Origin of the sequence: Aminobacter sp. SR38 (assembly GCF_014843375.1) — a bacterium.
GTDB classification, from domain to species: Bacteria; Pseudomonadota; Alphaproteobacteria; order Rhizobiales; family Rhizobiaceae; genus Aminobacter; species Aminobacter ciceronei.
On sequence record NZ_CP062112.1, the window covers coordinates 5216620 to 5438754 of the forward strand.

Consider the following 222135-nt stretch of genomic DNA (forward strand, 5'->3'; position numbering starts at 1 on the left):
GTCGGTCAGGGTTCGTTGATGTCGCTGTCGGGCATTCCCGAGGTGGCGCAGATCCGCGACGGCGACATGCTGAGGCTGTGGCCGGGAGCTGCCGAGATCATCGACCAGGTGCCGTTCGGCCGCGTCTACAAGGATGGCAAGCTGATCGGTTCCGACGAGGCAATGGGCATTCGCGACCGGCGCAAGCTGTCGTTTGCCGGCCATGTTGCAGTCAACGTTGTGCTCGACGACAAGTACGAGCTCGCCGGCGACCCGGATCTGGTGGCGATCGGCGTCGCCGAAACCGATTCTGCCGGCGAAGATCTCGAGGAGCTGATGCTCGATGCGGCAATCGGCGCCGTGGACTCGATACCCCGCGCGCGGCGAAAAGACCTCGACCTGGTGCAGGAAGCCGTGCGTCGCGCTGTGCGTGGTGCCGCCAACGAAGCCTGGGGCAAGAAACCGCTGGTGACGGTGTTCGTCACGAGGTGAGCGGACAGGGAGTGGAGAATAGGCAACAGACGGCTGTTGTGGCCGTTTCGTCCTGTTCCGCGCTCACTGGTCGCCATTCGCTGGGATTTGGAACCATGCTTGGACGTCTCAACCACGTTGCGATCGCCGTGCCCGACCTCGCAGCGGCAAGTGCTGTCTATCGCGATACGCTCGGCGCCAATGTCGGCGCGCCGCAGGCGCTGCCGGAGCATGGCGTGACCGTGGTCTTCATCGACGTCGGCAACACCAAGATCGAGCTGCTCGAGCCGCTGGGCGAGGGGTCGCCGATTGCGGCGTTCCTGGCCAAAAGCCCGTCGGGCGGCATGCACCATGTCTGCTACGAGGTTGACGACATCCTGGCCGCGCGCGACCATCTCAAGGCGACGGGCGCTCGGGTGCTCGGCGACGGCAATCCGAAGATTGGGGCGCACGGCAAGCCGGTGCTGTTTCTCCACCCCAAGGATTTCCAGGGCACGCTGGTAGAACTGGAGCAGGTATGACCTGGGTATCACTCGCAGCGATGTATTTTGTCTTCTGGTGGCTGACCTTGTTCGCCATCCTGCCTTTTGGCCTGAAGACCCAGGACGACGACCGTGACGTGACGCTCGGCACGGAGGCAAGTGCGCCGCGCGGACCGCATATGCTGCGCGCTATGCTGTGGACGACGGTGGTGACCGCTGTGGTGATCGGGGCGTTCTATTTCGTCACCAAGGGGCTGGGCTACGGCTTCGACGATTTCCCGCAGTTCATTCCCGAGATCAATTGACGCATTCCTAGGGGAGGGGAACGCAGTTAGTGTTGCTTCTCAGCGAAGCAGCATAAGCTGATGATTGCCCAAAAAAAATGCAAGGCACGAAGCCTTGCAATTTAAACGCGTCCGATCTGCTTTCCGTTGCCGGCGGCAGCGAGTTATCGCGCCTAGATCGCATCCTCCCAAGACTTTGACCGCGTAGGAGAGCGGATTTTTTCTCCGCCCTCTCGGTTATCGGGGCACATTAGACCAAGCCGAAATGAATTGTCACGCGGAATTTTGCTTCCTGGCGGGCAATCCTGTGCTGCGTTGCACAATTGATTGGCAAGTGCCCTCGATCAACCACAAAGCGCATTGTGACGCTGCGTCGAAACGGCATGCGCGGGTTTTCATTCCGCCTTGAAATGGCTATGAAGCCCGTTCAAGCAAGCCTCCTTGTCATGCCGATTCCGGCATCACCGATTTCATGGAACATTCGATGCGTCTGTCGCGCTATTTCCTGCCCATCCTGAAAGAGAATCCCCGCGAGGCGGAGATCGTTTCGCACCGGTTGATGTTGCGCGCGGGCATGATCAGGCAGCAGGGCCAGGGCAGCTTCTCCTGGTTGCCGCTGGGCAAGCGTGTGCTCGACAAGATCTGCCGCATCGTGCGCGAGGAGCAGGACCGGGCAGGGGCGCTGGAAATCCTGATGCCAACCATCCAGTCGGCCGAGCTGTGGCGCGAAAGCGGCCGCTATGACGACTACGGCAAGGAGATGCTGCGCATCAAGGATCGCAACGAACGCGACATGCTGTTCGGCCCGACCAATGAAGAGATGGTCACGGAAATCTTCCGGTCCTACGTCAAGTCCTACAAGGATCTGCCGCTCAACCTGTACCACATCCAGTGGAAGTTCCGCGACGAGATGCGTCCGCGCTTCGGCGTCATGCGTTCGCGCGAATTCCTGATGAAGGACGCCTACTCGTTCGACCTCGACTACGAAGGCGCGAAAGCTGCCTACAACCGCATGTTCGTTTCCTACCTGCGCACCTTCACCCGGATGGGTCTGCAGGCGATCCCGATGCGCGCCGACACCGGCCCGATCGGCGGCGATCTCAGCCACGAATTCATCATCCTGGCCGAGACGGGCGAAAGCCAGGTGTTCTGCCACCGCGACTACCTTGCTTTGCCTGTGCCGGGCGCTGCGACCGATTTCGCCAATGACGGCGAGATCGACGGCATCGTCAAGCAGTGGACGACGCCTTATGCGGCAACCGAAGAGATGCATGACGAGGCCGCGTGGGCGGCAGTGCCCGAGGCCGACAAGGTATCGGCGCGCGGCATCGAGGTCGGCCACATCTTTCACTTCGGCGAGAAGTATTCCAAGCCCATGGGCGCCAAGGTCATGGGCCCCGACGGCAAGGAGCATTTCGTGTCGATGGGCTCCTACGGCATCGGCCCGAGCCGCCTGATCGCAGCGATCATCGAGGCAAGCCACGACGAGAACGGCATCATCTGGCCGGAGGCTGTGGCGCCGTTCGACATCGGCCTGATCAACATGAAGGTCGGCGACGCCGACTGCGACCGCATCTGCGACGAGCTTTACAAGGCGTTCGAAGCGGCCGGCAAGGACGTGCTCTATGACGATACCGACCAGCGCGCGGGCGGCAAGTTCGCGACCGCCGATCTGATCGGCCTGCCCTGGCAGGTCATCGTCGGCCCGCGTGGTGCGGCTGCCGGCGAGGTCGAGATCAAGAACCGCAAGTCCGGCGAGCGCCTGACGCTGCCGGTGGCCGAGGCGCTGGCCAAGCTGGGCGCCAACGCATGAACCAGGCGGTGGCGGCGAAACCGGCAGGGGCTGGGCCTTTCTCGGTGTTCGAACGCATGGTGGCATGGCGCTACCTGCGTTCGAAGCGCAAGGAGACGGTGATTTCCGTCATCGCTTCGATCTCCTTCCTCGGCATCATGCTGGGTGTCGCCACGCTGATCGTGGTGATGGCGGTGATGAACGGCTTTCGCGCCGAGCTGCTGACCCGCATCCTTGGCGTCAACGGCCATCTTGTCGTAACCGCGACCGACACGCCGCTCGAGGATTATGCAGCGGTCGCTGACCGCATCAATGGCGTGGCGGGCGTGAAATACGCGATCCCGCTGGTCGAGGGCCAGGTGCTTGCCCAGGGCAATGTCGGCGCCGGTTCCGGCGCACTGGTGCGTGGCATCAGGGGCGACGACTTGGGCAAGGTGACCTTGGTCGCCAACAACATCAGGCAGGGTTCGATCGTTGGCTTCGACCAGGGCGAGGGCGTGGTGATCGGCAAGCGCATGGCCGAGAACATGGGGCTGGTTCTGGGCGATTCCATCCGGCTGATTTCGCCCGACGGCGACGTGACACCGATGGGAACGACGCCGAGAGCCAAGGCTTATCCGATCACCGGCATCTTCGAAGTCGGAATGTCGGAATATGACAGCTCGATCGTGTTCATGCCGCTCAACGAGGCGCAGCTCTACTTCAACTCCGAAGGCAAGGTCGGCTCGATCGAGATTTATGTCGACAATCCCGACAATGTCGACGCGCTGAAACCCAAGGTCGAGGAAGCGGCGCAACGGCCGATCTTCCTCACCGACTGGCGCGAGCGCAACCAGACTTTCTTTTCGGCGCTGCAGGTCGAGCGCAACGTCATGTTCATGATCCTGACGCTGATCGTGCTGGTGGCGGCGCTCAACATCATTTCCGGCCTGATCATGCTGGTGAAGGACAAGGGCCGCGACATTGCCATCCTGCGCACGATGGGGGCGACACGCGGCGCGGTGATGCGAATCTTCCTGATGACGGGAGCTGCCATCGGCATGACCGGCACGCTCGCCGGCGTGCTGCTCGGCGTCGTCATCTGCCTCAATGTGGAGCGCATCAGACAGTTCTTCTCCTGGCTGTCGGGCACCGTGCTGTTCAACCCCGAGCTCTATTTCCTCAGCCAGCTGCCGGCCAAGATGGACATGAGCGAGACCATCTCTGTTGTGCTGATGGCACTGGTGCTGTCGTTCCTGGCGACGCTGTTTCCGGCATGGCGGGCGGCAACGCTCGATCCGGTCGAAGCCCTGAGGTATGAATGATGGGCATCGAGCATGTCATCGAGCTCAAGGGCGTCGAGCGCCACTATGAGCAGGGTTCGCGCAAGCTGACGATCCTCAACAATGCCAGCTTCGCGCTGAAGCCCGGCGAGATGGTGGCGCTGGTGGCGCCTTCGGGTGCCGGCAAGTCGACGCTGCTGCACACGGCGGGGCTGCTCGAGCGGCCCGACGCCGGCGACGTCATCCTGAATGGGCGTGCCTGCGGGCGGCTGTCGGACGATGAGCGTACTGCCATCCGTCGCAACGACGTCGGCTTCGTCTATCAGTTCCATCACCTGCTGCCCGAATTCTCCGCGCAGGAGAATGTGATGATGCCGCAACTGGTGAAGGGCCTGTCGCGCAAAGAAGCGGCCGAGCGTGCCGGTATGCTGCTCGACTACATGAAGATCGGCAAGCGGGCGCAGCATAGGCCGTCGGAGCTGTCAGGCGGCGAACAGCAGCGCGTGGCGATTGCACGCGCGGTGGCCAATGCGCCGCTGGTGCTTTTGGCCGACGAGCCGACCGGCAATCTCGACCCGGTGACGGCGGGTTATGTCTTCGACGCGCTTTCAGCACTTGTGCGGCAGTCGGGCTTGGCGGCTCTGATCGCCACCCACAACCACGAGCTTGCAGGACGCATGGATCGTCGCGTTACGCTTTCCGAAGGCAAGATCGTGCCATTGTAGGGCTGCCTTTCTTCCGTCCACGGTGTCTCCAGAAGCGAGCTGCTGCCCGCTTCACATCTCGTGCGGTCCGTTACCGCTGGTGGTCCGCGGCCCTTCTCACAAGGCAGGCTAACGCGGCCGCATGCTCTGCGGTTGCCTCGCGCCCGCGAGTTTCCATTCCGCCACGAAATGGCTATGAAGCCTGTGCACTGAAGCTGTGCGCCGATTCCGGCGCAACGTTCCTCATTTTGCGGACCAGCCCATGCGTTTGTCGTGCAGTTTCCTGCCCCGGCAGGTCATCGTCGGACCGCGTCGTGTTGCCGCCGGCGAGGTCGAAATCAACCGCAAGAGCGACACGCGCGAAACGGTTCTACTGGCCAGCACCCTCCAGCGCCTGGGCGTTGCCGCATGAGCCAGACAAGCGCAGCCAAGCCGGCAGGCGCCGGACCTTTTTCGACTTTCGAGCGCATGGTGGCGTGGCGCTATCTGCGCTCGCGGCGCAACGAAATGATGGTATCGGTGATCGCCTCGATCTCTTTCCTTGGCATCATGCTGGGTGTCGCCACGCTGATTGTCGTGATGGCGGTGTTGAACGGTTTCCGAGCGGAGTTGCTTTCGCGGATTCTTGGCATCAACGGCCATCTCATCGTCACGCCGGTCGATTTGGCGCTGGAGGACTATGCCGAGCTTGCCAAGCGGATCATTGGTGTCCCAGGCGTCAAATACGCCATTCCAATGGTCGAAGGTCAGGTGCTGGCACGGGGCAATGTCGGCGCCGGTTCCGGCGCGCTGGTGCGCGGCATCCGCGGAGAGGATCTCGGCAAGATCACGCTGGTTGCCAATAACATCAAACAGGGGGCCATCGCCGGTTTCGATACGGCCGGCGGCGTCGCAATCGGCAGCCGCATGGCTAGGAATCACGGCCTGGCGCTGGGCGACATCATTACGGTGATCGCGCCTGACGGCGATGTCAGTCAGCTTGGCACGACGCCACGCCTGCAAGGCTATGCGGTCACGGCGATCTTCGAAGTCGGCATGTCGGAATACGACGCCTCGATCGTGTTCATGCCGTTGTCTGAAGCGCAGACGTACTTCAACTCCGAAGGCAAGGCGCAGAGCCTCGAGGTCTATCTCGACAATCCCGACAATGTTGACGCGATCAGGTCCAAGGTGGAGGAGGCGGTACAGCGGCCGATCTTCCTGACCGACTGGCGCGAGCGCAACCAGACCTTCTTTTCGGCGCTGCAGGTCCAGCGCAACGTCATGTTCATGATCCTGACGCTGATCGTGCTGGTGGCGGCGCTCAACATCATTTCCGGCCTGATCATGCTGGTGAAGGACAAGGGCCACGACATCGCCATCCTGCGCACGATGGGGGCGACACGCGGTGCGGTGATGCGCATCTTCCTGATGACGGGAGCTGCCATCGGCATGACCGGCACGCTCGCCGGCGTGCTGCTCGGCGTGGTCATCTGCCTCAATGTCGAGCGCATCAGGCAGTTCTTTTCCTGGCTGTCGGGTACCGTGCTGTTCAACCCCGAGCTCTATTTCCTCAGCCAGCTGCCGGCCAAGATGGATGTCGGCGAGACCATCTCGGTGGTGCTGATGGCACTGGTGCTGTCGTTCCTGGCGACGTTGGTTCCGGCATGGCGGGCGGCCGCGCTCGATCCGGTCGAAGCCCTGAGGTATGAATGATGGGCATCGAGCATGTCATCGAGCTCAAGGGCGTCGAGCGCCACTGACGCTTGCCGAAGATGCCCGGCGCTTGAGCCGGACGAATCTGTTCTCAACCGCTGTCCCTATCGCCTGATGACGCCGTTGCCTGTTCGTTAACGAGCGAAGGTCTCGGTTCGCCTGGATAAACCCTTCATTTACTGTCGAATCGGTTGCGGCGAGTGGCTGCTGCCGGATGCAATGGCTCGCGTTGACATTTGAACAAAAATAGAACAAATTGCGAACATATTAAAAACAGGAGCAACAGATGACCGAGCTGGTACAGGATGTCATTTCGATGGTCTGCATGAGCACCTTCCTTGTCACCATGGCTGTGTGGATCGGCGCACTCTGATTGGAGTGCCTGATGAGCAGCGCGAGCTGAATCCCAACCTGAAACAGAGCGCCGGGTAAATGCCGTCACCGTGCGGGCTGAATTCGCCACGACGGAAAAGACTGAGCCAGCGCCGCCTGGCGCAAAATGAGTTGAATCAAGCGCGGATCTCAGCTGCCGCGCGGGAAGGCGGCCTCAGGCCGTCTTCCGGACAGCGGTCGCGGTGGTTTCGGCCGGCCCGAATATCTCTTCGAAGGCAGTTTTAAGCGCGACATCCAGGTCATCAATGGTCACCGGTAGGCCAAGGTCGACGAGGCTGGTAACGCCGTGGTCGGTGACGCCGCACGGCACGATGCCGGAGAAATGGCCGAGCTCCGGTTCGACGTTGATGGCGATGCCGTGGAAACTGACCCAGCGGCGAAGACGGATGCCGATGGCTGCGATCTTGTCTTCCGCCGGCGAGCCGTCAGGCAGGGCCGGGCGGTCGGGCCGCACCACCCAGACGCCGACGCGGTCCTCGCGCCGTTCGCCCTTCACGTTGAAGGCGGCAAGCGCCGAAATGATCCAGGATTCGAGTGCCGCAACGAAGGCGCGGACGTCCTCGCGCCTTCGCTTGAGGTCGAGCATGACATAGGCCACGCGTTGGCCGGGCCCATGATAGGTGTATTCGCCACCGCGCCCGGTCTTGAAGACTGGAAACCGGTCGGGCTCGACAAGGTCCTGTTCCTGGGCGCTGGTGCCGGCGGTGTAAACAGGCGGGTGCTCGACGAGCCAGACCATCTCGCCTGATGTGCCCTGGCGAATCGCATCTGCGCGCTGTTCCATGAAGGCGAGCGCCTGATCGTAGGGCGTCAGGCCTGGTTCGATTCGCCATTCGACCGGTGCTGAACCGGGAAGGGCAAGAAACGACGTGGCGATCAGGCTGCGTTCGGTCATTCTGGGGGTCCGTTCGTCGACCTGATATGGCGGCTTGAGGATAAAACGTCCAGTGGTCAGGCTTAGAAAGCCGGCTATCGCAGCCTCCGTCATGCGGCTTCCCTTGGGGTATGCAAGAATGATGGACGAATATCGCACAGGGCGCTTGTTTCCCCGGAAACGATTTGCTACATGCCGCGAGCCGGTTCGGACCGGCCCTTCGTGACAGTGCGGTCGTGGCGGAATTGGTAGACGCGCAGCGTTGAGGTCGCTGTGGGGCAACCCGTGGAAGTTCGAGTCTTCTCGACCGCACCAGTCACTCCTAAGCGGAAATATCCGCTTCACCGGCCAGACGTGCCGGCAGGCTGAAAAGCCGGAAACTCCTCAATCATCAAACACGTGCAGGATGTTGACGGCCGTTTTTAAGGTTCCGTCTGAACTGCTGCAGCCAGGTCGGCCATCCACAAGCCTCCGTCATCATGATGTGGCGGCGCGTAGGCGCGGCCCTGCGGAATCGTTTCGAAGCGGGCGCCTGTTTCGTCGGCAAGATAGTCGTAGCCGATCGGCTGGTCGCGAAGCTGCGGATCGAGGTGATTGTAAAGATCGCGGCGCGCCGTACGCCTGACCGGCGCAATCATCTTGAGATGATAGAGGTTCAGGTCGCAGTGCCGCTCGAGATAGCGGCCGTCGCGCGGATACCAGCATGCATGCATGCCACGGTCGGGCAGTTCGGCTGCATCAAAGGCGGGGAAGAGCCGGTAGCGGACCTTCTGGCCCCAGATGCCGTCGATGCGATAGGCGTCTGGCTCGTAGAGTTCGCGCAGGTTGAAGCCCCAGGCCGTCGGCTTGCGCGGATACAGCAGCCTGCGAATGGCGGTCGCAGCGCCGATCTCGAATCGCTCGTCCGGATCCATGGCAAGAATCCAGTCGGCGCCGGCGGCCCGCGCAGCGCCGATGAGGGTGCGCTGGCGCTCGAACTCGCTGCTGACAATCCCGGTGGAGGCGCGGTCGTCCAGCGCGACCCAGCCGTCGACGATCGGATCGATGTTGGTCAGCAGGTCGGGCACCAGATGGGCGTCGTAGCGGTAGCTGAAAACGGCAAGAACCGTCTGCCGGCGGCGGAAAAAATCGCGCCAACGGCGTCGGCGCTGTGGCTTGGGGGTGACGGTGATCATGGCCGCAGCCCGTGCCGGCTCAGGGGAGCGATGACAGATTTGTCCCTGCTGTCGGCCGCCATCAAAACGCCGGCGGCCTTGGCGAGCAGGCTGAGCCGCAGGATGGGCATGGCCCGCAGCGTCTGGATCAGTTCGTCGCCGGAGAGCCCCGCCATGGCCAGTTGGCGGGCGGGGCGGTGCTGGCGCAGCACATCGCGGGCGATCTTGCGCAAGGATTTACCGGACAGCCGGTGCATTTCACGGCCGTAGTTGGTACCGCGCTGATACTGGTCGATCAGCAAGCGCAAGATCCTCGTTTCGTTGAGATGGACCGTTCTTATGTCGCCATCCCAGGCCGGCTTGAGTTCGGCGGGCAGGCGCAACAGGAATTCGCTGTCCTCGCCGGTCGCCATCGTCTCGTCATAGAGGCCATGACGCGCAAACAGGCCGCGCTCGAAGGAGGCGCCATAGCGAATCGCCTGTTCCTCCGGCAATCCGGGCAGGCGGCGCATGAACAGGCTGAGATGGGCGGCGCAGGCGACCAGATTTTGCGGCTTGCTGTTGATCACAGCACTGGCGACGACAGGCGCGCCGGCCTTATGGCGTGCAAGGCGGCGCTCGACCCAGCCGGGTGCGGCGCGGCAATCATCGGCGAGGAAGGCGACGTAGGGCGCCCTGGTTCGTTCGATGCCGCGGTTTCTGGCGGCACCGACATAAAGGCGCTCCTCGAATTCGACGAAGGCGACGTCGAGGCCGTGGCGGCGGAGCAGGGCGCCGATGTCACCGCCGCCGGAATTGACGACGAGAATGTCGGTCGCCACCGACTGTTCGCGTAACGAGCGGACGGCGCCGACGATTTCCGCCGGGGCCCGGTAGCCAATGACGATGGTGGCAAGTTCAGGGGCAGGTGCTGGTTGTGACGACATTCAGTGCGCGCATGTTATCCACGGTACACTGCGATCGTCCCTTCGCAATGCAGGGACGATAACACACATTCCGTCGCGCTCAAGTCGTGGTGTCTGTCTTAAGGGTCGACGCCATGCGAACAGGGCGTGGCGTCGGCGGTGACGTGCGCCGCATCGCCGCCGGCCAGACGGCGATGCCCAGGGATGGTGGAGCCGGGCAAGCTCGCGAGCTGAAGCAGTGTGCCGGGGCGGCTCTGCGCGCTTGAGACCTGGCAGAGCCGGCTTTCGTCAGCGCCCGCGCCAGGCGAGCAGGCGCATTGCGTTTGCGGTGACCAGCACGGTCGCGCCTGTGTCGGCCAGGATCGCCGGCCACAGGCCGGTGATGCCCATGATCGTCGTCACCAGGAAGACCGCCTTGAGGCCGAGCGCGATGGTGATGTTCTGGGCGATGTTGCCCATCACCGTCCTGGACAGTGCGATCATGTCGGGGATGTCGCTGACGCGGCCATGCAGGATCGCGGCGTCGGCCGTTTCGAGCGCGACATCTGTGCCGCCGCCCATGGCGACGCCAAAGTCGGCCGCGGCCAAAGCAGGGGCGTCGTTGATGCCGTCACCGACCTTGGCGACAACCTGGCCCTGCTTCTGCAGTTCGCGCACGATGCGCTGCTTGTCGTCTGGCATCAACCCGGCGCGGACGTTGATGCCGAGTCCCTTGCCGATGGCTTTGGCAGTGGCCTCGTTGTCGCCGGTCAGCATGACTGTGGCGATGCCATCGTCCTTGAGCCGGGCGAGAGCGGCGATGGCATCGGCGCGCGGCTCGTCACGCATGGCGAGAATGCCCGCGACCCTGCCGTCGACGAGCAGCACCGAGACTGTCTTGCCGTCGGCATTGAAGGCGGCGATCCGCGCCTTTTGTTCGGCTGACAGCCCGGCCATTTCTTCGGCAGCACCAGGTGAGGCGAGGAAAACCTCCTCGCCGCCGACCCTGGCTGTCACGCCCTTGCCGGCGATGGCCTTGGCGGCATTGGCCGGTGGTATTGGCACGCCATCGGCCTTGGCGCGCCCGAGGATGGCCAGCGCCAGCGGATGGCTGGAGCCTGTTTCCAATGCGGCGGCGCGCGACAGGACATTGGCCTCGGAGAGGCCGATGCCGATGATGTCGGTGACTTTCGGCTTGCCTTCGGTCAGCGTGCCGGTCTTGTCGAGCGCGACCGTGGTGACGCGGCGCATGCCCTCGAGCACGGCGCCGCCCTTGAGCAGCAGGCCGCGGCGGGCGCCGGCGGACAGGCCGGCGGCGATCGCGGCAGGCGTCGAGATGACCAGCGCGCAGGGACAGCCGATCAGCAGGATGGCGAGGCCCTTGTAGATCCACTCCGACCAGTCGCCGCCGGCAACCAAAGGCGGCAGGATGGCAACCAGCGCGCCGACGACGAGGACGGCAGGGGTGTAATAGCGCGAGAAGCTGTCGATGAAGCGCTCGGTAGGCGCCTTGCTCTCCTGCGCTTCCTCGACCAGCTTGATGACGCGGGCAATGGTGTTGTCGGCGGCAGCTGCGGTAACGCGGACCCGGAGCACCGCATCGGTGTTGATCGTGCCGGCAAAGACGTCGTCGCCTGCACTCTTCGACTTGGGCACGCTCTCGCCGGTGACAGGGGCTTCGTCGAGCGTGCTCGATCCTTCGACGATCATGCCGTCGGCGGCAACGCGGTCGCCCGGCCGGACCAGCATGATCGCGCCGACCTGAAGCGTGTCGGCGGCAACTTCGCGCGTCGTGCCACCTTCCTCGACCAGGGCGGTCTTGGGGACGAGGTCGGCAAGGCCGCGAATGCTGGCGCGTGCGCGGCGGGCGGCGACGCCTTCGAGCAATTCGCCGATGAGGAACAGCAGGACGACCATCGTTGCTTCTTCGGTCGCGCCGATGAACACCGCGCCGACGGCGGCGATGGTCATCAAGGTCTCGATGGAGAACGGCGTGCCCGATATGGCACCGGCATAAGCGCGGCGGGCGACCGGCACCAGGCCGACCGCAAGTGCTGCCAGAAAAGCCCAATGCCCGATCTGAGGCAAGAGCTGGCCGATGGCGTAGGCGGCGACAAGTGCCGCACCGCAGGTGATGGTGAGCTTGGCCTTGCGCGATTTCCACCACGGGCCGTCGTCGAGGTCGAAATGATCGTGGCCGGCCCCGGCAACACTTGCCGCCGCCGCGCCATGGTCGTGTCCGGAATGGTGGCCATGATCGTGGCCGGAATGGTCGCGACCTGCATGGTCATGGCCGGCGTGGTCGTCATGGCTGTGGTTGTGGCCGACGTGGTCGTGGCTGCAGTTCGGGCCGTGCTCATGGACACGAGCCGTCGGTGCCGCGGTCCTGGCTGCGCCCACTTCGGCAACCGAGTAGCCAAGTGCCTTCACCTGTTTCGAGATGGCGGCGGAGGGGGCGGGGCCCTGATGGGTGACGATCATGGTGCCGGCCGACACCGAAATGCCGACCTCGGTGATGCCGGGCAGGCGGCTGACCGCGTTTTCGATCTTGGTCGCGCAAGAGGCGCAATCCATGCCGCCGACGCGGAAGCGTGTCTTGCCGTGGCTGGCGTCGTTCATTTCAGGTCCTTTCAATCCTATATGAAGCGATGCTAGAATCTCTAGCCACTAGAGGATCAAGAGGATTTTTCGATGAATCTGCCGATTGGCGAATTGGCGCGGCGAACCGGTGTCAAAGTGCCGACGATCCGCTTCTACGAACAGATTGGGCTGATCGCCGCGCCGCCGCGCACCGAGGGCAACCAGCGCCGCTATGGCAAGACCGAGATCGACCGGCTGAATTTCATCCGCCACGCCCGCGAACTCGGCTTCGAAGTCGATCACATCCGCGAACTGCTTGCCATGTCACAGGAGCCGCAGGCCTCCTGCCATCAGGCCGACAGCATCGCCCAGTCGCATCTGCTTGAGGTCGACCGTCGCATCGAGAAGCTCAAGCGGCTGCGCGGCGAGCTCGCCCGCATGATCGACGAGTGCGGCCATGGCCGTATCTGCGACTGCCGCATCATCGAGGTTCTGGCCGATCACGGCCACTGCGCCGCCGATCATGTGGCCTGATTGAGACAGGCGCGCGCCGCCTGTTCGAAGTGCTGCGTCCGGGCCGTATTTCATTTGATATTCCGGCCCTTTGCGGGCTAGGGATAACCCACCTCGAATCCCGAAATCCGCAAGCGGGAAGCGCCGATGGAAGCCCGACACGACCATAGCCACGGCGCCGACGCCGCTGACGCTGTCCGCGCCGAAATCTATGGCGATGACGGGGTGATTCTCGCGCCGTTCCTGGCCCATATCGGGGCGGCAATCGCCGACCGCGATACGCTGACGCTGAAGCGCGACGTCTCCGTCCTGCACCAGTCCGAACTTGGCGACCTGCTGGAGGCGCTGCTGCCGGAACAGCGGCTGGCGCTTGTCGAGCTGATGGGCTCGGACTTCGACTTCTCGGCGCTGACCGAGGTCGACGAGGCGATCCGCCTCGACATCGTCGACAACCTGCCCAACGAGCAGATCGCCCAAGCCGTCCAGGAACTCGATTCCGACGACGCGGTCTACATTCTCGAGGATCTCGACACCGAGGACCAGGACGAGATCCTGGCGCAGCTGCCGTTCACCGAACGTATCCGGCTGCGCCGTTCGCTCGACTATCCTGAGGAATCGGCCGGCCGGCGCATGCAGACCGAGTTCGTCGCCGTGCCGCCTTTCTGGAGCATAGGCCAGACGATCGACTATCTGCGCGACGACAAGGACCTGCCCGACCGCTTCAGCCAGGTCTTCGTCATCGACCCGACCTTCAAGCTGCTCGGCGCTGTCGACCTCGACCAGATCCTGCGCACCAAGCGCGCAGTCAAGATCGAAGAGGTGATGCACGAGACGCGCCATGCCATTCCTGCAACGATGGACCAGGAAGAGGCGGCGCGCGAATTCGAGCAATACGATCTGCTTTCCGCGGCCGTCGTCGACGAGAACGAGCGTCTTGTCGGCGTGCTGACCATCGACGATGTCGTCGACGTCATCCAGCAGGAGGCCGAGGAAGATCTGCTGCGCATGGGCGGTGTCGGCGACGAAGAGTTGTCCGACACGGTGGCGGCGACGTCGCGTTCGCGCGTGCCCTGGCTGCTGGTCAATCTCGGCACCGCTTTCATCTCGGCATCCGTCATCAGCCAGTTCGGCGCGACGATCGAGGAAATGGTGGCACTGGCGGCACTGATGCCAATCGTCGCCTCGCTCGGCGGCAATGCCGGCACGCAGACGATGACGGTGACGGTGCGCGCACTCGCGACCCGCGACCTCGACATCTACAATGCCGGCCGCGTCATTCGCCGCGAGGTGATGGTCGGTCTGCTCAACGGCGCGGTCATCGCGACCATCCTGGGCCTCGTTGCCGGCCTGTGGTTCCACAACCCGGACCTCGGCTTCGTCATTGCAGCGGCGATGATCCTCAACATGCTGGCGGCGGCACTCGGCGGAATCCTCATTCCGTTGCTGCTCGACAAATTCGGCGCCGATCCGGCGATCTCGTCATCGATCTTCACGACGATGATCACTGACGTCATCGGCTTCCTGGCCTTCCTCAGTCTCGCCACCTGGTGGCTGCATCTCGGAACCGCTCCGGGATAGTTGTGCTCGATTGACTTTTACGTAAATCGCGTGCCAGACTCCGCGAGGGATCGGTGACGGTTCCTCGGCTTGCGCGGATCAGTCGCGCGGCATGATCGCCTCGGCTAGTGCCCGGCATGAATTTGAGGCGGGGCGATAGCGTCCGCCGGGTGGAGAGACGATGCGGGAATATTACTCGATTACCGAACTGACCCGGGAATTCGACATTTCGACGCGCACGCTGCGCTTCTACGAGGATGAGGGGCTGGTCCAGCCCGTCCGCCGTGGTCGCACCCGCCTGTTCAGACCATCCGATCGGCATCTCATTCGCCAGATCATGCGCGGCAAAAGGCTCGGCTTCTCGATCAACGAGATCCGCGAGATCATCCAGATGTATCGCGAGCCGCCCGGCGAAGTCGGTCAACTCAAGCTGATGATCAAGCGCATCGAGGAGAAGCGCGAGGACCTGCGCCAGAAGCGCCGCGACCTCGAGGAGACGCTGGCCGAGCTCGACCAGGCCGAGGAATCCTGCGTCGAGCGGCTGGTCGAACTCGGCGTCAACACCTGACGCCCGATCCGGTCACGCTCTGCGGGCGGCAGCCCGGACTCGCCTACGGCATTGTGGTATGGTCAACTACCCCTCGGGAGTAGCTCCAATGTCCATGCTCGTCAGGACGGTTCGCGACTGGCCGGTCGTGAGCTTCGTGCTGCTGGCATTCACGATCACCTGGATAGGCTTCATTCCGTTCTATCGGGCAGGCGGCGAAGACATCGCCTGGTTCACCTTCGGCCCGTTTGTCGCTGCCATCGTCATTTCGGCTGTCCTGGGCGGCTGGCCAAGGGTACGTGCCCTGCTTGCCTCGGTTGTTAAGTGGCGTGTGCCTCCGGTGTGGTACCTGGTGGCGATCGGCATGCCGCTGGCGGTGCAACTGCTTGCGATCTGGCTCAATCCGATGTTCGGCTCGGCCCCGCCAGACTGGGCGAATGTGCCGGCCGTCACGGAAATCGCCGTCATGGTCGCGTTGCTCATGGTTTTCAGCGGTCCGCTTGGCGAGGAGCCGGGATGGCGGGGCTTTGCACTGCCCTTGCTTCTCGGCGAGCGCGGAGCGCTGAATGCCAGTCTGGTGCTCGGGCTGATCTGGGCGGCCTGGCACCTGCCGCTGGTGCTGCTGAACGACTACAGCATTTCCAGCGCGCTCAATGTCATGGCGGCAGCGGTGGTGTTCACGTGGCTGTACCAGAACTCGGCCGGAAGCGTGCTGCCGGCGATCCTGATGCATGCATCTCACCAGAACAGCGTCCGCTATCTCGGCCGCGTGTTTGAAGGCGGCGATGCGGCCCAGCATCAATGGATCGGCTTGATCTTATGGCTGGTGTTCGCGCTGGCGATCGTCGCCGTCTATGGGACGAGCAGTTTTCTCCGAAAGCAAGCGACCGCCGTCGCCGGTTAGATCCAGCGCCGGACCTTCTTCGCGTAATCGATGTATTTCTTGCCGAAACGTGCCTGCAGGTGCTTTTCCTCCGGTACGATGGCGAGCTTTTGCGTGGCAAAGGCGGCAATGAGGGCCAGCGCCAGGAACCAGACATTTGCGGTGATCAGCCCGATGGCGATCATCAGCAGCGTGTTGGCGAAATAGATCGGGTTGCGGGTGAAGGAGAAGGCGCCCGACGTGACCAGATGCTCGGACGGCCTGTCGGGGCGGATGGTGGTCTTGGCCCGCTTCAGCGTCTGCATGGCCGAATAATAGATCGCAACAACGCCGGCAACCGCCAGCCAGCCGGCGGCAAAAAGCAAGTCCGACAGCGGTTCGGTGATCCACGGCAAGGGATAGAGCAGTCCGAGCACCGCCGCCACCACGATTGCTGCGAGGTAGAGGATCGGCGGCCATGGCACCTTGCTGGGGGCGGCGTTGGGATTGGTCACTGCGCTCCTCCTGGTATCGTCTGATTTTCGGTGCTTGTCGTGCACATGGCGGCGGTCTGCCCGACATGGGCCTTCAACTTCGGGCTCTGGTCGGAGGCATAGAGCCGATCGAACGAATCATCCTTCTGCAACTCGTCGAGCATGCAGACACAGTAGCGCGAGCAGAAATCGGTGTCGCGGCTCTGCTCGCAGGAAAGCTGGCAGGATTTCAGGAAAGTGACCTCGCGGGTTTCGACCGGGGCCGGGAAGAGCTGGGCGAAGAGCCAGACCAGCGAGATCATCACCGGCTGGTGAATGAGGTAAAAGGCAAGGCTGTGGCGACCAAAGAAGGAGAGGGGGCGCGACCAGGCGCCGGGCTGAAGCCGCGCCATCTTTTCGATCAGGCCTGCCCTGAGCGCCAGTCCGGCGACGCCGATGCCAGCCAGCACCGCGCCGAAGAAGGGGAACAGCGGGACGAAATCGTTGGAGCGCGGGTTGGCGGTGGAAAGGCCGATCCAGACCAGGGCCGGGTGATTGAACGCCTCCGAGCGCAGATAGTGGGGTGCTACGATCACCAGAGCAGCGGCGATCAGCGTCAGCACCGGCGGGACGCGTAGGAAGGCAAGGCCAAGCACGCTGGCGAGCGCGATATGATGCAGGATGCCGAAGAAGATGAAGGTGTCTGGCGTGGCGAACCAGGTGGCGACGGTGATCGCTAGTGCCGCCGCTGTCACCATGGCGAGCCGCCTGAAATAGCCGGGCCAGCGGATGCCCTTGGCATGTGCCAGCACCAGGCTGACACCGACGAGGAACAGGAAGCTCGAGGCGATGCAGCGCGCGAACAGCTTCCAGTTGCCATAGGCGGTCATGCCCGGATCGGCATAACCGAAGAATTCGAGGTCCCAGGCGAAGTGGTAGATCGCCATGGCGATCAGGGCTACGCCGCGGGCGATGTCGATGACCGATACGCGCCGAGAAGGTGCTTTGATCTGGTCGGGGTCCGGTTGCATCGTCATGTTGTTCGCTTCTGCGTTTTCGGGTGTTGCAGCGCCCATGCAGCACTATCATGGTTGAAGCGGGGCGGAAGAGAGCAGAACTGTCTGTCGTGCACAGGGTTAAGCAATTGATGGGGCGGGCATGAGCGGACGAAAGATGGCGCTGACCGAGGAGCTGGTGGCGCGTTGCCATCGCGAGGTCGCTGACACGGGCCCCGACCCCGATGCGATGCATCTCGACGACGCCGACTATGAGGTGATGATCGACGAGACGCTTGCCGCGCGTCCCGGCAATGGACCGTTGTGGCTGTTTGCCTATGGATCGCTGATCTGGAAACCCGAGGTGGAGCACACCGACGAAAGGGTGGCGCTGGCGCGCGGCTGGCACCGTTCGTTCTGCATCAACATGACCCGCTGGCGCGCCACAAAGGCTGAGCCTGGACTGATGATGGGCATGGATCGCGGCGGCCAGTGCAAGGGCGTGGCGCTCAGGCTGACGGACGGCGACCGCCGCGAGCAGCTGGACAAGCTGTTTCGCCGCGAGATGACGCTGAAACCCTCCACCTACAAGCCGCGCTGGCTGAAGCTCGCCACCGATGAAGGTCCGTTGACCGCGCTCGCCTTCGTCATCAACCGCAAAGGCCACGCCTATGCCGGCGCGCTGGGCGAGGACGCGGTGGCGGAGCGACTGGCGACGACCTGCGGCCATTGGGGTTCGGCTGCGGACTATCTCTATAATGTGGTCAGCAACCTCGAGCAGCGGGCGATCCACGACCGGCATCTGTGGCGGCTCCAGCATCTGGTGGCCGAGCGAATCGTGGCCCGCGGATGATCGCCGGAACGCCGCTTTCGAGCGCGGCGGCGTCGGAATTTGGTTTGCCGCCCAAGCCATTTGTTTCTATAGTTGCGGCGTCGTCGGTTCCGTTACGGAATCAAGAGGGAATGCGGTAAGGGCCATTTGAAGGTCCAAAGCCGTGGCTGCCCCCGCAACTGTATGCGGTTAGCTCTCCTCAAATGCCACTGAAGCTTGCTTCGGGAAGGCGGGGAAGGGTGCCGATCCGCAAGCCAGGAGACCTGCCGGCGACAGGCACTTATCTCTGTGCCCTCGGGTGGAGGGCGAAAGGACTTGTGATGAACACTGTTTCTGCTCTCGGCACCGACGTCTCTTCGCAGTCGCGTAGCATGCAGCTGGCGCTTGCCGCGCTGCTCGGCCTTTTCGTTGTTGGCTTCCTCGGGTTCTCGCATATGGACGTGGTGCACAACGCTGCCCACGACTATCGCCACTCGATGGCTTTCCCCTGCCACTAACCAAGGCGATCCAACAATGTCCATCTTCAGAAACGTCGTGTTCATCGCGGCGATCAGCGGGCTATTGGCAGGCGTGGTCCTTGCCGCACTCCAGACCTATGCAACCGTCCCGCTGATCCTCAAGGCGGAGACCTATGAGAACGCCGGCGGTGGCCATGAGCACGCCGCGGCACCAGTTGCCGGTACTGAGGCGACCGCCCCTGCGGCCGGCGCCGAAACCACGGCGGCACAGACTGCGGCGCCAGCCGAAGAAGAAGCCTGGGCTCCGGCCGACGGCGCTGAACGTTTTGCCTATTCGGCGCTCGCCAATATCGTCAGCGGCATCGCTTTCGGCCTGATCCTGATCGCCGTTTCCGAGTTTGCCGGTGGCATCGCCAACTGGCGCCAGGGCGTGTTCTGGGGCTTTGCCGGCTTTGCCGTGTTTACCCTGGCTCCCGGTCTTGGCCTGCCGCCGGAGCTGCCGGCGATGCCGGCCGCCGATCTTGGCGCACGCCAGATCTGGTGGACGCTGACCGTCGTCGCCACCGCGGCGGGTCTCGCGCTGATCGCCTTCAAGCAGTCGCTGCCGCTGGCGATACTCGGTGTGGTGCTGATCGTTGCGCCGCACATCGTCGGTGCACCGCAACCGGAAAGCCACGAGTCGCCGATTCCAGCAGACCTGCACCACAGCTTCGTCGTCGCCGTCACCATCACCAATCTGGTGTTCTGGGTCGTGCTGGGTGCGGTGGCGGGCTATGTGCGCAACCGCTTCATGAGCGAGCCGGCGCCGTCTCTGAACAGCCGCCTTGCCTGAGATGCTGACCCTCCTGCTCGGCGGCGCGCGCTCCGGCAAGAGCGCGCATGCCGAGCAGCTCATCACCCAATTTCCTGCGCCGTGGACCTATGTTGCCACGGCGCAGGCTTATGACGACGAGATGCGTGAGCGCATTTCGATCCATCTGGGACGCCGTGGCGAGGGCTGGCGGACGCTCGACGCGCCGCTGGATCTGGTCGGCGCGCTCGCCAGCCTGCCCGATGGCGCGCCTGTTCTGGTCGACTGCCTGACGCTTTGGCTTACCAATCATCTGCTGGCCGATCATGACGTCGAGGCCGAATGTGCGGCGCTCGTCGAGGCACTGTCGCGTCCGCGCGGGCCGTGGTTCGTGGTCTCCAACGAGGTTGGGCTCGGCATCGTGCCCGACAATGCACTGGCCCGCCGTTTTCGTGACGATGCCGGCAGGCTCAATCAGAAGGTGGCGGCCGTGGCCGAAGAGGTGCTGTTTCTTGTCGCCGGCCTGCCGATGAAGGTGAAATGATGAAGACGATCGACGAGCAGGAAGCCGAACGTCACCGCGCCAAGATGGCCAAGCGCAAGGCGGTTCAGGATGCCGAGGTCGCCGGCAAGACCATCGTCGAGAAGGGGCTGCTGATCGTCAACACGGGTCCCGGCAAGGGCAAGTCGACCGCGGCATTCGGTCTGGCGCTGCGCATGCTGGGTTATGGCCAGCGGGTTGGCGTCGTGCAGTTCATCAAGGGCGCCTGGCATTCGGGCGAGCAGGACGCATTCGCCGCCTTCGGTGACCGCGCCGTCTGGCACACGATGGGCGAGGGCTTTACCTGGGAGACGCAGGACATCAAGCGCGACATCGCCGCCGCCGAAGCAGCCTGGGCAAAGGCGCAGGAACTGCTGGCCGACCCGACAATTTCGCTTGTCGTGCTCGACGAGCTCAATATCGCACTGCGCTATGACTATCTCGATCTGGAGGCGGTGGTCGCGACGCTGAAGAACCGTCGCGAGGGCCTGCATGTCGTGGTCACCGGCCGCAACGCCAAGCCGGCGCTGGTCGAGGCTGCCGACCTTGTCACCGAGATGGGCGCGACCAAGCATCACTTCTCGGCCGGCGTGAAGGCTCAGAAGGGAATCGAGTTCTAGCGCTGCTGTGTCAGAGCCAGATGGCGAAGCCGATCAGGCCGATGGCGCCGACCAGGATGGCGTCGGCGGTCCAGTAGAGGCGGAGTGCTGCGCGGATATCCCGGGCATTGGCGTCCCGGCGGCCGCCCGCGCCCATGAAGGCGTCCTCGACCAAAACGCCGCCATAGGCGCGAGGGCCGGCAAGGGCGAGGCCGAGCGCGCCGGCCATGGCGGCCTCGGGCCAGCCGGCATTGGGTGAACGATGTTTTTGGGCGTCGCGCCAGACGGCCTCCCAGGCGGCCTTCGGGTCGGCGCCGGGCACGAGAAAGGCGGCGAGCACGATGGCAAGCGCGGTCAGGCGTGAGGCCGGCAGGTTGATGAGGTCGTCGAAACGGGCGGCGGCCCAGCCGAAGGCTCCGTGGCGGCTGGTGCGGTGGCCGATCATCGAATCGGCGGTGTTGGCCGCCTTGTAGGCGGCACCTCCAGCGAAACCTGAGATGGCGAGCCAGAAGGCAGGTGCGGTGATGCCGTCGGAGAAGTTTTCGGCCAGGCTCTCGATTGCGGCACGGCTGACGCCTGCTTCGTCGAGACGCTCGGGGTCGCGGCCGACGATCTGCGACACGGCCTTGCGGCCGGCAATGATACCGCCGCTGTCGAGCGCGTCGGCGACCGCCTTCACATGGCTGCCGAGGCTGCGCTGGGCGACGAGGCTGGAAGCGGCGATGGCGGTCAAGAGCATGCCGAGGGGCAGCAAACCGAACAGCCGCTCCAGGGCGAAGGCGATTGTGGCGGGCACTGTGACGATGACGACGAGGGCGGCGACACCCCAGATGCGGCGCTGAGCGTCGGTATCGGTGGCTCGGTTGAGGCTGATGTCGAGAAAGGATATCAGCTTACCGATCCAGATGACCGGATGACCGATCTTGCGCACAAGCCGGTCCGGATAGCCGAGACCGAGTTCAACCAGAAGCGACAGGAAGGCGAGCGGAAAAGACATGACGCTTCTTGCAGGACGTAGGACAGGGACCGTGGACCACGGCGGCAGCCTGGAACGGGCGAGGGCGCTGTTTCCGGGAGCGCCCGAGCCATTCGTCGACCTGTCGACCGGGATCAATCCAAACTCCTATCCGCTTTTCGAGCTGCCTGCCACAGCCTTGTCGCGCCTGCCCGAGCCGGGTCGGGCGCGCGACCTCGCAGCGGTTGCCGCAACTGCTTACGGTGCGCCCTCGGCCGCCCATGTGGTGCCGGCGCCGGGCACGCAGATTCTATTGCCGCGCATCGCCTCGCTGGTGCGGTCCGGCCGCGCCCTCGTGCTCGGGCCGACCTATCAGGAACACGCCCGCGCCGCTGCGATCGCCGGTCATCAGGTGGCCGAGACGCGCGATTTCGGGCAGCTTTTCGACGCCGACCTCGCCGTCGTGGTCAATCCGAACAACCCTGACGGCCGTGTCGTGCAGCGCAAGGACCTGCTTGAACTGGCCGCCAGCCTGCGCGCCCGCGGTGGGCTTCTGGTCGTCGACGAGGCGTTCATGGACGTCGGCCCGCAGGCGCAGAGCCTTGCCGGCGACGTCGAACATAGTGGCCTCGTGGTGCTGCGCTCCTTCGGCAAGTTCTACGGGCTGGCCGGCATCCGTCTCGGCTTTGCACTGGCCCACCCCGATATCGCCGGTCGACTGGAGGAAGAGCTCGGGCCCTGGTCGGTGGCCGTACCGTCGCTCGAGTATGGCATCAAGGCACTGTCGGATGCTGACTGGCAGCGTGAGATGCGGACGACGCTGGCGCATGCCGCGCATCGTCTCGACCAGGCCTTTGCCCGCGCTGGCGTGATCGTCACCGGTGGCACGTCGCTGTTCCGCCATGTCGACATTTCCGACGCCGCCGGGCTGTTCAAGGCACTGGGGCGCGAGGGTATCCTGGTGCGCGGTTTCACCGATCGACCGACCCAGTTGCGCTGCGGCCTGCCGGGCCACGAAGTCGAGTGGCGGCGGCTTGACGTGGCCCTGGGTGACTGGGCGCAGGACCGGGAAGCGGCGAAGAAGGAGGCTGCGCCGTGATCTTTGTCTGCCCGCTTTCGAAGGTCGACGAGACAGTTGCGCGCATCGGGGCCGAGCGGCTTGTCTCACTGCTTTCGGCCGGAATGGAAATGACGCGGCCAGTGTCGATCCGCGCCGAGAATCACCTTTTGATGAACATGCACGACATCGCGGTCGAGCAGGACGGCATGACGCTGCCCGGCGAGGCCCATGTGCGGCAATTGCTCGATTTCGCTCGCGCCTGGGACCGCTCGCGGCCGCTGGCGATCAATTGCTGGGCTGGTGTAAGCCGGTCGACGGCGTCGGCCTACATTATCGCTGCGGCATTCGATCCGTCGCGCGACGAGACGGAGCTTGCCCTGCTGTTGCGGAGACTTTCACCAACGGCAACGCCCAATCCGCGGCTGATTGCGGTGGCAGACCACGTTCTGGGACGCAACGGGCGCATGGTGACGGCGATCGCCGCCATCGGTCGTGGCGCCGATTGTTTCGAGGGCGTGACATTCGGGCTGGAGGTCTAGGCGGTCAGGGTTCAGCTTGGCTGGTCGTACGTCCTTCAGGGCCCGCCCGCCGATGGGCTGTGCACAACAGCGCAGACCGTTCGGGCTCACACCTCAGGATGAGGCCGGTCGTGCGACCCTTCACCCCGTTGAGCCGCTGTCTTTCGATCGGCGAGCCTCGAAGGACGCACCATCTCTACGCCAGCCATTCCGCCAACTTCGCCTTGCGGATGTCCTGCAGCAGGCGAACGAAGCCCTTGGCTTGATGTGTGGCCGTCAGCCGCCCTTTCTCGGCGGTGGCGGCGAGCGCATTGCCGACCACGCCATGCGGGTTGAGATCGCTTGATATCCACGAGAAGCCGTGTGGGCCATGTGAGCGCAGCAGGTCGAACTCGGCCTCAGTGCGCTCGAAGCTGGAGGCAAAGTCCTGGGCCTTTGCCATCTCGACCAGCTCGGGGCGGAAATGCAGCATCAGCGAAGTCTCGACATCGCCGCCATGAATGCCGAGCTGGATCTCGCGAGGAAGGTAGAGGCCGTCGGGCGTGCCGAAGCGGCCCCAGCTCGAGCGCACCGACAGGGCGTAGAAGCGCACCCGCAGTTCGCGCGAGACGATGCCCATCACCTCCTCATTGCCGCCATGCGAGGTGACGAACACGAACTTGCGGATGCCCGCGCGGGCGATCGAGGCGCCGAGTTCGGTCCAGGCGTCGACCAGCATATTGGCGGGCAGGCTGAGCGTGCCGGGTGCCTGCATATGCTCGTCGGACTTGCCGACTGCCTGGATCGGCAGGAAGCGGGCGTCGAGGTCGTCGGGCAGATGGGCGAAGGTCTCGGCCAGCATGCCTTCCATGATCGAAAGGTCGGTCGAGACGGGCAGATGCGGGCCGTGTTGCTCGATGGCCGCGACAGGGATGACGGCGATCGTCATTTCCGGATCGAGACCGGCGAAATCGGCCGCCTTGAAGTCGCCCCACCAGACGCGTCGCTGCTTTTTCGTCACTGCCCGGCCTCGCCGCATGAATTTGCCTCCGTTTGAATATGTCAGCGCGGGCGATTTTGTAAGGGGCGGCTACATGCGCACGCGTTCGGCCTTGGGATCGTACATCGGCTGCAGCGAGGCTTCGGCGGTAAAACGTTCGCCGGCGATCTCGATCTCGTAGCGCGAACCGAGCACGTCTGCCTCGGTCTCGTTAGCGCAGGGGACATAACCGAGCCCGATGGCGCCGCCGAGATAATGGCCATAATTGCCCGAGGTGATCGTGCCGACGATCTTGCCGTTGCGGACGATGGCCTCGTTGTGGAACAGCAGCGGCTCGGGGTCGGTCAGCCGGAACTGGACCAACCGGCGGGCAAGACCCGCCTCGCGCTTGCGCAGCACCGCGTCGCGGCCGATGAAGTCGCCCTTGCCGGTCTTGACCGCAAAGCCGAGTCCGGCCTCCAGAACATGATCCTCGTCGGTGATGTCATGGCCGAAATGCCGAAAAGCCTTCTCGATGCGGCAGGAATCGAGCGCGTGGAGGCCGCACAGCTTCAGCCCAAGATCGGCGCCGGCTTCCTCGATGACCTCGAATACATGCGCCGCCTGGTCGGTCGGAATATAGAGCTCCCAACCGAGTTCGCCGACATAGGTGACGCGATGGGCGCGGCCAAGGCCCATGCCGATCTCGATCTCCTGCCAGGTTCCGAACGGATTTTTGTCGTTGGAGAAATCGTTGGGGCTGACTTTTTCGATCAGCTCCCGCGAATTCGGTCCCATCAGGCAGAGCACCGATCCTGCCGGAGTTACGTCGGTGATGACGACGAATTCGTCGCGAAGATGCCTCCGCAGCCAGGCGAGGTCGCGGCGAAGCGTGGCGCCGGGCACGACGGCCAGGAAGACCGTCGGTGAAAGCCGTGTGACCGTCAGGTCGCTTTCGATGCCGCCGCGCTGGTTGAGCATCTGGGTGTAGACGATCCGGCCGGGCTCGACATCCATGTCGTTGGCGCAGAGGCGCTGCAGATAGGCCAGCGCATCACGGCCCTCGATCTTGATTTTGCCGAAGGAAGTCATGTCGAACAGGCCGACGCCGTTGCGGACTGCCAGGTGTTCGTCGCGCTGGTTGTCGAACCAGTTCTGCCGCTTCCAGGAATATCTGTATTCGCGCACCTGGCCTTCGCGCGCAAACCAGTTGGCGCGCTCCCAGCCGGCGACTTCGCCGAACACCGCTCCGCGCGCCTTCAGGTGCTCATGCAGGGGCGAGCGCCTGATGTTCCGCGATGTCGCCATCTGGCGATAGGGGAAATGGTCGGCATAAAGCAGGCCCAGCGTCTCCGAGACGCGCTCCTTGAGATAACGCCGGTTCTTCTGGAATGGCTGGGCGCGGCGGATGTCGACCTCCCAGAGGTCGAACGGCGCTTCGCCGTCATGGATCCACTGCGCCAGCGCCATGCCGGCACCGCCAGATGAGACGATGCCGATGGAATTGTAGCCGGCGGCGACCCAGTAGCCGCCCAGCTCCGGCGCCTCGCCGAGATAATAGCGGTCGTCGGGGGTGAAGCTCTCGGGCCCATTGAAGAAGGTGTGGATGCCGGCGGTTTCCAGCATCGGCATGCGGTTGACGCCCATTTCGAGGATCGGGGCGAAATGATCCATGTCCTCGGGCAACTGGTCGAAGCAGAAATCCTCGCGGATGCCGTCCATGCCCCAGGGCTTGGCCACCGGCTCGAACGCGCCGAGCATCATCTTGCCGGCGTCTTCCTTGTAGTAGGCGCATTCGTCGGGCACGCGCAGCACCGGCAGGCGGCCGAGGCCGGGAATGGCTTCGGTGACGAGGTAGAAATGCTCGCAGGCATGCAGCGGGATGCTGACACCGTTCTTGGCGCCCAGCTCGCGCGCCCACATGCCGGCGCAGTTGACGACGATGTCGGTCTCGATGGTTCCCTGTTCGCCGCCTTGCGCCCATGACACGCCGGAAACACGGCCATTCTTCGTAAGGACCTTCGTGACCTTGACGTTCTCGATGATCCTTGCATCACGCTGCCGTGCGCCCTTGGCCAAGGCCATCGCGATGTTGGCCGGGTCGCACTGGCCGTCGAGCGGCAGATGCACGGCACCGACAACGTCGGAGACATTGAGATGCGGATACATCTCCTTGACTTCTCCAGGCGAAATCTCGCGCACGTCGACATTGAAGGCGCGGGCGAGCGAAGCCTGGCGGTAGATCTCGTGCTTGCGCTCCTCGGTCAGCGCGACGGTGATCGAGCCGACCTGGCGCATGCCGGTGGCGACGCCGGTCTCTTCCTCGAGCCTGACGTAGAGGTCGGCCGAATACTTCGCCAGCCGGGTCATGTTCTGCGACGCGCGCAACTGTCCGATCAACCCCGCCGCGTGCCATGTCGTCCCTGAGGTGAGCTGCTTGCGCTCCAGAAGCACGATATCGGTCCAGCCGAGCTTCGCCAGATGATAGGCGACGGAGCAGCCGGACACACCGCCGCCAATGATGACGGCGCGGGCACGGGTGGGGATTTCGGTCATGCGGCAGACCTCTCGTAGCTGTTGGCGAAGCGCCTCAGGCGGCCGGCGGCCTCCCTCAGCACGTCGTCGGGCTGGCACAGACTGATGCGGATGTGACCTGCGGCGGCGTCGCCGAAGCTCTTGCCAGGCATGACGGCGACCTTCTCGGCTTCGAGCAGATCCCAGGCGAATTTTTCGCAGTCGGGTTCGATGGCGCTGACGTCGAGCATGACATACATGCCGCCTTCGGAGCCGCGCACGGTGACGTTGTTCAGTCCACGCATCTGGTCGACGAACAGGCTGCGGCGGCCGGCATAGGTGGCCGCGATCCATTCAACGCCGAAATCGTTTTCCAGCGCTTCGATCGCTGCGCGGCTGACGAAGTCGGTCAGGCCGTAGGTGGTGACGAGGTTGAGGTTGATGACCAGCGAGACGAGGTCGGCTGGGGCGGTGAGCCAGCCGATGCGCCAGCCGGTCATGCCGTGGCTTTTGGACATCGAGTTGATGATGAGCGTGCGTTCGGCCATGCCGGGAAGGGCCCGGGGCGACACATGTTCGCCGCCGCCGAGCGTCCAATAGACCTCGTCGGAGAGCAGCCAGAGGTCGCGTCGGATGCAAAGCTCGGCGATGTCCTCCAGGCATTTCCTGCTATAGACGGCACCGGTCGGGTTGTTCGGCGTGTTGATGAGGATCGAGCGCGTGTTGGGCTTCAGCGCCGTCTCGATCTCTTGGGCACGCGGCTGGAAGCCATCCGATGCGTGCGCCTCGACGACGGTGTAGCCGGCGCCGGCGGCGCGGAAGGTGCCGGGGTAGGTGGCGTAATAGGGCGCCACGACCACGGCGTGGTCGCCCGGATCATGCGTTGCCTGGACCGCGGCGTAGAGAGCGGCCTGGCCGCCCGGCGTGGCGATGATTTCGGAGAGTGCGGTGTCGACGCCGCTGCAGCGCGTGGAGATCCTGGCCATGGCAGCACGCAGGCGCGGCAGGCCGGGCAGTTGTGTGTAGTGGTGGTAGCCGGCGCGCACTGCGTCGACACAGGCCTCGACCGTCTCCGACGGCGTATCGAAATCGTGGTCGCCGACCGACAGCATGATGATGTCTTCGCCGGCCTGCTTGCGTGTCATGGCGGCGAAATGCACTTCCCAGCCGTCCTTGCCTGATGGGACGATGCCGGAGATGCGGGCGGATGGTTTCGGCATCTCAGGCTCCTGCATCCTGCAAGGCCGCCAGACGGGCGAGTGTCAGCCTGCTCGTGCCGTCGAGCCGGGGCGTCAGCGCGCCATAGCCAGTAACCGAAGGATGCGGGGTGCCGCCGGCATGGTTGTGGGTGGCGGTGATGACCAGCACCTGCGCGCCAGCGGCTTCCGCCGCGCGAATGCCTGCCGGCGCATCCTCGAACACCAGGCAATCTTCCGGCCTGTGGCCGAGCCGCTCAGCACCGAGCAGGAAGCAGTCGGGCGCAGGCTTGCCGTTGGCGACATCCTCGCCGGTGACCATGATCGGCGGGACAGGTAGGCCCGCGGCCTCCAGCCGGCGCAGTGCCAGCCGGCGCGGTGCCGACGTCACGATCGCCCAGCGCTCGACAGGCAGTGCATTGAGGAAGTTCGCTGCACCATGGATCGATGCGATGCCGTCGACGTCGTCGAACTCGGCCTGGGTCAGAGCCTCGACTTCCGCCATGACGTCGACGCCGGGCAGGTTCAGCCTGCGGATGGTCTCATAGGCCCGAACGCCATGGATGGTCGGCAGGAAGCTCTCGACGTCGAGGCCGTGCTTGATTGCCCATGCGCTCCAGACGCGTTCAGTCGAGGCGATCGAGCTCAGGATGGTGCCGTCCATGTCGAACATGAAGGCGCCGAAGGCGCGACCGGAATGGGGAAGGGACATTATGAGCGTAGCCTTTCGTTTTCGGGATCCCACAAGGGCTTGTCCTCTTGGACCGTGGCGCTGAAGCGCTCCCCGAAAATCTCGACTTCGATGGTAACGCCCGGCACGGCCAGATCGGTTCGCAGCATGCCCAGCGCGATCGATTTGTCTACCCTGTGGCCCCATCCTCCTGACGTGGTCTCACCGACAATTGTTCCATTGTGCCAGAGCGTCGACATGTAGGGCGCGTCGCATTCGCCCGGCGTGTCGATGACAAGCGTGACGAAACGTTTCTTTGTGCCCTGCTGCTTCTCGTTGAGCAGCGCCGTCTTGCCGCGAAAGTCGGCCTTGTCCCATTTGACGAAACGCTCGAGCCCGCCCTGCAGGATGGTGTAGTCGGTCGAAAGATCGCCTTTCCAGGCGCGGTAACCCTTTTCCAACCGCAGCGCGTCGAGCGCGAACATGCCGAAGGGTTTTAGCCCGTGCTTCTGGCCGGCGGCCCAGAGAGCGTCGAACACGGTCGCCGTGTCGGCGACCTTTGTGTGGATCTCCCAGCCGAGCTCACCGGCAAATGAAACGCGCACCAGCTTGGCCCAGCGCCCGGCGATGGTCGTCTCCTGATGCGTCAGCCAAGGGGCCGCGAGGTCCGCCTCGCAGACCTCGACCAGGATTTTCCTGGAGTTGGGGCCAGCGAGGATCTGGGCCGAATACTCCTCGGTGCGGTCTATCAGCTTGAAGGTGGCGCCGGCAGGCATGTGCGCTTTCAGCCACTCGAAATCGTGCCACTGGGCAACCGCTGCGGTTATCAGCGTCATCAGGTCGTCGGAATGGCGGACAACCGACATCTCGGTGACGATGCGGCCGTGATCGTCGGCGAAATAGCACAACCCGATGCGGCCGACCTTGGGCACGGTACCGGTGACCTGCGTCTCGAGCCACGCGGCGGCACCCGGCCCGTCGAGATTGAAGCGGCTGAATCCGGGCAGGTCGAGGATGCCGGCGGCATCGCGGACGGCGAGGCATTCCTCGCGGATGCGTTTCTCCCAGGGGCCGGAACGGGCGAAGGTCTGGGTCGATGCTTCCGAGGTGTCGTCGCCGGGCTGGGCATACCAGGTGGCGCGCTCCCAGCCATTATAGGCGTTGAACTGCGCGCCGAGGGCGGCGATCCGGTCGTGGATCGGCGAGAGCTTGCGGTTACGCGCCGCGGGCCAGGCGTGGCGGGGGAAATGGATGGCGTACTCGTGGCCGTAGACCTCCATCCCCTTGGCAACCGCATAGTCGGTCGCTGAGGCAAACGACGTGAAACGGCGTGGGTCGCAGGACCACATGTCCCATTCGGTCTCGCCCCTGGTAACCCACTCGGCCAACACCTTGCCGGCGCCACCGGCCTGGGCGATGCCGAAGGTGAAGACGCAGGCTTCGAAGGCATTTGGCACGCCGGGCATCGGGCCGATCAGCGGGTTGCCGTCGGGGGCGTAGGGGATCGGGCCGTTGATGATCTTGGACAGGCCGGCGGTGCCGAGGATCGGCACGCGGCGGACGGCGTCATCGAGATACCATTCCAGCCGCTCTAGATCGTCGGGGTAGAGCTGGAACGAAAAATCCGCAGGCATCTGGTCGTCGGGCGTTGCCCAATGGGCGCGGCAATTGCGCTCATAGGGGCCGAGATTCATGCCGTTCTTCTCCTGGCGGAGATAATAGGAGGTGTCGACGTCGCGCAGCAGCGGCAGCTTTTGGCCTGCTTCCCGTGACCATGCAGCCAGTTCGGGGATTTCGTCGAACAGGATGTACTGGTGGCTCATCACCATCATCGGCACGTCGCGGCCGAACATTTTTCCCACTTCGGCGGCGCGATAACCGGCCGCATTCACCACCTTTTCGCAGCGGATGTCGCCCTTTTCGGACGAAACGACCCATTCGTCCTTGTCGCGGCGGACCGAAATGACAGGGCAGAAGCGGATGATCTTTGCGCCCATGTCGCGCGCCCCCTTGGCCAGCGCCTGGGTCAACTGTGCCGGGTCGATGTCGCCGTCACTGGGATCGTAGAGCGCGCCCTTGAGATCATGCGTCTCGATGAAAGGGTAGCGGCGCCTGATTTCATCTGTGCCAATGACGTCGATATCCATGCCCTGGTAGCGGCCCATGCCCTTGGCGCGCTGGAACTCCTGCATGCGCTCCTTGCTGTGGGCGAGGCGGAGCGAGCCGGTGACGTGGTAGTTCATCGGGTAGTCGACCTCGGTCGCCAGCCTGCGATAAAGCTCGGTCGAATAGCGCTGCATGTTCATCAGCGACCAGGACGACGAGAAGGTGGGCACGTTGCCGGCGGCATGCCAGGTCGAGCCGGAGGTCAGCTCGTTCTTTTCGAGCAAGACGCAGTCGGTCCAGCCTGATTTGGCGAGGTGATAGAGCGACGAGACTCCGACAACGCCTCCGCCGATGATCACCACGCGGGCCGTGCTCGGCAACTCAGCCATCTTTTCCTCCCAAAAAAGCAATCAGTAGACCGGTGGCGATACGACCCAAATGACCACTGCCGGAACCGAACCGGGGTTGCGCCACCGGAATGGCTTGTTGTCGAAGCGGAAGCTGTCGCCTTCGCCCAGGCTGTGCCAGGTGCCGTCGATCTCGATGTCGAAGTCGCCCGAGGCGACATAGCCGGCCTCTTCGGTGGGGCGCGTCACAGGCTTTGCCATGCCGGCGCCGGGCGCGAAAATCGAGCGCAGCATTTCGAAGCTACCGCCGAGGTCGGGTGACAGGAGCTCCTCGACCAGCCCGGATTCGTTGCTGCCCAGCGAGCGCCGCCGTCCGGAGCGGACAACGACGCCGCGCTCGATGTCATTGGTGGCCTCATGGCCGAAGAACAGGCTGATCGGCACGCCGAACAGTTCGGCAAAGGCGCGAAGGTCGCCGATCGATGGCGTCGACAATCCGCGCTCGACCTGGCTCACCCAACCGACCGAGCGGCCCAGCTTGATCGCGATCTCGGCGAGCGTCAGCCCGCGCGACTTGCGCAGCGCGCGCAGGTCGTTGGCCAGCACATCGCCGGCGACGTTGCCTTCCTTGCGCAGCGACACGGTGGAACTCAAAATGCGGCCCTCGTGAAATTTCAAGGAAGAATTTCATGAAATGGCATTGCGGTGAAAAATTCAAGCCCATTTTCATAGTCCAGCAAGTTTCTCTTGCGAGACTCCGGGAGAGAGTGCAAAGGCTCGGTTTCGGACGGGCGGTGAGGGGCGATCCGACAATAGCCATGCCATAGGGACAGCTGATGCTGGCACCGGACCAAAAACCGCAGCACTACGACGAAACCGATATCGTTGATGAGGCCATCGTGTCGCGCCGGTCGGTGCGTGCATTCCTACCGACGCCGGTCGACGACAGTGTCATCAGGGACATCCTGGACGTTGCCGCACGTGCGCCTTCCGGCACCAACATGCAGCCGTGGAAGGTCTATGTGACCTCGGGCGAGACGTTGCGCGGCATCAGCGAGGCCATCCTGAATTCCGGCGTGCGTGCCGAAAAGGCCGTCTGGGACGAATACAAATATTACCCGGACCAGTTCTTCGAGCCCTATCTCGGCCGCCGCCGCGCCAACGGCTTCGGGCTCTACAGCACGCTCGGCATCGGCCGCCGCGACGTCGACCGCATGCGCGCCCAGCACGACCGCAATTTCGTCTTCTTCGACGCGCCGGTCGGCATGATCTTCACCATCGACCGCAGGCTCAACCAGGGCTCGTGGATCGACTACGGCATGTTCCTGCAGAACATCATGATCGCGGCGCGGGCGCGGGGGCTGCACACCTGCCCGCAGGCAGCATTTGCGCCCTATCACCGCCAGATCCGGCCGGTGCTCAGCATTCCCGAGGAAGAGGTCGTGGTCTGCGGCATGGCGCTGGGCCACGAAGACACGTCGAAGCCGGAAAGCACCTTCCGCACCGACCGCGCGCCCCTCGACGAGTGGGTGCAGTTCCTGAAATAGCCGGGAAATGCCGGCGCCGCCCAGCGCCGGCTAATACCCGTCACGCGGACAGTACACTCGACCTCAGGTCGAGATTGGTCGGCCGTGGGAGATGTTTCGGGCTCCGTGGCGTCGGGCTCACCTTTGCGTCGACGGCCTCGACCTGGAACGACTGCGCCGAAATGCGACCATATCCCTGCAGCAGCAAGCCGTAGTTGATGCTCGAGGCTTCGGCCGGAACGTCGAGCACGACGTTGCGCTCAAGCCAGCCGGTGGAGCCCCTCAGTGCGCCGTCGACCTCCCGCGTCATCATGTTGTCGAACTGGAGGACCTTGCCCTCCGATTTGTCGACGCGCATCCAGATGGATCCGGCGTCGGCGTCATCAGCCTTCAACGTTGCCGACAGCCTGATGCGACCACCGCGATAGTCGTCGGCTTGGATGCTCTGCATCAGCGCGCCATAATGGTCCTCGCGCAGCACGATGCCGCCCTGGCGGTGAAAGCGGCATTCGATGATGGCCGTTCCGGGCTGAGTTGGGTCGAGGCCGATGCGGTAGTTGATGCGCTCGGTGTTGCCGGTGATGAACCAGCCCTTGGGAAGCGGGAGCGCGTCGTCACCCGTGGCAGCGGCGATGCGGGCGGCAAGCGTGTTCCAGTCGGCAAGGCCGAACTGCCGTGATACGACTTCGAGACAATCGGTGTGGGACAATTCGACATGACGTTCGGCCATGGCCTTGCGCGGCGCCTTGGCCATCAGTTTGGCGTCGAGAAAGGAATGCATGGTTCGATCCTTGGCCCGGGCAAACTTTTGGAAAGTGCCAGTGCTCGCATTCTGGCGGATCGCCCGTGCAAAAGGTCAAACCGCGTCAATCGTCGTGCATTCACCTTCCCGGAAGGGGCGAGCGGCAGGCTGCACGGGCCACCGACAACACGACGCGATTCCGGTCCGAACTGTCAATCTTGCGGATAAGGCGATCAGGCCTGGCCGGCCTTTCGCTTGGCAAGATAGCGGCGCAGGCCGGCTTCGCCACGTGGCGTGGTCCAGCGATGGTTCCAGGCGAAGGCGGGGCGCAGCAGCGGCGACAACAGGCGCAGGATCGGGCGCTCGACGATGACCTGCCAGGTGAGCGTGACATGGGTGCCATGGCCGGAGGGCGCGAGCACTGCACGCCAGTGGCCGTCGAAATCGCCTGATGTCTTCACCGCCACGACCTTGCCGGGCTCGAGTTCCACCGCTTCGAGAATGAAGTTGAGCTCATAGGGCAGAAATCCCCGGGCACGCGCGCGGACCCTGGCACCGACCGACGGCTTGTCATGGGAAGTCAGTTTTTCCACGTCCTTGTAGACGTCGCCCCACCACAGTGGCAGCAGCGTCGCGTCAGCGAGTACGTCCCACACCTGTCGCGGGGATGCCCCGGGGATTTCCCAGATCTCATCGAAGCGGAACGCGTTGCTGGCCATGAGTGCCGATACCAATGTGCAACTGCCATTCAAGCGGCGACGATCTTAAAGCATCGGCTCTTTTTCGGCTATGGCAGGCGTTGCAGGCTTTCGAACAGGCCCGCAATCGTCTCGCGCAGCCATTGATGCGCGGCGTCGCCGTCGCGGCGCCTGTGCCAGATCTGCTGGAAGGCGAAGGACGGTATCGCAAAGGGCGGCTCGAAGGCGGCGAGGCCGCTTGCTGCCGGCACTGCCGGGTGCAGCCGGCGCGCGATGGTGAGCACCAGATCGGTTCCGGCGATAAGCCCGGGGGCGACGCCCCAATGCGGCAGCACCAATGCGATGCGCCGTTTGTGCCCGGCGGCGGCCAATGCCACGTCGATCTCGCTTTCGACGTCGGCGCGCAGCGCGACGAGCGCATGGGGCCGTTGGAGATAGGCGGCAATGTCCATTCCAGCCGCTTTGCCCAGCAACGCGGCGTCGGAAAGGCAGGCATAGTCCTCCTCGAACAGCCGCTGTCGCCGGACGGCTTTGTCGAGCGCATGGAAAACGCCGATCGCGATGTCGACCTCGCCGTCCATGACCTGTGCCGCCATGGCTTCGCGGCCGGCCTGGCTGACATGGAGATCGATGCCTGGCGCGCGCCGGCGCAAAAGCGGCAGCAGGCGCGGCAAAACGACGATGGCGCCATAGTCGGACATTGCGAGGCGGAAGCTGCGGCGTGCCGTGGCCGGATCGAAGCCGCTCGGGGCGAGCAGATCGTGCATACGTTCCAGCGCTTCAGTGAGCCGCGGCGCAATCTCCAGCGCGCGCATGGTCGGCTGAAGCGCACCGCCATGCCGGACCAGCAGCGGATCGTCGAGCAGATGGCGGAGACGGCCAAGCGCGTGGCTGACTGCCGGCTGGCTCTTGTTCAGGCGGATAGCGGCGCGCGAGACATGGCGCTCGGCCAGAAGCGCGTCGAGCACGACGAGGAGGTTGAGATCGATGCCGGCAAGATTATTCATCCCGTGCATATTGCGGCTACGAATTACGAATTTCCATCAGAATTTCGGATGCCCTAGGTCTTGGAAAACAAGGAGACATGTCATGCCGAACCTAGGTTCATCCCTGCTCGCCGCAGCGCTGGTCGCCGGCGCCGCCATCCCGTTTCAAGCCGGCGCCAACGCCATGCTCGGTCGGCTGCTCGGCCATCCGCTCTGGGCGACTATGGTCTCGCTGGCCGTCAGCGTGGCCCTGGCCGTGCCTGTCATGCTGGCGTTCAGGGTCCCGGTGCCCAGCTTTGCAACCGCCGCAGCCACCGGGCCCTGGTGGATCTGGACCGGCGGCGCCGCGGGCGTGGTCTATGTCACGGCGGCGCTGCTGCTGGCGCCGAAGATGGGGGCGGCGAGCTTCGTCGTCGCCGTCATAGGCGGGCAGATGGTGGCGTCGCTCGTCATCGACCATTTCGGGCTGATGGGGTTCGTGCAGCGCCCTGCCAGTCTCGCCAGGGTTGCCGGCCTGGGGCTGATCGTCATTGGGCTCGTCGTCACCCAGTGGGCAAATGGGGCGAAGGCAGGCTAGGCTCGACCCAGGGAGAGAGATCATGAAAAAGAACGTCGTCCTGCGCGTGGCGCGGCCCACGAACGATCTCGAGGCCACCGTCCGCTTTTATCGCGACGGGCTCGGGCTCGACGAACTCGCCCGCTTCGAGAACCATGACGGTTTCGATGGCGTGATGCTCGGCAAGGCTGGCGAAGCGCATCATTTCGAGTTCACCCATGCCCATTACCATGACGCCGGCAGGGCGCCGACGCAGGACAATCTCGTCGTGTTTTATTTGCCCGACAGCGACGACTGGCAGGCATCGATCGCGCGCATGAAGGCGCATGACTATCAGCCGGTGCCGTCCTTCAATCCCTACTGGGACAAGGCGAGGCGTGACCTTTGAGGATTGTGATGGTTACCGCGTCGTGTTGCAGAATGCGGGCTGGGCACCATGACCGCGGCCTGACTTACCTGACCTCGTAGCCGACTTCGTCCGATGCATGGCACAGCATTTTCCAGAACGAGCGGGCGAAAGAGCGGAAGACGTAGAGGTCGAAGCTGTCGGGGCCGCAGCGCTGGATCTGGGTGAACACGTCGTGGTGGGTGGTCGACATGCCCGAACCGACTGGAAATGCAGTCAGGGAGAAGTCGACGGCAAAGAGCTTGGCCAGCACCCATTCCGATTTCGGGCCGCCAATTCTGATCGCCGTGCGTCCATGTGACAGGTCGGTGATGGTGCCGATCGCTGCGGTGACCTTGCCGGCAAAGGCTGTGGCGAGTCCTTCCGAAGCGTCTGATACCAGGAACTTTCCGGGAGCGAAGCCGAAGGCGGAACAGCGCTCGGACGAAGCGCCGGCGCCCGCGCCATCGGCCAGCTTGAGGCCGGTGACCGAACCGATCGTTGCCATCAGCTTCTTTTCCTCGCCCGCCCAGGCGGCAAGCTGGACAATCGATCCGGGTGCGATCTCGGACAAGGTTACGCCGACGCCATCGACGAAATTTCCGTACGAGCCGGGCCGGAATACCGGTTCGAGCGGTGAAAGCTGCTCAACCATGCATGCGCTTCCCTTCGGGATCGAAGAAGTGGTGGCTGACGATTTCCACCGGGCCGAAGCGGTTGCGCAACGGGTCGGAGATGTGAGCGCGCTTGCCATGGCGCGCCTTGCCGCCCGAGACCAGCGCAAGTGCTATGTACTTGCCGAGCGCGGGCGAGAAGCAGGCGGCGGTGATGTGGCCGAGCGATCCGTGCGGGTTGGCGGCGTCGACCTCCTCGACGATGTGCGCGCCACCGCTGAGCGGCCGGTTGTCGAGTGCGATCAGGCCGACCAGTTCGAGCCTGCCCGAGGCGGCAAGTCCTTCGCGGTCCATCATGGCCGAGCCGATGAAGGGTTTTTTCTTGGACAGCATCCAGCCGAGATGGAGGTCGCGTGCCGAGGTGCGGCCGTCGATCTCGGCACCGGTGACGTGGCCTTTTTCGATGCGCATCGTGCCGAGGGCCTCGAGCCCGTAGGGAACCATACCGAAAGGCTTGCCCGCCTCGATCAGCGCTTCCCAGACATGGGTGCCGTGACCGGCGCCGGAATAGACCTCGAAGGCCATCTCGCCGGAAAAGGAGAGCCGGCAGATCATCACCGGCACGCCCGAAATCTCGCCATGGACGATGCCCATGAAGGGCAGGGCCCGGTTGTCGACCCTGGTGCCGGCGACGCAGGAAGCGAGGATGTCCCGCGCCTTCGGGCCGCCGATCGCCGCGCCGGCCCACTGGTCGGTGACGGAGGTCAGGTGAACCTTGAGATCCGGCCAGACGACATCGAGGAAATATTCGAGATGCTGCATGACCTTGCCGGCATTGGCCGTGGTCGTGGTCATCAGGAAGTCGTGTTCGCCAAGCCGCCAGGTGGTGCCGTCGTCGAAGACGAGGCCGTCCTCGCGCAGCATCAGGCCGTAACGCGCCTTGCCGACGGGCAAGGTCGAAAAGACGTTGGAATAGACGCGATCGAGGAACTCGGCGGCATCCGGTCCCTGGACGGCGATCTTGCCGAGCGTCGAGACGTCGACGATGCCCGCCGTTTCGCGGGTCGCTGCCGCTTCCCTGACATAGGCCTGCTCGATCGTCTCGCCGGGTCCGCCATAGATCATCGGGCGGAACCACAGGCCGGCCGAATACATCGTCGCGCCGTTTTCCAGATGCCAGTCATGCATCGGGGTCAGTCGGTCAGGCTTGAGGTCGCCGAAACGCTCGGCGGCAAGTGCGCCGACGGAGACAGGTGCGTATGGCGGGCGGAAGCGCGTCGTGCCGACCTCGAGGATCGGCTTGCCCAGGGCTTCGGCCATGATGGCGAGGCCGGGCACATTGGAGCCCTTGCCCTGGTCGGTGGCCATGCCGAGGGTGGTGTAGCGCTTGAGATGCTCGACCGAGACGAAACCTTCGAGGTGGGCGAGGCGGACATCGTCAGCCGTCACGTCGTGCTGGAGGTCGACGAAGGCCTTGCCCTTGGCCCTGATCTCGAAGACCGGTGCTGGGTTGGGGTCGAGCGGCGCGGGTTCGACGTCGGGCAGGGTGGCGGTTTCGAGCGCCGGCTGGCCTGCCGCCTTGCGGCCCGCGGAAAAGCCTTCGGAGATGACTTCGGCCGTCGAGAAGGTGCCGTTGAAGGCGCCGGCGCCGATCCAGCCCTTGCCGGTTTCCGGCGGCAGGAAGGCCTGCAGGTCGTCGCTCCAGACCGGCCGCGCCCCGGCCTGGCTGGCGAGGTGGATGGTTGGCGACCAGCCGCCCGAAACGATCAGGCAGTCGGCGCCGATGTCGCGTGCGTTGCCCTTGGAGACACCCGATGTGGCGGAGAATGGGGCCAGCTTGACCCCGGAGAGCTTTTTGCCGCCTTCGGTGCCGATCACCGCATGGCCGGTCAACAGTTCGGCGCCGGCCTCTGATGCAAGAGTGCGGCAGGCCGCGGAGACGTCCGAGCGCAGGTCGGCGATGGCGACGATCCTGGCTCCCGCCTTGGCGAGGGCCGCGGCTGCACGATAGGCGCTGTCGTTGTTGGCTAGAACGGCGATCTTCTCGCCCGCCAGCACGCCGTACTGATTGGCGTAGCGCATCGCGGCGCTGGCCATCATCACGCCCGGCCGGTCGTTGCCGGGGAACACCAGCGGCCGTTCGAAGGCACCGGTGGCGAGCACGACGTTCTTTGACCGGATGGTCCAGTGGCGATGGCGCGGCGCGCCCTTGGCGGGCGTGTCCTTGTGGTCGCTGACACGTTCGACGGCGGCCAGCGTGTTGCCGTCATAATAGCCCCAGACGGTGGTGCGCTTGAGCAGGCGGACATTGTCTTGGGTCTTGAGTTCGCCGACGACATCGGATGCCCAGGTTGCGGCGGGCTCGCCGTCGATCGTCTCGCCCGACCAGTTGGCCGAGCCGCCGAAGCATGGATCGAGCTCAGTCAGGATGACCTGAGCGCCCGACTGGGCAGCCTCGTGCGCGGCGGCAAGGCCGGCGGGCCCGGAGCCGACGACAAGCACGTCGCAGAAGGCGTTCATGCGCTCATAACGTGACGGATCGGCCGCGTGGCCGGCGCGGCCGAGGCCGGCGGCGCGGCGGATGATCTTTTCGCATAGCATCCAGAAGCGGGTGCCCTTGAGCGGGCCAATCACCGGACCCATGAAGGTCTTGTAGTAGAAGCCGGCGGAGATGAACTTGCCGCCGAGCTGGTTGATGGCACTGACGTCGTAGGCGAGCGAGGGAAAGCGGTTCTGGCTGACTGCGGTGAGGCCGTCATGGATCTCGACCATCGTGGCGGGAATGTTCGGTTCGCGGACCTCGCCGCGCAGCACCGTCACGAGAGCGTTCGGCTCATCGACGCCTGATGTCAGCACGCCGCGCGGACGGTGGTACTTGAACGAACGGCCGAACAGCGAAACCCCATTGGCAAGCAGCGCCGAGGCCAGCGTATCACCCTGGTGGCCGGTATAGCCGGTGCCGTCGAAGGTGAAGCGGATGGTCCGCAACCGGTCGATGCGGCCACCCGACGGTGTGCGGCGCGGGCTCATGCCTTGGCTCCGGATGTGCGGCGGCCGTGGGGCGGCGCGCCATGTTCGCGGGCAAAACGCACGCTCTTGATTTCATGGGTGAGCGTGTCGCGGACGACGGCGAGATGCGCGCGGCAGCCGCCGGCGTGCTGCCAGATCTCGTTGTGGATGCCGGCCGGGTTCAGGCGGTCATAGACATAGGCGCTCCACGCCTCGGCATCGGTCGAAGCGGGATCGGGACGGGTGCGGTTGCCGTCGCCCTGATAGGCGAATTCGGAGACGTCGCGCGGGCCGCAATAGGGACAGGTGATCAACATGTTCGAAACCCTAGTGCATTCGCGGCGTCGGACCCTGGCCCTTGTCGTCGATGACGGTGCCACGGCTGAAACGGTCGAGCGTGAAGGGCGCGTTGAGCGCGTGCGGCGCGTCCTTGGCGATGGTGTGGGCAAAGCAGAAGCCGGAAGCCGGCGTTGCCTTGAAGCCGCCGTAACACCAGCCGCAATTGAGATACATGCCGGGCAACGGGCCGGTGGTGATGATCGGCGAGCCATCCATCGACATGTCGCAGACCCCACCCCATGAGCGCAGCACGCGCACGGGTGCCAGCGAAGGGAACAGCGCCAGCATCTCACTCATTACTTCCTCGACGATGGGCAGGCTGCCGCGCTGGGCATAGGAATTGTAGCCGTCGAGGTCACCGCCATAGACGAGGCCGCCCTTGTCGGACTGGCCGACATAGAAGTGGCCCATGCCGAAGGTCAGCACGGTGTCGAGGAACGGCTTGAGCGATTCCGAGACGAAGGCCTGGAGGACGTGGCTCTCGATCGGCATGCGGTCGATGCCGGCAAGCTGCATCACGCGCCCGGTGCTGCCGGCCACGGCAACGGCGACCTTTTTGGCGCGGATTTCGCCGCGGCTTGTCGAGACGCCGATGACCCGGTCGCCGTCGCGCAGGAAGCCTGTGACTTCGCAATTCTCGATGATGTCGACGCCGCGGCGGTCGGCACCCCGGGCATAACCCCAGGCTACGGCATCGTGGCGGGCAGTACCCGCGCGTTCCTGCATCAGCCCGCCATAGATCGGGAAACGTGCCCGCTGCGACATGTCGAGCCCGGGGACGCGGCGGCCGATCTCGGCCGGCGTCATCAGCTCGGCGTCGACGCCGAGATGGCGCATGGCGTTGCCCTTGCGGGCGAGGTCGTCGAGCTGGCCCGGCGTGTGCGCCAGGTTGAGCACGCCGCGCTGCGAGAACATCACGTTGTAGTTGAGGTCGTGGGAAAGGTTCTCCCACATCTTCATCGAGTGTTCGTAGAAGCGCGTGTTCTGCGGCAACAGGTAGTTGGAGCGGACGGCGGTGGTGTTGCGGCCGACATTGCCGGAGCCGAGATAGCCCTTTTCCAGCACGGCAACGTTGGTGATGCCGAACTCCTTGGCGAGGTAATAGGCGGTCGACAATCCATGGCCGCCGCCGCCGATGATGACGACGTCATACGATGCCTTGGGGCTCGGCTTGCGCCATGCCGGCTTCCAGCCGCGGTTACCGCTGAGCGCGTTCTTGAGAAGCGAAAAGGCCGAATATTCCGCCATACTTCATGTCATCCTTCAGGCTGCGCGGGGACACTACAGGCAGCACTGCTGCGATCAAGCCAATATTCCGCCATTGTTTTTCGTCAGGCCGACTTTCCCATGGGCCAGCGCGCATCGGCTTGCCCGCCGAGATGCGCGTCTTTATCAATGGCCACGCCTTTTCATCGGCAAACTGACTACGAGTCGCTGACAAATCATGTTTTTTTCCGCAGTCCGGCGCATCGCTGCCACCCTGTTCATCTTCACAGCCGTGCTTGTGGCAAACGCCGCAGCGCAGGATGCCGATCTCGGCAAGGCGCCGGCCGGCGTGGTGTCCGACCAGCAGGAGGTCATCGCCAGCATCACCGCCAGGACGGATGCGCTGCAGAAGAAGATGGAGCAGAGCGCCGAGGACGATGCCGGTCTCGTCGACATCCGCCTGCAGCTCGAGCAGCTGTCGCGCGACCTGTTGCAAAGCGGCGTCGCTTTTCGTCCGCGCCTGACCGAAATCAACGCCCGGCTGGAACAGCTCGGCAAGCCGCCGGCAGATGGCCAACCGGCCGAGCCCGCTGTCGTGACCAGCGAGCGCGAGAAGCTGAACGCGGAGAAGACCGAGATCAATGCCGTGCTCGGCGTTGCCGAGAACCTGTCGATCCGCATTGACAAGCTGATCAGCCAGATCACCGAGATCCGTCGCAGCCTGTTCCAGAACCTTTTGACCAAACGCTACCAGATCAATTTCGCTCTGGGGTCGGAGGTGGCCGACGCCTTCAAGACAGAGATGAACGACCTCTACCGAACGGTATCGTCCTGGGTTCGTTTCGTTGTCAGCTTCAAGCTCAAGTCGATGCTGGCGGCAACGTTCTTCGCCCTGGGTGCGGCGGCGGTCATCATCATCGGTGGCCGGCGCATGTTCGGACGGATGTTCGAGCCCGACGGCCGGGTAGAAGAGCCGTCTTATCTCAGCAGGCTTTCGGTCGCCTTCTGGTCGACCTTCATGCAGTCGGCGGCGCTCGTCGTCTTTCTTGGCGTCACCTACTATTTGTTCGCCTATTTCGAGGTGCTGCGTGGCGACATCGGCGCCATGCTGTGGTCGCTGTTCTACGTCATCGCCATCGTGTTCTTCGTTTCGCGCCTCGGCATGGCCGTGCTGTCGCCCAGGCTGCCCAAGTGGCGGCTTATCCCGGTCGAAAGCGGTGCTGCGCGCTGGCTGATGCTCCTGATCACCGCGACCGCCCTGTTTACCGGCCTCGATTACTTCCTGAGCTCGGTCTACCAGGTGCTCGGCTCGCCGGTTGCGTTGACCGTCGGCGAGGCGCTGACCTCGACGGTGGTGATCGGCGTGCTGGTCATGCTGATCGGCCTGGTCAAGCCGTTCGTCGATGAGGACGGACGGCCGAAGCCGTGGCCGCGTCTCTTCCGCTACATCGTGCTTACCCTTGGCGGCGTCACCATCGCCGCAGCGCTGCTGGGCTATATCGGGCTTGCGCGTTTCGTGTCGCAGCAGATCGTCATCACCGGCACGATCCTGGCGACCATGTATATCGGCTTTCTGTCGTCGCAGGCGATCAACGAGGAAGACGCCTTCATCAAGACGACGGTCGGCCGGCGCATCAAGCGGATGTTCACCCTCGACGACGCGACGCTCGATCAGCTCGGCCTCGTCACCAGCATGGTGATCAATCTGCTCGTGCTGATCGTCGGTGTGCCACTGATCCTGTTTACCTGGGGCTTTCAGCCCGGCGACATGATTACCTGGCTCTACCGCATCGGCTCAGGCTTCCAGATCGGCAGTTTCACCTTCTCGCCCGCCGGCCTGCTTTCCGGCGTCATGGTATTTGCCATCGGCTATTTCGTGACACGCTGGTTCCAGGGCTGGCTCGACGGCTCGGTCATGGCGCGTGGCAAGGTCGACGCCGGCGTGCGCAATTCCATACGCCTCGCCGTCGGCTATGCCGGCGTGGCGATAGCCGGTCTGATTGCCGTGTCAGCGGCTGGCATCGATCTTTCCAACCTCGCGCTCGTTGCCGGTGCGCTTTCCCTCGGTATCGGTTTCGGCTTGCAGAATGTGGTATCGAACTTCGTTTCGGGCCTGATCCTGCTCGCCGAGCGACCGTTCAAGGTCGGCGACTGGATCGTTGCCGGTGCGGTGTCGGGCACGGTCAAGAAGATCAGCGTGCGTGCCACCGAAATCGAAACCTTCCAGCGCCAGTCGGTGATCCTGCCCAATTCCGATCTGATCAACAGCGCCGTAGGCAACTGGACCCACCGCAACAAGCTGGGCCGCGTCGACATCAAGATCGGCGTTGCCTATGATTCCGACGCCAAGCGCGCCCATGAGATCATGCTCGACATTGTGCGCGCGCATCCGATGGTGCTGAAGAACCCGGAGCCCTTCGTGCTTTTCGCCAATTTCGGCCCGGCGGCGCTGGAATTCGAAATGCGGTTCTTCCTGGCTGATCTGCTCGGCAGCAACACTGTCCAGAACGATATCCGCTTCGGCGTGCTTGAAGCATTCGAGCGCGAAAACATCGCCATCCCGTCGACGGCCCGGGCGCATGACGTCAAGCCGGCGGAAAAGTGGCCTGCCGACGACGAACAGGTCGAGGCACAGGTGGCTGAACTCGAGGAGGCGCGCAGCAAGCGCGCCGCGCAAGCCGCGGCCGGCCGCAAGCCCGGCAGGGCGAGGAAGCCGGATCCGGAGTGACGGCCGGGCGCGTCGGGCAATTATGGCATGAACAAGGCATTCAGTTGCCGTTCAGCTTCAAACTCATATAAGCTCTCATGCAAACGGCGAAAATGCCTTGCTGAGATGAACAGGGGCGGTGGAAACACCGAGTGCAAATGAAAAGGTTTCTTGTCGCTGCAGGCGCGCTGGTCCTGGCAATGTCGGGCGCTGCGCATGCTGCAAGCGCGGTAAACCTCGATGCCGAACCGCGGACCCTGATCGTCACGGAAGGTGGTTCCAAGACGGAACTTTCCCTTGCCGCCGGCGAAACGGTCGAGTTCTGCTCGAGCGGCTGCTTCGTGACCTTGCCGAATGGCGACCGCGAAGCGCTGACCGGTGATGAAACAGTAGAGATTTCGGGCGGCGCTGCCCGCATCAAGTAAAGCCTGTCAACACACAGGCTAATGATCGAAAAGGCCGGGCATCAGCCCGGCCTTTTCTGCATTCTGCTAACGTCTGCTTAAGCATGACTGGCGAAATGACTGGTGCTCGTTTAGCATTCGGCCTCGACCTTAACCATCCGGAACCTGGTCGCCCGCTATAGCGGCAAGGGGTCCGGAAGGTTCACGCCGTCCGGCAAGGGGCAGGGCAGGCAGTTTGATGGATGCGCGATCAGACAACAAGATAGTACCACTGGCGGTCGATCTCGACGGCACGCTGATCGCCAGCGATCTGTTGTGGGAAGGACTGTTTGCCCTTCTCAAGAAGAACCCGCTCGCCATCTTCATGGTGCCGTTCTGGTTGCTCAAGGGCGGCCCAGCGCGTCTCAAGCAGGCGATTGCCGAGGTGGTCGACATCGACCCGGCGACCTTGCCTTACCGGCCCGAAGTGCTGAAACGCCTGCGCGAAGAGCAGGCCAACGGGCGCCAGATCGTTCTCGCCACCGGCACGCCGCGCAAGTTCGCCGAAGCCATCGCACGCCATCTCGGCCTGTTCGACGCGGTGCTTGCCAGCGACGGCGGTGAAAACCTGACCGCTGAACGCAAGCGCAGGGCGCTGGTGGCAGCCTATGGCGATGGCGGCTTCGATTATGCCGGCAACAGCCGCCACGACGTCAAAGTGTTCGATGCCGCGCGCGAGGCGATCGTGGTTGCGCCCGACCGGGCAGCCGCACGCTGGCAGGCCAGCCACCAGTCCGAGCTGATCGAGACGCCGAAGCCCGACCTGCGCACCATCCGCAAGATGCTGCGTGTCCATCAATGGCTCAAGAACGTGCTGATCGCCGTGCCGCTGGTGCTGGCGCACAAATATTTCAATCCCGAGATGCTGGTGCCGGCGATCCTGGCATTCATCTCGTTCAGCGCTGCCGCCTCGGCTATCTACATCGTCAACGACTTCTTCGACCTAGCGCTTGATCGGGCGCACCCGACCAAGCGTGAGCGGCCTTTCGCCAGCGGCAAGTTGTCGATCCCGTTCGGACTGGCGTCCGTGGGCGTCCTTCTGGTCATCAGCCTGGCGACGGCTACCTTCACGACAATCGAGTTTGCCGGCGTTCTGCTGGTCTATCTCGTGGCCACAACCGCCTATTCGCTTTCGGTCAAGCGGATGCTGCTGCTCGACGTGCTGACCCTTGCCGGGCTCTACACCTTGCGCATCCTGGCGGGTGCCGCCGCGACCGGGGTGGACGTGTCGTTCTGGCTGCTCGCCTTCTCGATCTTCTTCTTCCTCTCGCTGGCGCTGGTGAAGCGTTATGTCGAGCTGCGTTCGTCCAGCCTCAGCGTCGGCGAGCGTATCGCCGGGCGCGGCTACCGCATCGAGGACCAGGAGATCGTCGCCCAGGCCGGCATGGCGTCGGCGTTTTCCTCGGCGCTGGTTCTGGCGCTCTACATCGACAGCAGCGCGGTGCGCGAGCTCTATGAGCATCCCTGGCTGGTCTGGCCGCTGGCGCCAATCGTGCTCTATCTCACCATGCGCATCTGGATCCTGGCGCGGCGCGATGAACTGCATGACGATCCGGTCGTCTTCATCATCCGCGACTGGCGCAGCCAGATCGTCGTTTTCGCCGGCGCGGTGCTGCTTGTGGTGGCGGGCCTGTGAGCGTGGGACTGGCCCGTTACCAGAGCTTTGGCCGCGCCAATCCGGGCGCAAGTCAGGCGATCGACATCGCCGAGGCAACGCGGCTTCTGGCTGGCGGGACGGCATGCGCCGGATCGCTGCTCGCCTATGGCAATGGCCGCAGCTATGGCGACAGCTGCCAGAACAGCGCCGGCGCCGTCGTCGACATGCGGCCCCGCAAGCGCGTCATCGCATTCAATGCCGAGACCGGCCTGATCGAAGCCGAGGCCGGCACGCTGCTGGCCGACATCATCGCCTATGCCGCCCCGCACGGGTTTTTCCCGGCTGTCGTGCCGGGGACGCAGTTCGTCACGCTCGGCGGCGCCATCGCCAACGACGTGCATGGCAAGAACCACCACCGTCGCGGCAGTTTTGGCTGCCATGTCGAACGCCTGACATTGCTCCGCTCGGACGGGCGCAGCTATGCCTGCTCGGCCGGTGAGAACGCCCGGCTGTTCTGGGCGACGATCGGCGGCTTGGGGCTGACCGGCATCATCATGTCCGCCGCGATCCGCCTGATGCGGGTACCCTCGCTCGATATCGCCGAGACGGTGAAGCCATTTGGCAGCCTGGGCGAATATTTCGATCTCGCCGAAGCCGCCGACCGCGACAACGAATATGCCGTTGCCTGGATTGACCAGCTGGCCGGCGGCAAGCATGCCGGCCGCGGATTGCTGCTTGCCGGCAACCACGCCGCCTATGGCGCGCGGACGGCCGAATGCGGCACGGCAAGACTGTCGGTGCCGTTCCAGCCGCCCTTGACCTTGCTCAACCGGCCCTTCCTGAAGCTGTTCAATGCCGCCTATGGCTGGCGGCGCGGCCGCCTCAGGGAAAGCCAGGCGAGCTACCAGAAGTTCTTCTTTCCGCTCGACGGCGTTGCCGACTGGAACCGGCTCTACGGTCCGAGCGGGCTTTACCAGCACCAGAGCGTCGTGCCTGAAGCTATGGCGCGCGAAACAATTCCGGCATTGCTGGCGGCGGCGCGACGCGCCGGGCAGGGCTCGTTCCTGACCGTGCTCAAACGTTTTGGCAGCCAGCGTTCGCCGGCTTTGCTGTCCTTCGCGCGTCCGGGCTACACGCTGACGCTCGATTTTCCGAACCATGGCCGGCGCACGCTGGAGCTGCTCGCCGAACTCGACCGGATCACCGTCGGCGCGGGTGGCGCGGTCAATCCCTACAAGGATGCGCGCATGTCGGCTGAGACATTCGCGGCTTCGTTCCCGGACTGGCAGCGGCTCGAGGCAATGCGCGATCCGGCATTCATGTCCGACTTCTGGGCCCGGACCGCCGGCCGGCTGGGCGGGCGCAATAGCGAGACCGCGCAGGCGGCCGAGTAGGCGCTTGTTAGAGAAGTGCGGAAAAAGTTCAAATTGCCGGGAAAGCTTCACAGAATATCAGGGGCTTTCCGATAGGTTGTGCGAAGGACGGACAAAGCAATGAAATATATCCTCTTCATCCTTTTCACAGTGATGACCAATGCCGCGGCCCAGCTGATGCTGAAACAGGGCATGATGTCTCTTGGTCCGCTTTCTTTTGAAGGCAGCAATCCGCTGATCAAGATACTGCAGATCGTCTTCAGCCCATGGGTTTTCGCCGGACTGCTGACTTTCGTCATCTCGATGGCATCGCACCTCTATGTGCTGTCCAAGGTCGAGCTCAGCTTCGCCTATCCCTTCCTCAGCCTGGCCTATGTGGCGGTGGCGGTGTTTGCCTACTTCGTCTTCCATGAAGACCTGAATGCCTGGCGCATCGCCGGCATCGCCTTCATCTGCGTCGGCACCGTGCTGATCGCCCAAAGCGGCCGCGACCATGGCGAAGTTGTCGCCGCGGCCTCTACCGAACCCACCAAGACAAGCGAGCTTTTGCGATGAGACACATCATTTTCGGAGGCGACGGCTTCGTCGGTCGTCATCTTGCGCCCAAACTGATCGCCGACGGCGAAGAGGTTGTCGTTGCCGACATCGTCAAGAGCGACCTTGCGCATTACCGCAACGCGCGTTTTGTCCATTGCGACGTGACCGATCCCGCCGCGATCGCAGCCGTCGGCATCAAGGCCGACGACATGGTCTACAACCTGTCGGCCAAGATGCTGTCGCCGCTGCAGGTGCGGGCCAAGCGCCACGACTTCTTCTTCCCGGTCAATTATTTCGGTACCGAGAACATCATCAAGGCGATGGACCATGCGGCAGCGCCGAGGCTGGTTCACTACACCACCGACATGATCTACGGTCATACCGTGACCCATCCGATGACCGAAGAGCATCCGGTGGCGCCGCTCGGCGAATATGGCTGGTCGAAGCAGAAGACCGAGGAACTGGCGGCCGAGTGGCGGACGCGCGGCATGAACATCTCGCTGTTCCGCCCGCGCCTGATCATCGGGCCCGGCCGTCTCGGCATTCTGGAGAAGCTGTTCAAGCTGATCGACTGGAACCTGCCGGTGCCGATGATCGGTTCGGGCAGGAACCCATACCAGTTCATCTCGGTGTTCGACTGCGCCGAGGCAGCGCGGCTTGCCTGGAAGGCCGGCGTGCCGAACGAGGCCTACAATCTCGGATCGCTCAATCCGCCGCCGGTGCGCAAGCTGCTCGGCGACCTGGTCAAGCATGCCGGTTCGAAGTCGATCCTGCTGCCGACGCCGGGCTGGGCGGTCAAGCGGACGCTCGACCTGCTCGACCTGATGAACATGCCGATCATGGATCCCGAGCAGTATCTGATCGCCGACGAGGAGTGCGTTCTCGACGTCTCCAAGGGCGAGCGCCAGCTCGGCTGGGTGCCGCAGTACCGCGACGAGGACATGCTCATCGCAGCCTACAAGGAATATCGCGCCAAAAAGGACGGCCTCGCTGCGTCCACGCAGCACGCCCCGGCTGAATAGAGGATATGAACATGACGCTTGTCACCAAGCCGGATACGGCCCATTCGCATGCCGTCGCGGTTGCTCCGGCAATGACTTCGGCAAAGCTCGCCAAGCCGAACCTGATGTCGGTCGAGCAGGCCAAGGCGCTCGACGTCGCCAGGATGACCGACCTGTTCAAGGCGCATCTCAACCCCGGCCAGCTGCATTTCATGAAGCTACTCGGCTTCCACAAGATCAAGATCGAGCGTGCCGAGGGCATGCACTACATCGATCAGAATGGCCGCAAGATTCTCGATTTCTTCGGCGGCTTCGGTTCGCTGGCGCTCGGCCACAACCATCCGCGCGTGCTCGAGGCGCGCAAGAAGTTCCAGGACGAGAAGCGCCACGAAATCGGCATCGCCTTCATGTCGCAATACGCCTCGGCACTGGCCTACAATCTGGCGCAGATCTCGCCTGGCGATCTCGACATGGTGTTTTTCGGCTCGTCCGGTTCGGAAGCCATGGAAGCCGCGGTCAAGCTCGCGGAGCGTGCTGCGGGTCCGGCACGTCCCAAGATCGTCTATGCCGAGAACTCGTTCCACGGAAAGACCAAGGGCGTGCTCTCGGTCACCGACGGCGCGCTCTATCGCGGCGAGTTCAAGCTCACCGAAAACACAGTGCGGGTGCCTTTCGGCGACATCGATGCCATCGAGAAGGCGTTCCGGTCCGATCCGGCCATTGGCGCCATCGTGCTCGAGACGATCCAGGGTGGTGGCGGCATCAACAAGGCACCGGCCGCGTTCTGGCACAAGCTGCGCGCGCTGTGCGACCAGTATGGGGTGATCTGGGTCGCCGACGAGGTGCAGTGCGGCGTCGGCCGTTCCGGCCGTTTCTATGCCTTCGAGCACTATGACGTGGTGCCCGACATCACCGCGGTTGCCAAGTCGCTGGGTGGCGGCAAGGCAGCGATGGCTGCGATGATCGCCCGCCGCGACGTCTACATGAAGGCCTATGGCACGCCGAAGACGGCGATGATCCATGCCATGGCGACCTTCGGCGGTATCGGCGAGGGCTGCATCACGGCCATCGAGACGCTCAACGTGCTCTATGACGAAGGCCTGATCGAGAATTCGGCCGACACCGGCGCCTATCTCCTGGCGCGGCTGGAGGAGCTCCAGGCGAAGTACCCCAAGATCATCAAGGAGGTTCGCGGCCAGGGTCTGATGGTCGGGCTCGAGTTCCACGACTTCTCGCAGACGCTGCCGATGGTGCTGCGCCCGGTGGTCAGCGTGCTCGACGACAAGCTCAAGGGGTCGCTGTCAGGCTTCGTCGGGGCGCTGCTGCTGCGGGACTATGACGTGCTGGTGGCCTTCACCGAGTACAACCGTAATGTCGTGCGCCTGCTGCCGCCGCTGACCTGCAGCCGCGCCGATGTCGACGTGCTGATCGCAGCCCTCGACAGCCTGCTCGGCCGCGGCATCGTTTCGATCGTCAAGGACTTCGTCAAAAGCCAGGTCAAGTAGGGGACATCATCCCCGTCGCCTCCAAAGCCGGGTCTCGACCCGGCTTTTTTGTTAGCTGGTTGCCGGAGGGCGTTGGCGCTGTCGGCGGGAGGCGGTTGTCCGGCTTCCGCAAGCGCGGCATGTTCGGATGGCGCGGCGGAGCAACAATCGGGAGGAGCGAATGGTCAAGCCGATCATGAATCTGGACGAGGTCGAGTTCGACGACATCGAGGAGAATGGCATCTACACGTCGAGGAGGGCGTCGATAAGCCGTCACATCGGCGCGCAAAACCTCGGCTACAACCTCACCGTCCTGCCGCCGGGCAAGGTTCAATGCCCGTTCCACAACCATCGCGGCGAAGAGGAGATGTTCTTCATCCTGGAAGGTGAGGGCGAGCTACGCTTCGGTGACAAGCGCTTTCCGATCCGCCAGCACGACGTCATCGCCTGCCCGACCGGGGGAGCTGAAGTGGCCCACCAGATCATCAACACCGGCACGACGACGATGCGGTATCTGGCATTGTCGACGCTGGTCGAGGTCGATGCCTGCGAGTACCCGGACTCGGGCAAGGTGATGGTCGTCTCCGGCAAGCGGGGAGTTCCCGGGCTCCGCAAGATGTTCCGGGCCGAGAATACGACCGACTACTACGACCGCGAGAGCAGGTAAGCCGTTCCGTTTGCGGCTCGACGCTACTTGTCCAGCGCTGCGAAAAACCTGGGATGGACGAAGGCGTCGTAGCAGGAATCGAGCTGGATACGGCGGTGCTGGGTTAGTGCGCTCTTGTACATGTCGTAGAGCGCGGCATTGGCCGTGGTCGGCGGGCAGGTGGGCAGGAGGACGAGGTCGGTGTCCGCCACCGCCGCCTCCTCGGTCGAGCCGGGGTCGGGCACGGCGCGCATCGGGTCGGCGCCGATGGCGATGTGCAGCGGTGCCGAGCGGTCGAGCAGCCAGGGGAAGGGGTTGACGAAGTTCAGCGACATCAGCGTGTTGAAGTGGACGCCCTTGTCGGCTTCTAGCTTGCGGATGGAATCGACCGCCGTGTCGACATTGCTGAGATAGGTGACCTGGAAGTCGAAATCGGAATAGAGCAGCGGCGTCGGCAACTCGCCGGCGTTGGTGAGGTCGGCATAGAGCTGCCGATGCTCCGGGTAGAATTTCAGCATATGGTCGACACGGACGGCGACCTCGCTGCGCATGTTGACCGCCCCGAGCGTACCAAGATTGCGCTGCGCGATGGGCCGGTTCTTGAGCGAGCCGATATAGGCGCGGGCCGCGCGCTCGACGACGAACAACGCTGGCGGCAATATGACGGCCGCAGCCAGTCCCAGGACCGAGAGCAGCACCATAGGCTTGGCAAGCAGCCTGGACACCTTGAGCAGGATGGCGACGATGAGCGGCGCCAGGAAGATGAACGCTTGGCTGCCGGTGTTCTGCGTCTCGAACAGCACGCCGGCGAACAGGACAGCGAGCAGCCAAAGCCCGTTATGGTCGAGAAGCCCCGAAACCGCTGTCGCAAGCGACGTCTTGCGGTCGGCGGAAAAGCGCTCGGACAGCTTGTGCCGGTCGGACCAGAGCAGGACTAGGGCGAGCGCAGACGTCGCCAGCACGACGCCGAAATTGATCGAGGTGGACTGCAGGAAGCGCGGCAAGAGCGTGCCGCCGTTCATCATCACCAGCTTGAGGATGTCGGTGATGTAGTGGCTGACCAGGCCGCTGGACAGTTCGATGGCGGCAAGGACGGCGGCGAAGATGACCAGCGCCTCCAGCGCGTAGCGAAACTTCACGCGGCCGGCGAAGAACGCATAGGCGGCGATGACGCCGCCGGCGACGAAACCGGTGATCTTGAGGAAGAACAGCGCCGTCATTGTGAGCGAAATCAGCGCAACCAGCAGGTAGCGATTGCGCACGAACATCAGCGCGGCCACCAGCACATACAGCATCTGGCAGATCTGGCGGTTATAGATGCCGAAGGCGTCGGAGCCGGGGAACGGATAGAATTCGCGCGTGTTGAAGGGCAGCAGCGCGAACAGCAGGAAAGGCACCAGCAGCGCAAATGCGATTCCGCGCGAACGCTGGCCGACATCCCACAGCACCAGCGCCATCAGCGGTGCGGTGACGGCAAGCAGCGACCAGTGCGCCACGAGCGCCGGCTGGGCGTTGGGAAACAGCGTCACCCAGCCTGCAAACAGGTAGTAGCCGAGCGGGCCGACGGGGGTGAAGAAGTCGTTGATCGGCACCTGGCCGTCGAAAATGCGGTTCGCCGCATCGTAATAGATCAGCACGTCCCAGTACATCGGGCCGATCGGCACGGCGACCGGCAATGCCAGCAAGGTGCAAACCAGCAGAAACGCGACAGCCAAAAGAAAAAGCGGGCTTGTCGTCTTGGCCTTGAGGCGTGAACCCAGGGATGCAGCAGGCGGCGTGAAAGTGGTGTTCATCTTCGGCACCTGCGGCAATCTCGATCGACATGGAGTAGTTGTATTCAACTACAGGTAAATGGCGACAAAAGCGTTAAGCGGGCCGATTTCGCCATGCTTGCGGCCGTGGCCGCGGACTGTGGGCCGGGGTGACGAAGGCGCGTCTGCGGCAGGAGCAGAACCGGGCGGCGCGGCGGATCGATGCCGGCAATTTTGCCGAGGTCGCGCGGCCTTGTGGCAATGTCGCAAACAGGCTGCAATCGCGCGGCGGCGCTCTATAGTCTGCGCGCAATATCATCTCGGAGTCGTGGGTAATGGCTGAGTTTCCGAAAACGGCAAAGGTCGTCATCGTCGGGTTGGGCGGTATCGTGGGCGCATCGATTGCCCATCACCTGATCGAGCGCGGCTGGACCGACATCGTCGGCATCGACAAGTCGGGCGTGCCGACCGACATCGGCTCGACGGCGCATGCCTCCGACTTCTGCTACACCACCAGCCACGACTATCTCTCGGTCTGGACCACGCAATATTCGATCGATTTCTACGAGAAGATGGGCCACTACGCCCGCATTGGCGGCCTTGAGGTGGCGCGCGCCGGCGACGACAGCTGGATGGAGGAGATCAAGCGCAAGCTTTCCTCGGCCAAGGCGTTCGGCACCCGCGCACACTACGTTTCGCCCTCCGAAATCAAGGCGATGTTCCCGCTGATCGAGGAAGATCAGGTGATGGGCGGCATGTTCGATCCCGATGCCGGCCTCGTCATCCCGCGCTCGCAGACGGTCGCAGGCAAGCTTGTCGATGCCGCCGAGAAGTCCGGCAAGCTCCAGGTCTTCGGCAACACGCCGGCGACGTCGCTGATCGTCGAGGGTGGCCGCATCAAGGGCGTCGTCACCCATCGCGGCACAATCATGGCTGACCATGTCGTCGTCTGCGCCGGCATCTGGGGCCGCCTGATCGCCGAAATGGTCGGCGAGGACCTGCCTGTCATGCCGGTCGACCACCCGCTGACCTTCTTCGGCCCCTACAACGAGTTCGAGGGCACCGGCAAGGAAATCGGCTTCCCGCTGCTGCGCGACCAGGGCAACTCGGCCTATATGCGCGACACCGGCGACCCCAAGACCACCGAAGGCGGCCAGATCGAGTGGGGCTACTACGAGCAGACCAATCCGCGCCTCTGTCATCCGCGCGAGCTCCTGGAAAAACATGAGGCTCGCCTGTCGCCGTCGCAGCGCGACCTCGACATGGAGCAGATCATGGAGCCGCTCGAGCGCGCCATGGAGTTGACGCCGATCCTTGGCGAGATCGGCTACAACGAGAGCCACTCCTTCAACGGCCTGCTGCAGGTTTCCGCTGCCGGCGGCGCCTCCTGCGGTGAAAGCCAGAAGGTGCGCGGCCTCTGGTACTGCGTCGCCATCTGGGTCAAGGACGGACCCGGCTACGGCAAGCTGATCGCCGACTGGATGACCGACGGCCGCACCGAGATCGACCACAACTCGATCGACTATGCCCGCTTCTACCCGCACCAGCTGGAAGAGAAGTTCATCGAAGGCCGTACCTTCGAGGCGGCGCAGAAGATCTATTTCCCGGCCGTTCATACTCGCGAGCCCTATGCCACCGGCCGCAACGTCAAGCGCTCGCCCTTCTACGAACGCGAAGTCGAGCTCGGCGGCTACTTCATGGAACTTGGCGGCTGGGAGCGTGCGCATGGCTACAAGGCCAATGAGCACCTGCTGGAGAAGTATGGCGACCGCGTGCCGGTGCGCGAGAACGAGTGGGACTCCAGGCACTTCTGGCGCGTTTCGAATGCCGAGCATCTGGCGATGAGCGAGGATTGCGGCATCGTCAACCTCAGCCATTTCCACATGGTCGATATCGAAGGCCCCGACCATGTCGAGCTCTTGGAATGGCTCTGCGCTGCCAAGATCGGCGGCGACGGCAACATCGGCAAGGGCGTCTACACTCACTTCCTCGACGACGAGGGCATGGTGCGCGCCGACTTCACCGTGTTCCGCATGGCCGACCGCTGCCGGCTGGTGAACGGTGCCGATGCCGGTCCGCGCGACTTCCACTACATGAAGCGCGTCGCCGAGGATCGTGGCCTCGACGTCACCATCACCGACACGTCGGAAAAGTTCATCACCATCGGCATCTGGGGGCCGAATGCCCGCGAGAACCTGAAGAAGGTGGTGGCGAACCCTGCTGGCCTCGACCAGGAAAATTTTGCCTTCGCCGCGATCAAGCAGATCGAGATCGCCGGCAAGAGTGTCACAGCGTTCCGCATCTCCTATGTCGGCGAGCAGGGCTGGGAACTGCACATGAAATACGAGGATGGCCTGGCCGTCTGGGATGCGCTGCGCTCGACCGGCGTCATGGCCTTCGGCGTCGAGACCTATGCCAATTCGCGCCGCATGGAAAAGAGCCTGCGCCTGCAGAACGCCGACCTGCTCACCCAATACAATCTGATCGAGGCCGACCTTGCCCGCCCGAAGGTCAAGGACGTCGATTTCCGCGGCAAGGCCAAGCATCTCGAATACAAGGCGCGCGATCACCAGCCCGCGATGCTGTGCACGCTGGTCATGACCGAGAACACCGACAGGAATGGCGTCAAGCGTTACCCGGTCGGCACGCTGCCGGTCATCGACCCGCAGACGGGCGAAGTGCTGGTCGACGAGCTCGGGCGCCGTTCCTACACGACCTCGATCGCCTTCGGCCCGACCATCGGCAAGAATATCGCGCTGGCCTATCTGCCTCACGCCTATTGCCAGGAAGGCCGCAAGCTCGTTGTCGAGTATTTCGCCGAAACCTATCCGGTCGAGGTTGTCGGCATCGGCTACAAGCCGCTCTATGATCCGGAGAACCTGAAGCCGCGCAGCTGACATGGCAGTTTTGAGCGGTCGGAAACTCCTGTCGACCGCTCGACACGGCTACCCCTGCCTGGCCCAGGTCTGATACGCTCTGCCAAACCAGCCGACCGGGGAGGGGTTTCTGGCGACCGTTCGATCAAAAAGGCGCGTTGATGCGCTGACATTCCGCGTGGCCGGCGTTCCCGTCCATGTCCACGCGACCTTTGCCATTCCTGTGATGCTGCCGTTCCTGCATGAATGGTTCGTGCGGCCGCGGCATGCCCTGGTGCTCACCGTCATTGTCGCGGTGCTGCTGTTCTCGGCGGTGCTGCTTCACGAACTCGGCCATCTCTGGGCCGCGCGCCGTAGCAAGATCGCCGCCGAGCGCATCGAGCTCTATCTGTTCGGTGGGCGTATCTTGTTCAGACCATTCGGCCAGATTCGCGCGCCATGGGCATGGATCTATGCTGCCGGGCCGATGGTGAACCTGACCGTAGGGTTGTTGTTTCTGGCCGGCTATTATCTATTCGCTGCCTCCGCAGGGCCAGGTCTCAGCCTTGTCCCGCCACCGCTCGAACCTTTGCGCCTGCTGGCGTGGACCTTTGCGCTGGGCGCGGTCCTCAATCTTGCGCTCGCATGTCTCAACCTGCTGCCGGCCCTGCCTCTCGACGGGGGATTCATAGCCAGGGAGCTGTTGCAGGCAAGGCTGAGCCCGCAAGCCGCGACACGGATCGTTGGGATTTGCGGCCTTACCCTGTCGACGCTGCGCATGGTTGCCATGCTGTGGGTGGCATCGAAAGGCTTCCTGATCTGGCTGCCCCCGCCCTTCGGCCCAAACTGGCGGGCGGCGCGAGGCATCCGGAAGGCCAAGGCGGTGCGCCGCAAGCCAGCGCCGGAAGAAGCCGAGACGTTGGAGTGGCGCGGCAAAGGCGGGCGGCCAATCCGACGGTAACGCCGCCCATGCAATCTTACGCGCGCCGCTTGGTCTACTGCAGGGCCAGTTCGACCAGCGCGAGATAGGCGCTGTCGTCGGCGAGCTCCGGATTGTAGCCGCGCGCCGCGTAAAGTCCGAGCAGGGCGAGATAAAGCATCTTCGCCCTGGCGCGGGCCTTGTCTGGTTGCTGGCCGGCGGCAGCGAGTTCCCTTTCGAGATAGGCGAGGCGGGCGGCGTCGACGGCTCGCAGACGCTCCGCAACCTGGACGTTGGTCGCAGCCCACGACTGGATCGCGGCTTCTGCGCGTGCTGAATCGATGCCGTAGACGGTTCTTGCCAAGGCATCCCGCGCGAGATGGCGCAGCCGCAATTGCGGCGTCGCCAATCCGGCCGCATTGTCGATGAGCTGCTGTGTGAAGTCGGCATCCCAAAGGTCGAGGATCGCTGCCAGCAATTGCGGGCGGTCCTTGAAGTGCCAGTAGAACGAGCCCTTGCTGACGCCCAGCGACTTGGCGAGGCGCTCGACCCTGACTGCGTCAACGCCGCCATCCGCCAGGGCAGCTACGGCGGCGATCAGCCAGTCTTCGCGCGTCAGGTCCCTTGTCTCGCCTTTTGTCTGCGGACCAGTCCCAGCCATCATCTCTCCCTTCTTGCGGCATCGCGCCACACCATACGCATCCGTATGGTTATTTTTGGGCGCTCGCGCTACATACGGTTGCGTATGGTCATGCCTTGCGGCGCGGTCGCGGTCAATCGAAGGAGGTGGACGTCATGGTCAAATGGAGCGCCATTGCGCTGATTTCGCTCGGCATCATTCATATGCTCGTGCTCGGGGCCGAAATCCCCGCGGAACTGCCGAACTGGTTGTCGCTCAATCTCTGGACCTGGGATCACTGGGCGCCGCTCAGGGCCCAGCCGCTCGACCTGGCACTTTCCGGCGGTGTGTTCTGGCAATCCATCGGGTCGCTGGCCATCCCGCTGGTCATTCTCGGCGCGCTCATCCTCTGGCTCGATCGCAGGAGCCTGCCCATCCCTGTCTTTGTCGGCTGGGGGCTGCTCGTCTGGACGGCCATCATGACGGCGATCATGCCGCCGAGTGGCCTGACCGTCGTCTTCGTCGTTTCGGTGTTCCTCACAGTCGGCCTGCAAGTCCGGTCGAGAAAGCGTGGCAACTCCCCGGCAGCCTGACCATTTGCGGTGCGCTTCCCGACAATGTGATTGAAAAGCCCGGCTTTCTGGCCGGGCGTTTCTTTTGAAGAAGCCGAATCTCGCTTACCCTTTGCTTATGTCTGCCGTGGCCAAAGCTCTTCTCGCAGGCGGTGCTGCTTTGGCACTGATGCTGGGGCTCGGCTTTCACGTCAATGCAGCCGAACAGGTCGATGTGGAACTGGTTCTGGCCGTCGACGTCTCGCTCTCCATGTCGCCTGACGAACTTGAGATCCAGCGCCACGGCTATGCCGCGGCGCTGACCCATGAACGTGTCCTGCAGGCGATCGCCGAGGGCGCCTATGGCAAGATCGCGGTGACCTATGTCGAATGGGCCGGCTCGACGTCGCAGATCGTGGTGGTGCCATGGACAGTCATTGCCAATCGCGCCGATGCCGAGCGTGTGGTGCGGCAACTCTCGGCCAAGCCGCCCAACAGCGCGCGCCGCACCTCTATCTCCAGTGCGCTGGAATTCGGCACGGACCTCTTTGCCGAAAGCGCCTACCGCGGCATGAAGCGAGTGATCGACATCTCGGGCGACGGTCCCAACAATCAGGGGCCGCCGGTGGATCTGGTGCGAGACGCTGCCGTGGCGCAAGGCATCACCATCAATGGCTTGCCGCTGATGACCAATGGCGGCTTTGGCAATGCCTATGACGTCGAGGATCTCGACCGCTACTACGCCGATTGCGTCATTGGTGGGCCGGGCGCCTTCATGATCCCGGTCAATGAGTGGTCGCAGTTTCCGGAGGCGATCCGGCGCAAGCTGGTGCTGGAACTGGCTGGGCCCGCGTCACGTCAGTGGGCCGCCGAGGAAGCAGCCCATCCGCCTGTCGTGCTTGCCCAGGCGCAGCCGAGATATGACTGCCTGATCGGCGAGAAGCTGTGGCGCGACCGCTCCTGGCTCTGGGACAGCCGTTAGGCATAAGTCGTAAACTGCGATCCAGTAGCGGAAAATGCCAAAGTTTGGCCACGCGGCTGTTTTCTCTGCGTCTTCTGGCCACGAGGACACTGAGAAACATGAAACGCCTAGCACTCCTTGCCACCGTCGCATCGGTCCTGATGACCGGCAGCGCGAACGCGCAGTATGACGACGACGTTGCCTGCGAGATGTACGAACACAATGGCTATGGTGGCCGTGTCCTGCCGATGCGGGCCGACCGGTCGATCAGCTTCCGCGCCGGCCGGTTCTGGAACGACCGCGTCTCGTCGGTGCGCGTCGCGCCCGGCTGCACGCTTGTCGTCTACCAGCACACCGGCATGCAGGGCGCGTCGGAAGAATTCGACCGCAATGCCCGCTCCATTGGCGGCTGGAACGACCAGATATCGTCGGCAGAGTGCATCTGCGACGGCTATCAGGACGACGGCGAGGACGGTTACGACCCTTACCGGCGACAGTAGCTGTCAGGCCGCAATCAACTGTTTGCGGTCGATGCGCTCCTGCTGCGGCGAACGGGCATAAAGCTCACGGTAGCATTTCGAGAAATGCGAGGCTGAGACGAAGCCGCAGGCGACGGCAACCTCGACGACAGGCATCGACGACTGGATCAAAAGATGCCGGGCGCGGTCGAGCCGGATTTCGAGATAATAGCGGGCAGGGGACCGACCCATCTCGGTGCGGAACAGTCGCTCGATCTGTCGCCTGGACAGGCCGACATGGTCGGCAATCTCGATCAGCGACAGCGGCTCCGACAGGTTGGCTTCCATCAGTTCGATGATTGTCAGGACCTTCGAGTTCTGCACGCCGAGCCGTGCCCTCAACGGCAGGCGCTGGCGGTCGGTCGGGCTGCGGACACGATCGGTGAGCACCTGCTCACAGATGCGGTTGACGAGGTTGTCGTCGAAATCGTCGCCGATCAGTTTGAGCATCATGTCGAGGGCAGCGGTGCCGCCGGCGCAGGTGTAGATGTTCTGGTCGACCTCGAACAGGTCGGCATAGACATTGGCCTTGGGGAAAGCCTCGGCGAATCCCGGCAGATTTTCCCAATGGATGGCGCAACGCTTGTTGGACAGCAGGCCGGCATTGGCCAGCACATAGGCGCCGGTGCACAGGCCGCCGACGGCGACGCCGCGATTGTACTCCTCGCGCAGCCAAGCAAAGACCGACTTGTTGGTGTAGGTCTCAACATTGATGCCGGTGCAGACGATGACCATCGAAGGCCGTTCCGGCCCGGCCATTTTCTTGCGCTCCTCGTCGAGCGAGGTGTTGACGGCACATTCGACGCCATTCGAGGCGGGCACGGCCTTACCGTCGATGCTGGCCAAGCGCCATTTGTAGGCCTCGTAGCCGAGCATGCGATTGGCGATGCGCAGTGGGTCGAGGGCAGTCGCAAAGGCGACCATGGTGAAGTCGGGGACAAGGAAGAACACAAGCGATCGTTTGATCGGATGTCTGATGGCGTTCAAGGAACCCTCGCGCTGGCCGGGAACGACGCGACTTTGATGTCGCGAATAGCATAGCGTCAACAGCAAATTCCCTTGCTGTCAATGGGGTTGAAGCTGTCGCTAAAATTAAAGTTTGCGACATGGGCAAAACGCCGCTGGCTCGTTTTGACGAACAAATGACGCGTTTGAAACGGCGGGGCAGCCCGGGCCGGCCGAATGCCGGTGATGTCGCAACTGGCGTCGCCGAATGACGGCGTCAAAAAGAAAAGAGCGGCTTGCGCCGCTCCAATGGTTCGATCCGGGAGGAAAGGGATCGAAAGAAAACTCAGCCGACGAGCATGCCGAGGCGGTTTGCAGCGATCGCTCCGGTCTGGCCGGGCATCGTCCTGGAAAGGCGCTGGCGCTCGATCGCGGTCGACAGCGAGGTGTCGCGGCGGATACCGAACAAGCGGGCAAAAATCTTCATGACACATCTCCATGCACAGTGGTTACACGGGGTGCCTTCGCGTTGTGGAGTGGGGCAGCTCGTTTGACGATGCGCATATAGGCCTTGGCCGATGCGGATCATGCTGCAAATGCGAAGTGGCACACCTCAAAAGCGACACGACATGCGACATTTCTGCGGATGCGACGTCGGTTGCAACGAAAAATCAAGCTATTTCAGTCTCTTGAGAGGATGCTGCGGCGCCATGCAAGCCGTTCATCCCAGGCGTGCGGCGCTCGCATGGCTGAGGCGAGGTCGCATGACCTGTCGACACCATGCGACAGGTCGCGACTTCGCCTCGACACTGCTCAGACCGCTTCACCGCTGTGGCCGCGACGGTAGCCGGTGTTCGAATCGAAGGCTTCCGGCCAGCCGATGTCCTTCTGCAATTCGATCGGCAGCGAGCGGATCGAGCGGGCGGTGTTAAAGCGGGTACGGGCGGCGTTGAGTTCGCTGGCGATGCGCCCGATCGATGAGAAAATGGACATTGCGGTCTCTCCTTCCTGCTGGGCCGGTTCAAGGCCGGCTTGAGGTGCTCGCCCGGTGGGCACCGCTTGCTTCAACCGTCTCGCGCACCATGGCGCTTCCGTTCCGGGCTCTGTCGACGCTTGGCCATGGCCGCTGCTTCGATGGTGTTGACTATCGCTCAGGGATGAGGTTCAATCAAACGAAATGAAATGATGTGTTCGATCAGAAATATTGAAGGTCATTTGCCATGAACGCACCGCTCAATCATCCGCTGCCGCTGCTCGACCTCGATGTGCTGCGCACTTTCGTTGCGATTGCCGAAACCGGCAGCTTCACCACGGCCGCCAATGCGGTGTTCCGCACGCCCTCGGCCGTGTCGATGCAGATCAAGAAGCTCGAGGACATTCTCGGGCGCTCGGTGTTCTTCCGCGACGCGCGTTCGGTGACGCTGACCACCGACGGCGAAATGCTGCTCGGCTATGCGCGCCGCATGCTGGCGATCAATCGCGAGGCGGTGTCGAAGTTCATCATTCCCGACATCGTTGGCGTGGTTCGCCTGGGTTCGCCCGACGATTTCGGCGAACGCGTGCTGCCGCATGTGCTCAAGCGTTTTGCTCAGACGCATCCTTCGATTGCCGTCGACGTCATCATCGACCAGAGCAGCAATCTCAGACGCCGTATGGACGATCGGGCGCTTGACATCACGCTGCTGACCAATGCCTGCAGGGCCAATGCAGCAGGCGCCGAGACGCTGCTGACCGAGCCGATCGTCTGGGCTGGCGCCAGGGGCGGCTGCGCCCATCTGCGCGAGCCGCTGCCGGTGTCGATCTGGGAAGAGGGGTGCGCATGGCGGGCAGGGGCGCTCGAAGCGCTCGGCCGCGATGGCCGCAACTATCGTGTCGCCTATATGAGCGCGCACACGGCCGGCCAGCGGGCCGCAATCCTGTCCGACCTGGCGGTCGCGCCGCTGCCGCGGTCGTTCATCGGCGACGAACTCGTCGAACTCGGCGTCAAGGACGGCATGCCGGAGATCGGCAACTACAGCCTGGCGATGATCGTGGCACCCGAGGCAAGCGCGCCCGTCAAGGCCGCTGCCGACCACATCCGCGCGGCCTTCGAGACCTTCAACCTTACCGGCAAGTTCTAGAGCGCACCTGTGGTGAAGGCTTCAGCGCCTGACTGCTGTGGCCATCGACCGGTAGATGCTCGCCATCAGCGACGATGGCGGGTGCCAGTCAAGGTCGCGCTGAATCTCCGGTGGCAGCGCATTCATGATGCGGACGGTCCGGCGGGCGCTTCGCGCCAGCTTGTAGCGGGCGCCAATGCGGCCGAGATCGTCGAAAAGGGGCATCTGGCCCTCCTTTCAATGTGAATTCCGATTGTGAGTTCCAGCAATCAGCTTGCGCGGCGGCGCGGTTTCAATGCCATGCGCAGGCGCCGGTCGGCCGCGGCAGGCCGGCCGGCGGTGCGCTGGCGAAAGACGAGCAGGCCGACCTTTTCGGCGAAGGTCATGCGCAGCGGGCTTTCGGCCGGGCGAACGCGATGACATTTGTCGCCGGCGCCAAGGGGCCGACGGGCCAGCCGAGTTCGATCTGAATGTCGATGGGCAACGCGTCGATCAGCATCGCCACGCGACCATATTTGTGGAGTTGACCCGCGGCGCCCGACCCATGGTGGGTTACCCCGTCGATCCAGCCGAGCTCGACCTGCAATTCGCGCGGCAAGCCGTTCATCATGTTCTCGATGCGGCTATCGCGGCACGCATGGCGCAACACCGAGCCGTACTGATGAAACTCTCCAATGATGGACATGGTCGTCTCCTGGGAGTGACGGGCCGGCAGCACCACGCGAGACTGGATGCGCCGCCGGCCGGGTGAGAGTTTATGCTCGTTTGTGTTTCAGGTTGATATCGCTTGAGCGCTTTTCTGTTTCATATTGCGCGCGATTCTGAAACATCCACCTCAACGGTCGGGCGACATGTAGATCGCCAGTGTCGCGTGGCGCCGGCCATGTTCCGGGGCGGGCCAGCCAATGTCCTTCTGGATCTCCGGCGGCAACCTGTTCAGCATGCGTTCGGATCGGGCGGCGCGGCGGGCGCTCTGGATGGCCGCACCGAAGCGGCCGATGGTGCTCATCATCGACATTGTCGTCTCCTGCAAATCCCGCTGCGCCGCGCGCCTCAAGGGGCGTGCAATGAACGCTGTGGTTCGTGTGAATCGGTGCCTGATCCATTCCAAAAACCGAATTCGATCTTCGAGGCCATGCACGTTTACCGCCTGAGAGGCGAAGCTCGCTGGCGGCTGACGAGCAGAAACTAGTTCGGGATTGTTTCGTATCGATTTCGTATGAGCGGCAACTTTAGGTCGAATGGTTGCCTTGCTGAAACACACCCGATACGTGCATCATAGCACAACAGCGCTCCGGCGAGGCGCGGAAAACCTCGTCGAAGCGCCGGTTGGGCAGATGTCCTTGTGGTTCAGTCGCGGGAGCGACGCGCGGCGCGTTCCTCGCGAGACCGGCGGCGTGGTGCACCGTCGGAAAGCTCGCCTTCGACGCTTGCCGCCTTGCGCGGCGGTAGCTTGACCGCGGCCTGCAGCTTGGGGAATGGATCGACCTTGTTGGGCAGCGCCATGGCGTCGATGAATAGCTGCTGGAAGTGCGGCTCGAGCGCGGTCTCGATCTTTTCGATCTGGCCGACCTCCGTCTCGATCTCGCGGCGGTGATTGCGGTTGAGCAGCGCCATCAGCGCGCCGGTGCCGGCGGCGTTGCCGACCGCCTTGACCTCGTCGAGGTCGCAATCGGGGATCAGGCCGAGCACCATTGCGTATTTCGGATCGATGAAGGAGCCGAAGGCGCCGGCGAAGCGGATGGTGTCGACGGTCTCGACGCCCTGCTTTTCCATCAGCAGCTTCACGCCGGCATAGAGAGCTGCCTTGGCAAGCTGGATGGCGCGGACGTCGTTCTGGGTAACGGTAATGCGTGGCTCGCCCTGGCGGCCTTCGCGCAGCAGATAGGAGAAGGTGCGGCCGTTCGGGATGATGCGCGGGCTTTTCTCAGCCATCGATCCATCGATGACGCCATCTTCGGAGATGATGCCAGACAGGTACATCTCCGCCACCACCTCGATGATCGCCGAGCCGCAGATGCCGGTGACGCCGGTGGTCCACGATGCCTCGTCGAAGCCTTCCTCGTCCGACCATTTGTCGGTGCCGATGACGCGGTATTTCGGCTCCAGCGTCTCAGGGTCGATACGCACGCGCTCGATGGCGCCAGGGGCTGCACGTTGGCCAGAAGAGATTTCGGCGCCTTCGAAGGCCGGGCCGGTGGGCGAGGACGCGGCGACGACCCGGTTCCGGTTGCCGAGAATGATCTCGGCATTGGTGCCGACATCGACCAGCAGCATCATCTTGTCCTGGCGGTACGGTCCCTCGGACAAGGTCGCACCGGCAGCATCCGCGCCGACGTGCCCGGCGATACAGGGCAAGGTGTAGAGACGCGCGCCGCGATTGACCTCGATGTCGATCTCATGCGCCCAGAATTGCAGCGCGCCTGAAACGGCGAGCGCGAACGGCGCCTGGCCGAGTTCCGTCGGGTCAATGCCAAGGAACAGGTGATGCATGATCGGATTGGCGACGAAGACGCAGTCGAAGATGTCGTCGCGGTTGGCCTGGCCTTCCTCGCAGACCTTGCCGATGAGCCCGTTGACGGCCTCGCGCACGGCCTTGGTCATGGCTTCGCGACCGTCGGGGTTCATCATCACATAGGAGACGCGGCTCATCAGATCTTCGCCGAAGCGGATCTGCGGATTGGACGTGCCTGACGAAGAAGCGATGCGGCCGGACAAAAGCGACACCAGATGCATGGCGATGGTCGTCGAGCCGATGTCGCAGGCGATGCCATAGGCCTCGTTCTTCAAGCCGGGGAACAGGCCGATGATGAAGGGGCGCGAGGAATCCATGTCGCGGTGGACTACCGCGGTCACGCCCCATTTGCCGGGCGTAACCTCCGGCTGGTCGGGCAGCTTGGTGCGCAGGATCTTCTGGACCTGGGCGATGAGGTGGGGGGCGACCAGCAGGTCCTTCCAGCCCCAGTCCTTTTCGAGTGCCACCTTGAGGCGGTCGAGGTCGCCGAGCGGCTTGTGCATGTCGGGCTCCTCCAGCTCGACATAGCAGAGCTGGACGGCGGCATTGCGCTCGATGACGCGATCGGTGGCTGCCTTGCGCACGACCTGCGCGTTGATGACGGTGTCCTGTGGTACGTCGATGACGAGGTCGCCCTGGATCGTCGCCGAACATGACAGGCGCCGGCCCTCAGGCAGGCCGCGAACGCGCTCGTAGCGCTCTTCCTTCGGGCCCTTGGGCGAGATGTGGTCGTTCGACGAGATGATCTTGTGCTTGGCGAAATTGCCTTCCTGCACCTCGACCTGGCAGCGGCCGCAGGTGGCGCGTCCGCCGCACACGCTTTCGACATAGACGCCAAGCGTACGCGCCGCGTCGAGCACGGGCGTTCCCACCGGAAACCGGCCGCGCTTGCCCGAAGGCATGAACAGGACAAGCGGATCGGTGATGTTGGCGGGAGAGTTCATTGCAATGCTCCGGAATGCACCGACCTTATGGCGATCGGGTTGCCCCTCATCTGCCTGCCGGCAACTTCCCCCCGCGTGCGGGGGGAAGGAAAATCATGCGACGGCTCAGCTTCCCCGTCCGACAGGACGACTGGGGGAAAATGGAGCGCGTCGTGTCCCACGACTGATCTCAGCCGCGCGCCATGCGGGCTTCACGGCCGCCGCGGCGGCGGCCGCCGGCGGCGTCACCCGGTGCGCTGACGGCGACGGGAGCTGCAACGGCGTGGCCGCCCTCCGATGGCTTGTAGTCCTTGTAGGTCTTGATCCAGTGGGTGCAGTGCTCGTCGGTTCCGTTGAGCACGTTGGCACCGCGCACCGCTTCCATTTCCTGCGGACGAACCGGGTTCATGATCGCCGAGGTCATGCCGGCGCCGATGACCATCGGGATGAAGGCGGCGTTGATTCCGTGGCGGTGCGGCAGGCCGAACGAGATGTTGGACAGGCCGCAGGTGGTGTTGACCTTGAGCTCTTCACGCAGGCGGCGCAGCAGCGCGAAGACCTGGCGGCCGGCATCGCCAAGCGCGCCGATCGGCATGACGAGCGGATCGACGACCACGTCATGGGCGGGAATACCGAAATCGGCGCAACGCTCGACGATCTTCTTGGCAACCGCAAAGCGGACGTCGGGATCCATCGAGATGCCGGTCTCGTCATTGGAGATGGCGACGACCGGGACGTTGTACTTCTTGACCAGCGGCAGGATCGCCTCGAGCTTCTCTTCCTCGCCGGTGACGGAGTTGACGAGCGGGCGGCCCTTGGCAACCTTGAGGGCGGCCTCGATCGCCGCCGACACCGAGCTGTCGATCGCCAGCGGCAGGTCGACCAGGTTCTGGACGATCTCGAGCGTCTGCACCAGAAGCGCCGGTTCGGTCGCATTCGGATCGACCGCCGTCACGCCGGCATTGATGTCCAGCATCGTCGCGCCGCAGGCAGCCTGTTCCAGGGCGTCCTTGATGACGGTCTCGAAATTGCCGGCAACCATCTCGGCGGCCAGCTTCTTGCGGCCGGTCGGATTGATTCGTTCGCCAATGACGCAGAAAGGCTGATCGAAACCGATGATGATTTCGCGGGTCGCCGAGGCGACGATCGTGCGTGTCATGAAGTTCTCCCTAAGATATAAAGATTTCTTTATATCGTTGTCTGGTTTCGTTCAAGCGCGGCAGTCGCGCCTGCCTGTCAGTGCGCGGTCTTCACCATGTCGACCTGCGATTCGGTAACGTCGTCGTGCAGGATGTGCTCGAGCCGCTCGGCGACACGCTGGTCGTCGGCACGGGCCTCGCGTTTCCATGGCCGGCGACCCTTCAGTACGCCCGATTCATCGACGATCTCGGCGACGTATTCCTCCTGCCGGTAGGCCATCACGTGGACTCCCGATACGCCAGGTATCTCCTTGACCTCGTTGATGATGTCGATGCAGAGCTGCTTGCCTTCCTTCTTCTGGTCCTGGGCGCCTTCCAGACGCTTGATGACTGTATCCGGGATGTGGATGCCCGGCACGTTGGCGCGGATCCACTTGGCTGTCTTGGCCGAGGCAAGCGGGCCGACACCGACCAGGATGTAGCATTTCTCGTCATAACCGAGATCGCGCACGCGGTTCATGAAGGTGCGGAACATCGGCACGTCGAAGCAGTACTGGCTCTGCACGAACTGTGCGCCGGCGGCGATTTTCTTGCCGAGATGAACAGGCCTGAAATCATAGGGCGGGGCGAAAGGGTTGACTGCGGCGCCAAGGAAGAGCTGCGGTGGCGTGGTCAGCTTGCGGCCCGACAGGAACTTTCCATTGTCGCGCATGAGGCGCACGGTTTCGAGCAGCGATGTCGAGTCGAGGTCGAACACCGGCTTGGCGCCGGGTTGGTCGCCGGCCTGCACGCCGTCGCCGGTCAGGCACAGGATGTTGGCCACGCCCATGGCGGCCGCGCCGAGCACGTCGCCCTGGATGGCGATGCGGTTCTTGTCACGGCAGGCAATCTGCATGATCGGTGCGTAGCCCATGCGGGTGAGCAGAGCACAGATGCCGACCGACGACATGTGGCAATTGGCACCAGAAGCATCGACCGCGTTGATGCCGTCGACCCAGCCGTCGAAGATCTTGGCGCGGTTGTAGACGTCTTCGGGGTCGGCGCTGTCGGGCGGATTCAGTTCGGTGGTGACGGCGAATTCGCCCCGGCGCAGCACGCGCTCCAGGCGGCCGCGCGAGGAGTGGCCGGGCAGGGGGTCGAGCGGCAGGTCGATGCCATCGGGATGCTCGTCGGTCTGGCGCGGGCGCGGCGGGGTCATGCGACTTCCTTGCTGGCAGTTTCGCGCGTTGCGGCAGCCTGAGCGGTCACCCTCAGCCAGGCCGAAGTTTCGCGCAGCGACTGGTCGACCGGCTTCTGGACGTTGAGGATGGCGTCGCCGTTGACCATGTTGCGCGAGCCTTCCCAGGCCTTGACCCAGACGCAGGGCATGTCGGGCTCGACCTCGCAATAGCCGTTGGCGCGGACGCCGCCGCAGGGGCCGTTGCGCAGCTGCTTGGGGCAGTTCATCGGGCACGACATTCCGGTCGACGACAAGACGCACTGGCCGCACATCCGGCAGTCGAACATCAGTCCCTTGACCCGCTTCTCGACGAACTTGATCGGGGCCTCGACACGGCCATAGCCGATGCCCTTCCACAGGGGATGGAGCAGCAGGAAGGCGTCGGCGAAGCGGCTGTAGAACCATTCAAGCAGGCGCGAGTGGCGGATCGACCACAGCCTGATCGTGTAGCTGCGCTGGACGCGCCGCTGCGGCGATACGTCGGCCGGCTTGTAGTCGCTTTTGGGCGCGGCCTTCTTGACCAAGGTCGCCTGGGTTACTGTCGGCTGGGTATCAACCATCTTCCTTGCCGCCTGCCTTGACGAGAGCGACCAGCCGCTCGCGTGTGAAATTTGCATCGATCTCGGCCATCGCCTTGTCGGCTTCCGCCTCGAGGTCGTCGCTGACCGGAACCGGGTCGGCCTTGCGCCACTCCGCCAGATAGGCGTCGGTGTCGCCGGCACCGGTGCGCATCGCGCACATGTCGATCGCTTCGGTAAAGCGCAGCGGCAATTCGCGCTTGGAATTCTGCCGGCCCTTCTTGACGATCACCTGTGCAGGGATGTCGCGCCAGTAGACGATGATCAGGTCGGCCATTTCGGTCTCGCTTTCGATGACGTTGAGCATTGCCGCAACCATGCGGGTGCCGCTTGTTATGGGACGACGCGCGCGCATTCAAAAGCGACGCGATCTCCTGTCGCAAAAAGATAAAGTGAGGATTGCTGCAGACGCGTCTACCAGACGCCGCGGCGGATGCCCGTCCAGAGATACTGCCAGATGGTCGGATGGTACCATTGGCGTGATGGGAGGCCGGTGTCGATCGGCGTCATTCGGCCGGCAAGCACGTCCTCGATGGCCCGGATGCAGATGTCGCGGGAAAAGGCAGCCTGGCGCATCGCGTAGCTCGCGACAGTGTCGCCTTTTCCAGGAATTCCGCGTGCCTGGTAGAGGACGGAGCCGGTGTCTACACCGGCATCGACGATATGTACTGTCGAGCCGAAATTGCCGTGGTCGCCGGTGGCAAGCGCCCAATAGCCGCCGTTCATGCCGCGGTATTTCGGGTTGATGCCGGAGTGATAGTTGATGACAGGGCAGGGGATGGCGGCAAGCGTCCTGGCCGACAACATCCGGCAGCTGGCGAGGAACATCACCGCTGGTTCCAGCTTGCGGACGACGTCGATCAGTTCGGGGGCATTGGCGGAGGAGACCGGAACGATCTCCTGGCTGGCGCGCGGCACGATTTCCAGCTTTTCATCAGCAATAATGCGCTCGATGCCACCGCTCACGAGACTCTTGGCTGCACGGATGAGCACCATGGTGCCCAACTGACCGGCGACCGAGATCCAGCCGAGTTTTTTGGCGCGGCGCCTCATCAGTTCACGCTTGGGGTAGGGCGTTTCCAGAACGACAGTGACGGGGCCGAAGCGATCGGTCAGGCTGTTGATGATTGCCCAGATATGTTCGCCGCCTTCAGTCACGAAGACGATCGGCCTGCGATCCATTCAGTCTACCCCATCCAGGCCAGGAAGGCGTGGGTGGCAATGCCGGCGCCGCCGACGACCGCACAAACGACGGCAAGCGATGCCACGCCGACGACGCTGCCGACGGCAAACAGAATACCGTCGCGTTCCGACAACGCCAGGCCGAGCAGCGCCGTGGCAAAGGCCGGCAGCCAATTGCCGAACGGGATCGGGAGCGTGATCGAAACGGATAGAATAAGCGCGATGATGCCGATGACGCGGTCCCCGCGCTTGCGCCAGAACGGCCAGTAGCGCGGACGCACCACTTGCTCAAGGCGGATCAGCCTGGGAACGACCCAGTCAGTGACCGTGCGGAACTGTTCCGCCGACAGCGAGCGCTGGGTGATGAAGTCGGGCAGCCAGGCGCGATTGCTGCCGAAGGCCATCTGTGCTGCGACGATCAGCAGCGGCAGGCCAAGCACCGCCGAGGCGCCCGGTGGCAGCGGCAGCATGTTGAAGGCGGCAAACAGCACCAGAAGCGGCGCGAAACTGCGCTTGCCCAGCGTGTCCCTGATGTCGCCGATCGAGATGCTGCCTTTGGCGTCGCGGGCGAGTTGGGCGAAGATCGCTGACAAGCGCCGGCCACGACGGCGCTTCGGCGCCGCATCGAATTCGCCTGCGTCGGTTTGCTTGTCTTGCCCTAACATTCAGCCTTCAGCCCACTTGCGGCCCGCTTTCCAACGCGCCAATCCCCATCGCAGTGTGCGACGGCCAGGTTAATCCTTGATAACCCCGGAGGGTGCGAATGTGATGTCGCTTCGCGCAGAATGCAACATCAACGGCGGAATTCGATGATGTCCAGCTTCGATTCGTATCGCGGCGCCGGAAACTCGATGCGCCATTCTGCCTGCCCGCTGCGGAAGGCATAGCCGACCTGGTCGGTATCTGGGCCATGGCCATAGGCCTTGGGCTTTTCGCCCGAGACAAAGCCGGAGCCGAGATAGATCAGTCTGCTGTCGCCGTCGGTATAGAAGCGGCCCTTGGTGCGCTGCGAGCCGGAAATCTTTTCCAGCATCCAGCCCGAGCCGTCATCGCTGACCTTGCATTTGAACCAGCCGTAGACGACGAGCGGGCCGAGGCCGCCGGCCTTGATGGTGCGGCACTGCCAGTTGCCGGTCATGTCGAAATCGGAAAACGACATGGGCTTTTTGGCGACGATCGCGTCGAGCACGGCGACCTCGCGTGCCTGGCCTGCCTTGGCCTCCTGAAGCGCTCCCTTACGCGTGGCTTCGTATTTTTCGAGTCTGGCCTTGTCTGCCGGTGTGATCAGCTTCTGCACCACGCCGTCGGCATGCGCGAAGGTCGCCGTGGTTGCTAGTGCAGCAGCAAGAATCAGTCGTCGAAAAGCCATGGCAAACCTCCGTAAAGGTCGAACCTCAGGGGAGGAATCAGGCTCTTTGATGATGTGCCGCAGCGTCCGATGCGTTGGCAAGGGCCTCGGGCAGGTCGCCATAGCCGGTGGCGCGACGCTCGTAGACGAGGCCGAGCATTCTGGCGGCATCCTCGGCGACCTTGTCGAGCGCGGGGTCGTCGGTCTGGGCGAGGTAGATCAGCTTCTCGTAGTTGCCGAAATAGTCCTTCACCAGCTCGGGATGTCGGTCGAGGCCGAGCGGCTTGATGAAGAAGGCATCGAACTGCCGACAGAGGAAATCGGTCATGTAGAACGACATCATGTCGGCCTCGCCGACTTGCGCATAGGCAGCAGCACCTTGGTAGAAGGCAAAGCAATGCGGGCCGGCGATGCGCTCGACGCCATGCTTTTCGCAGACACGGTCGAGCAGGCCGCCGGTGCCGCAGTCGGCATAGCCGACATAGATGTGCCGATACCCTTCCGCCTTCGCTTCGGTGATCGCCTGGTCCATGGCAGGCGCGATCCGGCTGGGGTGGAAATGGAAATCGGCCGGCAGGCAGGTCAGCTCGAGATGATCGAGCGCGAGCTGCTGCTTGACCGCCAAAACCTCGCGCGCAATCATGCCGCAGCCTATGACCAGCAGCCTGTCTTCGACGTCGGGTTTCGTTGTCTGCTTTGCGGCCATGGAACCAGTCGATCCGGCCTTCGTTGCTCTAGGACGAAGTTTATCGAGAGAGGGAGACACCGTCCATGAAACTGTCACGTCTGGCACCGATCGCCGTCATTGCCTGCGCGCTTGCACTGGCCTCCTGCGCCAACACCATTCGCGGCGTCGGCAAGGATGTCAAAGGTACGGCGAACGCCATCGAGGACACAGTCCAATAAGGCACCATACCGCCGCACTTCTCAGATTGGCCGAACTCAGATCGGCCAGATCGCAATGAAAGGGCCGCGCCGCAAGGGGCGGCCCTTTGTCGTCAGCCGGCAGCGCGCAGGTTGTGCTTGCGCTTCATGTAGTCCTTGGCGGTTTCGACAGCGACAGCCGCATCGCGGCAATAGGCGTCGGCACCGACGGCCTTGCCGAATTCCTCGTTGAGCGGCGCGCCGCCGACCAGCACGACATAGTCGTCGCGGATGCCCTTTTCCTTCATCGTGTCGATGACGACTTTCATGTAGGGCATGGTCGTGGTCAGCAGCGCCGACATGCCGATGATGTCGGGCTGATGCTCTTCGATCGCATTGAGATAATTCTCGACCGGATTGTTGATGCCGAGGTCGATGACGTCGAAGCCGGCGCCTTCCATCATCATGCCGACGAGGTTCTTGCCGATGTCGTGAATGTCGCCCTTAACGGTGCCGATCACCATCTTGCCCTGCTTGGGAGCGCCGGTGGCGGCGAGCAGCGGGCGCAGGATGTGCATGCCCGCCTTCATGGCGTTGGCCGAGAGCAAAACTTCCGGCACGAACAGAATGCCGTCGCGGAAATCCTCGCCGACGATGCGCATGCCTTCGACCAGTGCTTCGGTGAGCACCTTGTAGGGCGCCCAGCCACGCTCGAGCAGGATGTTGGTCCCTTCCTCGATTTCTTCCTTGAGCCCGTCATACAGGTCGTCGTGCATCTGCTGTACGAGTTCGTCGTCGGAAAGCTCGGACAGGATGATTTCGTCGTCGGACATCTTCTAAGGCTCCCTCGAGGCAGCGCTAAAGTGCGGCTTGCTGATGTTGCGCTATACCTAGCTTGCAAGTGCCGCAAATCCATAGCTGATTTGCGACCTCCTGCAAAACGAAAGCGACTGGCAGTCCGGCTGTCGTCTTGGCTGTCGGCTTGTCGATTTTGCGACAGGCGTTGGCGCTGGCGAGCCGTTTCGATATGGGTGCATGATTACGATCCGTCGTAGAGCCGCATGGGCGGCGAAAAACGGATTCTTACGGAAGGCAGAGCCATGGGCGAAGACGCGGCAGTCGAGCAGGAACAAGCGGGCGGCAGGCGCGGGCGTGGCGCAAGCGGTGGCGCGGCTGCGCGACGCGCAGCACGCAGCGGTGGCGGGCCGGGCACGCAACTCACCTACATCAAGCGCAAGGTGAACGTGTATGAGGTGCTCAACGAGGAGGGCCTCGCCCTCATCGAGAAGAACGCCGACACGGTGCTGGAAGAAATCGGCATCGAGTTCCGCGACGACGCCGAAGCGCTGGCTTTGTGGAAGGAAGCCGGCGCTGACGTCAAGGGCGAACGGGTCCACTTCCCCAAGGGGCTGTGCCGCGAACTGCTGAAGACGGCGCCTTCTGTTTACACCCAGCATGCGCGCAACCCCGAGCGTTCGGTGCAGATCGGCGGTGATGCTACCGTCTTTGCCCCGGTCTACGGCCCGCCCTTCGTGCGCGACCTCGACGGCAACAGGCGCTACGCGACGATCGAGGATTTTCGCAACTTCGTGAAGCTGGCCTATATGGCGCCGTCGATCCACCATTCGGGCGGCACGGTGTGCGAGCCTGTCGATGTGCCTGTCAACAAGCGCCACCTCGACATGGTCTACAGCCACATCAAATATTCCGACAAACCGTTCATGGGCTCGGTGACCGCACCCGAACGCGCCGAGGACACGGTGGCGATGGCCAAAATCGTGTTCGGCGACGACTTCGTCGAGAACAACACGGTTCTGACCAGCCTGATCAATGCCAACTCGCCAATGGTCTTCGACGAGACTATGCTGGGCGCGGCCAAGGTCTATGCGCGCCACAACCAGGCCTGCATCGTGACGCCGTTCATTCTGGCCGGCGCAATGAGCCCGGTGACGGTTGCCGGTACGCTGACCCAGGTTCTGGCCGAGGTGCTGGCCGGCGCTTCGTTCACCCAGCTGATCCGCAAGGGCGCCCCGGTGCTGTTCGGCACCTTCGCCTCGTCGATCTCGATGCAGTCGGGTGCGCCGACCTTCGGTACGCCGGAGCCGACGCTGGTGTCCTACGGCGCCGCCCAGCTGGCGCGCCGCCTCGGCCTGCCGTTCCGAACCGGCGGCTCGCTCTGCGCCTCGAAGGTCCCGGACGCGCAGGCGGCCTATGAAAGCGCCAACACGCTGAACTCGACGCTTTTGGCTGGCACCAATTTTGTGCTGCATTCGGCCGGCTGGCTCGAGGGTGGTCTCGCCTCGTGCTACGAGAAGTTCATGATGGACATCGACCAGCTCGGCATGCAGCAGAAATTTGCCGAGGGCGTCGATCTCTCCGAAAACGGCCAGGCCATGGACGCCATCCGCCAGGTCGGGCCCGGCAGCCACTATCTCGGCTGCGACCATACCCAGGCGAACTTCCAGACCGCGTTCTACCGCTCGAGCATCGCCGACAACAATTCCTACGAGCAGTGGCTGGCCGAAGGACAGAAGACGGCACCGCAGCGTGCCAACGAGCTCGCCCGCCGCTGGCTCGAAAGCTACGAGGCGCCGTATCTCGATCCCAGCATCGACGACGGCCTCAAGGACTTCATTGCTGCGAAGAAGGCGTCGATGCCCGACGCCTTCACGTGAAAGGAGCCCGTTTCAGGCGGGGCTAAAGTCGCCAGCATCATTCACAAGGAAGTCTGGCGGAGCGCATTCTCCGATCCGGACAAGAAGGGGTGACGCTTGACGTCCCCCGACCTTGATGAGATTTCCGCCGCGCTGGCCGATCATGGCCTCATCCAGCGCGGCGGTTTTGCTTTTGACCACAGCAACCCAGCACCGGGCGGTCCGGTGGGCAAGCCGGCGCGGTCGGTGTTGCTGGTGGGGCAGGCAGGGGCGGCCGTCTGGCCGTACTTCCTGCGCTGGCGCGAGGCGCAGCCGGCTGACCTCGAAAATCCGCTCGACAGCTGGGCGCGCGAGGTGATCGGCGATGTCGCGCGCAAGTTCGGCGCGCGTGCGGCGTCGCCATCCGACAAGCCCTATCTGCCGTTCCAGCAATGGGCGATCCGCGCGGAGGGACTCCGGCCGTCGCCGCTGGGCATCCTGATGCATCCCGAATACGGGCTCTGGCATGCCTATCGTGGCGCGCTGCTGTTCGATGTCGATCTGGAGTTCGGCGAAGTTCGCAAACAGAGTCACCTTTGCGATCTATGTCCAGCAAAACCCTGCCTTAAATCCTGTCCTGTGGATGCCTATTCGGAGGCAGGTTTCGCATATGAGCGATGCCTGGGACATGTGCGCGGATCCTCGGGAGGTGCCTGCCGGACGCAAGGCTGCCTCGATCGCCATGCCTGTCCCTACGGGCTTGCCTATCGGTATCCGGCCGATGTGCAGGCCTTTCACATGAAGAGCTACGCCGGCCTCTGAGCTCGCCCACTGGCCCAATCGCTTTCCTGGCTCGCTTGTTGCCTTTGCGAGCTGACGGGCTTATCCAAAGTCATCGGATGACTTGATGAATATAGCCATGCAGCCAGCCACACGAACCAACCTCACCGACAGCGTCGCCGATAGCCTAAGGGCCGAAATTGTCAGCGGCCGCTGGGCCGTGGGCGAGCGTATTCCCAATGAAGCGGCACTCACCGACCTGCTTTCGGTAAGCCGCGGCACGGTGCGCGAAGCTGTCCGCGCCCTGGTCTCGCAAGGCTTGCTGGATACACGGCAAGGGTCGGGCACCTATGTCCGCTCGGCGGTCGATCCGTCGGCGGCGCTGGATCGCGTCAAGCGCGCCGGCCTGCGCGACCAATGGGAGACGCGCGCAGCCCTGGACGCCGAGGCGGCGCGGCTGGCAGCGCAGCGCCACACACCAGCCGATCTGGTGAAGATGCGCCGGTTGCTGGAGGCGCGCGGCACGGTTGCCGATGGCGGGCACGAGGCCTTCATTCGCCGCGACATCGCCTTCCACAAGTCGGTCGTCGAGGCCTCAGGCAACCGGGCAATGATCGAACTCTACGACTTCTTCACCGGCGCCATCGCCGAGACGATCAAGGCGACGCTGGCCGGCGAACTGCCCGAGCCCGACGCGACTGCCCATGCGGCTATCGTCGATGCCGTCGCCTCCGGCGATCCGGACAGGGCTGCCGCGGCAGTCCGCGCCTTCATGGCGCCGGTGCTTCTCGAACTCGACAGGTTGCTTGACCAATGAACCAGAGCTTTGTTCCGGCCGGCCGGCCTGCCGAGGCCGTCGCCATCGATGGTCTCGACGACCAGCTTGTCGATGCCGAGATCGACAGCCTGCCGGCACCGCAGGCGCCCGTCCTGCGCAGCGGCATGGCGCGTTTTGTGCTCGGCGCCAGCCTGGTGCTGATCGCCTTCAATCTCAGGCCGATCTTTTCCAGCCTCTCCGTGCTGTTGCCGGAGGTGATGCAGGCAACCGGCCTGTCGCCCGCCGGCGCCAGCCTTTTGACGACGCTGCCGGTGCTCTGCCTCGGCCTGTTCGCGCCGCTGGCGCCAAAGCTGGCGCAGCGCTTCGGCGCCGAGCGCACGCTGCTGTTTGCGCTGGCGCTGCTGGCCCTTGGCACTGTCCTTCGTGGTCTCGGCACCGTGCCGCTGCTGTTCATCGCGAGCTTTATGGCCGGCGCCGCAATCGCCATCGGCAACGTGCTCTTGCCCGGGCTGGTCAAGCGCGACTTCCCCGACAAGGCGGCGATGATGACCGGGCTCTATACGATGGCGCTTTGCGCTGGTGCTGCTTCGGCCTCGGGGCTGACACTGCCCATAGAACATCTGTTGACGGGCTCCTGGTCTGGCGCGCTCGCTGCCTGGGCGGTTCCCGCCTTCATCGTGCTGCTCATCTGGACACCGCAGGCGCTCGGCAGCCGCAGGCAGGCGAGCCAAAGCGGCTTCCGCGTCGTCGGCCTGTGGCGCGACCGGTTGGCCTGGCAGGTCACCTTGTTCATGGGGCTGCAGTCGGCGCTCGCCTATTGCGTCTTCGGCTGGCTGGCGCCGATCCTGCGCGAGCGCGGCTTCGATGCCACGACGGCCGGCGCGGTCGTCTCGCTGTCAGTCATGGCGCAGGTTGTGACCTGCCTTGCCGTGCCTTCGATCGCCATCCGCCGCAAGGACCAGCGCGGCGTCAATGTGGCGCTCGTCGTGGCTGCCGTAACGGCATTGCTCGGCATCCTGTTTGCGCCGACCTCGACGATCCTGTTCTGGGCCGTGCTGCAGGGCATCGGCCAGGGTGGGCTGATTGCCGCCGCCATGACGCTGATCGTGCTGCGCTCGCCGGATTCCCATGTCGCGGCCCATCTCTCCGGCATGGCGCAGGGCGTGGGCTACACGCTGGCGGCCATAGGCCCGCTGCTGGTCGGGCTGATCCGCAACTGGAACGGCAGCTTCGCCGCCTCTTCGGTGCTGTTCGTGGCCCTTGGCCTTGGCGTTGCGATCACGGGACTGGGCGCGGGCAGGGCGCTGCATGTCGGCGCGCGCACCGAGCGGACCATTGCCGCCTGAGCTTGTCTGGCGGGCCGAAGTCCCTATGTTCGCGGCGGGGCAGACAGAAGGAACCTTGCCATGCCGACCAAGCGCGAGATTGAGATCAGGACGGCGGATGGCGTTTGCAAGGCCGGGCTGTTCGGACCTGCCAAGGCGAAAGCCGGGGTGATCCTCTATATGGATGCCTTCGGTCCGCGCCCGGCGCTGGACGAGATGGCCGAACGGCTGGGCAGCCACGGCTATGCGGTGCTGGTGCCCGACCTGTTCTTTCGTGCAGGCGCCTATGGTCCGTTCGACGCCAAGACGGCCTTCGTCGAGGAGAAGACGCGGACCGAGTTGCGTGCCCTGATCGGCGGCACGACGCAAGAGATGACCGCACGCGACACGGCCTCCTTCATCTACGCGTTGGCAAAGGCCGGCGCAACAGGCCCGATTGGCACTGTCGGCTATTGCATGGGCGGCTCGCGTGCGCTCAACGCTGCCGCCGCCCATCCGGGCCGCATCGTGGCCGCGGCAAGCTTCCATGGCGGCAATCTGGCCAGCGATGCGACCGATAGCCCGCACCGCAGCGCCGCAAAGATCAAGGCGCGTGTCTATGTCGGCTCTGCCGGTGTCGACGGCAGCTTCCCGCCGGAACAGTCGGCAATCCTGGCCGAGAGCCTGCGCACTGCCGGCGTCGACCACATTCTCGAAAACTATGTCGGCATGGGCCATGGCTGGTGCGTATCCGACCACGGCGTCTACGATGCCGCCGGTGCCGAACGCCACTGGAAGCGGCTGACGGCGTTGTTTGAGGAAACGCTGGCATAACTTCCAACTTTGCCATCCCGACAGCTTCGGCTATCAGGCACCGAACAGCTGATCCGACAACCAGGGTTCGCGCGCCGGCAAGGCGGCGACGGACCAGCGGGAACACTCCGGAATGCAGTCCTTTGATGTCGTGGTGATCGGCGCCGGCGCGGCCGGCATGATGTGCGCCGTGGAAGCCGGCAAGCGCGGCCGCTCGGTGCTGGTCGTCGATCACGCTTCGGCGCCCGGCGAAAAGATACGGATTTCCGGCGGCGGGCGCTGCAACTTCACCAACATCCACGCCAGCCCGAAGAATTTTCTGTCGCAGAACCCGCATTTCTGCATCTCGGCGCTGAGCCGCTACACCCAGCGCAATTTCATCGGCCTCGTCGAGCGCTACGGCATCGCCTATCACGAGAAGACGCTCGGCCAACTGTTCTGCGACGGCTCGGCACGCCAGATCATTGAGATGATGGTCGAGGAAATGCGGGAAAACGGCGCCGAGCTGAGGCTGTCGACCGCGGTGGAGGACATCAGCAGGACGGCCGACGGGTTCGAGCTGTTTGTCTCCGGCAGTCGGGTCGCGTGCAAGTCGCTGGTGGTCGCCTGCGGCGGCAAGTCTATCCCCAAGATGGGGGCGACCGGTTTCGGCTACGAGATTGCTGCGCAGTTCGGGCTGCCTGTGGTCGAGACGCGGCCAGCGCTGGTGCCGCTGACCTTCGACGCCAACACCTTGCAGAAATTGACGCCGCTCGCCGGCATCGCTGTCGATGCCGATGTTGCCTGCGGCAAGACCAGCTTCTCCGAAGCCATGTTGTTCACCCACCGCGGCATCAGCGGGCCGTCGATCCTGCAGATCTCGTCCTACTGGCGCGAGGGCGACGAAATCGCGATCTCGATGCTGCCGGGCAGCGACGTCGCGGCGATCCTGCGCGAGGCCAAGCGCGCCAACGGGCGCCAGGCGGTGCAGACCGTTCTCGCCGCCCACCTGCCCAAGAAGCTGGCCCAGGCGATTGCCGAGCGGCTCGGCTTAAACGGCAATCTCGCCGATCTGAATGATGCGCATCTGAAAGCCGTCGATGCTGCTGTCAATCAGTGGCGTATCAAGCCTGCCGGGTCCGAGGGTTATCGTACGGCGGAAGTGACGCTTGGCGGCGTCGACACCAGGTCGCTCGACCAGAAGACGATGCAGGTGAAATCGGTGCCGGGCCTATTCTTCATCGGCGAGGTCGTCGACGTCACCGGCTGGCTCGGCGGCTACAATTTCCAGTGGGCATGGTCGTCGGGCTGGGCGGCCGGGCAGGCAGCCTGATCTTGCTCATCCCTGTTTTCGTTGTGCATCCAACGCACCCGCATCGCAACATCCTGCGGATACACAGGTTTCCGATACCGACTGCCACCTGAATCAATCACAAGGTGTGGTGCGGATGTTTTCGACAATCAAGGCGTTTGCCGTTTCGCTGGCGCTCGGCGGCGCGCTGGTGATGCCTGTTTTGGCCAACCAGCAACAATGCTCGTGCAAGAACCTGCAAAGCGTCCAGGAAGAGCTCAGAAACGCCGACTACGCAGCAAAGTTCTTCGCCGACATGGCAGCACAGCTCAAGGCAGTCGAGGACCCGCTGATCGAGGCGCACAAAATCCCGACGCATCCGGATTCCGACGTCAGCATCTATCACCGCTCGTCGCTGAAACGGACCGAAATCATGGGGAGGTTCCGCTTACCCCACCGTCCCGCCCATGGTTATACCGGGCCAGCGACGGTCGACATGAAATATGGCAGCTGCGAGCAGCAACCCGCTGCACTCGAAGCCTTGAAAGCAGGCTCGCAATGCAAGGAACTCGCGGATTTCGCGCTCGAGCACGAAGCTGTTCACCGGGCGAAATGCGCAAGAGACACCGCCACCGTCTACTGGGACAGACTGCCGAGCCACTTCGCAGCTGAGGAAGCGGAGCGCTACCGCGAACAGGCCAAGGCGACGCGCGCATTGCTCAAGGGCATCGTCGACCAAGGGACGGTTACCATCGAGGCAAAGCTCGAGCCGCGCATCAGGGGGCCGCAATTCGACGTGACCTACTCCTATGTCACCCAGTCGGTGGAGATGGAGGGCAACAGTTCGCCGGGGTCCGACACATGGATGCTGAAGGGGAAAACGCGGCGGGCAGGCAAGATCAAGAGCGTCAGGATTGCCGGCATGTCATGCACTTCGAGCGGCCAGATCAACGACGACATCGACATGGCGCTGGAGCTCGACGGGTTGACCATGGCTCTCGACAACAAGTCGAAAGGCAGGCCGGGCGACGTAAAGATCCGCTGCAAGGGCGGCCATGGCATGTCGATGCGGCCGCAAGGAGAAGTCGACGGCGGCAATGTCTTCGCCAATGAGAGCTTCACCGTCGACACCGAGGTGTCCCAGGATGTCAGCACCTTGCCATTTGCCAAATATGTCACCGGCGGCATGTCCGTCAGCGGCAAGAACACGGTAAGCGTCAAGCTGGTCTGCCCCGGCTCGTGACGGAGGTGGCGCGCCGCCCGGCATGCCTTGGGGAGGTGAGGAAATTTTTCTTCGCAGCACCCCAAGGATTGCCTCAAAGCTTTCGTCCAACGGACAAATGATGGCGATGATGCTGGACGAAAGCGAAGCCTCCGATGGCGATCTGATCGGACGAGCGCGCGATGGCGACAGGACAGCTTTCGGCGAACTCGTCGAAAGGCATTACGGATTCGTCCACCGTGTCGCCTGGCGCTGGTGCGGCAACGGATCGGATGCCGAAGACATTGCCCAGGAGGTCTGTGCGCGGCTGGGTCGGGCCATTCGCGACTATCGCGGTGGTTCCACCTTCACAACATGGCTCTATGCGATGACGCTGAATGCCGCGCGCGACATGCAGCGCAAATCGGCGCGCGAGGCGGCGAAGACCACCGCCTATGGCGTCCATGCGCTTGTCGCGGGAGATGGCGCGTTGGAAACGGAAGATCCGACTGAGCGGATGTGGGCGGCGGTCAGGCAACTGCCGGACAAGCAGCGCGATGCGATCCTTCTCGTCTATGGCGAGGGCTTGAGCCATGCGGCGGCGGCGGACGCCATGGCGATCGCCGAGGCCACCGTGTCCTGGCACATCCATGAAGCGAAGAAACGGCTGAAGCTGCTCATGCGCTCGGCCGGGGAAGAGTGACCATGGGCGACGATAACGAACTCGACATGCTGCGCAACATTCCGACGCCCGCTCCAGGCAGCGAGGCCAAGGCGCGCGCGCTTGCCGCGGCGATGGCAGCCTACGACCTCGAAAAAAATTCCGCGGCCACCCAAGGAACCGTCAATGCCGGTCGTCTCACCGAACGAGCACGAAAGCTCTGGAGAGACATCATGCAAAAGAAGCTGATTGCAGCGCCGGCCTTTGCCGGTCTCGTTGCCCTGCCGCTCGCCGGCTATGCCACATTCTATCTGATGGAGGGCTCGCCGTTCAATTTCGGCGCCGAGCATGAGATCGCCGATGTGCCATCCGGGCGCCTGAAGGAGCCGCTTGCCGCCGCGTTGAAGAAGACCGATTCAGGCGCGGCGCAGACCGCGCCGGCCAGACCGGTGGCTGCTGCCTCGCAGGCGGCCAAGACGGAGGCAAAAGCGACAGCCGAAGAAGCTGCTGTCATGAACGAGGCAGCGCCCGCCATGCCGGCGCCGGCGCCGCTGGCCGATGCGACAGCGCAGGTGAGCCGCATGTCCGCGCCGACGCTGACAACCGAGCTGCAGGGCGTGATCGCGCCCTCCGACATGCCGATGTCCCCGCCGGAAAACCGCGATCGCGTCGAGGATTTCAAGACCAATCCGGTGCGTTCGGCGCTTGAGGATCCGGTCTCGACCTTCTCCATCGATGTCGACACGGCCTCTTACTCCTTCGCCCGCCGTTTGCTGAAGGAAGGGGTTGTGCCCCAGGCCGACACGGTGCGTGTCGAGGAAATGATCAACTACTTCCCCTATGACTGGAAGGGGCCGGAGGCGATCACCACGCCGTTCAACACCACCGTCAGCGTCATGCCGTCGCCGTGGAACGAGCACAGCAAGCTGATGCACGTCGCGATCAAGGGCTATGACGTCAAGCCGGCCGAGCAGCCGAAGGCCAATCTGGTGTTCCTGATCGACGTTTCGGGCTCGATGGACGAGCCGGACAAGCTGCCGCTGCTGCGCTCGGCCTTCCGCCTCCTGGTCAACAAGCTCAATGCGGACGACACGGTTTCGATCGTCACCTATGCCGGCAACGCGGGTACCGTGCTCGAACCGACCAAGGCGTCGGACCGGGAAAAGATACTGTCGGCCATCGACACGCTGGCCCCTGGCGGCTCGACTGCCGGCGAGGCGGGCATTCGCGAAGCCTATCGGCTGGCGCAAAAATCCTTCGTCAAGGACGGCATCAACCGCGTGATGCTGGCGACCGACGGCGACTTCAATGTCGGCCAGACCAATGACGACGAGCTCAAGCGGCTGATCGAGGACAAGCGCAAGTCGGGCGTGTTCCTGTCGGTGTTCGGCTTCGGCCGCGGCAATCTCAACGACCAGATGATGCAGACCATCGCCCAGAACGGCAACGGCACGGCGGCCTATATCGACACGCTGGCCGAAGCCGAGAAGGTGCTGGTGCAGGATGCCTCCTCAACGCTGTTCCCGATTGCCAAGGACGTCAAGATACAGGTCGAGTTCAATCCGGCTGCCGTCGCCGAATATCGGCTCATCGGCTACGAGACCCGTGCGCTCAATCGCGAGGACTTCAACAACGATCGCGTCGATGCCGGCGAGATCGGCTCCGGCCATTCGGTGACGGCGATCTACGAGATCACGCCCAAGGGCAGCCCGTCGCTGGCGATGGACCCGTTGCGCTACGGCCAAGCTTCGACAGGCAATGGCGGCGTCGCCGATGCCGACGAGTATGCTTTCGTGAAGATCCGCTACAAGGCGCCTGATGGCGACGTGAGCAAGCTGATTACCACGCCGGTGACGAAGACGAACGAAGTCGCGAGCTTCGACGGCGCCGGCGCCGATCAGCGGTTCTCGGTGGCGGTTGCGGCCTTCGGCCAGAAACTGCGCAACGAGGACGCGACAGCCAGGTTCGGCTTTGACCGGATCGCCGAGATCGCCTCGGCGGCGCGCGGTGCCGATCCCTATGGCTATCGCGCCGAATTCCTGTCGCTGGTGCGGCTGGCATCGTCGCTCCATGGCAACAAGCAGTAAGGCAACAGGCAAGGGCAGGTGGGCCGGCCGGCGGAAAGGGGGCTTTCCGCCGGCCGTTCTTTGTTGATCTCTTGGCGGCGGAAAGGGGGCTTTCCGCCGGCCGTTCTTTGTTGATCTCTTGGCGGCGGAAAGGGGGCTTTCCGCCGGCCGTTCTTTCATCATCTCCGTGGGCGAAAGGGGGCTTTCCGCCGGCCGTTCTTTTGTGATCTCTAGGCGTCCACCCGAAAATCGCTGGGGTGGTGTTTCGGAGACTGGTGATGGCCGACCGGCAACTGGACGAATGGGATATTGCGCATGGCGGGCTGCGCTCGCTGTCGTCGCGCGAGATCAAGGTATTCTGGGACGGTTATCTCGCCCGCCGCAACGATCCCAGGATACGCCATGGCAGCCTCTATTCGCGTTGGCGGCATATCGCCGACGATCTGGTGGTTTCGCTCTATTTGACCAATCGCAGCGTCGGGCTGTTCGTCAGGGGCCAACGCGGCGAGGGTTATGCCACAACCGCGAACCGGCTGACCGCCTTCGAGCCCGCATTGGGCAAGGCGCTTGGCGTCAGCCTGCGCGGCGAATACGCGCTGTGCTACCTGTCCAACCATCCGGTCGCGATGACAGATCCGGCCAACTGGCCGCAGGCTTACGCGTGGCTGGAACGGCAGGAAAAGCACTTCAGTCATGTTCTGAGCGACATGGTTGTCGGCGCCTAGGTGCCGGACGGAGCGAAATTCCGTTGCGACGGCGTGGCCCTGCGAGGATATCGTTCCGGGCGTAAGCGGCTGAAAACAAGCTGAAATCGACTTTCATCGGACTGGGGAGGGCGCTCCCTTCCGGGATGTTTCCGCACGCGTTCGCAGAGCGGCGCGAAAAATTCCCTACGTTCTATCTTGCAAAAGATATATCTTAGAATAGATATAGCGGCATGAAACAAACATCCTGGAGAGGTACTCACATGTTCAACCACCCGAATTTCAACGATCGTTGCCGTGGAGAATGGTCCATGTCGGGCCAGAATGAAGGCGGCAGGGGCGGCGGCCGGCATGGCCGCGGCGGTCCCTTCGGCCGTCATCGTGGCGGTCCCTTCGGCGGCCGCGGCCCGCGCATGTTCGATCCCGGCGCTCTGCGCCTGGTCGTGCTCGGCCTGATTGCCGAAGAGCCGCGCCACGGCTACGACATCATCAAGGCGCTGGAGGCCAAGTTCCAGGGCGCCTACAGCCCGAGCCCGGGCGCGATCTATCCGATGCTGCAGATGCTGGAGGAGGCGGACCTCGTCGTCTCTGTCGCCAATGGCAACAAGAAGCTCTACTCCATCACCGAGGCGGGCCAGGCATATCTCGATGAAAACGCCGCCGAGCTCGCCAAGATCAATGGCCAGATCGAGGAAAACTCGACGCAGGTCAGCGGTGTCGCCCTCGGCGACGAAGTCAAGGCGCTGAACTTCGCTGTGTTCAGCCGACTGCGCAGCGGTTCGCTGACCGCCGGACAGGCTGAGAAGGCGCGCGAGATCCTGAAGAAGGCCCGTCGCGACCTCGAAGACCTGTGATTCCCCGAGGTCTTGTAACGTCTGAGCTCCCGCCGCAAGGCGGGAGCTTTTTCTGTGTGAAACCTAGGAAAAGGCCAGATTTGCGGGCCGTTTCCGACAATTTGAATCAAAAGCCAATTCGCCCCGGAACCCGATCGCAACGATCCCCGGCTAATACAGCTGCGGGTGTACAAGGGGTGGTTTGAGAATGCTGGTTGGACGTGTGATGGCGGGTGCGGTATCAATTGCTCGCACCGCCGATGCCTTGGCGATGCCTGCCCGGCCGGAGGCTGCCAACCGCAATAGCGACGCCGTGGCAGATGCTGCCGCACAGGCGCCGGCGCCTGCCACCAGCAGCCACATCTATGTGCCCGCCAAGCCTGTCCAGCAGGCGGTGCCGGTCTCAACCCCGAGTTCCTCGCGTTCCCGCGTGAGCGATGTCGATGACGCCCATCGCACGGCATGGTCGGCGCTCAACAATGAGCGCTTCCGGCTGGCGATGGAGAAACTGGGCGATGTACGCACATCGGACGCCGTGATGATGATGCGCCCGGTCGAAGGCGCGGGCACCGACATCAAGTCGGCACTCGCGCGATACGAAGAAAACAGCTGATCAGAAGAAGCCTCAGCTGCGGCGACGGCGTTCGCGGCGGCCTTCGCTGGTTTCCGTGGTGTTCGGCGCCGCCAGCTTGTTGCGCATCGGGCCGATGCGCTCGACGATTGCCTCGACGGTCGGACGAACGTCCTTCTTGTGGGCGTCGAGCGCCTTGCGCATGGCGGCCAGATGCTCGAACGAGGTGCCGCAGCAGCCGCCGATGATCCTGGCGCCGCCGTCGACAGCGAGGCGGACATAGTCCGACATCAGTTCCGGCGTGCCCGAATAGTGAATCTCGGTGCCGCGGAATTCCGGGATGCCGCAATTGCCCTTGATGATGATCGTTGCATCCGGTTTGGCGTCGCTCATGTCGAGCAGCGAAGCCAGAATATCGGACGCACCGACACCGCAATTGGCGCCAACGCCAAGCGGCGTCTGGGCAAGGCCGTCAACGACACCGTGGATGTCCTTGGGCAGCAGGCCCATCATGGTGCGGCCGGCGGTGTCGAACGAGCCGGTGTAGGTGTAGGGCAGGCCGACGCGAATGGCAGCTTCCGCCGCCGCACGGATTTCGTCCGGCGCGGACATCGTTTCAATCCATGCGACTTCGGCGCCGCCGGCCTTGAGGCCTTCGATCTGTTCGGCGAATGCATCGACCGCCTCGTCATAGGTCATGGCACCAAGCGGAACCAGAAGCTCGCCCGTCGGGCCGACGGAGCCGGCGACGATAACTTTGCGGCCGGCCTTGTCGGCAACGCCACGGGCGATTTCGGCAGCGCGCTTGTTGAGTTCGTGCACGCGATCCTGGGCGTGATGCAGCTTGAGCCGGTGACGGGTGCCGCCAAACGAATTGGTAAGGATGATGTCGGCGCCGGCCTCGACGAATTTCCGGTGCAGCGTCGAAATCTTCTCGGGCGCGCTTTCATTCCACAGCTCGGGTGCTTCGCCGGCCTCGAGGCCCATGGCAAACAGGTTTGTGCCCGTTGCGCCATCGGCGAGCAGCACGCCCTTTTCGGCCAGCAGGGCATCGATCGGATTGGTCGTCATCGCAGCGACTTTCATATCAGGAGATTAGATAAGGATATAAAGAAGTCTTTATGTCCAGTCAACGCGTTTGCTTGGCCGACCATGCTGCCGGCGTCACCTCGACCGCGATCTCGGTGCAGACGCCGCCATTGGTCGGATAATGATCGACCGAGCAGGCGGTGACGACGAGCAGCAGGTCGCATTCGGCGCGCAAAGCGACGTAGCCGCCGGGCGGATTGATCGAGGCGAAGACGTCGATGCTGCCATCGGGCTGCGGCAGCGAGTTCTGGAACAGGTCGACCGGGTCTGGCGTGAAGGGCAAGGCGAGCCCTTCCGAGGCAAGGGCCTTGTGCAGATTGTCCTGGCAACTGGGATGCTCGTCGAAGCCGGCGCGGACATAAAGCGCGTGGTTGCAGGCGGGGTAGAGCATGTCGTGCGGGCCGGGCGAGGCGTCTTCGACAAGGGTCAGCAATTTGTTTCCCGTCGTGCCGTAGAAATGCTCGCCTGTCTTCGGAAACAGCCGCTCGCCGATATCGCGGGTGTTGGAGGTGCTGAGCCAGTCCTTCATGTCAGGTGTGAACGCCCAGAGGTCGGCGACCTGCTGGCCCTTGATGTCGATGATGCGGACCAGGTCCCCGCTGGAGACGCGGATGGAACGGCCCGACTGGGCAGGTATGACGATACGCTGATCTGGCATGGGTTTCCTCGGGGATCGCGGCGCACGCTGCCGTATCGTGGCGGCAAATTCAACCACAGCGCCAGTCAGCCCCAACTGGCCGGGAACGAAGCCACTGCCAGCCGTCGCGCGAAGGCCGCGGTCTCGTGGGCGTTGATGTCGGCAGCGCGGATCAGATTGTCGAAATGGCGGGTCAGCGTCCTGATCGGGTCGGTGGCATAGAGCACAAGGTACATGTCGCCGACATAGATCGCCGCGCGGGAATGGCCGAAGATCGTGTAGGGCACGGAATAGCGCATGCGGCCGTCATACAGGAACAGCCGGAATGTCGGGTAGAGATCGTCGAGCAGGTCGGCCATGTGGCGCAACTGCTGCTTGCGGTCCTTGTCTGGAAAACCCGACCAGACGCCAAGCCCGCGCGCAAAAATCTCGAGCGTGTGGCGCGGCATGCAGACTTCCATGTCGGTTTCGGGCCGACGGTTGTAATCGATACGATACTGCGTCTCGCCGGCCTGGCTCTCGCGGCTCTTGTTGGAGATGCCGGCCTCGTAGTCGATGAGCGTTTCGGTGCGAAGCAGGTCGGGAATGCCAGCGGGCACGTAGCGGATCTTGGTGCCGGCGGCCTCGGCATGCCATTTGGCGATCAGCGTGCGTTCGAAACCGCCCGATGCCTCCTCGATCTCGAGGCTTTCGCGGATTTCGCCTGTAACGCCTTCGTCCTGGCTGAGGCCAAGCAGCCAGTCGAGCGAAACCTTGTGAGCGGATGCGATTGTCAGCAGGGTTTCGGCGCGAGGGAGCCTGATCGTTGCCCCCGAAAGCAGCTGCGACAGCGCCGAGCGGTCGATGCCGACCGATGTGGCAAAGGCCGACTGATTGAGGCCGGAGCGTTGGACCAACGCCTTGAGGCGCTCGCGGAAAACTTCGGATAGATCGCGTTTGTCCATGGCCTGCCCAAAGGTGGAATGGTTTTGCGGAGCGCAGGCAAGGCGCCCGCGGAAAATAGATTCATCTTCCAGTTTGTTTACTAAGTGTAACACTTGCAGCTTAAGCAGCGCAATGTAAACAATCTGTGCGCATTGTCTCGTTGCAGAAACTCAAGGCTACTGACAGCATTATGTCAGGAATCATCGAGTTCCAGGCATCCAAGGACAGCAGGCAGCAGCATGGCTAACAGGGGAAACAAGCGCGGCACGACCACCAGGGTCGAATGGCCGACGGTGTTTCTGATCGCCGTCTGCTACGGCGCATGGCTGGTGGCGGGCCTGCTGGTGTGGCCGAGCTATCCTGTGGTGGCACTGGCGCTGATGGTGCTGATGGTGGCGCTGCAATCGTCGCTGGTGCATGAGGTGCTGCACGGCCACCCAACCCGCAACGCGCGCATCAACGAAGCGCTGGTTTCTCTGCCCATCGGTCTGCTTTGGCCCTACCGGCGTTTCAAGACCATTCACCTGCGCCACCACGCCGACGAGAGGCTGACCGATCCGTTCGACGATCCCGAGAGCTACTACCGCGCGCTTTGGCAGCATGACGACCTGCCCGAGGCGATGAAGCTGGTGCTCAGGATCAACAACACCATGGCCGGTCGTTTCGTGCTCGGGCCGTTGCTGTCCTGCATCGGCTTTGTCATCGACGACGCCAAGGCGATCGCCGGCGGCGACAAGACAATCCGCACTGCCTGGCTGCTGCACGCGGCGGGGCTGGCCATCGTCCTGCCGGTCATCCAGTTCGGCTTCGGCCTGCCGCTCTGGCTCTATGTTCTGGTGCCGGTCTGGCTCGGCCATTCGTTGATCTCGATCCGCACCTTTGCCGAGCATCAATGGTCGGAGCATCCGGAAGGGCGCACCGTCATCGTCGAACGCTCGCCGCTTTCGATCCTGTTCCTCAACAACAACCTGCATTTCGTTCACCACAAGAGCCCGACCGTCGCCTGGTACAAGCTGCCGGAACTGTTCCGCGCGCGCCGCGAAGAGTGGCTCCGGATGAACAAGGGCTATGCCTATCCGAACTATCTCGCGCTGGTCAAAGCCTATGCCTTCCGCGCCAAGGAACCGGTGTGCCACCCGGCGCTGCGCCGCGCGCCCGAGCCGGGCAGGGCGTTCGTGCCGCGCGTCAGGGCGCGCAACGTCAATGGGCTGGGCACAGCACCTGTGCCTGCTGAGCCGCCGAAGGAATGATCCTTTCAGACCTTGTCAATTCCCGCGCTCTAGCCTGAAATGATGCAATGAGCGACTTCATCGCCGCACTGCCCATGTATGACTGGCCCGAGATGCACGACGAGGTCGATGCACAATGGGCCAGGTTGCGAACGGCGTTGCGTCAGCTTGGTCTGGACGCGCCGGAACGCCTTGTCAGGCGCAATGCCGAACTGCCGGCGGTTCCAGGTGGTATTCGCGACGCATCGGCTACGGTGATCGCGCCCGATCCGGCTACGCTGCCGCCCGAAGAATTCGACCTGCCGACGCTGTGGCGGCATCCCCAATTGCTGTTCGGCCAGACCTGCTGGGGGCCGATGGAAAGCACGAGCCTTGCGGCTCAGGTCAAGGTGATTGGCCAGCCGAACTATGATGGCATCGAAGGCGGTCGTGGCGAACTCTATTCCAGCGCCATCGTCGTGCGGCGCGGATCCGTGACCGCCGATCATGCGCATGCGCCTGATGGCGACGCGACGCTCATTCCGCTCGATCTGATCCGTGACAAGCGCCTTGCCTTCAACAGCCACGATTCGATGTCGGGCTTCATCGGTATTTCGCGCGATCTTGCCGCCATGGGCGAAGGGTTGCGGATTTTTTCCGAACGGATCGAAAGCGGCGGCCATCGCGCATCGATCGTCTCGATTGCCGAAGGCCGGGCCGACGTGGCGACCATCGATTGCCGGAGCTGGGCGCTGGCACAGCGCTTCGAGCCGGCTGCCCAGGACGTCGTGATCATCGGCTGGACGGCAAAGCGCAAGGGTTTGCCTTACATCACCGGGCTAAACACGCCTCCCGTTTCGGTGACGTTGCTGAACCTGGCGCTGAGCCAGTCCGCACTTTGAACGCCGCATTTTGAACAGGGCGGGCGGCCTGAACCGCCCGCTCTGCCTCGCTCTTTCGGGCCTATTCGGACGGAACGCCCTTTTCCCATTTCGTCCAATCGCCGGTGACCGCATCTGCAAAGGCTGCGCCGACACGATAGGCGTTGGTGGCTGCCGGGCCAAAACCGCCCGACTTGGCGCTCAGCGAATCGATGGGGCTCATGCCGGCGGGTTCGCGATCGAAGTTAGATGCCGTGCGCAACAAGGCGATGCGGTCGAAATCGAGCAGGCCGGCATCGGCGCCGCGCCGCAGCGCCGTCAGCGAGGCGTTGTCCTCCATCTGGGTCGTGCAATAGTTGCCCTTGCCCTCGGTCAGCAACGATACCCAATCGCCCATGCTTCTGGCCGTCATTGAGCCATGCCAGTAGGTGTCGGTGGACAGCGTGTCACAGATGCTGACCTCAGGGGCGGCGCTGCCGGGTGCTGTCGCGTAGGCCACGCGATAGGCCTTCGCTTCGGGGCTGTCGGCAAGTTCGACGCTCCTGGTCAGGGCAAATGCCTTTTGCAGAAGCTGTTCGTTGAGCTGGTAAACCTCGGTTGCCGATCCCCAGCTCGGCTTTTCGCCGGGGCGCTTGGCGCCCAGCCCAACCACGCCATCAGGCCAGTCGGCGGGAATCTGGCGCGGATCGATTTGGTGGCGCAGGCCGGCATCGACGGCATAACGCGCCCAATGTGCCGAACCCAGCGTGCCATCGCTGGGATCGACGCCGGCAATGCCGGCAATCACGATGTAGCTCTGCTTGAGGTCGACAAGACCGCTGTAGACGAGCGCTGAAACCGAGCTCGCCGCGTTGGCATAACCCATCGCCGTCGTCATGACGCACAGGCCGGCAGCGTCACAGGCAAGTTCCGGATATTCCTTGGTGAAGCCCGGAATTGTCAGTCTGGTCTCCAGCTTGCGCCCCTCAAGCCATGGTTTTGCCTCGCCTCCGAACATCGTTATAACAAGCACTTTGGGGGCCAGCGGCTGTGCCGACGCCACTGATGCGTTCGAGGCGAGACCGCCGGCCAGGGCGAGGGCCGAAAGGCCAATCCGATAGAAGTGCGTCATATGCGATCCGATCTGATAAAGAAAAACGGCGCCGTTTCAGGCCCGTTTTCACTATCGGTGCAGCTTGCCGCGGAAGCCACTCGCCAACGCTCCTGTCCACATCAAATCCGTCAGGCCAATGATCTTGCGCCATCGCAGTAAAGTCGGCGGCGAGCGATTTCGGCTGCCGATCAACTGTTCTTCGCCGATGGAAGATCTCGAACAGGAAGCCGGGGCTTGGGGCGCGCCTAGCCAAGCAGGCGCTTGTCGAGCGGGTAACTCGACAGTTGCTCGTATCCGCTTGCCGTAATCAGGATCTGCTCCTCGATCTTGACGCCCTCATGCCCGCCGAGGCGGCCGATATAGCTCTCGACGCAGACCACCATGCCGGGCTCGAGCACGCCGTCCGGCGTATCGGCCGTCCAGTCGGAGGCGTGGGGCAGGGTGGGATATTCGTCGGCTAGGCCCACGCCGTGAAACAGCACGCCATAACGCGCCGCGAAGCAGTCGGGCGGCGGCACGGCCGCGCGTTCCACCAGTTCGCGGAAGCTGAGGCCGGGCCTGAGCAGCGCCGTATTGTGGGCGATCTGTTCGGCGGCAATCCTGTAGAGGTCGCGCTGCGCGCTCGTGGGCGCGCCGTCGCCGCACAGCCAGGTGCGCGACAGGTCGGCGCAGAAGCCGTAGGGCCCGATGAGGTCGGTGTCGAAGGCGACGAGATCGCCTGCCTCGACCACGCGCGACGAGCACTCCTGGAACCACGGATTGGTGCGCGGTCCCGATGCCAGGAGCCGTGTTTCGATCCATTCGCCGCCGCGGGCGATGTTGCCGCGATGCAGTTCGGCCCAGAGTTCGTTCTCGGAGATGCCCGGCCGGAGCGCCGTTTCCATCTCGCCCATCGCCGCCTCGCAGGCGACGATAGAACGGCGCATGCAGAGGATTTCGTCAGGCGACTTGATCAGCCGGGCGTTCTCCATCACCGCCTCGCCATTGCCGACCGAAATGCCAAGCCGTGCCAGCGCGTCGACGCCCTCATGGTCGAGATGGTCGACGGCAATGCGCCTGACGCCGCCGCCGTGCTGGCGAACGACATCGGCGATGCCTTGCGCCCAGCGCTCGACCTTCATTTCCGTCAGTTCGCCGCTGTAGAGATACATCCACGACACTGCCGGGCGAACCTCGTCGACGACGCCGGAATGATCGGACAGGTGCTCGCAGGAAAAATAGTCGAACAGCACCACCGGGCCGTCGGTCGTGACGAAACAGTGACGGGTCGGGTTGTGCGCCACCCACAACTGCATGTTGGTCGAGTCGGTTGCGTAGCGGATGTTGACGGGATCGTAGAGCAGGGCGCCGGCATAACCGCGCCGCGCGAGTTCGGTGCGGATGCGCTCCAGCCGGTATTTTCGCAGGGCCGGCATGTCGGGTGCCGCAATGCCGGCCGCCGCCCATTCGGCCTCGGCCTGCGCGCCATAACCTAGAACGTGGCTGTTGAGCCCAGCCGCCTTGGTGCGCGCCTGCGCGCGCAAATCCTCCACCGAGCCCGGCTCGAACGGCATGATCTTGCGGTGGCGGCCGAAATTGGTCCCTGTGTTCATGGCGTTTCGCTGAAGGGGCGACCCCCACTCCGGTTTGCTGCGCAAACCACCTCTCCCCCGATCGACGCGAGAGAGGAAGGCCGGTGGCACAGCTCGCGCCTTTGCTCACCGTGGGTCCGCGCCAGGCCTCGTTCCGGTCCGCCGAGCATAACGTGTCGGCGTTTCTCGCCCCCAGGCAGGGGGAGAGGTGGCGTGCGGAGCGCGACGGCGTGGGGGTAGTTGCCGGTCATCGGGCGAAACGCTTCAACACTACCCCCGCATCTTGTCGCCAGACGGATCGAAAGGCGGCTCGACATTGATGCGGGCGGGACGGCGGTGGCCGAGGATCTCGATCTCGAACAGGCCTTCCGCCTCGTTTTCGGCAAGCGCTGCGGGCACATAGCCCTGGGCCATCGACCTGCGGACATAATGGGCATAGCCGCCCGACGTCACCCAGCCGACCACACGCCAGTCGCCGTCGACGATGCCGCGCACGGCGGATGCGCCGGTGGCGGCGTCCGAACCGCGCACTTCCTTGCCGGTCTCATCGAAGCGTGGCGCGCCATAGCCGTGCGGCTTTTCGATCGTGCCGAAATCCTTGGCGCCGACCTTGGCCCAGATCGGCTCGTCGCCCATCACGTCGGCGTCCTGCGCGTCGACATAGAAGGAGACACGGCGCAGCTTTGGCCCCTCGGCGTGCTCCCTGGCGGCTGCCTCGCGGCCGATGAAGTCGTTCTTTTCTAGCTTGATGAAGCGCTCCATCGAACCCTCGAACGGCCCATAGATCGGGCGAAGCTCGCGGAACCAGGTCGGGAAGTTCTTTTCGAGGCGCATCGACAAAAGCGCCCGCATGCCGAAATCGACGATGCCGAACTCTTCGCCGGCGTCCTTGATCGCCTTGTAGACGAGGCGCTGGTAGGCGGGCGCCATCCAGATCTCGTAGCCGAGGTCGCCGGTATAGGTGATGCGGTTGACCATGCAGGGCGCACCGCCGACGGCCATCTCGCGAAAATCCATGAAGCGGAAGGCCTTGCTGGAGACGTCCTCGTCGACCAGCTTGGCCAGCAGCGCCTGCGACTTCGGGCCTGCAATCGACAGGCCGACGAGCGTTTGGTCGAAGCGGTGGATGCGCACCGACCCGTCCTTGGGCAAGTGCTTTTCGAACCAGCGCATGTGGTATTTCTGCGCCGCCGACGAGCCCCAGATCATGAACGTGTCGTCGCCAGTCTTGGCAATCGTGAAGTCGCCGATCAGGCGGCCGAACTCGTTCAGCATCGGCGTCAGCACGATGCGGCCTTTTTTCGGCATGCGGTTGGTCATCAGCCGGTTGAGAAAATCCTCAGATGCCGGGCCGGACACCTCGTATTTGGCGAAGTTGGCGATCTCGGTCACGCCGACGCGGTCGCGTGTGGCGCGAACCTCGTTGCCGATATGTTCGAAGTCGTTTGAACGGTGGAAGGAGACGATGTCCTTGGGCTCTGTACCCTTCGGAGCAAACCACAGCGGCGTTTCCAGGCCCCAGCTGTCGCCCATGACCGCGTTGTTGGCGACCATGGTGTCGTAGAGCGGGGTGGTCTGGGCCGGCCTGGCGGCGGGCAGTTCTTCATTCGGAAAACGGATCGAGAAGCGGCGCGAGTAGTTTTCGCGCACCTTGGCGTTGGTGTAGCGCAGGCTGGCCCATTCGCCCCAGCGCGCGACATCCATGCCCCAGACGTCGAAGCCCGGGTCGCCGTTGACCATCCAGTTCGACAGAGCGAGGCCGACGCCGCCGCCCTGGCTGAAGCCGGCCATGACGCCGCAGGCGACCCAGAAATTGGTCAGGCCCTGGACCGGGCCAACCAGCGGGTTGCCGTCGGGCGCGAAGGTGAAGGGACCGTTGATGACCTGCTTGATGCCGGCATTGGCGATGCCGGGGAAATGCTGGAAGCCGATTTCCAGCGACGGCGCGATGCGGTCCAGGTCCGGCGCAAGCAGCTCATGGCCGAAATCCCACGGCGTGTTGACAGGCGACCACGGCTTGCAGGCCTTCTCATAGGTGCCGAGCAGGATGCCGTTGCGTTCCTGGCGCGTGTAGATCTCGCCCTTGAAATCGAGCACGCCGATCATTTCGCGGCCGGTTTCCTTGTTGAAGGCCTCGACCTCCGGCATCGGCTCGGTCAGCAGGTACATGTGCTCCATGGCGAGCACCGGCAGCTCGACGCCGACCATGCGGCCGACCTCGCGCGCCCACAGGCCGCCGCAGTTGACCACGTGTTCTGCCCTGACGGTGCCCTGCTCGGTGACGACGTTCCAGGTGCCGTCGGGATCCTGCGTCAGTTCCTTGACCGGGTTGCGCAGCACGATCTCGGCGCCGAGCTTCTTCGCCGCCTTTGCGTAGGCATGGGTTGTGCCTGACGGGTCGAGATGGCCTTCGACGGGATCCCACATCGCGCCGACGAAATGCTTTTCGTCCATCAGCGGGAACATCTTCTTGGCTTCGGACGGCGTGATGAGTTCGGTGTCCATGCCGAGATAACGGCCCTTGGCATGGGCCAGGCGCAGGAAGTCCATGCGCTCGGGGCTGTCGGCAAGCATGACGCCGCCGGTCAGGTGCAGCGAGCAGGACTGGCCGGAAATCTCCTCCAGCTCCTTGTAGAGCTGGACGGTGTAGGCCTGCAGCTTGGCGACGTTGGGGTCGCCGTTGAGCGTGTGGAAGCCGCCGGCGGCGTGCCAGGACGAGCCGGAGGTGAGCTCCGAGCGCTCGATCAGCATGATGTCGGTCCAGCCGGCGCGGGCGAGGTGATACAACACCGAGCAGCCCACAACGCCGCCGCCGATGACAACTGCTTTCACATGGGATTTCATAAGGTTATGTCCGAGTTGTAAGAAATTGAATCGGCTGATGGCGATCAGAAGTCGGTCGGGGCGCCGCCTTCGGCCTTGCGCTTGTCGACGAAGGCGTTGAGCTCTTCGCGGATGGCGGGGTCCATCCAGGGCTCCTCGTAGGAGGCAAGGCGCTCCTTCCAGACGCGATTTGCCTTTTCTACCGCGGTTGGGCTGCCGGCCTCGGCCCAGGTCTCGAAATTGCGCCAGTCGGAGATGATTGGCGAATAGAAGGCATTCTTGTAGCGCGACTGGGTGTGCGCGGTGCCGAAGAAGTGGCCGCCGGGGCCGACGTCGCGGATCGCGTCGACGGCGAGCGCGTCTTCCGACAGGTCCAGCGGGGTCAGGAACTCGGCCACCATCTGCAGCAGGTCGATGTCGAGGATCATCTTCTCGTAGGAGCAGCGAAGGCCGCCCTCGAGCCAGCCGGCGCCGTGCAACATGAAGTTGGCGCCGCCCTGGATCGCGCCCCACAAGGAGAAGACGCTCTCATAGGCTGCCTGAGCGTCGACGGCGTTGGCGGCGCAGACATTGGAGGTGCGGTAGGGGATGTTGTAGCGGCGGGCGAGCTGGCCGCCGACAAGCTGGGCCTTCATGTATTCGGGCGTGCCGAAGGCCGGGGCGCCCGATTTCATGTCGACGTTGGAGGTGAAACCGCCATAGCCGACCGGCGCGCCCTTCCTGACCATCTGGGTGAAGGCGAGGCCGGAGAGCGCCTCGGCATTCTGCTGCACCAGGGCGCCAGCGATGGTGACGGGCGCCATCGCACCTGACAGGGTGAAGGGGGTGACGATCACCACCTGGCCCATCGACGACATCTGGATGATGCCTTCCATCATCGGCACGTCGAGCTTCAGTGGCGAGTTGGTGTTGATGATGGTGTAGACCGAGGGCTCCACCATCATCTGCTCGCGGGAAATGCCGCGGGCGATGCGGGTGATCTCGATGCCGTCGACGTTGCGCTCCTTGCCGAGCGAATAGATGTGAAACACCTTGTCGGTCAAAGTCGCCAGATCGCGGATGCATTCGAGATGGCGGATCGAGGGATGGATGTCCACCGGTTCGACAGGATAGCCGCCCGTCGTCTGCAAAATGTTGTGCATCTGGGCGAGCTTGAGGAAGTTGCGGTAGTCGGCCTGGTTGCCCGGGCGACGGCCACGATCGAGATCGGAACAGTTGGGCGCCGACGCCATCTGCGAAATGACGAGATTGTTGCCGCCGAAGCGCACATTGTGGGCCGGATTGCGGGCATGCAGGGTGAACTCGGCCGGTGCATGCGAGATCAACTCGAGGATCATGTCGGAATCGAAGCGGACGCGCTCGGTGCCGTCGCGCACGTCGGCGCCATGTGCCTTCATGATGCGGCGTGCCTCGTCGTGCAGCACGTCGACGCCGATCTCCTTGAGCACCCGCAATGAGGCAAGGTGGATGGACTCCAGCTCGTCGTCGGAGATCAGCCTGGTCGGTGCAAACGGGATCTTGAGCTGGCGGAAAGGCGGCTGCTCGAATGCCTGGGCGCCGCCGGCGCGCTTGCCGGCACGACCGCCGCGTCGAGCGCGGTCGGAGGCAGGAGCCTGTTCGGCTGTTTGCAGGGCCACGGTCATGGAATCCTCACGGCAAGCTTCAGTGTCGGGAGGCATAATGGACCGGGGCAGTGCTGCTCATTGCGGAGGTGGCGACAAGTAGCGCGAGGGAAACGACATCGTCGACGGGTGCCGTGGGGACAGCGACCGATTGGGACTGGACCGACGTTCTCCGTCGTGGTGAGGCATCCGGCACAGGGCGCATCATCTATAGGATCGCCGTCATTCGATTCTCCTGGTGACTGCTTTGACCTCTCCCACTTCCACCGCCGCCGAACCGCCTCTCAGGTGGGCACCGCTTGTCGGCGTCACCGCAGCACTTGCGATGTTTGGCGCAGCGCAAGGGCTGAGCTATCCGCTGTTTTCGTTGCTGATGCAGAAACAGGGCATGCCGCCGGCGATGATCGGCCTGTCGGCGGCGATGATGCCGCTGGGCCTGATCGCATCCGCCGCCTTCGTGCCTTGGGCCGTGCGCCTCGTCGGGGCGAGAAACCTGGCGGTCGGCTGCTCGATCGCGGCTGCCATCTGCTTCCTGCTCATCGGCTATCTCCAGGACTGGTTCGCCTGGTTCGTCCTGCGCTTCATGATCGGGGTGGTCATCAACCCGCTCTACATCCTCGGCGAGGTGTGGGCGCTGTCGATGGCGCCGCCGTCGCGGCGCGGGCGCGTCATGGGCGTGTTCAACACGCTGATGGGGGTCGGTTATGCCAGCGGGCCGCTGGTGCTGACCTTCGTCGGCACCGCAGGCTGGACGCCTTTCGTCATTGCAATCGTCGGCTTCCTCGCCTGTGCCACCGTCCTGCGCATCTTGTCGGATCTGTCGGGCTTCGAGGATGACGGCCAGTCCAAGGGCGGTGTGCTTGGCTTTGCGGCGCTCGCGCCGGCGCTGCTGTTTGCCGTGCTCGTGTCGGCGGCCAACCAGCAAAGCACCTATTCGCTGCTGCCGGTTTTCGGCGCCGGCCACGGGCTGCCCGAAGCCATGCTCGCCGCGATGCTGACGGCACTGTCGATGGGCAACATCCTGCTGCAAATTCCGCTTGGCCTGATGGCGGAACGGGTCGGCGGCCGTGCCATGATCCTGTTTTGCGCCGCGGTGACGGCCATCTGCGCCGTGCTTTTGCCGCTGCTGATCGAGACGAGGCTGATCTGGCCCGTGCTCGTGGTGATGGGGGCCGTGGGCTATGGCGTCTACACCATGGCACTGGTCGAACTCGGCAACCGCTTCAACGGCAGTGTGCTCGTCGCCGGCAACGCGGCGTTTGCGCTGATGTGGGGCATGGGCGGCATTGTCGGGCCGCCAAGTTCGGGGCTGGTGATGCAGACTTTCGGCCCGATCGGGCTGCCGGCGGTGCTGGCGAGCCTGAATATCACCCTGCTGGCCTTCGCCTTCTATCGCGCTGCCGTCCGACGGCACAAAACGGATTAGGGCGGGGCGGACTGGGGCGGGCTGCGCGACGAGGTGGCCCCGTCGCGCAGCAAAAGGTCAGTCGGCCTTGGCGATGTGCCAGACGCCGCCCTTGCCCTCGCCGGTGACGTCGCCGGCCTTCTTGTCCTGGACGAAGGTGTAGAGCGGCTTGCCTTCATAGGCCCACATCTTGGAGCCGTCGTCGCGGGTGACGACCGTCCAGTCGCCTTCGTCCTTGGCATCGGCCGCAGCCATCAGCGGCGGCCAGTTGACGGCACAGTCGCCATTGCAGGCCGACTTGCCGGCGCTGTCCTTGTCATAGGTGTAGAGCGTCATGCCGTTGGCGTCGGTGTACATCTTGCCGCCGGCGCCTTCGGCGATCTTGGCCGGTTCGGCGGCGAAGGAGAGGGCTGAACTCGCAAGCAGGAGGGCGAATGCGGACAGTGCGGTCTTCATGATGGTTCTCCCTGGGTTGGCCGCAAAAATGCCGGCCACACGGGCAGTCAACGCTTGCCATCGCCGATCTATTCCCGCCATGAGGCGCAGGAGAGGATTTTTCCAGCACTTGTGGCCGGCGCTTGTAGATTGGCGAAACGCCGGGTTAGAGTGCCGGCATGTGCGCATTTCATGCTCATACCCCGGCAGCGGACGCCGCATCGAAGCCGTCGCCGCGGACGCGGCACACCGAGCTTCTGCGGCTTTGCGCACGCATTGGCTACTCGCCGCCCGCCTGAACTCGAATCCGCCCCGGCGCCTGCCGGATCGATTCAAGAGAAAGGCACAAGCCAATGACTTATCAGAACTATTCGCTGAAGCAGCTTCAGCAGATCGACGCCGCGCATCATCTCCACCCGTTCACCGACCACAAGGAACTGCGCGAGGCGGGCTCGCGCATGATCACCCGCGCCGAAGGGCCGTTCATCTACGATTCGGAAGGCACCGAACTGCTCGACGGCATGGCCGGCCTGTGGTGCGTCAATGTCGGCTACGGCCGCGACGAACTGGCCCAAGCGGCCTACGCCCAGATGAAGGAAATGCCCTACTACAATTCCTTCTTCAAATGCTCGACGCCGACGCCGGTGCTGCTGTCGAAGAAGCTCGCGGAACTGGCGCCCAGGAACATCAACCAGGTGTTCTACGGATCGTCGGGTTCAGAATCGAACGACACGGCGCTCCGCCTGGTGCGCCACTACTGGGCGCTCGAGGGCAAGCCCGAGAAGAACCGCATCATCTCGCGCAAGATGGCCTATCACGGCTCGACCGTCGCCGGCACATCGCTCGGCGGCATGGAGGGCATGCACCAGCAGCTTGGCGGTGCTGTGCCCAACATCGTCCATGTGATGATGCCCTACGCCTATGAACTGGCGCTTCCAGGCGAGAGCGATGATGATTTCGGCCTGCGCGCCGCCAGGTCGGTCGAGGATGCGATCCTGGAGGCCGGCGCCGACAATGTCGCCGCCTTCATCGGCGAGCCGATCATGGGGGCGGGCGGCGTCAAGATTCCGCCGGCAAGCTACTGGCCGGAGATCCAGCGCATCTGCCGCAAATATGACGTGCTCCTGATGCTCGACGAGGTCATCACCGGCTACGGACGCACTGGCGAGTGGTTTGCGGCCCAGACCTTCGGCATCGAGGCCGACACGATCACCACCGCCAAGGCGCTGACCTCGGGCTACCAGCCGCTGTCGGCGCTGCTGGTCGGCGATCGTATCGCCTCGACGCTGGTCGAGAAGGGCGGTGAGTTCTATCACGGCTACACCTATTCCGGGCACCCGGTGGCCTGTGCGGTGGCGCTCAAGAATATCGAGATCATCGAGCGTGAAGGGCTGGTCGAGCGGGTGAAGACCGACACCGGCCCGTATTTCGCCCAGATGCTCAAGGAGCGCATCGCTCGCCACGGCCTCGTCGGCGAAGTCCGTTCGGTGGGCCTGATGGGCGCCATCGAGATCGTCAGGGACAAGGCGACCAAGGAGCGGTTCTCACCGGGCGGCAGTGCCGCGGTCGTGGTGCGCGACCATGCGATTGCCAACGGCATGATGATGCGCGCGACCGGCGACTCGATGATCCTGTCGCCGCCGCTGATCTGGACCCGCGCCACCATCGACATGGCCGGCGACCGTATCCTGAAGGCGCTCGACCTCGCCGAAGCCGATCTCAGGAAAGCCTGATGCCAGATTGCCGGGCAGGGGATTTCTGCCCGGCCTACCCCGGGAGCGAACGATGAGCGGCAAGCCGATCGTGCCTTTGATCCAGTATGAGGATGCAAGCGAGGCGGTCCGCGCCGTCTATGACGACATCATGGCTTTCAGGAAGGTCGACTGGATCAACAACTTCTGGAAGGTGCTGGCGCATGACCCGGCGCTGCTCAAGCGCACCTGGGAGTCGGTGCGCGAGGTGATGGCGCCCGGCGCGCTCGATCCGCTGACCAAGGAACTGATCTATATCGCCGTTTCGGCGACCAATGGCTGCGAATATTGCACCTACTCCCATACGGCGGCGGCGCGCAGCAAAGGCATGAGTGAAGCCCAGCTGATGGAATTGCTCGCTGTTGTCGGCATGGCCAACGAGACAAACCGCCTCGCCAACGGCTTGCGGCCGCCGGTCGACGTGCAGTTCGAACCAAGGGACTGAGGCGATCGGCTTGTTCATGACAGTGCCGCGGCTTATATTGTGCACTGCACAATAAGCTCGCGCGCATAATCGGCCGGGCAAACCGGAGTGCGCGAGATGAAGAATAGACGATTGGCAAGGGCCTCGCGCCAATCCGGCGCCATTGCCGGCAATCTGATGCTGGCGCCGATGGTCATGGCGATGCGGTTGCCGATGATGGCGACCGAAGCGCGTAAGGGTGGGCCGCTGCATGGCGAAAGCCTGGCGGCTGTAACCGAAAAGACGACCGCCATGGCCGAAGGCATGGTGGCGGCGCAGATATCCTGCTTCCAGTCGGCGCTGCAGTTCTGGCCGGAAGTGCTGTCGGGCCGCACGCCATCGGTGCTGAACGGCGTTGCCGCGCAAAAGTCGGTTGCAGCCGCGTTGAAGCCGGCCAGCAAGCGCGTGCGCGCCAATTTTCGCCGGCTGGCGACGAAATCCGGGACATGAGGGGTGGGCACAACGCAAAAACCGCGTCCCGGACGGGAACGCGGCTTTGCCAATATTACGCATGGCCCTTCGCGACGCTTGACCAGCGAAGGTTTACAGCTCCGGTACGCGAGACCTGATCCGGAGCCAGAGGCGGCTGCGAAGCCCGCCCTTGCAAACCGTTTTAGCTGGACATCGTTACCGCGTGGTTATCGAGAGCTTAAGCAAACCTAAATTTTGAACTTTTTTGGATTAATCAGGCCGCATCGCCACGCAGGAACCTGATGATGCCGGAGAAGTCCGTGCCGCCATTGCCGAGAGCCGTGAACAGGGCATAGAGCTGGGTTGCCTCGGCGCCGAGCGGAGTGACGGCACCGGCCTGCTGCGCCGCTTCCTGCGACAGCTTCAGGTCCTTCAGCATCAGGGCTGCGGCAAAGCCGGGCTGGTAGTCGCGGTTGGCCGGCGAATTGGGCACCGGGCCGGGGACCGGGCAATAGGACGTCAGCGACCAGCACTGGCCCGAGGAGGTCGAGGCGACGTCAAACAGCGCCTGATGCGACAGGCCGAGCTTTTCAGCGAGCACGAAGGCCTCGGCAACGCCGATCATCGAAATGCCGAGGATCATGTTGTTGCAGATCTTGGCTGCCTGGCCGGCGCCGGCGTCGCCGCAATGGACGATGCGTCCGGCCATCGGCTTGAGCACCGGCTCGGCCACGTCGAACGCCGTCTGCGCGCCGCCGGCCATGAAGGTCAACGTGCCGGCCGCAGCACCGCCGGTGCCGCCCGAGACCGGCGCGTCGACCGACAGCAGGCCATTGCTGGCAGCAATCGCATGTGCCTTGCGGGCTGAATCGACGTCGATGGTCGAGGAATCGATGAGCAGCGCGCCCTTCTTCAGCTTCGGCGCGATGTCCTCATAGACCGTAAGCACATGCTTGCCGGCGGGCAGCATGGTGATGACCACATCGGCATCCTTGGCGGCGGCGGCGGCATTGGCCATGACGGTGACGCCGTTGTTGCGCGCCGTCTCGAGATGATCGGGCATCAGGTCGAAGCCGAGCACCGCGTGGCCGGCCTTGACGAGATTGGCGGCCATGGGGTTGCCCATGTTGCCCAGTCCGATGAAGGCGATGGTGGTCATTGGTTGGTTCCTCCAGTGGGAAGGGAGTAGGGCGGTAGGGAGTAAGGGAACAGGGGGACAAGGCAGTGGGGCAATGGGAGTGTCCCCCTACTGTCCTCGACCTGCTACTTGCCGATCAGATGCCTGGCGATGATGACACGCATGATCTCGTTGGTGCCTTCGAGGATCTGGTGGACCCTGAGGTCACGCACCAGCTTCTCGATGCCGTAGTCGTGCAGATAGCCGTAGCCGCCAAGCAGCTGCAGCGCGTCGTTGGCAATGTCGAAGCCGGTGTCGGTGACGAAACGCTTGGCCATGGCCGACCATTTCGAGGCGTCGTGCGCCTTGCGGTCGAGCCTTGATGCGGCGGCATAGAGGAACAGGCGGGCGGCCTGGAGCTCGGTTTCCATGTCGGCGAGGCGGAACTGCAGCGCCTGGAAGCGGTCGATGGTCTGGCCGAATGCCTTGCGCTCGGCGGTATAGGCCAGCGCCTTGTCCAGCGCCGACTGGGCGCCGCCGACCGAGCAGGCGGCAATGTTGAGCCTGCCGCCGTCGAGGCCAGCCATGGCGATGCCGAAGCCGGCACCTTCGGTGGAAAGCAGGTTTTCGGCTGGCACCTTGCAATCGTCGAAGATGACCTGGCGGGTCGACTGCATATGCCAGCCCATCTTGTGCTCGTTGGCGCCGAAGGACAGGCCGGGCGCATCCTTGGGGATGACCAGCGTCGAAATGCCCTTGGGGCCGTCGGCACCGGTGCGGACCATGGCGACATAGACGTCGCTGTCGCCGGCGCCCGAGATGAACTGCTTGGTGCCGTTGACGACGAAGTCGCTGCCGTTGCCGCCGCTGCGTACCGCTTTGGTCTTGAGTGCTGCGGCGTCCGAACCGGAACCCGGCTCGGTCAGGCAATAGCTGGCGAGCCATTCCATCGATGTCAGCCTGGGCAGGAGGCGCTGGCGCTGCTCCTCGTTGCCGAAGCGGTCGATCATCGACGCGGCCATGTTGTGGATCGAGATGAAGGACGAGAAGCCCGGGCAGGCATGTGCCAGCTGTTCGAAAACCAGCACGGCGTCGAGACGGGTGAGGGCGGAGCCGCCGACATCTTCCTTGACGTAGAGGCCGCCGAAGCCGAGCTGGCCGGTTTCGCGGATGACGTCCTCGGGGAAGTGCCTGGCCTTGTCCCATTCAAGGGCAAAGGGCGCCACCTTTTCGGCGGCGAAACTGCCCGCCATTTCGCGGATGGCCAGCTGATCTTCATTGAGCTCAAACTGACCGGTGGTCGCATCGATTGCGGCGTCCATGTCGGCCTCCCTGTCGTTTTTTTGGCTATGCGCGGGGCTCAATCTAGACCAATGATGCGGCCGCGCAACCCGACCTTCAACAGAGCGGCTGTGCGCAAATGCATGGGCGAGAACGAACGTGGCGACAAATTTTGATGGGCTGCTGCAGGCCTTCAGAGGTTTTCTCGAGGCAACCGATTCGGTGGCGCCAGTGGGCGAATTCCTCGGCGACATCGACTGGGACATGCCTGTGCGTCCGTTGAAGCCGCATGCTGTCGCGTGCGCACGCCTTCTCGACCGCGCCGTCGAATTGGCGCCGGCCGGCTGCCGTCCCTTGGCTGAGCTTGTGGCGCGGCATCGCGGCGAACTGCACTGGGGGCAGACCTACACGGCAGCGGATTTCGGGCAGCGCTTCCTCGACAATTACGGCTGGGCGGAGATGTTCGGCACGCGCGGCCACTATGCCAACGACACGGTGGCGGGCGGCTTCCTCGTGCTTGGCCCTGATGTCGAATATCCCGACCACCACCACCTTGCCGAAGAGATCTACATCCCGCTGACCGGCGGCACGGCGTGGCGAATGGGCGATGCGCCGTTCGGCCCGCGCGATGCAGGCGAAGTGATCCACCACGCCGCCAATGTGAACCACGCCATGCGCACCGGCGGCGAGCCGCTGCTCGCGCTCTATCTCTGGCGCGGCGGGCCGCTGGCGGCCAGGTCGACGGTTTCAGGAACAGCCGCTGGCGGAAGGGCCTGAACCATGGCCAAGGCGATCATGCTCCAGGGCACCGGCTCGGATGTCGGCAAAACGGTGCTGGTGGCCGGCCTGTGTCGGGCGGCGCGCAATCGCGGCATGCAGGTCCGGCCATTCAAGCCGCAGAACATGTCGAACAATGCCGCGGTCGCCGACATTCCCGGCGCGGCAGGCGGCGGCGAGATCGGCCGCGCGCAGTGGCTTCAGGCGATAGCCTGCGGGGTCAAGCCGTCGATCCACATGAACCCGGTGCTGCTCAAGCCGCAGAGCGACATCGGCAGCCAGGTCGTGGTGCAGGGCAAGGTCTTCGGTTACGCCAAGGCGCGCGATTATCAGGAACTGAAGCCCAAGCTGATGGGCGCGGTACTCGATTCCTGGCAGAAACTGGGCGAGGGCGCCGAGCTGATCGTCGTCGAGGGCGCCGGTTCGCCGGCCGAGATCAACCTGCGCCCGCGCGATATCGCCAATATGGGCTTCGCCACTCGCGCCGGCGTGCCCGTCATCCTCGTCGGCGATATCGATCGCGGTGGGGTTATCGCCTCGGTTGCCGGCACGCATCTGATCCTGCCTGAAGACGACCGGCGCATGATCGTCGGCTATCTGATCAACAAGTTCCGCGGCGATGCCAGCCTGTTCGACGACGGCATCAAGGCGATCGGGCATTTCACCGGCTGGCCCTGCTTCGGCGTCGTGCCGTGGCTCAAGGCGGCGGCGCTGCTGCCATCGGAGGATTCGGTGATCCTCGAAAGGCTGGCGGGCGGGGAAGAGCGGGCGCTCAAGGTTGCCGTGCCGATGCTCGGCCGCATAGCCAATTTCGATGATCTCGACCCGCTGCGTGCCGAACCGCAGGTCGAAGTGGTGTTCGTGCCGCCGGGGCAGCGGCTGCCCGAGGATGCTGGGCTGGTCGTCATTCCGGGGTCGAAATCGACGATCGGCGACCTGCTGCTGTTCCGCGACAATGGCTGGGACCGCGACCTCGAGGCACATCGCCGGCGCGGCGGTCATGTCGTCGGCATCTGCGGCGGTTACCAGATGCTCGGCCGTATCGTGCACGACCCGCTGGGCATCGAAGGCAGCGTGACGCGCGCCGAAGGTCTCGGCCTGCTCGACGTCGAGACGGTGATGGCGCCGGAAAAGACCGTGCGCAATGTCGAGGCGCGCTCGGTGCGCTATGGCGAGCCACTGTCCGGCTACGAAATCCATCTGGGCAAGACCACGGGCGCCGATTGCGTCAGGCCGACAGCCGTCATCAACGGCGTCGATGATGGTGCGACCTCGGCCGACGGCAAGGTGTTCGGCACCTATATGCACGGCCTGTTCGGCGCCGACGGTTTCCGCGGGCGGTTCCTCGAAAGTCTTGGCATCAGGGGCGGCGGCATCGACTACCGCGCCGAAGTCGAGCGCGCCCTCGACGAGATTGCCGAACAGCTCGAACGCCACCTCGACTGCGACGCGATTTTTGCTGCCGCGCGCTGAAGTTTATCAGGCGGCCGGTTCGCCTGCTTTCGGCCAGTAGGTGCCGACACTCCAGACATTGCCCTCGGGGTCGCGGCAGATGAACTCGCGGCTGCCGTAAGCGCGATCGGTGAGTTGCTGGACGATGTCGGCGCCTGCCGCCCCCGCCCTGGCATGGACGGCGTCGACATCTTCGACCGCCAGATAGATGGCCTTGCCGCCGTTTTGGCCGGGTTCGCCAACGATGGCGCCGAAGGCATCGGCGCGAGACGACCCGATCATGATCATCGACGATCCGAGAGCGAGTTCGGCGTGACCGACGTCGGCGCCGTCCATGTATTTGGCATGGACGAGAAAGCCGAAGGCTGTCGCGAGCCAGTCAATCATGGCGGCGGCATTGGCGTAGCGCAGCGTCGGGAATATGCGGGGAGCTTCCGGGGTGGGCATCAGGCGCCTCCTGTGGCGTTGAACGATCACCCAGTGTGGCCGCGTGCCTGATGGCGGTATTGAACAAATGTTACCGGCTCAGCCGAGCCCGGTCGGTGTGGCGCCGGCAAGCGCGCGGAACTCGCGCACCATGTGCGCCTGATCGGCATATCCGCACTCTGCCGCAAGATCGGCCCAGCTTGTGCGATCCGCCCGTTTCGACAGCTTTGCGGCGCGATTGAACCTGACGATGCGCGCGATGGATTTCGGCCCGACGCCGACCTGGTCGGCGAAGCGGGCGGCCAGGTGCTTGCGGCCCCAGCCGATCTCGTCGGCGATGGATGCAACACGGGCCCGGCCGCCGCTGGCGACGATCCTTGCCAGAGCCCAGCTGATTTCATCAGAGATGGCCGGCATCGTCCTCAGCCGTTCGATGATGAAAGCCTCGGTCATGTCGAGGCGCCGATGCCAGTCGGTTTCATCGCCAAGCCGTTGTCGAAGCCGGTGGCCGGCGCTGCCGAGCACCTCGTCGAAAGGCACCATGCGGTCGGCAAGCTCGCTCATCGGCAGGCTGAAGAAGCGCCTGGCGCCAAGCGGCGTGAAATTGACCTGGATGCAGCAGGCCCGGCCAAAGGAATCGATGATCACCGGTCCGGCGTGGATGCCAGCGGCAAAGCTTGCGAAGCGATCATTGTCTCGGGGTGCCCGGCTCAGGCCGATGGCGAAGGCTTCGCCGAAACTGATGATCAGCGGAACATGCAGCGAAGCGACCTCGGTCTGCCTGACGTAGACAGGGACAAGTTCGCGAAAACCGATCAGTTCGGTGACGATGCCGACAAGCTGTGGCGAAGGCGTGCGCCGCACGAACTCGAACTGCGCCGGGGCAGGCTCATCAGGTGTCTCGTCGCGTTGGCCGCTTGCCATGTCATGGCTCCGCTGGGGCAAGCGGACGATATCAGCCGGGGGTCAGACGGTCAAAACGCCGTCACAGGCCGATCATCACGCGCAGCGGGTTGGTGGGGTCGATGAGCAGGCGGATGGCCAGTGCGACGCAGGTGCAGACCAGCAGCGGCTTGATCAGCTTTGCGCCGTTGCGCATTGCCATGTGGGCGCCAAGCCGGGCGCCGAGGAACTGGGCAATGCCCATCAGCAGCCCGATCTTCCAGGCAACCACGCCGACAAGCGCGAAGGCAATGAAGCTGCCGACATTGGAGGCGAAGTTGAGCAGCTTGGTATGGGCGGTGGCCTTGAGCACGCCGTAGCCGGCCAGGGTGACGAAGGCGAGCATGAAGAACGAGCCGGCGCCGGGGCCGAACACGCCGTCATAAAAGCCGATCAGCGGCACCACTGTCAGTCCGAACAGCAGGGGCGGCAGGCGTTCGACGCGATCGACGTCATCCATGTTGGGCTTGAACGCGAAGTACAGCGCAATCGTGATCAGCAGGAACGGCAGAAAGATGCGCAGGATGTCGCCGGGCAGGACCGTCGCCAGCATGGCTCCGAGCATCGCGCCGACGAATGAAATGGCTGCGAACGGCAATTGCTTGCGCAGGTCGACATGGCCTTTGGCGGCGTAGCTGATGGTGGCGGAGCCCGAGCCGAACAGCGATTGCAGCTTGTTGGTGCCGAGCGCCTCGAGCGGCGGTAGGCCGGCGAGCAGCAGTGCCGGAATGGCGATCAGGCCGCCGCCGCCTGCTATGGAATCGATGAAGCCGGCGATGAAGGCAGCCACGATCAGGATCAGCAAGGTTTCTGTGGCTATGTCGAACATCGGTGCGGAGATCTGTCCAGGAGTATGAGGCTTTCGACCACAGCGCACCCGCTTGCGCAATAGCGCGTCGGCGGCAATGCTGGCCCAGCCATTGGGCCAAGTGTTTTTCGCCGTGCATTGCTCTATATCGGAATTGCAGTTGCCTCGACGGAAGGGATTCGCATGGTAACAGGATTGCTGACCCAAATTCTGAACATGTTCGAGGGCGACCCCGGCGTCCGCAAGGTCGCCGACGACCCCGTGCTTTCGGCCGAGCTGCTGCTGCTGTTCCGGATGATCCTCGCCGACGGTGTCGCCAGTGAAGCCGAGATGATCGCCTTTCGCCGGATCTGCACCGAAGCCTTCGGCATCGCCGAGAGCAGCATCGATGGCGTCATCGAATATCTCAACGAGTTCGGCTACGAGACCAACGGTTCGCAGGCCATCGCCATGTTCCGTGATCTCGACGTCGAACGACGCCAGCAACTGGCCCGCCACATGGCCGAGATCGCCAAGGCCGACGCCCATCTGGCGGAAAACGAGGTCAAGCTCCTGCGCCGCACGCTCGATTTGCTGGGCATCAGCCCCGTCGATGTGGTGAAGCCGGCGACTTAGGCTTTTTTCCAGGCTTGATCGCCGGGTCCCCGCTGCTTCGCATCGTCCCGGCGTTCGCTAGCCTTTCATCGTGCACTGGCACGATGAATTCGCTAAGCGAACCGGCTGCTCACCCCTGTTCCTGCAGCCTCCGGGCGATTGCCCGGTGCAGGTCGGGTGCTGCCGAGACAAGTGCCTGCGCGGCCTCCGTCTGCGGATGGTCCAGCACTTCAGATGTCTTGCCGCGCTCGACGATCCGCCCTTCATGCATGATCAGAACGTCGTCTGTTATGGCGCGGGCGACGGTCAGGTCGTGTGTGATGAAGAGATAGGCCACGCCCAGCTTCTGGTTGAGCTCGGCGAACAGGTCGAGGATTTGCGCGCGGATCGAGACATCCAGCGCCGACACAGGCTCGTCCGCCACCACCAGCTTGGGCCGGGTGATGATGGCGCGGGCGATCGACAGGCGCTGGCGCTGGCCGCCTGAAAACTCGTGCGGGTATTTCTCCATGTCGGAACGGCTGAGGCCGACTTCATGCAGGGCGCGACCGACCATGTCGCGACGTTCCTTGCGGTCTGGCTTGCGCTCGAGAAGATGCAGCGGTTCGCCAACAAGCCGCTCAACGGTGTGACGCGGGTCGAACGAGCCGTAAGGGTCCTGGAACACCACCTGCATGTTGCGGCGGGCGCGGCGCATGGCGGTCTCGTCGGCGCGGGTAATGTCCATGCCGCGAAACTTGATGGTTCCATCGGTGGGGGTGTCGAGCGCAAGGATCATCCGCGCAAGGGTCGACTTGCCGCAACCGGAGCGGCCGACAAGCGCTACCGAAGCACCCGGCTTCATCTTGAGCGAGACGTTGTCGACGGCGCGGACGGGTTCCGGCTTCGAAAACAGCAACCGTCGCCGGCCGGGATAGTCCCTGGTCAGATTGGCGACGTCGAGCAGGGTGTCGGGTGCGGTTTCGTCGATATGAGGCCTGACGCGGGCCGGCACGTGCATCGAGGCCAGAGCCAGCTGGCGGGTGTAGGGATGGGTTGCCTCCGACAGCGTTCGTGCGGTGTCGCCACACTCCGTCACCATGCCCTGGCGCAGGATGGTGATCCGGTCGGCCATTTCGGTGACGACGGCGAGGTCGTGCGAGATGAACAGCAGGCTCATCCGGTTTTCGCGGACCAGTTCCTTGAGCAGATCGAGGATCTGCGCCTGCAGCACGACGTCGAGTGCGGTCGTCGGCTCGTCGGCGATCAGCAGTTTGGGCTTCAACGCGCAGGCAATGGCGATGGCGACGCGCTGCCGCTGGCCGCCGGACAATTCGTGCGGATAGCGCGACAGCGGGAATTTCTGCTCCGGCAGGCCGACCCGGTCGAGGATTTTCCGCGCTTGCGCCTCGGCCTCGGCGCGGCTCGCCCTTGTGTGCCACCTGATGCCTTCGGCGACCTGCTCGCCGATCGTCTTGACCGGATTGAGCGCTGTCATCGGCTCCTGGAACACCATGCCGATGTCGTCGCCGCGCAGCGCGCACATCTGGGCCTCGGTGGCAGAGAGAATGTCGATGCCGTCAAAGGTGACACGCCCCTTCATCTGCGATGCTGCAGGCGTGAGGCGCATGACGGCAAGTGCCGTCATGGATTTTCCCGACCCGGATTCTCCGACGAGCCCCATCACCTCGCCGGGTTCGATGGCGAGGTCGATCTCCTTCAGCACCTGCGTCCGGCCGATCCTGAGCGACAGCTTTTCGATCTCGAGCAGGCTCATGGGCGACGCCTCGACCGCGGATCGAAGATATCTGAGATGCCGTCGCCGAGCAGGTTGAGCCCAAGCACGGTGATCAGGATCGCGCAGCCGGGGAACAACGCCAGCCATGGCGACACCATCATCAGCGTCTGCGCGTCGAACAGCATGCGTCCCCAGCTCGGCATCGGCGGCTGCGTGCCGAGCCCGACATAAGACAGGGCGGCCTCGGCCAGGATGCCAAGCGCGAACTGGATGGTGCCTTGCACCAGGAGCAGGTTGGCGATGTTGGGCAGGATATGCTCGACGGTGATGCGGCTCTTGTTCTTGCCGGCGGCACGGGCGGCAAGGATGTATTCGCGCGGCCAGATCGACAACGCGCCGGCACGCGCGACGCGGGCGAAGACCGGGATGTTGAAGATGCCGATGGCGATGATGGCGTTGATCGCGCTCGGTCCGAAGACAGCGGTGATCATGATCGCCGACAGCAATGCGGGAAAGGCGAAGACGAGATCGTTGAAGCGCATCAGAGCCTCGTCGACCCAGCCACCACGCGCTGCCGCCCAGCAGCCGAGCGGCACGCCGATGCCCATGCCGATGACGACCGCGACAAGCGCCACGGCGATCGAGTTGCGCGCCCCGATCATGATCATCGACAGCACGTCGCGGCCGAAATGGTCGGTGCCGAACCAGTGCTCTGCGGAGGGCGGCTGCATGCGGTCGGCGACGACGAGCCTGGTGACGTCGAAGGGGGTCCAGAAGAACGAGATGGCCGCCATGGCAGCGACGACCAGGGCGATGACGAGGCCGATGACGAAAGAGCGGTTGCCGAACGCGCGGCCGACGAATTCGCCGAAACCTTCGCTTTGAGGTGTCTTTTCGTTCATTGCCGTGCCCTCAGGCGCGGGTCGACCAGCGCATAGGACAGATCGACGATCAGGTTGACCAGCACCACGGCGGCGACCAGCAGCATCACCACGCTTTCGACGACGATCAGGTCGCGCTGGGTGATCGCCTGGAAGACAAGGCGTCCCAGGCCCGGCAGATAGAAGACGTTTTCGATGATGATGGTGCCGGCGAGCAGGAAGGCGAATTGCAGGCCCATAATGGTCAGCACCGGGATCATGGCGTTGCGCAGCGCGTGCCGCCACAGCACCGCGCGCATCGGCATGCCCTTGGCGCGTGCGGTGCGGATGTAGTCCTCGTTGAGCACCTCGATCAAGGCGGCGCGGGTGACGCGGGCCAGAATTGCTGCCTGCGGCAAGGCGAGGGCGAGCGCCGGCAAGACCAGCGCCTTGAGCGCCGGCCAGATTCCGTTGCCCCAGCCGGGAAAGCCGCCGGCGGGCACCAGCCGCAACCATACGGCGAAAACATAGACAAGCAGCAGCGCGAACCAGAAATTGGGCATGGCGACGCCGACCTGTGCCATGGCCATGGCAGCGGTGTCGCCGGCCTTGCCACGGCGCGCGGCGGCGAACAGGCCGACGGGAATGGCAATGAGCGTCGAGAGCGTCAGGGAGATCACCGCAAGCGGGAAGGAGACGACAAGCCGCTCCCTGATCAGGTCGATCACCGGTACCGAATAGGTGTAGGATTTGCCGAAATCCAGCCGCAGCAGGCCGCGGATCCAGTCGACATAGCGCAGGATCAGCGGCTGGTTCAGCCCCATCTGCTCGCGCAGCAGGTTGACCTGCGCGTCACTGGCGTTCATGCCCAACATCAGCCGGGCCGGATCTCCGGGGACGACCTCGAGCATCAGGAACACGACGAGCGAGGCGACGACGAGGGTCGCAATTCCGATCAACAGGCGTTTGAGCAGATAGATCGTCATCAGGCGCAAACTGCCCGAGAAAATGCCGCTTCGAAAGCTCGCCAGGGTTGCGGACAGGCGCAGTTCACAGAACTCTTGCGATGCTCCCGGAAATAGCGGCGCTGAACCTCGTCGTGAGCGGCTTCACATGGGCAGGCAACATGCCGTGCTTCCGCCAAGCGGGTGGTGGCGCACCCGAAGGCGCGCCACCTTGTCATCAGTCGACCCACTTCACCTTGGTGAGGTCGTTGGCCTGGATGGGCGAGTTTTCCCACAGGCCTTCGACCTTGGCGTCCCAGATGCCGACCTTGGGCAGTTCGAACAGGAAGCCGTTGACGGCATCGTCGGCAAGAATCTTCTGCGCCTGCTTGTAGAGCTCGGTGCGCTTGGCCTCGTCGGAGGTCAGGTTGAGCTCGTCGATGACCTTGTTGAAGGCCGGGTTGTCGTAATTGAAGTAGTAGTCCTTGCGGGCATAGATATCGATGTCGTTGGGCTCGGTGTGCGAGACGATCGACAGGTCGTAATCCTTGTCGGTGAACACCTGCTTGAGCCAGTCGGCCCATTCGACCGGGATGATCTGCAGGTCAATGCCTATCTCGCGCAATTGCGAGGCGATGATCTCGCCGCCCTGGCGGGCGTAACCGACCGGCGGCAGCTTGAGCGTCGCCTTGAAGCCATCGGCGAGGCCCGCTTCCTTGAGCAGTTCCTTGGCCTTGGCGATGTCGTGCGGATAGGTGCCGGTCAGGTCGACATAGGCCGGGTTGTGCGGGGCGAAATGCGAGCCGATCGGCGTTCCCAGACCGCCGGTCGCGCCGTCGATCAGCGCCTTGCGGTCGATGGCATGCGCGATTGCCTGGCGCACCTTGAGATTGTCGAAGGGCGGCTTCTTGTTGTTGGTCGACAGCACCGTTTCGCCCTCGGTGGTGCCGATGACCACCTTGAAGCGTGGGTCGGCCTTGACCTGGGCGAGCGCGTCGCCGAGCGCGAAGTTGGGCAGCGCCTGCACGTCGCCCGAAAGCAGGGCAGGGATGGCGGCGGCGGCGTCGGGGATGATGCGGAACTCGGCCTTGTCGAGCGCTACCGGATCGCCCCAGTAGCCATCGGCCTTGACCAGCGTGATCGACGAGCCCTTGGCCCAGTTCTGGAACTTGAACGGACCGGTGCCGACAGGCTTTTCCTTGTTGGTCTCGGCGCTCTCCGGCGCAACGATCACCGCGTCGCCCCAGCCGAGATTGTAGAGGAACGAGCCGAGGGGGTTCTTGAGCGTCACCTTGACAGTGGAGGGATCGACGACCTCAATGGTGTCGATCGGCGCAAACAGGCCTTTCTGGGCGTTGACTGAGCTTTCGCCACGGGCGCGGTCGAGCGAGAACTTGACGTCGGAGGCGTCGAAGTCGCTGCCGTCATGAAATTTCACGCCGGAGCGCAGCTTGAAGGTGTAGGTCTTGCCGTCGTCGGAAATCGTCCAGCTCTCGGCCAGATCGGGCAGCACCTCGCCGCGCGAACCGATTCGCGTCAGGCCTTCGAAGACGTTGGCGTAGAAGACTTCGTCGATGGCGGCGGCTGCACCTGCGGTCGGGTCGAGATGCGGCGGCTCCAAAGGCATGCCGAGCACGAGGTCGGTGCGGGCGGCCATCGCGGCGGTGCCGGAGGCCAGCGCCAGCGCTGCGGCCGCCAGTATGGTTTTCCATTGCTTCATGCTCAGATCTCCCCGCTTCGACTTCGACGGGCCGGATAGAAGCGTGATTTCCCGGCCGAGTAAATCGCGTTTGTTGCAATTGCAGCAGTGCTGCGGAAATGATTTCTCACCGCCCAACAGCCGTTGCTTGCCCGCTCAGCCGTTGAACTGGCCGCGCAGCAAGATATCGAGGCCTATTGCCATCACCTTCGCCGACTGGACCATGTCGTCGATGCCGACCCATTCGTCCGGCCGATGGGCGAGGTCGAGGATACCCGGGCCATAGGCGATGCAATCGTACAAATGGCCGATGCGAGCGACGTGCTTCTGGTCATAGGTGCCGGGCGAGATGACATATTCCGGCTCCTTGTCGAAGATCTCGCGTATGCCCATGGCGATGGCCGACGCCACCGGCGCATCGCGCTCGGTCATCAGCGGCTGGACCTCCATGATGTCGCGGATCTCGTAGTCGAACTTCTTCCGCTCGCGCTTGAGGCGGTCGAGGATGCTGGTGACTTCGCCTTTGACGTCGACGATGTCTTCTTCCAGCAGGAAGCGGCGGTCGATGGTCAGGCGACAGGAATCGGGCACGTTGGGCGAGGGCAGGCCGGGGCGAAAATCGTCGGTCTGGCCGCCGTGGATCGAGTTGATGTTCATCGTCGAGCGCCTGGCGCCTTCCGGCACCACCGGCATGCGCGTCGCCTTGCGGTCGAGCGCGGGAAACAACTCCCGCTCGAAGGCTTCGAGCACGGCCCCCATGTGGCGGACGGCGCAGTCGCCGAGGAACGGCATGGAGCCATGTGCGATCTCGCCCTTGGTCTCGATTTCCGCCCACCAGACGCCGCGATGACCGAGGCAGATACGGTCCTTGTTGAGCGGCTCGGGAATGATGACGTGGTCGACCCTGGGCCTGGAGAAATATCCCTTGCCGGCGAGATAGGCGACGCCGCCGAAACCGCCCGACTCCTCGTCGACAGTGCCTGATATCTCGATGGCGCCGGGAAAATCCGGGTTGGCGTCCATGAAGGCTTCGGCGGCGATAATCGAGGCCGCCAGCCCGCCCTTCATGTCGCAGGCGCCGCGGCCATAGACGCGACCGTCGCGGATCGTGCCGGCAAATGGATCGACCGACCAGCCTTCGCCCGCCTCGACGACGTCGATATGGGAATTGAAATGGACGGTGGGTCCGGCAACCCGGCCGTCGAAACGGGCAACGACATTGATGCGCGGATAGCGGTCGGTGTCGCCTGGCGTGCCTTCGGCCCTGATGTATTCGACGCCGAAGCCGCGCCTGGCCAGGCGATTGCCGAGATATTCAGCGCAAGGGCGATAGGCGTCGCCGGGCGGATTGATGGTGGGAAAACGGATCAGCTCGGCAGTCAGTTCCGCCAGTTCTTCACGACGGTCGTCTATGATCTTGAAAAGCTTGTCATACATGCGGTCGACATTGTTCACTTTGTCTGGCTTCACCTTGCCCGGATCGTTGCCAGTCTTACGCATCCGTCAGCCGCTGTCGAGCGCGCAGGCTGCCTGTTTCGGGGCAACCCGCGCGAACCATTCCACTCACGGGCGGACGGCGGTGACCTCGATCTCGACCAGCCAGCCGGGCGCGACGAGGCCGGCGACCTGCATGACCGAGCGGGCCGGCAGATTCGGTTGTTCCTTGGTGCCGAAGAACTTGGTGTAGCCGTCCATGAAGCCGGCGAAATCCATCTTGCCGCCCTGTGCCGGATCGCCGACGAGGAAGACCTGCATCTTGACCACGTCGCCCATCTTGAGGCCGAGGCCTTCGAGGGTCTTTTCGATCGATTTCAGCACCGATTCGGTCTGTGTCCTGGTGTCGCCATAGGCGGCAAGGCTGCCCTTCTCGGCCTTCTCGTCGACGACCGAGGGCACCGCGCCGCTGACATAGACCGTCGTCTTGCCGGCGGGGACTTCGACGGCCTGGGCGATCGGAAAGTCCGAACTCGGGTTCTTGTGGCGCACGACGTCCTCAGCCATCGCGTTGCCCGAGAAGAACAGCCCGGCCACGAGCGTGGCGGCGCAGATCCGCAGTGTTGTCATGTCTTTCTCCTTTTGCCGCATGAAATGAAGCAGCCAGCAGGATCACCGGCTGCTTCGGTCGCTGGAGCTGGCGCTCCAAACCTGGTGGATCCAGGCAGTCTTGTGGCCGATCGGGCGTCGATCCGTCAGCGTGCCCCGGCGACGTCTTCCGCCGTCACCGGATCCTTGTAGTCGTTGCCGAAATTGGTCCTGACATAGTTGACCACGGCGGCCACCTGGTCGTCGCTCATCATGCTGCCGACGGGCGGCATGCCCTTCTGGCCATGCAGGATGACGTAGACGGGGTAGCCGCCCGATTCCAGGTTCTCGTTCTTGGCGAGCGCCGGATATTTGCCCGCGCCGACGGCACCCTGGCCCTGGTCCATGTGGCAGGCCTGGCAGACATTGGCGTAGAGTTCCTGGCCGGTTTTTTCGGAGAAATTGTCACCGTCGCTGAAGGTTGCGCCGGCCGAGTCGGCCAGGGCAGCACTTGCCTGAAATGTGGCGAAGATGACGGCGGCGGCGATTTGGCCGGTTGAGCGTTTCGATTGCTGGGTCATGTCGACATGCCTTGCGAAAAATGAGGATGAAGGATGAGCGGTGCTGCCGTCATCCGGCCACGACGCGCTGGTGCAGCCTGGTGATCGCATCGAGCGACGACAGGATCGCACCCTCCATCCACGCCGGGATGTAGGAGGCGTGTTCGCCGGCGAGCACGATGCGTCCATCGATCTGGCAAAGGTTGTCGTAGTGTTCCTTGCGAGCCTCCTCGGTCCAGTCGCCGGCACAGCCGAGCGTGAAGGGCGAGCGGTGCCAGGCCATCGAGATGCCGTTCTCGAACTCATCCTTGTATTGCGGGTGAATCATCGTGCCATATTCGACGGCGCGCTTGACGCGTTCCTCCGGCGCCATCGAGGTGAACTCGTAGGAGTGCGGCCCGTTCCAGGTGTAGGCGCCGAGCAGCACGCCCTTGCCGTTGGTGTTGAAGCTGGTGCTCGGATACGAAATCTGGGTGATCGGCAGGTCGGTGTAGCTGACGCCGCCGAAGATCAGCTCGTCCTGTTCCCAGAAACGCCGCTTGAACTGCAGGCCGACCTTGACCGACGAGGCATAAGGCACGGCTTCGATCGCCGCCTGCATCGGGGCGCCGACATTGATCTCGATCTGGCTGAGAATGGTCAGCGGAATGGTGCAGATGCACCAATCGGCCTTCTCCTCGGCCATCGTGCCCGGTTTCTGGACGTCCTCATAGGTGACGGTGACGCCCTTGTCGTCCTGATGGATCTTCGAGACCTTGGCATTGTAGGTGATCAGGTCGCCGACCTCCTTGGTGAAGGCCTTGCCGATCATGTCGATGCCGCCGACCGGCTGGAACATCGTCGTCTGGAACTCGTAGAGGGCGAAGTTGGCGAGGCTGCCCCACAGGCCCGAGCTCAATATGTCGGTCAGGGCAATCGGATCGCTCGGCACGGGGGCAGCCCCGAGGCCGCCGCCGGGATCCTTGGCGAAGCCGCGGAATTCGGAGGTCGCTATGCTCTTGGTGTAGGCATAGTCCTTGTCGAGCGCGCCCCAGGAGCGCAGCGCCTCGACCAGCATCTCCTGGTCTTCCTTGGTGACGCCGCCTTCGAGCTTGCCGGTGTGGGCAACCTTGGCGAGCAGTTCGGAGACATGGCCCTGGAAGTCGATCTTGATGTCGCGCACGCGCTGCGGCTTGCCGCCGAAGGCCTTGGACGAATGCAGGAAGGCGTTGTGGTTGAGCTGCTGGAACGGCTCCAGCGTGACGCCGAGGCGCCGGCAATAAGCGAGCAGACCGTTGTGGTGATAGGGGATTCGCCACGGGCCGGGATTGATGTAGAGGCCTTCGTCGAAATCGCATTTCTGCGTCGCGCCGCCGAGCTCGGTGTAGGTGTCGCCGCCGCGCAACGTCCAGTTACGCCCGCCCGATCTGTTGTTGTATTCTAGAATCTTGACCTTGTAGCCGGCCTGGCGGAGCTCGAGTGCGGCCGTCATGCCGGCGAGGCCGGCACCCAGGATAAGCACGCTGGCGCCCTTCGGATCGCCCTCCAGTTTCACCGGTCCCTTGTAGCCTGACTCAACCGCGAGACCGAGGCTGGTCATCGCCTGGTACATCGCGGCAGTGCCTGCCGTGAGGCCGATCAACGACAGCAGGTTTCGCCTGCTCATGCCGCTAAAATATTGGGATGGTTGCATTTTTGAGATCCTCCGGGCGACGGTCCGCCGTGGGCCGCACGTTATCCGGCTGGAGCATCTTGGAACGTGGCTCCAGCTGCGACGGGCAGCCTATGCCCATACCGGGTCGAGTCAACTGGGCCAGACGGGGCGGCGAGGGGCACTGACTTGGGCCACCTGAAAGTCGGCGAAAATTCACGCCATCAACCTCAGGTTGCTGATCTGGTTGCATTCATCTTCCGCGTTCAGTTTTACCAACCGTACAGCTTTTCGTGCTCCCATCGTCGGTGGGCAGGGAAAATACTGCCGGTTTGGGGAGTGTGCGAAGAATGTACAGGGCTCTCTTCTTCATGGTCGCCGCATTGGGCTTTGCTGGCGTTCCAACTCAGGCACTTGCCGATGTTCTTGTCGCGCGGGTCAGTATCGCGACGCAGACCATGACCGTCAGCTTCGACGGGCGGGTGATCCACCAATGGCCAGTTTCGACGGCACGCAGGGGATATGTCACGCCACGCGGCAGCTGGCGGCCGAAGCGCCTGCATCGGATGTGGTATTCGCAGAAATACGACAATTCGCCGATGCCCTATTCGGTGTTCTACAATGGCGGCTATGCCATCCATGGCACGGGTGCGGTCAGGCAACTGGGCCGTCCGGCATCACATGGCTGCGTCCGGCTGCAGACGGCGAATGCCGCGAGGTTCTATTCGCTGGTCAGGGAAGTCGGTGCGAGCAACACGCGGATCGTCGTCACCAACTAGCGTTTGCTGGCGGAAACATACATGCCATTTGCGCCGATATCAGCATTTCTGTTGCAGAATTGCTTCATGCCGCGATGAAAGAGCTTGAACTGAACGGCTCAAGAATTGCTGTCGATCAATACGGTGCTAATGTGACCGCCAACTGAGTTTCGGGGCGACGTGCCTGCGAAAAGGCCGGGGAGTGGGGGCTCCTCGGCCTTTTCATTTCTGGCGTGACTTTAGCCGTCTGGTCTAAGTTGTTGTCTCGGTATAGACAAATTTTCCGTAGAGAGCCGTTTTCGGGCATTTCCTTTCAGCCGCCGCCTCGCTAGGACTCTTGTTCAGGGAGGCCTCCGGATGACGTCAGAACCGCATGTAGCGCTTTCGGAACCCGTCTCCGACGAGGTCCGCAAGACCACCTGCTACATGTGCGCCTGCCGCTGTGGCATCGACGTCCATCTCAAGGACGGCAAGGTCCGCTACATCGAGGGCAACCGGGACCATCCGGTCAATCGCGGCGTTCTGTGCGCCAAGGGTTCGGCCGGCATCATGCAGCACTACGCGCCGGCGCGGCTGCGCGCGCCGCTGCTCAGGACCGGGCCGCGCGGCTCGGGTGAGTTCAAGGAGATTTCCTGGGACGAGGCGCTGGAGCTGGCGACCGGCTGGCTGGACGGCGTGCGCCAGGCCGATCCGAAGAAGCTGGCCTTCTTCACCGGCCGCGACCAGTCGCAGTCGCTGACCGGCTTCTGGGCCCAGCAGTTCGGCACGCCCAACTACGCCGCCCATGGTGGCTTCTGCTCGGTCAACATGGCGGCCGCCGGCATCATGACCATCGGCGGCGCCTTCTGGGAATTCGGCGCGCCCGACTGGGACCGCACCAAGCTGTTCGTGATGTTCGGCGTGGCGGAGGACCACGATTCCAACCCGCTCAAGATCGGCATTTCGAAGCTCAAGAAGCGCGGCGCGCGCTTCGTCTCGGTCAATCCGGTGCGGACCGGCTATTCGTCAGTCGCCGACAACTGGATCGGCATCCGGCCCGGCACCGACGGCCTGCTGATCCTCGCCGTCATACATGAACTGCTGAAAGCGCGGAAAATCGATGTCGACTACATCGTGCGCTATTCCAACGCGACCTGGCTGGTCGTCGATGCGCCCGGAACCGCCGAGCACGGACTTTTCGTCCGCGATGCCGAGGGCAAGCCGCAGATCTTCGAATCCGTCACCGAACAGGTCGTGGCATTGGGCAGCAAAGGCGCGCGGGCCGCACTTTCCGGGCGTGTCGAGCTGCCCGACGGCCGCTTTGCCGTGCCGTCGTTCCAACTCCTCGCCGAAAAATACCTCGACCCGCAATATGCGCCGGAGGCGGTCGCCGCGGAAACCGGCGTCGCCGCCGACGTCATCCGGGGCCTCGCTGCCGAGATCGCGCGCGTCGCCTTCGACGAGGCGATCACGATCGACCAACCCTGGACCGACATGAATGGCGAGCGCCATGAGGCGTTTGTCGGGCGTCCGGTGTCGTTCCATGCCATGCGCGGGCTTTCGGCGCATTCGAACGGCTTCCAGACGGCGCGCGCCCTGCACATGCTGCAGGTGCTGATCGGCGCTGTCGACTGCCCCGGGGCCTTCCGCTTCGAGCCGCCTTATCCCAAGCCGATCGAGGCGCATCCGACGCCGCACGGCAAGGCCGAGCATTTCGGCTCCAACAAGCCTTTGTCCGGCCCGCATCTCGGTTTTCCCCGTGGGCCGGAAGATCTGCTGATCGACGCCGACGGCAAACCGATGCGCATCGACAAGGCGTTTTCCTGGGATGCGCCGATTTCTGCCCATGGGCTGATGCACATGGTGATCGCCAACGCCCATGCCGGCGATCCGTACCCGATCGATCTGATGTTCCTCTACATGGCCAACATGGCGTGGAACTCGTCGATGAACACCGCGGGCGTCATCAGGATGCTCGAGGACAAGGATCCCGCGACGGGCGCCTACCGCATCCCGAAGATCATCTATTCGGACGCCTATTCCTCCGAAATGGTCGCTTATGCCGACCTGGTGCTGCCCGACACGACCTATCTCGAGCGGCACGACTGCATTTCGCTGCTCGACCGGCCAATCTCCGAGCCGGATGCGGTCCAGGACGCCATCCGTTGGCCGGTGGTAGAGCCGGATCGGGATGTGCGCGGCTTCCAGAGCGTGCTGATCGACCTTGGCGCGCGGCTCAAGCTGCCCGGTTTCGTCGACAGCCGCGGCAAGGCGCTCTATGCGGACTATGCCGACTATATCGTGCGCCATGAAAGGCGGCCGGGCATCGGGCCGCTTGCCGGCTTCCGCGGCAGCAATGGCGACCGTGTCGGGCGCGGGGCGATCAACCGTAACCAGCTCGATCGCTACATCGAGAACGGCTCGTTCTTCTCGGCGCATGTCCCGCTCGAAGCGCAGTTCTTCAAGCACGCCAACAAGGCCTATCAGGATTTTGCCGTGCGCATGGGCTTCTTCGACGAGCCGAAGCCGGTGACCTTCCAGCTCTACCAGGAAACACTGCAGAAATTCCGGCTCTCGGCCGAAGGCCTGCGTGAACCGGTGGCGCCCGAGACGCATCGTGAGCGCATCCTCGCAACCTTCGATCCGCTGCCGATGTGGTATCGGCCGTTCGAGGAGGCGGCGGTCAGCCGCGAGGACTATCCCTATCATGCCATCACCCAGCGACCGGCGGCGATGTACCATTCCTGGGGCTCGATGAATGTCTGGCTCAGGCAGATCCATACACGGAACCCGCTTTATGTGCCTGGTTCGATCTGCGACGAGATCGGGCTCGTCGATGGCGACTGGGTCTGGGTGATTTCGCATCACGGCCGCATCAAGGTCGAGGTCGCGCGGATGGAAGCGGTCAATTCGAGCACGATCTGGACATGGAATGCGATCGGCAAGCGCGCGGGCGCCTGGGCGCTCGACAAGGATGCGCCCGAAGCCAAAAAAGGCTTCCTGATGAATCACTTGATCCATGAACTTCTACCGCCGAAGGGCGACGGGATGCGCTGGTCGAACTCGGATCCGGTGACCGGCCAGGCGGCGTGGTACGATCTGCGTGTGCGCATCGAGAAAGCCGAACCGGCAGAGGTCAGCGAGCCGCATCTTGCCGCCGTCGCGCAACCCGGCAGAGCACGTCCGCATGCTGACGAGCTGCGCTACGGCCAGGAGTGGGCGGAATGACCAGCCTGCCGTCACTGCCGACACCGAAGAAGCTTGGCCTGGTCATCGACCTCGACGTCTGCGTCGGCTGCCATGCCTGCGTCATCAGCTGCAAGGAGTGGAATACCGGCGGCTATGGCGCGGCGCTGTCCGACCAGGACCCGTATGGGGCCGATGTCTCCGGCACCTTCCTCAATCGCATCCACACCTTCGAGGTCGTGCCGGAGGGCGGGCAGGTGATCGGCGAGGCGGGAGAGGCACGCATCGTGCATTTCCCCAAGTCATGTCTGCATTGCGAGGACGCGCCCTGCGTCACCGTCTGTCCGACAGGCGCCTCCTACAAGCGCGCCGAAGACGGCATCGTGCTAGTCGACGAGAGCAAGTGCATCGGCTGTGGCCTGTGCGCCTGGTCCTGCGCCTATGGCGCGCGCGAGATGGATCTGGCCGCCGGGGTGATGAAGAAATGCACGCTCTGCGTCGACCGCATCTACAACGAGACGCTCAAGGAGGTCGACCGGGTGCCGTCCTGTGTCCGGACATGCCCGGCCAATGCCCGGCATTTCGGCGATCTCGGCGATGCCTCATCAGAGGTCTCGCGCATGGTGGCCGAGCGCGGCGGCTACGACCTGATGCCGGAGCAGGGCACGCGCCCGACCAACAAGTACCTGCCGCCACGGCCGCGCAAGCCGCTGGCCGCAAGTGCCGGTTCTGCCGTGCTGGCTGAGAACACCGACGGCGCCAAAGGGTTCTTTGCCTGGCTCGACGGCATGCTGGACCGGATCTGAACCATGCATCCCGCCTTCTCCATCATCGTGTTCACCACGCTTTCCGGGCTCGGCTACGGCCTGGCGGCTGTGCTCGGCCTTGGCCTGCTCGACGCCTCGACCCTGTCCGTCAAGCTTGCGCACATCGGCGCGCTGGCAATGATCGCAGCCGGCCTGTTGGCGTCGACGCTGCATCTCGGCAACCCGCAACGGGCATGGCGGGCGCTGTCGCAATGGCGCTCGAGCTGGCTGTCGCGCGAAGGCGTGATGGCAATCGCCAGCTTCGTGCCGCTGGCTGTTACGGCATGGTTTGCGATCGTCGAGGGGCGTTACCTCGCGGTTGCGGGCCTGGCAGGCACGCTCATGTGTGGCGTCACCGTCTACTGCACGGCGATGATCTACGGTTCGCTGCGCTCGATCCAGGCCTGGAATACAGGGCTAACGCCGCTTTGCTACCTGTTGTTCGCCGCAGCCGGGGGCTTCCTGCTCGCGTCCGTCGCCGGTTATTCATCCGGCAGCCGCGGCCCGGTTTGCGCCGCAATCGCCATCCTGTTTGTCGTGGCGGCGTGGATCTGCAAGCAAAAGTGGTGGACAAGGCTGCGGACACTCGCACCGTTGTCGACGCCCGAGAGCGCCACCGGGCTTGGCCATATCGGCCATGTCAGGCTGTTCGAGCGGCCGCATGTCAATGAGAACTACCTGACCCGTGAAATGGGCTTCAAGGTCGCGCGCAAGCACGCGCTCAAGCTGTCCAGGCTGGCGATCCTGTCTGGCGGGCTGGCGCCTGTTCTGCTGCTGCTGGTGGCGATCCTTGCCGGCGGGTCGGCCGCCGTGCCGGCTGCCGTGCTGGCCGTGTTCTGCTACGCGCTTGGCCTTGTCGTCGAGCGCTGGCTGTTTTTCGCCGAAGCCCGCCATGCGGTCATGAACTATTACGAGGGATAGGGCTTCAGCTATCGGCCGCGAGCTTGCCCGACTTGTTGACCTTGCGGCGTCGGCCTTCGGTCAAGCCCCAGCGCTTGTGGAACCACATCCACTGGCCCGGATCCTCACGAATCCAGCGCTCGACTGTGTCGTTGAGCATCTGTGTCGTGGCCTGGACATCGACGGCGCCATCGTCGCGGCGCGGCAGTGCCAGCTTATCTTCGATCGTCAGCCTGTAGCGCCCGCCGGGGAGGCGGATGCAATGCGCCGGATAGACGTCGCAATCATAATGGCGGGCGAGCATGGCGAGCACCGGATTGGTCTCGCATTCGCGGCCGAAGAAGGTCGTCCTGAGGCCGCGCTTGAACTTCTGGTCGACGAGCACGCCGACATTGCCGCCGCGGTCGAGAATGCCGGCGAGTGCGAAGGACGCGCCGCGCTGCGAGGCGAGCAGGTCACCCATGTTCGACGCACGTGTCGAGAAGATGTATTCGGCCAGATAGGGGTTGTTTGGCGGGCGGAACAGCGACGTGATCTTCATGCCGAAGGTGGCAGCGGCGATCGGCAGCAGCTCGAAATTGCCGAGATGGCCGGTGAAGACGATGTGGGGCTTGTCCTCGCTGGCGATCTTGAGGAAATGGTCGTTGCCGGTCACTTCGATACGACCCGGCGTCTCGGCCTCCGGATCGTAGTCGAAAATCTGCCCGAGAAAGATGTACTCAGCGCCAAGCCGGCCCATATTGCCCCACATATCCAAGGCAATGGCTTCGATTTCGGCTTCGCTTTTCTCAGGATAGGCGGCGCGCAGGTTGGAGAGTGCCACGCGGTGACGGCCAAACCACGGACCGACGGTGCGGGCGGCGCGGTCGGCGAAGTTGAGCCCCTTGTCGACCGGCAGCAGGCGCAGCAGCTTGAGCGCCACCAGGGCGACCTGCGCCACCAGCCAGTAGTTGAGCATGCGCAGCCGCCCCATGATGCGCATCATTGTGGGGCTTGGGATCTTGCTGGCCTTCCTGCGGGGCAATTCGCTGGCGTCCTCAGTCGATGCGCAGGATGATCTTGCCGAACACGTCGCGACCTTCCATCCGCTTCAGCGCGGTGTCGATGGAAGCAAAGTCGACTTCGGTGTCGATAATCGGCTTGACCAGGCCGGCGGCCATCTTCTGCATGGCGTCGGCCATGTTTTCCATACGACAACCAAAGGAGCCGAGCAGCTTGAGCTGCTGCTGGAACAGCATCATCAGGTTGATTTCGGTCGACACACCCGAGGTCGAACCACAGGTGACGAGGCGGCCGCCGCGCTTGAGGCTGAACATCGAGCCGGCCCAGGTGTCCTTGCCGACATGCTCGAAAACGACGTCGACACCCTTCTTCTTGGTCAGCTTACGGACGACGCCTTCGAAGCGGTCTTCACGATAGTTGATGACGTGATCGGCGCCGAGCGCCTTGGCCTTCTCGATCTTGTCGTTGGAGCCGACCGTGGTGATGACGGTGCAGCCCATCTTCTTGGCGAGCTGGATCGCGGCCGAACCGATGCCCGAGCCGCCGGCGTGGACCAGGATCGTCTCGCCCGGCTCAAGTCTGGCGTTGTCGAACAGCATGTGCTCGACAGTGCCGAAGGTGACGGGCGCGACCGCGGCACCAACGGCGTCGACACCGGGAGGTGCAGGCACCAGCAGGCGCGCCGGAAGGTTGATCTTTTCCTGGGCGAAACCGTCGAGGTGGAAGCCGTGCACACCCGAGACGTGCTCGCAGAGATTGTCGCGGCCTTCGCGGCAGGGGCGGCAAAGCCCGCAGGTGCGGGCGCCGTAGATCGACACGAGCTGACCGGGCGTAAGTCCGGTGACGCCGGGGCCGACTTCATCGATCTCGCCGGAGGCCTCGGCGCCGATGACCAGTGGCATCTTGCGCTTGGCGAATGCCATGCCGCGCCAGCCCCAGACGTCGATGTGGTTGAGCGCCACGGCCTTGATGCGCAAGGTGACTTCGCCGAGGCCGGGAGGGGGAGGCGGGGCGATGTCGACCTGCTCGAGCCGGCGGTCCTCAACGAGCTGCAATGCGCGCATGGTGTCGCTAATCCTTGTCGCTGCGGCGCAGCGCATCGCATTCGATGCGCTGCGCGGCGTCGCAGTACCTGATTTCGTGTAGGCGGTCGCTTAGACCGGTTCCCGCGCCATGACAAGGCAGGTGTTCTGACCGCCGAAGCCGAAGGAGTTGGAAAGCACGGTGCGAACCTCGGCCTTCCGCTTCACATTCGGCACCACGTCGAGCTCGATCGACGGGTCGGGATTGTCGTAGTTGATGGTCGGCGGAATGACGCCTTCACGCATGGTCATCAGCGAGAAGGCGGCCTCGATGGCGCCTGCTGCCGACAGCGTGTGGCCGATCATCGACTTGTTCGACGACACCGGAATCTTGCGGATGCGCTCGCCGAACACCGTCGACAGCGACAGATGCTCCATCTTGTCGTTCTCGGGCGTCGAGGTGCCATGCGCATTGACGTAGTCGATCTCGTCTTCGGCGAGGCCGGCATCGGCAAGGGCCGCCTTGACCGCGGCGATCGCCGGCGAGCCGTCGGGCTTGGAGCGGGTGCGGTGGAAGTCGTCGGCCTTTTCGCCGCAGCCCCTGAGGATGCCGAGCACCTCGGCACCACGGGCAAGCGCGCTTTCCAGCGATTCGAGCACCAGGGCTGCCGAACCTTCGGCCAGCACGAAGCCGTCGCGGTCCTTGGAGAAAGGCTTGGAGGCCTTTTCCGGCACGTCGTTGTTGGTCGACAGCGCCGACAGCAGCGAGAAGCGGATCAGCGCTTCGGCCGTCGCCGAACCGTCCGCGCCGACCGACAATGCGCGGTCGCATTCGCCGCGACGAATGGCCTCGACGCCGAGCTGGATGGCGGTGGCACCCGATGCACAGGCGGTCGAGGTGGTGATCGGCAGGCCGCGCGTGCCGAACCGGTCGGCGAGGCGATCGGCGATCGAGCCGAATTGAGAGGTGTCGAACATGTCGAGCGAGTTCTGGCTGCGCGCCACCTTGAGCAGGCGCTCGGAGGCCGAGCCTTCATCGTCGCCGGCATAGAGCGTGAAGCGGTCTCGCCAGTCGAGCTCGACCGGCGGCGAGGCGAGGAACAGCGGCCCGTCGAAGTCGGCGCCGGCAAAACCGGCCTCCTCGACGGCTTCGAGTGCGGCCGTCTCGGCCAGCTCATAAGTCAGCGCGCTGGCACCCTTGGTGCTCGACGGCAGGAAGTCGACCATGCCGGAAATCTGGGTGTTGAGCAGATCGGTGGGGAAGCGGGTGATCGGATGAATACCCGACTTGCCAGCGGTCAGCGCGGCCCAGTTGTCGGCCTTGCCGACGCCAAGCGAGGTGACGACGCCGATGCCGGTGACGGCGACGACGGGTCTGCCGAGGTGATCCTTCAGATTGGCCATGTTTTGTCCTGACACCCTTCAGCGCGGCGCGGAGACGAGCGCCATGCCTTCAAACTGGTGATAGCCGATCGCCGTTGCGAGAACATTGCGTGGCTGGCCGGAGAAATCTCTTTCGCCCACCTCGAACGCCGGATAGCCGGCGCCACGGTCGACGGCCAGGGCGGCAAGCGCCACCGCGAACGGAAACTGTGCTTCCTTCATGTGGCCGGTCAGCGACGAAAGGGCGCGTGCCGCAATCGCCGGATTGCCGTCGAGTGCCGATTTTTCGGCAGCCGTTGCGGCATGTGCGCCCGATGCACCCGAAATCGCGAGCAGGTCGCCCTCCGGCAACTCGGCTTTGGCCAACAGTTCGGCAATGTTTTCAGCGAGGCCACCATTCCGACGCCTGCTGCGACCGGAAAGGACCGGGCCGAGCTCGGCATAGATCTTCTGGCCGCGTGCTTCGGCATGATCGCGCGATTCAAGCACCAGGAACGCGCCGCCGGAGCCGGTGATGACGCCGCCGCCTTCCGAGCCCTGGCGCTGCCATACCGGCTTCCACGGGCCGCGATGGAGATAACCGGCCAGTTCGTAGCCAAGCAGCATGTCGGAATGTTCGGTCTGGAAGGCGCCGCCGACCAGCACATGCGTCGACTGGCCCGAGCGGATGCGGGCCGCTGCCGTCTCGATCGCCGAAACGCCGGCACCTTCCTCGCCCATGAAGGTGCGCGAAGAGCCGGTGACCTTGTGGACGATCGAGATGTTGCCGGCGAGCAGGTTGGAAAGCTGGGCCAGAAACAGCGTCGGGCGGAGTTCCGTCGTCAGCTTCTCATTGATCAGCACATCGCGGTCGGCGCGATTTTCGGATGCTGCAAGCACGCCGGCGTCGACCGCTTCGTCGCGTTCGCCGCCACCTGCAGCCACCACCATGTCCATGGTCGCGCTGAGTTCGTCATTGCCCTTGATGCCGGCATCATCCAGCGCCATGCCGGCCGTATAGGTGCCAAGCCGCTGCCAGGTTTCCATCTGGCGCTGGTCGCCGCGCTTGGCGATCTGCAGGCCCCAGTCGATCTCGGGAAGCGGATGGATGACATAGGGCTGGAAGCGCTCGGCGTCGATCACCGGGGCGGTGCCCGCTGTTGTCAGCTTGTCCCAGTGGGCTGCACCGCCTTCTCCGAGCGAGGAGACGAGGCCGATGCCTGTGATGACGACGTTGCGATTGGCCATGGGCGGCTTCAGCGTGCTCAGGCGTTCTTCGCAGCGACGAGCGCGTCGATCTTGGCGCAGAGGTTCTTCATGACGAAGTACTCGTCGGTCGAAGCCTTGCCATCGTTGACTTCCTGCGTCCACTTCTCGAGCGGCACCTTGATGCCGAATTCCTTGTCGATCGCAAAGACAATGTCGAGGAAGTCGAGGCTGTCGATGCCCAGGTCGTCGATGGTGTGGCTCTCGGGCGTGATGGTGTCGATGTCGATCTCGCTGGTCTCGGCAATGATCTTGGCGACTTTGTCGAAGGTCGTGGACACGGTTTTTCCTTTGGTGAGGGCGATCATGAACCCGGGACAGATTCTACGCGCATAGTTTTGAGGGGCTGTCTAATCGGTTTTTCCGGACAGGAAAAGGCCAAATCCTGCGCTTTCGTTAAGGCGTCCGGCCCCGAACGCAAGGGAAGGCAGGCCGCCTGAAGCTCTAGAAGACGATGCGGCCAAGCACATGCAGCTTTTCTCCTTGCAGGCCGACGATCAGCGCTTCGCCTTCGCGTGCGGCCGCACCGGTCAATGCCTGGATGTTCTCGAGATGGGTAACGAGCACGATGTTGTCGGAGCCGGAATAGTTGCGGATGATGTCCAGCACGGCGGCGACGTCGGCCTCGCGGGTGGCATCCGTCGGCTTGTCGAGGGCCGCAGTCGGCTCGACCTTGCGGTCGTCGAAGGCGAGGCGGGCGGTTTCCAGCGTCCGGCAATAGCGGCTGGCCAGGATGCGCTCGACCGGCGCGGCGCGGGCGTCGAACAGCGCGCCGATCTTGCGCGCCTGCTGGCGGCCGCGGTCGGACAGGTTGAGCTGGGAGGCGCATTTCTCGATGTCGAAATTGGGCGGCTCGACCGTGCCGGTTGTCATGGCGTTGCGCAGCAGCACGACATGGCCGCCATTTCGCAGCAGCGCCCAGCCGGCTTCCGTGGCCTGGGCGGGCAGGGCGCCGAGCAACAGCATGATCGCAATGATGAATCTGAGCATGAATGATCCCGAACAGGCGATGCGGATATAGGGAGGCCAAAGTGGATTGAAAGGCAAGGTGACGCCAAATACCGTGCGCCGACTGCTGAACTCGTGTCGTGACTTGATCGAACGTGACCGCGGGGCAATGCTCGGATAAGCCGATTCCCATTTGCCGAGTGCCGATGTCACCTCTCGTAGAAACCGTGCTCTTCGTCTTCGGCCTGGTGGCGCTGGGCTATCTCGCGGGTGCCAGCGGCTATCTGCGCAGCGAAACCGGGGACGCGCTTTCCGAGTTCGCCATCGGCGTGGCGCTGCCGCTCTTGCTGTTTAGGACCATGATTGGCGCCGATTTCCACGGTTCGGCGCCCTGGTTGCTATGGGCGACCTATTTCATTGCGGTTACGGTCGCCTGGACAGCGGGACATCTGGTGACGACGCGCATGTTCGGCCGCGACGGGCAGGCCGGCGTGGTCGGCGGCGTGTCCTCGGCCTTTTCCAATCTCGTGCTGCTCGGCATTCCCTTCATGCTCGGCGTCTTCGGCCAGGAGGGGTTCGAGATCCTGTCGCTGATCGTCTCGGTGCACCTGCCGACCATGATGATGGCGTCGATCATCCTGTTCGAAATATTCGGGCCACGACGCAGCGAGCCGATGCATCCTGTTGTGATCATTCGTGATTTCCTGCGCAAGATCCTGACCAATCCGCTGATCGTCGGCATCGTGGCCGGGCTTGCCTGGCGGGCGACCGGGGTGCCATTGCCGGGCCTTGCCACCCGCTTTGTCGACGCGCTTGCCAACATCGCCGGGCCGGTCGCATTGTTTGCGATGGGGCTCGGGCTCAAGAAGTTCGGCATTTCGGGCAACATCAAGCCGGCATTGGCGCTGTCGGTGCTCAAGCTGATGCTGATGCCGGCCGTAGCGCTGCTGTTTGCCTGGCTGTTCGGTCTGCCGCCCTTGTCGGCGAAGGTGGCCGTGGCGGCAGCCAGCCTGCCTTCGGGCGTCAATTCCTATCTCATCGCCACGCAGTTCGGCACCGGCCAGGCCCTGGCCTCCAACCAGATGACGATCGCCACCGCCTGTGCCGTGGTCACGACCGCATTCTGGCTGACGATTGCGACGATGGTCTTCGGGTAGATGGGCGGTGTTCGGGTAGAAGGGCAGCCGGGTATGCGGTTAGGCTGGACCAACGCATCTGTGCCATAATGCGGTTGATCGCCGACCCGGCGGCACGCTACTAAACTGCCTGGCGCATCGGGCCGTCAGCTATCCCGGACGCGCGCTTTTCGACGATTTTCAGAGTAGCCTGCGTCGCAACGGACGCCATTTCAGGAGGTGAAGCCATGCTTCAGAAAACCAGTCATTTCATGCGGCAGGCCAATCTCATCAACGGCGAATGGGTCCAGGCCGATTCCGGCAAGACCATCGACGTCACCAATCCGGCGACGGGTCTCAAGATCGGCACCGTGCCGCGTTCGGGTGCGGCCGAGACGCGTCGCGCCATCGAAGCGGCCAACGAGGCGTTCAAGACCTTCCGCAAGACCTCGGCGCTCGAGCGCTCGAAGCTGCTGCGCAAGCTGCACGACGCCATCATGGACAATCAGGACGCGCTGGCCGAACTGCTAACCATCGAGCAGGGCAAGTCGCTGACCGAAGCCAAGGGCGAGATCGGCTCGTCGGCCGCCTATGTGCTGTGGTTTGCCGAAGAGGCGCGCCGCACCTATGGCGACGTCGTGCCATCGCCTTGGGCGGATCGCCGTGTCCTCGTCACGAAGGAACCGGTGGGCGTCATTGCTGCCATCACGCCGTGGAATTTCCCGTCCTCGATGCTGTCGCGCAAGCTTGGACCGGCCCTTGCCGCGGGCTGCACCGCCGTGGTCAAGCCGGCGTCGCAGACGCCCTATTCGGGCCTGGCCTGGGGTGCGCTGTGCGAGGAAGTCGGCTTCCCCAAGGGCGTGGTCAACGTCCTGACGGGGTCGGCCGGCGAGATCGGCGACGAAATCTGCGCCAACCCGCTGGTCAAGAAGATCACATTCACCGGCTCGACCGAAGTCGGCAAGATGCTGATCGCCAAGTCGGCCTCGACGGTGAAGAAGGTTTCGATGGAACTGGGCGGCAACGCGCCGTTCCTGGTCTTCGATGACGCCGACATCGATCGTGCCGTCGAAGGCGCGATCACCGCAAAATTCCGCAATTCCGGCCAGACCTGTGTCTGCACCAACCGCTTCTTCGCGCAGGCCGGCATCTACGACAGGTTCGTGGTCAAGCTGGCCGAGGCGTCCAGCAAGCTCAAGGTCGGCTCGGGTCTCGACGCCGGCGTGCAGCAGGGCCCGCTGATCGACGAAAAGGCCGTCGAAAAGGTCGAGGAATTCATCGCCGACGCCACCGCCAAGGGCGGCAAGGTGGTTGCCGGCGGCAAGCGCCACGCGCTCGGGGGCTCGTTCTTCGAGCCGACGGTCATTTCGGGCGCGACGCCTGCCATGCTGTTCATGAAGGACGAGATCTTCGGCCCGGTCGCTCCGGTCTTCAAATTCGAGACCGAAGAGGAGGCGATCGCGCTCGCCAACGACACCGAGTTCGGCCTCGCCAGCTACTTCTACACCGGCGATCTCGGTCGTGCCTTCCGGGTCATGGAAGGGCTGAAATACGGCATGGTCGGGGTCAATGAAGGCCTGATCACCACGCCGGAAGCGCCGTTCGGCGGCGTCAAGGAGTCCGGCCTCGGCCGCGAAGGCGGGCATCAGGGCATCGAGGACTATCTCGACACCAAATATGTCTGCATCGGCGGGCTGGGTCTCTAAGGGGCTCCGGATCCATCTGGCCGCTGGAACGATCGAACGCGCGCTCCGGAGGGCGCGCGCGTTTTCTCTTGGATTTTTGACAGGAAGAATCCGGAAATCGGCATAACGTGCTGCAATCGTTATGTTCAGCTGGTTCTGTTCCGGTGTCGCGTTTGGAATGGCCAAGTGCTCGAGAACGGGCCATCTTGCGGTGCCGCTAATCTGATGTCGCCGGGAAGGCGCGCTGTCGGAAAAACGTTGTCGGCAGGCGGGAGGAACAGGAATGACTTCAGCGTGGCGCATGGTCGTCGGGGCGTTCGGGCTGGTGGCGCTGGCCATCGGCTTTCTGTCGGTCGTTTTCCTGACAGCGCCTGCGGCGCCGGGGCCCGACCTCGCGCGTTCCAAGAATTCGGCCAAGGGCCTCTATGCATTGTCCATCGCGCCAGAGGCCGGTGAGCCCAGGCAAGGCGAGCTGCATGCGTGGGTGGTGACGGTGAAGACGCGGCAAGGGGCGCCGGTGGAGGGGGCTGCGATCAGCGTCGGCGGCGGCATGCCCGAGCATGCGCATGGCCTGCCGACGAGCCCTGAAGCGACGGCCTATCTCGGCGATGGCCGCTACCGCATCGAAGGGATGAAGTTTTCCATGCCCGGCTGGTGGCAGCTGAAACTCGGCGTCAGCGCGCCTGCCGGCGCCGACGAAGCCACATTCAACCTGGTGCTGTGAGGCGATGGCGGGCGGCCTGCTCACCAAGCTGATCGCCGCTGCGACGATAACGGCAGCGCTGGCAGGCTGCAGCGAAGCCGATTTCACCGACGCCGAAAAGCGCACCATCGTATCGATGTCGCTGTCGGCACTTGCCCCCCTGGCGCCGGATCCGACCAACAGCTTCGCCGACGATCCCGGGGCTGCAGCACTTGGTGCAACGCTGTTCTTCGACACCGGCATGAGCCGCGACGGCAATGTCGCCTGCGGTACCTGCCACAAGATCGACAGACAGTTCCAGGACGACCTGCCGCGCGGTGTCGGAGTCGGCGAGACAAATCGAAGGACCATGCCGCTGGCCGGCGTGGCGCACGATCCGTTCTTTTTCTGGGACGGCCGGCGCGACAGCCTGTGGTCACAGGCGCTGGTGCCGCTGGAAAATGTGCTCGAGCATGCCGGCACGCGCACCGCCTATGCGCATTATCTCAAGCGCCGCTTCGGCGAGCGCTACGAACGCATTTTCCGGCCTCTGCCCGACCTGTCGACATTGCCGGCCAGTGCCGGGCCGTTCGGCACGCCGGCGGAGAAGGCCGCCTGGGCCGGGATGAGCGATGCACAGCGCGAGGGTGTCGACCGCATCTTTTCCGACATCGGGAAGGCCATCGCTGCCTTCGAGCGCTCGCTGGTCCACGGCAAGACCCGCTTCGACCGCTTCGCCGATGCCGTGGCGCAGGGACGGGCGCCGTCCGCCGAAGACGCTCTGTCGACCGAGGAACGGCAAGGCCTCAGGCTTTTCATCGGCAAGGCCAATTGCTCGACCTGCCATACCGGGCCACGTTTCACCGACAATCACTTCCACAACACCGCTGTGCCGCCGGTCGCCGGATTGCCCGCCGATCGTGGACGCATCGCAGTTGTCGACGAGGTTCTGGCCGATCCGTTCAATTGCGTGGGAAAATTTCGCGACGGCGGCGAGGAGGCCTGCGGTGAGCTGCGCTTCATGCGGAAGAGTTCGCCCGAGCTCGTCCGCGCCTACAAGACCCCATCGCTGCGCAATGTCGCCGGGCGTCCGCCCTACATGCATGCGGGGCAGTTCGCCACTTTGGAGCAGGTCGTGAACCACTACGCGACAGCGCCGAAATCGGTAGAAGGCGAGAGCGAGATACATGCCGTGGCGCTGTCCGAGGGGGAGCGGGCGGCACTCGTGGCGTTCCTGAAGACGCTCAGTGACTAGTCAGCGGTCCTTGACCGTTTCCATGGCAACGAAGGTCGATGTCTGGGCGACATGGGGCAGGGCCGATATGCGCTCGCCGAGCACGCGCCTGTAGGCAGCGATGTCGCGAGTTCGCACCTTGAGCAGATAGTCGAAGCTTGCCGCCATCATGTGGCACTGCTCGATCTCGCGCACCGCATGCACGGCGCGGTTAAAATCGTCGAGGGCAGCCGAGCGGGTGTCGGACAGCTTGACCTGGACAAAGGCGACGTGGCCTTCGCCCATACGCTCGCTGTCGATGACCGCCTGGTAGCCCCGGATGAAGCCCTCTTTCTCCAGCCGCTTGACGCGCGCCTGTACGGGGGTCTTGGAAAGTCCCACTTTTGTGGCAAGCTCTGCCATCGACAAGCGGCCGTCGCGCGAAAGGGCGAACATGATGTTGCGGTCGATGCGGTCCAATTGGTCTTCAGGCATGAAAATAACGGCTCGTTTGGCGAATGAATTGCGCCAACACTAGGCGTTTTGGTCTGCAGAGTCGAATTGTTTGGACCGGCTGGTTTCACGACGATGTGGTAGTTTTCGACCAAATGCCGGGAGCGATGGTTCGCCCGGCGCAGCCGTAACAGCTCTACAGGATCGCCATGCCCGCGCTCGACGCCATCCGCCAGGAAATCCGCGCCAACTATCTCCCCGACGAAGCCGCCGCTGTGAAGCGGCTGGCAGCTCTCGCCAACCTTTCCCAAGACGACCGCAAGGCGATCTCGGCCCGTGCCGCCGATCTCGTGCGTGCCGTGCGCGGCTCGACCGATCCCAGGCTGATGGAGGTTTTCCTCTCCGCCTACGGCCTGTCGACCAAGGAAGGCGTGGCGTTGATGTGTCTGGCCGAGGCGCTGCTGCGCGTGCCCGACACCGAGACGATGGACGACCTGATCAAGGACAAGATCGCGCCGCATGACTGGTCGTCGCATTCGGGCGGTTCGAGCTCGATCTTCGTCAATGCGTCGACATGGGCGCTGATGCTGACCGGTCGCGTGCTCGACGAAGGCGAGGGCTCGATCGAACGCACCTTGCGCTCTATGGTCCGCCGCCTCGGTGAGCCAGTGATCCGCACCGCGGTCGCGGCTGCCATGCGCGAGATGGGCGAACAATTCGTCCTCGGCCGCACCATCACCGAGGCCGTCAAGCGCGGCCGCTCGATGATCCAGAAGGGCTATCTCTATTCCTTCGACATGCTGGGCGAGGCCGCCCGCACCGAGACCGACGCGCTGCGGTATCACCGTGCCTATGCCGAGGCGATCTCGTCGCTCGACAATGGCACCAACGGCCCCGACATCCGCTACAATCACGGCATTTCGGTCAAGCTGTCGGCGCTGCATCCGCGCTACGAGGTCTCGCACAAGGACGAGATGCTGCCTGTCATGACCGAGCGCCTGCTGTCGCTGTGCCTCGCCGCCAAGCATGCGCGCATGGGCCTCAACATCGATGCCGAGGAAGCTGACCGGCTCGACCTGTCGCTCGACGTCATTGCGGGCGTGCTGGCCAGTCCGCAGCTCGAAGGCTGGAATGGTTTCGGCGTCGTCGTCCAGGCCTACGGCCCGCGCACGGCATTTGTCATCGACTGGCTCTATGCGCTCGCCAACAAGCTCGACCGCAACATCATGGTGCGCCTGGTCAAGGGCGCCTATTGGGACACCGAGATCAAGCGCGCCCAGACGATGGGCCTGCCGGGCTATCCGGTGTTCACCCGCAAGGCCAACACCGACGTCTCCTACATGGCCTGCGCCCGCAAGCTGTTGTCGATGACGGACCGCATCTACCCGCAATTCGCCACCCACAACGCCCATACCGTCGCCGCCATCCTGTCGATGGCCACGGACCGCACCTCATTCGAGTTCCAGCGCCTGCACGGCATGGGCGAGGCGCTGCACGAGACGGTGCGCAAGGCAGAGGGCACGCGCTGCCGCATCTATGCGCCGGTCGGTGCGCATTCCGACCTGCTTGCCTATCTGGTCCGCCGCCTGCTGGAGAACGGTGCCAACTCGTCCTTCGTCCACCAACTGACCGACGAGGACGTCGCCCCCGAGGACATCGCCCGCGACCCGCTCGACACGGTGGAGACGCAAAGGACGGCATCCAATCCGTCGATCCCGACGCCTTCGGCGATCTTCGGCGCTGGCCGCATCAACGCCAAGGGCTGGGACATCACCGACCCGGTGACGCTGGCAGCGCTCGACAAGGCCAAGGCGGAATTCAAGGGTCCGGACCGCTGGAGCGCCAAGCCGGTTACCCGCGCCGCCGGCTACGGCGCGTCGCGTAAGGTGACCAATCCGGCCAAGCCCGACGACATCGTCGGCACGGTGACCGAGGCTGCGGCCAAGCAGGTGCCGACGGCCGTGCGTTTTGCCATCGAAGCACAGCCGGCCTGGGCGAAGAAGCCCGTTGCCGAACGCGCCGCCATCCTGCGCCGCACAGCCGATCTCTACGAGGCCAATGCCGCCGAGTTCTTTGCGCTCGCCACACGCGAGGCCGGCAAGTCGCTGTCGGACGGCGTCGCCGAGGTGCGCGAGGCGGTCGACTTCCTGCGCTACTACGCTGCCGAGGCTGAGAAGACCGAGGCCGGCACCGAGGCGCGCGGTGCCATCGTCTGCATTTCGCCGTGGAATTTCCCGCTCGCCATCTTCACCGGCCAGATCGCGGCGGCCCTGGTCACCGGCAACTCGGTCATTGCCAAGCCGGCCGAGCAGACGCCGCTGATTGCCGCGCGTGCGGTGGCCCTGATGCGCGAGGCCGGCGTGCCGGAAGACGTGATCCAGCTCCTGCCGGGCGACGGCCCGACCGTCGGCGCACCGCTGACGGCCGATCCGCGCATCGCCGGTGTCTGCTTCACCGGCTCGACCGACGTCGCCAAGCTGATCGAAAAGCAGCTGGCCGAGACCGCGGCGCCCGACGCGATGCTGATCGCAGAGACCGGCGGCCTCAACGCGATGGTCGTCGATTCCACCGCATTGCCCGAGCAGGCGATCCGCGACGTGCTGGCCTCGTCGTTCCAGAGTGCTGGCCAGCGCTGCTCGGCCTTGCGCGTGCTCTACGTCCAGACCGATGTCGAAAAGAAGATGGTCGAGATGCTGAAAGGCGCGATGGATGCCTTGACCATCGGCGATCCGTGGCAGTTGTCGACCGACGTTGGCCCGGTCATCGACGAAGAAGCGCAGAGCTCGATCCGCGACTACTGCGCTGCGATGGAAGCCAAGGGCAAGCTGATCGCCAAGCTCGACGCGCCGGCCGATGGCCGCTTCGTCGCGCCGCATGTCTTCAAGGTGAAAGGCATCGAGGAGATGGAGCGCGAGGTCTTCGGGCCGGTGCTGCATGTCGCGACCTTCGAGGCCGATGAGATCGACGACATCATTTCGGCGATCAACCGCAAGGGCTACGGCCTGACCTTCGGCCTGCACACCCGCATCGAGGGCCGCGTCCAGCATATCGTCGACGGCATCCATGCCGGCAACATCTATGTCAACCGCAACCAGATCGGCGCCGTCGTCGGCTCGCAGCCTTTTGGCGGCGAGGGGCTGTCGGGGACCGGGCCCAAGGCCGGCGGACCGCACTATCTCCGTCGTTTCCGCAAGTCGCCCGAGGCGGGCGCGGTGCTGCCGGAAGGTCGCAAGGTCACGGCGACCGAGCTGGTCGACAATCTCGTCGATACCGGCGAGTGGGCGACGCGGACCGATCGCATCGCTGTGCTGCGCAAGCATCTGCGCGGCAAGGGCGCTCAGGCCATCGCGGCAGCGGCGAGCATCGACTTCGGCCAGGTCGACCTGCCCGGACCGACGGGCGAGGCGAACACGCTGTCGCTCAACCCGCGCGGGCGCGTTCTGTGCCTTGGCCCTGACGCCGAGACCCTGCTTGCCCAGGCGATCCAGGCGCTGGCCGCCGGCAATGCGGTCCTGGCCGTTGCGCCCGGTGCGCCGGCCGCCGTCCATGCCCTGATGGGCAAGGATCTGCCGATCGCCGCGATCGACGGTCGCCCCGACCCGGTGGAAGCGCGCGCATTGGCCGTCGATGTCGTGGCTTATTCGGGCACGGAAGAGAGCATGCGCATCGTCCGCAAGGTCATCGCCGAGCGCAAGGGGCCGATCGTTCCGCTGATCAGCGAGGTGATCTATCCGGCGGCTTACGCCCATGAACGCGCTGTCTGCGTCGACACCACGGCCGCCGGCGGCAACGCCAGCCTGCTGGCCTCGGCCTAAAGCCGAGCAGGATCACGCTCGCACAATACGAAAGGGGCAGGCGTGGGCCTGCCCCTTTCAACTTTCTTCCTGCGCGCAGCCGAAGCGCAGCAGATTGCCATGCGGGTCGTGGACGTGGAATTCCTTCATGTTCCATGGCCGCACGGTGAACGGGCTGAGCCGTTCCACGCCGCGCGCCGAAAACACGGCGTGAAGGGCTGGAACCTCGCCACCCCTGATGTAGCAGGATGTCACCTCCGGCAGTTTGCGGTCGTCCGACTTCCAGAAATGGATTTCGATCTCGCCGCGCCGCACGATCAGATAGTCGTCCATTTCGGGACCGATAACGTCGAAGCCGAGCCTGTCGCGATAGAAATCGCGGCTTTCGCCGATGTCGGGCGAGGGCATGACAGGTATGCTGCGGGCGAGGTCGGTCAATTGTCAGGCGCCTTCGACGACCGAAAAACCCTCGAACTGCGGATGGCCGACATAGGATGCCTTGGACGAACCGGCGTTCTTGTGGGCGTTGCGGAAGTTTTCCGACTTGGTCCAGGCGACGAAGTCGTCCTGGCTCGCCCAGATCGTGTGCGACGCGTAGAGCGTATAGCCTTCGGCTTCGTTCACCGGGCCGCGAAGCAGGTGGAATTCGCGAAAACCCTTCATTTCGTTCAGCGATGAGTCGCGGTTCTTCCAGACGTCTTCAAAGGCGGTCTCGGAGCCGTTCTGCACCTTGAAGCGGTTCATTGCGATGTACATTGTCTTCCTTTCAACGGGCCTTGCGTTGCGCTGTTGTAGTCCTTTGAGCGCTGCGTAGCGACACAACATTGGCGCCGGTACCGTCACCGGCGGTTCTTGGGCTCGGGCCAGCCTGGGTCGTCGACTGCGCACGGTAGCTGGCAAGGTCGGTCACGTTTTCGCTCGCCCTTATCGCTGCCAGGCGGTCGAACAGCTCGCGCATCTCGGGCAGCAGGCCGTCGCCCTGGCGTTTCACCATTTGATCGAATTTGTTCAGTCCGAACATGCGTTTATGCCTTTCGATGCGCCGCGCGCCGGGGGGCAGGAGTCTGGGCAAGGCTGGTCTCAGATGCCGAAGGCGATGCCGGATCTGGTTTCGGTCCGCAGCGCCTTGAGGCAGGCCGTCGCGTCGATCCCGCCGCCGGTGCAATCGGTGGCCTGGTTGATCAGGACACGGCTGACCTTGGTGCAGTCGGTGCCCGACAGGTCGAAGCGCGTGACCTTGGTCTTGCCGGCCGGCAGGTCCTTGAAATCGAGCACCGTCAGCCTGTCGACGACACCCGCCTCGTTGAACAGCACAATCTCGAACGCCGCCTTGGACAGCTCGGCACCGAGATTGTTGGTGACGACGAAGGTGAAGCGGCAGCCCTTGTCGGAGGGTTGGGCTGCGTTGAGCTCGAGCACAAGCGCTGGCGCCGGCGGGGCGCTCTGGGCGCCCGCCATGGCCGTGGCGGCAAGCAGTGTTGCCGCGACCAGGGGTGACAACGCCTTCACGCCAAAGCGCACGATTACCACCCGAACTGCTTGGACAGGGAGACCTTGAACGTACGGCCCTTGGCATCGTCGTTCATCAGGAACTCCTTGTGCTGCTTGTTGAAGATGTTATCGACGCCGAAATTGGCTTCCCAGCCGGCGAGTTGGCCGTCCTGCGGCTTCCAGGTGACGAAGATGTCGTGGGTGTTGAAGGCCTTGGCGAAGCGTGTCGAGGTGGGATCGCTGACCGGGGCAGAGGTTCCGTCGCGGGCGGCATCCTGCGGGCCGGCCACGATGCGTGCCTTCCAGCCGAACGAAAGGTCGTAATCAGGCAGCTTGCCTCCGAGCGTCAACGCCAGCTCGTGTGGCGCCACGGTCGTCAGATAGGCATCGGTAAGCTTGTTCTTGCCGACCACGTAGGAATAGGCCGCATTGGCGAAAACATAATCGGAATCGTATGCCGCCTCGATCTCGAAGCCATAAATCTCGGCTTGGTCGATGTTGGTGAAACCCTGCTTGTTGTTGAATCCTGGCAGGAAGGGACGGTTCAGGGCGATAAGGTCCTTCACGTCGTTGTAGAAGCCGGTGACTTTCACCTGGCCGCTGTCACCAGCCTGCGCGAGGTCGAACCCGGACAGGGCGAAACCGGCCTCGAAATTGTTCGACTGTTCTTTCCTGAGCCCAAGGCTTGGCAGGAACGTCGATGACGAGCTTGCGGTGGAGAACACTTCGTCGATGGTCGGGAACCGCTCCGTATGGGCGATGGAACCGAACACAGCGAAGGTGTCATTGATCTTGTAGTGGGCGGCAATCTTTGGCGAGAAGGCGGTGTCGTCACTGGACGGCGCGTTCAATGCATCGTCCGGCGTCAGCTTGTGCCAGTCGAGACGCATGCCGGGGATGACGGTCAGCCGATCGTCCCAGACGAACTCGTTCTGAACGAACACACCTGTCTTGAGGTCCGTGCCCTGGGGATGGAAGGTGACCGGGAACTGCGTTCCATCATTGCGGAAAGCCTCGGCCTTACGGGTCTGGTAGCTCGACTGCGAACCGACCGTCAGGTGGTTTTCCCAATTGTCGCCAGCCCACTCCATAGTGTTCTGGGCATTGAATTGCCAGGTTTCATAGCCGTAGTTCGAGTCGCAGACGACTGCGAACGAGCCGGTGCCGCAGCCCGGGTTTCCCGGGCCCGGGTTACGCAGGTCCGCGTTGCGCTGCTCGTTGTAGGTATTGGAGTATGATGCCGACACCTTCACGTCGAGCATGTCGTTATCTGAGAACGGATTCTCGTAAGACGCCACGGCCGTGCGGTCGATGATGTGACGGTCGATGAGGCCAAAGAACGCGGCGGCGCTCGTCTGCGACAGCTGCTGATCTTCGAGCTCGGAATCCCACTGCTGGTAGGAAAGCCGAAGCTTGCCCTCGTCGCCGACATTGAACGTGCCCTTGGCGAGCCCGGACCAGGCCTTGAAATTGGTGCCGATGACTTCCTTGCCGTTGCCGGATTCGTAAGGGTCGGAAGCGCGGTAGTTGCCGGTCAAAAGGAACTCGGCGTTGTCGCCAAGCCGCTGGGCAAGCACGGAATTCACCAGGTAGCCATTGCCGTTGCTGTTCCAGGAGCTCTTCAGGCGCAGGGCACCGGTCTTTCCCTCGGCGATGAAATCGGAGGCATCCTTGGACTCGAAATTGATGACGCCGCCGAGGGCGCCCGAACCGTAGAGCGTCGAGGAGGCCGGCCCGCGGAGCACTTCGACGCGCTTGTAGAGTTCCGGGTCCGAGAAGAACGATCCCAGGCGATATTGCTCGTAGAACTTCTGCGCGCCATCGACGTTGACGATGATGCGGCCGCCGTCGCCGGTGTTTTCCGGCGCGCCGATGCCGCGGATGTTGAAGCTCTGGCCAAGCAGTCTGTCGGAGCCCGTCACGTTGACGCCGGGCGTCGCCCGGATGATTTCGCCGATCGTCTCGGGCTGAAGGCGGTCAATATCTTCCTGCTCCACGACGGTCACCGCCTGCGGCGTATCGATGGCGACCTTGGCGACGCCGGCGCTGACGACGAGACGTTGCAGGACGGTGACTCGCGGCTTCTTGTCCTGCTCAGTGGTTTTGGCTTCCTGCGCGTGAGCCGCATGCGCGCCCACGAACACCGCCATTGCCGCTCCGCCCAGCAGAGCTGCCTTATTCCGACCAACTAGCCCCATGTCCCACTCCAAAAAATGTCTCGTGCTGGCTTGCTTTTCGCTCGCCAGCAATTTTTCGCTCGCCGGCTGCGTCTTAAATCTTGACTTGATCACTCCGGTATTGCACTGACTAATAAACATGAATGTTCGAGTCAACTAATAGATTCAAGCATGAGGGCCTCGTCCGGGCTTTCCGGCGCGGCGGACGGATGAAGGAGTGGAATGAGATGAATTCGCACAATCCGAACCATTTCCGTTCTGGCCAATTCCGGCACGGATACCGCCGGCCTGAAGGCCAGGTTGCGGCGCGTCCGATCGCAGGTTCCCTCGCTGTCAGAACATTGACCAGCGAGTCGCTGTTTCTCGGTGAATTCGAGATCGGCATCGACCATGGCGGCGCTCTCTACCGCCTGAAGATTACCCGTCAGGGCAAGCTCATTCTCAACAAGTAGGTGTTTTCAAATGGACCAGCGCGTAAGGCCCAACCCACACGAAATCAGGCGGGCGCGAACTGACAACCCCAAGATGCGCGAGCGCGATCTCGCCAGCCAGCTCGGCATTTCCGAGGCTGAGCTGGTGGCCGCGCATTGCGGCGAGGGTGTCGTTCGCATCGAACCGCGCGTCAATGATCTGCTCGCCGGCATCGAGGCCGTCGGCGAGGTCATGGCTCTGACCCGCAACGAAAGCGCGGTCCATGAGAAGATCGGCATCTACGACAAGGTCGTGCCCGGCGCGCAAGCCGCGATGGTGCTCGGCGAACAGATCGATCTCAGGATCTTTCCGAGGGCCTGGGTTCATGGCTTTGCCGTGGAAAAGCGCGACGGCGACGACATTCGCCGCAGCCTGCAGTTCTTCGACGCCGCCGGCACGGCGGTGCACAAGATCCACCTGCGTCCGGCTTCCAACCTCTACGCATATCAGAAGCTGGTCGAAACCTTGATCAGCGACAATCAGGACCCGTCGATCGTGACGGTTCCTTCAGTGGTGAAGTCGCCGGACGAGGAGACGTCGACCGGTGTTGAGGAGTTGCGCGACCGCTGGAGCAAGCTGACCGACACGCATGAGTTCTTCGGCATGCTGAAGTCGCTCAAGCTCGGCCGCCAGCAGGCCATGCGCATGGTCGGCCAGGACTATGCCTGGAAGCTGGAACATGGCGCGCTGACCGAAGTGTTCGACCGGGCGGCCGCAAGCGGCCAGCTGATCATGTGCTTCGTCGGCAACCATGGCTGTATCCAGATTCATTCCGGCTCGGTCCAGAACATCAAGCCGATGGGTCCGTGGCTCAATGTGATGGACGAGACGTTCCACCTGCATCTCAGGACCGATCACGTCCACGAGCTCTGGGCAGTTCGCAAGCCGACCAAGGACGGCCATGTCACCTCGGTCGAGGCCTATGATGCCAATGGCGAGATGATCATCCAGTTCTTCGGCAAGCGTAAGGAAGGCCACGACGAGCGCGCGGATTGGCGCGACCTGGTCGAGTCCCTGCCGGTTGCGCAGCAGAACGCGGCCTGAGGAGCATGATGATGTCGACACCCCAACGGCTGCTTCGCTCAGCCGCACTAGGCCTGTCGGTGCTGCTGGCCACTGGCACCGCCAGCATGGCCGTCGAGGGCGCCACAGTCCTTCCTGATCGCACCCGCGTCGCCTCCGTCGGCGGCTCGATCACCGAAATCGTCTATGCGCTCGGCGAAGAGGGAGCGCTCATTGCCCGTGATTCGACCAGCGTCTATCCGGAAGCGGTCTTCAAGCTTCCCGACGTCGGCTATATGCGGGCGCTGTCGCCCGAGGGTGTGCTGTCGGTCAATCCGACCGGCATTCTGGCGCTCGAGGGCAGCGGCCCAAAGGAGGCGATCGACGTCCTCAAGAAGGCCAGCGTCCCGTATATCCAGGTGCCGGAAGGCTTCAGCCATGACGGCATCCTCCAGAAGATCCGCATCGTCGGCAAGGCGCTTGGCGCCGATGCCAAGGCCGAGGCGCTTGCCGCCGACGTCGGCAAGCAGCTGTCGGAAGCCGAGGCGCTGACCAAGGACATTGCGCAAGGCGAGCGCAAACGCGTGCTGTTCATCCTCAGCATGCAGGGCGGCAAAATCCTGGCGTCTGGCAACCATACCGCTGCCGACGGCATCATCGCGCTGGCAGGTGCCGTCAATGCGGTCGAAGGCTACCCTGGCTACAAGCAGCTCACCGACGAGGCGGCGATCACCGCCAGGCCCGATGTGATCTTGATGATGGATCGTGGCGGCGGCACCGCAGTCCCCGACGACGAGCTGTTCGCCCATCCAGCTATCGCCTCGACGCCGGCCGGTCAGGCCAGGCGAGTTATCCGCATGGACGGCGCCTATCTGCTCGGCTTCGGCCCGCGCACGGCAGCTGCGATCAAGGACCTCGCCGTTGCGCTCTATGGCGACGCCGTCAAGAAGTAAGGCCAGGACAGTGGTGGATGAAACGATCGCCGGCGGCGCCGGCGTGCAGGAGAGAGGTCGCCGAGTCGACGGCGACCGCTCCGCTCGTGCTTTGCTGGTCATCGGCCTGCTTGCCCTGGCGCTGGCCGCAACGGCGCTGTTCAGCCTGACATGGGGCGCATCCGACGCCTCGGCGCTTGGGCTCGTTCGCAGCTGGCTGTTCGGCGCGACGCCGGGCAATGAGGCGTTGTCGATGCGCGACAGCGTCATCGTCTACGACATTCGCCTGCCGCGCATCGTGCTGGGCATGCTGGTGGGCGCAGCGCTTGCCGTATCGGGCGCGGTCATGCAGGGCCTGTTCCGCAATCCGCTGGCCGATCCCGGCCTGGTCGGTGTATCGGCAGGCGCGGGCCTTGGCGCCGTCTCGGTGATCGTGCTGGGCGCGACCGTGCTTGCACCGTTCACGGCGCTGCTCGGCAGCTACGCGCTGCCATTCTCGGCATTTGGCGGTGGCCTGCTCACCACCATCATCCTCTACAATGTCGCCACGCGGCAGGGGCGCACCTCGATCGCCACCATGCTTTTGGCCGGCATCGCGCTGGGCGCGATGGCCATGGCCCTGACCGGGGTGCTGGTCTACATCGCCGACGACAGGCAATTGCGCGACCTGACATTCTGGCAGCTCGGCTCGCTGGCCGGCGCGACCTGGCTGAAGATCGCGGGTGCCGGCCCGATCATCGTCCTGGCCCTGGCGACGACGCCTTTCATGGCCAAGGGGCTGAATGCACTTGCCTTGGGCGAGGCGACGGCAAGCCATCTCGGCGTTCCGGTCCAGCGGCTGAAATATGTCGCGATCGTTGCGGTTTCGGCGGCGATCGGCGCATCGGTGGCGGTCAGCGGCGGCATCGGCTTTGTCGGCATCGTCGTGCCGCATCTGCTGCGCCTGGCGATCGGACCCGACAACCGCTACCTCTTGCCGGCGTCGGCGCTTCTGGGCGCATGCCTGCTGCTGCTGGCGGACGCGGTGAGCCGCACCATCGTGGCACCCGCCGAGTTGCCGATCGGCATCGTCACCGCCGCCGTCGGTGGCCCGTTCTTCCTGTGGATATTGCTGCGCAAGCGCGGCGTCGTCGATCTTTGATGCGGCGAACTGTGAGGTACTCATGATCGAAGCACGCCAGGTTTCGGTGTCGATCGGCAGCACGCGCATCGTCAGCGATGTGGATTTCACCGTACGTCCGGGTGAACTGGCAGCGATCGTCGGACCCAATGGTTCCGGCAAGACGACCTTCCTGAGAGCGCTGACGGGCGAACTGGCCTATTCGGGCCAGGTATCGCTCAATGGGCGCGACGCAGTGAAGCTGAAGCCATGGGAAGCGGCAAGCATCCGTGCGGTGCTGCCGCAGTCGACGGCGCTGTCATTTCCCTTCACGGTGCGCGAGATCGTCAAGCTTGGCGTGACGGGCGGCCGCTCAGGCGCATTGGCGGGCGAGGACGACCGGCTGCCGGAGCGGGCGCTGGCCCGGGTCGATCTCGAAGGCTTTGCCGGACGCTTCTATCAGGAGCTTTCAGGCGGCGAACAGCAGCGCGTGCAGCTTGCCCGCGTCTTGTGCCAGGTGTGGGCGCCGGTGCTGGACGGGCAGCCGCGCTATCTGTTCCTCGACGAGCCGGTGTCGAGCCTCGACATCAAGCACCAGCTGATCATCATGAACATCGCCCGCGATTTCGCGCGGCGCGGCGGCGGCGTTGTCGCGATCCTGCACGACCTCAATCTGACGGCGATGTATGCCGACCAGATCTGCGTCATGCATCGCGGCAAGCTTGCGGCCGCGGGTGCCCCGCAGGTCGTGCTCACCGATGGTCTGATCGAAAAGGTGTTCGGCTGCCGGCTGCGCGTCGGTGCGCTGCCTCAGGGGGATATCCCGTTCGTGCTGCCGCAATCGGCCGTGGCCTGAAGCCTTTGCACTTGGCCAGGGCGTGTCAGCTGGCCAGGGCGCTGGGCTCGGGGAAGTGCAGCCCGAGCAGGTCGCGCATGTTGGGACGTGCAGCGACCAGATCGGCGATGGTGTAGCGCGCCAGCACTTCGAAGAAGGCGTTGAGCGCTTCGCGCAGGGCGGAATTCAGGCCGCAGCTGTCGACAAGCGGGCACTCGGCGGCATCGTTCTCGAAGCACTCGGCCATGGCGAAGCTCTCTTCGGTGACGCGGACGACGTCGAAGAGCGAGATCTGGTCGGCCGGCTTGGCAAGGCGCACGCCGCCGTTGCGGCCACGCACCGTCTCGACCAGCTTGGCTTCGACCAGCGGCTGCAGGATTTTGAACAGGAACAGTTCCGACACCGTATAGGCAGCGGCGATTTCAGGAACGCGGCTCAGCCGTCCTTCATTGGCCGCGCAATACATCAGGATGCGCATGGCGTAGTTGGTCTGGCGTGTGAGGCGCATTGCGTGTTCCTTGCTCTGCGTTGAGTCCGCGAGTCCGGCTAATATGGCCCATACCTTAGAACAATTCCAGACAGGGTTTCAAATTATATATGACGGAGATAGTCATATTTTTGGCGCATAGCAGCCTTGCATTTACGTAAAGGTCAAAACGGTTGATTTTGATGCTGCGCTGCACAATATTAGCGATGTCGGGAGTTGGAGACTCAGGGAGGAACCCATGAGGACTGCGACATGGAACAGATCATACGCACACAAAGGCCATTGACGGGCGTCATCCGTCAGTTGCGGCCGTCCGATCTGCCCCGCTTTGCCGAACATCTGCTGAGACTTGACGACCAGAGCCGGCGCGACCGCTTCAACGGCCTGACCCATGACGGCTTTCTCCAAGCCTATGCCGAGCGCAGCTTCCGCGAGGGGGCGACGGTCATCGGCTATGTCGAGGGCGACAAGGTACTTGCCGCAGCCGAGCTGCACGAACGCGCCGAAGAGAGCGAGCCGACTGCCGAAATCGCCTTCAGCGTCGAGCACAAGATCCAGAACCTGGGCATCGGCGGACGGCTTTTCCAGCGCCTCGTTGCCCAGGCGAGGGGGCTCGGCTACCTCAGGCTGCAGGTGACGACGCACGCCAACAACAGCGCCATGAAGGCGCTGGCCCGGCGTTTCAATGCCAAACTCAGCTTCCAGCACGGCGAAACCAACGGCATCATCGAACTCGACGGCGCGGCAGGCCTTGATGCCGATTGGCGCGCGTCCGCCGTTCTCGGCAGGCGCGGTGCCGGCAAGGCCATTGCTGCCTGACCTGCCTCGACGAGGCGCGGCTGCGCTCATCGATGCGCCGCAGATCGGCGATCCCGGTCACCTGGATTTGCGGGCTCCCGGCATCACCCTTTCAAGCACAGGCTTTTCAGGATGAGGAAATCTGATTTGCCGGAAGGGTTGTAATCGGGCGCGCCGTCTCGATATCTGACCGGCATGGGACATGTTTGTCGCGTCGGCCTGGCTGCCACGGGCGAGGGCGGGAAATGAGCAAGGACGGACCTGGAATGGTTGCAGCAAACGGCGACGCCATGCCCACGGCCTTGAGTGCCGACGAGGCGGCAAAACTGTCCGCCCTGCGGCGGACAAAGTTCATCGCAACCGGCGCACTGGTTGTCTGCGTTGCTATCTTTGCCCTCGCCAAGTCGCTGCAGGGGCGCTGGCCGTGGCTCGGTTTTGTCGCCGCCTTTGCCGAGGCGGCGACGATCGGCGGCCTCGCCGACTGGTATGCCGTGGTGGCGCTGTTCAAGCGGCCGCTCGGCCTGCCGATCCCGCATACGGCAATCATTCCATCCAATCAAAACCGGATCGCCGACAATCTCGGCCGTTTCATCGAATCCAACTTCCTGGCGCCGGAGCCGGTGCGGCAGAAGCTCAAGGAAGTGGATTTCGCAGCGCTCGTCGCCGATTGGCTGTCGGACCGCCAAAGAGCGGAGGGGCTGTCGGTTTTTGTCGGCCGGCTGGTGCCGCAGATGCTGCAGGCGATCGAAGGCTCGGGCCTGCGGGATTTCGCGACGCGGCGTATGTTGGAGCGCATCGGCAAGGTCGAGGTCGCACCGCTGGTGGCGGAGCTGTTGACAGCCTTCACCGAAGATCGCCGCCACCAGCGCCTGCTCGACGAGTTCACCAAGATCATCGGCAATTTCCTCAGCGACGAGCAGGCTCTGACCGTGCTGCGCGAGAAGATCAGGGAAGAGCTGCCGTCGGTGTTCAATCTGTTCCGGGCCGATGCCTATCTGCTCAAGCGGATCGTGGCGTCGGCAGCGACGCTGCTTGAAGATGTCAGGGGCGATCCCGACCATCCGCTGCGCGGCGAGTTCGACCAGTTCGTCCACGGTTTCATCGACCAGCTTCGCCATTCGCCTGACTATGCCAAGCGCGCCGAGCAGCTGAAGCGCAACTTCCTCGCCCGCCCGGAGTTGCGCGGGCTGGCGCAGGATGTCTGGAAAAGCATGCGCGGTTTCATCGAGCAGGATGTCGCGTCGCCCAATTCGATGACGCGAAGGCACCTGACCAGCCTGTTCGTCGAAGTCGGCCAGAACCTGGCGCGCGACCCCCATATCCGCGCCGACATGAATGCCGGTTTCGTCGTGGCACTCGCCTCGTTCGTCGAAAGCCAGAAAAGCGGTGTTTCCGGTTTCATCTCCGAACAGGTCAAGCGCTGGGATCTCGGCCAGCTGACCCGGCTGATCGAGATCAACATCGGCCGCGACCTGCAATATATCCGCTTCAACGGCATGCTGATCGGTGGTCTTGCCGGCCTCGCGCTGTATTCACTCGAGTTGCTGGTGCTTGCGAATTGACCGGCCGCCTTGCTCGTCTATGCTGACCTTGCGACCTCCGGGGGACGCCCGGAGCCAAACGGGAGCGAGCCATGGCGAAGAAGCCGGAACCGGAATCCTTCATGGACATGTTTTCGAAATTCGGGCGCGACCTGAAGATGCCCGCGGTCGATGTCGACACGATCATCGGCCATCACCGCAAGAATCTCGAGGCGCTGGAACAATCGGTCAAGGCGACGGCCTCCGGAGCCTCGTCGCTGGTGGCGAAGCAGCGCGAGATGCTGCAGGAAGCCTTGCATGAGATCACCGAGGCCGCCCAGGGGCTTCGGGCGCCAGGCAACCCGCAGGAGCTGATTTCCAGGCAGGCCGACTTCGCCAAGCGCTCATTCGAGGCTGCCGTCAAGAATGCCGGCGAGGTAGCCTCCATCGTACGCAAGTCGGGCACGGAATCCGTCGATATCCTGCGCAGCCGCATCCATGAATCGATCGAGGAAATCCGCGACAGCTTCGACAAGAAGAAGTAGCCGTACCGATCCAGTCCTGACCTCAGCTCTCTTGTGGGTTTCGCGAGAGCGCTCGCGCATTGCCCGCGATCGGATGCTATTGAAGGGCGATCACCATCGGAGCGTGGTGCGTCCGTCCGGGCGCACAAAGACGCTTTAACACTTTGAATCCGGCTATTGTGGCTTCCGCGAATCGATACGGACTCGCGGACCGGCGCAGCAGGGTTCAACTGGGGTAGAGGATGAAGGTAGGCATCGAGATGGGGGCGGCGTCCGGCGGGACGAAGGCTCAGGTTGATCTCGAAGAACTGTTGGCGACCCGTTTGCTGGTTCAAGGCAATTCGGGCTCGGGAAAGTCGCATCTGTTGCGTCGCCTGCTCGAACAGAGCGCGCCGTGGGTGCAGCAGTGCGTCATCGACCCCGAGGGTGATTTCGTAACGCTCGCCGACAAGTTCGGACATGTCGTCGTCGATGCCCAGCGTACCGAAGCCGAACTGACCCGCATTGCCGGCCGAATCCGCCAGCATCGCGTATCGGTCGTGCTCAATCTCGAGGGCCTCGACGTCGAGCAGCAGATGCGTGGTGCCGCAGCGTTCCTGAACGGCATGTTCGATGCCGAGCGTGATTTCTGGTACCCGGTTCTGGTCGTGGTCGACGAGGCGCAGCTGTTTGCGCCGGCCATCGCCGGCGAGGTCTCCGACGAAGCCCGCAAGATCTCGCTTGGCGCGATGACCAACCTGATGTGCCGCGGCCGCAAGCGCGGCCTGGCCGGCGTCATCGCCACCCAGCGCCTGGCCAAGCTCGCCAAGAACGTCGCCGCCGAGGCGTCCAACTTCCTGATGGGCCGCACCTTCCTCGACATCGACATGGCGCGCGCCGCCGACCTGCTCGGCATGGAGCGGCGCCAGGCCGAAATGTTCCGCGATCTGGCGCGCGGCAATTTCATCGCGCTTGGACCGGCGATGTCGCGCCGGCCGCTGCCGGTCGCCATCGGCCCGGTCGAGACCTCGGCACGTTCGGTCAGCCCCAAGCTGATGCCACTGCCCGACGCCAGCGAAGACACGCGCGACCTGATCTTTGCGCCGGCGCCGCTGGAAGCGCGCCAGACGGTCCGACGCACGGCGCCGCCTGCGCCGACGCCCACGGCCGATATCATCGCCCAGCTTTCCCAGGTGCGCGCCGAGGCCTCGGCGCCCGTTGCCGAGCCGATCTTCCCGCTGTTCGATGAAGCTGAGCGCGAGGCCCTGATCGATACCATCGTGCGCGAGATGGTCGAGGATCCCGACGCGGCGTTCCGTACGGACGCCGTGCTGTACCAGGATTTTCTCGTCCGCTGCCGCATCAAGCGTATGCAGGGCGAGCCGCCGCCGCTGTCGATGTTCCGCCGCCGCTACGCGGTGGCGCGTTCGGGCATCGATGAAGAAACCGCGTCGAGCGATACCTGGCAACAGGCCCTCGGCATGTCCGTGACACTTCCCGAGGATCTGCAGGCGGTGTTCCTGATCGTTGCCCAGGCAGCGGTCAAAGGCGCGCCTTGCCCATCCGACGCTGCGATCGCGCATGCCTATGGCAGCCATTCGGCGCGCCGGGCGCGGCGGCTGCTGACCTATTTCGAGGAGCAGGGGCTGGTTGTCGTGCGCACCGATTTCCACGGCAAGCGCTCGGTGGCGTTCCCCGAACTCGGCTGCGAAACAGCCCCCGGCGACCCCGAGAGAACCGACGATCTGCCCGAGCGCGAGGCTGCGGAATAGCCTTTCCGCTGCGCTTGGAGGTTGACAAACGCGCCTCGTTTATGGTCCCCAACGCCGACTTGGCCAGCTCATGTCAGGAGAGGGAAGCGTGCGGAAGCCCATCGAGACCTATGAGGAATTGCGCGAAAATATCGGGCAGGAACTCGGCGTTTCCGATTGGGTGCTTGTCGACCAGAGCCGCATCGATGCCTTTGCCGACTGCACCGGCGACCGCCAGTGGATCCACGTCGATCCCGAAAGAGCGAAACGGCGCAGTCCGTTCCGCACCACGGTGGCGCATGGCTTCCTGACATTGTCGCTGATTGGCGCGCTGGTCCAGGAAATCGGCGTGGTGCCCGAGAATACGCTTGCTGCCTTCAACTATGGCCTCGACAAGGTGCGTTTCATCTCGCCGGTGAAGGTCGGCTCGCGGGTGCGCCTGCGCACCGTGCTGATGTCGATGGACGACAAGGGCCCGGGCCAATATCTGCTCAAGGCCGAAAACACCATCGAGATCGAAGGCGAGGACAAGCCGGCGCTCGTCGCCGAAACGCTCGTCATGCTCTACGAAAAGCGCAAGAAGGCGACGGCCTGAGCCGCCGCCCGCCAGTTACCGTGCAGCGATCGAAATCTCGATCTCGCCGACGCCGTCGACACCGCCTGTCATGCGGTCTCCTGGCTTGACCGCGCCGACGCCCGCCGGCGTGCCGGTGTAGATCAGGTCGCCGGCCTTCAGTTCCATCGATTCACTGCAGATGGCGATCACTTCGGGGATCGACCAGATCAGTTCGGAGAGGTCGCCTTGCTGCCTGGTTTCGCCATTGACGGCGAGCCACACCCGGCCTTTGTCGGGGTGGCCGATGTCGGACACCGACACCAGCGGTCCGCATGGTGCCGAGCGGTCGAAACCCTTGCCCCAATCCCAGGGGCGACCGAGTTTCTTGGCGGCGTCCTGCAGGTCGCGGCGGGTCAAGTCGATGCCGACGCCGTAGCCCCAGACGTGGTCGAGCGCGTCGGCCGCGGCGATGTTCGATCCGCCCTTGGCGATGGCGACGACAAGCTCGATCTCGTGGTGCAGGTCGCCGGTCAGCGGCGGGTAGGGGATCGTCTTGCCGCTGTCGACGACAGAATCTGCCGGCTTGCCGAAGAAGAACGGCGGCTCGCGATCGGGATCCTTGCCCATTTCGCGGGCATGCGCTGCGTAGTTGCGGCCGACGCAGAAGATGCGCCGTACCGGAAACCGGTGCGAAGATCCTGAAATGGCGACCGAAGCTGGCTCGGGCGGAGAGATGACGAAGTTGACCAAGCAGGGCCTCCCGCAAACGTGATGACGGCTTTTGGCACGATCCGCGCGCGCATTCCACTTGCAATCTGCAGTCTGGCCACTTGCAATCTGCAGCCTGGGAAGTGGCCGTTGCTGGCTGGGCTGCAAGTTGGCTGAAGTCGAAGCGGCCGCGATCAGGCGTCTTTTCTGCGCTGGCATGCACGCATTGCGTGTCTGGATCCAAAAAGGCGCTTGCAGCCTGCATTTGCACAGATAGGATTTGCTCACCTGACTGGTGCGGGGTCTGCCTGGCCGGTCGCGGCAACATGGGAGGTTTCATGTCGGAGGTATCTTTGGTCGTGAATGGCCGAAAGGTCAGCGGCGCGGTGGAGGACCGCACGCTTCTCGTTCATTTCCTGCGTGAGCATTTGGGGCTGACCGGAACGCATGTCGGTTGCGATACGTCGCAATGCGGTGCCTGCGTCGTCCACGTTGACGGCAAGGCGATGAAGTCCTGCTCGATGCTTGCGGTACAGGCCTCGGGTTCGACCGTTACCACCATCGAAGGCCTCGCCAATGGCGCCGACCTTCATCCCGTCCAGGCGGCGTTCAAGGAACATCATGGCCTGCAGTGCGGCTTTTGCACGCCGGGCATGATCATGACGGCGACCGACATGATCCGCAGGCATCCCGAAGGCCTCGACGAGGCGACCGTGCGCGCGGAGCTCGAAGGCAACATCTGCCGCTGCACAGGTTACCACAACATCGTCAAGGCGATCCTCGCCGCTTCGAAAACGATGTCGAAGGCGTCCAAGAGCAAGGCGAAAAAGGCGGCATAGGGGCGGGGAGCGAAGGGCGCAGGGACATGGTCCCTTACGCCGTCGCGGTCTCCTTCCATAGCCACCATTCGCCATCTGCTTTTTGAGTTCGGGAGGAACTGAAATGGGAATCGAAGGCATCGGCGCGCGGGTTGCGCGCAAGGAAGACAAGAGATTCATCACAGGCGCCGGACGTTATGTCGACGACATGGTCGTGCCGGGCATGAAACACGCAGCATTCGTGCGCAGCCCGCACGCCCATGCCGACATCAAGAAGATCGACACCAAAAAGGCCGAGGCGATGCCGGGTGTCATCGGCGTGCTGACCGGCAAGCAGCTCAAGGCCGACGGCATCGGCAACCTGATCTGTGGTTGGATGATCCATTCCAAAGATGGTTCGCCGATGAAGATGGGTGCGTGGTCGCCGCTGGCGGTCGACCGGGTGCGCTATGTCGGTGATGCCGTCGTGGTGGTGGTGGCCGACACCAAGGGCCAGGCGCGCGACGCCGCCGAAGCTGTCGAGATCACTTACAAGGAACGCAAATCGGTTGCCGATGCGGTCGATGCGCTCGCCAAGGGCGCGCCACAGCTTCATCCCGAAGCCGACGGCAACCTGATCTTCGACTGGGGCATCGGCGACGAAGCTGCGACCGACGCCGCCCTCAAGTCGGCTGCCCACATCACCCGGCTCAACATCGTCAACAACCGGCTGGTTCCGAATGCGATGGAGCCGCGCGCGGCCCTTGGCCACTACGACAAGGCCGAGGATCACTACACCTGCTGGACGACCTCGCAGAACCCGCATGTCGCCCGGCTGGTGATGAGCGCGTTCTACAACGTCGCGCCGGAAAACAAGCTGCGTGTCATCGCACCCGACGTCGGCGGCGGCTTCGGCTCGAAGATCTACATCTATCCCGAGGAAATCGTCTGCCTGTGGGCCTCGAAGCGGACCGGCGTGCCGGTCAAGTGGGTGGCCGACCGCACCGAGAGTTTCCTCACCGACGCCCATGGCCGCGACCATCACACCACTGTCGAGATGGGTTTCGACAAGAACAACAGGATCGTTGGGCTGAAAGTCGACACGGTCGCCAATCTCGGCGCCTACATGTCGCTATTTTCCTCGGCGACGCCGACCTATCTCTACGCCACGCTGCTGTCGGGCCAGTACAACATCCCGGCGATCTACGGCAATGTGCGCACCGTCTATACCAACACCGCACCGGTCGATGCCTATCGCGGGGCAGGCCGGCCTGAAGCCACCTTCGTGCTCGAGCGCACCATGGAGATTGCCGCGCGCGAGCTCGGCGTGTCGCCGGCCGAACTCAGGCGAACCAACTTCATCACCCAGTTCCCGCACCAGACGCCCGTCATCATGTGCTACGACGCCGGCAATTACGGCGCCTCGCTCGACGCTGCGATGAAGCAGGCCGACTATGCCGGCTTTGCCAAGCGCAAGGCTGCGGCGGCCAAGAAAGGCAAGCTGCGCGGCATCGGCATGAGCTGCTACATCGAGGCCTGCGGCATTGCGCCGTCGGCGGCGGTGGGGTCGCTCGGCGCAGGTGTCGGCCTGTGGGAATCCGCCGAGGTGCGGGTCAATGCCGTCGGGACCATCGAGGTTTTGACCGGCTCGCACAGCCACGGCCAGGGCCATGAGACGACCTTCGCCCAGCTCGTCAACTCGCGCTTCGGCGTGCCGCTCGACAGTGTCTCCATCGTCCATGGCGACACTGACAAGGTGCAGATGGGCATGGGCACCTATGGCTCGCGCTCGGGCGCAGTCGGCATGTCGGCGATCGTCAAGGCGCTCGACAAGGTCGAGGCCAAGGCCAAGAAGATCGCAGCACATCTGCTCGAGGCCGACGAGGGTGACATCGTCATCGAGAACGGCCAGCTCAAGGTCGCCGGCACCGACAAGAATGTGCCGTGGTTCCAGATGGCGCTTGCCGCCTATACCGCACACAACCTGCCGCAAGGCATGGAGCCCGGCCTGAAGGAGACGGCATTCTACGATCCGTCGAACTTCACCTTCCCGGCCGGCTGCTACATCTGCGAGGTCGAGATCGATCCCGAGACCGGCAAGACCGATATCGTCCAGTTCGTCGCTGCCGACGATTTCGGCAACATCATCAATCCGATGATCGTCGAAGGGCAGGTGCATGGCGGCATCGCCCAGGGCGTCGGCCAGGCGCTGCTGGAAGGCGCTGTCTATGACGCCAGCGGCCAGCTTCTGACGGCAAGCTACATGGACTACACCATGCCGCGTGCCGACGATCTGCCGTCGTTCCAGATATCGACGTCGAACACGCCCTGTCCGAGCAATCCGCTCGGCATCAAGGGCTGCGGCGAGGCCGGCGCCATCGGTTCGCCGCCGGCGGTCATCAACGCCATCACCGATGCGCTCGGCCACGACAACCTGACCATGCCGGCGACGCCGGGCAAGGTCTGGGCCGCATTGCGCGCCGGCACGAAGCACTGAGGAGGACGCACCATGTATTCCGTCAACTATCATCGCGCCACCTCGGTCGCGGACGCCGCCAAGAAGATCAAAAGCGGTGACGCCAAATATCTCGCCGGCGGCATGACGCTGATCCCGGCGATGAAGACACGGCTCGCAGCCCCCTCGGACCTGGTCGACCTGAACCACATCGCCGACCTCAAGGGCATCAAGGTCTCGGGCAAGAACGTCACCATCGGTGCGGCGACGACGCATTTCGACGTCGCCAATGACGAGAAGCTGAAAAAGGTCTGCCCGGCCTTGTCGCATCTCGCCAGCCACATCGGCGATCCCGCCGTCCGGCATCGCGGCACCATCGGCGGGTCGGTCGCCAACAACGATCCGGCGGCCGACTACCCCTCGGCGCTGCTGGCGCTGGGCGCGACCATCGTCACCAACAAGCGCCAGATCGCCGCCGACAAATTCTTCAAGGGCCTGTTCGAAACAGCGCTCAAGGACGACGAGATCGTCACCGCCGTCACCTTCACCGCGCCGGCCAGGTCGGGCTACGCCAAGTTCCCGAACCCGGCGTCGCGTTATGCCATGACCGGCGTGTTCGTGACCAAGGGCAAGGATGGCGTGCGTGCGGCAGTCACCGGGGCAGGCGACGACGGCGTGTTCCGCTCCAAGGAGATCGAGGCGGCGCTGACCAGGAAGTTCGAGGCATCGGCGCTGGAGGGGGTGACGGTTCCGTCAGGCAGCCTGATGGGTGACATCCATGCCACACCGGAGTATCGCGCCAACCTGGTGGTGGTGATGGCCAAACGTGCGGTCATGGCCGCCAACGCCTGAGGGCCAGCAAACGCAAAAAATGCCGAGAGGGGCCTCCGGGCCCCTTTTGACGTCAGAAAGGAAACACGACATGGCCGTTCGTCGCATCGTCGCCAATCTCCACGCAGCGGAGCCCAGGGCGGCACAAGCATTCTACGGCGACCTGCTCGGGCTCGACATTCTCATGGAACACGGCTGGATCCTGACCTTCGGCACCGGCGGCACGATGACACCGCAGCTCGGCGTTGCCAGCGAGGGTGGGGCGGGTACGCCGGTACCGCTGCTTTCGATCGAGGTCGACAATGTCGATGAGCTCTATGACAGGGTGAAGGCCGCACGCCTTGAGATCGTCTACGATCTTGCCGATGAGCCCTGGGGCGTCAGGCGGTTTTTTGTCCGCGACCCGTTCGGCAACATCGTCAACATCCTCGAACACCGGGCATAGAACGAAAGTCTGCGATTTCCGGACAGACATCTTGCCGGTCAGGCCTTGGCATCGGTCGCGAAGGCGGCTTACATGCCGCCGGTCATCAGCATCCTGGAGCATAGTGGAATGGCGCGTCCGATTACCTCGATCGCCGATCTTCGAGCCATCGCCAAGCGCCGGGTGCCGCGCATGTTCTACGACTATTGCGATTCCGGCTCTTGGACCGAGAGCACCTATCGCGAGAATGAGAGCGACTTCGTGCCGATCAAGCTGCGCCAGCGCGTTGCCGTCGACATGCGCGACCGTACGCTTGAAACGACGATGGCCGGCGAGACGGTGTCGATGCCGGTGGCGATCGCGCCGACCGGCCTAACCGGCATGCAGCATGCCGACGGTGAGATTCATGGCGCACGCGCTGCAGAGAAGGCCGGCATTCCGTTCACGCTGTCGACGATGAGCATCTGCTCCATCGAAGACATCGCCGAAAATACGTCGAAGCCGTTCTGGTTCCAGCTCTATGTGATGCGCGACCGCGAATTCGTCTCGAACCTGATCCGTCGTGCCAAGGCTGCCAGATGCTCGGCCCTGGTGCTGACGCTCGACCTGCAGATTCTCGGCCAGCGCCACAAGGACATCGTCAACGGCCTGTCGACGCCGCCGCGCATGACGGTTGCCAACATCATCAATCTGGCGACCAAGCCGCGCTGGTGCCTCAACATGCTGCGCACCAACCGGCGCACCTTCCGCAATATCGCCGGTCACGCCAAGGGCGTCACCGATCTGCGGTCGCTGTCGTCATGGACCGCCGAACAGTTCGACCCGGCGCTCAGTTGGGACGACGTGAAGTGGATCAAGGAGCAGTGGGGCGGCAAGCTGATCCTCAAGGGAATCCTCGATGCCGAAGACGCCGAGAAGGCCGTGGCAAGCGGCGCCGACGCGCTGATCGTCTCCAACCATGGCGGCCGCCAGCTCGACGGCGCGGTTTCCTCGATCTCGGCGCTGCCCGGCATCGTCGACGCTGTCGGCGACCGCATCGAGGTGCTGATGGATGGCGGCATCCGCTCCGGCCAAGACGTGCTCAAGGCCGTGGCCCTTGGCGCCAAGGGCGTGTTCATCGGCCGCTCGTTCCTCTATGGCCTCGGCGCCGGCGGCGAGGCGGGCGTGACCGCGTGCCTCGACATCATCCGCAAGGAGCTCGATATCACCATGGCCTTCTGCGGCCTGCGCGACATCAAGGACGTCGACAGCCGTATCATCGTCCGGCGCTGAGGGTTCGGCTGGGCTGGCGGCGACGCGATGAAGCAGCTTTTGCGACGCGCTGGTGCGATGAGTTCGAGCGCCAAGCGCGGCGTCTATTTCGCGCTCGGTCTGCTGATGCTGGCGCTCGGCATTGTCGGCGCCTTCTTGCCCGTCATGCCGACCACGATCTTCATTATCCTGGCTGCCTGGTGCTTTGGTCGCTCGTCGCCGCGCTTCGAGGGATGGCTGCTCGGCCATGCGACTTTCGGCCCGCCCTTACGCGCCTGGCGCGAACAGGGTGCCATCCCGCGCCGGGCCAAGATCATGGCCTGGACAGGCATGGCCCTCGGCTACGGCCTGTTCTGGTTGAGCAAGCCTGGTCCTTGGGTAGCGGTCGGCGTGTCACTGATCTTTGTCGCAGGCGCCGTTTATGTCGGCACGCGGCCCGAGCCCAAACCAAGCCAAGCGGACGGCTGACGTCCGAGGCTGTCGCGCCGCCTTTTGGGCGGGACCGGTCGGATTTGGCCTTCCGTGCCTTGTTGTGGTAGGGAGCGGCCTTATCTAAAGGGCGATTGCCGCCCCACATACATTCGAGACCTTATGACCAAGCTCTACGCCGACGGCACGAAAATCGTCGCCGTCGCACCGATGATGGACTGGACCGATCGATGCTGCCGAAATTTCCATCGGCAGATCACCGGCGATGCGCTGCTTTACACCGAGATGGTGGTGGCCGATGCCGTCATCCACGGTCCGCGCGAGCGCCTGCTTGGTTTCGATGCCGTCGAACACCCTATCGCGCTTCAGCTCGGCGGCTCCGATCCGGCCAAGCTGGCGGAAGCCGCGCGCATCGGCGAAGGCTTCGGTTATGACGAGATCAACCTCAATGTCGGCTGCCCGTCCGACCGTGTGCAGTCGGGCACATTCGGTGCCTGCCTGATGAAGACGCCGGAGCTCGTCGCCGAATGCGTTTCGGCGATGAAAGCTGTGGTCAGCATTCCAGTCACGGTAAAGTGCCGTATCGGCGTCGACAACCAGGACCCCGAGCCGGCGCTTGATATTCTTGCCGACATGGTTTTTGCTGCCGGCACCGACGCGCTGTGGGTGCATGCCCGCAAGGCGTGGCTGGAAGGGCTCAGTCCAAAGGAAAACCGCGAAATCCCGCCGCTCGACTATGACCGGGTCTATCGCCTGAAAGCACGTTACCAGCACAAATTCATCGGCATCAATGGCGGCATCCAGAGCTTGGACGAAAGCCGCGACCATCTCGACAAGGTCGATGGCGTGATGCTCGGCCGTGCTGCATATCACACGCCGAGCGTGCTCGGCGGTGTCGACGCATTGCTGAATGGCAAAGTGGCCCACGAGATGGACTATGCGGTGCTGATCGACGCCATGGCCGACTATGCCGGGCGGCATATCGCATCAGGCGGTCGTCTCGGTCATGTCACGCGCCATATGGTCGGGCTGTTCCACGGTCTTTCGGGCGCGCGGCGCTACCGTCAGGTTCTGTCGACCGACGCCAACAAGCCAGGTGCCGGGCCGCAGGTGTTGCGCGACGCTTTCGCCGCCGTTGACCTGACGAGCCGCAGCGAGGCTGCATAGCTTCCATAACTTAGGCCTTGCCCGGTGGCCGCGGCACGTCCCGGATCGCGTTGGCAAGCCGAACTTCGCGCAGGATTCGGCCGCACACCGTCGCTGCCCCCATGCAAAGCGTTTGCGCCGATGGCCGCTCATGCTCCGACGTTGCCGGACGGGCTGGCCTCGCCATTTGGTTTGTGTGATCATTTGGCGGGGGCATGTTCGAGGAGGGGCGGTTTCATGTGCCGATTGCCGGGCGGAGCTATGGCGCGTGAAGGCTGCGCGTGATGGAAACGCCGCAACTGCCGGCCTTGCGATCCTACCACTCCTGGATCGCCAACGAGACGCTGGAGGATTATTCACTCCGATACGCGGCCCGGTCGTTTCGCCGTTGGTCGCCATTCGTCATTGCCAACACAGCACTCGGCGGCATTTCATTTCTCGCCCTTGAGGCCATCGGCGGCGCGATCACGCTGAGCTACGGCTTCGCCAACGCCTTTCCGGCGATCCTGGTGACCTGCCTGTTCGTCTTCGTGACGAGCCTGCCGATCGCCTATTATTCCAGCCGCCACAACATCGACATGGACCTGCTGACGCGCGGCGCGGGCTTTGGCTATATCGGCTCGACGATCACCTCGCTGATCTACGCGACATTCACCTTCATCTTTTTTGCTCTCGAAGGCGTGATCATGGCGCAGGCGCTCCACCTGTTCGCCGATGTGCCGCTGGTGCTGGGTTATGTCATCTCCTCGGTGGTCATCATCCCCATCACCTTCATGGGCGTGACGCTGATCAGCAAGCTGCAGCTGCTGTCGCAGCCGATCTGGATCGCCATGCATCTGGCGCCCTTCGCCTACATCCTGTTTGCCCATCCCGACACGCTGAACGAGTGGGCGGCTTTCGTCGGCAGCGATGTGGCAGGCGAGGGGTTCAACTTCCTGGCCTTCGGCTCGGCCATCGGCGTTCTGTGCGCGCTGTCGATCCAGATCGGCGAACAGGTCGACTATCTGCGCTTCCTGCCTGACAAGACGCGTGAGAACCGTTTCCGCTGGTGGGCGGCGGTGATTGCCGCAGGGCCGGGCTGGATCGTCGTCGGCGGTTTCAAGATACTGTGCGGCAGCCTGCTCGCGGTGCTCGCCATCCAGGCCGGGCTGTCGCGCTCGACGGCGCTCGAACCCATCCACATGTACATCGTCGCCTATGAATATGTCAGCGCCGACCCGCGCGTCGTGCTCACCCTGGCCGCCGTTTTCGTGCTGATCTCGCAGGTCAAGATCAACGTCACCAATGCCTATGCCGGTTCGCTGGCCTGGTCCAATTTCTTCTCGCGCGTCACCCATTACCACCCCGGCCGGGTCGTCTGGCTGGTGTTCAACATCCTGATCTCGCTGCTTCTGATGCTGCTGGGCATTTTCCAGACGCTGGAGCTGGTGCTGGCGGTCTATTCGATCATCGCCGCTGCCTGGGTAGGCTCGATCTTTGCCGACCTCGCCATCCTCAAGCCGATCGGAGTCAGCCCGGCATTCCCGGAGTTCAAGCGCGCTTATCTCTACAACTTCAACCCCGTCGGCTGCGGTTCGATGGCGCTGGCGTCGTTCGTTGCCCTGCTGTGTTTTTCCGGCATTTTCGGCGTCATGGCGCAGGCCTATGCCGCGCCGATCGCCTTTGTCACGGCACTCGGCTCCGCTGTGGCCATCGGTGTTGCCACCAAGGGGCGGTATTATCTGGCGCGCCAGCCCGTCGACCTGCCGGCGGCCACGTCGGATGCCAATCTGTGCGCCATCTGCGGCGTCACCTATGAAGGCTCCGACATGGTGCATTGCACCTTCTACGAGCAGCCGATCTGCTCGCTGTGCTGCAGCCTGGATTCGCATTGCCACGATGTCTGCAAGGCGCCGGGAGGCGAGCTACAGACGTCGCGCTCGCGCTATTTCGGGAAGGCGCTGCCGCATATTCGCGACAAGATCGCCCCGCGCATGGGCCAGCGCCTGCTCAAGGTGGCAGGTGTGCTGTTTGCGCTCGCGGTGATCTCGGGCGGCGTGTTTCTGCTGACTTATCGCCTGATCGAGCCCGGGTCGGAGCAGCCGCATCTGGCAAGCGGCCAACTGCTTCTCAGGGTTTTTCTCGCGCTGCTGCCGCTGCTCGGCATCGGCGCCTGGTGGATCGTGCTGTCCCAGGAGAGCCGGGAACTTGCCGAGCGCGATCTTGTCGCCTCGCTGGAAAAGTTGCGGCAGACGCAGCGAGACCTGGCGAGCAACGAGCGCCTCGCCGCCATCGGTCAGATCACGGCAACCGTCAGCCACGAGCTGCGCAATCCGCTTGGCACGTTGGTGACGTCAGCCGACGTGTTGCGCCGCTCGCTGAAGAGCGCCGACGCACCGGTACTCTCGGAATTGGAACGGCTGCAGCGAAACGCCTGGCGCTGCGTGCGGATCATCGAGGACCTGCTCGATTTCTCGCGCAAGCACGCCCTGGTCGTCTCGCCGATACTGATCGACCGATGGGTGGCCCAGCATGTCGCCGAACAGGAGGCTGCGCGGCCGATACAGCTGGAACTTGCCGCTGGATGCAGGATATCGGCCGACGGCGAGCGGTTGCGGCAGGCCTTTTCCAACGTCCTGGCCAATGCGCTGCAGGCCTGCGAGACGGCGGATGACGCGGCAATCGTCGTCTCGACCCGCTGCGAGGGCAACAACGCCATCATCTGCGTTGCCGACAATGGGACCGGCATGTCGCGCGAGACAGTGGCACGGGTGTTCGAGCCGCTGTTCAGCACCAAGGCGTTCGGCGTCGGATTGGGCATGCCGCTGGTCAAGCGCATCGTCGAGCAGCATGGCGGCTCGGTGCTGATCGACAGCGAGCAGGGAGCCGGCACGCGCGTGTCGATCGTGTTGCCGCGCGCGGGCGCTGGTTCGTCATGACCGAGCAGACCGATCTGCAGACCGATTTCATCGGCGACGACGTCATTCCGCATGCAGCCGAGCCGACCGAGATGAAGCGTGTCCTCATCGTCGACGACGACGAGGATTTTGCCGCAAGCCTCGCCGGATTGCTCGAGCTCGAAGGCTATCAGGCGATCATCGCGCATGATCCGCCGTCAGCCCAGCGCGCTTTGGCCTTGCACCTGCCGGCGGTGGCCCTTGTCGACGTGCGGTTGGGCGTCGGCAACGGTGTCGAACTGGTCAGGGCGTTTCGCCAGCAAAGCCCCGATCTCATCTGCCTGATGGTCACAGCCTATGCCTCGGTCGAGACGGCGGTGGAGGCGTTGCAGGCCGGCGCCTACGACTATCTGTGCAAGCCGTTCCACAGTGCCGATCTGTTGGCGACGCTGGAGCGCTGCTTCGAACGCACGCGCCTCATGGAGGAAAAGCGCCTGGTCGCCGAGCGGCTCGGCCAGATGCAGCGCATCGAGGCGATGGGACAGCTGACCGGCGGCATCGCGCACGACTTCAACAACATCCTGGCTGTCCTGCTCGGCAATCTGCGCTGGCTGCAGGAGCACGTGCAGACCGAGCCTCAACTGGCGCAGATGGTCGACGATGCGCTGGAGGCGGTGAAGGCAGGGACGGAGCTGACCTCGCGCCTGCTCAATTTCGGCCGCCGCGAGGGCGGTGACACGGCCCGTGTCGATCTGGGTGAGGCGCTGCCCGACCTGATGCGCGTCTTGCGTCGCACGCTGGACGACAAGATCGGCCTGTCGCTCGAACTGGCGGACGATCTGCATGAGGTCGAAGTTCAGCCGGCACAACTGGAAACCAGCCTGCTCAATCTGGCGCTCAACGCGCGCGACGCAATGCCGGATGGCGGCCTGCTTCGGTTCGAGGCCTGCAATTTTGTCGTCCGGCCCGATGACGCCCGCGTCGCCTCGGGTCTGTTGCCCGGTCAGTATGTCGTCATTTCGGTCATCGACACCGGCCACGGCATGCCGCTGGCGGTGCGGCGCCGGGCGCTGGAACCGCTGTTCACCACCAAAGCAGCGGGAAAGGGCAGTGGCCTCGGTCTGCCGATGGTCGATGGCTTCGTGCGACAGTCGGGCGGGCGCCTGGGCATCTCCAGCAATCCGGACGAGGGCACCCGGATCAATCTCTATCTGCCGCGGGCAGTTCAGTCTCGGCCCTGAGGGGCGAACATGTAGCCGACGCCGCGAATGGTCTTGATGAATTGGGTGTCGCGCGCATTGTCCCGCAACTTGCGGCGTATCTTGCCGATCAGCACGTCGATGCTGCGGTCGTAAGGCGTCCAGTTGCGGTTGGCGACGATGTCGAGGATCTGTTCGCGCGACAGGATGCGGCCGCGCCGTTCGACCAGCGCGGACAGGATCTGGAACTCCTGGCTGGTGAGCCGCACGTTCTCGCCGTTCGGCGACGACAGCTTGTAGCGTGCGGGATCGAGCTGCCAGCCATCGAAACAGACGGCGGCCGAACGATCCACTTCTGCCTGCTCGGGCAGGTTGATGCGCTTGGCAAAACGCCGCATCACAGTGCGCACCCGCGCCAGGAGTTCGCGCGGTTCGAAAGGCTTGGTGATGTAGTCGTCGGCCCCGAGTTCGAGGCAGACGACCTTGTCGATCGTGCTGTTCTTGCCCGACAGCATGATCAGCGGCAGGTCGTATTGCGAGCGCATGCTGCGCGCCAGCGTCACGCCGTCCTCGCCGACGGGAAAGCCGAGATCGAGGATGACGAGATCGAAGGCCTCGTCGGCCAGCGCCCGCCGCATCGAACGCCCGTCATGGGCGCTGACGATGGCGTAACTTTCGCTGGTCAGGAATTTTTCCAGGAAGCTGCACAGCCGACGATCGTCATCGACAATGAGAATGCGTGATCTTGGCTCGGCAACTGACATGGCAGCTACGATAATCGCAATTCATGGGCCCGGTCGAGAAGGGAAGATGGCCATTGGTCGCGGTCGGCGCCGCCGACCCGCGGGTGCGGGCAGATCGACATCCTTCCTGCGCGGGAATGTCTGTCTAATACACTGAAAATTCTAGCTGAAATTGATGGGTCGCCTTGCGCGGCCCATGCCTGCAGCCATCCGTTTGGTTACAAAAAATTACAATACGGCCCGCTTTCCGATGCATGGCGATTACATGCCGCTCCTAGCTTGGCGACGCACGGTGATGCCGGGCGGCGTCGCGCTGCCCGGCGCAGCAACGGGGACGGCGCGCAAGCCACCCCCCTGCACGCCGGCAGATTAGGAGGAACAGCCGCATGCCACAGACAGTATTCTCAGTCGATCTGAACAAGGCGCCCGAAGACCATGCCATCAAGACGCACAACCGTTGGCATCCCGATATCCCGATGGTCGAGTACCTCAAGCCTGGGCGCACCTACCGGGTGGAGTGCCATGACTGGACGGGAGGCCAGATCGGCAACAACAACAGCGCCAACGACGTCCGCGACGTCGACCTGACGCGCGTCCATTATCTCAGCGGCCCGTTCGGCGTCGACGGCGCGGAACCCGGCGATTTGCTGGTCGTCGACATTCTTGATCTCGGCGCCAAGCCCGATTCGGAATGGGGCTTCAACGGCCTGTTCGCCAAGGAAAATGGCGGCGGCTTCCTGACCGAGCACTATCCGGAGGCCAGCAAATCCTGCTGGGATTTCCACGGCATCTACACGACGTCGCGCCACATTCCTGGCGTGCGCTACCCCGGCATCATCCATCCCGGCCTGATCGGCTGCCTGCCGGACCACAAGCTGCTTGCCGAAGCCAACCGGCGCGAAGCCGCGTTGGTGGCGACCGATCCGGCTCGAGTGCCGCCTCTGGCAGCCCTGCCATATGCCGACACGGCACTGATGGGACAGATGAAGGGCGATGCTGCTCGGACGGCCGCAGCCGAAGCCTGGCGCACGGTGCCGCCGCGCGAACACGGTGGCAACTGCGACATCAAGAACCTGTCGCGCGGTTCGAAAGTCTACTTCCCGGTCTATGTAAAGGGTGGCGGGCTCTCGATGGGAGACATCCACTTCTCGCAGGGCGACGGCGAAATCACCTTCTGCGGCGCCATTGAAATGGCTGGCTGGGTCGATATCAGCGTCGACGTCATCAAGGGCGGCATGGCGAAATACGGCGTCATCAACCCGATCTTCAAGCCGAGCCCGATCGACCCGCATTTCGACGACTATCTTATCTTCGAGGGCATCTCGGTCGATGAGCACACCGGCGAGCAATATTACCTCGACGCTCACGTCGCCTATCGCCGTGCCTGCCTGAATGCCATCGAGTACCTCAAGAAATTCGGCTACTCGGGCGAACAGGCCTACATGATCCTCGGCACGGCACCGGTCGAGGGGCGCATCGCCGGCATCGTCGACATCCCCAACGTCTGCGCCACCCTGGCCATTCCTACGGCGATCTTCGACTTCGACATCAATCCCAATGCGCTCGGGCCCAAGAAGCAGGACTTCAAGGCCGACGTTGCCAAGACGAGCTGATCAGGCTGCACAACAACAATGAAGCGACGGTCAGGCCCGGTCCTGGCCGGCGCTCTCCTGGGAGGGATTCATGCTGCTTGGATTTGCTTTGCTTTATGTCGGCGCCGTCCTGTTTCTGAACGGACTCTGGCTTCTCGGAAAGATCGAAGACCGGGAAATCGTCGTCATCAACGTGGTCTCGGGTGTCGTCACGCTGTGCGCGTCGCTCGCCTGGGCGTTCGGACCCGCTGCCGATGCTGCCTCGATCAAGGGGGCGGCGCTGACGATCCTGTTTTCGGCGACCTATTTTTGGGTGGCCTATAACAGGGTGGTGAAGGTCGACGGACGCGGCCTCGGCTGGTTCAGCCTGTTCGTCGCCATCACCACCATCCCGGTCGCGGTACAAGGACTTTCCACCGCCCAGACGTCGACCGATCTCTGGCTCGCGTCCAACTGGGTGATCTGGGGCGTGCTGTGGTTCCTGTATTTCCTGCTGCTGGCGCTGCAGCGGCCGATCCTGCGGCTGACGGCGGTGGTCACGCTGCTTGCCGGCATCGTCACCGGCTGGCTGCCGGGCTTCCTGCTGCTCGACGGCAAGCTCTGACGCCGGCTTTTCCGGCCAGGCGTTGGCGCGCTTGGCCGCTTGCGGGCGGGCGAGGGCTGTTTTGCCCGCCATATCGTTTCAATGGATGCTTTCTGGAGGCTGGTCATGCCGCTCTACAATTATGTTTGCGACGATTGCGGACCGTTTGAAGAATGGGTGCCGATGCAGGACGCGCTTCGGGCGTGCGCCTGTCCGCAATGCGAGGAGCAAAGCAAGCGCGACGTGGCCGCACCACGCCTGAGCCTGATGAACGGCAAGTTGCGCCGCGCATTGGCCCGGTCGGAGGCCAGCGGCACCGAACCAAAAGTGGTGAAGAAGGCGCATCTTGCCGGTTGTGGCTGCGCCTTGTGCAAGATCGGCAACAAGCCTGTGCCGACACGCAAGAAATGGTCGATCGGCCACTAGAGCCCTAGTCGCGCAGGATCATCCTGTCGCCGCGCACGTCGAAGCCCGAGAGCGAGCCGATGAAGTTCATGCCGAGCAGGCTCTGCTCTAGCCCCTGGTCGGCGACGAGCATCGGCAGGTTCCTGCGTTCGATGGAGCCGAGTTGGACGCTCGCCGCAGTGACCCGTGCCGCATGCGCAATGCCGTTGGCAGTCGAGACCGGTACGGTAAAGCTCAGGCTTTCGAGATCGAAGCCCGCGCGGCGGGCATCGGCCACGGTCAGAACGGTGGTTGTGGCGCCCGTGTCGACCATGACATCAATTGTCTGGCCGTTGACCTGCATGCGGGCGCCGAAATGTCCGTTGGTCAGTTTGTCCAGGGTGACGGTCGCGCGGCCATCGCCATCCAGCGCCGACATCGGGCTTCCCGGCACGAGGCCGGCGGTGACACGGCTGGCGACGTCCTGCAGTTCGTAGCGGTACTGATAGCCGGCGACAAACACCAGAACGATCACCACCCACATTGCCAGGCTGCGCACCGTGTCGCCGAAGCGTGTGCCACGGCGCAGGACGCCAGCGCCGATGACCAGCAGCAGCGCGCCAGCGTAGATCAACTGGCCGAAGCTGTCATTATTGAGGCCGAGCGTTTCGCCCGACGAATGGTTGAGCAGCAAGAGCAGCAGCCCGCCGCCGAGCACGGCAATGACGACCCAGTAAAGCCGGCTCATCTCTGTCTGGTATCCTTAGCTGGACGCATTTTCTCGCGCCATCCGCGCGCGGCGAGTTTCGCGGCGCGGCTTGCGCTCGATGGTCTCGAGGCGGGCGGGCAAGGTGGCCATGACGGCGCGGCGCGTCTCCGGCGTCATCTTGTACCAGGCGCCAACCTCGTCGCGGGTACGGCCGCAACCGAAGCAATAGCCCGTCGCATCGTCAATCGAGCACAGCATGATGCAAGGGGTTTCTATTGCCGTCATCGTGTCGTCCATGGGGCCTCGCACCGATGTTTAACACCGGCCCGCCACAGATGATGTAGCCTGCGCGTCATTGCAAGCGCTATCCCGCGACGTCACGTCTCGCCGCCTGTATGCGATCTCGCGATTGTTTTCGCTCGTCGAGGCGGCTATGCCGCGCATGACCATGACGAACGGCAGGCAGCACCCATGACCAGCGCTTCCCCCTTTGACGATTTCCGCAACCTGTTTGCGCATCTGCCCGAGGGCGATGTCGCCCAGGCAGGCAAGGTCTGGGCGCTGTTTGCCAAGACAGACAAGCCGAAAGGCTCGCTCGGCCGCATCGAGGACATCGCGGCCTGGCTGGCGCGCTGGACGGGCCGCGCGCCACCCTCGGTGCTCAAGCCTATGGTCGCGATCTTTGCCGGCAATCACGGTGTCGCCGCACAGGGCGTGTCGCCGCGAGCCATGGAAGCGACGGCCCAGCGCGTCGAGCTGTGCGCTGCCGGCGGTGCTGCGATCAACCAGATCTGCCTTGCTAACGATCTCGGGCTGAAGGTGCTCGACCTGGCGCTGCACCTGCCGACATCGGACATCACCGTCGAGCCGGCGCTGGACGAACGTGGCTGCGCCGCCACCATGGCTTTCGGCATGGAGGCGATTGCCGGCGGCAGCGATCTGTTCTGCATCGGTGACCTCGGCGTTGCCAACACGACGGTTGCCGCGGCCCTTTGCGCGGCGTTGTTCGGCGGCAAGGGCGCCGACTGGGTCGGGCCGGGTTCCGGTGCCGATGCCGCCATGCAGGCGCGCAAGGCCGAAATGGTCGACCGCGCGCTGGCGCTGCATGGCCCTCACATCAAGGACCCGTTCGATGCTCTGCGTCGGGTCGGCGGGCGTGAATTCGCGGCCATTGCCGGTGCCATCCTTGCGGCGCGCATGGAAAAGATGCCGGTGTTGCTCGACGGCTTCGCCACGACCGCTGCCGCCGCCGTGCTTTACGCCGTCGACCGGACGGCTCTCGACCATTGCATGTTCTCGCATGTCTCGACCGAGCCGGGCCATGCCCGCCTGCTGGCCAAGCTCGGCGCGCGGCCCTTGCTCGGGCTTGGCATCGACCATGGCGAGGCGGTTGGTGCGGGGCTTGCCGCAGGCCTGGTCAGGACGGCGGCGCAGATCAGCTCGGGAATGGCAGCGGCTATCCGCTGATATCACCCATTTCCACGTTCTTCGAACAGCGCTCCAGCTTCTGAGCCCGCGCGATTCCCCAGGGAAACCCGCTTCCCGCTTTCCCTGAATTGCCCTAGCGGCGGCCGGCGGTGCTGCGCGCCAGCGAAGGCAGGTCGTCGATGACCCGGGCCGGCGGGAAGACGGCGATGGCCTCGGTGCCTTCGCGCAGCTTCGAGCGCAATTCGAACTCGCCGCCATGCAAGGCAAGCAGGCCCTGGACGATGGGCAGGCCAAGGCCGGTTCCCTGTTCCGCGCTCTTGATGGCGATCGAGCCCTGGCCGAAAGCCGAAAGCACGACGGGGATTTCGTCGGCGGGAATGCCCGGGCCCCTGTCCTTGACTGAGATGTACTGACCGCCACCGGCGGTCCAGCCAACGCGGACGCGGATTTCGCTACCCGTCGGCGAGAATTTGATGGCGTTGGACAGAAGGTTGAGCGTGATCTGTCGGATGGCGCGTTCGTCGCCGAGCAGGCGCGGCAGCGTCGGCTCGAACTGCTCGACGATCTTGAGATCCTTGTTGCGAGCCTTGAGCTCCATCATGTGGCAGCAATCCTCGACCACCTGGAGCAGCATCAGCGGCTCTTCGTTGAGCTGATAGCGGCCGGCCTCGATGCGCGACAGGTCGAGGATCTCGTTGATGAGGTCGAGCAGGTGCTGGCCCGACTGGTGGATGTCGCGGGAATATTCGCGATAGGTCGGGCTGTTGATCGGGCCGAGCACTTCGCCGGCCATCACTTCCGAAAAGCCGAGGATGGCATTGAGTGGCGTGCGCAGCTCATGGCTCATCGTGGCCAGGAATCGTGACTTGGCGAGATTGGCGTCTTCGGCGCGGCGGCGGGCCTCGTCCGACATCGATTTTGCCGTCTCCAGTTCGGCAATCAGCGCGTCCATTTCGGAGCGGGCGGCCATCAGCAGCAGCGCGGACCGCTTCTTGATGCCGGCAACGAGCGAAAAGAAGGGCAAGGCAGCGACCAGCAGCGCGACCATGACGATGCCAAGCGGCTCGGACAGCTTGACGCCGAAGGCGGCATAGGCGGCGACGGGAACGACGAAAGTTGCGGCCAGTGCGCCGCGCAGCGACGACGCGACGATTGCGGTCGCGGCCATGGCGACGAGCAGGAAGACGCCCTTGACGACCGACAGCAGGCCGGGTTCGCAGGCCGCACAGGTCATGGCGGCGAGATAGGCCCAGGCGAGGCCGGTGACGAAATGGCCAATGAAGAAATTGCGCCGGATGGCCGACGGCGTCATCGCCGCAGGCGCTGCCTCGTCGGCGCGGCGGGCAAGCAAGGCCAACCCGACATAACCCATCATCGCGACCAGCGACCATTTGAGGATGGCATCGTCAGCGCCGAGCAAGAACCCGATGCCGGCGAAGATGACGACGAGAAGCGGCAGGGTTGCAGAATTGGCCCTGATCGAACGAGCGTGCAGCTTCAGCAGTTCGCGGTCGAAAGCCAGGCCGCCCGGCTGCTGGGCCAATTGATCGCGTGTCTTGCGCACAGCACGAGCGACATCGCTGTTGCGATGGCGTTTCCTGCGGTCCACAATGATCTTGTCCGCCGTGTTAGAGCGTTGCAACGGCATGTGATAATTCAGTTTTCGCGCGCGCTTTTCTTCAAGTCCGCACGCTACGTCCGAATGATTAAGGGATTGTTTGCCATATGAGCCGTTCGTGGTCGGGCAGGCCGCGGCAGCGGTATTTCAGGCGCCCGCGCAGTCGTTGGCGCAAGATTCTCGACTATGCGCTGGCGTTTGCCGTCCTCGGGCTGCTGACCCTGGTTTCGGCGCGCCTCGACCGGGTGGAAACGCGCAGGACGGAAGGGGTCGCCGTCGTCAATGACGGTGATTCGATCACGCTCGGCGGCGAGCGCATCCGCCTGCGCGGCATCGATGCGCCGGAATATTCCCAGATTTGCCGCAAGGACGGCGCTGACTATCCCTGCGGCCGGCGTTCGCGCGAGGCGCTGTCGAAGTTGGTCAGTGGGCGCCAGGTGCGTTGCGCCGGCTGGGAGCGCGACCGTTACGGCCGACTGCTTGGCGAGTGCACGGCTGCCGGCGCCGATCTCAACCGTTCGCAGGTGGAGGCCGGCTGGGCCGTTGCCTATGGTGGCTATGAAGCGGAGGAAGCGGCCGCGCGGCTTGGCCGAAAGGGCCTGTGGGCCGGCGACTTCGACCGTCCGCGCGATTGGCGCAACATGCATGGCGATATGGCTGAAATCGAGCATGGCAGCTATGGGCGCATGCTCAACTGGCTGCGGGAAATCTTTCGATTCTCGTAGCTTGCGGCTTATGCTTGCAAGATCGGTACAAGTCTGAGGAGGCAGAAATGAAGCTGTTTGACGGGGGAAGGGCGCCGAATCCGAGGCGCGTGCGCGTGTTCCTGGCCGAAAAAGGCATTGATGTGCCCAAGGTATCAGTCGACATGGGGGCGATGGAGCACAAGAGAGCTGATGTTTCCTCGCGTAATCCGCTGCAGCGACTGCCGGTACTCGAGCTCGACGACGGCACGATCCTCACCGAAACGGTCGCCATCTGCCGCTATTTCGAGGAGCTTCATCCCGAGCCCGCCTTGTTCGGCAACAGTGCGCTCGGCAAGGCCAGGGTCGAGATGTGGCAAAGGCGGATCGAGCAGAATCTGTTCCAGCCGGTGGCCTTCGCCTTCCGCCATACCCATCCGGCGATGAAGGAGTGGGAAATCCCCCAGGTGCCGGAATGGGGCGAGGTCAACCGGCCGAAGGCCATCGAGTTCCTGGCCTTTCTCGACAAGGAACTCGCCGCGCGCGAATTCGCCGCCGGGGACGACTATTCCATCGCCGACATCACCGGATTGTGCGCCATCGACTTCATGAAGCCGGCGAAGATCGTGATGCCGGAGGCGTTTACCAACGTGCAGCGCTGGTATCGCGCGCTGGCGGAACGCCCGAGCGCTGCCGCCTGATCATGTCGGCCGAACTCGACAGCCTCGTCGCCGAGATCAAGGCTTGCCGCATCTGCGTCGAGCAACCACTGGGCAAGTCCTTGCCGCATGAGCCGCGGCCGGTGGTGGTGCCGTCTTCCACTGCGCGCATCCTGATTGCCGGGCAGGCGCCGGGCACCAGGGTGCATCTGAGCGGAGCGCCTTTCACCGACGCATCAGGCGACCGGCTGCGCGATTGGCTGGGTGTGCCGTCGGAGACCTTTTATGACCCGGACGCCTTTGCCATCGTGCCGATGGGCTTTTGCTTCCCGGGCCAGGACGCCAAGGGCGGTGATCTGCCGCCGCGACGGGAATGCGCAATGGCCTGGCGTGCCCGGCTGATGAAGCTGATGCCGCAGATCGATCTCGTGCTGACGATCGGTCAGTACGCGCAGCGCTGGCACATGGGCGCGGCGCGCGCGGCGTCCTTGACCGACACCGTCGCCGACTGGCGGGCTGTCTGGGCGCGTTCGTCTTCGCCGCATGTGCTGCCTTTGCCGCATCCGTCCTGGCGCAACACCGGCTGGATCAAGCGGAATCCCTGGTTCGAAATGGAATTGCTGCCTTTTCTCAAGGCGGAAATCCAACGTCGCCTTTCCCAAGTGTAGTGGAATTCGATACCGAAGATACAGGGTGTGCGGAGAATTCCTTTCTTGTATGATGGCCTAAATGACAGGATTATGGCGAACCTTTTCTAACGGAGCCCAGATATGGACCGCCTTGACCGGAAAATCCTCCGCCTCCTCCAGGAGGACGCGACCTTGGCCGTGGCCGACGTCGCCAAGAAAGTCGGCTTGTCCACCACACCGTGCTGGCGCCGCATCCAGAAGCTCGAGGAAGAGGGCGTCATCAAGCGCCGCGTGGCGCTGCTCGATCCTGAAAAGATCAATGCGCGCGTCACCGTGTTTGTGGCGATCCGCACCAATTCGCACAGCCATGAATGGCTGCGCCGCTTCTCCGAGGTGATCCAGGAGTTTCCTGAAGTGATCGAGTTCTACCGCATGAGCGGCGACGTCGATTATCTCCTGCGTGTCGTGGTGCCCGATATCGGCGCCTATGACGCCTTCTACAAGCGGCTGATCGCCAAGATCGAGATCCGCGACGTGTCGTCGTCCTTCGCCATGGAGCAGATCAAGTACACGACCGAAATGCCGCTCGATTACATGATCCTCGACAAGGAGAGCGGTGCGTCGGCGGCTTGATCAAGCTTTCGCGCTCAGGCGTTCGACAATCTTGGGATCGGTGAGTTCGCGCACGGCGTCCTTGCCGATCCATTTCGCCGTCTTGTCAGTCGACGCCGCCAGCTTCTCCGCCAGTTGCAAGGCGGGTGCGTGGAGGGCAGGCGAGCGCTTGCCGGTCTGGCGCAGCGCCCAGTTTACGGCCTTCTTGACGAAGTTCCTGCTGTCACCCGCCTGCGCCTCGACAAGCGCGAGCCAGCCGAGGAAGGTCTCGTCCGGCTCCTTCTTGAGATGTACCGCGGCGGTCGCGATCGTCGAGAAGGCTGCACGGCGGACGAATTCGCGCTCATCGGCGGCATAGGCCGGGATGATCTCGTGAGCCAGATTTGCAGCGCAGATGAGATGAGCTGCGTGATCGACGATCTCCCAGCTGTCGAACTCGGCGGCCATCGCGTCGACCTGGCCGCGGGTCACCTTTGCCGGCTCGTCGGTCGCGGCCGCCAGGATGCGCGCTTCGCGAATGCCCGTCGCCCACAGGCCCAGAGCGCGGGTGTGATCGCGCTTGAGCAGGCGGGCTATGGGATTGGTCACGGCATTGGGGATGCCGAGTGCGCGGTCGGTGGCAATGCCGAAGCGGGCCATACCGGCGAGATTCTCTTGCGAGGCCAGCGTGCGCAGATGCGCGATGATCTCATCGACGGTCGAAGCCGACGAAAGCGCCATGGTGCCGCTCTATTTCTCGAGGCGGGCGAGCAGGGACGAGGTATCCCAGCGCTTGCCGCCCATGCCCTGCACGTCCTTGTAGAACTGGTCGACAAGGGCGGTCACCGGCAGCTTGGCGCCATTGCGGTCGGCCTCTTCCAGGCAGATGCCGAGATCCTTGCGCATCCAGTCGACGGCGAAGCCGAAATCATACTTGCCGGCATTCATCGTCTTGTGGCGGTTTTCCATCTGCCAGGAGCCGGCGGCACCCTTGGAGATGACGTCAACGACCTTTTCGATGTCGAGGCCGGCCTTCTTGCCGAAATGGATGCCCTCGGCGAGGCCCTGGACGAGGCCGGCGATGCAGATCTGGTTGATCATCTTGGTCAACTGGCCAGCGCCTGCAGGCCCCATCAGCCCAACCATGCGGGCAAAGGAATCGATGACAGGGCGGGCGCGCTCGAAGGGTTCCTGCTCGCCGCCGACCATGACGGTCAGGACGCCGTTTTCGGCACCGGCCTGGCCGCCTGAAACCGGGGCGTCGAGGAAGTGGAAGCCGCCCGTCTTGGCGGCGGTGTCGAGCTCACGTGCCACCTCGGCCGAGGCGGTGGTGTTGTCGATGAAGATGGCGCCTTTCTTCATCGAGCGGAATGCGCCCTTGGCGCCCGTCGTGACTTCGCGCAGGTCGTCGTCATTGCCGACGCAGGCAAAGACGAAGTCCTTGCCGTCTGCTGCTTCAGCCGGCGTCACGGCAAAAGCGTCGCCGTGCTGGGCTGCCCATTTCTCCGCCTTGGCGGTGGTGCGGTTGTAGACGGTGACGTTATGGCCGCCCTTGTTCTTGAGATGGCCGGCCATGGGGTAGCCCATGACGCCGAGACCAAGGAACGCGACCGATGCCATGGCTTACCCTTTCGAAGTGCAAAATGCTCTGGTGTCCGTGGTCTATGCCATGGAACGGATTCGTCAAGACGACGATGGTTGGACCAGCGTTTCGGCGACCTGATCAGCGATGCAGATGGCGAGTGATGCGCCTTTCGATCCAGTCCACCAGATGTCGCAGGGTTTCGACCAGCGACAGGTAGAGCAGGGCAGCCCAGAGATAGGTCTGGAAGTCGAAGGTGCGCGAGAAGGCGCGGCGCGTCTCGCCCATCAGGTCATAGACCGTGATGATGGCGACGATGGCCGAACCCTTGATCATCAGGATGATCTCGTTGCCATATGGCCTCAACGCGACGATCAAGGCCTGAGGCAGGATGATCTTGTAGAGCGTCTGCAGCTTGGACAGGCCAAGCGCGGACGCTGCCTCCCACTGGCCCTTGCCGACGCTCTCGATCGCCCCGCGCAGGATCTCGGCCTGATAGGCGGCGGTGTTGAGGGCAAAGGCGAATACCGCACAATACCAGGCTTCGCGGAAGAAGCCCCACACGCCGATGGCCTCGAGTTGGGGCCGGAACGAGCCGAAGCCGTAGTAGATCAGGAAGGTCTGAGCGAGCAGCGGCGTGCCGCGGAAGAAATAGACATAACCGTAGGAAATCGCGTTCAGCACGCGGTTCTTCGACATGCGGGCGTAGCAGATCGGAACCGACAGGATGGCACCGAGGACGATGGATATCGCCACCAGCACAAGGGTCACACGCAGGCCCGAGAGATAGGACGGAGCATATTTGGCGAAAAGTTCGGGATTCCAGGCGCTGAACAGATAGGTGGCCAGGCCGGCGCCGAGCGCGATCCAGAGACAGACCAGGACCCAGCCAACTATGCGTTCACGCGACCAACCGCGCGGCGGTGCTGCCGGGCGCTGCACTTTCACAGTGGTTCCGTCAGTCGCGCTCATCGCTGGGCCGCCCGCTTGCCGACCCAGCGCTCGATGGCGCCGATGCCGAATGAGGAGATGATGGCGAGCGCCAGATAGATGAGGCAGGCAACGCCGAAGAACATGAAGGCTTGCTTGGTGACGCGGGCTGCGATGCTGCTCTGGCGCACGATGTCGGTCAGGCCGACGGCCGAGACCAGGGCCGTGTCCTTGAGCAGGATGAGCCAGAGATTGGACAGGCCGGGCAGGGCGATACGCACGAGCTGCGGCAGGATCACCAGCCGCATCGTCTGGCGCGGCGACAGGCCTACTGAGTAGCCGCCCTCATACTGGCCACGCGGGATGGCGCGGAAGGCCGAGAGGAAAACCTCGCTGGCGTAGGACGAGAAGACGACGCCGAGAGCAACCATGCCGGCGACGAAGCTGTTGATCTCGACAACCGCGTCGGGCCGCACCAGCCGCACGACCTGCTGGATGCCGATCTGGGCGCCGTAGAACACGAGGAACAGCGTCAGCAGTTCGGGCAAGCCGCGGAAGATGGTGGTGTAGATGTTACCGGCGAGCCGCATCGAAGGTTCGCCCGACTGCTTGGCAAGTGCAACCAGGAAGCCGATAAGCAGGCCCAGCGGCAATGTCACAAGAGCGAGCGAAACCGTGACGAGCACGCCATGAGCGAGATCGTCCCCCCATCCGTCAGGCCCGAAACTCAGAAGCGTCCACGCGCTTTGCATCGGTATGCTGCCCCCATCGGCCTCCCTTGGCGGGAGTGCCGCCGTCTTTGTAGACGGCTTGTCGTTGAGCTTATGTTAGCCAAACGGCGGGAACTTGTCCCGCCGCTTGTTCAGTTTTCACAGCATTGACGGCTCAGCTGCCGTAAGCGTCGAACTTGAAGTATTTGTCGTTGATTTCCTTGTATTTTCCGTTGGCGCGGATGGCGTCGATGGCTGCCGAGAACTGATCCGCGAGCGGGTCACCCTTGCGCACGCCGACGCCGGCGCCGTCGCCGTGGATCTCGGGCATGTTCGGGATGGTGCCGACGATCTTGCAGCAAGCGCCGTCTGCGGTTTCCAGCCAGGCACCCAAGGTCACGGCGTCGTCGCTGACCGCGTCGAGGCGGCCGTTGGCCATGTCGAGCTTGTATTCGTCAGCCGTCGGATAAGACTTGACGGTGCTGTCGGTGAAGACCTTCTCGGCGTAGTTGTAGTGAATGGTCGAGCCCTGGACGCCGATGGTCTTGCCGGCGAGGTCTTCCTTGGTCACACCCTTGATGTCGGTGTCCTTGGCGGCGGCGATCACGGCTGGCGTGTTGATGTACTTCTTGGAAAAGTCGATCTTTTCCTTGCGCTCTGGTGTGATCGACATCTGGGCGATGATGGCGTCGAACTTGCTGGCCTGGAGCGCGGGAATCATGCCGTCCCATTCCTGGGCGACGATCTCACACTTGACCTTCATCTCCTCGCAGAGCGCGTTGGCGATGTCGACGTCGAAGCCGACGAGCTTACCGTCTGATGTCAGGTTGTTGTAGGGAGGGTATGCGCCTTCAGTGGCGATCTTGATTGTCTTTTCCTGCGCCTGCGCCATACCGATGGTGAGCGCCAGGGCCGCGGTCGCAGCCAGGGCAATACGGTTGGAAATACCCATGATGTTCCTCTCTGTTCGCTTCGGCCGGTTCCCGTCCATGGCGGCCGTTGAGCGGATGAACTCCGCCGCTGGCGGCGATACTCCCACTGTTTTCAGTTAAAAATCAATCGCGAAAAGGGGTTTTGCGACGCAGGGAGCAGGTGAGCGCGGTGACGCAGCGTCAGTGCGCGGCGAGGCCTGTCCGCGCTTCGACGAAGTCGGCGATCGCCGTGATGTCGTCGATGCCGAACACAGGAAGCTGCTCGCCTTCGACCGGATGGTCGGCGGCAATGGCGACGATCGAGGGGTCTTTCGCCGAAAGCGGCGTGCGGTCCTTGGCCTCCAGCCGCCGCGCCTCGATCTTGAGATGATGCTCGCGCTTGTAGCCCTCGACCAGCACAAGGTCGCAAGGGGCGATTCGTGTGAGAACCTCATCGAGCGTCGGCTCGGTTTCGTTGCGCAATTCATGCATCAACGCCCAGCGCCGACCCGAGACGATGGCGACTTCCGTGGCGCCGGCCTCGCGATGGCGAAAGCTGTCAGCGCCCGGCTTGTCTATGTCGAAATCGTGGTGGGCATGCTTGATGGTCGAGACCCTCCAGCCGCGTCTGACCAGTTCCGTCACCAGGCGTTCGGTCAAAGTCGTCTTGCCGGAGTTCTTCCAGCCGGTGATGCCGAAAACGCGATGCGTCATCAGTCTGCCTCGTCGATGATACGCGCAGCCTGGGCAAGGTCGTCGGGCGTGTTGATGTTGAAGAACGGGTCGACTTCAACGGAACCACGTTGCGTCACCGGAAAATCCACCACGTCGAGGCCTGCCTGCTCAAGAAAAGTCATCACTCTGCGGGTATCGCCGCTTTCCAGAAACCCTGCAAGCGCCTCGCGCAGCGAAACCGGCCACAGCGCAAATGTCGGGTGCACGCGCCTGTTCGAGGCGGCTGCAACGACGCGTCCGGCGACCGCGTGCGCGGCCAGTCGCTTGCCGAGATCATCGGGGAAGAAGGGCGTGTCGCCGGCAACGCTGAGGATGTGCGTGATATCAGGCTCGACTGCCGCCCACGCCATGCCGGCCAGGACTCCCGCCAGCGGTCCCTGATAACCTGCAATCGTGTCGTTGATGATGTCGACGCCGAAGCCGACGAAACCGGCTGGGTCGGCATTGGTGTTGATGGCGATCCGACCGACCTGCGGGCGCAGGCGATCGAGCACCAGGCCGGTCAGGGGACGGCCGGCAAGCGCCAGAAGCGTCTTGTCTGCGCCGCCCATCCGGCTGGAGCGGCCGCCGGCGAGGATCAACCCTGCAATCTGCTCTGCCATGCCTAGATCCCGTCGGGTGCCATCGAAGCACTGGTGCTTTCGGCTGCCGGCCGGCCCTTGCCGACAACGCGTTCGCGATAGAGCGAATAGAGGCCGGAAGCAACGATGACGGCAGCACCCGCGATCATGGCCAGGTCGGGGATATCGCCGAAGACGAAGACGCTGAGCGAGAGCGCCCAGATCAGGGCGGTGTAGCGGAACGGCGCGATGAAGGAAATTTCGCCTTCGCGCATCGCCATGATGACGAACTGGTAGCCGAAAAGCACCAGCACCGCGGCGCCGGCAAGGAATGCGACAAGATTGACCGACATGGGCACCCAGCCGCCGAACGGCACGATGGTCAGCCCCCCGGTGGCGGTGATGATGACGGTGGTGGTGGTCGAGACGAAAAGCGACGGGATGTGCCCGGGGATTTTGCGCGTTGCCAGATCGCGCACGGCGCAGAAGGCGACCGAAAGCAGGGCCAGCAGCGAAAACGCGTTGAAGCCTTCGAACCCCGGCCGGACGATGATCAGGACGCCGCCGAAACCGGAGGCGATGGCCAGCCAGCGGCGCCAGCCGACGGCCTCGCCGAGGAAAAGGGCTGCCCCCATGGTTACCGCCAAGGGCAGCGCCTGCAGCACGGCCGAGATATTGCCCAACGGTAGATGGGGCAGGGCGGCGAGGAAGCAAACCGTGCCGCCAACCTCGCCGACAAGGCGCAGGAATACCATCGGATGCCAGTAGCTCCGGTAGCCCTTCAAGGCACCCTGCTGCCAGGCGAGAAGGCTGATCAGCGTGGTGGCGAACAGCCCGCGAACCAGCATCAGCTGGCCCGGATTGATCGTCTGGGCGGCGAGCTTACTCAACGTGTCGTTGAAGGTAAAGGCTGCCATCGCGACGACCATGAAGGTGGCGCCGCGAACATTCGAGGAAAGTGGCACGTCGGCTTTCCGTTGCTGCTGTTGCTTACGGCTTTAGCACCGGTGCGTGAAACAGCAATGCCAATCGGATGGACCAGACATGTCGATTGGCCTCACGGGCCGTTGAGGCTCTCGGCGATGGCGCTCACCAGCGGGTCGTATTTGGCCTTGGACGACACTGGGTATTTGAGCAGGAAGGCATGAATGACGCCGCCCCTGCCAAATTCGAGCCGGTGGTAGAATATGTCGTTGCCGTCGTGGCCCGACAGTACGATCCAGTCCTTGCCCAGCTTGCGGTAGGTGACCTCCACGCCCTCGGAACTCATGTCGGCAAGCTGCCTGGGCGTCTGCTCGAGCGCGTTGTTGGAACCGTAGATCGCGAGGCTCGCCCCATCCGCCGCCAGGAATGTCATGCCGTCGCCGTTCTCGGGCGGTTCGGCCTTGCTGACGAAGATTTCATGCGGAAACGTCACCGACGTGCCGAAGCGGGCATTGGTGTAGATGAATGGCTTGGCAAGTGCAGGCGCGGCCAGCACCATCGCCAGCACCATTGCGGAGAACGTCCTGGCGAACCGGTAAGCCATGCCCATTACCTCACGAGGACGTTGTCGGGTGGCGACGATAGCTGCAACTTAGCCGCCTGTCACACTGATATGGCGCGAGACGGACGGGCGATTGGTGCCGCGTCGATGATGCGCCCGATCGCCTCGTCAATGGCGTTGGACAAAAGCCCGTTGCCTTCGGAGGCGCGCAGCGGCGCCCTGAGGTCAGCCGCGTCCCGACGCTACCACAACCGCTGCAGCGCGGTCTTCACCGCATCGCGATTGTCCCGCCTCATTCGCTCGACGACCGCCTCGAATCGCCCGTCGCCGAAGATCCGTTCGCGATAGGCCGCGTAGTCGGCGAGCACCGCGCGCACCGTGTCGGCGAGTTCGCCGTAGCGCGCCCACACCACGAACGGGTGATACGCGATCGACTCGCGTAGCGGCACGTCTTCGCTGACGACGACCACACCGCACAGCAGCGCCGGCAATACGCGCAATTCCTCAAACGTGTGGTGCTGGCCGGTCTGATGCACGTTCACGAGCACGCGCGTGTCGCGGTAGAGCCTGCACAGCGCGGCGCCCGCGTAGACACCGCTGACATTGACCAGCGACAGGCGCGCCGTGTGGGCCGCTTCAAGAAACGCCGCGCGGCGCGGTTGCGCGACGTCGCCAAACAGCGTGATCGCGTCGCGCCGCCGCGTGCCTGTGGTGACGTCGGTGTCATACAGCAGCGGCGCGAGCACGATCGTCTTGGCCAGATACGCATCGAAGCCGCCGGCGCGACGCAGGTTTTCGACATTCGGCCGGCTGTAGTCGATGATCACGTCGGCCGATTCGACCACCGCGCGGTTCACCACGCGCGCGAGATAGTGCCCTTGGCCGTCCGGCAATGGCACGGCACCGGTCGGCGCGCCGTCGCTGTCGCGCCCGCCCGGCATGACCAGCGTGTGTTCCCACTGGACATCGATGCGCCGCGTGCGGTTCGCATTGCCGCAGTCGACCTCGGAGTCGCCGAACAGGAGATTGACCGGCGCGTCGCGCACGGCCAGCGTTTCGCGGAACAATGCGACACAGTACAAATAGTATTCCCGCACGAACGCCGGATACTGCGGATCGTATGCAAGCCGCGCACGTCCGACGGTTTCGACGCAGAACGCCTGCGCGCGCGGAAACACATGGCGCCACAGCGTTTGCAGCTTGCGGGCGACACGCTTCGTCAGCGTCATTGCGGAGAAGGTCGGGGCGGAGAACGTCGCGGCGAGCCGGTAAGCATGCTCATGGCCTCACGAGGACGTTGTCGGGTGGCGAAGGTCGATATCGCTCAGCCGCCTGTCACGCTCATGTGGCGGGAGACGGACGGCCGATTGGTGCGGCGGTCGATGATGAAATCGTGGCCCTTCGGCTTGCGTCCGATCGCCTCGTCGATGGCATTGGACAAGAGTTCGTTGCCTTCGGAGGCGCGCAGCGGCGCCCTGAGGTCGGCCGCGTCCTCCTGGCCGAGGCACATATAGAGCGTGCCGGTGCAGGTCAGGCGCACGCGATTGCAGCTCTCGCAGAAATTATGCGTCATCGGCGTGATGAAGCCCAGCTTTCCGCCGGTTTCAGCGACATCGACGTAACGCGCCGGTCCGCCTGTCTTGAACGGGATGTCGGTCAAGGTGAATTGCCGCTCGAGATTGGCCCTCAGCAGCGACAGCGGCAGATACTGGTCGGTGCGGTCGGCATCGATCTCGCCCATGGGCATCGTCTCTATGACCGTCAGGTCCATGCCACGGCCATTGGCCCAGCGCAGGATTTCAGGGATTTCGGTGTCGTTGAAACCCTTGAGGGCAACCGCGTTGATCTTGATGTGCAGGCCGGCCGCCTGGGCGGCATCAATGCCTTCCATCACCTTGGCGAGATGGCCCCAGCGCGTGATGGCGTGGAACTTGTCGGGATCGAGCGTGTCGAGCGAGACGTTGATGCGCTTGACGCCGCAATCGGCCAGTTCGGCAGCGAAGCGCGACAGCTGTGAGCCATTGGTGGTCAGCGTCAGCTCTTCCAGTGCGCCGCTATCGAGATGGCGCGAGAGCTGGCGAATGAGGTGCATGACGTTCTTGCGCACCAAAGGTTCGCCGCCGGTCAGGCGCAGCTTCTTGACGCCCTTTTCGACGAAGACGGTGCAAAGCCGGTCGAGCTCCTCGAGCGACAACAGGTCCTTCTTGGGCAGGAAGGCCATGTCTTCGGCCATGCAATAAGTGCAACGGAAGTCGCAGCGGTCGGTAACCGACACGCGCAGATAACTGATCGAGCGACCGAAAGGATCGATCATGTCCATGGTCTGCGCTTCCGTTTCCCGTTTCGTGGTGCCTTGGCCAGCACTGTCATATTACGGCTATGTTGTACGCTTGTGCATGTCAATCAAGATGAAAGTTTGTTGCCCCGGAGTGACTCTCCTTGGTTTGCCGTCCCGGCGCTGTCTTAGCGCTTTCCGCGACGTCCGAAGCGCAGTAGTGAATGGCATCTCATAACGGCAGGACGGATCATGACGGCACCGAAGGAATTGAGGGTCTCCAAGGACCGCAAGCTGTTGACGGTGACGTTCCCGGACCATCGCCCGTTCGAGCTTTCGGCCGAACTGCTGCGCGTGCTTTCGCCCTCCGCCGAGGTGCAGGGCCATTCGCCTGAGCAGCGGGTGACGGTGCCTGGCAAGAAGGAGGTCGCCATCCTCAAGGTCGAGCCGGTCGGCAATTATGCCGTACGCATCACCTTCGACGATTTCCACGACACCGGCATCTTCACCTGGAACTATCTGCATACGCTCGGACACGACAAGGACAAGCGCTGGCAGGAATATCTCGACGAGCTGGCGCAAAAAGGATTGAGCCGCGACCGCTGATTGTCTTTGGCCGTTCACGTTGTCTTGGGCTGTTCACATTGGCCGGCTAAGCGCATCAGCATCTAAGCAGGAAGGGGACATGATGTCGGTCATATCAACGGTCGAACAGCTTGAGGCGCTCTACGGCGTTCCAGGCGAAACCTCGCTGGTCAAGGAACTCGACCATGTCATCCCTGAATACGCCGCGTTCATCGAGGCCTCGCCCTTCGTCTCGCTGGCGACCAGCGGGCCGGAAGGGCTCGACTGTTCGCCGCGCGGCGATCTCGCCGGCTTCGTCCGCATCCACGATCCACGCACTCTGATGATGCCGGACCGCCGCGGCAACAACCGCGCCGACTCGCTGAGGAACATCATCCGCGATCCGCGCGTCGCGCTGCTGTTTCTGGTGCCGGGTTCCGGCACGACGCTGCGCGTCAATGGTCGTGCCCATATCAGCGTCGATGCGGAGCTGTGTGCGTCCTTCGCAGTCGAAGGCAAGCCGGCGCGTTCGGTGACGGTGGTCGACGTCGATGCCGTCTATTTCCAGTGTGCGCGCGCGATCGTGCGGTCGGAACTGTGGAACCCCGAGCGTCATGTCGATCCGAAGACGCTGCCAACACCGGGACAGATCCTTGCGATCACCAGTCGCGCCGGCATCGATGGCGAAACCTATGATCGTGAATGGCCGGAGCGCGCCAGGAAGTCGATGTGGTAGATCGTTGAACGGGCGGCCCGAGGCCGCGTTTTGGGCCGTCAGCGCGGCAACCGGGCTCAAAACAAAGTGATTGCGTTGGTGTAACTCAGCGGGCGTTATCGACGTATACCAGCAAAACTGCTGGAGCTGGATGGAATGACGCCCTGGACTGACCGCGCCGGAAAACTCTCGCCGCTCAAGGCTTTGGCCTTTGCCGGAACGTTGGTGCCGGCATTGCTGCTTGGCTACTACGCGGTGAAAGGCTTTCCGCAAGGCGCCGGCGCCGGCACGCTGCTCGGGCCACGGCCCTTCACCGCCGCCATCCATGAAACCGGCGATTGGGCGATCCGCTTCCTGTTGATGTCGCTGGCAGCGACGCCGCTGCGCCGCATCGGCCAATGGCCGAAGCTGATCCTCATCCGTCGCATGCTCGGCATTGCCGCGCTTGCCTACGCCATCGGTCATCTCGTGCTCTATTTCTTCGACCAGAATTGGGATGTTTTCCGTGTCGTCAGCGAGATCGCGCTTCGAATCTATCTCACCATCGGCTTCGTTGCACTGCTGGGACTTGTTGCCCTCGGGCTGACGTCGACGGACGGGGCTATCAGGAAGCTCGGGCGCAACTGGAACCGATTGCACAAGATTGTCTACGCCATCGGCATACTTGCGGCATTGCATTTTTTCATGCAGTCCAAGGCCGACGTCTACGAGCCGACGCTGTTGGCCGGCTTGTTCATGCTTCTGATGTTCTACCGCCTGGCGCATTGGCGCGGGCTCAACCTGACGTCGCCGCTGGTGCTTGTCGCGATTGCGGTCGTCGCTGCGATGTCGACGGTGATTGTCGAGGCGGCCTGGTACGGGCTGGCGACCGGCGTGCCGCCCGCTCGCGTGCTGTGGGCCAACCTGCAGTTTTCCTACACGATCCGGCCGGGCTGGTGGGTGCTGGCGACGGGCCTTGCCGCAGCGGTGCTCGGTTTCGTCAGATCGATGGGAAGGGCGGAGGCGCCGCGGGGCAGGCGGGCTGCAAGGGCTGCCGCCTGAGCGGCTATTCCTTCAGTGCGTCTGCGACGCGCAGCATGTGCGCGCCGATCAGGTCGCATTGTTCGGGCGTCGATGCGCTCATCGCCTTTTCGATCAAGGCGCCATAGGCTTTCAGCGCCCGCATCAGCAGTGCGGCGCCGTCTTCGGTCAGCGTTAGTCGCATCACCCGGCGGTCCTTGGCATCGCCCTCTCGCTTGACCAGCGCGCGCTTTTCCAGCTGCGGCAGCAGCATGGTGATGTTCGAGCGACCGACAAGCAGCTTGCGGGCCAGATCGTGCTGCGAAATGCCGGGATGGCGATAGAGATTCATCAGGACATCGAGCTGCGCCGGCTTCAGATCGTGCGGCTGCAGCGCGCTCGCCAGGGCACGCTCCATCGAGTGGCACGCCTTGGCCACGGCGACCCAGTTGCGGAACCGCGGGTTGTCCCACGGCAAATCTTGTCTATTGTTCATGATTGAACTATTATTGTTCATGATTGAACTTATGGATGGACGATCACTATGGCATCAATCGGGCTCAAGGTCATCCGGCGGCTGTTCGGTGCGGCCGAACTGGTTTCGCCACGTCTCGCCGGTCGCGCCGCATTCGAGCTTTTTCGACGAACGCCGAGCCAGCGCTCGCTGACATCGGGCGAAAGGCGCGCCATCGGCAATGCTTCGGGCTTCATGGCGGAGGCCCGTCACCATCGAATCAAGACGCAGAAAAGCTGTGTGGCGATGCACGAGTTTCGCCCTGAGGGAGCAAGCAGGGGAACAGTGCTCGTCATCCATGGCTGGCGCTCGCGCACCGAATACATGCAAGCGCTGATCGAAGGCTACAGGGATGCCGGCATGCGCGTGATCTCGCTCGACCTGCCGGGGCATGGTGGCTCGCTTGGACGCGCGCTCGACATGGCCAAGGCCGTCGAAGCGGCAACCCTTGCCGGCCAATGGTTCGGGCCGTTCGAGGCGATCGTCGGCCATTCCTTCGGCGGCGCGGTTGCCGTCAACGCTGCTGCCGGAACCGTCAAGGGGTTCGAGCCGCTTGGAGCCAAGCGGCTCGTGCTGGTGGCCGCGCCCGATTCGATGCCCAGGCTGTTCGACGATTTCGGCCGCTATCTGAACCTCGGCCCCAGGACGCAGCGCGCGATCTCGGGGCAGGTGCAGCGTGTGACCGGCACCCCAATCGGCCAGTTCGTCGGTTCCAGGCTGCTGATGCGCCTGGCCACCCCGACGCTTGTGATCCACGCCCCTGACGACAGGGAAGTGTCGGCCAACGAAGCGCGCGCCATGGCCGGCGCCGGCGGCCATGTCAGGCTGTTCTGGGCCGACGGTCTCGGTCACCGCCGCATCCTGTCGAGCGCCAAGGTCGTGGCCGAGGCGGTTGGCTTTCTCCAGGCAGCGCGCGAACTCGACACGGTCCACTAGGCAGTCGTTGGCGCCATGCGGATCGCCAGGGCTCAGCCCTGGCCCTCCAGCGCGGCCCTCAGCATGTCGTAGGTCGGCGCCAGTTCGCGCAGCGATGCCGCTGCTTCGCCATCCTTGCCGGCGACCAGGGGGTATTGCAGCGCGCCGATGAGCCGGGCCTGTCGTCCCGCAATCCGAGCCGCCTCGACATATCCCGCGCGTTCCAGGCAGGTCGCGGCGTCTGTCGCGCGGCGAGCGCCTGCCCGGACAGCGAAATGGATCATGTGGCCACGAAGGTCGTAGCCGCAACCACGCTCGATCAGCCGCGCCAGCGCTTCGGCGGCGGCGGCGTTGCCCGAGCTTCCCGCCGGCATGTCGTGCTCACCCGCCATCGACAGCCAGCGGATCGCCGAAGGGATCGACGCCCTGATCATGTCCACTTCGGCGACGTCGGCGGTCCGCCTGAAGGCGGTGCGCATCGTATACGGCGTGCCGTAGATCAGCGTTTTTGCGCTCCAGGCGGCCATGAAGTCGGCGAGGGGCAGGCGGGCATAGGGATAGCCCTGCGGATCGTGCATCAGGATGCTCTCGTCGTCGACTTCGAGCGCCACGACGTAATGATCGGCCTCAATCGGGCCGCGCATGCGTGGCTGATGCCTGAGATGCCCCATCTCGACGGGACCGATCCAGACCGGGCCGACGGCCAATGCCGCCTTGAGGCGCGCCAGGGCCTCTTCGGCTTCTCCCCCTTGCGTGACATCACATGTCCAGCCGAGCGCTGAAAGCGCGACTTCGAAACCTTTCTCCGGGTCCCAGCCATAGGGGTCGAAGAAGGGCAACGTGCCGCCGATCAACTGCATGCCGAACGGGCCGCCAATGGCCACCTCGATGACGGCGGTCGACGGTCCATCGGCGCCGAACATCATGGCGAAGGAATTGGCATAGCAATACGGGCCCGAGCCCGTGTAGGCAAAGTGCGTCATGTCTGGACCTCTTGTCAGATGAGGGGATAGGCGACGTCGAAACGGGCGCCTTGGGTTCCGGGATAGGTTTCGCAGGGGCTGCCGGCGCAACTCAGCTCGCTCCGCGCGTCGAGCCACGCTTCAAGGGCGTCGTACACGTGCATGACGCGGGGAAAATTCTCATAGGCCTTGGGAACCGGCAGATAGACCTCGCGCCGCGCTGGCTGCAGTCTGATGAGCAGGTCGCCTGCCGGCTCGAGCTTTCCCGCGCAGGCGATGGCGACCTCGACGAGACCCTCACTGTCGCGGCTGACAAGGTCGTGAAAATGCACGCTCATCAATCCGTCGCAAGCCGATCCCGAGGCGCGCAAATGTGTCCGGATGTCGGCTTCGGCTGCGACGATGAAATCGTCCAGCCCTTCGACGCCGATCTGGCGCTGTCGCGACACGACCTTTGCGGCCGGTACCTCACGCAGGCCGATCGTCGCCATCAATGCCGGTTCGCCGCCTTCGGCTTGCCGGGAAAGCGCGCGCACGAGTTCGGCCTGGTCGGCAAGCCTGTCGTTCTGCGCGCTTAGCCAGCTTTGCAGTTCTACGACGCGTGCTTCCGGTGTGAGCTCCAGCAGCTGCGTGACGCGGGCGATCGGCAGCCCCAGCTGGCGCAGCCGCGAGATCAGGCGCGCCCGTGGCGCCTGCGCGGAGGCATAATAGCGATAGCCGGTCTGCGGATCGACGTGGACCGGCACCAGCAGGCCTTGCTCGGCATAGAGCCGCAATGCCTTTGGCGACAGCCGCGTGGCGGCCCCGAAACGGCCGGCGAGGAGATAGGAATCGGTCATAACGCCGTGTCTAGGGCTGGCCCCAGGGGCGAGGTCAAGCGCGCGATTTGCTGTCGTCGCCGCCCGCCGATCAGCCCTTCTTGTTGCCTGGCTCTACAGGCAGGCCCGCCGCGCGCCACGCAGTGAACCCGCCAAGGATGTGCCGGACCGGCTCCAGCCCCATCTCCTGCGCGGTCTTGGCGGCGAGCGCCGAGCGCCAGCCGCCGGCGCAGAAGAAGACGAAGTTCTTGCCGCTGGAAAAGAACGGCTTGTGATAGGGGCTGTCGGGGTCAATCCAGAATTCGAGCATGCCGCGCGGGCAATGCTGGACGCCCGAAATCCTGCCTTCGCGCTCGACCTCACGCGGATCGCGCAGGTCGACGAAGATGGTCTCGGTGTCGTCGAGCAGGGTTGCCGCTTCCTCGGGCGACACCACCTCGACCACTGCATTGGCCTCGTCGAGCAGTTCCCTGTAGCCCTTCTTCACCTTGCCCTCGCGTCAATTCGGCTCAAATGCAGCTTGCAAGGCCAAGTGATCGCATGAAGCGGCGAGGCTGTCATCGCCGATGAATTGTGCCACCTGCCGGCTTGTCTCACGATGATGTGAAACTGTTCGGCAACAGCTGCCGGGAAATTTATGAAAGCTTAACGTTATCGGTATGAATCGAGAGAGCAGCGCCTTACATCAGCCATTTGTGGACAGGAATTCTTCCACCGGCGCATGGCGATTCCAGAGCAATTTCCGGGCAGGGATGGTGTCTTTATGAAATTTTCTCTCCTGAGCAGGCCGATCTCGCTTCCGCTGGCTGCATTGGCTGCGACAGTGGCGCTTGGCGCGCCGCAGGCTGGTGCTCAGAACTTCTTCGACATCCTGTTCGGTGGTGGCAACCGCGCCCCGCGCCAGCAGCAGGGCGAATTTCCGCCGGCTCCGGTGCAGAAGAAGCGGGCACCCGTAGCGGCGGCCAAGATCAGCGCGCCGTCCTATTATACCTACAAGACTGACGCGATGGTGACGGTCGACTTTGCCAAGCTGATCGCCGGCACGCAGTCGGTTTCGCTGGAGCCGTCGCTTGCCGGTACGGCGTTCCGCGAGGCGCTGGCCGGGCTCGATGCCTTCGACCTTGTTGCCGAAAAGGACATCGCCAAAGGGCTGCTCGACTACTATACGGCCAATCCCGATTTCATCTGGGTCACCGGCCAGACCGCCAACAGCCGCGCCGAAGAGGCGATCAGGACGTTGAGCGACGCCGCCAGCCACGGGCTGATGCCGGCCGACTATGCGGTCTCCGTGCCCCCGGCAGCCTATGCGCTTGACGACACCGTCGGCCGGATGAAGACGCTCATCCGTTTCGAGATGGCGATGTCGGCACGCGTGTTGCGCTACGTGCATGATGCACAAGGCGGCCGCATCGATCCGAACCGCATCTCCGGCTACTATGATTTCGCCGCCAAGCCGCTCGACATGGCCGGCGTGCTGAAGAGCCTCAGCCAGTCGAATGACGCGCGGGCCTTGCTTGAGGCATTCCATCCGCAGAATCCCGAATACAAGGCGTTGCGCGTCGAACTCGAGGCGCTCAAGGCGAGCGAGGAAAACGACATCGTCGTTGATGCCAAGCTTTTGCTGAAGCCCGGCGAGACCAGCCCGGAGCTGCCCAAGCTGCTGCATCTCATCGCCCGCGACCTCGACGATGAGATGGGTGGCGAATTCGGCGAAACGCTGGCTAGGCTCGGCAGCAGCGAAATCTATACACCCGAACTGGTGCCGGTCATCGAGGCGGTGCAGAAGCGTGCCGGGCTCAAGGCCGACGGCGTCGTCGGCCCGCGCACGGTGGCAACCCTTGCCGGCACGTCGAAGGCAGATCGCCTCGACAAGGTCGTCGTCGCGCTCGAACAGCTGCGCTGGCTGCCATCCGAGCTCGGCAGCCCACGCGTCTTCATCAACCAGCCGGCCTATACCGCGAGCTACATCGACGGCGGCACGGAAAAGCTCAAGATGCGGACGGTGATCGGCAAGACCAGCAACCAGACCAGCTTCTTCCAGGACGAAATCGAGCAGGTCGACTACAACCCGTATTGGGGCGTGCCGCAGTCAATCATCGTCAACGAGATGCTGCCGCGCCTGCGCAACGATCCCAGCTATCTCGACCGCGCCGGTTACGAAGTCACCGATTCGCGCGGCCAGCGCATTCCGTCGTCGGCGATCAATTGGGGCCAGTATGGCTCGAAGGTGCCCTACAGCGTGCGCCAGGCGCCGAGCGAGGCCAATGCGCTGGGCGAGCTCAAGATTCTGTTCCCCAACAAGCACGCCATCTACATGCACGACACCCCGCAAAAGGCGCTGTTCGACCGCGACAACCGGGCCTTCAGCCATGGCTGCATCCGCCTGGCCGATCCGCGCGGCATGGCCGCCGCAGTGCTTGGCACCGACGTAGATCACATCGCGGCCAAGCTGAAGCAGGGCCATTCCTTCGAGAAAGTGACCCGCAAGATCCCGGTGTACGTCGCCTATTTCACCGCCTGGCCTGATCTCGACGGCAAGGTCGAGTATTTCGGCGACGTCTATGATCGCGACGCCAGGCTCAAGGACGCCATGGCTCGTACAGATGCGGCGAGGGCACCGAGCATCTGATCTGCTGCATGCAGGCTCAGGACAAGGTCCGGGTCAGCCGAGCATCTGTTCAGCCAGGCGTCCGGATTGCCGGTCCTGCGCGCCCATCGGAATGATGGCGCGGCGGGGAAAGTGCAGGATCCTCCACAACAGCCGCCGGATTTCGCGGATTGCCTTTTCGGATCGCGTCAGCCGCACTTTCGGTCGCGGCAGACGCGGTGTCGCCAACCGTTCCGGCTCGAGGTCGCTCGGCAGCGTGGTCGCCTGGTCGGGCAGGAACATTTCCTGGATGCTGATGGCGGGCGACAATTGCCAGCAGGGCGTCTCGTGCCTGGTCATGTCGAAGAGAAAATCGTCCACCGGGCGGTCGATCCTGCTGGCCTGCGTCACCAATTGCGCGGCCAGGCGCCTGGAGATGGCATAGGTGGCAGCGCCGTTGTGGAAGCTGTACAGCGGCAACAGGCGGTGTGTCTTGATCTTGCCGCCACGCCGGCCGACCAACACGGGATTCAGCGTCGTTTCGAGCTTGATCAGGTCGACGCCTGCAGGAATCCACGCGTCGTCGCTCAGAAAATCGGCGGCATCCCGGCTGAAATAGACATCGTCTTCGAGCACGACCGCATGTCTGTCGCTGCCTTCGGCAATCCGTCGCCACACGGCGATATGGCTCATGAAGCAGGCAACCTCGCCCGGCGACCAATTGTGATGATTGCGCAGGACCAACCGGTTGATGATGTCGTCATCAAGTGCGGTTTTGTCGATGGCGCTGAAGCGCTCGAAGCCCAGGCCCATGCGGCGGAAGGCCGTGGTCATCCAGCCCAGCCGTCCAGTCTCCCTTTCAAGGTTGATGACGAAGCACCGCATCGGATATTTTCCCGCTCGCCTGCTGATCGCAGAACGGTCGGTGCCGGTCAATTCGATGCAGTTTCTTCAGGCGGGAACACCCGGTTCTGGCTTTCGAGCCAGTAATACATCCGGACGTAGTTTTGATAGGCCAAGTGCTTCGCATCCTCATCTGCCGTCCCTGTCGCCTTCGAAATCCCATGCGGGCCGATGTAATAATACTCCTCTCCCATCGCGGCCAACGGCACATGGTGCGCGGGCGCTTGCTCAAAAATCGAAAATCCCATGAAGGCGTTCCTGGCGTCCTGCAACGAAAGCAAGTGCAGCAGCGTGGGGGCGAAGTCGACCGACGTGCGATAGTCGGCGTCGAAGGTCGCCGGCAGAGCCAATCCGCTGTGATGAATGATCAAAGGGATGCGGTCGACGAAATAGGCTTGGTAGTCGTCCCCCTGCAGGGCCTTTACCACTGCGGGTTCAGGATAGGTCGCATGATCGGTAGTGATGATCAGGATCGTATTGTCGGAAAAGCTCGAGCTCTGAAAGTAGTCCAGGAATTTTCCAAGCTGCGCATCGAAATTGTGCATCCTGTTCAGCGCGGGGTTATCACCGCTGCCATAGGTCACGCCGGCGCTGTCGGAATCCAGGAACGCATGGGTGCCGACATTGTAGGTCGCAACGAAGAACGGCTGCTTGTTGCCGCTTAAGGCTTGTTTCTCCAGGAAGCCTTTCAGGCCCGAAAATATCTCCGCGTCGGCTGCGTCAGACGTGCCGGAACTGAGTGCTGCGGGTCTGCCACCCAAAAGTTCAGGGAGCGTCTCCACGGCGTAGACGGTGTCAAAGCCGAGCGATCGCAGCATGGCGTTGAAACTGGCGCCCTGCGGGCTGGAGGACAGAAATGCCGTCTTGTAGCCTCGGTCCAGCAGGATGTCTGGTATCGTCCGGTAGTTGATGCTGGTGAGCAGCGCTGTGTTGTTTTCCCCTTCGGCTTCCCAGCCGCCGCTTTCAGCGCCGCCATTCCTCGGATATCCGGAAACCAGCTGTCCCTGGATTCCTCGATAGGTTGCCGCAGTGTGGCTGAAGTAGTTGTAGACAGTCATTGAACGCGCGGCAAAGCGGTCGATGTTGGGCATCAATCCCTGATGCTTGCCGCCATAGGTTCCCAGAAAGCGGGCAGACAGCCCTTCGGCAAAGACCACGATAATGTTGGGCCTGTCTGACGCCGATTGTGCCGCGCCAAACGACAAAGGGCTGGAATAGGCCTGATCCCGCAACAGAGGGTAGTGCTCGTTGATCGGCAGGCTGATGCCTTGCCGATCCAGCGTGTCGGCCATGTCAGAGAGGTTGTTGCGGGCCCTGCGCAGATCGCGAAATTTGCGGGCAAGAGATGTGGCCGGAGCCATATCCGGACGGAGATCGAGGGTTCTTTCGGTGAAGGAAGAGCTGTCGAACATGCCGGCAAAGAGCAGGCAGGCAAGTGTCGCGGCGAAAACGAAGCTCTTTCCGGGCCGGTGGAGCGCCGCTTGCTTGCGCGCCTTGAGGGCGAACAACGAAAGGCAGATCCAGCTTCCGAAGCCAAGGGCTGCGATGACGAAGAACAGGGGCTTTGCCGCATACTGGCTGCCGTCGGTGTGGTTTTCCAACGCCAGAACGGAGATGTAGTGCCCCGACAGATAGGCGGAAAATCCCTGCACCAGATAGATCAGCATCACCAGCAGGGGCACGGCGAGAGAGACGAACAACGCCGGCAAGGCCACCCAGCCGCTGCGCTGGGCATGCAAGGCAACAAGTCCCAGCACGTAAAAGAACGCGAGCTCGATCGCCGGCAGCAAGATTGTGGTGACGTCGACGGTGAATGCCGGATTCCGCTCTCGCAGGGCAATCAGCAGGAGGGCGAGATACAAAACGTAGATAACCACGAAATAGAGCTCGTAGCTTCGCTTCAAAAGAATATCTGTAAATTTCATCTGCAGGTCGTCTGGAAAATCACATCAAGAAACAGAGTCTCTCAGGTTATTCGAATCGCGCGTGGCAATGTATTGGCCGGTCTCGATGTTTAGTCCAGGTAGTTGAATTGGTTACCGTCGCACGGCAAATGACACGAATATCGTAACGGCGAAACGACGAATTCTGGTCCCATCTTGCCGGAGACTGCGTTTGTCTCCTGATCGGGGCAGGTAGCGTAGTGTTCGTCGCCAGTGATCCGGGACGTGTAAGGGAGAGCGGCATTGCCGTTGTTCGGTTATGTATTCGGATATCGAACTGTGATTTGGCGTTCTGACTTGGAGTAAAGATGTATTGGAAAATATTATTATGCGTATTACGTGATGTTATTTGAAAATTATGTGACAATATAATCTTGTGGTAATCTGCTGTACCTAAGGTGCCGGCAAGGGTTCGCTGTGTGTCTGGAGGAATGCATGCCTTCTGTACTGAAGATTATTCTCGTCCTTGCGTCACTTATGCTGTTGACGGCCTGCCAGACCGATAGGCGGCGGTGCGAAACCGAAACGGGCGGCGCTGCCACCTATCGAAAGAGCGATAACTGCGGGCGTGCGGCAAAGCCAGCTGAAGGCAGCGATCGGCCGGAGAGGCAGGTCAGGGAAAAGCCTGTGACGCCGACTGAGCCCGAACCAGAGGGGCCGGTTTTTCCATAGCGCCAGCTTGGTTCCGGCTCCCAGTCCGCCAGGCGCGGCGGCGGCCAGGCTCGACGGCACGCTCAACTGGATCGTCCGCCTGATCATCGACCGCCTTCACGTGGTAAGTGTAACCGCGTGCGGTCCCTCTCGCACTTGCAGCCGGCCAGAACACATCATGTTCGATCAACACGCGGGACGGCCGTGCTGGCAATCGCCAGGGTAGCTTGACCTTCGGTCGCCAGATGATCGTATGGCCCTCGGCCAACAGCACGTTTTCAGCCAGCGGCTCGGGTCACACTTCCCAATCTTCGCTCATGACATCTCCTTGCGCGTCGACAGATCTGCGGAAGGAGAACGGGCCATATCAATTCGATGCCAGAATCGTACACGTTCCGGCATCGTTTGGCATGACTGTGCGTATTGCTTGGAGACGGCTGCGGAGGGGCCAAGGTAATGGTGGGCGATATAGGGATTGAACCTATGACCCCACCCGTGTGAAGGGTGTGCTCTCCCGCTGAGCTAATCGCCCGTCCGAGGCCCGAGAGCCGAACGTGACGGCGATATAGGGGAGGGGTGGGAGTGGTGTCAAGGCGGCTTTAGCGACTTGCCGCCTCTATCAGCTTCTGGGCCATGCCAAGCGTCAGTTCGTCGTAGTGCGAGATGACCACCGACGGCTCATATTCGCTGACATGACGGTCGGTGTAGCCGAAATCGACGGCAACCACAGGAATGCCGGCGGCCTTTGCGGTGTCGATGTCGGTGACCGAATCGCCGACCATGACGGCGCGGGACGCGTCGCCGCCGGCCTTGGCGATGGTTTCGGTAAGGTGCCGCGGATCGGGCTTGCGGATGCCGAAGGTTTCCGGGCCGGTGATGGCGGCGAAACGATCGGACAGGCCGAGCGCCTGGATGAGCCCCTTGGCGAGGTTTTCGTACTTGTTCGTGCAGACGGCGAGCAGGTAGCCGGCATCAGTGAAGCGGTCCATCGCGGCGACCACGCCGGGATATGGCAGCGAGCGACCCGGAATATTGACCGTGTAGTGATCGAGGAAGATGTCGTGCAGGCGGTCGTGCTCCACACTGGCCAGCTGCTTTTGCTGGGCGTTGTAGGCGCGCTCGATCATGATGCGGCCGCCCTGGCCGACGAAGCGGCGGAACGCCCGGTCGTCGACTTCGGCGAGGCCGCCGGCGACGAGCGTGTGATTGAGGCTGTCCAAAAGGTCGGGGGCGGTGTCGACGAGCGTCCCGTCGAGGTCGAAAACGATGATCGGCTTGGACATGGCTCCGCCTTTTGTGGAGTTGTGCGTTGCAGGAGGCGATAGCCTTGGACCCGGCAGGACGCAAGCCCGGGCCATAAAGCCTTTGACCCAACGGGCAAAAATGCTAGGAGCCAAGCCTGATATTCGAGGATTTTGCGAACAAGTCATGGATGCCAAGGCTTTGAAGATCGAGGCGGCGCGCGCCGCCTTGGGGTATGTCGAGAGCGGAATGCGCCTTGGCATAGGTACCGGTTCGACGGCCGAGGAGTTCGTCAGGCTGCTGGCCGAGAAGGTAGCTGACGGCATGCAGATCATCGGCGTGCCGACGTCTGAACGCACCGCAACCCTTTGCCGCGAGCTGTCGGTTCCGCTGTCGACGCTCGACGAGACGCCTGAGCTCGACCTCACCATCGACGGTGCCGACGAGATCGATCCGCAGCTGACGCTGGTCAAGGGCGGCGGCGGCGCGCTGCTGCGCGAGAAGATCGTGGCCGCGGCGTCGACGCGCATGGTCGTCATCGCCGACCAGACCAAGCTCGTCGACACGCTGGGGCGCTTCCCGCTGCCGATCGAGGTCAATCCGTTCGGCCTCAAGGCGACGGAGATCGCCATCGCGAAAGCTGCGGAAAAGCTCGGGCTTTCGGGGCCTTTGGTGCTGCGCAAAGTCGGCGGCGAGACCTTCGTAACCGACGGTGGACATTTCATTATCGATGCATCTTTTGGCCGCATTCCAGATACAAGAGCGCTTTCGGATGCCCTGCACGCCATTCCTGGCGTCGTGGAGCACGGTCTCTTTCTGGGGCTGGCCACCGTTGCCGTCATCGCCGGCTCGGACGGGGTCAGAACCGTTCGTCCGGCACGCTAAACAGGAGTTCTATTCATCATGATTTCGATAAACCGGCTTCGCCGCTTCTCCGTCATGGTGGCGGCTTCGGCATTCGCGGCCGTCGCATTCTCGGCCCAGGCGCAGGAAATCAGCGAATCCCACCTCAAGGCGGCACATGCTGCGATCGCTTCGATCCACGCGACCGACTCTTTCGATTCGATCCTGCCGCAGGCAGCCGCGGCACTTAAGCAGCAGCTGATCCAGCAGAATCCCGATATGCAGGAAGTGATCACCCAGACCGTCGACGAAAAGACGCTGGCGCTGGCCGCCCGCCGTGCCGATCTCGAAAAGGAATCAGCGCTCGCCTACGCAAAGTCGTTCTCCGAACAGAACCTCAACGACATTGCTGCTTTCTACAATTCGGAAGCCGGCAAGAAGCTGATCGAGAACGGCCCGATCGCCTCGCGCGAATTGGTCAAGGCTGCCGAGATCTGGCAGAACGGCATCGCGCGCGATCTCGCCGAGCAGGTGGGTGAGCAGCTCAAGGCAGTCATCGGCACCAAGGCTCCGGCCGAGGGTGCTGCGCCCGCAGCCCCGGCAGCACCGGCGAACTGATCAGCCGCGACCAACGGTCACGATGCAAAAGCCCGGCATTCGCCGGGCTTTTCTTTTGATGTCTCTGCCACTACCTGTGACCGCATCACAGGCGCATCCCGTGCGGTGCGCAGTTTCAAGGACTTAGAAGAGCGGCGCGCGTCGTTGGCGTACTGCTCTCCCGTAGGAAGGACACCCATGGCCCAGTACGACTACGATCTTTTCGTCATCGGTGGCGGCTCGGGCGGTGTGCGTGCGGCACGTGTTGCGGCCGCTCTCGGCAAGCGCGTCGCACTTGCCGAAGAGTTCCGTTTCGGCGGCACTTGTGTCATCAGGGGCTGCGTGCCCAAGAAGCTCTATGTCTACGCCTCGCAGTTTCCCGAGCATTTCGAAGATGCTGCCGGTTACGGCTGGACGGTCGGCGAGGCCAAGTTCGACTGGAAGGCGCTTGTAGCCAACAAGGAGCGCGAGATTTCGCGGCTCGAGGCGATCTACAAGCGCAATGTCGAAGGTTCCGGCGGCGAGACGATCCATTCGCGTGCCGAACTGGTCGACAGCCACACGATCCGGATCGTCGATGAAAACCGCACCGTCACCGCCGACCAGATCCTGATCGCAACCGGCGGACGGGCTGCGGTGCATCCCGCACTGCCGGGGCATGAGCACTGCATCTATTCGAACGAAGTGTTCGACCTCCCCGAACTGCCCAAGGCGATCATGATCGAGGGCGGCGGCTATATCGCTGTCGAATTTGCCAACATCTTCCATGGCCTCGGTGTCGACACCACGCTGGTTTATCGCGGCAAGGAAATCCTCAGCCGCTTCGACATGGACCTGCGCCGCACCTTGCACGAGACGATGGAGCAGAAGGGCATCAAGATCTTGCTGCATTCGGTTTCGCAGGACGTCAGCAAGCGCGGCGATGGCCGTCTCGACGTCACACTGAACACCGGCCAGATGCTCACCGTCGACCAGGTTCTGCTCGCGATCGGCCGCACACCCAACACCGAGAACCTCGGCCTCGAGGCCGCCGGCGTCGAGATGGACAAGCAGGGCGCGATCGTCGTCGACCGGTATTCGCGCACCAGCGCCGACAACATCTGGGCCGTCGGCGACGTCACCAATCGCGTCCAGCTGACCCCTGTCGCCATCCATGAGGCAATGTGCTTCGTCGAAACGGCGTTCAAGGACAATCCGACTGAGCCGGACCACGATTGCATCCCGACAGCTGTGTTCTCGCAGCCCGAGATTGGCACCGTCGGTCTCTCCGAGGAAGACGCCGCCAAGCGGTTCAGGCATCTGGAGATCTATCGCACCAGCTTCCGGCCGATGCGCCACACGCTGTCGGGCAGGCAGGAAAAGATGCTGATGAAGCTGGTCGTCGACGGCGACACGCGGCTTGTCCTGGGCGCTCACGTGCTCGGCCCCGACGCCGGAGAGATGGCGCAGCTACTCGGCATTACGCTCAAGGCAGGGCTCACCAAGGACGACTTCGATCGCACCATGGCCGTGCATCCGACGGCTGCTGAAGAGCTGGTGACGATGTACAAGCCGACCTATCTGGTGAAAGACGGCGTCCGCGTCGACAACTGACGTGGTCGCCTCTCGGACCTGCCGCAGGGAAACGTTCGATCTCGGACGTGTTCCGGGGTAGATTAGGGGCTCCTCATCGTGTAAAGAGCCGCGTTCCCGCAATGGCGGGTTGTGGCGCGGGTGAGGTGCCCGTTAGCGAACTTTATTAGGTGCGAACATGACGAAATGGTCCCCGAATTCCTGGAGAAGCATGCCGATCCAGCAGGTCCCGGCTTATCCGGACGCTGCGGCGCTCGTGGAAACGGAAGCTCGTCTCGCATCTTTTCCCCCCTTGGTTTTTGCAGGTGAGGCGCGCAAGCTGAAGAAACAGCTTGCTGCCGTTGCCAATGGCGAAGCCTTCCTGCTCCAGGGCGGCGACTGTGCCGAGAGCTTCGCCGAACACGGTGCCGACAACATCCGCGACTTCTTCCGCGTCTTCCTGCAGATGTCGGTCGTGCTGACCTTCGCCGGCGCGCAGCCGGTGGTGAAGGTCGGCCGCATCGCCGGCCAGTTCGCCAAGCCGCGTTCGTCCGACAACGAGACCAAGGGCGACGTGACGCTGCCGAGCTACCGCGGCGACATCATCAATGGCCCGGCTTTCGACGAGAAGTCGCGCATTCCCGATCCGGCGCGCCAGGAGATGGCCTACCGCCAGTCGGCGGCGACGCTGAACCTTCTGCGCGCCTTCGCCCAGGGCGGCTATGCCAGCCTGGAGAACGTGCACAAGTGGATGCTCGGCTTCGTCTCCAACAGTCCGCAGGGCGAGCGCTACGAAGCGCTGGCCAACCGGATCACCGAGACGATGGACTTCATGAAGGCCGTCGGCATCACCTCGGAGACCAACTACGCGCTGCGTGAGACCGACTTCTACACCAGCCATGAAGCCCTGCTGCTCGGCTACGAGCAGGCGCTGACCCGCGTCGACTCGACCTCGGGCGACTGGTACGCCACCTCGGGCCACATGATCTGGATCGGCGACCGTACGCGCCAGGTCGACCACGCGCATGTCGAGTATTGCCGCGGCGTGAAGAACCCGCTCGGCCTCAAATGCGGCCCGTCGATCACGCCTGACAACCTGCTCAAGCTGATCGACCTGCTCAACCCGGAGAACGAGGCAGGCCGCCTGACGCTGATCGCGCGCTTCGGCCACGACAAGGTCGATGAGCACCTGCCGAAGCTGATCCGCGCCGTCGAAAAGGAAGGCCGCAAGGTCGTCTGGTCATGTGATCCGATGCACGGCAACACGATCACCGCTGCCGGCTACAAGACGCGTCCATTCGACCGCATCCTGAGCGAAGTGCAGAGCTTCTTCGACATCCACCGCTCAGAGGGCACGCACCCGGGCGGCATCCATGTCGAGATGACCGGAAACAACGTCACCGAATGCACCGGTGGCGCCCGTGCCATCACGGCCGAGGAACTGCAGGACCGCTACCACACCCATTGCGACCCGCGCCTCAATGCCGACCAGGCGATCGAGCTCGCTTTCCTCGTGTCGGAACTGCTCCGCAAGAGCGCACCGACTCCAGTGAAGAAAGCCGTCAACGCCTGATCGCCAAAACGCGGTTGCAGAATCGAAAAGGCGCCGGTCTGACCGGCGCCTTTTTCATTTGAACGGATGGCGATGCGCCTCAGTCCTTCTTGTACAGCATCCAGTTCTTGCCCTGGCGCTCGGCGATCGTCGAATAGCGTGTAACGCGGTTGCGGCCGATCAGTTTGGAGCGGTAGAGTGCCCGGTCGGCCTTGGCGTAGAGGTCCTCGGCGCTATCGGCATCCGAGGCCATGCACACACCCATCGAAACGGTGACCTGGCCGCAGTTCACGCCCGGCTGAATATCCTTGAATTGCGTCTGCGCAACCAAAAGGCGAACGCGGTCAGCGATCTCGAACGTCGCTTCCTCAGTGGTGCCTTCGACGATCAGTGCGAACTCCTCACCGCCGGTCCGGGCCACGAACATGTCGCGGTGGACGCTGGACTGAAAGATGCTGGCGATGATCCGCAGGATCTTGTCACCCACAGGGTGGCCGTGCCGGTCGTTGATGTCCTTGAAACGGTCGATGTCGGCCAGGATCAGCGCACTGAACAGCACGCCCCTGTTGTCGTTATAGATCTTGGCGATCCGCCGGTCGAAGGCGCGCCGGTTCCAGATGTGGGTGAGGGGATCGGTATCGGCAAGCTTCTTGTACTCTTCGAGCTTCGACTTGACGCTTTCGAGTTCGCTCGACTTGTCGCTCAGCGCGGTTGCCACGTGCTTGCCGTGATCGATCTTCGAGGCGGTGGCAACCGCCATCACGCCGACGATTTTCTGCAGCAGTTCCTGCGACATGGCGGTACGGCTGTTCAAGCCGCTCGACGTCTCATCGAGAACCTTGCCATAACGCTCCAGATGCGTCTGCTCGTTGCGCAGCAGGTTGGCGACGCCTTCCAGCTCTCGCGCCAGGATTTCGCGGGCATGTTCGACGATGCCTTGCCCATGGTTTTGGGCAAAGAACTTCTGGCCGATCAGGTCGAGTTGCTCCTGTGTCGGACGATTGCCGAGTGCGATGACCTCCAGGCTGAGGGCCGCGTTGGTGCCGGTCAGTGCTTCGTAGAAGATCTCGTAATTGCGCGGCAGTCCAATGACGCCCATCTGGCTCATCGTCGCCACGACAGTACTCGCAATATCGTTGCCTCGTTCTGTCGGGGCGGCTGCAGACTGCATGTATGTCCCGTTTCAGTTGGCCAGACGGCCGTCTGCATGGCCAGCCGGAAGGCTGACGTGCAATCGGACGGGGGCGCGAGCGGCGTGAGATAAAATGCTTGCGGCGGCGCAGGTCCCCTCTGCGCCCATCACTTGTAATCAGCTCTAATTTAGGCTGGCTAAGGTTTCCTTAATTTCCAGCCTTGTTGCCGGTATTTTTCTACCAGAGGGTGTAATTCCCACTGTGCCAGACGAGGCCGCAACATTGGCCAGCATCGATCATGTCGCAAACATTCATGTCCTGTGCCCCAGTCAAGATCAATATGGCTGTCGGTCAATTGGAGGAGTATGCAATGGATAATCTGCACAAGGGCTCATGTTTGTGTGGGGCGGTGCGCTTCACGGCCAAAGGCGCGCTGCGCGAGGTCATCTACTGTCTTAGATTGATATCGAATCGTTGAACGACGTGTTCGGTCTTTGCTCACTTGTGTGAACGATGCGCGTGGACGATCTATGGCTGGAGAAAAACAGCAGTGTTGGCCGGAGAGTGGATTTTGGAACTGACACGACGCAAACTGGTTGGCAGCGCGGCACTTCTCGCATTGGGTGCGGGAGTGCGGGCCGGCCACACGGAGCCCAGGATGAGCAACATTCCCTTTGCCGCGACGACCCCGATCAGCGTTTCCCGCGTCGGCCTCAAGGCCCGCGATGCCAATGCGCTGGCCAGTTTCTATCGCGACGTCGTCGGCCTGCAGGAACTCAAGCGCGACGGCGAGACGATCACGCTCGGCGCCGGCAGCCGGGCGCTGCTCGACATCGAGGCCGACAAGGCAGCGAAGCCAGACGATCCGCGTAGCGCCGGCCTGTTCCACACCGCATTCCTTTTGCCAAGCCGGGCCGATCTCGGCCGCTGGATCAAGCATGCCATCGACAGGCGCATTCCGGTCGACGGCGCTTCCGACCATCTGGTCAGCGAGGCGCTCTATCTCACCGACCCGGAAGGCAACGGCATCGAGATTTATTCCGACCGCGCGCGTGATGGCTGGAAGTGGAATGGCGCGCAGGTCGAGATGGCGACCAGGCAGCTCGACATCGGCTCGATCGTATCAGAGGTGCCCGACAGCGACGCCGGCTGGCAGGGCGCGCCTGAAAACAGCATCGTCGGCCATGTCCACCTGCGCGTCGGTGATCCCGCTGCGGCGGCCCGCTGGTGGCACAGCCAGTTCGGCTTCGACACGGTAGCGGAATACGGCAACAGCGCTGTCTTCCTGTCCTCGGGCGGCTATCACCACCATATCGGCGCCAATTCCTGGCAGAGCCCGGGTGCCGGCAGGCGCGACGCCTCGCTGACAGGCCTTGCCTGGGTCGAGATGCGCTCGGCTGACGCCAAGGCCGCTTCGACCTACGAGGACCCCTGGGGCACGGTCATCCGCGCCGTGCCTGGCCAGCCGGGCTGACTTTCCTCCTGACAGCAACTGGCCGGAGCCTGTGCTAAGCCATTGGCCGAACCGCCAGACCGGCGGTTCGGCCAATGAACATGCAGGACCGGGACAAGCATGCTGAAAGTCATTGCTCAGGATTTCATCAGGCCTGAGTTCGTCGAGATCGTGCGGCCGCTCTATGCCGAACTGGTGGAGAAGACGCGGCAGGAGCCGCTCTGCCTGTCCTATGACCTGTTCGTCGACCAGAAGGATCCGGGGCATTTCGTCTTCATCGAGTTGTGGCCCGATCGCGCGGCGCTCGATATCCATTGCGCGACCGAACATTTCAGGCGGTTGGTGCCGCTGATCAACAGGCACCAGCGCCTGGATCCCACCTTTATCCTGATGGACGCCTTCGCTGCATAGGTCAGGGGTCGGTCTGGCGTCTGCGCCTCAGGCCCGCTTTCCCGCATAACCTGTCAGCAGGCCGTGGCGCCAGCTGGCGAAACCAGATGCTTCGGCGCGCTGCGCTGCTTCGCTCCAGTCGTAGGCGACGACATGGTGGGCAAAGCTCCACGCGCCTTTCTCCAGGGTGGCGATGGCAAAGCGCGCATGCGGGCTGCCCGTCACCGTGAGGCCGGGGAAGGCCTGGACGCCGACGCTGCCCGGATTGAGAATTGTCTGGCCGGAAATCAGGGCGACGCGCGGCGTATGTGTGTGGCCGCACAGGACCAATCCGACATCGACTTTGCCGAGCTTCTGCTTGATCTGGCTCTCATTGGACGGAAAGAAATGGTCGCCACCGTCTTCCTCGAGCAGGAAAACCTCGTCGTCTTCAGGGCTGCCATGGCAAAGCAGGATGTCGGGCGGCAGGCGCAAGGTGGGCAGCAGCGCCGAAACCCACTGCAACGATGCCGCGGACAGGCATTGGTGGGTGAAGCCGTCGACCTTTTCCAGATCGGGCACCGACATATCAGCCAGTGCCCGGTCGTGGTTGCCGCGCACAGTCGGCCAGTTCTCGGCGATCAGATATTGCGCGGTTTCCTCGGGCCACAGCGGTCCCGAGAGACAGTCCCCCAGATTGACCGTCAGGTCGGGGGAACTGTCCTTGATGCGCGCATGGACGGCTTCCAGCGCGCGGAGGTTTCCGTGGATGTCGGAGACGACAGCCAGGCGCATGCAGATCCTTATCCAAAAACGCGGCTGAAGATCGTGTCGACGTGCTTGGTGTGATAGCCGAGGTCGAACTTTTCACGGATCTCCGCTTCCGGCAAGGCAGCGGTCACTTCCTTGTCGGCCAGCAGTTCCTCGAGGAAGTCCTTGCCTTCTTCCCACACCTTCATGGCGTTGCGCTGGACCAGACGGTAGGCGTCCTCACGGGAAACGCCGGCCTGGGTAAGGGCCAAGAGCACGCGCTGCGAGTGCACCAGGCCGCGGAACTTGTTCATGTTCTTCAGCATGTTGTCGGGATAGACGACGAGCTTGTCGATGACGTTGGTCAGGCGCGCCAGCGCGAAGTCGAGCGTGACGGTGGCATCCGGGCCGATCATGCGTTCGACCGACGAGTGCGAGATGTCGCGCTCGTGCCAGAGCGCCACGTTCTCCATTGCCGGCGCGGCATAGGAGCGGACCATGCGGGCGAGGCCGGTCAGGTTCTCGGTCAAGACAGGGTTGCGCTTGTGCGGCATTGCCGACGAGCCCTTCTGGCCCGGCGAGAAATACTCTTCCGCTTCCAGCACCTCGGTGCGCTGCAGATGGCGGATTTCGGTGGCCAGGCGCTCGATCGACGAGGCGATGACGCCCAGCGTGGCAAAGAACATGGCGTGGCGATCACGCGGGATGACTTGCGTCGACACCGGCTCCGGCTTCAGGCCGAGCTTGGCGGCGACATGCTCCTCGACGCGCGGATCGATGTTGGCGAAGGTGCCGACCGCGCCCGAGATGGCGCAGGTGGCGATGTCCTCGCGGGCATGCACCAGGCGCTCGCGGCAGCGGGTGAACTCGGCGAAGGCCAGCGCCAGCTTGACGCCGAAGGTTGTCGGCTCGGCATGGATGCCATGGCTGCGGCCGATGGTGACGGTGTCCTTGTGCTCGAAGGCGCGGCGCTTGAGAGCGGCCAAAAGCGCGTCGAGGTCGGCGAGCAGCATGTCGGTGGCGCGCACCAGCTGCACGCTGAGGCAGGTGTCGAGCACGTCGGACGAGGTCATGCCCTGGTGGATGAAACGCGAATCCGGGCCGACGAATTCGGCGAGATGCGTCAGGAAGGCGATGACGTCATGCTTGGTGACGCGTTCGATCTCGTCGATGCGCTCGACGTCGAAGGTGGCGGCGCCGCCCTTTTCCCAGATCGTCTTCGCGGCTTCCTTGGGGATGACGCCGATTTCGGCCAACGCGTCACAGGCATGGGCCTCGATCTCGAACCAGATCCGGAACCGGGTTTCGGGAGACCAGATGGCGACCATCTCGGGCCGGGAATAGCGAGGGATCATGGCGGGGCTCGTCCAGCTGTGGTTTCGTTGCGGCTCCCCTAACAGAGGTGGGCGCAATGCTCAACGCGAACGGCTGGCAAACCATGAAGCTGCGGCGAAAAGAGCGACGAATCCGCCGGGAAAATAGAGTCGCAGGCCCAGAACAGCGAATTGATAGAGCGCGACGAGCCCGGTGAAGACGAACTGGAATGCCCAGGTGATGGTGAAGGGTGCGGCATGCCACTCTGCATAATAGCTCCGGTACTGCAGCGCATAGAGCAGGGCGGTCAGGCCGATCGTCACCACCCCGAACGACACGAATGCCGCCGCGAAAGCGGTCTCGCGGCCGCGGTGGCATGACAAAAGGCGCGCCAAGGTCCAGCCGATGGGGAAGGCGATCGCGCCGCCGAGCGCGAACAGCAGCACGACCGCACGGACGCGCACCGGCGTTTCCCAATGGTCGAGCAGAAGCGTCAGGAAGGCGCTGGCGCCCATCGCAAAGCCCCACAGGGCTGCGCCGAGAATGGCAACCCGCAGCGACGGCAGCGCCTGGCCCAGTCGGTGGCGTATGCGCATCGGCCCTCGGCTCTTGCTGCGGGACGGGCCCGCGACAACAGTATTGCTCACATCTGCCCCGTCACGGCGATCCAGCGGTGGTCCGGGCCCTCGAAGCCATGGCGGATGACGGTCACCAGCACGGCATAGGCGGGCGTTCCGCCATCGCCGAAGAAGGTCTGCACACCGCCGATGCGGTATCCGGTCGGGCAACCACGGCTCTGCGGCACGTCCTTGTCTTCCTGCAGCACCTCTGCCTTGCCGTCTTCATCGACGCGGACCAGCTTGAAGCCCTTGACCGGGCCGATGCCGGCGCAACGCTCGATCTCGCCGAAGGAAATCTCCGCGAGCTTGAATTCGAGCTGCTTGTCGATGGGCGGAAACACCGGGCGCGGATTGACCGTCATGTTGAACGGGTCGGCACTCGTTTCGGTCACGGCGTTGAAACCGGCGAGGCGGCCGCGATTGGCGGCCAGCTCCTCCTCCTTGACGATTGTGTCGCCGCGCTTGCGCGCTTCGGCGCGCGCTGCGTCGAGGCCCACACTCTCGTCTTCCATCTGAACGCGCACCGGCGTGCCGGGCAGGAACTTGTCCGACGCGGTGTCGATATAGAAGCGATTGGCATAGGCAAAGCCGGAGCCGTCCTGGATGCCATATTCCTCGAAGGCAAAGACCTTGCCGTCGGCGCTGAAGCCGAGCACGTTGAGTTCGGCGGCGTCGCCGGCCCGTGCCACCTGCGAGGCGGCGCACAGCGACATGGCGGCGAGGCAAAGAAGCTTCATCACGTTCATGGCAGCGGCCCCTCCCTGCAGTTGAATCGGCTTTCTAAATGACGGCGCTAACATACAGACAACAAAGAGTTTTGGTTCATCCTTTGCGCGTCGTCCACACCTGCATGATGTCGCCACCCGTGGCGGTCGCAGCGTGCACGCCCCGGGCGATCGCGCGCGCCATGGTCGAGGCGGCGGCAGCGTAGAAGTCGACGACCTCGGCCTGGCCGACCTCGATGCCGCTTGCGCCGGTTGCGAGCGCGAACACCAGGTCGCCGTCGAAAGGCGTGTGCACCGGCCAGATCGCGCGGGTGAAACCGTCATGCGCCGAGATCGCCAGCCGCTTGGCAGCAGCCTTGGTCAGCACCGCGTCGGTGGCGATGACGGCAATCGTGGTGTTGGCGGCCGCACTGTTGTCTTCCTCGTATTTCTTGAACACGCGCGAAGCGTCTGCAGGCAGTGATGATGGGAATCCCAGTCCGCCGAACTCGCCGTCCAGCTCGAACGGTGCCGCCCAGAAATGCCTGGAGCGGCCGACTGTCACCGACCCCGTCGCGTTGACGGCGACAAGGGCGCCGACCGTCACACCGTTGGGCAGAACCGTCGATGCCGAGCCCAGCCCGCCCTTGAGGCCGGCGGTCAGCGCGCCGGTACCGGCACCTGCCGTGCCCAGCGCGAATTCGCGCGCCGCTGCCTGCACCGCCTCGTAGCCAAGCTCGCGATAGGGCGGATAGCGGCCCCAGTTCTTGTCGCCGCCATTCAGCATGTCGAACAGGATCGCCGCCGGTACGATCGGGATCACCTGGTCGCGCATGGCAAAGCCGATGCCCTTTTCGCGCAGCGCTGCCTGCACACCCGAGGCGGCATCCAGACCGAAGGCCGAGCCACCCGAGAGTGCGACCGCGTTGATCGTCTCGACGGTGTTGTGCGCTTCGAGCAGGTCGGTCTCTCGCGTTCCCGGCGCACCACCCAGCACCTGGCAGGCAGCGGTGGCCGGCGTGTCGCAGATCACCACCGTCACGCCCGATTTCAGCTTTTCATCGCTGGCGTTGCCGACGCGCAGTCCGGCGACGTCGGTGATCAGGTTCAGCGGTCCGGCTGTTAACGTGGCTGGCAGCATTACTGGGTCTCTGCAGGCAGGTAGCTGGTTCCGTCGAAACGAAACAGCCGGAACGGGCTTTCCACAAGGTCGCCCTTGGCGTCGAAGCGGATGGTGCCGATGGCGCTGTCGAAGTCCTGGCCCGCCAGCACTTCCGCGACAGGCTTTCCGCTCGACGCGGCGAGCCGCGCTGCAGCGCCGGCGATTTCCACGGCGGCGTAGCCGGGCAAAGTGTAGCCGTCGGTCATCGTCTTGGCCGCTTCGAACGCCGAACGCACCTCCGGATTGGCGACATCCGACCATTCCGGCGGTGCGATCATCAACGTGCCCGTGGCGGGCGGCACGGTGCGGTCGGCGACGCGCAAAGTCTCGCCGCCGGCGAAAATGATGTCGGCGCCGAGCGAAGCTGCGTCGCGGCCCATCACGGCGATGTCCTCGCCGTCGCCGCCGACGAAGACATGCGTGGCGCCCGCCTTGCGCAGTCGGCCGATCAGCGCGACCTGGTTGTCGAGCTGAGGTCTGTAGGTGTCGAAGAACACCGGCTTCAGCCCGGCCTGTTCGGCGCTGGCGCGGAAACTTTCGGCCAGCTCGCGGCCATAGATCGTGCCGTCGTCGATGATCGCAAACAGCTCGTCGTTCCACAGCCGCGTCAGGATCGAGGCTGCCGCATTGCGCTCGCCATCGCCGCGCGGCCCCAGCCGGAACAGCGGCCAGGCGGTCTTGTCACGCAGGTCGGTCAGGCTGTCGGTGCGCACGCCGACCGAAATGACAGGAATGTTGGCGGCCTTGAGCACGGGCAGAGCGGCCTCGACCGCCTCGGTGCAGAGAAAGCCTGCGGCAATCGCAACCTTGGCGTCGATGAACACCTGCGCTGCCTTGGCGCCGCCTTCGGCCGTGCAGCCGTCGTCGGCGATCACCAGAACAGCGTCGCTGCGCGTCGCGGCAAGCTCGGCACCTGATTTGACCTGCTCGCCGAGGATCGCTGACGGACCCGACAGCGGTGTCGCAAGCCCGAGCTTCACCGGCTCGGCATGGGCGGCAAGCGTCGCCAGCGACGCGCAAAGCAGGGTGGTGATGGCCGTTGCGGCTCGCATTCGCTCCGAAAAATCCTCTGCAAGACCAAGTTTAGGCTGATAACCTGACCTACTGCCTGGCCCGGCCAAGCGCAACGTGCTTGTGCCATCTCAGCTTGTGACCCGGTCGATGCGGCCATATATAGCGGTTATGTCTCGTTGCAGGAAAATCCGGTGTTGAAGAAGTTTGAAGTCGGGCCGCAGGCCTACCGGGACGCGATGAGCCATTTTGCCGGCGCGGTGCATCTGGTGACCACCGACGGTCCGGCGGGAAAACGTGGCACCACCGTCATCGCTGCCTGCTCGGTGTCAGACAACCCGCCGATGGTGCTTGTGTGCGTCAACCGCGAGAACCCCAACAACGACCTGTTCGTCAAGAACGGCAACTTTGCCCTCAACACGCTCGCCGCCAGGCACGAGCCACTGGCCGTGGCCTTCTCAGGTGTCACAGGCCTCGCGCCTGAACAGCGCTTCGCCCTTGGCGAGTGGGAGGTGCTGGCATCAGGCGCGCCTGCCCTGATCGGCGCCGTTGCCGTGTTCGACTGCGAGCTCGTCGACGCCAAGGAACTGGCCACCCATCGTGTCATGTTTGGCAAGGTGACAGGCCTGCGCATCGGCGATAACCTTCGCCCGCTGATCTATCACGGTCGCAGCTATCACGTGCTGTAGACCGCCTCTCCGGAAACGCCATGACCGACACGCCTCGTCCAGTTCCCCAGACCATCGACGAGACGCTTAAGATGCTCGCCGGCGCGGACTACGTCGCCGACAGGGCGCTTGCGACGGTACTTTTCTTATCCCTGCGGATGAACCGGCCGCTATTCCTCGAAGGCGAGGCCGGCGTCGGCAAGACCGAGATCGCAAAGGTTCTGGCCAGCGCGCTCGGACGCCGCCTGATCCGGCTGCAATGCTACGAAGGCCTCGACGTTTCCTCCGCCGTCTATGAGTGGAACTATGCGGCGCAGATGATCGAGATTCGCATGGAGGAGGCTGTCGGCAAGGTCGACCGCTCCGACATGGAAAGGAACGTCTTCTCGGAAAAATACCTGATCCGGCGTCCGGTGCTGGACGCGTTGACCGGCAAGGCGGGTGCTGCCCCTGTCTTCCTCATCGACGAACTCGACCGAACCGACGAGGCCTTTGAGGCCTTCCTGCTCGAAATCCTCTCCGACTACCAGGTCACCGTTCCAGAACTCGGCACGATCAGGGCGGAGGAACCGCCGATCGTCATCATCACCACCAACCGCACCCGTGAGATCCACGACGCGCTGAAGCGCCGCTGCCTCTATCACTGGGTCGACTATCCCAATGCAGAGCGCGAGCTCGAAATCGTCAGCCGCAAGGTGCCGCAGGCCAACCGGCGCCTGTCCGCCGAGGTCGTCCGCTTCATCCAGAAATTGCGCGAGATCGAGCTATTCAAGGTGCCCGGCGTCGCCGAAACCATCGACTGGGCGTCGGCGCTGACGGAGCTCGACAAGATAGCACTCGATCCCGAGACGATTTCGGACACCATCGGCGTGCTGCTCAAATATCAGGACGACATCGCGCGCATCGAGCAAGGCGAGGGCCGCCGCATCCTCAACGAGGTGAGGGCGGAGCTGGCTGCGGCGGAGTAGGTGCGGTGACATGACGCCCAGCAGTGCTGCATCAGACGGTCGCATCGCCGACAACATCGTCTATTTCGCCCGCGCGCTGCGCAAGGCCGGCATGCGTGTCGGCCCGGCTTCGGTGATGGATGCGATCGAGGCGGTGCTGGCCGCGGGCATCGGCTCGCGCGACGATTTCTACTGGACGCTGCATGCCGTGCTGGTCAGCCGCCACGAGGATCACGCAACCTTCGATGAAGCCTTCCGGCTGTTCTGGAAGTCGCGCGAGCTGATCGAAAAGATGCTGGCGATGTTTTCGCCCGTGGCGCCCGACCGCCGCGAGAAGCAGAAGCCGCGCGCCGCCGAAAACCGCGTCAGCCAGGCGATGTTCGAAGGCCACCGCAACAGCCAGCCGCCGCGCGAAATCCCCGAGATCGAGGTTGACGCCCGTTTTACCGTGTCGGGCAACGAGATGCTGCGCGGCAAGGACTTTGCCCAGATGACAGCAAACGAGATGTCAGACGCCCGGCGCGAGATCGCAGCGCTCAGGCTGCCCTTCGACACCGTGCGCACGCGTCGTTTCAAGCCGGACCCGCATGGCGGCAATGTCGATCCGCGCGCCATGATGCGGGCGGCAGCCCGCACCGGCGGCCAGCTGATCCTGCCGAAATTCCGCTCCGTGCGCGAGGTGCATCCGCCCCTGGTCGTGCTTGCCGACATCTCAGGCTCGATGAGCCAGTACACCCGCATCTTCCTGCATTTCCTGCACGCGCTGGCCGAAAAGCGCCGGCGCGTGCACACCTTCGTCTTCGGCACCAGGTTGACCAACCTGACCCGGCAGATGCGTCACCGCGATCCCGACACGGCCCTTGCCGACTGCTCCGCCGCGGTCAAGGACTGGTCCGGCGGCACCCGCATCGGCGACACGTTGGGCGAGTTCAACCGTTTGTGGTCGCGCCGGGTGCTCGGGCAGGGCGCCGTGGTACTTTTGATCACTGACGGGCTCGAGCGTGACGATGTGTCAGGGCTCGCCGAAGAAATGGAGCGGCTCAAGAAATCCTGCCGCCGACTGATCTGGCTCAACCCGTTGCTGCGCTTCGAGGGGTTCGAAGCGCGCGCGCGCGGGGTTCGTGCCATGCTGCCTTATGTCGACGAGTTCCGCCCGGTGCACAATCTCAACGCGCTTGGCGATCTCTGCGCTTCGCTCGGCGCGCCGGCGTCGCGCGACACCGACCCCAGATTGTGGATGATCGACGGCCTGCGCCGGGCGGCGTAAGGTCGCAAAGGGAGGTTTCCATGCCAAGCAAGTTTCTCGATGAGGCCCGCGACCCGCTGATCATCGCCGAAGGCTGGATGAAGGACGGCAAGGACGTCGCCATCGCCACCGTGGTCGAAACCTGGGGCTCGGCGCCGCGCCCCGTCGGCAGCCATCTCGTTATCGACGCCGAAGGCACCTTCCATGGCTCGGTCTCCGGCGGCTGCGTCGAGGGGGCGGTGATATCAGAGGCCCTCGATGTCATCGGCAGCGGCCAGCCGAAGATGCTGGAGTTCGGTGTCGCCGACGAGACGGCGTGGCAGGTCGGCCTGTCCTGTGGCGGCAAGATCAGGGTTTATGTCGAGCGGTTGGGCTGATCGATGGATCCTTATGTTCTGAAAACGCTGAATGCCGAGCGTCGCGCCCGCCGCGCCGCGATACTCGTCACCGACATCGGGGATGGCCGCGACCGCGTCGTCAGGGAAGGCGATGCCGTCGCAGGCGACCTTGGCCAGGCGATCGCCAGGGCATTTCGCAGCGGCATGTCCGGCCTGGTCGAGGCCGAAGGCCGCAATTTCTTCCTCAACGTGCACCTGCCACAGCCCAGGCTGGTGGTGATCGGCGCCGTCCATATCAGCCAGGCACTTGCGCCGATGGCCAAGATCGCCGGCTTTCCGCTGGAGATTATCGACCCGCGCACGGCCTTCACCAGCGATGAACGTTTCCCCGACGTCGTCCACAAGGCCGAATGGCCCGAGGATGCGCTGAAGCATTGTCCGCTCGATCGTTATGCCGCACTTGCCGCCATCACCCACGATCCCAAGATCGACGACTGGCCGCTCAAGGCAGCACTCGATGCCGAGTGTTTTTATGTCGGTGCGCTGGGCAGCCGCAAGACGCATGGCCGGCGCGTTGAGCGCCTGCTGGCAATGGGCGTGACGCCGGAGCAGATCGACCGCATCAACGCGCCGATCGGGCTCGACATCGGTGCCGCCAACCCCGCCGAGATCGCGGTTGCCATTCTCGCACAGGTCATTTCGGCGTTCCGTGCGCGCGGCCTCGGCGCCAAGGCAAAAAGCGAGGCAGCGTGAGATTTGGCGCAATCCCCGTCGACCAGGCCAAGGGCGCTGTGCTTGCGCATTCCACCAGCGCCGGTGACCTCCGCTACCGCAAGGGCCATGTGCTTGCCGCCGAAGACGTGGCCATCCTCGCAGCCTCGGGGCTGAGCGAGATCGTCGTCGCCGTGCTGGAGCCGGGCGATCTCGGCGAAGACCAGGCGGCTGGGGCGATCGCGGCCAGCATGCGGCACCGCTACATCGAGGTGAAGCCGGCGGCGACCGGCCGGGTCAATCTGCATGCGCGTGAAGCCGGCGTCTTCACCGTCGATGCCGGCCTGATCGACGCTATCAACGCCATAGACCCCTCGATAACGGTTGCCACTCTGGCCCAGCATGCCACGGTCGAAAAAGACCAGATGGTCGCGACGGTGAAGATCATCCCCTTTGCCGTGTCAGGCGATCTGGTGCGGCAGGCGACCGAGCTATGCGCCAAAGGCGAGATCTTTGCCGTCAATGCGTTCGCGGCGAGGCGCGTCGGCCTCGTCCAGACGGTGCTGCCCAGCGCCAAGGCGAGCGTGCTCGACAAGACCGCGCGCCTGACCGAGCAGCGGCTGGCGCGCTCGGGCAGCCGGCTCGTCGCCGAACGGCGCACGGCGCATGAGGCCGAGGCGGTGGCAGAGGCCACCAGGGAACTCGCTCGCAACAACGACCTCGTGGTCATTTTCGGCGCCTCGGCTTTGGCTGATTTCGACGATGTCATCCCGGCCGCAATCCGCGCCGCCGGCGGCACCGTCATCCGCTCCGGCATGCCGGTCGATCCGGGCAATCTTCTGGTGCTTGGCCATATCGGCAAGACCGCCGTCCTCGGCGCGCCCGGCTGCGCGCGCAGCCCCAAGGAAAACGGTTTCGACTGGGTGCTCGACCGGCTGATGGCAGGGATCGACGTAACGGCGGCCGACATTGCCGGCATGGGCGTCGGCGGCCTGCTGATGGAAATCGCGACAAGGCCGCAGCCGCGCGACCTGTCGGCTGTTCCGGCCGTTCCAAAAGTGCACGCCGTGCTGCTCGCCGCCGGTCGTTCCAGTCGCATGGGTGGGCCCAACAAACTGCTGGCATTGTTCCAGGACAAGCCGCTGGTGCGCCGTACCGCCGAGCGCGTTCTTGCCTCGAAAGCCGAAAGCACTGTCGTCGTCACGGGCCATCAGGCCAATCGTATCCGCGACGCGCTTGCCGGGCTCGACCTACCAGTCGCTCACAATGCCGACTTTGCCTCGGGCCTCGCCAGTTCGCTCAAGGCGGGTATTTCAGCGCTTCCCGACGATGCCGCCGGCGCGCTGATCGTGCTCGGCGACATGCCCGAAGTGCTGCCCGCCGACCTCGATCGGCTGATCGGAGCGTTCGAGCGCGAAGGCGGTCGCGCCGTCGTCCGCGCCACCCATGACGGCAAGCGCGGCAACCCGGTGATCCTGCCCCGCGCGCTGTTCCCGGCCGTCGCTCATCTCGAAGGCGACACCGGCGCCCGGCATCTGATCGAGAGCGAAGGCGTCGATGTCATCGACATCGAGATCGGAGCAGGGGCGGCTGTTGATGTCGATACACCCGAGGCGCTCGAAGGCGCCGGCGGGGTGCTGCAGGATTGACAAACGGGTGGTTGACTAGCCAACCCTACGTCATGTCATTCGATTTGAAGTCTCGTTCCTTCGCGCCCCCCTCTGTCCTGCCGGGCATCTCCCCCACAAGGGGGGAGATCAGCAGCTGCGCAGCCAGTTCACGTCCTGCTTCGTCGCAGGTCGGTCGAGGCGTCGATGCCAGCCAATCTCCCCCCTTGTGGGGGAGATGGCCGGCAGGCCAGAGGGGGGCAACGTCGAGCGCTTGGCTGCAGGCTAGCTTGCGCCGCTTGGTCTTGCCGTTCGTGATTGCCGCATTCGTAGCATTTCCCGCCCATGCTCAATCCCTCGCCCCCTACAAGGACGAGCTCTTCGCCTATCCTGCCATCCTCTCGTCCGAGGGCGAGACCTACCGCGTCGTCGACTACCAGGAGATGCGCGACATCAACGAGCGCGACCAGGTGCCGGAGCGGCGGGTTCAGGGCAAATACGTCTCGACGGGCGTCCGCAAGGCACAACAGGACCTGGTGCTGAAGCTTGATGCCGGCGACGTCAGGCACTTCGCCGTCGGCAAGACCGAGGGCGCTTCAGTCATCGTGCTTTATCTTCATGGCCAGGGCGGTAGCCGCAAGCAGGGTGTCGACGATTTCACCTTCGGCGGCAATTTCAACCGTATCAAGAACCTGATGGCCGCCAATGGCGGGCTCTATCTGTCGCCCGACTTTTCCGACTTCGGCGACAAGGGCGTTGCAGAGGTGGCGGCGCTTATCGACCACTACGCGGCGCAGTCACCTGGCGCCAGGATCGTCGTCGCCTGCGGCTCGATGGGCGGCCAGCTGTGCTGGGGACTGGCGCGCGACGCCAAGGCAGCCAGGAAGCTGGGCGGGCTGATGTTGCTCGGCTCGCTCTGGGACGACTCCTTCCTCAAATCACCGGCCTTCGCGGCCAATGTGCCGGTGTTCTTCGGCCAGGGCAGCAGGGATCCTGTTTTCCCCGCCGACAAGCAGGAGGCGTTCTTCCGCTCGATCCTGGCCAAGAACAAAAGCTATCCGACGCGCTTCGTCCGCTTCGAGACCGGAACCCACGGCACGCCGATCCGCATGACCGACTGGCGCGAGACGCTCAACTGGATGCTGTCTGCGAAATAGCCTCAAGGTCCCGAATTGTAGTCGAGCACCGTCTCGGGGTTGATTTCGCCGTCATAGGACGCATCGACGTCGTACCGGACCAGCGCAAACGCGCCGTCGCGGAACAGCCAGGTGCCGTCGGATGAGGCATCGCCGACGCCGCGCCATTTGGCGTGCGAAGTGATCGTCATCGTCTTGTCGTCGAAGGACGAATTGACCAGCGCGTTTTCCGTGCGGTAGCCGATGACGTTGACGCTCTCGAGTTTGCCGTCGGGATTGTCGCCCTCGTAGTGGATGTCGAGCTCGGGGGCGGCGAAATGCTGCTCGTTCAGCCCGTCGGCCTCGTTCCAGAGATAATAGACATGGGTCTCGTTATAGGCGCCCATCTGGCAGAAGAAGCGGAACAGCCGGGCTTCGCTGGCCGGCGCGTCGGCGGCGTCCGATTTGTTGTGGTAGGGAATCTTGTAGCTCTGGATCGCCTCGTCACCTTCACGGGCAACGTCGCACTGGGCCTTGTGGCTTGCAGCGAATGTCTTGGTGGCAAGGTCGAGCACGGCGTCGATCTCTGTGGGCGGGGCATCGCCACACTGCTTGGGCAGCGCTTCGCTCAGATTGCCTTCGGCTGGCTTGAGTGCACCTTTCTCGAGCTGGATCGGGGTGAAGGGCGGCTCCTGGATCGAGCCGTTGACCTGCCGGGCGGTGTAGCAGCCGGCGAAAACCTTCTCGGTGCCGTCCTTGTCTATGGCGCGAATGGCGACCGGGATGTTGTAGAAGATCGAGCCGGCAGCGCCGTCCGAACTGACCGCGCCTGTCTCGATCTCGACGCGCTCGGTTTTCTCATATCCCTTGGCGAATTCGGCAAAGTCCTTGGCGGGCTTGGCATCGCCGAAATAGTCCCAGGCACGGGCATATTCCTTGCGGCTGACCGCATTGTAGAGCGAGCGTACCACGGCGGCCGCATCGGATCGGTCATCGAGATAGGGCAGATCGGCGGCCAGCGCCTGGAACGACCAGAGGCTGGTCAAGGCGGCGGTCAATGCTGCCCGTGTCGAAAAAGTCCTCATCGCGAATCTCCTGCCTGCCGCAATGATGAATCATCGATTGCGGCAGCGCAGTGACGCGCGGAACCATCATGCCTGGCGCGTCGACATTTCGCGGGCGATACGGGGAAAATCTGCCGGCTTGATGCCGATGTCGGCGCGGTCGGCCGAGTTCATCGCGTTCAGCAAAGCAAGCGCCGCACGATAGCGGACCTGTTCCTTGGGGCGAGGGCGGGCGAACAATTCGGTATAGAAACCCATCTCTCAGGCTCCGGTTTGTCCTCCCATGGCGACATATAGGTGATTCCGGCGCGATTGTGCAGTGCAGCATCGACATGGCTGCCATGCAGTGCATAGAAAAATCTTTCACGACCGGTGTAACAAGTCAGGTGTCGGCTGCGTAACTGAATAGCCGGCACTGCTGGCTTTCCTCGCCGCAAGGCGACTTCGGGCCGCATATTACCCCCATGCGGCCCGGTTTTTTTGTGCCGACATTTCTAAGAAGCCACTTGCGTCACGAAACGATTCTTAACCGAGCCTGATTATGGTTCCGGCAAATATTGCGTATCATGCCGTTTCGTGCGGAGGGCCTTGCATGGGCACCGAGACCAATCGCGACTTCGCTTCGTTGCTCGACGACCTGTTCGTCGCGCCCGAGCCTGGCGAGATTGCGCCCGCGCCGACCATCCCGTTCGACTATCTCGCCGTTGCCGAGGAACTGCATTCCGGCCGCATCCGCGTTTCGGGCGAGACCGCGGCCGCCGGCTATCGTGAGGCGGGCGAGGCGCTCGAGGACGAATTCGTTTCCCTGCTCGACATGGTCAGGGCCAGGGCTGTGGCCGACGCCGTCGAAGCCGCGGCGGGTCCTCTGGAGCCCCCAGCGCCCGAACCGCCGTCGATCGACCCGGACGCGATCGCCGCCGAGCTCGGCCTGGCCGAAGCCAAGCCGGCCGATCTCGCCAGGCTGCGCCGTATCTTTGCGCTCGCCAACCATCCCGACCGCGTGGCGCCGCATCTGCGCCAGCGCGCCATGGTGCGCATGCAACTCGCCAACATGATGATCGACGACGCCAAGCGCCGCGCCGCCAAGAAAAAAAGCTGACGCCGCCTTCAGCCTGATGCCGGACCGGCCAGTGCCCCGCTTGGCCGATGCAGCGAGACGTCCTATCTGTGAGACGCTGCATCGCACTGCCGGGAGGCCCCATGCTCAGAGTCCAGAAGATACCGCTCGACGACATCTACGTGCCCGCGGCGCGCAAGAAGACGTTGCATCCCGAAACGGTGCGGCATCTCGCCGAAGACATCGTCGAGAACGGCATGAAGACGCCGATCCAGGTGCGGCACGACGGCAAGCGCTACGTGCTGGTCGAGGGGTTGCATCGGCTTGAGGCCGTGCGCTGGCTCGGCGAGACCAGCATCGATTCCTATCTCGTCCAGGCGCGGAAACACTAGCCAGATTTTTTCTGGCGGCCTGTCGGATCGAGCGCGGCTGGCTCGTCCTAGGTCCGAAAGCTGATTTCAACGAGGAGACTGAAATGACTTCTGCCAACGATCGCGAACTGGTCCTGACCCGCATCATCGCTGCACCGCGCGAAAAACTCTATCGCTGCTGGACCGATGCTGAACTTTTGCCGAAGTGGTTCGCGCCGCTGCCCTGGACGACGGCCAGCGCCAAGCTCGACGTGCGTGCCGGCGGCACCAGCGCGATCACCATGCGCAGCCCCGAGGGCGTCGACTACCCGAGCTCGGGTGTCTATCTCGAAGTCGTGCCGAACGAGAAGCTGGTTTTCACCGACGCCTTTACCGAGGCCTGGCAGCCATCGGAAAAGCCGTTCATGGCGGCGACCGTGACCTTCGAGGACATTGGCGGCGGCAAGACCCGCTACACCGCCGTTGCCCGTCACTGGAGCGTCGAGGACCGCGAAGCCCACGAAAAGATGGGTTTCCACGAAGGCTGGGGTCAGTGCGCGGATCAGCTCGAGGCACTCGCCAAGACGCTCTGAGGATTCTTTCCTGACTGCGACGAGGCCAGGTTGGCGGACCTGGCCTTTTTTGATTCCGGGGGCTGCGGCGGCCTCGTGAGCATGGTCTGACGTTGCCCTACGAAGCCAACCTTCGGCGTACTGATCTTTCGCACCCCCTCTAGCCGGCAGGGCAGAGGGGGTGGGAAGGATCGCGGCGCGGCAAGTCACTGCAAAAATTGTTCCACCCATGGAAAATTTCGCCCACGATGTAGGCATGCGTTCGCCTCGTTCGTCCTAGAGGCAAGAGCGACGAGGCTCGGACAAGAGAGGACGAGGACATGAACAAGCGCAGTTTCATCACCATGCTGGCGGCGGCGGCATTTGCAGTTGTGACGGGAGGAGCGGCGATGGCCGAGACGGCGAAAGCCACGGATGCCGGCGTCAAGGCAGGTCATGCCGAGATCAACGGTGTAAACTATTATTACGAGATCCACGGCGAGGGCGAGCCGCTGCTCCTGTTGCACGGCGGGCTGGGGTCGATCGACATGTTCGGGCCGGTGCTGCCGGCGTTGTCGAAGAATCGCCAGGTGATCGCCGTCGACCTCTACGGACATGGCCGCACCGCGCTGACCGATCGCAAGATGAGCATGATCGACATGGGCGACGATATGGCCGGGCTGCTCAAGAAGCTTGGCTACGACAAGGTCGACGCGCTCGGTTATTCCTTCGGCTCCGGCGTCGCCTTCCGTCTGGCCGTGCAGCATCCCGAGACGGTGCGCCGGCTGGCGCTGGTGTCGGCGGCCTATGCCCAGGACGGCTTCTATCCCGAAATGCTGCCGATGCAGGCGCAGGTCGGCGCCGGCATGGCAGAGATGATGAAGCAGACGCCGATGTACCAGACCTATGCGGCGGTGGCGCCCAAGGTCGAGGATTTCCCGAAACTGCTCGACCAGATGGGCGAGTTCATGCGCCAGCCCTATGACTGGGCCGAGGACGTCAAGACGCTGAAGATGCCGGTCATGCTGGTTTATGGCGACAGCGACATGTACCGGCCCGAGCACATCGTGAAGTTCTACCAGTTGCTCGGCGGCGGGCTGAAGGATGCCGGCTGGATGCGCGAGAACATGTCGCAGAACCGGCTGGCGATCATCCCCAACCGCACCCACTACGACGTGTTCTTCGCACCGGAACTGGCGACGACCGTGCTGCCCTTCCTTAATGGCGAGACCAAGGTCAAGACCTGGGACGAGCAGGTCAAGGAATCGCAGTAGCGCAATGGCCGGGCGCCTGCCGGAAATCGGCGGCGCCCGGCCAATTTCCTTGCCGGACCACGGCTTCGAATGGTATCGTTCGGGCACGCTGAAAATGCCCCTTGCAGGGTGTCGGAGATGCGGCCAGCAAACTGATCGAAAATGAGCTGGCGATGATGCGGCCCAACTTGCCGCACGGCAGTCGATGCCGCTTTCTACATGCAGGCCGCAGTGACGCGATGATGCCACGAAAGGAAGTGGTCATGGCTATCTCATTGACGATGCAGGAATATCTCGAAGACAATCACATCCGCTACGATGCCGCCAGGCATGCGCGCACCGGCTGCTCGATGATGACGGCGCAAGCGAGCCATGTGCCCGGCAGTGCGCTGGCCAAAGGCGTGGTGCTGAAATGGGAGGACGGCTATGTGCTGGCCGTGCTGCCGGCGACCCGCCATGTCGATCTTGCCCGAATGCGCGAGATCATCGGCGACAAGGTGAGGCTGGCGACCGAAGAAGAGGCGAGTTCGCTGTTTCCCGACTGCGACGAAGGTGCGGTGCCGATCCTCGGCGTGCCCTACAGGGTGGCCTGTGTGGTCGACGAGCAACTGCGCCGCGGCAGCGATGTCTATTTCGAGGGCGGCGACCACCGCACCCTCGTGCATGTCACCGGGGACGAGTTTTCGCGGCTGATGTATGGCATGCCGCAGGCCCGCATCAGCTGGTGAAAAGTTGAGCCCGGCGTGAAGGGGCGGGGCGCGCCTTTACGCAAGTCATTGAATGACGATGCCTATTGCCGCTTGAGGTGTTGACCGGGGCGGCAGGTCGGACGCCCTCAGGGGCGGTTCGGTCGACAGCGAGAGGTTTTTTCGCCGTTCGGGAAAATACCTGCTTCGTGTCACCGATCCGCCATTCGGCGGTCATGGTTCGGGGCTATGGTGAGCAATGTCGAAATGGTCACGAATGGAGGCGACTATGGACGACCAGCATGAACTGACACTCGAAGACCTGCTGCAGGATCCGATCATCCTGAAAGTCATGGAACGCGACGGCTATTGCCCCGACGACATCCGCCTTCTGGCGCGGCATGCCACTTCGGGCGCCCAGGTCTGGGAAAGCGTATCCTCGCGGGCCAGCGCCCGCCGGCAGAGCCGCTTGGCTTTCCGCACGGCCAATGCGTCGTGCACGTCGCTTTGCGCGTAAAGCCGCAACCTGCGATGTGACTGCCGCCTGAGGCAGTCACCCCCACCTTTTTCATCGACAATCGACAGCACTGCACCTTATGCCTGATGCCGCAACAGCGGTATCTCAGGTGAGGGGATTTGACATGGCGCAACGATATGAAGGCGGCTGCATGTGCGGAGCCGTGCGCTACGCCGTGGACGCCGCACCGCTGAACGAACGCGTCTGTCATTGCCGCAGCTGTCAGAAGGCGGTTGGGGCGGCGTTCAATGCGCGATTGATGTTCCGCACCGAGCAGGTGACGATGAGCGGGCCGGTGAAGACTGCATTTTCGTCGCCAGGGGTGAAGCGCGGCTTCTGCGCCGAATGCGGCACGACCGTGCTGTCGGGGCGCGAATCCGCCGGCGTGCTGGCCGTAACGTCGGGTTCGCTCGACGATCCCGGCCTGTTTCGCCCGACCATGCATATCTGGGTGTCGTCGAAGCAGCCCTGGCTCAAGCTTGATGACGGCCTGCCGCAGTTTGCCGAGGCAGCGCCGGCATAATCTTGTTGCGCGTGATCTAGACGCAGATTTCGACGCCGCTGTCGCGCAGTCGGGCGAGCAGGCGCTCTTCCGACAGCGTATCGGTGACGAGCGTGTGGATGTCATGGAGCGAGCCGAGGCGGACCAGGGCGCGGCGGCCGAATTTCGAGCTGTCGACGGCCATGATGGTGCGCGCGGACTGGCCTATGGCGGCGGCAACGGCCGCGACTTCGGCATGATCGTCGTCGCCGATGTCGCCGTCATGGTCGACGCCGCTGACCGAAATGATGGCGACGTC

The 222135-nt window shown here is 63.7% G+C and carries 225 protein-coding genes, 2 tRNA genes, 1 pseudogene and 1 riboswitch (2 of these 229 cut by a window edge); of the genes and pseudogenes, 121 read left to right on the forward strand and 107 right to left on the reverse strand.

Annotated elements, in window-relative coordinates; all coding sequences use genetic code 11:
• The 8 genes from IG197_RS25505 to IG197_RS25540 form a co-directional block, all read left to right on the forward strand.
• On the forward strand, nucleotides 1-471 hold the 3' portion of the coding sequence (locus IG197_RS25505) for a ribonuclease J (protein ID WP_192315671.1). It extends 1200 nt beyond the left edge of the window; 471 of the gene's 1671 nt are visible here — the last part of the coding sequence; the start codon falls outside the window, past its left edge; it ends in the stop codon at nucleotides 469-471.
• A 95-nt stretch (nucleotides 472-566) separates the two neighbouring features.
• Nucleotides 567-971 carry a methylmalonyl-CoA epimerase gene (gene mce, locus IG197_RS25510; protein ID WP_192315673.1) on the forward strand — a complete coding sequence of 135 codons (405 nt, stop codon included), beginning with the start codon at nucleotides 567-569 and terminating at the stop codon, nucleotides 969-971.
• Complete coding sequence (locus IG197_RS25515; protein WP_192315675.1) at nucleotides 968-1237, forward strand: DUF1467 family protein; 270 nt, start codon at nucleotides 968-970, stop codon at nucleotides 1235-1237. The genes mce and IG197_RS25515 overlap by 4 nt, the downstream gene beginning before the upstream one ends.
• A 463-nt stretch (nucleotides 1238-1700) precedes the next feature.
• A complete protein-coding gene (proS, locus tag IG197_RS25520) occupies nucleotides 1701-3029 on the forward strand; it encodes a proline--tRNA ligase (protein ID WP_067966358.1) in 1329 nt (442 codons plus the stop codon).
• Nucleotides 3026-4312 (forward strand): lipoprotein-releasing ABC transporter permease subunit, encoded by a 1287-nt coding sequence (locus tag IG197_RS25525; protein WP_192315676.1) that lies wholly within the window; start codon nucleotides 3026-3028, stop codon nucleotides 4310-4312. Before proS ends, IG197_RS25525 begins: the two co-directional genes overlap by 4 nt.
• Entirely contained in the window at nucleotides 4312-4995 is a 684-nt protein-coding gene (locus IG197_RS25530; protein ID WP_067960781.1) for an ABC transporter ATP-binding protein, read from the forward strand. The genes IG197_RS25525 and IG197_RS25530 overlap by 1 nt, the downstream gene beginning before the upstream one ends.
• Before the next feature lie 241 nt (nucleotides 4996-5236).
• Entirely contained in the window at nucleotides 5237-5386 is a 150-nt protein-coding gene (locus tag IG197_RS25535; RefSeq protein WP_192315678.1) for a hypothetical protein, read from the forward strand.
• Nucleotides 5383-6669: a lipoprotein-releasing ABC transporter permease subunit gene (locus tag IG197_RS25540; protein ID WP_192315680.1), complete on the forward strand. Its 1287-nt coding sequence runs from the start codon at nucleotides 5383-5385 to the stop codon at nucleotides 6667-6669. The genes IG197_RS25535 and IG197_RS25540 overlap by 4 nt, the downstream gene beginning before the upstream one ends.
• 547 nt (nucleotides 6670-7216) lie before the next feature.
• Here the strand turns inward: IG197_RS25540 and lipB are convergent.
• A complete protein-coding gene (lipB, locus tag IG197_RS25545; RefSeq protein ID WP_192315682.1) occupies nucleotides 7217-7957 on the reverse strand; it encodes a lipoyl(octanoyl) transferase LipB in 741 nt (246 codons plus the stop codon).
• Between the two features lie 209 nt (nucleotides 7958-8166).
• On the opposite strand from lipB, the gene IG197_RS25550 reads away from it, so the two are divergent.
• Nucleotides 8167-8251: transfer RNA gene (locus IG197_RS25550), tRNA-Leu, on the forward strand.
• A 107-nt stretch (nucleotides 8252-8358) separates the two neighbouring features.
• Here the strand turns inward: IG197_RS25550 and IG197_RS25555 are convergent.
• The 3 genes from IG197_RS25555 to IG197_RS25565 all read right to left on the reverse strand — a co-directional run bounded on the left by IG197_RS25555 (nucleotide 8359) and on the right by IG197_RS25565 (nucleotide 12593).
• Entirely contained in the window at nucleotides 8359-9111 is a 753-nt protein-coding gene (locus IG197_RS25555; RefSeq protein ID WP_192315684.1) for a hypothetical protein, read from the reverse strand.
• A complete protein-coding gene (locus IG197_RS25560; RefSeq protein WP_192315686.1) occupies nucleotides 9108-10016 on the reverse strand; it encodes a glycosyltransferase family 2 protein in 909 nt (302 codons plus the stop codon). Before IG197_RS25560 ends, IG197_RS25555 begins: the two co-directional genes overlap by 4 nt.
• A gap of 267 nt (nucleotides 10017-10283) precedes the next feature.
• The gene (locus tag IG197_RS25565) at nucleotides 10284-12593 is read right to left on the reverse strand and encodes a heavy metal translocating P-type ATPase (protein WP_192315688.1); all 2310 of its coding nucleotides are present in this window, start codon (nucleotides 12591-12593) and stop codon (nucleotides 10284-10286) included.
• A gap of 72 nt (nucleotides 12594-12665) precedes the next feature.
• Between IG197_RS25565 and IG197_RS25570 the strand changes: the two genes are divergently transcribed.
• From IG197_RS25570 to IG197_RS25585, 4 genes are all read left to right on the forward strand, one after another.
• A complete protein-coding gene (locus IG197_RS25570; protein ID WP_154383897.1) occupies nucleotides 12666-13088 on the forward strand; it encodes a helix-turn-helix domain-containing protein in 423 nt (140 codons plus the stop codon).
• Between the two features lie 126 nt (nucleotides 13089-13214).
• Entirely contained in the window at nucleotides 13215-14645 is a 1431-nt protein-coding gene (gene mgtE / locus IG197_RS25575; RefSeq protein WP_192315690.1) for a magnesium transporter, read from the forward strand.
• A 160-nt stretch (nucleotides 14646-14805) separates the two neighbouring features.
• Nucleotides 14806-15192, forward strand: coding sequence for a MerR family DNA-binding transcriptional regulator (locus IG197_RS25580; protein ID WP_055969316.1), 387 nt, complete (start codon nucleotides 14806-14808; stop codon nucleotides 15190-15192).
• Between the two features lie 127 nt (nucleotides 15193-15319).
• Nucleotides 15320-16075, forward strand: coding sequence for a CPBP family intramembrane glutamic endopeptidase (locus IG197_RS25585; protein WP_246765245.1), 756 nt, complete (start codon nucleotides 15320-15322; stop codon nucleotides 16073-16075).
• On the opposite strand, the gene IG197_RS25590 is transcribed toward IG197_RS25585, so the two are convergent.
• A complete protein-coding gene (locus tag IG197_RS25590; RefSeq protein ID WP_067960808.1) occupies nucleotides 16072-16548 on the reverse strand; it encodes an isoprenylcysteine carboxylmethyltransferase family protein in 477 nt (158 codons plus the stop codon). The two genes, IG197_RS25585 and IG197_RS25590, sit on opposite strands and share 4 nt — an antisense overlap.
• A complete protein-coding gene (locus tag IG197_RS25595; RefSeq protein ID WP_246765246.1) occupies nucleotides 16545-17543 on the reverse strand; it encodes a DUF1624 domain-containing protein in 999 nt (332 codons plus the stop codon). Before IG197_RS25595 ends, IG197_RS25590 begins: the two co-directional genes overlap by 4 nt.
• 121 nt (nucleotides 17544-17664) lie before the next feature.
• Between IG197_RS25595 and IG197_RS25600 the strand changes: the two genes are divergently transcribed.
• The 5 genes from IG197_RS25600 (at nucleotide 17665) to cobO (ending at nucleotide 20742) form a co-directional block, all read left to right on the forward strand.
• Nucleotides 17665-18354 (forward strand): gamma-glutamylcyclotransferase, encoded by a 690-nt coding sequence (locus tag IG197_RS25600; RefSeq protein WP_192315694.1) that lies wholly within the window; start codon nucleotides 17665-17667, stop codon nucleotides 18352-18354.
• Nucleotides 18355-18421: 67 nt separating this feature from the next.
• Nucleotides 18422-18619, forward strand: a riboswitch (cobalamin riboswitch).
• Between the two features lie 34 nt (nucleotides 18620-18653).
• The gene (locus tag IG197_RS25605) at nucleotides 18654-18830 is read left to right on the forward strand and encodes a CbtB-domain containing protein (protein WP_067960811.1); all 177 of its coding nucleotides are present in this window, start codon (nucleotides 18654-18656) and stop codon (nucleotides 18828-18830) included.
• A 16-nt stretch (nucleotides 18831-18846) separates the two neighbouring features.
• Complete coding sequence (locus IG197_RS25610; RefSeq protein ID WP_192315696.1) at nucleotides 18847-19623, forward strand: CbtA family protein; 777 nt, start codon at nucleotides 18847-18849, stop codon at nucleotides 19621-19623.
• Nucleotide 19624: 1 nt separating this feature from the next.
• Complete coding sequence (gene cobU, locus IG197_RS25615; protein ID WP_371746562.1) at nucleotides 19625-20125, forward strand: bifunctional adenosylcobinamide kinase/adenosylcobinamide-phosphate guanylyltransferase; 501 nt, start codon at nucleotides 19625-19627, stop codon at nucleotides 20123-20125.
• The gene (gene cobO / locus IG197_RS25620; protein ID WP_192319976.1) at nucleotides 20125-20742 is read left to right on the forward strand and encodes a cob(I)yrinic acid a,c-diamide adenosyltransferase; all 618 of its coding nucleotides are present in this window, start codon (nucleotides 20125-20127) and stop codon (nucleotides 20740-20742) included. The genes cobU and cobO overlap by 1 nt, the downstream gene beginning before the upstream one ends.
• A gap of 10 nt (nucleotides 20743-20752) precedes the next feature.
• Here the strand turns inward: cobO and cbiB are convergent, their stop codons facing one another.
• On the reverse strand, nucleotides 20753-21718 hold the full coding sequence (gene cbiB, locus IG197_RS25625) for an adenosylcobinamide-phosphate synthase CbiB (RefSeq protein ID WP_192315700.1): 966 nt from the start codon (nucleotides 21716-21718) through the stop codon (nucleotides 20753-20755).
• 31 nt (nucleotides 21719-21749) lie between these two features.
• Here cbiB and cobD point away from each other — a divergent pair, with 31 nt between their 5' ends.
• Complete coding sequence (gene cobD / locus IG197_RS25630; RefSeq protein WP_246765247.1) at nucleotides 21750-22775, forward strand: threonine-phosphate decarboxylase CobD; 1026 nt, start codon at nucleotides 21750-21752, stop codon at nucleotides 22773-22775.
• Complete coding sequence (locus IG197_RS25635; protein ID WP_192315704.1) at nucleotides 22772-23275, forward strand: tyrosine phosphatase family protein; 504 nt, start codon at nucleotides 22772-22774, stop codon at nucleotides 23273-23275. The genes cobD and IG197_RS25635 overlap by 4 nt, the downstream gene beginning before the upstream one ends.
• A 175-nt stretch (nucleotides 23276-23450) precedes the next feature.
• Here the strand turns inward: IG197_RS25635 and IG197_RS25640 are convergent, their stop codons facing one another.
• The 6 genes from IG197_RS25640 to IG197_RS25665 form a co-directional block, all read right to left on the reverse strand.
• Nucleotides 23451-24254, reverse strand: coding sequence for a creatininase family protein (locus IG197_RS25640; protein ID WP_067960830.1), 804 nt, complete (start codon nucleotides 24252-24254; stop codon nucleotides 23451-23453).
• A gap of 69 nt (nucleotides 24255-24323) precedes the next feature.
• Nucleotides 24324-26768, reverse strand: a complete 2445-nt coding sequence (locus IG197_RS25645; RefSeq protein WP_192315706.1) for an FAD-dependent oxidoreductase — start codon at nucleotides 26766-26768, stop codon at nucleotides 24324-24326.
• Nucleotides 26765-27946 carry a pyridoxal phosphate-dependent aminotransferase gene (locus IG197_RS25650; protein WP_192315708.1) on the reverse strand — a complete coding sequence of 394 codons (1182 nt, stop codon included), beginning with the start codon at nucleotides 27944-27946 and terminating at the stop codon, nucleotides 26765-26767. The genes IG197_RS25645 and IG197_RS25650 overlap by 4 nt, the downstream gene beginning before the upstream one ends.
• A gap of 1 nt (nucleotide 27947) precedes the next feature.
• Nucleotides 27948-28637, reverse strand: coding sequence for an HAD-IA family hydrolase (locus tag IG197_RS25655; RefSeq protein WP_371746563.1), 690 nt, complete (start codon nucleotides 28635-28637; stop codon nucleotides 27948-27950).
• Nucleotides 28634-31087 carry an FAD-dependent oxidoreductase gene (locus IG197_RS25660; RefSeq protein ID WP_192315709.1) on the reverse strand — a complete coding sequence of 818 codons (2454 nt, stop codon included), beginning with the start codon at nucleotides 31085-31087 and terminating at the stop codon, nucleotides 28634-28636. The genes IG197_RS25655 and IG197_RS25660 overlap by 4 nt, the downstream gene beginning before the upstream one ends.
• A gap of 21 nt (nucleotides 31088-31108) precedes the next feature.
• Nucleotides 31109-31699: a helix-turn-helix domain-containing protein gene (locus tag IG197_RS25665; protein ID WP_246765248.1), complete on the reverse strand. Its 591-nt coding sequence runs from the start codon at nucleotides 31697-31699 to the stop codon at nucleotides 31109-31111.
• A 182-nt stretch (nucleotides 31700-31881) separates the two neighbouring features.
• Here IG197_RS25665 and IG197_RS25670 point away from each other — a divergent pair, with 182 nt between their 5' ends.
• Complete coding sequence (locus IG197_RS25670; RefSeq protein WP_067960837.1) at nucleotides 31882-32592, forward strand: nitroreductase; 711 nt, start codon at nucleotides 31882-31884, stop codon at nucleotides 32590-32592.
• 40 nt (nucleotides 32593-32632) lie between these two features.
• Here IG197_RS25670 and IG197_RS25675 read toward each other — a convergent pair whose 3' ends face one another.
• From IG197_RS25675 to IG197_RS25685, 3 genes are all read right to left on the reverse strand, one after another.
• On the reverse strand, nucleotides 32633-33352 hold the full coding sequence (locus tag IG197_RS25675) for a glyoxalase superfamily protein (protein WP_192315711.1): 720 nt from the start codon (nucleotides 33350-33352) through the stop codon (nucleotides 32633-32635).
• Between the two features lie 194 nt (nucleotides 33353-33546).
• Nucleotides 33547-34032: an SRPBCC family protein gene (locus IG197_RS25680; RefSeq protein ID WP_192315713.1), complete on the reverse strand. Its 486-nt coding sequence runs from the start codon at nucleotides 34030-34032 to the stop codon at nucleotides 33547-33549.
• Nucleotides 34033-34100: 68 nt separating this feature from the next.
• The gene (locus IG197_RS25685; RefSeq protein WP_067960847.1) at nucleotides 34101-35018 is read right to left on the reverse strand and encodes a LysR family transcriptional regulator; all 918 of its coding nucleotides are present in this window, start codon (nucleotides 35016-35018) and stop codon (nucleotides 34101-34103) included.
• Between the two features lie 82 nt (nucleotides 35019-35100).
• Between IG197_RS25685 and IG197_RS25690 the strand changes: the two genes are divergently transcribed.
• The 3 genes from IG197_RS25690 to IG197_RS36895 are packed head-to-tail and all read left to right on the forward strand — an operon-like array spanning nucleotide 35101 to nucleotide 35993.
• Nucleotides 35101-35574 carry a DMT family transporter gene (locus tag IG197_RS25690; RefSeq protein ID WP_192315714.1) on the forward strand — a complete coding sequence of 158 codons (474 nt, stop codon included), beginning with the start codon at nucleotides 35101-35103 and terminating at the stop codon, nucleotides 35572-35574.
• 22 nt (nucleotides 35575-35596) lie between these two features.
• The gene (locus IG197_RS25695) at nucleotides 35597-35941 is read left to right on the forward strand and encodes a VOC family protein (protein WP_246765249.1); all 345 of its coding nucleotides are present in this window, start codon (nucleotides 35597-35599) and stop codon (nucleotides 35939-35941) included.
• On the forward strand, nucleotides 35907-35993 hold the full coding sequence (locus IG197_RS36895) for a hypothetical protein (RefSeq protein WP_371746564.1): 87 nt from the start codon (nucleotides 35907-35909) through the stop codon (nucleotides 35991-35993). The genes IG197_RS25695 and IG197_RS36895 overlap by 35 nt, the downstream gene beginning before the upstream one ends.
• A gap of 12 nt (nucleotides 35994-36005) precedes the next feature.
• Here the strand turns inward: IG197_RS36895 and soxG are convergent, their stop codons facing one another.
• The 4 genes from soxG to IG197_RS25715 are packed head-to-tail and all read right to left on the reverse strand — an operon-like array spanning nucleotide 36006 to nucleotide 41148.
• Nucleotides 36006-36593 carry a sarcosine oxidase subunit gamma family protein gene (gene soxG, locus IG197_RS25700; RefSeq protein WP_192315716.1) on the reverse strand — a complete coding sequence of 196 codons (588 nt, stop codon included), beginning with the start codon at nucleotides 36591-36593 and terminating at the stop codon, nucleotides 36006-36008.
• Complete coding sequence (locus IG197_RS25705; protein WP_192315717.1) at nucleotides 36586-39582, reverse strand: sarcosine oxidase subunit alpha family protein; 2997 nt, start codon at nucleotides 39580-39582, stop codon at nucleotides 36586-36588. Before IG197_RS25705 ends, soxG begins: the two co-directional genes overlap by 8 nt.
• A complete protein-coding gene (locus IG197_RS25710) occupies nucleotides 39579-39878 on the reverse strand; it encodes a sarcosine oxidase subunit delta (protein ID WP_182573463.1) in 300 nt (99 codons plus the stop codon). Before IG197_RS25710 ends, IG197_RS25705 begins: the two co-directional genes overlap by 4 nt.
• Before the next feature lie 10 nt (nucleotides 39879-39888).
• Entirely contained in the window at nucleotides 39889-41148 is a 1260-nt protein-coding gene (locus IG197_RS25715) for a sarcosine oxidase subunit beta family protein (protein WP_192315718.1), read from the reverse strand.
• 196 nt (nucleotides 41149-41344) lie between these two features.
• Between IG197_RS25715 and IG197_RS25720 the strand changes: the two genes are divergently transcribed.
• The 8 genes from IG197_RS25720 (at nucleotide 41345) to IG197_RS25755 (ending at nucleotide 50915) form a co-directional block, all read left to right on the forward strand.
• A complete protein-coding gene (locus tag IG197_RS25720; RefSeq protein ID WP_192315719.1) occupies nucleotides 41345-43834 on the forward strand; it encodes a mechanosensitive ion channel family protein in 2490 nt (829 codons plus the stop codon).
• Nucleotides 43835-43971: 137 nt separating this feature from the next.
• A complete protein-coding gene (locus tag IG197_RS25725; protein WP_067960870.1) occupies nucleotides 43972-44238 on the forward strand; it encodes a hypothetical protein in 267 nt (88 codons plus the stop codon).
• Nucleotides 44239-44455: 217 nt separating this feature from the next.
• Entirely contained in the window at nucleotides 44456-45892 is a 1437-nt protein-coding gene (locus IG197_RS25730) for a UbiA family prenyltransferase (protein ID WP_192315720.1), read from the forward strand.
• 2 nt (nucleotides 45893-45894) lie between these two features.
• Nucleotides 45895-47247 carry an FAD-binding oxidoreductase gene (locus IG197_RS25735; RefSeq protein WP_192319980.1) on the forward strand — a complete coding sequence of 451 codons (1353 nt, stop codon included), beginning with the start codon at nucleotides 45895-45897 and terminating at the stop codon, nucleotides 47245-47247.
• Nucleotides 47248-47346: 99 nt separating this feature from the next.
• Nucleotides 47347-47781 (forward strand): EamA family transporter, encoded by a 435-nt coding sequence (locus tag IG197_RS25740; RefSeq protein WP_067960874.1) that lies wholly within the window; start codon nucleotides 47347-47349, stop codon nucleotides 47779-47781.
• Nucleotides 47778-48785 carry an NAD(P)-dependent oxidoreductase gene (locus tag IG197_RS25745; RefSeq protein ID WP_067960875.1) on the forward strand — a complete coding sequence of 336 codons (1008 nt, stop codon included), beginning with the start codon at nucleotides 47778-47780 and terminating at the stop codon, nucleotides 48783-48785. Before IG197_RS25740 ends, IG197_RS25745 begins: the two co-directional genes overlap by 4 nt.
• 71 nt (nucleotides 48786-48856) lie before the next feature.
• Nucleotides 48857-50269, forward strand: coding sequence for an aspartate aminotransferase family protein (locus tag IG197_RS25750; RefSeq protein ID WP_245432127.1), 1413 nt, complete (start codon nucleotides 48857-48859; stop codon nucleotides 50267-50269).
• 160 nt (nucleotides 50270-50429) lie between these two features.
• Nucleotides 50430-50915: a cupin domain-containing protein gene (locus IG197_RS25755; RefSeq protein WP_192315721.1), complete on the forward strand. Its 486-nt coding sequence runs from the start codon at nucleotides 50430-50432 to the stop codon at nucleotides 50913-50915.
• Between the two features lie 23 nt (nucleotides 50916-50938).
• Here IG197_RS25755 and IG197_RS25760 read toward each other — a convergent pair whose 3' ends face one another.
• Nucleotides 50939-52687: a hypothetical protein gene (locus tag IG197_RS25760; RefSeq protein WP_192315722.1), complete on the reverse strand. Its 1749-nt coding sequence runs from the start codon at nucleotides 52685-52687 to the stop codon at nucleotides 50939-50941.
• Nucleotides 52688-52980: 293 nt separating this feature from the next.
• Here IG197_RS25760 and IG197_RS25765 point away from each other — a divergent pair, with 293 nt between their 5' ends.
• Both IG197_RS25765 and IG197_RS25770 read left to right on the forward strand, forming a co-directional pair.
• Nucleotides 52981-55542, forward strand: coding sequence for an FAD-dependent oxidoreductase (locus IG197_RS25765; protein ID WP_192315723.1), 2562 nt, complete (start codon nucleotides 52981-52983; stop codon nucleotides 55540-55542).
• 157 nt (nucleotides 55543-55699) lie between these two features.
• Nucleotides 55700-56461 carry a site-2 protease family protein gene (locus IG197_RS25770; RefSeq protein WP_192315724.1) on the forward strand — a complete coding sequence of 254 codons (762 nt, stop codon included), beginning with the start codon at nucleotides 55700-55702 and terminating at the stop codon, nucleotides 56459-56461.
• Between the two features lie 34 nt (nucleotides 56462-56495).
• Here IG197_RS25770 and IG197_RS25775 read toward each other — a convergent pair whose 3' ends face one another.
• Nucleotides 56496-57083 carry a TetR/AcrR family transcriptional regulator gene (locus IG197_RS25775; protein ID WP_067960898.1) on the reverse strand — a complete coding sequence of 196 codons (588 nt, stop codon included), beginning with the start codon at nucleotides 57081-57083 and terminating at the stop codon, nucleotides 56496-56498.
• A 131-nt stretch (nucleotides 57084-57214) separates the two neighbouring features.
• On the opposite strand from IG197_RS25775, the gene IG197_RS25780 reads away from it, so the two are divergent.
• The 3 genes from IG197_RS25780 (at nucleotide 57215) to IG197_RS25790 (ending at nucleotide 59050) form a co-directional block, all read left to right on the forward strand.
• A complete protein-coding gene (locus tag IG197_RS25780; protein ID WP_154383915.1) occupies nucleotides 57215-57631 on the forward strand; it encodes a DUF6463 family protein in 417 nt (138 codons plus the stop codon).
• A gap of 97 nt (nucleotides 57632-57728) precedes the next feature.
• A complete protein-coding gene (locus IG197_RS25785) occupies nucleotides 57729-58571 on the forward strand; it encodes a DUF1194 domain-containing protein (protein WP_192319981.1) in 843 nt (280 codons plus the stop codon).
• A gap of 98 nt (nucleotides 58572-58669) precedes the next feature.
• Nucleotides 58670-59050, forward strand: coding sequence for a peptidase inhibitor family I36 protein (locus IG197_RS25790; protein ID WP_067960906.1), 381 nt, complete (start codon nucleotides 58670-58672; stop codon nucleotides 59048-59050).
• Nucleotides 59051-59053: 3 nt separating this feature from the next.
• Here the strand turns inward: IG197_RS25790 and IG197_RS25795 are convergent, their stop codons facing one another.
• The 3 genes from IG197_RS25795 to IG197_RS25805 form a co-directional block, all read right to left on the reverse strand.
• The gene (locus IG197_RS25795) at nucleotides 59054-59992 is read right to left on the reverse strand and encodes a GlxA family transcriptional regulator (RefSeq protein WP_353622437.1); all 939 of its coding nucleotides are present in this window, start codon (nucleotides 59990-59992) and stop codon (nucleotides 59054-59056) included.
• A gap of 367 nt (nucleotides 59993-60359) precedes the next feature.
• Nucleotides 60360-60500 (reverse strand): hypothetical protein, encoded by a 141-nt coding sequence (locus tag IG197_RS25800; protein ID WP_182573457.1) that lies wholly within the window; start codon nucleotides 60498-60500, stop codon nucleotides 60360-60362.
• A gap of 326 nt (nucleotides 60501-60826) precedes the next feature.
• A complete protein-coding gene (locus IG197_RS25805) occupies nucleotides 60827-61006 on the reverse strand; it encodes a hypothetical protein (RefSeq protein WP_067960912.1) in 180 nt (59 codons plus the stop codon).
• A gap of 227 nt (nucleotides 61007-61233) precedes the next feature.
• Here IG197_RS25805 and IG197_RS25810 point away from each other — a divergent pair, with 227 nt between their 5' ends.
• Nucleotides 61234-62133 (forward strand): LysR substrate-binding domain-containing protein, encoded by a 900-nt coding sequence (locus IG197_RS25810; protein ID WP_067960915.1) that lies wholly within the window; start codon nucleotides 61234-61236, stop codon nucleotides 62131-62133.
• Between the two features lie 21 nt (nucleotides 62134-62154).
• Here IG197_RS25810 and IG197_RS25815 read toward each other — a convergent pair whose 3' ends face one another.
• The 12 genes from IG197_RS25815 to IG197_RS25870 form a co-directional block, all read right to left on the reverse strand.
• Complete coding sequence (locus IG197_RS25815) at nucleotides 62155-62337, reverse strand: hypothetical protein (RefSeq protein WP_192315725.1); 183 nt, start codon at nucleotides 62335-62337, stop codon at nucleotides 62155-62157.
• Nucleotides 62338-62494: 157 nt separating this feature from the next.
• Nucleotides 62495-62797, reverse strand: coding sequence for a hypothetical protein (locus tag IG197_RS25820; protein WP_192315726.1), 303 nt, complete (start codon nucleotides 62795-62797; stop codon nucleotides 62495-62497).
• A 150-nt stretch (nucleotides 62798-62947) separates the two neighbouring features.
• Nucleotides 62948-63130, reverse strand: coding sequence for a hypothetical protein (locus tag IG197_RS25825; protein WP_067960925.1), 183 nt, complete (start codon nucleotides 63128-63130; stop codon nucleotides 62948-62950).
• Between the two features lie 332 nt (nucleotides 63131-63462).
• Nucleotides 63463-65571, reverse strand: coding sequence for an ASKHA domain-containing protein (locus IG197_RS25830; protein WP_067960928.1), 2109 nt, complete (start codon nucleotides 65569-65571; stop codon nucleotides 63463-63465).
• A gap of 169 nt (nucleotides 65572-65740) precedes the next feature.
• Nucleotides 65741-66709: a methyltetrahydrofolate cobalamin methyltransferase gene (locus IG197_RS25835; protein WP_067960930.1), complete on the reverse strand. Its 969-nt coding sequence runs from the start codon at nucleotides 66707-66709 to the stop codon at nucleotides 65741-65743.
• Between the two features lie 77 nt (nucleotides 66710-66786).
• On the reverse strand, nucleotides 66787-67887 hold the full coding sequence (locus tag IG197_RS25840; RefSeq protein WP_192315728.1) for a methylenetetrahydrofolate reductase: 1101 nt from the start codon (nucleotides 67885-67887) through the stop codon (nucleotides 66787-66789).
• Complete coding sequence (locus IG197_RS25845; protein WP_192315729.1) at nucleotides 67884-68468, reverse strand: methylenetetrahydrofolate reductase C-terminal domain-containing protein; 585 nt, start codon at nucleotides 68466-68468, stop codon at nucleotides 67884-67886. Before IG197_RS25845 ends, IG197_RS25840 begins: the two co-directional genes overlap by 4 nt.
• Nucleotides 68461-68763, reverse strand: a complete 303-nt coding sequence (locus IG197_RS25850) for a virulence factor (protein WP_192319983.1) — start codon at nucleotides 68761-68763, stop codon at nucleotides 68461-68463. The genes IG197_RS25845 and IG197_RS25850 overlap by 8 nt, the downstream gene beginning before the upstream one ends.
• Nucleotides 68764-68900: 137 nt before the next feature.
• Entirely contained in the window at nucleotides 68901-69668 is a 768-nt protein-coding gene (locus IG197_RS25855; protein ID WP_192315731.1) for a formyl transferase, read from the reverse strand.
• Between the two features lie 5 nt (nucleotides 69669-69673).
• A complete protein-coding gene (locus IG197_RS25860) occupies nucleotides 69674-70333 on the reverse strand; it encodes an exopolysaccharide biosynthesis protein (protein WP_192315733.1) in 660 nt (219 codons plus the stop codon).
• 128 nt (nucleotides 70334-70461) lie between these two features.
• Complete coding sequence (locus IG197_RS25865) at nucleotides 70462-71037, reverse strand: DUF4893 domain-containing protein (protein WP_192315734.1); 576 nt, start codon at nucleotides 71035-71037, stop codon at nucleotides 70462-70464.
• A gap of 37 nt (nucleotides 71038-71074) precedes the next feature.
• Nucleotides 71075-71722, reverse strand: a complete 648-nt coding sequence (locus IG197_RS25870) for a DUF1638 domain-containing protein (protein ID WP_067960943.1) — start codon at nucleotides 71720-71722, stop codon at nucleotides 71075-71077.
• Between the two features lie 65 nt (nucleotides 71723-71787).
• On the opposite strand from IG197_RS25870, the gene IG197_RS25875 reads away from it, so the two are divergent.
• The gene (locus IG197_RS25875) at nucleotides 71788-71922 is read left to right on the forward strand and encodes an entericidin A/B family lipoprotein (protein ID WP_067960946.1); all 135 of its coding nucleotides are present in this window, start codon (nucleotides 71788-71790) and stop codon (nucleotides 71920-71922) included.
• 92 nt (nucleotides 71923-72014) lie between these two features.
• Here the strand turns inward: IG197_RS25875 and IG197_RS25880 are convergent, their stop codons facing one another.
• On the reverse strand, nucleotides 72015-72713 hold the full coding sequence (locus IG197_RS25880) for a B12-binding domain-containing protein (RefSeq protein ID WP_067960949.1): 699 nt from the start codon (nucleotides 72711-72713) through the stop codon (nucleotides 72015-72017).
• Between the two features lie 267 nt (nucleotides 72714-72980).
• On the opposite strand from IG197_RS25880, the gene IG197_RS25885 reads away from it, so the two are divergent.
• The 12 genes from IG197_RS25885 to IG197_RS25940 all read left to right on the forward strand — a co-directional run bounded on the left by IG197_RS25885 (nucleotide 72981) and on the right by IG197_RS25940 (nucleotide 85536).
• Nucleotides 72981-74555, forward strand: coding sequence for a trimethylamine methyltransferase family protein (locus IG197_RS25885; RefSeq protein ID WP_067960954.1), 1575 nt, complete (start codon nucleotides 72981-72983; stop codon nucleotides 74553-74555).
• Nucleotides 74556-74651: 96 nt separating this feature from the next.
• Nucleotides 74652-75335, forward strand: a complete 684-nt coding sequence (locus IG197_RS25890) for a 4Fe-4S dicluster domain-containing protein (RefSeq protein WP_192315736.1) — start codon at nucleotides 74652-74654, stop codon at nucleotides 75333-75335.
• Nucleotides 75336-75432: 97 nt separating this feature from the next.
• On the forward strand, nucleotides 75433-76110 hold the full coding sequence (locus IG197_RS25895) for a FadR/GntR family transcriptional regulator (protein ID WP_192319985.1): 678 nt from the start codon (nucleotides 75433-75435) through the stop codon (nucleotides 76108-76110).
• Nucleotides 76107-77417 carry an MFS transporter gene (locus tag IG197_RS25900; protein WP_192315738.1) on the forward strand — a complete coding sequence of 437 codons (1311 nt, stop codon included), beginning with the start codon at nucleotides 76107-76109 and terminating at the stop codon, nucleotides 77415-77417. The genes IG197_RS25895 and IG197_RS25900 overlap by 4 nt, the downstream gene beginning before the upstream one ends.
• Before the next feature lie 60 nt (nucleotides 77418-77477).
• Entirely contained in the window at nucleotides 77478-78209 is a 732-nt protein-coding gene (locus IG197_RS25905) for a dienelactone hydrolase family protein (protein ID WP_192315740.1), read from the forward strand.
• A gap of 112 nt (nucleotides 78210-78321) precedes the next feature.
• Entirely contained in the window at nucleotides 78322-79500 is a 1179-nt protein-coding gene (locus tag IG197_RS25910) for an NAD(P)/FAD-dependent oxidoreductase (protein WP_192315742.1), read from the forward strand.
• A 115-nt stretch (nucleotides 79501-79615) separates the two neighbouring features.
• Nucleotides 79616-80701 (forward strand): hypothetical protein, encoded by a 1086-nt coding sequence (locus IG197_RS25915; protein WP_192315744.1) that lies wholly within the window; start codon nucleotides 79616-79618, stop codon nucleotides 80699-80701.
• 100 nt (nucleotides 80702-80801) lie between these two features.
• A complete protein-coding gene (locus tag IG197_RS25920) occupies nucleotides 80802-81362 on the forward strand; it encodes an RNA polymerase sigma factor (protein ID WP_192315746.1) in 561 nt (186 codons plus the stop codon).
• Between the two features lie 2 nt (nucleotides 81363-81364).
• Complete coding sequence (locus IG197_RS25925; RefSeq protein WP_192315748.1) at nucleotides 81365-83407, forward strand: VWA domain-containing protein; 2043 nt, start codon at nucleotides 81365-81367, stop codon at nucleotides 83405-83407.
• 257 nt (nucleotides 83408-83664) lie between these two features.
• On the forward strand, nucleotides 83665-84111 hold the full coding sequence (locus IG197_RS25930; protein WP_246765250.1) for a hypothetical protein: 447 nt from the start codon (nucleotides 83665-83667) through the stop codon (nucleotides 84109-84111).
• Between the two features lie 290 nt (nucleotides 84112-84401).
• Entirely contained in the window at nucleotides 84402-84944 is a 543-nt protein-coding gene (locus IG197_RS25935; protein WP_246765251.1) for a PadR family transcriptional regulator, read from the forward strand.
• Nucleotides 84945-85131: 187 nt separating this feature from the next.
• Nucleotides 85132-85536, forward strand: coding sequence for a hypothetical protein (locus tag IG197_RS25940; RefSeq protein ID WP_192315752.1), 405 nt, complete (start codon nucleotides 85132-85134; stop codon nucleotides 85534-85536).
• Between the two features lie 12 nt (nucleotides 85537-85548).
• Here the strand turns inward: IG197_RS25940 and bmt are convergent, their stop codons facing one another.
• The 3 genes from bmt to IG197_RS25955 form a co-directional block, all read right to left on the reverse strand.
• Nucleotides 85549-86565 carry a betaine--homocysteine S-methyltransferase gene (bmt, locus tag IG197_RS25945; RefSeq protein ID WP_067966376.1) on the reverse strand — a complete coding sequence of 339 codons (1017 nt, stop codon included), beginning with the start codon at nucleotides 86563-86565 and terminating at the stop codon, nucleotides 85549-85551.
• Nucleotides 86566-86623: 58 nt separating this feature from the next.
• Nucleotides 86624-87241: a DUF1989 domain-containing protein gene (locus tag IG197_RS25950; protein ID WP_192315754.1), complete on the reverse strand. Its 618-nt coding sequence runs from the start codon at nucleotides 87239-87241 to the stop codon at nucleotides 86624-86626.
• A gap of 65 nt (nucleotides 87242-87306) precedes the next feature.
• On the reverse strand, nucleotides 87307-88164 hold the full coding sequence (locus tag IG197_RS25955; protein ID WP_192315756.1) for a helix-turn-helix domain-containing protein: 858 nt from the start codon (nucleotides 88162-88164) through the stop codon (nucleotides 87307-87309).
• A gap of 219 nt (nucleotides 88165-88383) precedes the next feature.
• Here IG197_RS25955 and IG197_RS25960 point away from each other — a divergent pair, with 219 nt between their 5' ends.
• Together IG197_RS25960 and IG197_RS25965 are read left to right on the forward strand one after the other, a co-directional pair.
• Nucleotides 88384-89394 carry a fatty acid desaturase gene (locus IG197_RS25960; RefSeq protein ID WP_192315758.1) on the forward strand — a complete coding sequence of 337 codons (1011 nt, stop codon included), beginning with the start codon at nucleotides 88384-88386 and terminating at the stop codon, nucleotides 89392-89394.
• A gap of 47 nt (nucleotides 89395-89441) precedes the next feature.
• Nucleotides 89442-90254, forward strand: coding sequence for a phosphate/phosphite/phosphonate ABC transporter substrate-binding protein (locus IG197_RS25965; RefSeq protein WP_192315760.1), 813 nt, complete (start codon nucleotides 89442-89444; stop codon nucleotides 90252-90254).
• Between the two features lie 61 nt (nucleotides 90255-90315).
• On the opposite strand, the gene IG197_RS25970 is transcribed toward IG197_RS25965, so the two are convergent.
• The 4 genes from IG197_RS25970 to IG197_RS25985 all read right to left on the reverse strand — a co-directional run bounded on the left by IG197_RS25970 (nucleotide 90316) and on the right by IG197_RS25985 (nucleotide 97363).
• Nucleotides 90316-91326, reverse strand: a complete 1011-nt coding sequence (locus IG197_RS25970) for a purine nucleoside permease (RefSeq protein ID WP_371746565.1) — start codon at nucleotides 91324-91326, stop codon at nucleotides 90316-90318.
• A gap of 245 nt (nucleotides 91327-91571) precedes the next feature.
• Nucleotides 91572-92918: a Xaa-Pro peptidase family protein gene (locus IG197_RS25975; RefSeq protein WP_192315763.1), complete on the reverse strand. Its 1347-nt coding sequence runs from the start codon at nucleotides 92916-92918 to the stop codon at nucleotides 91572-91574.
• Nucleotides 92919-93167: 249 nt separating this feature from the next.
• Entirely contained in the window at nucleotides 93168-95741 is a 2574-nt protein-coding gene (locus IG197_RS25980; RefSeq protein WP_192315765.1) for an FAD-dependent oxidoreductase, read from the reverse strand.
• Nucleotides 95742-95785: 44 nt separating this feature from the next.
• Nucleotides 95786-97363, reverse strand: coding sequence for a trimethylamine methyltransferase family protein (locus IG197_RS25985; protein WP_067961012.1), 1578 nt, complete (start codon nucleotides 97361-97363; stop codon nucleotides 95786-95788).
• A gap of 226 nt (nucleotides 97364-97589) precedes the next feature.
• On the opposite strand from IG197_RS25985, the gene IG197_RS25990 reads away from it, so the two are divergent.
• Nucleotides 97590-98768, forward strand: coding sequence for an MFS transporter (locus IG197_RS25990; protein WP_192315767.1), 1179 nt, complete (start codon nucleotides 97590-97592; stop codon nucleotides 98766-98768).
• Between the two features lie 57 nt (nucleotides 98769-98825).
• On the opposite strand, the gene IG197_RS25995 is transcribed toward IG197_RS25990, so the two are convergent.
• Nucleotides 98826-99203 carry a hypothetical protein gene (locus IG197_RS25995; RefSeq protein ID WP_192315769.1) on the reverse strand — a complete coding sequence of 126 codons (378 nt, stop codon included), beginning with the start codon at nucleotides 99201-99203 and terminating at the stop codon, nucleotides 98826-98828.
• Nucleotides 99204-99535: 332 nt separating this feature from the next.
• Between IG197_RS25995 and IG197_RS26000 the strand changes: the two genes are divergently transcribed.
• From IG197_RS26000 to IG197_RS26010, 3 genes are all read left to right on the forward strand, one after another.
• Nucleotides 99536-100915: an aspartate aminotransferase family protein gene (locus IG197_RS26000; protein ID WP_192315771.1), complete on the forward strand. Its 1380-nt coding sequence runs from the start codon at nucleotides 99536-99538 to the stop codon at nucleotides 100913-100915.
• Nucleotides 100916-100967: 52 nt separating this feature from the next.
• The gene (locus IG197_RS26005) at nucleotides 100968-101378 is read left to right on the forward strand and encodes a carboxymuconolactone decarboxylase family protein (RefSeq protein WP_192315773.1); all 411 of its coding nucleotides are present in this window, start codon (nucleotides 100968-100970) and stop codon (nucleotides 101376-101378) included.
• 96 nt (nucleotides 101379-101474) lie between these two features.
• A complete protein-coding gene (locus tag IG197_RS26010) occupies nucleotides 101475-101846 on the forward strand; it encodes a hypothetical protein (protein WP_192315775.1) in 372 nt (123 codons plus the stop codon).
• 235 nt (nucleotides 101847-102081) lie between these two features.
• On the opposite strand, the gene mmsB is transcribed toward IG197_RS26010, so the two are convergent.
• Nucleotides 102082-102966: a 3-hydroxyisobutyrate dehydrogenase gene (mmsB, locus tag IG197_RS26015; RefSeq protein ID WP_192315777.1), complete on the reverse strand. Its 885-nt coding sequence runs from the start codon at nucleotides 102964-102966 to the stop codon at nucleotides 102082-102084.
• A gap of 104 nt (nucleotides 102967-103070) precedes the next feature.
• The gene (locus IG197_RS26020) at nucleotides 103071-104246 is read right to left on the reverse strand and encodes an isobutyryl-CoA dehydrogenase (protein ID WP_192315778.1); all 1176 of its coding nucleotides are present in this window, start codon (nucleotides 104244-104246) and stop codon (nucleotides 103071-103073) included.
• 118 nt (nucleotides 104247-104364) lie between these two features.
• Here IG197_RS26020 and IG197_RS26025 point away from each other — a divergent pair, with 118 nt between their 5' ends.
• Both IG197_RS26025 and IG197_RS26030 read left to right on the forward strand, forming a co-directional pair.
• Complete coding sequence (locus IG197_RS26025; protein ID WP_192315780.1) at nucleotides 104365-104982, forward strand: dimethylsulfonioproprionate lyase family protein; 618 nt, start codon at nucleotides 104365-104367, stop codon at nucleotides 104980-104982.
• Nucleotides 104983-104985: 3 nt separating this feature from the next.
• Nucleotides 104986-106455, forward strand: coding sequence for a cobyric acid synthase (locus IG197_RS26030; protein WP_192315782.1), 1470 nt, complete (start codon nucleotides 104986-104988; stop codon nucleotides 106453-106455).
• Nucleotides 106456-106461: 6 nt separating this feature from the next.
• On the opposite strand, the gene IG197_RS26035 is transcribed toward IG197_RS26030, so the two are convergent.
• The 3 genes from IG197_RS26035 to IG197_RS26045 form a co-directional block, all read right to left on the reverse strand.
• Entirely contained in the window at nucleotides 106462-106881 is a 420-nt protein-coding gene (locus IG197_RS26035; RefSeq protein ID WP_192315784.1) for a VOC family protein, read from the reverse strand.
• 78 nt (nucleotides 106882-106959) lie between these two features.
• Nucleotides 106960-107784 carry an AraC family transcriptional regulator gene (locus IG197_RS26040; RefSeq protein WP_192315786.1) on the reverse strand — a complete coding sequence of 275 codons (825 nt, stop codon included), beginning with the start codon at nucleotides 107782-107784 and terminating at the stop codon, nucleotides 106960-106962.
• 61 nt (nucleotides 107785-107845) lie between these two features.
• Entirely contained in the window at nucleotides 107846-108631 is a 786-nt protein-coding gene (locus IG197_RS26045) for a TSUP family transporter (protein WP_192315787.1), read from the reverse strand.
• 162 nt (nucleotides 108632-108793) lie between these two features.
• On the opposite strand from IG197_RS26045, the gene IG197_RS26050 reads away from it, so the two are divergent.
• Complete coding sequence (locus tag IG197_RS26050) at nucleotides 108794-109225, forward strand: TerB family tellurite resistance protein (protein WP_192315789.1); 432 nt, start codon at nucleotides 108794-108796, stop codon at nucleotides 109223-109225.
• A 109-nt stretch (nucleotides 109226-109334) separates the two neighbouring features.
• Here the strand turns inward: IG197_RS26050 and IG197_RS26055 are convergent, their stop codons facing one another.
• From IG197_RS26055 to IG197_RS26090, 8 genes are all read right to left on the reverse strand, one after another.
• On the reverse strand, nucleotides 109335-110960 hold the full coding sequence (locus IG197_RS26055) for an ABC transporter ATP-binding protein (protein ID WP_192315791.1): 1626 nt from the start codon (nucleotides 110958-110960) through the stop codon (nucleotides 109335-109337).
• Nucleotides 110957-111823: an ABC transporter permease gene (locus IG197_RS26060; RefSeq protein ID WP_192315793.1), complete on the reverse strand. Its 867-nt coding sequence runs from the start codon at nucleotides 111821-111823 to the stop codon at nucleotides 110957-110959. The genes IG197_RS26055 and IG197_RS26060 overlap by 4 nt, the downstream gene beginning before the upstream one ends.
• Nucleotides 111820-112767 carry an ABC transporter permease gene (locus IG197_RS26065; protein WP_115731686.1) on the reverse strand — a complete coding sequence of 316 codons (948 nt, stop codon included), beginning with the start codon at nucleotides 112765-112767 and terminating at the stop codon, nucleotides 111820-111822. The genes IG197_RS26060 and IG197_RS26065 overlap by 4 nt, the downstream gene beginning before the upstream one ends.
• A 196-nt stretch (nucleotides 112768-112963) precedes the next feature.
• A complete protein-coding gene (locus IG197_RS26070) occupies nucleotides 112964-114445 on the reverse strand; it encodes an ABC transporter substrate-binding protein (protein WP_192315794.1) in 1482 nt (493 codons plus the stop codon).
• Between the two features lie 135 nt (nucleotides 114446-114580).
• Nucleotides 114581-115861 carry an acetylornithine deacetylase/succinyl-diaminopimelate desuccinylase family protein gene (locus tag IG197_RS26075; RefSeq protein ID WP_192319989.1) on the reverse strand — a complete coding sequence of 427 codons (1281 nt, stop codon included), beginning with the start codon at nucleotides 115859-115861 and terminating at the stop codon, nucleotides 114581-114583.
• A gap of 126 nt (nucleotides 115862-115987) precedes the next feature.
• Nucleotides 115988-116488 (reverse strand): RidA family protein, encoded by a 501-nt coding sequence (locus IG197_RS26080; protein ID WP_192315796.1) that lies wholly within the window; start codon nucleotides 116486-116488, stop codon nucleotides 115988-115990.
• A gap of 125 nt (nucleotides 116489-116613) precedes the next feature.
• Complete coding sequence (locus IG197_RS26085; protein ID WP_115731688.1) at nucleotides 116614-117027, reverse strand: cytochrome c; 414 nt, start codon at nucleotides 117025-117027, stop codon at nucleotides 116614-116616.
• 49 nt (nucleotides 117028-117076) lie between these two features.
• Nucleotides 117077-118678 (reverse strand): flavin monoamine oxidase family protein, encoded by a 1602-nt coding sequence (locus IG197_RS26090; protein ID WP_246765252.1) that lies wholly within the window; start codon nucleotides 118676-118678, stop codon nucleotides 117077-117079.
• A 308-nt stretch (nucleotides 118679-118986) separates the two neighbouring features.
• Here IG197_RS26090 and IG197_RS26095 point away from each other — a divergent pair, with 308 nt between their 5' ends.
• From IG197_RS26095 to IG197_RS26110, 4 genes are all read left to right on the forward strand, one after another.
• Nucleotides 118987-119415 (forward strand): L,D-transpeptidase, encoded by a 429-nt coding sequence (locus IG197_RS26095; RefSeq protein ID WP_083948557.1) that lies wholly within the window; start codon nucleotides 118987-118989, stop codon nucleotides 119413-119415.
• Between the two features lie 336 nt (nucleotides 119416-119751).
• Nucleotides 119752-122601, forward strand: coding sequence for a molybdopterin oxidoreductase family protein (locus tag IG197_RS26100; RefSeq protein ID WP_192315798.1), 2850 nt, complete (start codon nucleotides 119752-119754; stop codon nucleotides 122599-122601).
• Entirely contained in the window at nucleotides 122598-123365 is a 768-nt protein-coding gene (locus tag IG197_RS26105) for a 4Fe-4S dicluster domain-containing protein (protein WP_192315800.1), read from the forward strand. The genes IG197_RS26100 and IG197_RS26105 overlap by 4 nt, the downstream gene beginning before the upstream one ends.
• Nucleotides 123366-123368: 3 nt before the next feature.
• Entirely contained in the window at nucleotides 123369-124286 is a 918-nt protein-coding gene (locus IG197_RS26110; RefSeq protein ID WP_192315801.1) for a DmsC/YnfH family molybdoenzyme membrane anchor subunit, read from the forward strand.
• A 4-nt stretch (nucleotides 124287-124290) separates the two neighbouring features.
• Here IG197_RS26110 and IG197_RS26115 read toward each other — a convergent pair whose 3' ends face one another.
• The 6 genes from IG197_RS26115 to IG197_RS26140 form a co-directional block, all read right to left on the reverse strand.
• Nucleotides 124291-125250 carry a lipid A biosynthesis lauroyl acyltransferase gene (locus IG197_RS26115; protein ID WP_192319993.1) on the reverse strand — a complete coding sequence of 320 codons (960 nt, stop codon included), beginning with the start codon at nucleotides 125248-125250 and terminating at the stop codon, nucleotides 124291-124293.
• Nucleotides 125251-125302: 52 nt separating this feature from the next.
• A complete protein-coding gene (locus tag IG197_RS26120; protein WP_192315803.1) occupies nucleotides 125303-126331 on the reverse strand; it encodes a zinc-binding dehydrogenase in 1029 nt (342 codons plus the stop codon).
• Nucleotides 126332-126421: 90 nt separating this feature from the next.
• The gene (locus IG197_RS26125; protein WP_154383936.1) at nucleotides 126422-127693 is read right to left on the reverse strand and encodes a beta-ketoacyl-ACP synthase; all 1272 of its coding nucleotides are present in this window, start codon (nucleotides 127691-127693) and stop codon (nucleotides 126422-126424) included.
• 18 nt (nucleotides 127694-127711) lie between these two features.
• Complete coding sequence (locus IG197_RS26130; protein ID WP_192315805.1) at nucleotides 127712-128899, reverse strand: beta-ketoacyl-ACP synthase; 1188 nt, start codon at nucleotides 128897-128899, stop codon at nucleotides 127712-127714.
• Between the two features lie 17 nt (nucleotides 128900-128916).
• Nucleotides 128917-129225: an acyl carrier protein gene (locus IG197_RS26135; RefSeq protein WP_154383938.1), complete on the reverse strand. Its 309-nt coding sequence runs from the start codon at nucleotides 129223-129225 to the stop codon at nucleotides 128917-128919.
• A gap of 136 nt (nucleotides 129226-129361) precedes the next feature.
• The gene (locus tag IG197_RS26140) at nucleotides 129362-129907 is read right to left on the reverse strand and encodes a histidine phosphatase family protein (RefSeq protein ID WP_154383939.1); all 546 of its coding nucleotides are present in this window, start codon (nucleotides 129905-129907) and stop codon (nucleotides 129362-129364) included.
• Nucleotides 129908-130071: 164 nt separating this feature from the next.
• Here IG197_RS26140 and IG197_RS26145 point away from each other — a divergent pair, with 164 nt between their 5' ends.
• The 4 genes from IG197_RS26145 (at nucleotide 130072) to IG197_RS26160 (ending at nucleotide 134602) form a co-directional block, all read left to right on the forward strand.
• A complete protein-coding gene (locus IG197_RS26145) occupies nucleotides 130072-131022 on the forward strand; it encodes an AEC family transporter (protein ID WP_154383940.1) in 951 nt (316 codons plus the stop codon).
• Nucleotides 131023-131228: 206 nt separating this feature from the next.
• Nucleotides 131229-132686 carry an NAD-dependent succinate-semialdehyde dehydrogenase gene (locus IG197_RS26150; protein ID WP_192315807.1) on the forward strand — a complete coding sequence of 486 codons (1458 nt, stop codon included), beginning with the start codon at nucleotides 131229-131231 and terminating at the stop codon, nucleotides 132684-132686.
• 262 nt (nucleotides 132687-132948) lie between these two features.
• Entirely contained in the window at nucleotides 132949-133389 is a 441-nt protein-coding gene (locus tag IG197_RS26155) for a FixH family protein (RefSeq protein ID WP_192315808.1), read from the forward strand.
• A gap of 4 nt (nucleotides 133390-133393) precedes the next feature.
• Complete coding sequence (locus IG197_RS26160) at nucleotides 133394-134602, forward strand: cytochrome-c peroxidase (protein ID WP_192315810.1); 1209 nt, start codon at nucleotides 133394-133396, stop codon at nucleotides 134600-134602.
• Here IG197_RS26160 and IG197_RS26165 read toward each other — a convergent pair whose 3' ends face one another.
• Nucleotides 134603-135055 carry an Lrp/AsnC ligand binding domain-containing protein gene (locus tag IG197_RS26165; protein ID WP_067961104.1) on the reverse strand — a complete coding sequence of 151 codons (453 nt, stop codon included), beginning with the start codon at nucleotides 135053-135055 and terminating at the stop codon, nucleotides 134603-134605.
• Between the two features lie 167 nt (nucleotides 135056-135222).
• Here IG197_RS26165 and putA point away from each other — a divergent pair, with 167 nt between their 5' ends.
• Nucleotides 135223-138828 (forward strand): bifunctional proline dehydrogenase/L-glutamate gamma-semialdehyde dehydrogenase PutA, encoded by a 3606-nt coding sequence (putA, locus tag IG197_RS26170; protein WP_192315812.1) that lies wholly within the window; start codon nucleotides 135223-135225, stop codon nucleotides 138826-138828.
• A gap of 57 nt (nucleotides 138829-138885) precedes the next feature.
• Here the strand turns inward: putA and IG197_RS26175 are convergent, their stop codons facing one another.
• From IG197_RS26175 to IG197_RS26195, 5 genes are all read right to left on the reverse strand, one after another.
• Complete coding sequence (locus IG197_RS26175; RefSeq protein ID WP_246765253.1) at nucleotides 138886-139245, reverse strand: VOC family protein; 360 nt, start codon at nucleotides 139243-139245, stop codon at nucleotides 138886-138888.
• A 3-nt stretch (nucleotides 139246-139248) separates the two neighbouring features.
• Nucleotides 139249-139563, reverse strand: a complete 315-nt coding sequence (locus IG197_RS26180; RefSeq protein ID WP_067961110.1) for an antibiotic biosynthesis monooxygenase — start codon at nucleotides 139561-139563, stop codon at nucleotides 139249-139251.
• A gap of 10 nt (nucleotides 139564-139573) precedes the next feature.
• Nucleotides 139574-139828: a hypothetical protein gene (locus tag IG197_RS26185; RefSeq protein ID WP_192315814.1), complete on the reverse strand. Its 255-nt coding sequence runs from the start codon at nucleotides 139826-139828 to the stop codon at nucleotides 139574-139576.
• A gap of 59 nt (nucleotides 139829-139887) precedes the next feature.
• On the reverse strand, nucleotides 139888-140265 hold the full coding sequence (locus IG197_RS26190; RefSeq protein WP_246765416.1) for a hypothetical protein: 378 nt from the start codon (nucleotides 140263-140265) through the stop codon (nucleotides 139888-139890).
• A gap of 65 nt (nucleotides 140266-140330) precedes the next feature.
• A complete protein-coding gene (locus IG197_RS26195) occupies nucleotides 140331-142448 on the reverse strand; it encodes a TonB-dependent hemoglobin/transferrin/lactoferrin family receptor (protein WP_210346886.1) in 2118 nt (705 codons plus the stop codon).
• A 254-nt stretch (nucleotides 142449-142702) separates the two neighbouring features.
• Between IG197_RS26195 and hemP the strand changes: the two genes are divergently transcribed.
• Genes hemP through IG197_RS26220 form a run of 5 tightly spaced genes read left to right on the forward strand, consistent with a single transcriptional unit; the run spans nucleotide 142703 to nucleotide 146835 of the window.
• The gene (gene hemP / locus IG197_RS26200; RefSeq protein WP_192315818.1) at nucleotides 142703-142927 is read left to right on the forward strand and encodes a hemin uptake protein HemP; all 225 of its coding nucleotides are present in this window, start codon (nucleotides 142703-142705) and stop codon (nucleotides 142925-142927) included.
• A gap of 10 nt (nucleotides 142928-142937) precedes the next feature.
• Complete coding sequence (locus IG197_RS26205; RefSeq protein WP_192315819.1) at nucleotides 142938-143990, forward strand: hemin-degrading factor; 1053 nt, start codon at nucleotides 142938-142940, stop codon at nucleotides 143988-143990.
• Nucleotides 143991-143998: 8 nt separating this feature from the next.
• Nucleotides 143999-144901: a hemin ABC transporter substrate-binding protein gene (locus tag IG197_RS26210; RefSeq protein WP_371746566.1), complete on the forward strand. Its 903-nt coding sequence runs from the start codon at nucleotides 143999-144001 to the stop codon at nucleotides 144899-144901.
• Between the two features lie 10 nt (nucleotides 144902-144911).
• The gene (locus IG197_RS26215; protein ID WP_192315821.1) at nucleotides 144912-146021 is read left to right on the forward strand and encodes an iron ABC transporter permease; all 1110 of its coding nucleotides are present in this window, start codon (nucleotides 144912-144914) and stop codon (nucleotides 146019-146021) included.
• A gap of 22 nt (nucleotides 146022-146043) precedes the next feature.
• Nucleotides 146044-146835, forward strand: coding sequence for a heme ABC transporter ATP-binding protein (locus IG197_RS26220; protein WP_067961130.1), 792 nt, complete (start codon nucleotides 146044-146046; stop codon nucleotides 146833-146835).
• A gap of 25 nt (nucleotides 146836-146860) precedes the next feature.
• Here IG197_RS26220 and rirA read toward each other — a convergent pair whose 3' ends face one another.
• Entirely contained in the window at nucleotides 146861-147322 is a 462-nt protein-coding gene (rirA, locus tag IG197_RS26225; protein WP_067961133.1) for an iron-responsive transcriptional regulator RirA, read from the reverse strand.
• Nucleotides 147323-147553: 231 nt separating this feature from the next.
• Here rirA and IG197_RS26230 point away from each other — a divergent pair, with 231 nt between their 5' ends.
• The 5 genes from IG197_RS26230 (at nucleotide 147554) to IG197_RS26250 (ending at nucleotide 152468) form a co-directional block, all read left to right on the forward strand.
• On the forward strand, nucleotides 147554-148120 hold the full coding sequence (locus IG197_RS26230) for a GNAT family N-acetyltransferase (protein ID WP_192315822.1): 567 nt from the start codon (nucleotides 147554-147556) through the stop codon (nucleotides 148118-148120).
• Nucleotides 148121-148365: 245 nt separating this feature from the next.
• Nucleotides 148366-149661 (forward strand): DUF445 domain-containing protein, encoded by a 1296-nt coding sequence (locus tag IG197_RS26235; protein WP_246765254.1) that lies wholly within the window; start codon nucleotides 148366-148368, stop codon nucleotides 149659-149661.
• A gap of 71 nt (nucleotides 149662-149732) precedes the next feature.
• Nucleotides 149733-150164 (forward strand): phasin family protein, encoded by a 432-nt coding sequence (locus tag IG197_RS26240; protein ID WP_067961147.1) that lies wholly within the window; start codon nucleotides 149733-149735, stop codon nucleotides 150162-150164.
• A gap of 221 nt (nucleotides 150165-150385) precedes the next feature.
• Nucleotides 150386-151894 carry an ATP-binding protein gene (locus IG197_RS26245; protein WP_192315823.1) on the forward strand — a complete coding sequence of 503 codons (1509 nt, stop codon included), beginning with the start codon at nucleotides 150386-150388 and terminating at the stop codon, nucleotides 151892-151894.
• Between the two features lie 70 nt (nucleotides 151895-151964).
• Complete coding sequence (locus IG197_RS26250) at nucleotides 151965-152468, forward strand: MaoC family dehydratase (protein WP_192315824.1); 504 nt, start codon at nucleotides 151965-151967, stop codon at nucleotides 152466-152468.
• A 15-nt stretch (nucleotides 152469-152483) separates the two neighbouring features.
• Here the strand turns inward: IG197_RS26250 and IG197_RS26255 are convergent, their stop codons facing one another.
• Nucleotides 152484-153179 (reverse strand): fumarylacetoacetate hydrolase family protein, encoded by a 696-nt coding sequence (locus IG197_RS26255; protein ID WP_192315825.1) that lies wholly within the window; start codon nucleotides 153177-153179, stop codon nucleotides 152484-152486.
• Between the two features lie 296 nt (nucleotides 153180-153475).
• Here IG197_RS26255 and IG197_RS26260 point away from each other — a divergent pair, with 296 nt between their 5' ends.
• The 9 genes from IG197_RS26260 to IG197_RS26300 all read left to right on the forward strand — a co-directional run bounded on the left by IG197_RS26260 (nucleotide 153476) and on the right by IG197_RS26300 (nucleotide 164587).
• Nucleotides 153476-153976, forward strand: coding sequence for a (2Fe-2S)-binding protein (locus IG197_RS26260; RefSeq protein WP_067961159.1), 501 nt, complete (start codon nucleotides 153476-153478; stop codon nucleotides 153974-153976).
• 103 nt (nucleotides 153977-154079) lie between these two features.
• Complete coding sequence (locus IG197_RS26265; protein ID WP_067961162.1) at nucleotides 154080-156431, forward strand: xanthine dehydrogenase family protein molybdopterin-binding subunit; 2352 nt, start codon at nucleotides 154080-154082, stop codon at nucleotides 156429-156431.
• 12 nt (nucleotides 156432-156443) lie between these two features.
• Nucleotides 156444-157241 (forward strand): xanthine dehydrogenase family protein subunit M, encoded by a 798-nt coding sequence (locus IG197_RS26270; protein WP_067961167.1) that lies wholly within the window; start codon nucleotides 156444-156446, stop codon nucleotides 157239-157241.
• Between the two features lie 70 nt (nucleotides 157242-157311).
• Nucleotides 157312-157665: a VOC family protein gene (locus IG197_RS26275; RefSeq protein WP_192315826.1), complete on the forward strand. Its 354-nt coding sequence runs from the start codon at nucleotides 157312-157314 to the stop codon at nucleotides 157663-157665.
• A gap of 108 nt (nucleotides 157666-157773) precedes the next feature.
• Nucleotides 157774-158916, forward strand: coding sequence for an alpha-hydroxy acid oxidase (locus IG197_RS26280; RefSeq protein ID WP_154383954.1), 1143 nt, complete (start codon nucleotides 157774-157776; stop codon nucleotides 158914-158916).
• Between the two features lie 27 nt (nucleotides 158917-158943).
• Entirely contained in the window at nucleotides 158944-159363 is a 420-nt protein-coding gene (locus IG197_RS26285) for a YbaN family protein (RefSeq protein ID WP_067961175.1), read from the forward strand.
• Between the two features lie 123 nt (nucleotides 159364-159486).
• The gene (dusA, locus tag IG197_RS26290) at nucleotides 159487-160491 is read left to right on the forward strand and encodes a tRNA dihydrouridine(20/20a) synthase DusA (RefSeq protein WP_067961179.1); all 1005 of its coding nucleotides are present in this window, start codon (nucleotides 159487-159489) and stop codon (nucleotides 160489-160491) included.
• A 263-nt stretch (nucleotides 160492-160754) separates the two neighbouring features.
• Nucleotides 160755-163388: an ATP-binding protein gene (locus tag IG197_RS26295; protein ID WP_192315828.1), complete on the forward strand. Its 2634-nt coding sequence runs from the start codon at nucleotides 160755-160757 to the stop codon at nucleotides 163386-163388.
• The gene (locus IG197_RS26300) at nucleotides 163385-164587 is read left to right on the forward strand and encodes a sensor histidine kinase (RefSeq protein ID WP_192315829.1); all 1203 of its coding nucleotides are present in this window, start codon (nucleotides 163385-163387) and stop codon (nucleotides 164585-164587) included. The genes IG197_RS26295 and IG197_RS26300 overlap by 4 nt, the downstream gene beginning before the upstream one ends.
• On the opposite strand, the gene IG197_RS26305 is transcribed toward IG197_RS26300, so the two are convergent.
• On the reverse strand, nucleotides 164572-165309 hold the full coding sequence (locus IG197_RS26305; protein WP_067961189.1) for a response regulator: 738 nt from the start codon (nucleotides 165307-165309) through the stop codon (nucleotides 164572-164574). The two genes, IG197_RS26300 and IG197_RS26305, sit on opposite strands and share 16 nt — an antisense overlap.
• Before the next feature lie 365 nt (nucleotides 165310-165674).
• On the opposite strand from IG197_RS26305, the gene fmdA reads away from it, so the two are divergent.
• The 3 genes from fmdA to IG197_RS26320 all read left to right on the forward strand — a co-directional run bounded on the left by fmdA (nucleotide 165675) and on the right by IG197_RS26320 (nucleotide 167889).
• A complete protein-coding gene (gene fmdA / locus IG197_RS26310) occupies nucleotides 165675-166901 on the forward strand; it encodes a formamidase (RefSeq protein WP_067961192.1) in 1227 nt (408 codons plus the stop codon).
• A gap of 70 nt (nucleotides 166902-166971) precedes the next feature.
• Nucleotides 166972-167484 (forward strand): AmiS/UreI family transporter, encoded by a 513-nt coding sequence (locus IG197_RS26315; RefSeq protein ID WP_067961194.1) that lies wholly within the window; start codon nucleotides 166972-166974, stop codon nucleotides 167482-167484.
• A gap of 105 nt (nucleotides 167485-167589) precedes the next feature.
• Nucleotides 167590-167889, forward strand: a complete 300-nt coding sequence (locus tag IG197_RS26320; protein WP_115733793.1) for an FmdB family zinc ribbon protein — start codon at nucleotides 167590-167592, stop codon at nucleotides 167887-167889.
• 4 nt (nucleotides 167890-167893) lie between these two features.
• Here the strand turns inward: IG197_RS26320 and IG197_RS26325 are convergent, their stop codons facing one another.
• Nucleotides 167894-168595, reverse strand: a complete 702-nt coding sequence (locus IG197_RS26325) for a TIGR02281 family clan AA aspartic protease (RefSeq protein WP_192315831.1) — start codon at nucleotides 168593-168595, stop codon at nucleotides 167894-167896.
• Between the two features lie 15 nt (nucleotides 168596-168610).
• Nucleotides 168611-168841 (reverse strand): DUF1289 domain-containing protein, encoded by a 231-nt coding sequence (locus tag IG197_RS26330; protein WP_067966403.1) that lies wholly within the window; start codon nucleotides 168839-168841, stop codon nucleotides 168611-168613.
• A gap of 186 nt (nucleotides 168842-169027) precedes the next feature.
• On the opposite strand from IG197_RS26330, the gene IG197_RS26335 reads away from it, so the two are divergent.
• A complete protein-coding gene (locus IG197_RS26335; protein ID WP_067961200.1) occupies nucleotides 169028-170023 on the forward strand; it encodes a nicotinate-nucleotide--dimethylbenzimidazole phosphoribosyltransferase in 996 nt (331 codons plus the stop codon).
• Between the two features lie 94 nt (nucleotides 170024-170117).
• Here the strand turns inward: IG197_RS26335 and IG197_RS26340 are convergent, their stop codons facing one another.
• On the reverse strand, nucleotides 170118-171632 hold the full coding sequence (locus IG197_RS26340; protein ID WP_192315833.1) for a HAMP domain-containing sensor histidine kinase: 1515 nt from the start codon (nucleotides 171630-171632) through the stop codon (nucleotides 170118-170120).
• A 77-nt stretch (nucleotides 171633-171709) separates the two neighbouring features.
• Between IG197_RS26340 and IG197_RS26345 the strand changes: the two genes are divergently transcribed.
• The 4 genes from IG197_RS26345 (at nucleotide 171710) to IG197_RS26360 (ending at nucleotide 174206) form a co-directional block, all read left to right on the forward strand.
• Entirely contained in the window at nucleotides 171710-172327 is a 618-nt protein-coding gene (locus IG197_RS26345) for a thermonuclease family protein (RefSeq protein WP_192315835.1), read from the forward strand.
• A gap of 47 nt (nucleotides 172328-172374) precedes the next feature.
• Entirely contained in the window at nucleotides 172375-172986 is a 612-nt protein-coding gene (locus tag IG197_RS26350; RefSeq protein ID WP_192315837.1) for a glutathione S-transferase, read from the forward strand.
• Nucleotides 172987-172988: 2 nt separating this feature from the next.
• Nucleotides 172989-173612 carry a uracil-DNA glycosylase family protein gene (locus IG197_RS26355; RefSeq protein ID WP_154383958.1) on the forward strand — a complete coding sequence of 208 codons (624 nt, stop codon included), beginning with the start codon at nucleotides 172989-172991 and terminating at the stop codon, nucleotides 173610-173612.
• A 102-nt stretch (nucleotides 173613-173714) separates the two neighbouring features.
• Nucleotides 173715-174206, forward strand: coding sequence for an Lrp/AsnC family transcriptional regulator (locus IG197_RS26360; RefSeq protein ID WP_067961212.1), 492 nt, complete (start codon nucleotides 173715-173717; stop codon nucleotides 174204-174206).
• Here IG197_RS26360 and IG197_RS26365 read toward each other — a convergent pair whose 3' ends face one another.
• The 12 genes and pseudogenes from IG197_RS26365 to moaA all read right to left on the reverse strand — a co-directional run bounded on the left by IG197_RS26365 (nucleotide 174207) and on the right by moaA (nucleotide 183398).
• On the reverse strand, nucleotides 174207-174905 hold the full coding sequence (locus IG197_RS26365) for a DNA alkylation repair protein (RefSeq protein ID WP_192315838.1): 699 nt from the start codon (nucleotides 174903-174905) through the stop codon (nucleotides 174207-174209).
• A 9-nt stretch (nucleotides 174906-174914) separates the two neighbouring features.
• The gene (locus IG197_RS26370) at nucleotides 174915-175784 is read right to left on the reverse strand and encodes an NAD(P)-dependent oxidoreductase (protein WP_192315840.1); all 870 of its coding nucleotides are present in this window, start codon (nucleotides 175782-175784) and stop codon (nucleotides 174915-174917) included.
• Between the two features lie 103 nt (nucleotides 175785-175887).
• Entirely contained in the window at nucleotides 175888-176718 is an 831-nt protein-coding gene (locus tag IG197_RS26375) for an ABC transporter permease (RefSeq protein WP_067961223.1), read from the reverse strand.
• Nucleotides 176715-177428, reverse strand: a complete 714-nt coding sequence (locus tag IG197_RS26380; RefSeq protein WP_182573938.1) for an ABC transporter permease — start codon at nucleotides 177426-177428, stop codon at nucleotides 176715-176717. The genes IG197_RS26375 and IG197_RS26380 overlap by 4 nt, the downstream gene beginning before the upstream one ends.
• 133 nt (nucleotides 177429-177561) lie before the next feature.
• A complete protein-coding gene (locus IG197_RS26385) occupies nucleotides 177562-178338 on the reverse strand; it encodes an ABC transporter substrate-binding protein (protein WP_192315842.1) in 777 nt (258 codons plus the stop codon).
• A gap of 160 nt (nucleotides 178339-178498) precedes the next feature.
• Entirely contained in the window at nucleotides 178499-179011 is a 513-nt protein-coding gene (mobB, locus tag IG197_RS26390; protein WP_192315844.1) for a molybdopterin-guanine dinucleotide biosynthesis protein B, read from the reverse strand.
• On the reverse strand, nucleotides 179011-179634 hold the full coding sequence (mobA, locus tag IG197_RS26395; RefSeq protein WP_192315846.1) for a molybdenum cofactor guanylyltransferase MobA: 624 nt from the start codon (nucleotides 179632-179634) through the stop codon (nucleotides 179011-179013). Before mobA ends, mobB begins: the two co-directional genes overlap by 1 nt.
• 2 nt (nucleotides 179635-179636) lie before the next feature.
• Nucleotides 179637-180557, reverse strand: coding sequence for a DMT family transporter (locus IG197_RS26400; protein WP_192315848.1), 921 nt, complete (start codon nucleotides 180555-180557; stop codon nucleotides 179637-179639).
• 92 nt (nucleotides 180558-180649) lie between these two features.
• Nucleotides 180650-181120 carry a hypothetical protein gene (locus IG197_RS26405; protein ID WP_246340640.1) on the reverse strand — a complete coding sequence of 157 codons (471 nt, stop codon included), beginning with the start codon at nucleotides 181118-181120 and terminating at the stop codon, nucleotides 180650-180652.
• A 48-nt stretch (nucleotides 181121-181168) separates the two neighbouring features.
• Nucleotides 181169-181320: pseudogene (locus tag IG197_RS36330) on the reverse strand (GTP 3',8-cyclase MoaA); the annotation flags it as partial.
• The gene (locus IG197_RS26410; RefSeq protein ID WP_192315850.1) at nucleotides 181321-182307 is read right to left on the reverse strand and encodes a hypothetical protein; all 987 of its coding nucleotides are present in this window, start codon (nucleotides 182305-182307) and stop codon (nucleotides 181321-181323) included.
• Nucleotides 182308-182402: 95 nt separating this feature from the next.
• On the reverse strand, nucleotides 182403-183398 hold the full coding sequence (gene moaA / locus IG197_RS26415; RefSeq protein WP_067961254.1) for a GTP 3',8-cyclase MoaA: 996 nt from the start codon (nucleotides 183396-183398) through the stop codon (nucleotides 182403-182405).
• A gap of 207 nt (nucleotides 183399-183605) precedes the next feature.
• On the opposite strand from moaA, the gene IG197_RS26420 reads away from it, so the two are divergent.
• The 3 genes from IG197_RS26420 (at nucleotide 183606) to IG197_RS26430 (ending at nucleotide 185673) form a co-directional block, all read left to right on the forward strand.
• Complete coding sequence (locus IG197_RS26420) at nucleotides 183606-183959, forward strand: gamma-butyrobetaine hydroxylase-like domain-containing protein (protein ID WP_067961257.1); 354 nt, start codon at nucleotides 183606-183608, stop codon at nucleotides 183957-183959.
• Nucleotides 183960-184041: 82 nt separating this feature from the next.
• The gene (locus tag IG197_RS26425) at nucleotides 184042-184653 is read left to right on the forward strand and encodes a pyridoxamine 5'-phosphate oxidase family protein (protein WP_067966405.1); all 612 of its coding nucleotides are present in this window, start codon (nucleotides 184042-184044) and stop codon (nucleotides 184651-184653) included.
• A 135-nt stretch (nucleotides 184654-184788) separates the two neighbouring features.
• On the forward strand, nucleotides 184789-185673 hold the full coding sequence (locus tag IG197_RS26430; RefSeq protein ID WP_192315852.1) for a sulfite oxidase heme-binding subunit YedZ: 885 nt from the start codon (nucleotides 184789-184791) through the stop codon (nucleotides 185671-185673).
• 4 nt (nucleotides 185674-185677) lie between these two features.
• Here IG197_RS26430 and IG197_RS26435 read toward each other — a convergent pair whose 3' ends face one another.
• Nucleotides 185678-186127 carry a MarR family winged helix-turn-helix transcriptional regulator gene (locus IG197_RS26435; RefSeq protein WP_067961264.1) on the reverse strand — a complete coding sequence of 150 codons (450 nt, stop codon included), beginning with the start codon at nucleotides 186125-186127 and terminating at the stop codon, nucleotides 185678-185680.
• A 48-nt stretch (nucleotides 186128-186175) separates the two neighbouring features.
• Between IG197_RS26435 and IG197_RS26440 the strand changes: the two genes are divergently transcribed.
• On the forward strand, nucleotides 186176-187081 hold the full coding sequence (locus IG197_RS26440) for an alpha/beta hydrolase (RefSeq protein ID WP_067961269.1): 906 nt from the start codon (nucleotides 186176-186178) through the stop codon (nucleotides 187079-187081).
• A gap of 32 nt (nucleotides 187082-187113) precedes the next feature.
• Here the strand turns inward: IG197_RS26440 and IG197_RS26445 are convergent, their stop codons facing one another.
• The 3 genes from IG197_RS26445 to IG197_RS26455 all read right to left on the reverse strand — a co-directional run bounded on the left by IG197_RS26445 (nucleotide 187114) and on the right by IG197_RS26455 (nucleotide 189327).
• Complete coding sequence (locus IG197_RS26445; protein ID WP_192315854.1) at nucleotides 187114-188043, reverse strand: hypothetical protein; 930 nt, start codon at nucleotides 188041-188043, stop codon at nucleotides 187114-187116.
• Nucleotides 188044-188057: 14 nt separating this feature from the next.
• Nucleotides 188058-188861, reverse strand: coding sequence for a MerR family transcriptional regulator (locus IG197_RS26450; protein ID WP_192315856.1), 804 nt, complete (start codon nucleotides 188859-188861; stop codon nucleotides 188058-188060).
• A 70-nt stretch (nucleotides 188862-188931) separates the two neighbouring features.
• The gene (locus tag IG197_RS26455; RefSeq protein ID WP_192315858.1) at nucleotides 188932-189327 is read right to left on the reverse strand and encodes a rhodanese-like domain-containing protein; all 396 of its coding nucleotides are present in this window, start codon (nucleotides 189325-189327) and stop codon (nucleotides 188932-188934) included.
• A gap of 276 nt (nucleotides 189328-189603) precedes the next feature.
• On the opposite strand from IG197_RS26455, the gene IG197_RS26460 reads away from it, so the two are divergent.
• Entirely contained in the window at nucleotides 189604-191469 is a 1866-nt protein-coding gene (locus IG197_RS26460; RefSeq protein WP_067966408.1) for a murein L,D-transpeptidase, read from the forward strand.
• A 33-nt stretch (nucleotides 191470-191502) separates the two neighbouring features.
• On the opposite strand, the gene IG197_RS26465 is transcribed toward IG197_RS26460, so the two are convergent.
• The 4 genes from IG197_RS26465 to IG197_RS26480 all read right to left on the reverse strand — a co-directional run bounded on the left by IG197_RS26465 (nucleotide 191503) and on the right by IG197_RS26480 (nucleotide 196207).
• On the reverse strand, nucleotides 191503-192312 hold the full coding sequence (locus tag IG197_RS26465) for a glycosyltransferase family 25 protein (protein ID WP_192315860.1): 810 nt from the start codon (nucleotides 192310-192312) through the stop codon (nucleotides 191503-191505).
• Between the two features lie 47 nt (nucleotides 192313-192359).
• Complete coding sequence (locus tag IG197_RS26470; protein ID WP_192315862.1) at nucleotides 192360-194255, reverse strand: LTA synthase family protein; 1896 nt, start codon at nucleotides 194253-194255, stop codon at nucleotides 192360-192362.
• A 1126-nt stretch (nucleotides 194256-195381) separates the two neighbouring features.
• Nucleotides 195382-195456: transfer RNA gene (locus IG197_RS26475), tRNA-Val, on the reverse strand.
• 67 nt (nucleotides 195457-195523) lie between these two features.
• A complete protein-coding gene (locus IG197_RS26480) occupies nucleotides 195524-196207 on the reverse strand; it encodes a phosphoglycolate phosphatase (protein ID WP_067961289.1) in 684 nt (227 codons plus the stop codon).
• A 145-nt stretch (nucleotides 196208-196352) separates the two neighbouring features.
• On the opposite strand from IG197_RS26480, the gene rpiA reads away from it, so the two are divergent.
• From rpiA to IG197_RS26500, 4 genes are all read left to right on the forward strand, one after another.
• On the forward strand, nucleotides 196353-197051 hold the full coding sequence (gene rpiA / locus IG197_RS26485; protein WP_192315864.1) for a ribose-5-phosphate isomerase RpiA: 699 nt from the start codon (nucleotides 196353-196355) through the stop codon (nucleotides 197049-197051).
• A gap of 18 nt (nucleotides 197052-197069) precedes the next feature.
• The gene (locus tag IG197_RS26490; RefSeq protein WP_154383972.1) at nucleotides 197070-197627 is read left to right on the forward strand and encodes a DUF2059 domain-containing protein; all 558 of its coding nucleotides are present in this window, start codon (nucleotides 197070-197072) and stop codon (nucleotides 197625-197627) included.
• 177 nt (nucleotides 197628-197804) lie between these two features.
• Nucleotides 197805-199199 carry a glutathione-disulfide reductase gene (gene gor / locus IG197_RS26495; protein WP_067961298.1) on the forward strand — a complete coding sequence of 465 codons (1395 nt, stop codon included), beginning with the start codon at nucleotides 197805-197807 and terminating at the stop codon, nucleotides 199197-199199.
• Between the two features lie 157 nt (nucleotides 199200-199356).
• The gene (locus IG197_RS26500) at nucleotides 199357-200730 is read left to right on the forward strand and encodes a class II 3-deoxy-7-phosphoheptulonate synthase (RefSeq protein WP_067961301.1); all 1374 of its coding nucleotides are present in this window, start codon (nucleotides 199357-199359) and stop codon (nucleotides 200728-200730) included.
• 79 nt (nucleotides 200731-200809) lie between these two features.
• On the opposite strand, the gene IG197_RS26505 is transcribed toward IG197_RS26500, so the two are convergent.
• Nucleotides 200810-201817, reverse strand: a complete 1008-nt coding sequence (locus tag IG197_RS26505) for a GGDEF domain-containing protein (protein ID WP_246340646.1) — start codon at nucleotides 201815-201817, stop codon at nucleotides 200810-200812.
• Between the two features lie 596 nt (nucleotides 201818-202413).
• Here IG197_RS26505 and IG197_RS26510 point away from each other — a divergent pair.
• Together IG197_RS26510 and IG197_RS26515 are read left to right on the forward strand one after the other, a co-directional pair.
• Entirely contained in the window at nucleotides 202414-203316 is a 903-nt protein-coding gene (locus IG197_RS26510; protein ID WP_371746495.1) for a VOC family protein, read from the forward strand.
• A 99-nt stretch (nucleotides 203317-203415) separates the two neighbouring features.
• Nucleotides 203416-203706 (forward strand): putative quinol monooxygenase, encoded by a 291-nt coding sequence (locus tag IG197_RS26515; protein ID WP_192315868.1) that lies wholly within the window; start codon nucleotides 203416-203418, stop codon nucleotides 203704-203706.
• Between the two features lie 27 nt (nucleotides 203707-203733).
• Here IG197_RS26515 and IG197_RS26520 read toward each other — a convergent pair whose 3' ends face one another.
• From IG197_RS26520 to IG197_RS26545, 6 genes are all read right to left on the reverse strand, one after another.
• Nucleotides 203734-204459: a metallophosphoesterase gene (locus IG197_RS26520; RefSeq protein ID WP_192315870.1), complete on the reverse strand. Its 726-nt coding sequence runs from the start codon at nucleotides 204457-204459 to the stop codon at nucleotides 203734-203736.
• Between the two features lie 8 nt (nucleotides 204460-204467).
• Nucleotides 204468-205769, reverse strand: a complete 1302-nt coding sequence (gene purB / locus IG197_RS26525) for an adenylosuccinate lyase (protein WP_192315872.1) — start codon at nucleotides 205767-205769, stop codon at nucleotides 204468-204470.
• Between the two features lie 60 nt (nucleotides 205770-205829).
• On the reverse strand, nucleotides 205830-206324 hold the full coding sequence (locus tag IG197_RS26530) for a hypothetical protein (RefSeq protein WP_192315874.1): 495 nt from the start codon (nucleotides 206322-206324) through the stop codon (nucleotides 205830-205832).
• A gap of 47 nt (nucleotides 206325-206371) precedes the next feature.
• Complete coding sequence (locus tag IG197_RS26535; RefSeq protein ID WP_192315876.1) at nucleotides 206372-207094, reverse strand: DUF2259 domain-containing protein; 723 nt, start codon at nucleotides 207092-207094, stop codon at nucleotides 206372-206374.
• Between the two features lie 76 nt (nucleotides 207095-207170).
• Nucleotides 207171-208193, reverse strand: coding sequence for a P1 family peptidase (locus IG197_RS26540; protein ID WP_192315878.1), 1023 nt, complete (start codon nucleotides 208191-208193; stop codon nucleotides 207171-207173).
• Nucleotides 208193-209266, reverse strand: coding sequence for a branched-chain amino acid ABC transporter substrate-binding protein (locus IG197_RS26545; protein ID WP_192315880.1), 1074 nt, complete (start codon nucleotides 209264-209266; stop codon nucleotides 208193-208195). The genes IG197_RS26540 and IG197_RS26545 overlap by 1 nt, the downstream gene beginning before the upstream one ends.
• Before the next feature lie 153 nt (nucleotides 209267-209419).
• Between IG197_RS26545 and IG197_RS26550 the strand changes: the two genes are divergently transcribed.
• The 7 genes from IG197_RS26550 to IG197_RS26580 all read left to right on the forward strand — a co-directional run bounded on the left by IG197_RS26550 (nucleotide 209420) and on the right by IG197_RS26580 (nucleotide 215899).
• A complete protein-coding gene (locus IG197_RS26550) occupies nucleotides 209420-209914 on the forward strand; it encodes a flavin reductase family protein (protein WP_067966410.1) in 495 nt (164 codons plus the stop codon).
• Nucleotides 209915-209934: 20 nt separating this feature from the next.
• Nucleotides 209935-210861 carry a MoxR family ATPase gene (locus IG197_RS26555; RefSeq protein WP_192315882.1) on the forward strand — a complete coding sequence of 309 codons (927 nt, stop codon included), beginning with the start codon at nucleotides 209935-209937 and terminating at the stop codon, nucleotides 210859-210861.
• Nucleotides 210862-210871: 10 nt separating this feature from the next.
• The gene (locus IG197_RS26560) at nucleotides 210872-212107 is read left to right on the forward strand and encodes a VWA domain-containing protein (RefSeq protein ID WP_192315884.1); all 1236 of its coding nucleotides are present in this window, start codon (nucleotides 210872-210874) and stop codon (nucleotides 212105-212107) included.
• A gap of 20 nt (nucleotides 212108-212127) precedes the next feature.
• On the forward strand, nucleotides 212128-212463 hold the full coding sequence (locus tag IG197_RS26565) for an XdhC family protein (protein ID WP_067961329.1): 336 nt from the start codon (nucleotides 212128-212130) through the stop codon (nucleotides 212461-212463).
• 3 nt (nucleotides 212464-212466) lie between these two features.
• On the forward strand, nucleotides 212467-213177 hold the full coding sequence (locus tag IG197_RS26570) for an XdhC family protein (RefSeq protein WP_192315886.1): 711 nt from the start codon (nucleotides 212467-212469) through the stop codon (nucleotides 213175-213177).
• A complete protein-coding gene (locus tag IG197_RS26575) occupies nucleotides 213174-214784 on the forward strand; it encodes an NTP transferase domain-containing protein (RefSeq protein ID WP_192315888.1) in 1611 nt (536 codons plus the stop codon). Before IG197_RS26570 ends, IG197_RS26575 begins: the two co-directional genes overlap by 4 nt.
• Nucleotides 214785-215032: 248 nt before the next feature.
• The gene (locus IG197_RS26580; RefSeq protein ID WP_371746496.1) at nucleotides 215033-215899 is read left to right on the forward strand and encodes an alpha/beta hydrolase family protein; all 867 of its coding nucleotides are present in this window, start codon (nucleotides 215033-215035) and stop codon (nucleotides 215897-215899) included.
• A 2-nt stretch (nucleotides 215900-215901) separates the two neighbouring features.
• On the opposite strand, the gene IG197_RS26585 is transcribed toward IG197_RS26580, so the two are convergent.
• Both IG197_RS26585 and IG197_RS26590 read right to left on the reverse strand, forming a co-directional pair.
• A complete protein-coding gene (locus IG197_RS26585) occupies nucleotides 215902-216942 on the reverse strand; it encodes a DUF1176 domain-containing protein (RefSeq protein WP_192315889.1) in 1041 nt (346 codons plus the stop codon).
• Between the two features lie 66 nt (nucleotides 216943-217008).
• The gene (locus IG197_RS26590; protein WP_154383983.1) at nucleotides 217009-217179 is read right to left on the reverse strand and encodes a hypothetical protein; all 171 of its coding nucleotides are present in this window, start codon (nucleotides 217177-217179) and stop codon (nucleotides 217009-217011) included.
• 334 nt (nucleotides 217180-217513) lie between these two features.
• On the opposite strand from IG197_RS26590, the gene IG197_RS26595 reads away from it, so the two are divergent.
• The 7 genes from IG197_RS26595 (at nucleotide 217514) to IG197_RS26625 (ending at nucleotide 221858) form a co-directional block, all read left to right on the forward strand.
• On the forward strand, nucleotides 217514-218020 hold the full coding sequence (locus IG197_RS26595; protein ID WP_067961337.1) for a hypothetical protein: 507 nt from the start codon (nucleotides 217514-217516) through the stop codon (nucleotides 218018-218020).
• Nucleotides 218021-218121: 101 nt separating this feature from the next.
• Nucleotides 218122-218370, forward strand: a complete 249-nt coding sequence (locus IG197_RS26600; protein WP_067961339.1) for a ParB N-terminal domain-containing protein — start codon at nucleotides 218122-218124, stop codon at nucleotides 218368-218370.
• 83 nt (nucleotides 218371-218453) lie between these two features.
• Nucleotides 218454-218921: an SRPBCC family protein gene (locus tag IG197_RS26605; protein ID WP_067961340.1), complete on the forward strand. Its 468-nt coding sequence runs from the start codon at nucleotides 218454-218456 to the stop codon at nucleotides 218919-218921.
• A 299-nt stretch (nucleotides 218922-219220) separates the two neighbouring features.
• On the forward strand, nucleotides 219221-220153 hold the full coding sequence (locus IG197_RS26610) for an alpha/beta fold hydrolase (RefSeq protein WP_192315891.1): 933 nt from the start codon (nucleotides 219221-219223) through the stop codon (nucleotides 220151-220153).
• A gap of 242 nt (nucleotides 220154-220395) precedes the next feature.
• Nucleotides 220396-220860 (forward strand): aminoacyl-tRNA deacylase, encoded by a 465-nt coding sequence (locus IG197_RS26615; RefSeq protein ID WP_067966415.1) that lies wholly within the window; start codon nucleotides 220396-220398, stop codon nucleotides 220858-220860.
• 247 nt (nucleotides 220861-221107) lie between these two features.
• Nucleotides 221108-221335 carry a hypothetical protein gene (locus tag IG197_RS26620; RefSeq protein WP_067961344.1) on the forward strand — a complete coding sequence of 76 codons (228 nt, stop codon included), beginning with the start codon at nucleotides 221108-221110 and terminating at the stop codon, nucleotides 221333-221335.
• Between the two features lie 124 nt (nucleotides 221336-221459).
• Nucleotides 221460-221858 carry a GFA family protein gene (locus IG197_RS26625; RefSeq protein WP_246340641.1) on the forward strand — a complete coding sequence of 133 codons (399 nt, stop codon included), beginning with the start codon at nucleotides 221460-221462 and terminating at the stop codon, nucleotides 221856-221858.
• A gap of 16 nt (nucleotides 221859-221874) precedes the next feature.
• Here IG197_RS26625 and IG197_RS26630 read toward each other — a convergent pair whose 3' ends face one another.
• Nucleotides 221875-222135, reverse strand: the 3' portion of a protein-coding gene (locus IG197_RS26630; RefSeq protein ID WP_246765255.1) for a DeoR/GlpR family DNA-binding transcription regulator. The gene runs 405 nt beyond the window's last position; 261 of the gene's 666 nt are visible here — the last part of the coding sequence; its start codon lies beyond the right edge, outside the window; the stop codon is at nucleotides 221875-221877.

Bases quoted from the DNA above. Each gene is read 5' to 3' on its own strand.
- IG197_RS26595 (WP_067961337.1), top strand. From the start codon at position 217,514: ATGGGCACCGAGACCAATCGCGACTTCGCTTCGTTGCTCGACGACCTG.
- IG197_RS25785 (WP_192319981.1), top strand. From the start codon at position 57,729: ATGTCTGCCGTGGCCAAAGCTCTTCTCGCAGGCGGTGCTGCTTTGGCA.
- IG197_RS25555 (WP_192315684.1), bottom strand. From the start codon at position 9,111: ATGATCACCGTCACCCCCAAGCCACAGCGCCGACGCCGTTGGCGCGAT.
- IG197_RS25825 (WP_067960925.1), bottom strand. From the start codon at position 63,130: ATGTCGATGATGAGCACCATCGGCCGCTTCGGTGCGGCCATCCAGAGC.
- IG197_RS26610 (WP_192315891.1), top strand. From the start codon at position 219,221: ATGAACAAGCGCAGTTTCATCACCATGCTGGCGGCGGCGGCATTTGCA.
- IG197_RS26145 (WP_154383940.1), top strand. From the start codon at position 130,072: ATGTCACCTCTCGTAGAAACCGTGCTCTTCGTCTTCGGCCTGGTGGCG.
- IG197_RS26360 (WP_067961212.1), top strand. From the start codon at position 173,715: ATGGACCGCCTTGACCGGAAAATCCTCCGCCTCCTCCAGGAGGACGCG.
- proS (WP_067966358.1), top strand. From the start codon at position 1,701: ATGCGTCTGTCGCGCTATTTCCTGCCCATCCTGAAAGAGAATCCCCGC.
- IG197_RS25660 (WP_192315709.1), bottom strand. From the start codon at position 31,087: ATGGCTGAGTTGCCGAGCACGGCCCGCGTGGTGATCATCGGCGGAGGC.
- IG197_RS26195 (WP_210346886.1), bottom strand. From the start codon at position 142,448: ATGGCGGTGTTCGTGGGCGCGCATGCGGCTCACGCGCAGGAAGCCAAA.
- IG197_RS26020 (WP_192315778.1), bottom strand. From the start codon at position 104,246: ATGGACGCCGCAATCGATGCGACCACCGGTCAGTTTGAGCTCAATGAA.
- IG197_RS26135 (WP_154383938.1), bottom strand. From the start codon at position 129,225: ATGATCGCCCTCACCAAAGGAAAAACCGTGTCCACGACCTTCGACAAA.
- IG197_RS25595 (WP_246765246.1), bottom strand. From the start codon at position 17,543: ATGACGATGCAACCGGACCCCGACCAGATCAAAGCACCTTCTCGGCGC.
- hemP (WP_192315818.1), top strand. From the start codon at position 142,703: ATGAATTCGCACAATCCGAACCATTTCCGTTCTGGCCAATTCCGGCAC.
- IG197_RS26565 (WP_067961329.1), top strand. From the start codon at position 212,128: ATGCCAAGCAAGTTTCTCGATGAGGCCCGCGACCCGCTGATCATCGCC.
- IG197_RS26340 (WP_192315833.1), bottom strand. From the start codon at position 171,632: ATGCCGTTGCAACGCTCTAACACGGCGGACAAGATCATTGTGGACCGC.
- IG197_RS26045 (WP_192315787.1), bottom strand. From the start codon at position 108,631: ATGTTCGACATAGCCACAGAAACCTTGCTGATCCTGATCGTGGCTGCC.
- IG197_RS26005 (WP_192315773.1), top strand. From the start codon at position 100,968: ATGAGCGGCAAGCCGATCGTGCCTTTGATCCAGTATGAGGATGCAAGC.
- IG197_RS26000 (WP_192315771.1), top strand. From the start codon at position 99,536: ATGACTTATCAGAACTATTCGCTGAAGCAGCTTCAGCAGATCGACGCC.
- IG197_RS25940 (WP_192315752.1), top strand. From the start codon at position 85,132: ATGCTGGTTGGACGTGTGATGGCGGGTGCGGTATCAATTGCTCGCACC.
- IG197_RS26295 (WP_192315828.1), top strand. From the start codon at position 160,755: ATGGAAACGCCGCAACTGCCGGCCTTGCGATCCTACCACTCCTGGATC.
- IG197_RS25815 (WP_192315725.1), bottom strand. From the start codon at position 62,337: ATGCCCCTTTTCGACGATCTCGGCCGCATTGGCGCCCGCTACAAGCTG.
- IG197_RS26345 (WP_192315835.1), top strand. From the start codon at position 171,710: ATGAGCCGTTCGTGGTCGGGCAGGCCGCGGCAGCGGTATTTCAGGCGC.
- IG197_RS25935 (WP_246765251.1), top strand. From the start codon at position 84,402: ATGTCGGGCCAGAATGAAGGCGGCAGGGGCGGCGGCCGGCATGGCCGC.
- IG197_RS26060 (WP_192315793.1), bottom strand. From the start codon at position 111,823: ATGAACGAAAAGACACCTCAAAGCGAAGGTTTCGGCGAATTCGTCGGC.
- IG197_RS25800 (WP_182573457.1), bottom strand. From the start codon at position 60,500: ATGAAGATTTTTGCCCGCTTGTTCGGTATCCGCCGCGACACCTCGCTG.
- IG197_RS25985 (WP_067961012.1), bottom strand. From the start codon at position 97,363: ATGACCGTGGCCCTGCAAACAGCCGAACAGGCTCCTGCCTCCGACCGC.
- IG197_RS26325 (WP_192315831.1), bottom strand. From the start codon at position 168,595: ATGAGCCGGCTTTACTGGGTCGTCATTGCCGTGCTCGGCGGCGGGCTG.
- IG197_RS25680 (WP_192315713.1), bottom strand. From the start codon at position 34,032: ATGGCCAGCAACGCGTTCCGCTTCGATGAGATCTGGGAAATCCCCGGG.
- dusA (WP_067961179.1), top strand. From the start codon at position 159,487: ATGACCAAGCTCTACGCCGACGGCACGAAAATCGTCGCCGTCGCACCG.
- IG197_RS26095 (WP_083948557.1), top strand. From the start codon at position 118,987: ATGTACAGGGCTCTCTTCTTCATGGTCGCCGCATTGGGCTTTGCTGGC.
- IG197_RS26570 (WP_192315886.1), top strand. From the start codon at position 212,467: ATGGATCCTTATGTTCTGAAAACGCTGAATGCCGAGCGTCGCGCCCGC.
- gor (WP_067961298.1), top strand. From the start codon at position 197,805: ATGGCCCAGTACGACTACGATCTTTTCGTCATCGGTGGCGGCTCGGGC.
- IG197_RS25645 (WP_192315706.1), bottom strand. From the start codon at position 26,768: ATGACCGAAATCCCCACCCGTGCCCGCGCCGTCATCATTGGCGGCGGT.
- IG197_RS25900 (WP_192315738.1), top strand. From the start codon at position 76,107: ATGAACCAGAGCTTTGTTCCGGCCGGCCGGCCTGCCGAGGCCGTCGCC.
- IG197_RS26555 (WP_192315882.1), top strand. From the start codon at position 209,935: ATGACCGACACGCCTCGTCCAGTTCCCCAGACCATCGACGAGACGCTT.
- IG197_RS26130 (WP_192315805.1), bottom strand. From the start codon at position 128,899: ATGGCCAATCGCAACGTCGTCATCACAGGCATCGGCCTCGTCTCCTCG.
- IG197_RS25830 (WP_067960928.1), bottom strand. From the start codon at position 65,571: ATGAACTCTCCCGCCAACATCACCGATCCGCTTGTCCTGTTCATGCCT.
- IG197_RS26500 (WP_067961301.1), top strand. From the start codon at position 199,357: ATGACGAAATGGTCCCCGAATTCCTGGAGAAGCATGCCGATCCAGCAG.
- IG197_RS25650 (WP_192315708.1), bottom strand. From the start codon at position 27,946: ATGCCGAAACCATCCGCCCGCATCTCCGGCATCGTCCCATCAGGCAAG.
- IG197_RS26230 (WP_192315822.1), top strand. From the start codon at position 147,554: ATGGAACAGATCATACGCACACAAAGGCCATTGACGGGCGTCATCCGT.
- IG197_RS26270 (WP_067961167.1), top strand. From the start codon at position 156,444: ATGTATTCCGTCAACTATCATCGCGCCACCTCGGTCGCGGACGCCGCC.
- IG197_RS25605 (WP_067960811.1), top strand. From the start codon at position 18,654: ATGAACACTGTTTCTGCTCTCGGCACCGACGTCTCTTCGCAGTCGCGT.
- IG197_RS26085 (WP_115731688.1), bottom strand. From the start codon at position 117,027: ATGACCCAGCAATCGAAACGCTCAACCGGCCAAATCGCCGCCGCCGTC.
- purB (WP_192315872.1), bottom strand. From the start codon at position 205,769: ATGATCCCTCGCTATTCCCGGCCCGAGATGGTCGCCATCTGGTCTCCC.
- mce (WP_192315673.1), top strand. From the start codon at position 567: ATGCTTGGACGTCTCAACCACGTTGCGATCGCCGTGCCCGACCTCGCA.
- IG197_RS25810 (WP_067960915.1), top strand. From the start codon at position 61,234: ATGAACGCACCGCTCAATCATCCGCTGCCGCTGCTCGACCTCGATGTG.
- IG197_RS25905 (WP_192315740.1), top strand. From the start codon at position 77,478: ATGCCGACCAAGCGCGAGATTGAGATCAGGACGGCGGATGGCGTTTGC.
- IG197_RS26260 (WP_067961159.1), top strand. From the start codon at position 153,476: ATGTCGGAGGTATCTTTGGTCGTGAATGGCCGAAAGGTCAGCGGCGCG.
- IG197_RS26305 (WP_067961189.1), bottom strand. From the start codon at position 165,309: ATGTCAGTTGCCGAGCCAAGATCACGCATTCTCATTGTCGATGACGAT.
- IG197_RS25870 (WP_067960943.1), bottom strand. From the start codon at position 71,722: ATGGCCGCAAAGCAGACAACGAAACCCGACGTCGAAGACAGGCTGCTG.
- IG197_RS25525 (WP_192315676.1), top strand. From the start codon at position 3,026: ATGAACCAGGCGGTGGCGGCGAAACCGGCAGGGGCTGGGCCTTTCTCG.
- IG197_RS26545 (WP_192315880.1), bottom strand. From the start codon at position 209,266: ATGCGAGCCGCAACGGCCATCACCACCCTGCTTTGCGCGTCGCTGGCG.
- IG197_RS26450 (WP_192315856.1), bottom strand. From the start codon at position 188,861: ATGACCGATTCCTATCTCCTCGCCGGCCGTTTCGGGGCCGCCACGCGG.
- IG197_RS26250 (WP_192315824.1), top strand. From the start codon at position 151,965: ATGTCAGGAGAGGGAAGCGTGCGGAAGCCCATCGAGACCTATGAGGAA.
- IG197_RS25955 (WP_192315756.1), bottom strand. From the start codon at position 88,164: ATGGACAAACGCGATCTATCCGAAGTTTTCCGCGAGCGCCTCAAGGCG.
- IG197_RS25565 (WP_192315688.1), bottom strand. From the start codon at position 12,593: ATGAACGACGCCAGCCACGGCAAGACACGCTTCCGCGTCGGCGGCATG.
- putA (WP_192315812.1), top strand. From the start codon at position 135,223: ATGCCCGCGCTCGACGCCATCCGCCAGGAAATCCGCGCCAACTATCTC.
- IG197_RS25925 (WP_192315748.1), top strand. From the start codon at position 81,365: ATGGGCGACGATAACGAACTCGACATGCTGCGCAACATTCCGACGCCC.
- IG197_RS26040 (WP_192315786.1), bottom strand. From the start codon at position 107,784: ATGGCAAGCGGCCAACGCGACGAGACACCTGATGAGCCTGCCCCGGCG.
- IG197_RS25725 (WP_067960870.1), top strand. From the start codon at position 43,972: ATGAAAAGGTTTCTTGTCGCTGCAGGCGCGCTGGTCCTGGCAATGTCG.
- IG197_RS26320 (WP_115733793.1), top strand. From the start codon at position 167,590: ATGCCGCTCTACAATTATGTTTGCGACGATTGCGGACCGTTTGAAGAA.
- IG197_RS26180 (WP_067961110.1), bottom strand. From the start codon at position 139,563: ATGTACATCGCAATGAACCGCTTCAAGGTGCAGAACGGCTCCGAGACC.
- IG197_RS25965 (WP_192315760.1), top strand. From the start codon at position 89,442: ATGAGCGACTTCATCGCCGCACTGCCCATGTATGACTGGCCCGAGATG.
- IG197_RS25540 (WP_192315680.1), top strand. From the start codon at position 5,383: ATGAGCCAGACAAGCGCAGCCAAGCCGGCAGGCGCCGGACCTTTTTCG.
- IG197_RS25570 (WP_154383897.1), top strand. From the start codon at position 12,666: ATGAATCTGCCGATTGGCGAATTGGCGCGGCGAACCGGTGTCAAAGTG.
- IG197_RS25880 (WP_067960949.1), bottom strand. From the start codon at position 72,713: ATGTCCGACGACGAAATCATCCTGTCCGAGCTTTCCGACGACGAACTC.
- mgtE (WP_192315690.1), top strand. From the start codon at position 13,215: ATGGAAGCCCGACACGACCATAGCCACGGCGCCGACGCCGCTGACGCT.
- IG197_RS26050 (WP_192315789.1), top strand. From the start codon at position 108,794: ATGGTAACAGGATTGCTGACCCAAATTCTGAACATGTTCGAGGGCGAC.
- IG197_RS26185 (WP_192315814.1), bottom strand. From the start codon at position 139,828: ATGTTCGGACTGAACAAATTCGATCAAATGGTGAAACGCCAGGGCGAC.
- soxG (WP_192315716.1), bottom strand. From the start codon at position 36,593: ATGGTTGAGCAGCTTTCACCGCTCGAACCGGTATTCCGGCCCGGCTCG.
- IG197_RS26275 (WP_192315826.1), top strand. From the start codon at position 157,312: ATGGCCGTTCGTCGCATCGTCGCCAATCTCCACGCAGCGGAGCCCAGG.
- IG197_RS26300 (WP_192315829.1), top strand. From the start codon at position 163,385: ATGACCGAGCAGACCGATCTGCAGACCGATTTCATCGGCGACGACGTC.
- IG197_RS26245 (WP_192315823.1), top strand. From the start codon at position 150,386: ATGAAGGTAGGCATCGAGATGGGGGCGGCGTCCGGCGGGACGAAGGCT.
- IG197_RS26070 (WP_192315794.1), bottom strand. From the start codon at position 114,445: ATGAAGCAATGGAAAACCATACTGGCGGCCGCAGCGCTGGCGCTGGCC.
- IG197_RS25980 (WP_192315765.1), bottom strand. From the start codon at position 95,741: ATGAAATCCCATGTGAAAGCAGTTGTCATCGGCGGCGGCGTTGTGGGC.
- IG197_RS25720 (WP_192315719.1), top strand. From the start codon at position 41,345: ATGTTTTTTTCCGCAGTCCGGCGCATCGCTGCCACCCTGTTCATCTTC.
- IG197_RS25920 (WP_192315746.1), top strand. From the start codon at position 80,802: ATGGCGATGATGCTGGACGAAAGCGAAGCCTCCGATGGCGATCTGATC.
- IG197_RS25895 (WP_192319985.1), top strand. From the start codon at position 75,433: ATGCAGCCAGCCACACGAACCAACCTCACCGACAGCGTCGCCGATAGC.
- fmdA (WP_067961192.1), top strand. From the start codon at position 165,675: ATGCCACAGACAGTATTCTCAGTCGATCTGAACAAGGCGCCCGAAGAC.
- IG197_RS26350 (WP_192315837.1), top strand. From the start codon at position 172,375: ATGAAGCTGTTTGACGGGGGAAGGGCGCCGAATCCGAGGCGCGTGCGC.
- IG197_RS25850 (WP_192319983.1), bottom strand. From the start codon at position 68,763: ATGGCCGACCTGATCATCGTCTACTGGCGCGACATCCCTGCACAGGTG.
- IG197_RS25950 (WP_192315754.1), bottom strand. From the start codon at position 87,241: ATGCCAGATCAGCGTATCGTCATACCTGCCCAGTCGGGCCGTTCCATC.
- IG197_RS25730 (WP_192315720.1), top strand. From the start codon at position 44,456: ATGGATGCGCGATCAGACAACAAGATAGTACCACTGGCGGTCGATCTC.
- IG197_RS26420 (WP_067961257.1), top strand. From the start codon at position 183,606: ATGACGGCACCGAAGGAATTGAGGGTCTCCAAGGACCGCAAGCTGTTG.
- IG197_RS26520 (WP_192315870.1), bottom strand. From the start codon at position 204,459: ATGCGCCTGGCTGTCGTCTCCGACATCCACGGAAACCTCCGCGCGCTG.
- lipB (WP_192315682.1), bottom strand. From the start codon at position 7,957: ATGACCGAACGCAGCCTGATCGCCACGTCGTTTCTTGCCCTTCCCGGT.
- IG197_RS25530 (WP_067960781.1), top strand. From the start codon at position 4,312: ATGGGCATCGAGCATGTCATCGAGCTCAAGGGCGTCGAGCGCCACTAT.
- mmsB (WP_192315777.1), bottom strand. From the start codon at position 102,966: ATGACCACCATCGCCTTCATCGGACTGGGCAACATGGGCAACCCCATG.
- IG197_RS26435 (WP_067961264.1), bottom strand. From the start codon at position 186,127: ATGAACAATAGACAAGATTTGCCGTGGGACAACCCGCGGTTCCGCAAC.
- IG197_RS26220 (WP_067961130.1), top strand. From the start codon at position 146,044: ATGATCGAAGCACGCCAGGTTTCGGTGTCGATCGGCAGCACGCGCATC.
- IG197_RS25710 (WP_182573463.1), bottom strand. From the start codon at position 39,878: ATGTTGATCACCTGTCCCTATTGCGGCCCGCGCGACGTCTCCGAATTC.
- IG197_RS25875 (WP_067960946.1), top strand. From the start codon at position 71,788: ATGAAACTGTCACGTCTGGCACCGATCGCCGTCATTGCCTGCGCGCTT.
- IG197_RS25865 (WP_192315734.1), bottom strand. From the start codon at position 71,037: ATGGCTTTTCGACGACTGATTCTTGCTGCTGCACTAGCAACCACGGCG.
- IG197_RS26440 (WP_067961269.1), top strand. From the start codon at position 186,176: ATGGCATCAATCGGGCTCAAGGTCATCCGGCGGCTGTTCGGTGCGGCC.
- IG197_RS26625 (WP_246340641.1), top strand. From the start codon at position 221,460: ATGGCGCAACGATATGAAGGCGGCTGCATGTGCGGAGCCGTGCGCTAC.
- IG197_RS26540 (WP_192315878.1), bottom strand. From the start codon at position 208,193: ATGCTGCCAGCCACGTTAACAGCCGGACCGCTGAACCTGATCACCGAC.
- IG197_RS25705 (WP_192315717.1), bottom strand. From the start codon at position 39,582: ATGAGCCCGCGCCGCACACCGTCGGGTGGCCGCATCGACCGGTTGCGG.
- IG197_RS25930 (WP_246765250.1), top strand. From the start codon at position 83,665: ATGGCCGACCGGCAACTGGACGAATGGGATATTGCGCATGGCGGGCTG.
- rpiA (WP_192315864.1), top strand. From the start codon at position 196,353: ATGGATGCCAAGGCTTTGAAGATCGAGGCGGCGCGCGCCGCCTTGGGG.
- IG197_RS26285 (WP_067961175.1), top strand. From the start codon at position 158,944: ATGAAGCAGCTTTTGCGACGCGCTGGTGCGATGAGTTCGAGCGCCAAG.
- IG197_RS26560 (WP_192315884.1), top strand. From the start codon at position 210,872: ATGACGCCCAGCAGTGCTGCATCAGACGGTCGCATCGCCGACAACATC.
- IG197_RS26335 (WP_067961200.1), top strand. From the start codon at position 169,028: ATGACCAGCGCTTCCCCCTTTGACGATTTCCGCAACCTGTTTGCGCAT.
- IG197_RS26080 (WP_192315796.1), bottom strand. From the start codon at position 116,488: ATGACAACACTGCGGATCTGCGCCGCCACGCTCGTGGCCGGGCTGTTC.
- IG197_RS26355 (WP_154383958.1), top strand. From the start codon at position 172,989: ATGTCGGCCGAACTCGACAGCCTCGTCGCCGAGATCAAGGCTTGCCGC.
- IG197_RS26405 (WP_246340640.1), bottom strand. From the start codon at position 181,120: ATGGCTTACCGGTTCGCCAGGACGTTCTCCGCAATGGTGCTGGCGATG.
- IG197_RS25795 (WP_353622437.1), bottom strand. From the start codon at position 59,992: ATGGTCGCCTTTGCGACTGCCCTCGACCCACTGCGCATCGCCAATCGC.
- IG197_RS25515 (WP_192315675.1), top strand. From the start codon at position 968: ATGACCTGGGTATCACTCGCAGCGATGTATTTTGTCTTCTGGTGGCTG.
- IG197_RS26600 (WP_067961339.1), top strand. From the start codon at position 218,122: ATGCTCAGAGTCCAGAAGATACCGCTCGACGACATCTACGTGCCCGCG.
- IG197_RS26165 (WP_067961104.1), bottom strand. From the start codon at position 135,055: ATGCCTGAAGACCAATTGGACCGCATCGACCGCAACATCATGTTCGCC.
- IG197_RS26385 (WP_192315842.1), bottom strand. From the start codon at position 178,338: ATGGGTATTTCCAACCGTATTGCCCTGGCTGCGACCGCGGCCCTGGCG.
- IG197_RS25535 (WP_192315678.1), top strand. From the start codon at position 5,237: ATGCGTTTGTCGTGCAGTTTCCTGCCCCGGCAGGTCATCGTCGGACCG.
- IG197_RS26155 (WP_192315808.1), top strand. From the start codon at position 132,949: ATGACTTCAGCGTGGCGCATGGTCGTCGGGGCGTTCGGGCTGGTGGCG.
- IG197_RS26240 (WP_067961147.1), top strand. From the start codon at position 149,733: ATGGCGAAGAAGCCGGAACCGGAATCCTTCATGGACATGTTTTCGAAA.
- IG197_RS25790 (WP_067960906.1), top strand. From the start codon at position 58,670: ATGAAACGCCTAGCACTCCTTGCCACCGTCGCATCGGTCCTGATGACC.
- IG197_RS25845 (WP_192315729.1), bottom strand. From the start codon at position 68,468: ATGGTTGATACCCAGCCGACAGTAACCCAGGCGACCTTGGTCAAGAAG.
- IG197_RS25775 (WP_067960898.1), bottom strand. From the start codon at position 57,083: ATGATGGCTGGGACTGGTCCGCAGACAAAAGGCGAGACAAGGGACCTG.
- IG197_RS25690 (WP_192315714.1), top strand. From the start codon at position 35,101: ATGCCGAACCTAGGTTCATCCCTGCTCGCCGCAGCGCTGGTCGCCGGC.
- bmt (WP_067966376.1), bottom strand. From the start codon at position 86,565: ATGACGACCAATCCGATCGATGCCCTGCTGGCCGAAAAGGGCGTGCTG.
- IG197_RS26010 (WP_192315775.1), top strand. From the start codon at position 101,475: ATGAAGAATAGACGATTGGCAAGGGCCTCGCGCCAATCCGGCGCCATT.
- IG197_RS26115 (WP_192319993.1), bottom strand. From the start codon at position 125,250: ATGATGCGCATCATGGGGCGGCTGCGCATGCTCAACTACTGGCTGGTG.
- IG197_RS25675 (WP_192315711.1), bottom strand. From the start codon at position 33,352: ATGCATTCCTTTCTCGACGCCAAACTGATGGCCAAGGCGCCGCGCAAG.
- IG197_RS26315 (WP_067961194.1), top strand. From the start codon at position 166,972: ATGCTGCTTGGATTTGCTTTGCTTTATGTCGGCGCCGTCCTGTTTCTG.
- IG197_RS26160 (WP_192315810.1), top strand. From the start codon at position 133,394: ATGGCGGGCGGCCTGCTCACCAAGCTGATCGCCGCTGCGACGATAACG.
- IG197_RS25915 (WP_192315744.1), top strand. From the start codon at position 79,616: ATGTTTTCGACAATCAAGGCGTTTGCCGTTTCGCTGGCGCTCGGCGGC.
- IG197_RS26430 (WP_192315852.1), top strand. From the start codon at position 184,789: ATGACGCCCTGGACTGACCGCGCCGGAAAACTCTCGCCGCTCAAGGCT.
- IG197_RS26490 (WP_154383972.1), top strand. From the start codon at position 197,070: ATGATTTCGATAAACCGGCTTCGCCGCTTCTCCGTCATGGTGGCGGCT.
- IG197_RS26210 (WP_371746566.1), top strand. From the start codon at position 143,999: ATGATGTCGACACCCCAACGGCTGCTTCGCTCAGCCGCACTAGGCCTG.
- IG197_RS26530 (WP_192315874.1), bottom strand. From the start codon at position 206,324: ATGCGCATACGCCACCGACTGGGCCAGGCGCTGCCGTCGCTGCGGGTT.
- IG197_RS26280 (WP_154383954.1), top strand. From the start codon at position 157,774: ATGGCGCGTCCGATTACCTCGATCGCCGATCTTCGAGCCATCGCCAAG.
- IG197_RS25835 (WP_067960930.1), bottom strand. From the start codon at position 66,709: ATGACACGCACGATCGTCGCCTCGGCGACCCGCGAAATCATCATCGGT.
- IG197_RS25975 (WP_192315763.1), bottom strand. From the start codon at position 92,918: ATGAACACAGGGACCAATTTCGGCCGCCACCGCAAGATCATGCCGTTC.
- IG197_RS25995 (WP_192315769.1), bottom strand. From the start codon at position 99,203: ATGAAGACCGCACTGTCCGCATTCGCCCTCCTGCTTGCGAGTTCAGCC.
- IG197_RS26100 (WP_192315798.1), top strand. From the start codon at position 119,752: ATGACGTCAGAACCGCATGTAGCGCTTTCGGAACCCGTCTCCGACGAG.
- IG197_RS26425 (WP_067966405.1), top strand. From the start codon at position 184,042: ATGTCGGTCATATCAACGGTCGAACAGCTTGAGGCGCTCTACGGCGTT.
- IG197_RS25840 (WP_192315728.1), bottom strand. From the start codon at position 67,887: ATGACCCCGCCGCGCCCGCGCCAGACCGACGAGCATCCCGATGGCATC.
- IG197_RS25855 (WP_192315731.1), bottom strand. From the start codon at position 69,668: ATGGATCGCAGGCCGATCGTCTTCGTGACTGAAGGCGGCGAACATATC.
- IG197_RS26620 (WP_067961344.1), top strand. From the start codon at position 221,108: ATGGACGACCAGCATGAACTGACACTCGAAGACCTGCTGCAGGATCCG.
- IG197_RS26410 (WP_192315850.1), bottom strand. From the start codon at position 182,307: ATGACGCTGACGAAGCGTGTCGCCCGCAAGCTGCAAACGCTGTGGCGC.
- IG197_RS25560 (WP_192315686.1), bottom strand. From the start codon at position 10,016: ATGTCGTCACAACCAGCACCTGCCCCTGAACTTGCCACCATCGTCATT.
- IG197_RS26585 (WP_192315889.1), bottom strand. From the start codon at position 216,942: ATGAGGACTTTTTCGACACGGGCAGCATTGACCGCCGCCTTGACCAGC.
- IG197_RS25860 (WP_192315733.1), bottom strand. From the start codon at position 70,333: ATGTTAGGGCAAGACAAGCAAACCGACGCAGGCGAATTCGATGCGGCG.
- IG197_RS26110 (WP_192315801.1), top strand. From the start codon at position 123,369: ATGCATCCCGCCTTCTCCATCATCGTGTTCACCACGCTTTCCGGGCTC.
- IG197_RS26235 (WP_246765254.1), top strand. From the start codon at position 148,366: ATGGTTGCAGCAAACGGCGACGCCATGCCCACGGCCTTGAGTGCCGAC.
- IG197_RS26590 (WP_154383983.1), bottom strand. From the start codon at position 217,179: ATGGGTTTCTATACCGAATTGTTCGCCCGCCCTCGCCCCAAGGAACAG.
- IG197_RS25715 (WP_192315718.1), bottom strand. From the start codon at position 41,148: ATGGCGGAATATTCGGCCTTTTCGCTTCTCAAGAACGCGCTCAGCGGT.
- IG197_RS26140 (WP_154383939.1), bottom strand. From the start codon at position 129,907: ATGCTCAGATTCATCATTGCGATCATGCTGTTGCTCGGCGCCCTGCCC.
- IG197_RS25760 (WP_192315722.1), bottom strand. From the start codon at position 52,687: ATGAACACCACTTTCACGCCGCCTGCTGCATCCCTGGGTTCACGCCTC.
- IG197_RS25750 (WP_245432127.1), top strand. From the start codon at position 48,857: ATGACTTCGGCAAAGCTCGCCAAGCCGAACCTGATGTCGGTCGAGCAG.
- rirA (WP_067961133.1), bottom strand. From the start codon at position 147,322: ATGCGCCTCACACGCCAGACCAACTACGCCATGCGCATCCTGATGTAT.
- IG197_RS26035 (WP_192315784.1), bottom strand. From the start codon at position 106,881: ATGCCCACCCCGGAAGCTCCCCGCATATTCCCGACGCTGCGCTACGCC.
- IG197_RS26605 (WP_067961340.1), top strand. From the start codon at position 218,454: ATGACTTCTGCCAACGATCGCGAACTGGTCCTGACCCGCATCATCGCT.
- IG197_RS25695 (WP_246765249.1), top strand. From the start codon at position 35,597: ATGAAAAAGAACGTCGTCCTGCGCGTGGCGCGGCCCACGAACGATCTC.
- IG197_RS26030 (WP_192315782.1), top strand. From the start codon at position 104,986: ATGGCCAAGGCGATCATGCTCCAGGGCACCGGCTCGGATGTCGGCAAA.
- IG197_RS25580 (WP_055969316.1), top strand. From the start codon at position 14,806: ATGCGGGAATATTACTCGATTACCGAACTGACCCGGGAATTCGACATT.
- IG197_RS25805 (WP_067960912.1), bottom strand. From the start codon at position 61,006: ATGTCCATTTTCTCATCGATCGGGCGCATCGCCAGCGAACTCAACGCC.
- IG197_RS26330 (WP_067966403.1), bottom strand. From the start codon at position 168,841: ATGACGGCAATAGAAACCCCTTGCATCATGCTGTGCTCGATTGACGAT.
- moaA (WP_067961254.1), bottom strand. From the start codon at position 183,398: ATGGACATGATCGATCCTTTCGGTCGCTCGATCAGTTATCTGCGCGTG.
- IG197_RS26470 (WP_192315862.1), bottom strand. From the start codon at position 194,255: ATGAAATTTACAGATATTCTTTTGAAGCGAAGCTACGAGCTCTATTTC.
- IG197_RS26380 (WP_182573938.1), bottom strand. From the start codon at position 177,428: ATGCAAAGCGCGTGGACGCTTCTGAGTTTCGGGCCTGACGGATGGGGG.
- IG197_RS26480 (WP_067961289.1), bottom strand. From the start codon at position 196,207: ATGTCCAAGCCGATCATCGTTTTCGACCTCGACGGGACGCTCGTCGAC.
- mobA (WP_192315846.1), bottom strand. From the start codon at position 179,634: ATGGCAGAGCAGATTGCAGGGTTGATCCTCGCCGGCGGCCGCTCCAGC.
- IG197_RS26615 (WP_067966415.1), top strand. From the start codon at position 220,396: ATGGCTATCTCATTGACGATGCAGGAATATCTCGAAGACAATCACATC.
- IG197_RS26505 (WP_246340646.1), bottom strand. From the start codon at position 201,817: ATGAGCCAGATGGGCGTCATTGGACTGCCGCGCAATTACGAGATCTTC.
- IG197_RS25600 (WP_192315694.1), top strand. From the start codon at position 17,665: ATGAGCGGACGAAAGATGGCGCTGACCGAGGAGCTGGTGGCGCGTTGC.
- IG197_RS26535 (WP_192315876.1), bottom strand. From the start codon at position 207,094: ATGAACGTGATGAAGCTTCTTTGCCTCGCCGCCATGTCGCTGTGCGCC.
- IG197_RS26205 (WP_192315819.1), top strand. From the start codon at position 142,938: ATGGACCAGCGCGTAAGGCCCAACCCACACGAAATCAGGCGGGCGCGA.
- IG197_RS26190 (WP_246765416.1), bottom strand. From the start codon at position 140,265: ATGGCGGGCGCCCAGAGCGCCCCGCCGGCGCCAGCGCTTGTGCTCGAG.
- IG197_RS25685 (WP_067960847.1), bottom strand. From the start codon at position 35,018: ATGAATAATCTTGCCGGCATCGATCTCAACCTCCTCGTCGTGCTCGAC.
- IG197_RS26465 (WP_192315860.1), bottom strand. From the start codon at position 192,312: ATGCGGTGCTTCGTCATCAACCTTGAAAGGGAGACTGGACGGCTGGGC.
- IG197_RS26265 (WP_067961162.1), top strand. From the start codon at position 154,080: ATGGGAATCGAAGGCATCGGCGCGCGGGTTGCGCGCAAGGAAGACAAG.
- IG197_RS26150 (WP_192315807.1), top strand. From the start codon at position 131,229: ATGCTTCAGAAAACCAGTCATTTCATGCGGCAGGCCAATCTCATCAAC.
- IG197_RS25670 (WP_067960837.1), top strand. From the start codon at position 31,882: ATGCTGGCACCGGACCAAAAACCGCAGCACTACGACGAAACCGATATC.
- IG197_RS26105 (WP_192315800.1), top strand. From the start codon at position 122,598: ATGACCAGCCTGCCGTCACTGCCGACACCGAAGAAGCTTGGCCTGGTC.
- cbiB (WP_192315700.1), bottom strand. From the start codon at position 21,718: ATGTCTTTTCCGCTCGCCTTCCTGTCGCTTCTGGTTGAACTCGGTCTC.
- IG197_RS25885 (WP_067960954.1), top strand. From the start codon at position 72,981: ATGGGCGAAGACGCGGCAGTCGAGCAGGAACAAGCGGGCGGCAGGCGC.
- IG197_RS26375 (WP_067961223.1), bottom strand. From the start codon at position 176,718: ATGAGCGCGACTGACGGAACCACTGTGAAAGTGCAGCGCCCGGCAGCA.
- IG197_RS26365 (WP_192315838.1), bottom strand. From the start codon at position 174,905: ATGGCGCTTTCGTCGGCTTCGACCGTCGATGAGATCATCGCGCATCTG.
- IG197_RS25820 (WP_192315726.1), bottom strand. From the start codon at position 62,797: ATGTCCATCATTGGAGAGTTTCATCAGTACGGCTCGGTGTTGCGCCAT.
- IG197_RS25755 (WP_192315721.1), top strand. From the start codon at position 50,430: ATGGTCAAGCCGATCATGAATCTGGACGAGGTCGAGTTCGACGACATC.
- IG197_RS26370 (WP_192315840.1), bottom strand. From the start codon at position 175,784: ATGGCATCGGTCGCGTTCCTTGGTCTCGGCGTCATGGGCTACCCCATG.
- IG197_RS25740 (WP_067960874.1), top strand. From the start codon at position 47,347: ATGAAATATATCCTCTTCATCCTTTTCACAGTGATGACCAATGCCGCG.
- IG197_RS26055 (WP_192315791.1), bottom strand. From the start codon at position 110,960: ATGAGCCTGCTCGAGATCGAAAAGCTGTCGCTCAGGATCGGCCGGACG.
- IG197_RS26065 (WP_115731686.1), bottom strand. From the start codon at position 112,767: ATGACGATCTATCTGCTCAAACGCCTGTTGATCGGAATTGCGACCCTC.
- IG197_RS25910 (WP_192315742.1), top strand. From the start codon at position 78,322: ATGCAGTCCTTTGATGTCGTGGTGATCGGCGCCGGCGCGGCCGGCATG.
- IG197_RS25745 (WP_067960875.1), top strand. From the start codon at position 47,778: ATGAGACACATCATTTTCGGAGGCGACGGCTTCGTCGGTCGTCATCTT.
- IG197_RS25780 (WP_154383915.1), top strand. From the start codon at position 57,215: ATGGTCAAATGGAGCGCCATTGCGCTGATTTCGCTCGGCATCATTCAT.
- cobO (WP_192319976.1), top strand. From the start codon at position 20,125: ATGAAGACGATCGACGAGCAGGAAGCCGAACGTCACCGCGCCAAGATG.
- IG197_RS26075 (WP_192319989.1), bottom strand. From the start codon at position 115,861: ATGTATGACAAGCTTTTCAAGATCATAGACGACCGTCGTGAAGAACTG.
- IG197_RS26090 (WP_246765252.1), bottom strand. From the start codon at position 118,678: ATGCAACCATCCCAATATTTTAGCGGCATGAGCAGGCGAAACCTGCTG.
- cobU (WP_371746562.1), top strand. From the start codon at position 19,625: ATGCTGACCCTCCTGCTCGGCGGCGCGCGCTCCGGCAAGAGCGCGCAT.
- IG197_RS26120 (WP_192315803.1), bottom strand. From the start codon at position 126,331: ATGCGCGCATTGCAGCTCGTTGAGGACCGCCGGCTCGAGCAGGTCGAC.
- IG197_RS26125 (WP_154383936.1), bottom strand. From the start codon at position 127,693: ATGGCCAATCTGAAGGATCACCTCGGCAGACCCGTCGTCGCCGTCACC.
- IG197_RS26445 (WP_192315854.1), bottom strand. From the start codon at position 188,043: ATGACGCACTTTGCCTACACGGGCTCGGGCCCGTATTGCTATGCCAAT.
- IG197_RS25960 (WP_192315758.1), top strand. From the start codon at position 88,384: ATGGCTAACAGGGGAAACAAGCGCGGCACGACCACCAGGGTCGAATGG.
- IG197_RS26515 (WP_192315868.1), top strand. From the start codon at position 203,416: ATGCTGAAAGTCATTGCTCAGGATTTCATCAGGCCTGAGTTCGTCGAG.
- IG197_RS25765 (WP_192315723.1), top strand. From the start codon at position 52,981: ATGGCTGAGTTTCCGAAAACGGCAAAGGTCGTCATCGTCGGGTTGGGC.
- IG197_RS26460 (WP_067966408.1), top strand. From the start codon at position 189,604: ATGAAATTTTCTCTCCTGAGCAGGCCGATCTCGCTTCCGCTGGCTGCA.
- mobB (WP_192315844.1), bottom strand. From the start codon at position 179,011: ATGACGCATCGCGTTTTCGGCATCACCGGCTGGAAGAACTCCGGCAAG.
- IG197_RS25610 (WP_192315696.1), top strand. From the start codon at position 18,847: ATGTCCATCTTCAGAAACGTCGTGTTCATCGCGGCGATCAGCGGGCTA.